A 230686-nucleotide genomic window follows, 5' to 3' on the forward strand; every position below is an offset into this window, starting at 1 on the left:
TTTCATCGACACGTACGACCGCATCGGCATGGCGCCCTTCAAGGAGCGCGTGTATGCATCGCGCCAGCCGGCCCACGCCTGAACCGCACGCAACGAGGATTTTGTTTCATGACCCAGATCATCAAGAACCGCGCGATCGTCGAGGATAGCTGGACCGTGGTGCGCGCTGCGGAAGACGGCGCGCTGCCCGCAGTGGCCGCCTTGCCCGCGGGCAAGGTCATCGTGCCGCTCGCCTTGTGGCAGGCTGAGCGCGAAGCGCTCGTGGCCGCGAAGTCGCGCGACGAACTCGGCGTGTGGCTCGCGCCCGATAGCGAACCGGCCGACATTGCGGCGGACTTCGGCAGCGTCGCGCTCGTCGCCGTCGATTTCCCGGTGTTTCGCGACGGCCGCGGCTATTCCACGGCGCGCCTGCTGCGCGAGCGCTTCGGCTACAAGGGCGAGCTGCGTGCGATCGGCGACGTATTGCGCGATCAGCTGCTCTACCTCGAGCGCTGCGGCTTCGACGCGTATGCGGTACGCGCCGACAAGGACATCCACGACGCGCTCAAGGCGTTCGGCGAATTCACGGTGCAGTACCAGGGCGCGTATGACGAGCCCTCGCCGCTGTTCCGCCGCCGCGCTGCGCAGGGTGCGGCAGCATGAGCGCCGCTGCCGGCACCGTGACGGCCGAAGTCGGCGCTGAGTTGCAGGCGAAGATCGAGCGGTTGAGCGTGCTGCTCGATTCGATCGCCGCGCGTCACGCCAGCGTGAAGCTCGCAAGCAGCCTCGCGGCCGAGGACATGCTCCTCACGCACGCGATCCTCTCGCGCGGCGTGAAAATCGGCATCTTCTCGCTGAATACGGGCCGCCTGCATGCGGAAACGCTCGGCATGATCGACCGTGTGCGCGAACGTTACGGCTACGAGATCGAGCAGTTCCATCCGCTTCAGGATGCGGTGGACGAATACGTCTCCCAGCATGGCCTGAACGCGTTCTACGAGAGCGTGGATCTGCGCAAGCGCTGCTGCGAAATCCGCAAGGTCGAGCCGCTCAACCGCGCGCTCTCGGACGTCTCCGCCTGGGTGACGGGCCAGCGCCGCGAGCAGTCGGTCACGCGCGCGGAGCTGCACGAGGAAGAGCAGGACGGCGCCCGCAACATCGCCAAGTTCAACCCGCTCGCGGACTGGACCGAAGCCGAAGTCTGGGTCTATCTGCGCGCCTTCGACGTGCCCGTGAACCCGCTGCATGCGCGCGGCTACCCGAGCATCGGCTGCGAGCCCTGTACGCGCGCGATCCGCGCCGGCGAGGACAGCCGCGCGGGCCGCTGGTGGTGGGAGTCGCGCGACACGAAGGAATGCGGCCTGCATATCGGTCCTGCTTCGAGTCCCGCCGCCAGTGCCGTCTCGGCCATTCCGGTGTCGGTTCTGCCGGTCGCGGAACGCACAAGTTAAAATTGAATGTTGGCGTGCGGGTTGTGCCCGCCGCCCTCGTAGAGCAAGCAAGTCGCGCCGCCGGGCTACGGCCTCGGGCGGCGGGAACCAACGAAGGATCTCACCATGAGCACGACGCTCGAACCGACTGTGAACGCGCCGCTAAACGTCACCGCGAACCGTATGGACCATCTCGACTGGCTCGAGGCCGAGTCGATCCACATCCTGCGCGAACTCGTTGCCGAATGCAGCAAGCCTGCGCTGCTGTTCTCGGGCGGCAAGGACTCGGTGGTCGTGCTCGCGCTCGCACTGAAGGCGTTCGGCCTCGGCGCGAACCGCAAGACCTCGCTGCCGTTCCCGCTCGTGCACATCGACACGGGCCACAACTACGACGAAGTGATCGACTTCCGCGATCGCCGCGCGGCCGAGATCGGCGCCGAGCTCGTGGTCGGCCACGTCGAAGACTCGATCAAGCGCGGCACCGTGCGCCTGCGTCGCGAAACCGATTCGCGCAACGCCGCGCAAGCGGTCACGCTGCTCGAAACCATCGAGCAATACGGCTACACCGCCATGATCGGCGGCGCGCGCCGCGACGAAGAGAAGGCTCGCGCGAAGGAGCGCATCTTCTCGTTTCGCGACGAATTCGGCCAGTGGGATCCGAAGGCCCAGCGCCCGGAGCTCTGGAGCCTGTACAACGCGCGCCTGCACAAGGGCGAGCATCTGCGCGTGTTCCCCATCTCGAACTGGACCGAGCTCGACGTGTGGCAATACATCGAGCGCGAGAAGCTCGAACTGCCGTCGATCTACTACGCGCACCAGCGCGAGATCGTGCGCCGCAACGGCCTGCTCGTGCCGGTCACGCCGCTCACGCCGATGAAGGAAGGCGAGACGAGCGAATCGGCGCTCGTGCGCTTTCGCACGGTGGGCGACATCAGCTGCACGTGCCCCGTGGAAAGTGACGCCGACACGGTCGAGAAGATCATCGCCGAAACGGCCGTGACCGAAATCACGGAACGCGGCGCGACGCGCATGGACGACCAGACGTCGGAAGCCGCGATGGAACAGCGCAAGAAGCAGGGTTATTTCTAAAGAGCACGCAGAGGGAAGATTTAATATGAGCACTACTCATCAACCTGAAGACCTCGGCGTGCTGCGTTTCATTACCGCGGGCAGCGTGGACGACGGCAAGAGCACGCTGATCGGCCGCCTGCTGTACGACAGCAAGGCCGTTCTCTCGGACCAGCTCTCGGCGCTGTCGCGCGCGAAGAACAAGCGCACGGTGGGCGACGAGATCGACCTCTCGCTCCTGACCGATGGCCTCGAAGCCGAGCGCGAGCAGGGCATCACGATCGACGTGGCGTATCGCTATTTCGCCACGGCGCGGCGCAAGTTCATCATCGCCGACACGCCGGGCCACGAGCAGTACACGCGCAACATGGTGACGGGCGCCTCGACCGCGCACGCCGCGATCATCCTGATCGACCCGACGCGCGTGACGGTGGAAAACGGCGTGACGCAACTGCTGCCGCAAACCAAGCGCCACAGCGCGATCGTCAAGCTGCTGGGCCTGCAGCACGTGATCGTCGCGATCAACAAGATGGACCTCGTGGAGTACAGCGAAGCGACCTTCGACCTGATCCGCGATGCCTACGTCGCGCTCGCGCGCCAGCTCGGCCTCGAAGACGTGCGTTTTGTGCCGGTTTCGGCGCTCAAGGGCGACAACATCGTGGGCGCGAGCGAGCGTATGCCGTGGTATGCGGGCGCGCCGCTGCTGGACGTGCTCGAATCGCTGCCGGTCGAGCAGGCCACGGGCGAAGCGCTGCGCTTCCCGGTGCAGTGGGTCGCACGCCAGGACGGTTCGAGCGCCGACGATTTCCGCGGTTATATGGGCCGCGTCGAGGCGGGCGAGGTGAAGCTCGGCGACGCCATCACGGTGCTGCCGGCAGGCCGCCAGGCGACGGTCGCCGAGATCATCGCGCCGGTGCCGGGCGGCACGGCGCAGGTCGACCGCGCGTTCGCGGGCCAGACCGTCACGATCCGCCTTGCCGAAGACGTGGACGTCTCGCGCGGCGACACCTTCGTGCCGGCCGCCGACGCCACGCAGCCCGCGAAGAAGCTCGAAGCGGACCTCTGCTGGTTCGACGAACAGCCGCTCTCGCCGCAGCGCAAGTACCTGCTCAAGCAGACCACGAGCACGGTGTTCGCGAAGATCGGCGCGGTCAAGCAGGTGCTCGACGTCCACACGCTCTCGCACGCGACCGACCGCCACGAGCTCGCGATGAACGATATCGGCCGCGTGGCGCTGACGCTGCAAAAGCCGCTCGTCGCGGACCTGTATGATGTCCATCCGGGCACCGGCGCGTTCGTCCTCATCGACGAGGCCACCCACCACACGGTGGCGGCGGGCATGATCCGCGCGATTTCGGCCTGAGGCGGGACGCGAGCCGGAATACGTCAGAAGTGCGCCAGAAGCGGCTGCGGCCCCGGCATTTGCCGCGGGCGCGGCCAGCGGAGCAACGACACATGGGCAAGGTATATCTGATCGGCGCGGGGCCAGGCGCGGCGGACCTCATTACGGTGCGCGGCGCGCGCCTGCTCGGCGAGGCCGACGTGGTGCTGCACGACGCGCTCGTCGAGCCCGCCATGCTCGACTACGCGCCGAAACACGCGAAGTTCATTGCGGTGGGCAAGCGCTGCGGGCAGCGCTCGACGGCGCAGCATTTCATCAACAAGCAACTCGTCGATGCGGCGCGCGAACACGAAGTGGTGGTGCGCCTGAAGGGCGGCGACCCGATGCTGTTCGGCCGCGCCGACGAAGAGATGCGCGCGCTCGAAGCGGCGGGCATCGAATACGAGATCGTGCCGGGCATCACGGCGGCGCTCGCCAGCGCGGCGACGCTGCGCCGCTCACTTACGTTGCGCGGCGTGGCACGCAGCGTCGCGCTCGCCACGCACTCGCGCGCGGCCGATTCCGCGGAGATTCGCGAGCAGGTGAATGCGGATTCGCTGGTGTTCTACATGGGGCGCGACAGCGCGCCGGAGATCGCCCACGAATTGATCGAAGCCGGGCGTGCGGGCACGACTCCGGTGGCGATCGTCGAAGCGTGCAGCACGGCGCGCGAGCGCACGTTGACGCTGACGCTCGCGGAGCTGGCGGCGGGTGCCGCGCAGGACTGGCTGGATGCGACGCAGCCGAGCCTCGTGATGATCGGCGAGGCGTTTGCCGGGCGGGCAGGGCAGGAGGGGGCAGGGACAACGGATGCCATCGCTGTCGACGAGGCACCGGTGCCGGCAGGCCAACGAGCCGCGGCCTAGAACGGCTAACGGCGGGCGAAGGATCCAGCAAAAAGGGGCGCTAATTGCGCCCCTTTTTTTCGGTTCGGCCGGCACGAGTGTCAATCGTCCGCCACCCCCAAACAGTACTGCACCACGGCGTCGAGCACCGCATCGTCCTCGCCCACCGCGCCGGCGCAGCGCAGTTGCACGCCCGGATGCGCGGCCTGGCAGCGTGCGACGATCTCCGGCAGGTCGCGCCGCACGTGGCCGCCCTGGCCGAAGAACACCGGCACGACCGTGATGGTTTCGCAGCCCGCGTCGGCCTGCTCGGCAATCGCGGCCGGCAGATCGGGCGACATCAGTTCGAGGAAGGCGAGACCCACCGGGCCCGAGTTGGGACCTGCGTCGGGGCGCGCGGCGGCGAGCTTCGCGGCAAGGCGCGTGAACGGCTCCTTCCAGCGCGCATCGCGTGCGCCGTGGCCGAAGAGGATCATGCCGTGCTTGCCGCGCGCGCTCATGGTCATGACCGGCGCTAGTGCCGGTCCACCCATTTCAGCCCGATCAAGCCGAGCGCGAGGTAGATGAGGCCCGGCGTCGCCGCGGTGAGCGGCGCGGGCCACGTGTTCAGCGTGCCGATGTGCGAGAACAGCGTGTTGATGAGCTGGAAGCTCATGCCGAGCATGATCCCGCCGAACACCTTCACGCCCACCACGCCCGCGCGCGTATGCAGGTACGCGAACGGCAGCGAGAGCACGAGCATCACGAACACCGCGAACGGATAGAGCAGCTTGCGCCAGAGCGCAATCGTGTAGCGCTGCGCGTCCTGGTGGTTCTCGTTCAGATGCTGGATGTAGCGGAACAGGTTGAACATCGACATGCGATCCGGCGAGACCAGCAACACCGAAAGAATCTGCGGCGTGAGCTCCGAGCGCAGCGAGTACTCGGGCGTCGTGGTCTGCTGCGCGCGATAGACCGGATTGAGCGCATCGGCGGGCTCGCTCTTCGGCGGCGGCACGCTGATGAGCTCGGTGTCCGTCACGTCCTTGAGCAGCCAGTGGCCCGGCGGCTCGTAGTTGCCGGTCTTGGCGATCCGCACGTTCGAGAGCCGGAACTGCGAGTCGAATTCGTAGATGCGCACGTCGGTGATGGTCGCATCGGGCTGCAGCTTGCCGACGTTCACGAAGCGCGTGACCTGCTCGCCGTCGGCGCGCGCGGTGAGCGTGTCCTTCACCCAGACACCCGACTGGAAGTCGGTCGACACCGCCGAGCCCAGCGCCTCGAGGCGCACGCGCTCGGAAAGCTGATCCGTGTATGGCCCGACCACTTCGCCGATCACATAGGTGATGAACACGAGTGGCACGCCGATCTTCAGGAGCGACCACAGCGCCTGGCGCGTGGCGAGACCCGAGACGCGGAAGATCGTGTATTCCGAGTTGGCCGCCATCTGCGCGAACACGTAGATCGAGCTGATGAGCGCCGCGACGGGGATGATCTCGTAGAAGCGCGAGGGCGTTTGCAGCGCGACGCGCAGCACCGCGTAGCTGAACTTGTAGTTGCCGTGGCCCACCGAGTTCAGTTCGTTGATCAGGTCGAAGAAGAAGAACAGACCCGAGAACGCGAACAGGATGAAGACGAAGGCCAGATAGACCTGGCGCGCGAAATATTTTTCGTAGATGAGCATCGGTCAGCTCCCCTGCGACGCGCGCTGGAACGTCGCGCGGGTGAAGAGCGGCCGGTTGCGCACGCGCATCCAGAAGATGAACACCACGAGCGCGAGCACGACGGCGTGCAGGGCCACGAGCCCGACACCGAACGACATCTTGCCCTGCTCGATCTGCGACTGCACGACGTTGAGCAGGTTGGAATAGGTGAGGTAGATCAGCACCGCCATCACGAGATTGATCGTGCGGCCGCGGCGCGGGTTCTGATAGGCGAGCGGGATGGCGAGCAGCATCAGGTTGATCGCGATGAGCGGCAGGCCGCAGCGCCAGGCGAGCTCGCCCAGGTTGTCCCGGGTCGGGTTGCGCAGCAGGTCCGGCGTGGAGGTGCTGCTCGCCGTGGGCGTGGAGACCACGGGCTGGCTCTGGATCTTCACGCCGTAGCGCTGGAATTCCGAAATGCGGAAGTCGGGGTGGCCCGGCTCGCCGTCGTAGCGGCGGCCGTTTTCGAGCACGACGAAGCGGTCGCCGCTCTTCATGGTTTCGGTGTGGCCCGTCTTCGAGACGATCACGCTGACCTTGCCGTTCTCCGTGCTCGTGACGAACACGTTCTCCACGTGCGCCTGGTCGGGGCTCATGTTCTCGATGAAGAACACGCGGTGCGTGGTGGGCGATTCGCGGAACTGGCCCGGCGCGAGCAGCGAGACCTCGTCGCGCTGCTGGAAGCGCGCGCGAATCAGCTTGCTCTGCGCGTTCGACCACGGCCAGCCGATGAACGCGAAGAAGATGATGAGGATCAGGATCGGCGTGGTGAAGACGGCAACCGGCTTGATGAGGCGCGTGAGGCTCACGCCGGAGGCCAGCCACACGACCATTTCCGAGTCTTTGTACCAGCGCGTGAGGACGAACAGGATCGACACGAACATCGTGACGATCAGCATCACGGCCATATAGCCGATCACGGTCAGCCCGATCAGGACGAGCACGTCCCGCGGGTCGATCTGGCCCGACGCAGCGAAGCCGACGATGCGGATCATCATCGTCGTCAGCATGATCGTGAGCAGAACCATGAACACGGCGCCGGCCGTGTACGCGAGTTCGCGCTGCAGGGAACGTTCGAAGATCATTCTTGATGAGCGGGGGCGGTCCGCACCGGACGCCGCGCAGGGCGCGCATCCAGCCAGGAGCCGCCGCGGGAAAAATAGCGGATAATTGCGGCTTTCATCCTAAGCCCAGATTTTATCCGAGGACAAGCGCGATGGACTTTAGCATAAAAGGCTGTGACTGGAGCAAAGGCGGGGACGGCTCGTTCCTGACCGGCAAGTCGGACTGCATCGTGGTTGGCGTGTTCGAGGCCCAGACGCTGTCTGGCGCCGCATTCGCCATCGACAGCGCCATCGGCGGCACGATCGCGCGCGTGGTCAAGGCCGGCGACATGGACGGCAAGGCCGGCTCGACGTTGTTCCTGCCGGAAGTGACCGGGATCGGCGCCTCGCGGGTGCTGCTCGTCGGCCTCGGCAAGCAGGACGCGTTCGGCCAGAAGGCTTACGGCGACGCCGCCCGGGCCGCCTGGCGCGCCATCCTCGGCACGAAAATCGCTCAGGTCACGTTCACGCTCGCCCAGCTGCCCATCAAGGAGCGCTCGGGCGACTGGGCCGTGCGCGCCGCCATCCTGGCGCTGCGCGGCGAAACCTATCGCTTCACGCAGATGAAGAGCAAGCCCGACGTCGCGGCCCGCTCGCTCAAGCGCGCCGTGTTCAGCGTCGACGCCGCCGACGAAAAGGCCGCGAAGCTCGCCGCGAGGCAAGCCACCGCCATCGCCAACGGCATGGACCTCACGCGCGACCTCGGCAACCTGCCGGGCAACGTCTGCACGCCCACCTATCTGGCCGCCACCGCGAAGAAGCTCGCGCGCGACTGGAAGCTGAAGGTCGAGGTGCTGGGCCAGCGCCAGATCGAGGCGCTCAAGATGGGCTCGTTCCTCTCGGTGACGCGCGGTTCGGTCGAGCCGCCGCAGTTCATCGTGCTGCACTACCAGGGCGCGAGCGCGAAGGCGGCGCCGATCGTCCTCGTGGGCAAGGGCATCACGTTCGACACGGGCGGCATCTCGCTCAAGCCGGGCGAGGGCATGGACGAGATGAAGTACGACATGTGCGGCGCGGGCTCGGTGCTAGGCACGCTGCGTGCGGTTGCCGAAATGGGCCTGAAGCTCAACGTGATCGCCATCATTCCGACCTGCGAGAACATGCCCGCGGGCAACGCCACGAAGCCGGGCGACATCGTCACGACGATGGCGGGCCTGACCGTGGAAGTGCTCAACACCGACGCGGAAGGCCGCCTCATCCTGTGCGACGCGCTCACCTACGCCGAACGCTTCAAGCCGGCTGCCGTGATCGACGTCGCCACGCTCACCGGCGCCTGCGTGATCGCGCTCGGCCACCACAACAGCGGTCTCTTCTCGAAGGACGACGCGCTGGCGGGCGAGCTGCTCGATGCGTCGCGCGAGGCGAGCGACCCGGCCTGGCGCATGCCGCTCGACGACGAGTACCACGAGCAGCTGAAGTCGAATTTCGCCGATCTCGCCAATATCGGCGGGCGTCCGGGCGGCAGCGTGACGGCGGCGTGCTTCCTCTCGCGCTTCACGGAAAGCTATCCGTGGGCGCACCTGGACATCGCGGGCACCGCCTGGAAGAGCGGTGCGGCGAAGGGGGCCACGGGCCGTCCGGTGCCGCTGCTGTCGCAGTTCCTCATTGACCGCGCGGCGCAATGACGCTGGATGCCGTCAAGGAGTGAGCCGGCGATGACACGCATCGACTTTCACACGCACGTCGGCGACTCGCTGGCGTACGCGTGCCGGCTCGTGCGCAAGGCGTATCTGGCGGGCGAGCAGGCCGTCGTGCTGGCCGAGCCCGCGCGCCTGCGCGCGTTCGACGCGATGCTGTGGACCTTCTCGCCGCTCGACTTCGTGCCGCACTGCATGGCCGACAGTCCGCTCGCAGACGGCACGCCCATCGTGCTGGCGGCGGAGCTCGAGCGTGCGCCGCATCATCGCGTGCTGCTCAATCTCGGCGCGGCGGTGCCGGCCCAGTTCGCCCGCTTCGAGCGCCTGCTCGAAGTGATCGGCGACACGCCCGACGAACTGGCGTCGGGCCGCGAGCGCTATCGCTTCTATCGCGATCGCGGCTACGCGCTGAACAATTACAAGCAGGGCGGCTGACGCCTGGGCAGGCTCTGCTGATGGAAGGAGGTTCCCGTGTCGGACGAGCATGACATCCATGACGCTTCGATTCCGCTCTTGACCGATACCCTCGTGCTGGGTAATCCGCTGCGCGCCCGTGTGGCGGTGGCCGTCGAGCAGGCGCCGGTGGCGCAATCCGGGACGGCTGCGGCCGAGGACGGCCTGCTCGCACACGACGCCGACGCACTCGTCGAGCGCCTGCGCGGGCGCTGCCTGACGTGGCTCACGGGCGACGGTCGCAACGTGATCGAAGCGCGCTGCAATGCCGCATTGCAGGAGCACACGCACTGGCTCGTCGGCCATGTGTCGCGAGAGATCGGACTCGCACTCGAAACCGAGCTCAAGGGCTGGGTACGGGCTGCCGTGCGCGAAGAACTGGCCGCGCGCGCAGGGCAACCGCCCGCGCAGTCCTGATGCGGGTCCCGCGCTGTCGCCCTAGCGCAGCGTGAGGATCCAGCCGGCGAGCGTGGCTGCCTGTCCGGGGCTCAGCTGCGTGTTCGCGGGCATCGGCACGGCACCCCATACGCCGCTGCTGCCTTCCATGATCTTGTGCGCCAGATAGGTCTGGGCATCGGGCGTCGAGGCGTACCTCGACGCCACATCCCGCAGCGCGGGTCCCATGAAGGTGCGATTCACCGAATGGCAGCTCATGCAGTTCTGCTGCTGGGCGAGCGCGAGACCCGTCGCGGCCGCGGGCATGGCCGGGGCCGGCTGGGGCGTGGGGTTCGTCTGGGCGCAGGCCGTCCCCGCAGCAAAGGCCAGCGGGAATGCGGCGGCGAGCGTCGCTGTTATCTTTATCGCTTGCGACTTCAGGTTCATGCTGGTCTCCGCCAGCGTGAGCGCCGGCTGTCGTGTGGTCGCATTATAAAAGCAAAGGGCACACGCTCTCGCGTGCGCCCTCTATCGCTTACCCGACTTCATTCAATAACGGTTCCGCGCGCGATCGAAATCGATGCAAGGGGTTTTCGTCAGCGCGGCTTGCGTCAACCCGTCACCGCGCCCTGGTTGGCCGGCCGCGCCAGCGCCGCGTACTTTGCCAGCACGCCGCGTGTGTAACGCGGTGCGGGCGGCTTCCAGGCTGCGCGGCGGCGCGCGAGTTCGGCGTCGTCCACGTTCAGCTGCAAAAGCAGCGTGTGGGCGTCGATGGTGATCGAATCGCCTTCCTGCACGAGCGCGAGCGTGCCGCCTTCGAACGCTTCGGGCGCGACGTGGCCGACCACCATGCCCCAGGTGCCGCCCGAGAAACGCCCGTCGGTGATGAGGCCCACCGATTCGCCGAGCCCCTTGCCGATGATCGCCGAAGTGGGCGCGAGCATTTCCGGCATGCCGGGGCCGCCCTTCGGTCCGAGGTAGCGCAGCACGAGGATGTCGCCGGCCTGGATCTTGTCCGCGAGTATCGCTTCGAGCGCGCTCTGCTCGTCTTCGAACACGCGTGCCGGGCCCGTGATGACCAGGTTCTTGAGGCCCGTGATCTTGGCGACGGCGCCATCGGTGGCGAGATTGCCCTTGAGGATCGCGAGGTGGCCTTCCCGGTAGAGCGCCTGGTCGATGGGGAAGATCACCTTCTGGTCGGCGCGCGGCACCGCAGGCACGTCCTTCAACTCCTCGGCCAGGGTCTTGCCGGTGATGGTCATGCAGTCGCCGTGCAAAAGGCCCGCGTCGAGCAGGATCTTGAGCACCTGCGGAATGCCACCCGCCTTGTGCAGGTCGGTCGCGACATACTGCCCCGAGGGCTTGAGGTCGCAGAGCACCGGCACCTTCTTGCGCATGCGCTCGAAGTCGTCGATGGTCCAGTCGATTTGCGCCGCGTGCGCGATCGCGAGATAGTGCAGCACGGCGTTGGTCGAGCCGCCCGTGGCCATGATGAGCGCCACGGCATTCTCGATCGACTTCTTCGTGATGATGTCGCGCGGCTTGAGGTCCTTCTTCACGGCTTCCACGAGCACGCGTGCCGATTCCGCGGCCGAATCGACCTTTTCCTGGTCGGGGTTGGCCATCGTCGAGGAATAGAGGAGCGACATGCCGAGCGCCTCGAACGAGGAGCTCATGGTGTTGGCCGTGTACATGCCGCCGCACGAGCCGGTGGACGGGCACGCGTTCTTCTCGACCCCTTCGAAATCCTCCTCGGACATGCGGCCGGCCGTGAATTCGCCCACGGCTTCGAACGCCGAGACGATGGTGAGGTCGCGGCCCTTCCAGTTGCCGGGGCGGATCGTGCCGCCGTACACGTAGATGCCCGGCACGTTCATGCGCGCGAGCGCGATCATGCCGCCGGGCATGTTCTTGTCGCAGCCGCCGATCACGACCACGCCGTCCATCCATTGCCCCTGCACGCAGGTCTCGATGCAGTCGGCGATCACCTCGCGCGAGACGAGCGAGTACTTCATGCCTTCGGTGCCCATCGACATGCCGTCGGAGATCGTCGGCGTGCCGAAGGTCTGGGGATTGGCGTCGGCGCCCTTGACCGCGGCGACGGCCGCATCGGTCAGGCGCTGCAGGCCCGCGTTGCAGGGCGTGATGGTCGAATGGCCGTTGGCGATGCCGATCATCGGCTTGTCGAAGTCGGCCTTTTCGTAGCCGAGCGCGTAAAACATCGAGCGGTTGGGCGAACGGGCGACGCCCTGGGTGATGTTCTTCGAACGACGGTTGTGGGGCATGGGGACCTCCGTGGATATGCTGTCTCGCTGCGATTTGTGGCTTGTCGGGGTGCTGCGGGTTGTTGCGCGCTGCGCCGGACGCCGGGCTGCTGCAGTGTTTTCGTGGGGACGCGTCCGGGCATCGCGAAAAGATTGCGGTTTCGCGAGCCGAATGTCCAATATATTATTCGTGGCCTACTGAGTCGAAAAAGATATCAGCGATGAGCTCGACGATTCCCGATCTGCGCCAGCTGCGCTACTTCGTGGCCGTGGCGGAGGAACAGCACTTCGGACGCGCCGCGGCGCGCCTTTCTATGACCCAGCCGCCGCTCTCGCAGGCCATCCGGGCGCTGGAGGAGACGCTCGGCGTCGAACTGTTCGCACGCACGCGCCGCTCGGTCGAGCTGACTGCCGTGGGCGCCGACCTGCTGCCCGAGGTGCGGCGCCTGATTGCCGCGGCCGAGGCCCTGCGCCCGCTCGCGCAGAGCCTCGCGCGCGGAGAGGCGGGCGCGCTGGCGCTGTCCTTCGTCTCGACCGCCGACTACGGCCTCTTGCCGCTGCTCCTGCGCGACTTCGGCGCGCGCTACCCGCGCGTGCGCCTGCAACTGGCCGAGGCCACGAGCGACGTGCAGGTGGAGGAACTGGTGGCGGGGCGCATCGACGCGGGCCTCGTGATCGGGCCTTTGCCGCCCCGCCATGCGGCGCAGCTTGCGTATTTGCCGGTGGTGCGCGAGCCGCTGGTGGTGGCGATGCCGGCCGCCTTGTCGACGCACGCGGGCGGTCCGGCCGACGACGACTGGAGCGACGCGCCCGTGAGCCTGCGCGAGCTCGCCGAGGTGCCGCTGGTGGTGTTTCCGCGTCCGCTCGCACCGGGCTTCTACGATGCGATCATGGACTGCTACGGCGCCGCCGGCGTCGCGCCGCGCGTGGGCCAGGAGGCGATCCAGATGCAGACGATCGTGAGCCTCGTTTCGGCGGGCATGGGCGTGGCGCTCGTGCCGCGCTCGCTCAGGCATCTGCGGCGCACCGGCGTGGTGTACCGGCCGCTCGCGCAAGCGGTGCCCAGCATCGAAACGGGGCTCGTCTGGCGCACGGCCGAGGTGAGCCCTGTGCTCGCGGCTTTTATCGGCATCGTAAGGGCTCATGCCGCGACCGTACGCGCGCCTTCCGAAAGCTAACCCCGCGGGACCCCGCCGCGGCGACTCGATCCGACCCTGTCATGTTCGCGTGCCAAAATGCTCAGCAGGGCGCCGCGTCGGCGATAATGTTGCCCCGCGAACCGCGCCGGCCCGCGAACGTCGGACGGACACCCGCCCGCTGCGCGGCTCGCCCCGATCCATCCGGACATCCTTTCATCGCCGAACCGAAAGCACTGACCTCACGATGCACATTCACCCGAACTTCGACCCCATCGCCATTCATCTGGGGCCGCTCGCCGTGCGCTGGTACGGCCTCATGTACCTCGTCGGCTTCATTCTCGCGATCGTGATCGGCCGGCTGCGTCTGCGCCTGCCGTACGTGGCCGCGCAGGGCTGGACCGCGAAGGACATCGACGACATGCTGTTCTACGGCGTGCTCGGCACGATCCTGGGCGGCCGCCTCGGCTACGTGCTGTTCTACAAGGCGAGCTGGTACTTCGCGCATCCGCTCGACATCTTCAAGGTGTGGGAAGGCGGTATGTCGTTCCACGGCGGTTTTCTCGGCGTGACCTTCGCGATGATCCTGTTCGCGTGGCAGCGCGGGCGCACCTGGCTGCAGGTCACGGACTTCGTGGCGCCGATGGTGCCCACGGGCCTTGCCGCAGGGCGTCTTGGCAACTTCATCAACGGCGAGCTGTGGGGCCGCGTGACCTCGCCCGATGCGCCCTGGGCCATGCTGTTCCCGGGTGCCTCGAACGACGACGCCGCCTGGCTCGTCGCGCACCCGCAGAAGGCCGCCGAGTGGCACCTGAACGAAGTCTTCGCGCAGTACCACATGCTGCCGCGCCATCCTTCGGAGCTCTACGAGATCGCACTCGAAGGCCTGACGCTTTTCATCGTGCTGATCCTCTTCGCGCGCAAGGAGCGCCCCATGGGCGCGATCTCGGCGCTGTTCCTGATCGGCTATGGCCTCGCGCGCTTCACCGTCGAATTCGCGCGCGAGCCCGACGACTTCCTCGGCCTGCTCGCACTGGGGCTTTCGATGGGGCAGTGGCTCTCGTTGCCGATGATCATCGCGGGCATCGGCCTCATGATCTGGTCGTATCGTCGTGCGGGCCGCAAGGGCGCGCCGGCGGCGGACGGCCGGCGCTGAACCTCGAGCGCAAAAGCGCTCAGACATGAAAAAACCCCGCAATTGCGGGGTTTTTTCTTCAAAGGCACATCGTGCCGCGCATCACTTCATCTGCACCGAGCCCGACACATTGACGGTCACGGTCGAGGTGCCCCCTTCGAGCGGCATCGGCGGGCTGGCCTTCGCATCGGCGGACATGGCACGTGCGGCCATCATCATCATCGGACGCGGGGGCACGCCATTCTGTCCCACGTTCACTTCGCGGATCGTATAGCTGCCGTAGCCGAACGCGCGCGCGGCGGCCGTGGCCTGATCGCGGAACGACGCGATCGCTTCGCCCGAGAGCTTCTGTTCGGCGGCGCGCTGCGCTTCCGGCGAGAGCGAGAACTGCACGTTGCCCACCTGCATGATCGACGAGATGTCGCCCGCGAGCTTCGAGGCGGCGGCGAAGTCGTGCGATTCGAGCACGACCTCGGTGCGGCCGCGCCACGCGGAGATGCGGCCGTCGCGATCGGTCGAAGGATAGATCGAGAACTGGCCCGAGCGCGCGGTCACGCCGGCCACGCCCTTGGCCTTTTGCAGCGCCGAATCGGCGCGCTGGTTCAGCGTCGCGGTGAGCGAGGCCGGGTCGGCGGCTTCCTGCTCGTAGAACAACGTGATCGTGACGACGTCCTGCGGCACTTCCGCGCTCGCCTGTGCGGACAGCGACAGCACGCCGGCCGGCTGGTAGCGCGCGTCGCTCTGCGCGAACGCGGCGCCCGGCGCCAGCGTCAGGGCAAGCGGTGCGGCCACGGCCAGTGCGGTGGCGAGTGTCACGATGGTTTTTCTCTTCATTGTTGGGCTCTCCTTGCAGAACGGGTTTGCACGAGACGCGCATGGACCTGCTGCGCGTTGCGCATGATTGTGCGGCACGCTTGCGGCGCGCGTCGTCTGTGTGCCCTGTTAGTCGGGGCGCGCAGACGAGGGTTCCCGTCGCTGTAAGGATTTTTTAATGTTTAACGCTTGAAAGGGGACGATACGCAGATCCCCGCAGCACGTCACATCAGACGTTTCGTGATGAAGTTCCACTCGGCCAGCGTGACGGGCGTGATCGAGAGGCGGTTGCCTTTCGCGAGCACACGCATGTCGGCGAGTGCGTCATGCTCGCGCAAGGCCGCAAGCGGAATCAGCGGGCACTTCTTTTTGAAGACCACGTCCACGAGCATCCAGCGCGGATTCTCCTGCGTGGATTTCGCGTCGTAGTAGGGGCTCTTCGCATCGAACTGCGTGGGATCGGGATAGGCCGTCGAGGAGACTTCGGCGAGTCCTGCGATGCCGGGTTCGGGGCAGCTCGAATGATAGAAGAGCACGCCGTCGCCGACCTGCATGGTGTCGCGCATGAAGTTGCGCGCCTGATAGTTGCGCACGCCGGTCCAGGGCAGCGTGCGATGCGGCGCGTGGGCGAGATCGTCGATGCTTGCTTCGTCGGGTTCGGACTTCATCAGCCAGTAGCGCATGAGTCGGAGATCACGAAGAAAGAGAACGGCAAAGGAATACTGCAAAGAAAAACGGCATCGGACACATGTCCGATGCCGTTCGAATAGGTCCCCGCCATAGCCGCTAGGCCGGCATCCTGAACCTTGGGTTCAGAATTGGTCGCAGTTAGCAGCACTTCGGGTACATCAGACAGAGTGACGCGCACGCCCGTGCTACAAATTTCCGCAACCGTGCACATGGCATTGGTTCAAGGAATATATGACCTTGGCGAACCAGGCAGGGAAGCTGATTAAACCTTTTAAAACGTATTGCTTGTGTACCGCGTGTCACGCAGCGCACAACATGAACGCGCAATATAGCGGATTTTTCTGCTTACCGCACGATTCATGCACAACTCATTGCACGCTGTGTTGTTGAATGACGGCGCCGAGTTGTTCGTTCATTTGATGCATTGTACGGCGGATTTCCTCGGCTGGGAATGCTTCCCCGTGTCGCACGCTGGTTTGCAGGCGCAGCAGTTCCGATGCGAGCGAGAGCGCGGCCATGACCGCGATGCGATCCGTGCCGCGCACGTTGCTGTGCGAGCGGATCTTCGACATCTCCGCATCGACGCGCGCTACGGCTTCGAGCAGCGCGCCTTCGGTTTCCGGCGAACAGACGAGGCGATAGGTCTGGCCGAGGATCGTCGCTTCGATCTGCTTGGTCGTCATGCGTTTTCTCCGTGGCGGGCCGCGTTGCTTTCGTCGTCGCTTGCGTCTTGCGGTTGCGCGTCGAGCAGATCGAGCTGGTTGTCGGGCTCGGCATGCGCGCGTGCGCGCGGCAGCTTTTCGAGGATCGCGTTCAGACGCACCTGGGCATCGTCGATCTTCGCGGAGAGCGCGTCGCGTTCTGCCTGCAATGCATTGCGCTCTTCGCGCGTCTGTTCGAGTTCCGCTTGCGTCGCTTCGCACTGTGCGCGCAGTTGCGCGAGTTGCTCCTCGAGCGCGAGGCGTGCCTCGTGCTGGCGCTGATTGATCTCGATCAGCCGCCCGATGTTTTGTGAGAGTGTTTCGAGTTCGTTGAGCATGTGCTGCGTCCTCTAAAGACAGGCATTCTAGCGCGTATTACCGAGTATTCCGATAATTGTGTCGTTTCCAGACGTAACAGCACCGCTTCGTGCTGACAACGGCTGCGAGATGACCGGGCGGGAACGCATTTTGCCTTGGCTTTCCGGTTCCCGGCACTCACGTTGCGGCTCTGGTGTGGTCTCGCTTTGGCCCCGCCCCGGCCCCCCGCTCTGGCCCATTTCTTGACGCTCCCGCGGGCCGCTCCTACACTTGCGGCACTTCGGCGCCGCGTGCCCGCTGCGTGGGCGCCGGTGAGGCGCCCGGCCCTTGAAATCAAGGGGGAACCCGCAGCAACAGGGGGCACAGCCGTACAAGAAAGCGCCGCGCCAACCCGCACCCGGTCACCATCACACGAATCATGAATTCGCCCGCCCGCATGACGCGCCCCGCTGTGCAGCGGCGTTCGTCGAGCCCTTCGATGAGCGCACGCCGTGCCTGCGCGATCTGGGGCGTGCTCGCGCTCGCAGCATTCGTGGTGTTCGCGGCTTCCCTCGTCATCGGCAGCGTGCCCGTGACGCCTGCCCAGGCGCTCGCCGCGCTTTCGCCCTCGCATACGGGCGCCGACATGGCCACGGAAATCGTCCGCACGCTGCGCCTGCCGCGCGCGCTGGGCGGCTTCGCGTGCGGCGCGCTGCTCGCGCTCGCAGGCGCGCTCTTGCAAGTGCTGCTGCGCAATCCGCTTGCTGAACCGTACGTGCTGGGTGTCTCCGGCGGCGCCGCTGCTTTTGCGATTGTCGCGATGATCGCGGGCGCGGCATGGTGGGCCGTGCAGGCGAGCGCCTGTGCCGGTGCGTTCGCCTCGATTCTGCTCGTGCTCGGGCTCGCGCGCCGCGAGTTGTGGCGTGGCGAGCCACAGGACAGCTCGCCGCGTCTCTTGTTGACGGGCGCGGTGACGGCGGCGGGGTGGGGCGCGCTCATCACGCTGCTGCTCACGCTCGCGCCCGATTCGCGGCTGCGCGGCATGTTGTTCTGGCTCACGGGCGATCTCAACGGCGCAGGCATGCCGTGGGCCGCGCTTGTCGCGCTCGCGGTGCTGCTCGTCGTGATCGTGCCCGCGGCGGCGCAACTGAACGTGCTGCTGCGCGGCGATGCCGCCGCGCAGGCACTCGGCGTGCCGGTGCTGCGTCTGCGCCTGACCGTCTATCTCGCCGCTTCGATCGCGGCTGCCGTCGCCGTGACCACAGGCGGCACGATCGGTTTCGTTGGACTCGTCGTGCCGCACATGCTGCGGCTCGCGTTCGGCAACGATCAGCGCATGCTGATGCCGGCCGCCGCGCTCGCGGGCGGACTCGCGGTGATGGCAGCCGATCTCGCGGCACGCACGCTCGCCGCGCCCGCGCAGTTGCCGGTGGGCGTGGTGACCGCACTCGCGGGCGTGCCCGTGTTCCTCTGGATGTTGTTGCAGCGGCGCGCCCGATGAACCCGGCGTCCGGTTCCCGTACGTTGCTGGCCGCCCGCGCGCTCAGCGTGCGCGCGGGCTCGCGCACGCTCGTCGAAGCGCTGACACAAGACTTCGGCGCCGGCGAGATCTGGTGCATCGCGGGCGCGAACGGCGCGGGCAAGACCACGTTGATCGGCGCGCTGGCGGGATTGCATGCGCTTGCGGCGGGGCACGTCGAGATCGAAGGGCGCGCGCTGGCCGGGTGGCCCGCCGCGCAACTCGCCTTGCGTCGCGCGTTGATGCCGCAAGACGTGCGCGACGCGTTCAGCGCGAGCGTGCTCGACATCGTGCTGCTCAATCGTTATCCCCATCTCGCAGGCTGGGGCTGGGAGCGCGACGAGGACCGCGAAGCCGCGCAGGCGGCGCTCGCGATGCTCGGTCTCGAAGCGCTGGCCGCGCGCGACGTGCTCTCGCTGTCGGGCGGCGAGCGCCAGCGTGTGGCGCTTGCCGCCGTGTTGTGCCAGGAGGCGCCGCTCCTGTTGCTCGACGAACCGCTCGCGCATCTGGACCTGCATCATCAGGTCGCGTGTCTCGAGGCGCTGGTGCGCTGGGTGAGCACGCCGGCGCGCACGATCATTTTTTCCTGTCACGATCTCAATCTGGCGCGTCGCTATGCCACGCATGCGCTGTTGCTCGACGGGCGCGGCGGCTTTCATGCGGGACCGGTGCGCGAGGTGCTGACGCCCGAGCGGGCCAGCGCCGCGTTCGGCCACCCGCTCGTGTTGATCCGCGATGGTCGGCACGAAGCGCTGGTGCCCGCGCTGGGCTTCGTGCCCGAGCCCACGTTTGCCCACGGCCAGACACTCCCGCGCGAGCACGATGTCTGACGCCCATTGCATCACCTGAACTCTTTTGAACCCAACATGACGCCGACCTTTTCCGGACTGCTCGACATCGAACCGCTCGATCTCTCGCGGCGCGACGAGCTCCAGCATCTCATCGACACCAAGACCAAGCCGCCGGGCAGCCTCGGCCGCCTCGAATCGCTTGCGCGTCAGCTCGGCCTGATCCAGCACACGACGCGGCCCACGGTGGAGCGGCCCGCGATGATCGTCTTCGCGGGCGACCACGGCATTGCGAACGAGGGCGTGAGTCCCTATCCCCAGGCCGTCACTGCGCAGATGGTGGCGAACTTCCTCACGGGCGGCGCGGCCATCAATGCCTTCAGCGGCGTAGCGGGCCTCGTGCTCGAGATCGTCGATGCGGGCGTTGCGACGGACTTGCCGCCCGTGCCGCCGTCCGGGTCGTTCGTTCAGGCGCCCATCGCGCGCGGCACGCGCAATTTCGCGCAAGAGCCCGCGATGACGCGCGAGCAGGCCATCGCCGCGCTCGAAGCGGGCGCGGCGCGCGTGCGCCATCACGCGGCGCTCGGCACGAACGTGATCGGCTTCGGCGAGATGGGCATTGCGAATACCTCGTCGGCGGCCTGTCTCATGAGCCGCCTGTGCAACGTGCCGATCGACGAATGCGTGGGTCGCGGCACCGGCCTCGACAATGCGGGCCTCGCGAAGAAGCGCAACGTGCTGGCGGCGGCGCTCGCGCAGCATGCGAACGTGCGCGAGCCGCTCGACGTGCTGGCGACCTTCGGCGGTTTCGAGATCGCGATGATGGTGGGCGCGTATCTCGAAGCGGCGCGCTCGCGCATGGCGATCCTCGTGGACGGCTTCATCGCGACCGCGGCGCTCGTCGTGGCCGATGCGCTCGCACCCAATGTGCGCGGCTACTGCGTGTTCGCGCATGCTTCGAACGAGGCGGGGCATCGGCGCATGCTCGATCATTTCGGCGCGCGCGAGCTGCTCTCGCTCGATCTGCGGCTGGGCGAGGGCACGGGCGCAGCGCTCGCGGTGCCGCTGCTGCGCGCGGCCTGCGCGTTCCTGAACGAGATGGCGAGCTTCGAATCGGCCGGCGTGGACAACCGCAGCGATCGCGGCAAGTGATGCCAGTGATGCCAGTGATGCCCTTGCGTCGCATGAGACCCGCCCGATGAATCCGCTGGCCGAACTGCGTTACTTCTTCACGGCGCTCGGCTACTTCACGCGCGTGCCGGTGCCGCGCTGGGTGGGCTTCGAGCCCGCGTGGCTCAATGCGGCGGCGCGTTATTTTCCGCTCGTCGGCGCACTCGTCGGTGCGCTTGCGGCGCTCGTGTATCTCGCGGCGCTGCGGGTGTTTCCAGCGGGCGTGGCGGTGCTGCTTTCGATGGGCGCCACGCTGCTCGCGACCGGCGCCTTTCACGAAGACGGTCTCGCCGACTGCTGCGATGCCTTCGGCGGCGGCTACACGCGCGAGGACGTGCTGCGCATCATGCACGACTCGCGCATCGGCGCGTTTGGCGCGATCGGGCTCGTCGTCGCCCTCACGCTCAAGTGGCAGACGCTGGCCTCATTGCCGCCGATGCGCGCCGCGGCGCTCATGATCGCAGGCCATGCCGCGAGCCGCGCGTGTGCGATCAGCTATCTCGTCTCGCTCGACTACGTGCGCGCCGAAGGCAAAGCGAAACCGGTCGCGCAGCGCATGAGCGCCGCCGCGCTGCTGTGCGCCTGCGTGTTCGGTCTGCCGTGGCTGTTCTGGCCGGCGTGGCCCGACTGGCGCGCGGGCGTGGCGTCGCTCGCCGTGCTGGCGGCGCTGCGCTATCTGCTCGGACGTTACTTCGTGAAGCGCATCGGCGGCTATACGGGCGACTGCCTCGGTTTTGCGCAGCAGGTGTTCGAACTTGCCATCTATCTGGTGGGGCTCGCATGGATCTCGTTCTGATCCGGCATCCTGCGGTGGCCGTCGAACCAGGCGTCTGCTATGGCAGGAGCGACGTGGCGCTCGCAGGCGATCCGGTGCATGAAGGAGCGCAACTGGCGCAGCGGCTCGATGCGCTCGGCGCGCGCTCGCCGGTGCGTATCGAGTCGAGTCCGCTCGTGCGTTGCGCGAGCGTGGCGAGCGTGCTGGCCGCGCAGCATGGCGTGACACCGGCCACGGACGCGCGGCTCGCGGAGATGGACTTCGGTGCCTGGGAGTTGCAGCGCTGGGACGCGATCGAGCGCGCCCAGATCGATGCGTGGGCCGCCGATTTCGATCATGCCCGCCCGCACGGCGGCGAGAGCGTCGCGCAGTTCGAGGCGCGCGTGGGGGCATGGTTTCGCAACGCGTGTGCGACGGCGGCCAAAGAGACCGCCTGGATCGTGGCGCACGCGGGCGTGATGCGTGCCGTCACGGCGCATGCGCTCGAACTGCCGCTCGCACGTTGCGCGCGTTGGCCGCTGGAGTATGGCGCGCTAGTCTGGTTGCGTCGCGAAGCGCGGGGTGGGCCGTGGGTGCTGGTCCGCTGGAACGTCTAGCGCATTCGTTCGGATGACGAATCAATGCGTGCCGGCGGCATCGTGCTCGCGGGCGAGATCCAGATCCTTGCACAGCGCGGCGGCGCCTTGTGCGATGCGCGGCGCGGGCCGCGTGATCAGATCGCCGTCGATGGCGAAGAGATTGCCGTGTGCCACCGCCGTCAGCGAAGGCCAGGCGCGCCAGCGCTCGAGCCCGGGAAGCGGCTTGTCCGGCGCCGTGGCGCCCTGCGACGACGTCACGATCGCATCGGGATTGGCGGCGAGCACGGCCTCGGTGGAGACGGTCGGCACGAGCGGCGGAAGCGCCGCGAATACGTTGCGCCCGCCGCATAGCGCGATCACGTCGCTGATCATGTGCTCGCCGTTGAGCGTCATCAGCGGCTGATCCCACACCTGATAGAACACGCTGACCGGCGCGCGCGCGGCGTAGCGCTCGCGCAGTTGCGCGATCTCGTGCCGGTAATCTTGCGCGGCGCGATCGGCGGTGGGCGACGTGCCGAGCAGCGCACCGAGGCGCATGAGCGACGTCGCCACGTCGTCGAGGTGCCGCGGCTCGCTGAAGAAGAGCGGGATGTGCAGATCGCGCAGCCGGTCGAGCTGCTGCTGCGCATTGCCGTGCCGCCAGACCACGATCAGGTCGGGCTTGAGGGCGACGATGCGTTCGAGGTCGAGCAAACGGTTGTCGCCCACGCGCGGGATGTTCTTCGCCTCGGGCGGATAGTCGCTGTAGCTCACCGCGCCCACCAGTTTCGCGCCGCCGCCCGCCGCATAGATCAGTTCTGTGACGTGGGGCGCGAGGCTCACCACGCGTTGCGCGGGCGCGGCGAGCGTGACGGTGTTGCCCGCGTCGTCGATGGCGCTGACTGCGGCCTGTGCGGTTTGCACAACGAGCAGGGCTTGCAGCGCGCAGAGCGCGAGCGTAGCGGCGAGGCGGGTTTTCATGAGGCGTGTGCCGAGGCCGGGCCGATATCGCGCAGGGCCGCCGCGAGTGCGATTTCCAGGCGCTGCCATTCGGCTTGTGTCGCGGGCAGGCCGAAGCGCAGGCTCGCGGGCGCATCGAAGCGACGGGTCCACACGGCGCGTTGCGCGAGCGCATCCTGGAGCGCGGACGCGCGGGGATCGGCGATCCACGCGAAGAGCGGCGTTGTGTGCGGCGTGAAGCCGTGCGTGCGTAGCAGCGCGTCGAGCCGGGCACTTTCGCTGGCGAGTCGCGTGCGCATGGCGGTTTGCCAGGCGATGTCGTCGAACGCGTGCGAGACCGCGTGCCGTGCCGGCCCGTTCACGGTCCAGGCGCCCAGCGTTGCGCGCAGTCGCTCGAGCAGCGCGGGCTGTGCGAGCGCGAATCCGCAGCGCGCGCCCGCGAGCCCGAAGAACTTGCCCGGCGAGCGCAGCACCACCAGTCCATCGCGCGCGACCTCGCGTGCAAGCGATGCGCTGTGCTCCGGCGCGAAGCTATCGGCGAAGGCTTCGTCGACGATCAGCGTGCCGCCGCGCGCCGCGAGTTGCGCGTGCCAGTGCAAGAGCTTGCCCGCGTCGAGTCGCGTTGCCGTCGGATTGTCCGGATTCACGAACACCGCGTGCGTGACCTCGTCGGGCAACGTCTCGCGCGTGACATCGAGCGTCACGATGTCGTGGCCCGCCAGCGCGAACGCGGGTGCGTACTCGCCATACGTGAGCGGCGCGATGGCCACGCGTGCGCACGGCAGCAGCGCGGGCAGCGCACGGATGGCGGCCTGGCTGCCCGCCACGGGCAGTACGTGCGCGGCGTCGGGCGCGTCGTAGTAGCGCGCGGCGCATGCGGCGAAGCCGTCGCCGTCTTCGGGCAGGCGTCGCCAGGCGGCGGTGGGGACCGGCGGCACCGGATAACCGTGGGGATTGATGCCCGTGGAAAGATCGATCCACGACTCCCAGGCGATGCCGTAACGGCGCGCGGCTTCATGCAGGTTGCCGCCGTGGGCGACGATGTGCGGCGTCTCGTTGAGGTTCGTGCGCTCAGCCATGGCTTGCCACGCTCACGAAGGCGAGAGCGATCAGCACGGCGAGCCACAGAATGGTTGTGCGCTCGACGAGCCGCAGCGCGGCGTCGACGTCCTGCGCGCGCGGCGGCGAGCCCGCGCCCAGCAGCGGCCGTTGCTCGATCGTGCCGTGATAGACGGCCGCGCCGCCCAGCAGCACGTTCAGCGCGCCGGCGCCTGCGGCCATCACCGGCCCGGCGTTCGGGCTGTCCCAGCGGCGCGCCTGCTCGCGCCAGCAGCGCAGCGCGACGCGCGTGTCGCCAAGCAGCGCGTAGCTCGTGGCCGTGAGGCGCGCGGGAATCCAGTTGAGCACGTCGTCGATGCGCGCGGCCGCCCAGCCGAAGCGCAGATAGCGGGGCGTGCGGTAGCCCCACATCGCGTCGAGCGTGTTGGCGAGGCGAAACGCGAGCGCGCCGGGGCCGCCCGCAATCGCGAACCAGAACAGCGCGCCGAAGATGGCGTCGTTGCCGTTTTCGAGCGCCGATTCGACGGCCGCGCGCGCGAGCGAGGTGGCGTCGGCCTGCGACGTATCGCGCGAGACGATGTGCGAAGTGAGTTCGCGGGCGCGGGCGAGATCGCGTTGCGCGAGCGCGGCGCCGATCGGCGCGACGTGCTCCGCGAGACTGCGCGCGCCGAGCGCGAACCCGAGCAGCGCTACATGCAGCGCCGCGGCAAGCGGCCAGGGCAGGAGCGCGACGAGCAGTGCCGCGCAGAGCACGGGCGGCGCGACGGCGGCCAGCCACGCGACGAGCCCGAGCGGGCGGCCGCGCCGTCCGGTGTTCAGGCGCGCTTCGAGCCGGCTCGCGAGCTTGCCGAACGCGACGAGCGGATGGGCGCGGCGCGGCTCGCCGAAGAAGCGATCGACGGCAACGCCTGCGACGGCGAGCGCGGCGGTGACGGGCAGGGTCAGCATCGGCGTGGATCGAAAAGCGGCATCACGGTGTCTTGCGCGCTGGTTTGAGCTCGAGCGGCAAGCCGGCGGCGACGAGCGTCGCGCGGTCGGCGAGCGTGGCGATGCGCTGGTTCAGCCGGCCGAGCTCGTCGACGAAAAGACGCGTCGCCGCGCCGAGCGGCACCACGCCCATGCCGATCTCGTTGCTCACGACGAGCACGGTGCCCGGCGCGCGCTCGCAGGCGGCGGCGAACGTATCGAGGCGCGTGGACCAGTCGTCGAGCGGCGTTTCGGCGTCCGGCGGACAGAGCAGATTGGCGAGCCAGAGGGTGAGGCAGTCGATCAGCACGCACTGGCCGGGCGCGGCGGCAGCGTCGAGCGCGGCGGCGAGATCGAGCGGAGCCTCCACCAGCGCCCAGTGCGCGGGACGCCTCGCGCGATGGTGCTCGACGCGTTGCGCGAACTCGCCGTCCCCGATGCGCGCGGTGGCGATATAGGTGACCGGCAGGCCGCTCTCGCGGGCGAGGCGCTCGGCATGCGCGCTCTTGCCCGAGCGCGCGCCGCCGACAATGAAGGTGAAGTCGCGCGAAATCATCGCGTGATTGTACCGGCATGTGCCTGCGCGGCCGCGGCCTGCCCGGCGCGATGGGATAATGCCCGCCTGCGTGCAGGGAATGTCTTGCCACGCGATTTCATGCCGCTTCCACTCCGTCGAACCCATGACCGCACCGATTCCCGCCGTGCCGCGCGGCACCCTGATGATCCAGGGCACCACTTCCGACGCTGGCAAGAGCACGCTCGTCGCGGGCCTGTGCCGGCTCGCGCGCCGCGCGGGCGTGCGCGTGGCGCCGTTCAAGCCGCAGAACATGGCGCTCAACAGCGCGGTGACGGTGGATGGCGGCGAGATCGGCCGCGCCCAGGCGCTGCAGGCGCTCGCCGCCGGCATCGAGCCGCACACGGATCTGAACCCCGTGCTGCTCAAGCCGAACAGCGATCTCGGCTCGCAGGTCATCATTCACGGCAAGGCGCGCATGAACCTGAATGCGCGCGCGTACCAGGACTACAAGCCGCTCGCACGCGAGGCCGTGCTGCAGTCCTATGCGCGGCTGCGCGCGCAGTACGACACGGTGTTCGTGGAAGGCGCGGGCAGCCCCGCCGAGGTGAACCTGCGCGCCAACGACATCGCCAACATGGGGTTTGCCGAAGCGGTGGACTGCCCGGTGTTGCTGATTGCGGATATCGACCGCGGCGGCGTGTTCGCGCATCTGATCGGCACGCTCGCGTGTCTTTCGGAAAGCGAGCGCGCACGCGTGAAGGGTTTCATCATCAACCGCTTTCGCGGCGACCCCACGCTGCTCACGCCGGGCCTCGAATGGCTCGAAGCGCAGACGGGCAAGCCCGTGCTGGGCGTCGTGCCGTATCTGCACGGCCTCATGCTCGACGCCGAGGACATGCTCCCGGGCGCCGCGCACACCCATGCGCAAGCTGCGGGCGCGGCGCTGCGGGTGGTGGTGCCGGTGCTGCCGCACATCAGCAATCACACCGATTTCGATGCGCTGCGCGCGCATCCGCAGGTCGAATTCAGCTACGTGCGCACCGGCAACGCGCCGCCGCCCGCCGATCTCGTGATCCTGCCGGGCTCGAAGAATGTGCGCGACGACCTCGCCTGGCTGCGCGAGCACGGCTGGGACGAAGCGCTCGCGCGGCATCTGCGCTACGGCGGGCGTGTGATCGGCATCTGCGGCGGGATGCAGATGCTGGGCCGCGCGATTGCCGATCCGCATGGCGTGGAGGGGGAACCGGGCGCGGTGGCGGGATTGGGCTGGCTTGACTACGAAACGGTGCTCACGCGCGAAAAGACGCTGAAGAACGTGACGGGGACGCTGGCGCTGGCGGGTGCGGCCGCGAAGGTGACGGGCTACGAGATCCACATGGGCGAGACGCGCGGGCCGGCGCTCGATGCGGCGGCGCTGAATCTCGACGCCGACGTGAACGTGAACGGGAACGGGAACGCGGCGGCGCGCACGCGGCCCGACGGTGCGCAGTCGGCCGACGGGCAGATTCTCGCCACCTACGTTCACGGCCTGTTCGACACGCCCGAGGCCTGCGCTGCGCTCCTGCGCTGGGCGGGCCTCGCCGCCGCGCGCACGGTGGACTATCCGGCGTTGCGCGAGGCGTCGCTGGAGCGTCTCGCCGACACCCTGGCCGGGAGCCTCGACCTCGCGCGCGTGTTTGCCGCCATCGGTTGAGGCCTCGCCTGAATCGTCAATACAGGACCATCTGCGTGCAGCGGAAGAGCGCGATGGTCTTGCCATCGGGGCCGCTGACCGTCGCGTCCCAGACCTGCGTGCTGCGTCCGAGGTGCACGCCCGTCGCCACGGCGGTAAGCGTGCCTTCGCGCGCGGTGCCGAGGAAATTGCTCTTGAGCTCGATGGTCGTGAAGTTCTTTGCGCCGGCCGGCAGGTGGGCGAAGCAGGCATAGCCGCAGGCAGTGTCGGCGAGGCCGATCACCGTGGCCGCGTGCAGAAACCCGTTGGGCGCGAGCAGATTGCTGCGCACGTCCAGTTCCGCGCGCAGCGTGCCTTGTTCGAGCGCCACGGCGCGAAAGCCGAGCAGTTCCGGCAAGCGCCCTTGCTGGCGCTCGTGCAGGGCGTCGATCGTGACTTCGGTGCGCAGCGTGCTCATGGGAAACGTTTCCTCGAAAAAGGGATCAATGATAGAGGGCGCTCGCCCGGGGACTTCGGCGCCGCCGGATTTGCCGATATTATCGGACGGTTGGGCGAGCGCGCCGGCAGGATCCCCGCCGTGAGGCGGCCCTTGCGCGGTTCCGTGGCGGCGGCTCATGCCGGGAAATGCCCGTATGAGCGCGCAACAGCACGGAAAACGCGGTAAAACGTATCGGAACATATCGGCAATCCGGCTGGCCAGACGCGCCAGCCTTCCTGACGGGAGTATTCATGACGGTAATCGTGGTGGCGAATCCCAAGGGCGGCGTCGGCAAGAGCACGCTGTCCACCAATCTGGCCGGCTACTTTGCCGCGCAGGGCGAGTGGGTGGCGCTGGCCGACCTCGACCGGCAGCAGTCGGCGCATGCCTGGCTCGACCTGCGGCCCGCGACGCTCTCCGGTATCGAAAGCTGGAACGTCGATCTCGACAATCCCCAGAAGCCGCCCAAGGGACTCGAGCACGCAGTCATCGATACCCCGGCGGGCCTGCACGGCAACCGGCTCGCGGCCATCATGACGCTGGCGGACAAAGTGATCGTGCCGCTGCAGCCCTCGATGTTCGACATCCTCGCCACCCAGGACTTCCTAGACCGCCTCGCGAAAGAGAAGGCCGTGCGCAAGGGCGCGATCGAAGTGGGCGTGGTGGGCATGCGGGTGGACGCGCGCACGCGCTCGGCGGACCAGTTGCAGCGTTTCGTGGAAGGGCTGAACCTGCCGGTGCTGGGTTATCTGCGCGACACGCAGAACTACGTGCAGCTGGCCGCGCACGGCCTCACGCTGTGGGACGTGGCGAAGAGCCGGGTGGAGAAGGATCTGGAGCAGTGGCAATCGATCCTCGCCTGGATCAATCGCAAGTGATGGGGTGCGAGCATGCGCCTGCTGGCCAGACCCGCCGGGGGAAATGGGCAGCAAGCCAGCAGGAAGTGAGCGGTAACTAACCCGAACGTAGAACGAGAACGGCGCGTATGCGCCACGCGGAACCTCTGCGCGCGGCGCGGGGCCGGGATCTCAGGTCCAGTTCTGGGTCGGCACGTGGTCGCGGCTGCCCTTGATGCGGTTGTTTTCATCCACGAACACGAGATCGGGCTTCCAGCCCGCCTTCAGTTCGGCCTCGTCCACGTTCGCGAAGGCCGCGATGATCACGAGGTCGCCCAGTTGCGCGCGCCGTGCCGCCGAGCCGTTCAGCGAAATCATGCCGCTGCCGCGCTCGCCCTTGATCGCGTAGGTCGAGAAGCGCTCGCCGTTGTTGATGTTCCAGATGTCGATGCGCTCGTTTTCGACGATGTTCGCGGCTTCCAGCAGATTTTCGTCGATGGCGCACGAGCCCTCGTAGTGCAGCTCGCAGTGCGTCACGGCGGCGCGGTGGATCTTCGACTTGAGCATGTGGCGTTGCATGGTGCATCTCCTCTTGCATCTTGCGGGCAGGGTGCAGCGCGCCCGCAAGTCAGGCTGGGACGGCCGGCACGGCTGCCCGGTGAAAGGTGGAAACCCCGTGAGCAAACCCGGGAAAGCGGATCAGATTTCGAGGTTGTCGATCAGGCGCGTGGCGCCGAGCTTCGCCGCGGCGAGCACGACGAGCGGCGCCTCGGCGTTCTGCGCCGTGGGCGGCAGCAGGTCGGCGCGCTTGCGGATGGCGATGTAGTCGGGTTTCCAGCCGCGCGCGGCGAGCGTGGCCATGGCGTCGAGTTCGAGCTGCTGGAAGTCGCGGCGCCCCGACAGCACGGATTCGCGAATCGCGCGCAGCACGCCCGCGAGCTGCGGCGCTTCGGCGCGCTCGGTGGGCGTGAGGTAGCGGTTGCGCGAGCTGAGCGCGAGGCCGTCGGGGTCGCGCACGGTTTCGGCGGCGACGATCTCGGTCGGCAGCGCGAACTGCTGGCACATCGCGCGCACGATCATGAGCTGCTGGTAATCCTTCTTGCCGAACACGGCCACGCGCGGCTGCACGCACGACATCAGCTTCATCACGACCGTGCACACACCCTCGAAGAAGCCGGGGCGGAATTCGCCCTCCAGGATGTCGCCCAGGTTGTGCGGCGGGTGCACGCGGTACTCCTGCGGCTGCGGGTACATGTCGGCCTCGGTGGGCGCGAACAGCACGTACACGTTTTCCTTCTGCAGTTTCTCGATGTCGTCCTGGAGCGTGCGCGGGTACTTGTCGAAGTCCTCGTTCGGGCCGAACTGCAGCCGGTTGACGAAGATGCTCGCCACCACCGGGTCGCCGTGCTGGCGCGCGAGCCGCATCAGCGAGAGATGGCCCTCGTGCAGGTTGCCCATGGTCGGCACGAACGCGGTGCGGTTCTGGCCGCGCAGCTGGTCGCGCAGTTCGTGAATCGAGCTGATGACTTTCATGATCGGATGCGTTATGCCTCGCGCGGGGCAAGACGGGGTGGCAGCCACCGGCGGCCGGGTGCGGCGGACCGGTTACGGAGCGCCGGATTTCGGGCGGCGCAGGCCCGTCCCGGCCGGGTCGAGTCCGGGCAGGGGCAGGCGCGGGCGATTGTAGAGGATTTGGGCGCGCAACGCAGCCGCTCCGGAAGGCGGGCTTTCCCGCAGACCGCGCGCGGCGTGGGCGCCGAAATCGGGGTCATGACAGGCGGCGGGAGGGCTGAAGCGCCGGTTTGTCCGGCGTTGCGTCGGGCTGCGGACCGGTATCAGGCAGGTAGATACGCGAGCCGCACGTAGATGGGCGCGAACGGTTCGGCTTGAGTGATCTCGATGAGCGATTCGCGTGAAAGTTCGAGCATGGCGATGAAGTTCACCACCACCACCGGCACGCCGCGCGTGACGTCGAACAGTTCCGAGAACTCCATGAAGCGTGCGTTTTGCAGCTTGCGCAGGATCACGCTCATGTGCTCGCGCACGGACAACTCCTCGCGCGAGATCTTGTGGTGCTGCACGAGCTTCGCGCGCTTGATGACGTCGGCCCACGCGGCGCGCAGGTCGTTGCTGTCCACGTCGGGAAAGCGCGGCGTGATGCTCTGCTCGATGTAGACCTCGGCGCGCAGGAAGTCGCGCCCGAGCTGCGGCAACTGGTCGAGGCGCTGGGCGGCGAGCTTCATCTGCTCGTACTCCAGCAGGCGGCGCACCAGTTCGGCGCGCGGATCTTCGACTTCGTCGCCGGTATCGGCCTTTTTCACCGGCAGCAGCATGCGCGACTTGATCTCGATGAGCATCGCGGCCATCAGCAGGTATTCGGACGCGAGCTCCAGATTGGTCTTGCGCAGTTGCTCGACGTAGCCGAGGTACTGCGTCGTGACCTCCGCCATCGGGATGTCGAGAACGTTGAAGTTCTGCTTGCGGATCAGGTAGAGCAGCAGGTCGAGCGGGCCTTCAAAGGTCTCGAGGAAGACTTCGAGCGCGTCGGGCGGGATGTACAGATCCTGCGGCAGCTTGAAGAGCGGCTCGCCGTACAGGCGCGCAAACGCGACGCCGTCGACCGTGTCGGGCGTCGAGTCGGTTGCGGGGGCGGTGAGCGCGTCGCTGTCCGCGCTCGCCGGCGCGGGGTTCGCGCCGTGGTGCGCCTCGGGCGCGCCGGCCCCGTCGGCCTCGGCCATCAGAAGTTCTGGTAGTAGACGTACGACGTTTGCTTGACGCGCGAGGCCTGCTGGCGCTCGCGTTCGTCGAGATCGATCGGCTGCTTGTCCCACAGGAGCGAGCGGCCCTTGCGCTGCTGCTCCTCGAGCTGCGGCTTTTGCTCTTTGAGCTGGTTGATGAACTGCGTGATGTCCGATTGATACATGGCTGACGTCCGTCAAAAATGGAGGGCCGCCTCGGGGCGGGACCGCCGCTGTTCGTGTCGCCGGCAATTTTACCGCAAGCGCACGGCGCGGAACATCCGCGCGGGCGGCCGGGGTTCAGGGCGCCGGGAAGCCGCTGCGGCCGCCGGCGAGGTCGCCGGACGAGGCACGAGTTGGGGAAATCCCTCGCCGATATGTTCAAATAACGCGTTTGCGCCCCGGCGTCGTTGCCGGCGGCGTTCCGTGGCAACCCGATTCGCGAAGGCCGGAGGTTTTGTTTGGCAGGAAGGGTGATCGAAGCCTGGCGCGCATGGCGGCGTTCCGCACGTCCCTCATGTGTTTCATGTCCCTCACTTCCCGTGCGTCCCTCCGCGGCCGCGCGGCACGCGCACGCCGGGCGCGGCGCCGGCTGGTTCGCCGCGGGCCTGATCGCTACCGTCCTCTTGCCGGCGGCGCCCGCGCGCGCCGCGCTCACCGACCTGCTGCCCTGGTCGCACAAGCCTACCGTCTATGACGTGCAGATCGACGCCACGCCGCGCGAGCTGAGGAAGCTGCTGGAGGCGCATCTCGACATCGCGCGCTTTGCCACCCGCAAAGACGTGAGCGACGACCAGTTCGGCTTTCTCGTCACCGCCACGCCCCAGCAGGTGCGCGATCTCGCTTCGACCGACGGCTATTTTTCGCCCGTCGTGCGCACCGACGTGCGCACCGTCAACGGCAAGCGCTCGGTGCGTGTGAGCGTGGACCCGGGGCCGCGCACGACCATCTCCGCGATCGATCTGAGCTTCCGCGGTCCGGTGCTGACCGAGGACAAGAAACAGGAGAACGCCGCGCGCTTCGCGTTCTCGCTGCACGACGGCGACCCCTTCACGCAGTCGGGCTGGAGCGACGCCAAGGGCGCGGCGCTCAAGACGCTGCAGTCGCGGCGCTACCTCGGCGCGAAGATCGTGCAGTCCGAGGCGCGCATCGATCCGCTCAAGCACGATGCGAAGCTTTCTGTGACATTCGACAGCGGTCCCACCTTCACGATGGGCGCGCTCGACGTCTCGGGCACGCGACGCTATCCGGCCTCCATCGTGACCGACGTCAATCCGGTCTCGCCGGGCGAGATCTACGACGTCAACCGCGTGACGGAGCTGCAGCGCCAGTTGCAGAACACGCCGTACTACGCGAGCGTGGCGATCGACGTGGACGACAACACCCAGAAGCCGCTCGAAACCCCGCTGCACGTGAAGGTGAGCGAGTACCCGTACAACAGCTTTCGCGGCGGCGTGGGTTATTCCACCGATACCGGCCCGCACGTCCAGGGCTCGTACACCTATCTCAACACCTTCGGCGCGGCGTGGCCGCTCCAGGTCCAGGGGCGCCTCGACCAGATCCAGCAGTACGGCCAGATCCAGCTTTCGATGCCGCCGGGCCCGCGCGCCTGGACCAACAGCGCACTCATCTCGTACACGACCACGGATGTGTCCGATACGCGCATCTACAGCGTGCGCGGCGGGGTGCAGCGCACGCGCACGTCGCAGAACTACGACTATTCGTACTCGCTCTTTTACTACCAGGACCGGCTCGACCAGAACGCGGGGCCGCCCACCATCGCCCGCGCGCTGGTGCCGCAGTGGTCGTGGACGCGCCGCGACGTCGACGACCCGCTGTTCCCGCGCTCGGGCAACCTGGTTCACGTCGAGGCGGGCTTCGCCGTGAAAAACGCGCTCGCCGACGCCACCTTCGCGCGCGGCTACATGCGCGGCCAGCAATACCTGCCGATCGGCCGCGACGACCTCGTGCTCTTTCGCGCGGAGCTGGGCGGCGTGTTCACGGGGTCGAGTTCGAGCAACGTGCCCGCATCGCTGCTCTTTCGCGCGGGCGGCTCGAACTCGGTGCGCGGCTATGCCTTCGACAGCATCGGTAACGACGTCGACGGCTCGATCCTGCCGACCAAATATCTCGTCACCGGATCGGCCGAATACCAGCACTGGTTCAACCGCGACTGGGGCGCCGCCACGTTCTTCGACGTGGGCACGGCCACCGACACCTGGGGCGAGAAGGTCTTCTATCCGGGCGCGGGTTTCGGGGCGCGCTGGCGCAGCCCCGTGGGCCCGGTCAACATCGACGTGGCGTACGGCTTTCGCACGCGCAGCGTGCGGCCCTATCTGACGCTCGGGATCGCCTTCTGATGACGACGCCCGCCATGCCGCCCACGCCGCCCATGCCGCCCATGCCGCCGTCGCCGCCGGACGCGTCGCTCACGCCGCCGCCGTCGACGCCTCCCGGGCCACCCGAGCCGCCGAAGCGCCGCCCGCACCGTCTGTGGAAGGCGCTTGCCTGGGCGATCGCCGTGCCGGTGCTGATCGTCGCGCTGGTGGCGGGGCTTCTCTACGGCGCGGTGACGACCGAGCGCGGCACGGCCTACGCGTGGCGCGCCGCCGTGAAGCTGCTGGGCGGCCAGCTGGGCGGCACGCTCGAAGGCGGCACCGTTGCCACCGGCGTGCGCCTGCGCGACGTGAGCTGGCGCGGCGCCGACGGCACGCGGATCCTGGTCGACCGGGCGAGCGGGCAATGGCTGCTGTCGGGCCGGCCGTGGCGCTTCGTCGTGAGCTATCTGCATATCGGCGACGTGGATGTGCGGATCGTGCCTTCGACGGAACCGTCGTCGCCCACGACGCTGCCCAAAGATCTGCAACTGCCGCTCGCGCTCGAGATCCGCGACCTGCGCGTGGCGAAGCTCACGCTGCACGAAGGTGCTTCGACCACCGAACTTTCCGATTTCGCCTTTCACGGCCGCAGCGACGGACGCCATCACGAGGCGACCGTCGAGCAGCTCGATACGCCGTATGGCGCGGTGAGCGCCGAGGCGAAGCTCGATGGCGTGCGGCCGTTCGCGCTCTCCGGCGACTTCGGCTACTCGGGCAAGGTGAACGACGAGGACGTGCAGGTGAACGGCCGCGTGGGCGGCTCGCTCGAAGCGCTGAGCGCCGATCTCGACGCGAGCGGGCTGAAGCTCGCCGGCCGCGCGCACGTCGAGGCGACGCCGTTTGCGGCCGTGCCGCTCAAGCGGGCGACGCTCGCGTTCGATCATGTGAACCCGCAGGCGTTCGCGCCCGGGGCGCCGTTCGCCGACCTCGCGCTGCGCGCCGATCTGCAGCCCGTCGATGGCGCGGTTGCGCCGTTCGTGCCGCAGGCCGGGGCGTCTTCCGGTCAGGGCGGTGCTTCGGTGCCTGCGGCTTCTACGCCCGCCGCGCCTCCCAAGCCCGCCATGCAACAAAGCCACGCCGACTCCCAGGCCCCCGCCGCGGGCTTCACCGTGGCCGGCAGCGTGTCGATCGTGAATGCGAAGCCGGGTGCCATCGACGCGCACCTGCTGCCGCTCGTCGACGCCCACACCGATGTCGTGCTCGATGCGCACACGCAGCGTCTTTCGAACCTGAACGTGCGGCTCGTGAAGAACGCGACGGTGACGGGCGGCGGGGCGATCAGCGGGCGCAACGGTCGTTTCGATCTCAAGGTGGCGGGCCTCGACCTCAACGCGATTCAGGCGAGCGTGCGCCCGACGCAACTGGCCGGTCCCATCACGGTTCGTCTTGCCGACGACGTGCAAAGCATCACGCTCGATCTCGCCGATCCGAAGGCCGCGCTGCGGGCGCAGGGCAAGGTGACGTTCGACCCGGCGCGCCTTTCTTTGAGCGACGTGCGCGTGAGCTCGGGCGCGGGACATCTCGACCTCTCCGGCGAAATCAAGCACGACGCGAATTCGACCTATGCACTGAAGGCCGCGCTGTCCAATTTCGATCCGCTCTCGCTGACTTCACAGGCACCGCCGCAGTTACCGCAGCAGTCACCCCCGCAATCACCCCCGCAGGCTACGGCCAGGCCGACTCCCGCGAGCGCGCCGGCGAAGGGCGCCGCTTCCGCTGCCTCGCCGCGCGCCAAAGGCAAACCGGCCGCGCCGCCGTCGCGCCGTATCGAGGCGCGCGTGAACGGCACGTTGACCGCAAGCGGCATGCTCGCGCCCACGCTCACCACGAAGGCCGAATTCAAGCTCGGCCAGAGCGTGTACGACGACCTGCCGCTCACGGGGCAGGGCGTCATCCAACTGGCGGGCTCGCGCATTCTGCCGAGCCGCGCGAATCTCTCGGTGGCGGGCAACCAGATCGATCTGCAAGGCAGCTTCGGCGCGAGCGGCGACCGCCTGCGCTTTACGGTGGATGCGCCGCAGCTCGACCGCCTCGGCTTCGGCGTGGCGGGCCAGGTGGCTGCGAGCGGCGATCTCACGGGCAGCTTCGCGCATCCCAACGTCGCGCTCGACTACAAGGCGAGCGGCGTGGCGTTCGGCGAGAACCGCATCGGCCACGCGGAAGGCCATGCCGAGGCGCGCGACGGCGCGAACGGCGCGCTCGCCTTCAGTGCCGACGCGAGCGATATCGCCGCGGCCGGCGTCGAGGTCGCAACGCTCACGGCGCGCCTCTCGGGCACGCGTGCGAAGCACACGCTCACGGCGAGCGCGAAGGGCAAGGTGCAGGGCCAGGCGATCGACGTGGAGCTGGCCGCGAACGGCGGTCTGTCCGACACGCGCGACGGCTCGCGCTGGGACGGCACGGTGACGCAGTTGCAGAACCGCGGCTCGCCCGACATCACACTCGAAGCGCCGCTCAAGGTCGGCGCGGGCGCGGGCAAGGTGACGCTCGGCGCCACGCGCCTCGCGATGCTCGGGGCCGTGCTCGATCTCAAGTCCTTCGATCTCGACCACGGCCGCATCCGCTCGGCGGGCTCGCTCACCGACGTATCGGTCGCGCGCCTCCTGCAGTTTCAGCAGCAGATCACGGGCAAACCCTCGACGCTCAAGACCGACCTGATCTTCGACGGCGACTGGGACTTCTCGCTCGGCCAGACCGCCACGGGCTACGTGCAGCTCAAGCGCCGCTCGGGCGACATCACGACCGAGATCGGGCGCGGCCTCGCCTCGCTCGGCATTACGGACGTCAACGCGCGCGCGGCCTTCAGCGGCGGCAACCGGCTCGCCGTGACGGCGCACGCGCAGGCGAGCCGCATCGGCGTGCTCGATGTCGATGCGAACACCACGCTCACCCCCGAGAACGGCATTCTTACGTTCTCCGAAGAATCGGCGCTGGGCGGCACGATCAAGGCGAACGTGCCGTCGCTCAAGACCACGGGCGGCCTGTTCGGCCCGAACTACGTGCTCGACGGCCATATCGCGCTGCAACTCGCGCTCGGCGGCACAATCGCGAAGCCGAACGTCTCGGGTTCGCTGATCGGCGACGGGCTTTCGGCCACGCTCGTGGATCAGGGCATCCAGCTGAAGGACGGCGTGGTCCGCGTGATGCTCTCGCAGAACCTCGTGGACTTCCAGCAGGTGGAGTTCCACGGCGCGAGCGGCACGCTGCGCGCGACGGGCCGCGTGGCGCTCGACAACGACGAACCCGACCTCACGGCGAGCATCGTCGCCGACAAGCTCGAACTCTTCGCGGCGCCCGACCGGCAGCTCTCGCTCTCGGGCAGCGCGAGCGTCGCGAACGGCGGGCGCCTGGGCGGCATGCAGATCAACGGCAAGTTCACGGTCGATCACGCGCTCTTCGACCTGCCCGAGTCGGCCGCGCCCGAACTCGGCGACGATGTGGTGATCGTGCGCCCGGACGGTACGACGCGCGGCGGCACTCCGCCGCTCGACGAGCAGGCGGCCCAGGCCTCGGCCAAGCCGGCGCCGCGTTTTGCGCCGCGCGCGAACATCGACATCGATCTGGGGCACAACTTCCGCTTCCGCGGCCAGGGCGCCGATCTGGGTCTCGCCGGCACCATCACGGCGACGAGCGCGCCGGACTTGCCGCTGCGCGCGGTCGGCAACGTGCGCGTGACGGAGGGGTCGTCTTACACGGCGTTCGGCACCAAGCTCAACATCGAGAACGGCTTTTTCACGTTCAACGGGCCGGTGGGCAATCCGGGCATCAACATTCTCGCGATGCGGCGCAACCAGGAGGTCGAGGCGGGCGTGCAGGTGACGGGCACGGTGCAGGCGCCGGTGGCGAAGCTCGTCTCCGAGCCGAACGTGCCCGATAACGAAAAGCTCTCGTGGCTGCTGTTCGGCCACGGCACCGATCAGGGCAACAACCTCGGCCAGCAGAACGCCATGACGACGGCGCTCGCGCTGCTCGGCAGCGCGAGCGGCAAGCGCATTGCGCAGTCGGTGGGACTCGACGAATTCTCCATTGGCCGCAGCGAGGTGGGTCTCACGGACCCGCAGGTGGTGATGCTCTCCAAGGCCATCAACCAGCGGCTCGTGATCGGCTACGAGCAGGGGTTGCAGTCGGCCTCGAATGCGATCAAGGCCACCATCAACCTCTCGCGCTACTGGTCGGTGGTGGGTTACGGCGGCACGTTCTACGGCGCCGATGTGTCCTATACGCGGCGCTTCGATCGCTTCCGCTGGTAGCCGGCGCGCGTCTTTGCGGCGATAAAAAAGCACGCCCGGGGGCGTGCTTTTTTGCGTTGCTGCTGCGCTGGAGCGCGAAGGGGCGGTGGTCCTTTAGGGGTCCCTTAGTGTGCCCTTAGTGCTCCCTTAATGTTTCCTTAGCGCACCCGCATCCCCGGCTTCGCGCCGCTGTGCGGCTCGAGGATGTAGAGGCCCGGTTCGGCCTTCTCATCGGCGGAGGAGGCAGCGAGCACCATGCCTTCGGACAGGCCGAACTTCATCTTGCGCGGCGCGAGGTTCGCGACCATCACCGTGAGCTTGCCCTTGAGGTCTTCCGGCTTGTACGCCGAGCGGATGCCCGAGAACACATTGCGCGTGCGGCCTTCGCCCACGTCGAGCGTGAGTTGCAGCAGCTTGTCCGAGCCTTCCACGATATTGCAGTCGACGATCAGCGCCACGCGCAGGTCGATCTTCGCGAAATCGTCGATGGAGATGACTTCGGGCGTTTCGGCTTCGGCCTTCTTCGCTTCCTTCGACGCGTTCGACTTCTTGTTCGCATCGGCCGCGGCGGCAGCAGGCGCTTCGGTAGCCTGCAGCGAATCGCGGTTGGCGGCGAGCAGCGCTTCGATCTGCTTCGGATCGACGCGTGTCATCAGGTGCTTGTACGCGTTGATGGGCTGCTCCGACGAGAGCGGCTTCGCGGCATCGGCCCACGTGAGCGGCGCGATGGCGAGGAAGTTTTCCACGCCTTCGGCCAGCGTCGGCAGCACGGGCTTGAGCGCGAGCGACAGCAGGCGGAACGCCTCGAGGCTCACGCTGCAGGTCTCGTGCAGCGCCACGGCGTTGGCCGGATCCTTCGCCTGCTCCCACGGCTTGGCGGTATCGACGTAGGCGTTCACGGCGTCGGCGAGTTCCATCGTCTGGCGCAGCGCGCGGCTGTACTCACGGGCTTCGTAGTGCGCGGCGATCTGCGGAATCGCTTCGCGCAGCTGCACGAGCAGCGGGTGATGCATCGCGCTGTCCTGCACGCGGCCGTCGAAGCGCTTGATGAGGAAGCCCGCCGCGCGGCTCGCGATGTTGATGTACTTGCCGACGAGGTCGCTGTTCACGCGTGCCTGGAAGTCCTCGAGGTTCAGGTCGAGGTCTTCCATCGTGCTGTTGAGCTTGGCCGCGAAGTAGTAGCGCAGCCACTCGGGGTTTAGGCCCGTCGTGATGTAGCTCTGCGCGGTGATGAAGGTGCCGCGCGACTTCGACATCTTCGCGCCGTCCACGGTGAGAAAGCCGTGCGCGAACACGTTGGTCGGCGTGCGATGACCCGAAAATTCGAGCATGGCCGGCCAGAACAGCGTGTGGAAATACAGGATGTCCTTGCCGATGAAGTGGTACTGCTCGGCCTTCGAACCTGGCTTGATCCACGCCTCGAAGTCGATGCCGCGCTTCTCGCAGAGGTTCTTGAAGCTCGCGTAGTAGCCCACCGGCGCGTCGAGCCACACGTAGAAGTACTTGCCGGGCGCGCCGGGGATTTCGAAGCCGAAGTACGGTGCGTCGCGCGAGATGTCCCAGTCGGCGAGCTTTGATTCGCCCGCGTCGCCCAGCCACTCGCGCATCTTGTTGGTCGCTTCGGGCTGCGCGAGGCCGGCCACCCAGCCGCGCAGGAAGTTTTCGCAGCGCGGGTCCGAGAGGCGGAAGAAGTAGTGCGTCGAGGTCTTGCGCACGGGCGTCGCGCCCGAGACCACCGAGTACGGGTTCTTCAGATCGGTGGGCGCATAGGTCGAGCCGCACACTTCGCAGCTGTCGCCGTACTGGTCCTTCGCGCCGCACTTCGGGCACTCGCCCTTGATGAAGCGGTCCGGCAGGAACATGTTCTTGACCGGGTCGTAGGCCTGCTCGATGTCGCGCGTCTCGATGAGGCCCGCTTCCTTGAGCGCCAGGTAGACCGATTCGGAGAGCACGCGGTTCTCTTCGGAGTCGGTCGAGTAGTAGTTGTCGAACGACACGCCGAAGCTGTCGAAGTCGCGCTTGTGCTCCTGCCAGACGCGCGCGATCAACTGCTGCGGCGTGAGGCCTTCCAGTTCGGCGCGCAGCATGACCGGCGTGCCGTGAGTGTCGTCGGCACCGACGTAATAGATCTCGTGGCCGTGCATTCGCAGCGTGCGAACCCAGATGTCCGTCTGGATGTACTCGACCATGTGGCCGATGTGGATTTGCCCGTTGGCATAGGGCAGGGCAGACGTGACGAGAATCTGGCGGCGGCCGCTCGGTGTGGCAGGCGCGCCGGCGGCACTGAGGTCGGTGGCGGGTGCTGACATATTGGGGAAGGTCCGGTGTTGCAAGGGGAAACTGCGATTCTAGCAGGGCCGCCGCAGCGCGCGGGCCGGGCCGGTCGGGCGGTTCGGGACGGCCCGCTCATGCTGCATCGCACAAAATCGAGGCAAAAAAAACCGGGGCAGATTGGCCCCGGAGCAACAACGACAAGAGGAGAATGGTGACGCGGCGGCAAGGCCAGCCACGTACCGTAAAGAGAGACCGCGGGATGGGAAGAGAGTTCGAAAAATTTTTCGACTCTTTGCGGGGCCGCATGCAGGGTCGCAAGACAGTGCGCCTGCATTGCGACCGAAGCCCCGCCAGACGGCCTTGCGGCCGTCCGTCCAGCGCTTTTGTCTCTTCTATTCTCAGCCGCCTTGATGCTGTGCCGTCGCGCGCAGATAGATTTCCACGCGGCGATTCGCGGCACGGCCCGCTTCCGTGCTGTTGTCCGCGATCGGCTGGGTGTCGCCGCGGCCGTCGGCCGACAGGCGCTGACCCGCCACGCCGCGCTGCATCAGATAGTTGGCCACGCTCTGGGCGCGGTTGACCGAGAGGGTCTGGTTATACGCGGGCTGGCCCGTGCTGTCGGTATGGCCCACCACCTGGGCGACGACTTCCGGGTTCTGCTGCAGCGTCTGCGCCACCTGGTCGAGCACCGGTGCGAACGACGGCTTGATCGCGTAGCTGTTGGTGTCGAACGTCACGTTGCTCGGGATGTTGAGCTTGAGCGAGCCATCCGGCTGCTCGGTGATCTGCGTGCCCGTGCCCTTGGTCGCGCCCGTGAGCTTGTTGTGGATCGCGGTCCAGTTGTAGCCGGCCACGCCGCCGACCAGCGCGCCGGCGCCGGCGCCGATCGCCGCGCCCTTGCCGCCGCCGAAGATCGCGCCGATCGCCGCGCCCGTGCCGGCGCCGATGCCGGTGCCGACCGCGGTGTTGGTGCCCTGCTGCGTGGCGCAGCCGGCGACGAGCGCGCCGGCGATAGCGAAGACGGACAGGCGAGTCATGATTCTTGTGTTCATTTTCTTTCCTCTCTGGAATGGAACAGGATGGCTGCCGCACGCCGCCCACAGGCCCCGACGCGAGTCAGGGTCTTCGGGCGGTGTGCGGCAGCAGCTACTACAATGACGGCTTGAAGGCTGAGTTTGCCGGACAGGTTGCCAGGCGCGTCGCTCAGGCTGGCCGAAGGGGTAGCCGAAGCGTGCCTTGCCGCCGTGAAATCTGCAATGCAGCTTAACAATTTCTTTCGTTTTCCGGCGCCAGCGCGATCATTTTCCGGCTGGGCGCCGGCGTTCCCCACGGAGTTTCAATGAGCATAGATCGGGCTTTGGTCGACGCCGCGCTCGCGGCCCTCGCGGATCCCAACACGGGCCGCCCCTACGCGGCGGGCAAGGGCGTGCGCAATGTCACGGTCGAGGGCGATGCGGTGGGCGTCGAAGTCGTGCTCGGCTATCCCGCGAAGAGCCAGTTCGACGCGGTCCGCGCCCAGTTCGAGGCGGCGCTTGCCGCCGTGCCCGGCGTGAAGTCGAGCCGGGTGGCGGTGAAGAGCGAGATCGTCGCCCATACGGTGCAGCGCGGCGTGAAGCTGCTGCCGAACGTGAAGAACATCGTCGCCGTCGCTTCGGGCAAGGGCGGCGTGGGCAAGAGCACGACGGCCGTGAACCTCGCGCTCGCGCTCGCCGCCGAAGGCGCTTCGGTCGGCGTGCTCGACGCGGACATCTACGGCCCCTCGCTGCCGATGATGCTCGGCATCGAGGGCCGCCCCGAGTCGCCCGACGGCCAGTCGATGAACCCGCTCGAAGGCCACGGCGTGCAGGCCAACTCGATCGGTTTCCTGATCGAGCAGGACAACCCCATGGTCTGGCGCGGCCCGATGGCCACTTCCGCGCTCGACCAGCTGCTGCGGCAGACGAACTGGCGCGAGCTCGACTACCTCGTGGTCGACATGCCGCCCGGCACCGGCGACATCCAGCTCACGCTCTCGCAGCGCGTGCCGGTGACGGGCGCCGTGATCGTGACGACGCCGCAGGACATCGCGCTCCTCGACGCGAAGAAGGGCCTCAAGATGTTCGAGAAGGTGGGCATTCCGATCCTCGGCATCGTCGAGAACATGGCCGTGCACGTCTGCTCGAACTGCGGCCATGCCGAGCACATTTTCGGCGCGGGCGGCGGCGAGCGCATGGGCAAGGAGTACGGCGTCGAGGTGCTCGGCAGCCTGCCGCTCGACATCGCGATCCGCGAGCAGGCCGATTCGGGCCACCCGACCGTGGTGGCCGACCCCGGCGGGCGGATTGCCGAGACCTACCGCGCGATCGCCCGGCGCGTGGCGATCCAGATCGCCGAGCGCGCGCGCGACATGACTTCGAAATTTCCCAGCATCGTCGTGCAGAACACCTGAGCGCGTTCGGAGTCTTTCCCCGGCGCTTCGGCCTTCTTGCCGGCCCGGCCCGGGTGGCCGCCATCGTGCGGCCCCGCACGCGCGCAGACGGCCAGGCGCGCGGTATGATGTGGGCTCATCGGGTCCGGTTCGCAGGCTGCAGGGGCAGCCCCCGGCCGGCTAGAGGATCGAATGGGTAAAGGACACGACAGGCAAACGGGGTATCCGTACGTCGTACTGGCAGTGGCCGGGTGCATGCTGCTCGGCGGCTGCACCAGTTTCATGGGGCAGCAGGACAAGCGCGCCGCCGCGCAGCTACAGCCCACGATGGGCGCCCAGGCGCGCGGCACGGTGTCGTTCGTCGAGCGCTCGGACGGCGTCCAGGTGAACTACAACCTCGCGGGCCTGCAGCCCGACAGCGATCACGCCTTGCAGGTGCACGAGCGCGGCGACTGCAACGCCGCCGATGCCTCGAGCGCCGGCGCCGTTTTCGCGCCCGCCGCCGAGCATCTGAAGTCCGGCGCCCGCGTGGAAGGCGATCTCGGCAACATCCACGCCGATTCGAACGGCGTGGCCACCGGCTTCATCGTCGCCCCCGATGTGTCGCTCGACGGCGTGCGCTCGGTGCTCGGGCGCGCCGTGCTGCTGCACCGCGACCCGATCGACCCCTATGCCTACCCGCAGCGCGGCACCGGGCCGGCGATCGCCTGCGGCGTGATTCGCGCCCAGTGAACGGGCGCGCCCCTTGGGGCCGCGTCAGGCCCGCCCGCACGGCGCGGGTTGCGTCGATTGTGTCGATAGCGCCGCTTTGCCGCCCGCAGGCACACGGACTGGCGCATCGACCGGCACCCCCGGCGTGCGCACTTTCCGGCATGCCGTTGCACATCGCGTAAAATAAGCGCCTTTCGTGAGCGGTGGCGGTCCTTACGCGCCCTTTACGTCCCCTTTTCGTCATTCCACTGGCACGCAGCGACCTCTATGGCAATCAAATCCGACAAATGGATCCGGCGCATGGCCGAAGGGCACAACATGATCGAGCCGTTCGTGCGCGACCAGATCCGCACGTCGGAGGACGGCCGCAAGATCGTGAGCTACGGCACCTCGAGCTACGGCTACGACATCCGCTGCGCCGACGAATTCAAGATCTTCACGAACATCAATTCGACCATCGTCGACCCGAAGAACTTCGACGAGAAGTCGTTCGTCGACTTCAAGGGCGACGTCTGCATCATCCCGCCGAACTCGTTCGCGCTCGCGCGCACGGTGGAGTACTTCCGCATTCCGCGCAACGTGCTGACCGTGTGCCTCGGCAAGTCCACCTATGCGCGCTGCGGGATCATCGTGAACGTCACGCCGTTCGAGCCGGAATGGGAGGGCTACGTGACGCTCGAATTCTCGAATACGACACCATTGCCTGCGAAAATCTACGCGAACGAGGGCGTCGCGCAGGTGCTCTTCTTCGAAAGCGACGAGGTCTGCGAGGTGTCTTACGCGGACCGCGGCGGCAAATACCAGGGGCAGCACGGCGTCACGCTGCCGAAGACCTGATCCGGCTTCCCGGCGGCGCGGGCTTACAAGGCTCACCGCCCAAACGACATACGGGGACCGCTGCGCAACACATGCAGCGGTCGTTTCTTTTGGAGATTCGCCCATGAAGTTTCGTTTTCCCGTCGTCATCATCGACGAAGACTTTCGCTCCGAGAACATCTCGGGTTCCGGCATCCGGGCGCTCGCCGAAGCCATCGAGAAAGAGGGCGCCGAAGTCCTCGGGCTGACGAGCTACGGCGACCTTACGTCGTTCGCGCAGCAGTCGAGCCGCGCGGCCTGCTTCATCCTCTCGATCGACGACGACGAGCTGCTGCCCTACGTGGAAGGCAGCGACGAAACCGCGCCCGAGCACGCGCCGGCCATCATCGCGCTGCGCGCGTTCGTGGAGGCGGTGCGCAAGCGCAACGCGGATATCCCGATCTTCCTGTACGGCGAAACGCGCACCTCGCGCCACCTGCCCAACGACATCCTGCGCGAGCTGCACGGCTTCATCCACATGTTCGAGGACACGCCGGAGTTCGTCGCGCGCCACGTGATTCGCGAGGCGAAGGTGTATCTCGACGCGCTTGCGCCGCCGTTCTTCAAGGAACTGGTCAAGTACGCCGACGAAGGTTCGTACTCGTGGCACTGCCCGGGCCACTCGGGCGGCGTGGCGTTCCTGAAGAACCCGCTCGGCCAGATGTTCCACCAGTTCTTCGGCGAAAACATGCTGCGCGCCGACGTCTGCAATGCGGTCGAGGAACTGGGCCAGCTGCTCGACCACACCGGCCCGGTCGCGGCCTCGGAGCGCAACGCGGCGCGCATCTTCAGCGCCGACCACGTGTTCTTCGTGACCAACGGCACGTCCACCTCGAACAAGATCGTCTGGCACGCCACGGTCGCCCCGGGCGACATCGTGCTGGTGGACCGCAACTGCCACAAGTCGATCCTGCACGCGATCACGATGACGGGCGCGATCCCCGTGTTCCTCACGCCCACGCGCAACAACTTCGGCATCATCGGGCCGATTCCGCGCGACGAGTTCAAGCCGGAGAACATCCGCAAGAAGATCCTCGCGAATCCGTTCGCGCGCGAGGCGCTCGCGAAGAACCCGAACCTCAAGCCGCGCATTCTCACGATCACGCAGAGCACCTATGACGGCGTGATCTACAACGTCGAGATGATCAAGGACCTGCTCGGCGACATGCTCGACACGCTGCATTTCGACGAAGCCTGGCTGCCGCACGCCGAGTTCCACGAGTTCTACCAGGACATGCACGCGATCGGCCAGGGCCGTCCGCGCACCAAGGCGCTCGTGTTCGCGACGCACTCCACGCACAAGCTGCTGGCCGGCATCTCGCAGGCTTCGCAAATCGTCGTGCAGGATTCGGAAGACAGCGCGTTCGACCGTCATCGCTTCAACGAAGCGTATCTGATGCACACGTCCACGAGCCCGCAGTACGCGATCATCGCCTCGTGCGACGTGGCCGCGGCGATGATGGAAGCGCCGGGCGGTCCGGCGCTCGTGGAAGAGTCGATCGCCGAAGCGCTCGACTTCCGCCGCGCCATGCGCAAGGTCGATGCGGAATACGGCGACGACTGGTTCTTCCAGGTCTGGGGTCCGGACGAGCTGGCCGAAGAAGGCATCGGCTCGCGCGAAGACTGGATGCTGCGCCCGAACGACCACTGGCACGGCTTCGGCGCGCTGGCGGAAAACTTCAACATGCTCGACCCGATCAAGGCCACGATCGTCACCCCGGGCCTCGACGTGGACGGCGAGTTCGGCGAAACCGGCATTCCGGCCGCGATCGTCACGAAGTACCTGGCCGAGCACGGCATCATCGTGGAGAAGACGGGCCTCTACTCGTTCTTCATCATGTTCACGATCGGCATCACGAAGGGCCGCTGGAACTCGATGGTCACCGAACTCCAGCAGTTCAAGGACGACTACGACAACAACCAGCCGCTCTGGCGCGTGCTGCCCGAGTTCGTGGCGCAGCACCCGATGTACGAGCGCGTGGGCCTGCGCGACCTGTGCCAGCAGATCCACAGCGTCTATCGCGCCAACGATATCGCGCGCCTCACGACCGAGATGTACCTCTCGGACATGGAGCCCGCCATGAAGCCGTCCGACGCCTTCGCGAAGCTCGCGCACCGCGAGGTGGACCGCGTGCCCATCGACGAACTCGAAGGCCGCGTGACGTCGATCCTGCTCACGCCGTACCCGCCGGGCATTCCGCTTCTGATTCCGGGCGAGCGCTTCAACACGACGATCGTGAATTACCTGAAGTTCGCGCGCGAGTTCAACGAGCGCTTCCCGGGTTTCCACACGGACATCCACGGTCTGGTGGGCGAGATGATCAACGGGCGCATCGAGTACTTCGTCGATTGCGTGCGCGACTGATCGCAATGGAGAGCGGGACCACGACGGGCAGGACGATGCGTGCGGGCCGGTGGGGCGCTGCGTCGCTGATGGCGGCGTGGCTGCTCTTCGCGAGCCCGGCGCACGCGGAGGTGGCGGCGGCCGATCCGATCGATTCGGGCATGCGCGCGTGTCTCGCGCGCGCGGACCGCTCGTCGACGGCGGGGCAGGTGCAGTGCATGGACGATGCGCGCAGCGCCTGGCGCAGCGCGGCCGACGCCGCGCTCGGCGCGTTGCTCGCGAAGCTGCCGAGCGCGCAGCAAAAACGCTGGCAGTTGAGCCAGCAGCGCTGGGTGGCGTGGCGCGACGCCGAGGACGCGATGCTTGCCGCCGCGTTCGCGAGCACGAGCGGCTCCTCGTCGTATCAGATCTACGAAGCGGACATGCAGCTGCAGCCGGTGCGCGACCGCGCGCTCGCGCTGCGGCTCGAAGCGGCGCAGGCCGCGCAGCAGGACGCGCCGCCCGTGCGGGCGTGCGCGGCCGACGCGCGCTGCGAGCATGTGAGCTACGACCTCAATCGCTATTACCGCAAGCTCTACGCGCGCATGCCGAGGCATTCGCGGTCCACGCTCGCGCGGGCACAATCCACGTGGCGCGCCTACCGCGACGCGACCACGCCGCTCGTCGACGAACACGCGCGGCTGGACCTGCTGGGCGCGCGCCTCGCGACGCTCAAGCGGCTGTCGGAGACGGTCGGGAACCGGTGATGTCGGGGACGGTGGGGCCGCGCCCGCCCCTCAGTGGATGATGAAATCTTCGGGCGTACGCGTGGGCAGCGTGGTCGGATCGCCGAGGAGGTCGTGCAACGCGGCCTCGATATACGTGGACATCGCGTCGAGCGCGAGGTCGTTGTCCTCGGTGCCGAACGGATCTTCGATCTGCGAAGCAATCGCTTCGTGCGCCATGAACGCATAGGCGACGAACACGGCGAAAACCGGCGTGAGCGCGCCGATGCTATCCACGAGGCCGAACGGCAGCAGCGCACAGAAGAAGTAGACCGTGCGGTGGATCATCACCGTATAGGCGAACGGCAGCGGCGTCGAAGCGATGCGCTCGCAGCCGCCGATCACGTCCGAAAGCCCGTTCAGGTTGCGCTCGAAGGCGAGCACGGCGTAGCCGTCGAGGCGGCCTTCGCGCGTCTCGTTGCGCACCCATTCCGAAGCGCACAGCACGAGCGTCATGGGGCGAAAGCGCGAGGCCATCACGCGCTCGAAAAGCGCGGGCGGGAGGATGCGCGCGAGATCGGGCTGCGGATCGGTGTGGCGCAACTGATGGCGCAGCGCGTGCGGCAGCGCGCCGAGAATCTGCACGAGTTCGCGCGCGCGTGCGGCGACGGTGTCGCCGTTCGGCGCAGCATTCGGCAGGGTCAGGGTCAGCGCTTCGCGCGTGAGCGAGCGCGTTTCGTTGAGCAACTGGCCCCAGAGCTTGCGCCCTTCCCAGTAGCGGTCGTAGCTCGCGTTGTTGCGAAAGCCGAGGAACACCGCGAGCGCGATGCCGATCAGCGAGAACGGCACGGTGCTCAGATTGACCGTGACCTTGAGGATGTGATCGTGCGACGCCACCGCAATGATCGAGAAGCCCAGCACGATGCAGAGCCGCGGCAGCAGCTGCGGCAGCACCGAGCCGCGCCACGCCAGCAGCATGCGGAACCAGTTGAGTTGTGGGCGGATGATCATCGGCGCGGGAGGGGCAGGGCACGCCGTGCGGCGCGCCCTGTGGCGTGACGGAAGTTACTGGAGCGCCGCGCGGGCTGCCGCGATGGCCGCACGCACCTGCTCCGGCGCGGTGCCGCCCGGATGATTGCGCGCCGAAACCGAGCCTTCGAGCGTCAGCACTTCGAACACGTCCTCGCCCAGCAGATGCGAGACGGCCGGCAGTTCGCGGCGCATTTCGTCGAGCGTGAGGTCGGCCAGATCGCAGTTGCGATCCACGCAGATGCGCACCGCGTGCGCCACCGCTTCGTGCGCGTCGCGGAACGGCAGGCCCTTTTTCACGAGGTAGTCGGCGAGATCGGTCGCCGTCGAGAAACCCTGCAGCGCCGCTGCGCGCATCGCCTCGGCCTTGACCGTGATGCCCGCGACCATCTCCGCGAAGATGCGCAGCGTGTCCGCCACCGTATCGACGGTGTCGAAGAGCGGTTCCTTGTCTTCCTGGTTGTCCTTGTTGTAGGCGAGCGGCTGGCCCTTCATCAGCGTGAGCAGGCCCATCAGATGGCCGTTCACGCGGCCGGTCTTGCCGCGCGCCAGTTCCGGCACGTCCGGGTTCTTCTTCTGCGGCATGATCGAGGAGCCCGTGCAGAAGCGGTCGGCCAGATCGATGAAACCCACGCGCGGGCTCATCCACAGCACGAGTTCCTCCGAGAAGCGCGAGACGTGCGTCATCACGAGGGCGGCGGCCGCCGTGAATTCGATCGCGAAGTCGCGGTCGGAGACGGCGTCGAGCGAGTTCGCGCAGATGCCGTCGAAGCCGAGCGTCTTCGCCACGGCATGGCGGTCGATGGGGTAGCTCGTGCCCGCGAGCGCCGCTGCGCCGAGCGGCAGGCGGTTCACGCGCTTGCGGCAGTCGGCCATGCGTTCGGCGTCGCGCGTGAACATTTCCACGTAGGCGAGCAGGTGATGGCCGAACGTCACGGGCTGCGCCACCTGCAGATGGGTGAAGCCCGGCATGATCGTGCCCGCGTGCTGGTCGGCGAGGTCGAGCAACGCGCGGCGCAGGTCGACCAGCAACCCGCCGATGCGGTCGATTTCGCCGCGCAGCCACAGGCGGATGTCGGTCGCCACCTGGTCGTTGCGCGAGCGGCCCGTGTGCAGGCGCTTGCCGCCGTCGCCGATCAGGGCGGTCAGGCGCGCTTCGATGTTCAGGTGCACGTCTTCGAGATCGAGCTGCCACTCGAACTCGCCGCGCTCGATCTCACCCTTGATCTGCGCCATCCCGCGCTGGATGGCCGCGAGGTCGTCGGCGGAGATGATCTTCTGCGCGGCCAGCATGGCGGCGTGCGCGAGCGATCCCTCGATATCGACGAGCCCGAGGCGCTTGTCGAAGAAAACCGACGACGTATAGCGTTTGACCAGCTCCGACATGGGTTCGGAGAAGCGAGCCGACCAGGCTTCGCCTTTTTTGTGCAGTTGGGACGTCATGGTGATGGGCGCAAACGAGGTGAGAAGGCGTGCCGCGCGGCCTCTTCGCTGGGACGGCGCACGGCGGGGAACGGAGTCGATTTTACCATCGGCGGGCACGGCGGCCGGGCGGCATGGCAGGCGCGCGGTCGCGGCGGTCCGGATAGTTCGGGTTGTCGGAGTTGTCTGGGTTGTCGATACCTGCCTGCTGCCCGCGCGCTCAAAGCCGCACCAGCACCACCAGCTTCAGGTCTTCGCGGTGCGCGGGCTTGAACGTGATCTGGTCGTAGGCGATGCGGCCATGGCGCGGATGATTGAATTCGCGCCGGCCGCCCTCGCGCTCGAACACGTCCTGCGAGCCCCAGAAGCGCGCGAAATCGTCGCTGGCGGCGCTCAGCGAATCGATCAGCGCGCGCGTGGGCGCGTCGTTCAGGTGCCGGATCGAGTCGGCGCGGAATTCGGCCGCGAGGCGCCGCGCCCGCGTTTCCCAGTCGACGATCAGCTCGCGGCCGATCGGCTCGGTGAACGTGAAGCGCAGCAGGTTGCGGTCGTGCGCGCCGTCGAGCCACCCCGTGAACAGGTCCGTCGCGTGGGTGTTCCAGGCGAGTGCCGTCCACTGGCGGTCGAGCACGTAGGCGGGGGCATCGACGAGCTGCACGGTCTGCAGCAGGGTGGCCGGGGCGTCGGCGCCGCCCGTCACGTCGGGCTCGGCGGGGTCGCGCTGGGCGGCCAGCTCGAACAGGTAGGCGCGTTCGGCGCGCGAGAGCTGCAGCGCCACGGCGATGCGCGCGAGCGCATCCGCCGAGGCCGAAACGGGGCGGCCCTGCTCGATCCACGTGTACCAGGTCGGGCTCACGCCGCACAGTTGCGCGACTTCCTCGCGCCGCAGCCCCGGCGTGCGGCGGCGCGGGCCGGGCGGCAGGCCCACGGCCTGCGGGGAAAGGCGTTCGCGGTGGGCGCGGATGAATTCGCCCAATGCCCGCGCGGGCGTGGCGTCGAGCGGGCGGGCGGATCCGGCTTCGGGGGTGTCGAGCGTCATGGAAATGGGAAAGATACCGGTTCTGGTGCTGTTAATACCAGAATATCTGCTTATCTTGTACTGGTACAGAACGGGTTCTATTGTAGCGGCTGGCGTCGCGAACGCGCCGCGCCATCTCCACGAACGAACCGCGCCGCACGAACCTCACGCGTGCCGCCGGACGCCACAACAACGGGCAAAAAGGAGCACGCCATGAAGCACCATGACCAGGTTGCCGATGCATTCGGCTCGACCGCCGCCGCCTACCTCACGAGCCAGGTCCACGCGAGCGGCGCGGATCTGGAGAATCTCGCCGCGACCTTCGCGGCCACCTGCGGCAACGCGACGGTGCTGGACATGGGCTGCGGCGCCGGCCACGCGAGCTTCGCGGTCGCGCCGCACGTGCGCGAAGTCGTGGCCTACGACATCGCCGAGCCGATGCTCGCCACGGTGGCGGCCGCCGCGAAGGAGCGGGGTCTCGCCACCATCCGCACGCAACAGGGCGCCGCCGAGACCCTGCCGTTCGCCGACGCGAGCTTCGACTGGGCCGTGAGCCGCATGAGCGCACACCACTGGCGCGACGTGCCGAAGGCGCTCGCCGAGGTGCATCGCGTGCTCAAGCCTCGCGGGCGGCTCAGGTTCATCGACATCGCTGGTATCGACGATCCGCTTTACGACACGCATCTCCAGGCCGTCGAGATCCTGCGCGACGCCTCGCATATCCGCGACTACCGCGCCGACGAATGGCTCGCGATGCTCGACGCGGCGGGCTTCGAGGCGAAGGTGAGCGAGCGCTGGCGCATCGGCATCGACTTCGATTCGTGGGTGGCGCGCATGCGCACGCCGGCCGGGCGGGTGACGGCGATCCGCTCGATCTGGGAGCGAGCGCCCGACGAGGTGCGCCAGTACTTCGATGTGCAAAGCGATGGGTCGTTCAAGCTCGACGCGTTGATGATCGAGGCGACGCGGCGCGACTGAACGCGCAGCCTCTGCGTACGAAGCATGAAAAAACGGCGTCGTGCCCGCGAGGGCACGACGCCGTTTGCTTGTGAGCGCAGGCCTGTATCAGCCCGATCAGCCCGTATTGCGCAGCCCCGCGGCAATCCCGTTGATCGTCAGATGGATACCGCGCCGCACGCGCGGGCTCGGGTCGCCGGCGCGATAGCGCTTGATGAGCTCCACCTGCAAGTGATTGAGCGGATCGAGATACGGGAAGCGGTTCTTGATCGAGCGCGCGAGCAGCGGGTTGTCGGCAAGCCGGTCGCCCGACCCCGTGATCTCGCCCAGCACCCTGGTCGTGCGTTCCCATTCCGCCACGATGCGCTCGAACACGTGCTTGCGCAGCTTCTTGTCGGCGACGAGCTGCGCATAGCGCGAGGCCACCGCGAGGTCGGTCTTCGCAAGCGTCATGTCCATGTTCGAGAGCAGGTTCGAGAAGAACGGCCAGCTCTTGTACATCTTGCGGAAGAGCGCGAGGCGCCGCGCGCGTTCGGCGTCGCTGCCCGCTTCGTCGAGATACGACGCCACCGCGCTGCCGAAGCCATACCAGCCCGTGAGCAGCAGCCGGCACTGGCCCCACGAAAAGCCCCAGGGAATCGCGCGCAGATCGTCGATCTTGCGATTCTTCGGGTCTTGCAGCTTGCGCGAGGCCGGACGGCTGCCGATGTTGAGCTCGGCGATTTCCGTGATCGGCGTCGAGGCGAAGAAGTAGTCCGTGAAGCCGGGCGTCTCGTACACGAGCGAACGGTAGGCGGCCATGGCCGTGTCGGAGAGCGTCTGCATCGTCTCTTCGAAGGCGGCCAGTTGCTGCGGCGAGTTGCCCGCATGGTCCTCGGGCAGCAGCGTGGCTTCGAGCGTCGCGGCGACCACGGTTTCGAGGTTGCGCCGGCCGATCTCGGGGTTGCCGAACTTGCTCGCGATCACCTCGCCCTGCTCGGTGAGGCGGATCTGGCCTTCCACGGTGCCGGGCGGCTGCGAAAGGATCGCGTTGTAGGTCGGGCCGCCGCCGCGGCCCACCGTGCCGCCGCGGCCGTGGAAGAGGCGCAGCGTGATGCCGCGCTCGCGGAACAGCGCCACGAGCGCGAGTTCGGCGCGATAGAGCTCCCAGTTCGAGGTGAGGAAGCCGCCGTCCTTGTTGCTGTCCGAGTAGCCGAGCATGATTTCCTGCTCGTTGCCCTGATGCTCGACGAGGCTGTCGATGCCGGGCAGCGCGAGCAGATCGCGCATGATGTTCGGCGCGTTGCGCAAGTCGGGGATCGTCTCGAAGAGCGGGATCACCATGAGGCCGGCCTGCGCGGATTCGTCGGCGTGGCCGAGGCGTCCCGTGAAGAGGCCCGCCTCCTTCTGCAGCAGCATCACTTCGAGCAGGTCGGAAACCGTTTCGGTGTGCGAGATGATGTAGTTGCGCACCGAGCGCGCGCCGAACTTCTCGCGCGTGACGCGGGCCATCTCCAGCACGCCCAGCTCGCTCTTCACGAGATCGGAGTAGTCGAGCCACGGCGAGCGCAGCGTGCGCGGATCGGCGAGCTGGGCGAGCAGCGCGATCTGCTTGTCTTCTTCCGAAAGCGCGGCGTAGTCGGCCTCGACGCCCGCGCGCGCGAGCAGTTCGGCGATCACGGCTTCGTGAATGTCCGAGCTCTGGCGCAGGTCGATGCTCGCGAGGTGGAAGCCGAACACTTCCACGGCGCGCAGCAGCGGAGCGAGGCGCGGCGTGGCGAGCGAGCCGCCGTGATGCTCGGCGAGCGAGTCCATCAGCACGCGCAGATCGCGCGAGAATTCCGCCGCATCCGCATAGGGCTGCGCGCGCACCGGCGCCGCGCCGCGGCCCGCGCGTCGCACGGAGACCACGCCTTCGCCGAGGCGCACGCGCGCGCTCGCCGCGAGGCGCGTATAGATGCCGATCAGCGCGCGGCGATACGGTTCGTCCACGCGGTGCGGCGACTGGTCGGGCGACGCCGCGGCCAGCGCCTTCAGCTCGACGCTGCCGCCCGAGAGCAGGTTCGACACCGAGAGCTCCGCGCCCAGCTTGTGCACTTCTTCGAGGTAATGCTCGAAGATCACGACGGCCTGGCGCTCGCTCGCGGCTTCGAGTGTTTCCGCCGTGACGTTCGGGTTGCCGTCGCGGTCGCCGCCGATCCAGCTGCCCATCTGGAGGAACGCGGGCAGGCGCGCCGAGAGGCCGTGCTCCTTGAGCACCGTTTCGATCTCGCCGTACAGCGCCGGGATCTCGGTGAGGAAGGTCGTGTGGTAGTACGACAGCGCGTTCTCGATTTCGTCGCCGACCGTGAGGCGCGCGTCGCGCAGCATGCGCGTCTGCCACAGCGAGGTCACGCGGGCGCCGAGGAGCGACTCGTTCTGCGCGCGCTCGCGCTGCGTGAGCGGCTGGTCGCGTTCGGCCAGCAGACGCGCGATGTCGTGCTGCGCGTCGAGAATGCTCTTGCGCTGCACTTCGGTCGGGTGCGCCGTGAGGACGGGCACGATCAGCGCATCGTTGAAGAACTGCTGGAGCACCGGCGTGGCGGCCGCGCCCGCTTTCGAGAGGCGTTCGAGCGAATGCGCGATGGTGCCGGGCTGCGGCACCGAGCCCGCGAGGTCGTGGATGCGGTGGCGGCGGTTGCGGTGGCGGTCTTCGGCGATATTCGCGAGGTGCGAGAAGTAGCTGAACGCGCGCACGACGCTCACCGTCTGCTCGGGCGAGAGCGCGCGCAACTGCTTGTCGAGCGCGAGCGCCGCCGCGTTGTCGTCCTCGCGGCGAAAGCGCACGGCCGTCTGGCGGATCGTTTCCACCACGTCGAACACGGCGTCGCCTTCCTGCTCGCGCAGCACGCCGCCGAGGAGGCGGCCGAGGAAGCGGATGTCGTCGAAGAGCGGCTTGTCCTTGTCGTCGCGCGTGCGGGCGGCGCGCGGCGCCGCCTTGGCGTTCGGGGTTTTCGCTACCGGACTCGGGGCGGATTTCACCATGGCTTGTGCCGCCTTCGTCGCTTTGACCGTCTTCTTCGTGGTGACTGCCGGGCTCGCCGTCGCCGCGAGGGCGGCTTTTGTCGTCTTCGCCGTGGCTTTTGTCGTTTTCGTCACTTTGGCCGGTTTGGCCATTTGCGAGGCCGTGGTGTTCGGGGCCGAAGAAGCGGTGTTTTGCGATGCGTTGTTGCGGCGCTCTGCGCGCGCCGATCCGGAAGACTTCACGATGGGTTCCTCAAGGCTTGCCAGGGATGAGTCGATCAATAATCAAGAGACTGCCTGATGCACGAGCCCGGGCGGGGCGCCGGGATCGCTACTGCGGGTGCAACCTGGAACGGGTGGCTGGTGCTACCGGGCGAGGGGCCGCGGTTCAGCCGGTAATGCTGGATCCACTGCGGGGACCCACTACGAAGGCTCACTACGAAGGCCAACTACGGAGATTAACAGGTGGGATGCCGGGTCATGCACGCACAACGTGGTGCAGCGGCCCGCGGGGCCAGCCGCAAAAGGGGCGCGTGCTAACATTCCCTGTTATCCGATTCCGTTTTTTTATCCCGTTATTCGATGTCCTTGCCATGAACTCCGAGACGTTATCCGCGCCTATGCCGGCCTCTCCCCGCACGCTGATTATCGCTTCGCGTGAGAGCCGCCTTGCGATGTGGCAGGCCGAGCATGTGCAAGCTGCGCTGCACAAATTATATCCATCCTGCGACGTGAAAATCGTCGGAATGACGACGCGCGGCGATCAAATTCTCGATCGCACGCTGTCGAAGGTGGGCGGCAAGGGGCTCTTCGTGAAGGAGCTCGAACAGGCGCTGGAGGAAGGGCGCGCCGATCTCGCCGTGCATTCGCTCAAGGACGTGCCCATGGAATTGCCCGAGGGCTTCGCGCTCGCGGCCATCCTGGAGCGCGAGGACCCGCGCGACGCGTTCGTCTCCAACGACTACGATTCGCTCGCCGCGCTGCCGCCGGGCAGCGTGGTGGGCACGTCGAGCCTGCGCCGCGAATCGATGATCCGCGCGCGCTATCCGCAGCTCGTCGTGAAGCCGCTGCGCGGCAACCTCGATACGCGGCTCGCCAAGCTCGACCGCGGTGACTATGCCGCCATCATTCTCGCGGCGGCGGGCCTGAAGCGCCTGGGTCTCGCGGCGCGCATCCGCGCGCTCATCGAGCCCGAGGACAGCTTGCCGGCGGCAGGCCAGGGCGCGCTCGGCATCGAGATTCGCGCGGACCGCGCCGAGCTTGCCGCGTGGCTCGCACCGCTGCACGACGAGGCCACGGCGAAGGCCGTGGAGGCCGAGCGCATGGTGTCGCGTGCGCTGGGCGGCAGCTGCTCGGTGCCGCTCGCGGCTTATGCGCAGTGGCACGACGGCGCGCTCCAGCTGCGCGGCACGATCGCCACGCCCGACGCGAGCCGCGTGCTGCGCGCCGAAGGCGCCGCCCGCGCCGCGAACGTGGAAGAAGCGGTCGCGCTGGGCCGCGGCGTGGCCGATGCGCTGATCGCGCAGGGCGCGCTCGACATCGTGCGCGCGCTCGCCGACGCGGCGCATGCCGACGGCCCGAACACCGCGCCGCGAACAGCGGGCGACACCGCAGGCGGCGACACCACTGGCACGGGCTCGAGCCCGGCTTCCGCGCAATGACAGGCCCCCTGCAACCGCGCCCACGCGCGCACGCCCAGCCCGACGAGTGGGGCGGCCCCGGCGGCCACTCCGGCCACTCCGGGGAGGGCGGCGCCGCGGCAAGCGGCGGTGCAGCGTCGCCCGGAGCCCACACCCCGTTCACCGTCGTCATTACCCGTCCGTCCGGTCAGTCCAGCCCGCTTGACATGCAACTGGCCGCACACGGGATCGCCACCTTCGACTTCCCGCTGATCGCGATCGAACCGGTCCGCGACGATGCCCCCTTGCGCGCGGCGCTCTCGGCGCTCGAGAGCTACGCGCTCGTCGTGTTCGTTTCGCCGAACGCCGTCGATCGCGCGTTCGCCGCCTACGCCCCGATCTCGTCGATCTGGCCGCATGCGCTGCCCGTGGCCGTGGTCGGCCCCGCGAGCGTGGCGGCGCTCGCGCGCCACGGCGTCGCGTCGCCTGCCCATCGCGTGATCAGCCCGGCCGGCGCCGCCGACGAGGAACCCGCGCGCTTCGACTCCGAGTCGCTCTACGCGGCGCTCGAAACGCAGCTGGGCGAGAACGCATTCGCCGGCAAGCGCGTGCTGATTGTGCGCGGCGACGGCGGCCGCGAGTGGCTGGCGGACCGCCTGCGCGAAGCGGGCGCCGAAGTGGAGGCCGTGGCGGCCTACCGGCGCGTCGTGCCGGAACCCTCGATCGCCGCCTGGGCGCGGGTGCACGCGCTGCTCTCGGGGGCGCCGCATGCGTGGCTCGTCACGAGCTCCGAGGGCGTGCGCAATCTCGACGAGCTCGCGCGCGAGCACCTCACGGCCGGCGAGATCGCCGAACTGCACCACGCGCCGCTCGTGGCGCCGCATCCGCGCATCGCCGAAACGGCCCGGGGGGTGGGTTTTGATAGGATTACGGTGTCCGGCGCGGGCGACGAGCGCATCGTCGAGACGCTGCTTGGCCTCGCTTCTTCCGTTGTTCAACCGGTTCAGAACACTCCGGCCCCGGCGCCGGCACAACCACGCATGACTGATTCGAACAATTCCAGCAACGTTGCACAGCAGAACACCGCGTCCGCGGGCGCTAAATCGACGTCCGCGACGTCGGCGGCGGCGTCATCGGGCTCCGCGACTTCGCGGCCGACGTATGCCGCCCCCGGGCCGCTCTCGCCGGCTCCGGCGCGGCGCGGCGGCGCCGGCACGGCGCTGCTCTGGCTCGTGGTGGTGCTGGTCGCGGGGGGAGCGGGCGCGGGCGGCTACGTGCTGAACCGCAAGCTCGACCGCGTCGATCAGCAACTGGTGCAGCGCCAGCAGGCCGCCGACCAGCAGACCGCTGCGCTGCGCGCGCGCGCCGACGAAGCCGTAGCGGGCGCTCAGCAACTCGACAAGCAGATCGCCCAGCTCGAAGGCAAGATCGCCGATGCGCAGACCTCGCAGCAGGCCCTCGCGCAGCAATACACGGACCTCGCGAAGAATCGCGACGACTGGACGCTCGCCGAAGTCGGCCAGATGCTTTCGAGCGCGAGCGAACAACTCCAGCTCACGGGCAATACGCAGCTCGCGCTCTTCGCGCTGCAAAGCGCCGACACGCGTCTCGCGGCCTCCGACAGCCCGCAGGCGCTGGCCGTGCGCAAGGCCGTCGCCCAGGACATCGACAAGCTGAAGGCCGCGCCCTCGACCGATCTCACCGGTCTGGCCATCAAGCTCGACACGGCGCTCGCCCAGATCGACTCGCTGCCGCTCGCGGGCGAGGCGATCGTCGCGCATACGAAGCCGCAGGCGGCTACGCCCGCCGACGTCGCGCAGACCGCTGCCGCCAACAACGAGCCGCGCTGGAAGGCGTGGCTCCAGACTTTTGCCGCGGGCATCGGCCAGCAGATCACGAGCCTCGTGCAGGTGCGCCGCATCGACAACGCCGACGCCATGCTGATCTCGCCCGACGAAGGTTACTTCGTGCGCGAGAACGTGAAACTGCGCCTGCTTTCGGCGCGTCTCTCGCTCCTCTCGCGCAACGAGGACACGCTCAAGTCCGACCTCGCCGCCGCCGATGCCGCGCTCGCGCGCTACTTCGACAATGCGTCGAAGCAGACCCAGGCCGTGCGCGATCTGGTGAAGGAGGTGAGCGCGGGCTCGACGGCCGTCGCGCTGCCGAACCTCGACACGAGCCTGCAGGCCATCCAGCAGTACCGGAGCCGGGGGTAAGACATGGCGATCCGTGGACTCCTGTGGCTTGCCATCCTGTTCGTCATCGCCGTCGCGCTCGCGACGATAGGGCGCTTCGACGCCGGGCAGGTGGTGTTCGTCTATCCGCCGTACCGTGTGGATGTGTCGCTGAACCTCTTCATCGTCGGCGTGGTGGTGGCGTTCCTGCTGCTCTACGCGATCCTGCGCTTCGTGCGTAACGTCGTGACGATGCCGCGCCGCGTGGGCGCCTATCGCGCCCGCATGCGCACGGAGAAGGCGAATTCGGCGCTGCGCGATGCGGTGGGCAACCTCTACGCGGGCCGTTTCTCGCGCGCCGAGAAGGCCGCGCGCGATTCGCTCGCAGAAGAAAAGAACCAGGGCGCCGCGGGCCTCATTGCCGCGAACGCCGCGCACCGTCTCCACGAGTACGCGCGCCGCGACGAGTGGCTGGGCCAGGTGGACGATCCCGAACTGCAGGAAGCGCGCCTCATGGCGACCGCCGACATGCGTGCCGACGGCCGCGATGCCGACGGCGCACTCGCCGCGCTCACCGAAATGCGCACGCAGGGCGGCCGCCGCATCCACGCGCAGCAGATCGCGCTGCGCGCGCAGCAGCAGTTGAAGAACTGGAGCGAAGTGCTCAAGCTCGTGAAGACGCTGGAAAAGCGCGAAGCGCTGCATCCGGCCGTGGCCGTGCGGCTGCGCCAGCTCGCGGCGGAGAACCTGTTGCGCGACCGCCGTCACAACGCCGATGCGCTGCTGGAACTATGGCACGCGCTCTCGCCCGTCGAGCGTCATTCGCCGCGTCTTGCCGACTGCGCCGCCGAGCTGCTGATCGCGCTCGATCGCCAGAACGACGCGCGCAAGATCGTCGAAGAGGCGCTCGCGCAGAACTGGGACGCACGCCTCTTGCGCCGTTACCCGGACACCTCGGGCAGCGACGCGCTGCCGCTCATCCAGAAGGCGGAAGCGTGGCGCAAGGACCGTCCCGAAGACGGCGACCTGTTGTTCGCGCTGGGTCGCCTGTGCCTGAAGCAGCAGCTTTGGGGCAAGGCGCAGTCGTTCCTCGAAGCGGCGCTCAAGTCGGCGGATGCCACCCACAACGAGCCGCTCAAGATCCGCTCGCATCGCGCGCTCGCGCGCCTGCACGAGCAACTGGGCGACAGCGAGAAGGCCGCGAATCACTATCGCGAGAGTGCGCTTTCGATGAACGTCGTGTGAGTCTTGAACGCGCTCGGCGCGCGTGAGGGTGTTGATCGCCGCATTCAGGACCAACGGCCGCTGCATCGCGGCCGTTGTCTTTTGTGCGCAAAGCGAAGCGCAAGCGGCGTTTCAGCGGTTCACGAGCTTGGCAGGCGCCGAAAGCGCAAGCAATCCGCCGAGGATCATGAACGCGGCGAGCATATACATCCCCGAATCGTTGGCGGCCGTCGCCTGCTTGAGCCAGCCCACGGCATACGGGCTCAGGAAACCCGCAAGATTGCCGATCGAGTTGATGAGTGCGATGCCCGCCGCCGCACCGGTGCCCGCGAGCCATGCCGTGGGCAGGCTCCAGAAGAGCGGCAGGGTGGTGAGGATGCCGATGGTCGCGAGCGTGAGCGCGGCCATGGCGAGCGTCGTGTCGTGCGCCCACGCCACCGAAAGCACGAGGCCGAGCGCGCCCACGGCCGCCGGAACCGCGATGTGCCAGCGCCGCTCGCGCGCGCGGTCGGCGCTCTTCGCCACCAGCACCATGCCGATCACGGCGGCGGCGAACGGTATCGCCGAAAGCAGGCCGATGGTGAGCGCGTCCTTCACGCCCGTGGCCTTGATGAGAGTGGGCAACCAGAAGCTCACGCCGTAGAGCCCCATCACGAACGAGAAGTAGGTGAGGCTCATCACCAGCACGCGCGGGCTCGAGAACACCGCGCGCAGGGGCGGGTCTTCCTTGGTGGCGTTTTCGGCGGCGATATTGCGTTCGAGCAGCGCGCGCTCTTCCTCGCCGAGCCACTTCGCGTTGCCGATGCGGTCGTCGAGCACGAGAAACACCAGCACGCCCACCATCACCGAGGGGACGCCTTCGAGCAGGAAGAGCCACTGCCAGCCCTGCCAGCCGTTCAGCCCGTCGAAGGACTTGAGTATCCAGCCCGAGACCGGGCCGCCCACCACGCCCGAAATGGCGATGGCGGTCATGAACCACGTCGTCATGCGCCCACGCCGGTGCGCCGGATACCAGTAGGTGAGGTGCCGCTTGCTGCCAAGTTTGTCCCGGGTGGGGGCAGACCAGTTTTCTCGCCCGGAGGCTTCGCTCGCTACATCAATGCAGGCATGGCCCCAATCGATCTTGTCGTGTTCGCGCAGACGGCGCGACATCGCCCGATGCAGTCTGTCCGGCACGCCTTCCCAAGGAATACCTGCTTGCTGGACGGATGCCATTCAGCGTTGCACCGTCGCCCATCGAACGGCGGTGGCCGTCTTTGGGCGACGGTGCAACGCTGGGTTATCACACAACTACTTAGCGCCTGCAAACCTGGCGTTATTTAGTGATAGGCGTAGTGAGATCCCATACATTATCATTTGCGTGTTCTGATTCCCACCCCCGCACTTTTTCTCTGGCTTGGGTGAAAATCGCCCGATAGTTGTCGTAGTCCAGAGATTCCGAAAATTTCAACGTAGATTTGAATTTATCCATTCGATGGACATCGTTATCGTATTGACTCGGCGTCATTAGCGAACCAAGCTCAACCTCCTTCTTGTCGAAATCGAATTTATTTCTGGAATAAATCACATCGTCGGAGCCCCAAAGTACCCGGTCATGGTATTTGTTCAAAAATTCCCTCCATTCTTCCGTGGAAGGCATGCCGGGCTTGGGGTCGAGAATATAGTCTTGAACCAGATCCCAAGAAATGTCCGTATACCAGTCTGGACATGCATCAAGAATACGGGAAACAATCTGCAAATGATCGGATTGTGGTTCTACAAAGCGTCCAAGGCCGGTGTGTGCCCAAATAATTTTAGTTCCTTTCACACGACTGCATAAATCAATCAGACCTTTTTCGTAAGATTTGTCTGGGTGGCGAGCTTTGAGTTCTCCATCATGACTCACCTCCACCAGGTAGATGTCGTTATGTAGCATTGCAACCAGCCCAATATCGCCGGCCTCCTTTAAAAGCCGAGTTAGAGAATCAGCATACAAGGACACGGTGTCGCTCTGACTGTATACGTCCGGTGGAAGGGCAACAGTGGGGGCTTTCGTGTCAGTAATTGCATCGCCAGCCAATTTGTCCGACACAATTTCCTTATGAATGGTGAATTCCCCAATGCCATCGAAGGCGCCTGGGTAGGTCAATACCGCGCGCTTGATGTGCTGAGCCGCGTAGACATCCATTGGATTAAATCCGGTAATCATCAGATCGAGCTTAAACTGATCGTCTTTGCTCAGTGCCAAGTATTGCTTTGCATACATGGCGTCGATAAATGAATAGTAATAAAGATCGGCCTTCGGGCCGATATAGTAATTTGGGCCAGCGGTAATGCCCTTTGATTTAATGTCAATCTGATAGTTTTCGAAACTGTCCCATCTTTGCTGCAAAGGGAGAGGCATGATAACGGAACGAGTAACCGGACGAAGCCCTTGGGTTTTGTCCATGTATTCGTCAATAAATTGCTTTAGATGTATCCCTTGCATGGCATAATTTGAAGCATGAAAGTGCACATCAGCCAATGGCAGTACAATTTCTCTTTCCGCCGTCGGATTTGTTGCTGTCGTTGTGCACCCCGTTGACATGAAAAGCGCAGCAAGAAGTGATAGCAATGAAGTAAGTCTCAATTTTCTAATCATATTTATAGTCCAGTTTATAATTTCAATTTGACCGTCGCGAAATAATATTCCGCAGAATGTTAATCCAATATTTGACCTAGGAAATTTCATTCTCGCGAGTCGATTAATTTAAATCTACCTGTCAAATTTGATAGGTCATTCTCGACTACCGGTTTAATTAATTTGAGATAATATAAATATTTGATTTTATTGAAATATTTGGCCGGGCATTGTAGCGATGTTGCTGGTAGATTTGGCCTTCCAGTTTGTCTTTTGCAACATTTAACAAATTTGACGAAATAAGAATTGCCAACACAAGTCACTCACGATGCGTGAGTAAATTGCGGCAGAGGCTAGGGAGAGCAATGCAGTATGAATGCTGAGACAACGCTCGAAGCCAATACGCAATTGTCGTGGCTTCATGGTTGCGTTGTGTGAAGCACACTAAACAGTCCCTCATGCAAGTCCCAGCGTTTCCTTCGCACTCACCCAGTACGTTTCGCGTTTCGCCTGCTGGTTCATGGCGGGGCCGTTGATAATGCGCGTGGTTTTCGCGAAATCGCCCGAATCAGCCGCTTCATTGCAACCGTGCGATGTCCAGAACCAGTTGGCGGAGCGCGCCGCGAGCGTGTCGTCAGTCGCCAGCAGATCGGGATTGGCGATGAGATCGACGCCAAGCGCACGACCGCACGCGAGGTAGTTGTCGAAGAAGGTGATCTGTTTCAAATCCCGGCCGCGATAGCGCCAGCCGTCGCCACTCCAGGCGTCACCGTTGCCGTAGCGGCCTCCATAGGCCAGGTTGGCAATCTCCTGCTGACGGGCGGCTGGCACAGTCGTTTCGTCGGGATGTCTGCCAAGATACTCCCGCAACGACGCCGGGATACGCGAAAAGATTGCGAGCGCGGCGGGTGCGTAGTCGAACGATTCGACCAGTTGTGTAAAGCCTCCTGATTCATGCCGTATCTGTGCAATGAATGCGGCCTGTCGTGCTGGCGTCGAAATGCTGAATTCTTGCATTGCCGCCGACACGGGCGCGAACCATCGCGCAGCGAGCGCATCGGAAAGCGCGGCGGCGCGCTGGAATGTTTCGCGGTCCATGCAATGCACTACGGGGGATGAGAGCGTCAGGGCGGATGCGGGGCTTTGCAGGCGTTTACGCGTTGAAGCAAGTCTTCAGGGCGTGCCCCAATAGATACGCTGGTCTGCCGTCAGGGCTGCCTGATCGGCTGGCGGCAGCGTCGTTGCAAAGACCACGGCTTCAGCGTAATTGGTCTGGCTGTTGCGTGACGTGCCGAGTCCGCCGATCTGCAAGCTGTCCGATCCGTTCGCCCCCACGGTGCCGGAACTTGTCCTACCACTCCAGATGCCAAGACTGGACGCACCGTTAAAGGATTCGACCATCACGCCGGTCGAACCCGTAGCGAGACCCGTTGCGGCGGCAAAGCCGTTTCCCAGACCGGTACCGGGCGGGTCGTAGACGTACATGCTCAGTGCGCTGGCCGAGGTCTGGTAAAGCTCGGTCGGATTGCCGGTGTGGCTGCTCATGAGCACGGGATTGCTGTTTGCGGGGCTGAGGCCGCCTGGCAGTCCGAATACGGAAACGCGGGTAAATGGCTGGGCGAACGTCAGTGAGGCAACCGGCACATCGACTGCGCCGGAAACCAGCGTCTGGCCGTTCTGTCCTGCGTTGCCGCCGTTCGTCGCGACTACCGGGCGGACGCCCGTGGGCAGGAGACTCAACTGAACGCCGTCATTGATGATCTGCGGCTGAAGTACCGTCTGCGTCTGTTTGAGATGCGATGCGCCTGGCATCTGGTCGTACCACTTCGTAACGTAGCCGTTTGCATTGCCGACAAACGTGAGTAGCGCGTTGGTGTTCAGTTCACCCGACGCGGTAAAGCCGATATCCTGCGTCGAATTGTCAGAGTCGCGCCGCACATTCAGGCACGGTCCCCCGTAGCCACCACGAAGGCGGCGCATGCTCCACGCGCCCGCCGCTGTGGTTGCGAGTGCATGGAGTATGCCGTTGTACTTCGGCGCGCAACAGAGCAGCCGTTTTGCGAGCCTGGTCATTGATCTTGTGCCGCGATGAAAGCGCAAAAGGTCGCGCCGCCGTCCTGCGTGTAAAAAACGCATGTGTCCAGTTTGCCGGCTACGCCCGACAACATAGGAGCCGAGCCGCTTGGCCGCTTCACGTTGGTGGGGCACGCAAGCGCGCAGCCCGCGCCGCCATTGCTCACGACGAGCAGAAATGCGCCGAGTACCCCGGTCGGGGGCGGGTTGGCAATCGAAAGCGTGGTGGTTATGCCTGCCGCGACCAGCAGGTTAAAGAGAATTTCGGGCGCGCCCTGCGAGAGTGGCGTGAGGTCGAGCGCGACGTTTTCCGCCGCCGCCAGGTCGATAATGGTTGTCAGTGTGGCGATTGCCGACAGTGTGCCATCGGCCGCTATCGAGGTTCCCGGCCCGGCGATGACGCCGCCTAATGAGCTGGTCGTCGCTGGGGGTAACGTAAATTCCGGTGGAATGACTGGCGTGTTGCTCAGGTCATCATAGTTGCCACTGGTCGCGACCGGCGCAAGGCCAGGCAGACCCGCCAGGTCTGCGTACTGTCCAGACGTGGCAACCGCGGCGAGATCGGGCAGGCCCAGCAGGTCGTCGTATTTGCCACTCGTCGCGACCGTTGCGAGTTGTCCCATGATGGTCTGCGTCGTCTGAGCAAACGTGTTCGCGAGTACGGCGGCCAGCTGGTTGACCTGGGTGTATTCGGGAGTGCCGCCGAGAGCGGTAATCACATTGCGCAACTCTTCGGAAACGGCGTAATACCACCATTCGCCCTGCACTGTGCCATTGATGCCCGCAGCGGGATTGCCGTTTGCCGGATAGCCGCCTGCATTGCTCGCGGGCACGGCAGGGGCATCTGGCACAGCGCCCGATTGCCAGTAACGGTCCATGTCAGGTGTGTAAGCCGAATGCGGATCTGTCAGTCAACGTCAGATCAAATCACAAGCCCTACAGGAGCCGCAGTGGACCCGAGGCACCCAAAGAATGGGCTCTACTCTGGGCCCACCTCGGGATCAAAACTTAGCGGCGGCTCGCGCACGGTCAAGACGGTGTAGCCCGCCTGGTAGGGGAGCGTTTCGCCGTGGAGCTTGTCGGCGGCGCCCGCGTAGAACTCGAAGTACCCGCCGAGCGCGGCCGCGCTCGGCGGCGGCGAGGGCGCCCCAGGCACCTTCGAAAGCGCGGCGCGCGGCCCGCACGGCGCGGTCGACGTCGGCGGCACCGCCGCGGGCGATCCGGGCGAACGCCTCGCCATCGGAGGGGTCGATCACGGCGATCGTCTCGCCGCCTGCCGGCGCGCACCACGCGCCGTCGATGAAATGCTTCGCTTCGTCCATGCCTGCGCCTCGCCGAAAAGGAAAACGCAAAACGGGAAACGTCGCTGGACCGGGCCGCCGCGCGGGGGCGCGGGCCGGGTCAGCCGGGTCATTATCGCGCTATTCGCAGCGCGCTACACCGGTTTGGCCGGGGCCGCAGCGCAGGCCGGCGCGTCCGATTGGCTATAATGGCGCCATCCTCTAACGTCCGGTTTCCGCGCCGGTGCGCCTTGCCCGCAGGGCGCGCACGAGGCAGGTTGCGCGCGGATTCGCCGGTTTTCCCTTTGAACTGAGAGCGCCCATGAGCTTCGCAAACGTCCCCGCCGGCAAGGATCTGCCGCAAGACTTCAACGTGATCATCGAGATCCCCGCGCAAAGCGACCCGGTGAAGTACGAAGCCGACAAGGATCTGGGTCTGCTCGTCGTCGACCGCTTCGTCGGCACGGGCATGCGCTATCCGGTCAACTACGGCTTCATCCCGCAGACGCTTTCCGGCGACGGCGACCCCGTCGACGTGCTCGTGATCACGCCGTTCCCGCTGCTGGCCGGCTCCGTGGTGCGTTCGCGCGCGCTCGGCATGCTGCAGATGACCGACGAGTCGGGCGTCGATGCCAAGCTGATCGCCGTGCCGCACGACAAGGTTTGCCCGATGACGGCCAACATCAAGTCGCTGGACGACGTGCCCGAGTACCTGAAGGACCAGATCAAGCACTTCTTCGAGAACTACAAGGCGCTCGAAAAGGGCAAGTGGGTCAAGATCGAGGGCTGGGTGGGCATCGACGCCGCGCACAAGGAAATCACCGACGGCGTCGCGAACTTCAAGAAGTAAGCCGCTTGCCGTGCTTTGCGCGCTCAGGCGCGTGTAGCGCGGAGCCGCCATCGAAGCCGCACGGGCCGCACAGGCCGTGCGGCTTTTTTCATGGGGCGTCAGACGCCGTGGGCGTGTCGCCTGCGTCGGCTTCGGTTTCGGTTTCGGTCTCAGCCACGGGCGCGGGCAACACCGATTCGAGCGTGCGCGCCCCCGCCGCAAGCGCGCGCTTCTCCTGCGGCTTGAGCCGCTTCACCCAGTACTCGGCACGCGACGCTTCCGCCCGGCCGGCCAGCTCGAACGACGCCAGCACCTGCACCGGCTTGCGCGAGCGCGTGTAGCGCGCGCCCATGCCGTTCGCGTGTTGCTCGAAGCGTGCGGCGACGTCGACCGCAATGCCCGTATAGACGCTGCCATCGTCGCATTCGAGCAGGTAGAGGAACCACGGCATAAGGCGTTTTTCGGGCGAGGGCGGGGGTGTGGAGTCGGTCACGAGCGAAACGGATTGTGCTCGTTCAGTTCGTGAACGTAGGCATGAATGTGGTTGGTTTCGCTTTCGAGGAAGCGCGCCACCGCGTCGGCGAACGCGGGATGCGCGAGCCAGTGCGCCGAGCGCGTGACGGTGGGCATGAAGCCGCGCGCCATCTTGTGCTCGCCCTGCGCGCCGCCTTCGAACACCGCCAGCCCCTCTTCGATGCAGAACTCCAGCGGCTGATAGTACGCGGCCTCGAAATGCAGGCACGGCACGTGTTCGAGCGCGCCCCAGTAGCGTCCGTACAGTGTCCCGCCCGTACCGTTCTCCCCGCGCTGATAGACGACGAGCGAACTCGCGATCGGCTTGCCCTCGTATTCGGCGATCACGAGCAGGAGGTTCTCCGGCATCGACGCGCCGATCATGCGGAAAAAGTCGAGGTTCAGGTAAGGCGTCGAGAAATGTTCGCGGTAGGTTTGCCGGTAGCAGCGGCTGAAGAAACGCCAGTCTTCGTCGCGGATGTCTTCGCCGCGCACGCGCCGCATCGTCACGCCCGCATCGCGCACCTTGCGCCGCTCCGCGCGGATGTTCTTGCGTTTTTTCTGCTCGAGCGTCGAAAGGAAGTCTTCGAAGTCGCGGTAGCCGTCGTTGAGCCAGTGAAACTGCACGCCCTCGCGCTGCATCATGCCGAGGCCGGTCAGCGCGTCCGCGTCTTCTCCGGTGGGGAACAGCACGTGCAGGGACGAGACGTCCGCCTGCTCCGCGAACGCGAGGAGCGTCGCGGCCAGGTGGCGGCGCGCGGTTTCATCGGCGCAGATCAGGCGCGTGCCTTGCACCGGCGTGAACGGCACCGCGCACAGGAGCTTCGGGTAGTACTCGAGGCCGTTGCGCTTGTAGGCGTCGGCCCAGGCCCAGTCGAACACGTATTCGCCGTACGAGTGTCCCTTCAGGTACACGGGCGCGGCCGCCGCGAGGCGCCCCGTGCGCGTGTCGGTGAGGGTGACGAACTGCGGGGCCCAGCCCGCATCGGGCGTGGCGCAGCGCGTGGCGTGCAGCGCCGAGAGGAATTCGTGGCGTAAAAAGGGCGTGGGCTGCCCCTGGCGCGCGAGCAGCGCGTTCCATTCGGCTGCGTCCACCTCGGCCGGTGAGCCGAGTATGCCCGTGCGATAATTGAAATGTTCCTGTTTCAACTTGCGTGCCTGTCCGATTAGGCTTGCGCCGCGACATAGTCTGATTCGAGCCTGCCTTGCCCGGGCGTCGGCAAGCGTCGGCCGGGTAATGTGTGGCAAACCCATGCGGCGAACCCGTATGGCAGACCTGCGGCAAACGGTCATGGTAAAGCAAACGCCCGGAACGGGTGAGGGCGTGAGGGCCGCCGCGTCGCGCGAGCGCAGGCAGGCGGTCCGCTATCGACTTCAGGCCGCGCGGCGTGCCTCCAGGGTTATCGAAATGAAAGAGCGCTTCTTCAATCTCTACACGCACGGCTTCGCGCGCGTGGCCGTGGGTGTGCCGCGCTGCCGCGTTGCCGATCCGGTCTTCAACGCGAGCGAGACGCTCGAGCTCGCCCGCGAGGCCGCCGAAAAGGGCGCCGCACTCGTGGCGTTTCCCGAGCTGGGTCTTTCCGCTTACACCTGCGACGATCTCTTCCACCAGCAGGCGCTGCTCGACGCGTGCGAGTGCGCCCTGCAGACGCTCGTCGCCGAGTCGGCCGCGCTGCCGCTCGCGATGATCGTCGGCTTGCCGGTGCGCGTAGGGCAGACGCTTTTCAACTGTGCCGCGGTGGTAGCGGGCGGGCGCATCGCGGGCGTGGTGCCGAAGAGTTATCTGCCGAACTACGGCGAGTTCTACGAGCCGCGCCAGTTCAGCGCCGCCGATTGCGCGCGCACCGACACGGTGCGCCTTGCCGGAGAGGACGTGCCGTTCGGCGCCTCGCTTCTCTTCGACGTGCCGGCGGTTGCGGGCCTGCGTTTTCACGTGGAAATCTGCGAGGACGTGTGGGTGCCGATTCCGCCGTCGTCGTTCGCGGCGCTCGCGGGTGCGTCGGTGCTCGTCAACCTTTCGGCGTCGAACGTGGTGGTGGGCAAGGCCGGCTACCGGCATCAACTCGTTTCGCAGCAGTCGGCGCGGTGCCTCGCCGCCTATCTGTACACCTCGGCGGGCAGGGGTGAATCGACGACCGACATGGCCTGGGACGGCCAGGCGCTCGTGTACGAGAACGGCGAGCTGCTCGCGCAGTCGGCGCGGTTTCCCGACGACTCGCAGCTCATCGTCGCCGATGTCGATCTCCAGCGCCTCGCGCAGGAGCGCATTCGCCAGACCACCTTCGGCGACTCGATTCGCCGCCATCACGACGAGATCGCGCAGTTTCGCGTGATTCGCTGCGAGGTGCCGCAGCACGGCGCGTGGGACGCGCCCGAACTGCCGCTCGCGCGTCGCGTCGAACGCTTCCCGTACGTGCCGGCCGATCCGAAGCGCCGCGACGAGCGCTGCAACGAGGTCTACAACATTCAGGTGCAGGCGCTCGTGCAGCGGCTGTCGCAGGCGGGCATCAAGAAGGTGGTGATCGGCGTGTCGGGCGGGCTCGATTCCACCCACGCGCTGCTGGTGTGCGCGAAGGCGATGGACCGGCTCGGCCTGCCGCGCGCGAATATCCTGGCGTACACCATGCCGGGCTTCGCGACGAGCGAGCGCACGCTGCGCCAGGCGCGTCAGTTGATGGAACTCGTCGGCTGCACGGCGAAGGAAATCGACATTCGCAAGAGCTGCATGCAGATGCTCGAAGACCTCGGTCATCCGTACTCCGAAGGCAAGGAAAGCTACGACATCACCTTCGAGAACGTGCAGGCCGGCGAGCGCACGAATCACCTGTTCCGCCTCGCGAACTTCAACCACGCGATCGTGATCGGCACGGGCGATCTGTCCGAGCTGGCGCTCGGCTGGTGCACCTACGGCGTGGGCGATCACATGTCGCACTACAACGTGAATGCGAGCGTGCCCAAGACGCTCATCACGCACCTCGTGCGCTGGGTGGCGGAAACCGGGCAGATCGGCGAGAGTGGCTCGGACGTGCTCGAGGCGATTCTCGACACCGACATCAGCCCCGAGCTGATTCCCGGCAAGGCCAACGGCGCGCCTGAGCAGAAAACCGAGAGCGTGATCGGGCCGTACGAGTTGCAGGACTTCAATCTTTACTACACGCTGCGCTTTGGCTTCACGCCCGCGAAGGTCGCCTTTCTCGCGCAGCACGCCTGGGGCGACCGGGAGAAGGGCGCCTGGCCGGAGAACGCGAAAGTCGCGCGCAACCAGTACGATCTCGCGGCGATCAAGCGTAATCTGCGCATTTTCCTCGACCGATTCTTCCGCCAGAGCCAGTTCAAGCGCACCTGCATTCCGAATGCGCCGAAGGTGGGTTCGGGCGGCTCGCTCTCGCCGCGCGGCGACTGGCGCGCGCCGAGCGATTCCGAATCCACGGTATGGCTCGCGGATCTGGAGCAGGTGCCGGACACGGCCAATCCGCCTCAAGGCAAGGCCGCACCGTGAGCGCAGCGTAGAATCCTGCTTACACCCTGCTTATTGCTTTCGATTTTTCGACAGACACCCACCCGATACGAGACGAGGTCCGCCATGAAACGCATTACTGCCGTCATCAAACCGTTCAAGCTCGACGAAGTGCGCGAAGCGCTCGCCGAAGTCGGCCTGACGGGCCTGACCGTCACCGAGGTCAAAGGCTTCGGCCGCCAGAAGGGGCACACCGAGCTGTATCGCGGTGCCGAATACGTGGTCGATTTTCTGCCCAAAGTGAAGATCGAAGTGGTGGTGGCGAACGACCAGGCCGATCAGGTGATCGACGCGATCATCGGCGCGGCGCGCACCGGCAAGATCGGCGACGGCAAGATCTTCGTGACCGACGTCGAGCGCGTGATCCGCATCCGCACCGGCGAAGAGAACGAGGCGGCGGTCTGACGCGCCCAGTCGGAAAACCGTTGCACCAAAAGAAACGGGCCGCTTGAGCGGCCCGCGTCGAGAATAAAAAACGGTGCGGATACCCTTTCGGACACCGCACCGATACGCGCCTCTCGCAGCAGCGTGAAAACGTCGATGTAACTGTTCTTTCTAGACCCGTCGATTAGAACGAGTGCTGGATGCCGCCGTACACGCCCGTCTGGCTGTGGCCAATCAGCGGGTTGCCGGTTGCAGCCGACGTGCCGGAATTGTTGGCGTTCAGGCCGTAGTTCGCGGTCTTGCTGTTCTGCACGGTCGCGACCTGGAAGTCGAGCAGGGTACGCTTGGACAGGTTGTACGAACCGCCGATCGTATAGAGCGTTGCGTTACCCGCGCCGTTGTTGCCGTTCACGTGGTAGACCGCTGCGATCAGGGCTGCTGCCGGCGTGGCTTGCCACGTCACACCACCCCATTCGTGGTCGAGCGTGCTCGGTTCGCCGATCGCGAGACCGCTCATGCCCGACGAACGGACCGCTTCGTAGCCGCCCTGGATCTTGAACTGACCCAGGAACACGTTGATCATCGCCATGTAGTCGCGACCGAACGCGTAGACGCCCTGGCCGACGTTGCCCGAGTTGACCGCGTTGTACGTGCCGCCGAGCGTGCCGTTTGCCGGGTTGCGGATTTCGTCGTACAGGCCGCGGATCTGGAACAGCGAGCTCGTATAGGTCAACTGGAGACCGTCTTCACGACCTTGAGCGCCGGAAGCCGTGCTGTCACCGTTCCAGCTCGTCTGGTTCGACAGCGAGTACTGGCCGTACACGTCGAAGCCATACCACTTCGGCGACTGGTACGACACGTTGTTGCTCGACTGCGGCCAGTTACGACCACGCACGAGCGACGCCGACGACCAGTTCGACTGACCGAACGGGTCGAAGTCCCAAATGCCGTTCGAGATGAACAGTTCGCGGCCGAGCAGCAGCGTACCGTAGTTGTCGTTGGCCATACCGACGGTTGCCCAGCGATTCCAGATCGAGCCGGCCGAGCCGAGCGAACCGGTTGCCGTGCTGAAGCTGCCTTCCAACTGGAAGAGAACCTTATTGCCGCCGCCGATGTCTTCGACACCCTTCAAGCCCCACAGGCTGGTGCCCCAGTAGCCGCTTTCGAGCAGCACCTGGCTCTTGCCTGCGGTGGCGGCGCCGGTGCCGCCGCCAGTTCCGACGCCGTTCATGTACGCCACACCAGCGTCAAGGCGGCCATAGAGCGTCACGCTGCTTTGCGCATGCGCGACCACCCCAGCCGACATCAGTGCTGCGGCGAGCAAAGCTTTCTTCATCTTCTCCTCCATACCCTGTCAAAGAGTCAACCTAAGTACTGCGAAAGACGTCCGCGCGTGTGAGGGCGCAACGAACAGAAATCGTAGTCGCGTGAGGGAGCTACTACCCTGGGGCCCGAGGCGCCGGCTGCGATGCAGCGCGACAACCTGTTCGAGTAGTCTTGCGGGTCCCCTGGTTGACTGGCATCTCCCGTTCTTTTTGAAGTGAAACTACTTTTAATGCACTTTGTTTTGCTACTTTGGTTACTAATTTAGCAAAAAAGGGCGGCGGTGGCGAACGAAATCGTCGGCGTGCCGGGGTGTGTCGTCAAATTGCAATATGCCGCTGCCAGGGGAGGTCCCGAGTCTCTCAAAAAGGAGGCGTAAAGCCTTGTCGGACAAGGGACTCACGTTTGCTGCGGGGCGATCTTCAGGATTGCCACTATTGACGGAGAAAAACCTCAGGAGTAAGGCGAAAACGGCCTTTGAGGCACCGAAAAAGTGGGATCGAAGGCAGCTTTGGAAGAAAAAAGAAAAGGCGCTGAAAGCGCCTTGAAAAACTACATTTACTACATGGCCCGGCGGACGTCGTTGCCGCGCAACGCCTGGCCTTCAGCCCGCGAGTCCAGGCCCGAGACTGTCTTCCAGGCCGCTTATTTGAGGCTCCCCGAAATGAACTGCCGCAGCCGTTCGCTCTTCGGATTGCCAAAGACTTCGGCCGGCTGGCCTTCTTCTTCCACGCGTCCCTGGTGCAGGAACATCACATGATTGGAGACGTTGCGCGCGAAACCCATTTCGTGCGTGACGACGATCATGGTGCGGCCTTCCTCGGCGAGCTTTTGCATCACCTTGAGCACTTCGCCCACCAGTTCGGGGTCGAGCGCCGAGGTCGGTTCGTCGAAGAGCATCACATCCGGGTGCATGGCGAGCGCGCGTGCAATCGCCACCCGCTGCTGCTGGCCGCCCGAGAGGTGCGAGGGATACTGTTTCTCCACGCGCGGCGCGAGCCCCACTTTCTCGAGGTATTCGCGTGCGCGCTCTTCGGCTTCGCGGCGCGCAATGCCCAGCACGTGCACGGGCGCCTCGATCACGTTCTCCAGCACCGTCATGTGCGTCCACAGATTGAAGTGCTGGAACACCATGGCGAGCTTCGTGCGCACGCGCTGGAGCTGCTTCGGGTCGGCCACCTGCAGCGCGCCGGTGCGGCTGTCGGCGCGGGTGCGCACTTCCTCGCCGTCCACGAAGATGCGCCCCGCGTTGGGCTGCTCGAGGAAGTTGATGCAGCGCAGCATCGTGCTCTTGCCCGAACCGGACGAGCCGATCACGCTGATCACATCGCCGGCATTCGCTTGCAGCGAAACGCCCTTGAGCACTTCATGGTCGCCGTATTGCTTGTGCAGGGCATCGACGAAAAGCTTTTGCTTCTGGGAATTCATCTGGGTCATGGGTAGCGGGCTCACTTGCCAAGCGGCCGCAGGTACGCGAGCCAGCGGCGCTCGGCCTGGCGGAAGAGCCACACGAGCGTGAACGAAATGCTCAGATAGAGCAGGGCGGCGATGCCGAACGCGGTGAAGGTCTGGTAGGTCGCCGAATTGACGTCGCGCGCGATCTTGAGGATGTCCGGCACGGTGGCCGTGAAGGCCACTGTCGTTGCGTGCAGCATCAGGATGACTTCATTGCTGTAGTAGGGCAGCGCGCGGCGCAGCGCCGAAGGCAGGATCACGCGCCGGTAGAGCGTGAACGGCGACATGCCGTACGCGCGCGCCGCTTCGATCTCGCCGTAGGGCGTGGCCCTGATTGCGCCCGCGAAGATCTCGGTGGTGTATGCGCAGGTATTGAGCGTGAACGCGAGCAGCGTGCAGTTCATGCCGCTGCGGAAGAATGCGGCGGTCAGCTCGTGGTTGCGGATGATGTCGAGGCTGTAGAGGCCCGTGTAGCAGAGCAGCAGTTGCACGTAGAGCGGCGTGCCGCGAAAGATATAGGTGTAGAGCCACACGAGGCCGGAGAGCCACTTCTTCTTCGAGACGCGCGCCACGGCGAGCGGCACCGAGAGGCAGAAGCCGAGTCCGATCGATACCACCAGCAGCCAGAGCGTGATGGCGACGCCGGTGAAGTGATAGCCGTCGGTGTACAGATAGCTTTGCCAGTACTGCTGGACAAGCTGGATCAGGTCTTGCATGTTGTTCGCCTTGTTGTTCCGGATCCGCTTACAGGTCCGCGCGGCGCACGCCGGTGGAGTAGCGCTTGTCGAGGTACATCAGCACGAAGTTCGAAACCGTGGTGATGCCGAGGTAGATCGCGCCCGCGAGCAGCGTGAAGAAGAAAAAGCGCAGCGTGCCCTTGCCGGCGTCCTGGCTTGCCTTGACCACGTCGGCGAGGCCGATGATCGAGACGAGCGCCGTCGATTTCACGAGCACCTGCCAGTTGTTGCCGATGCCCGGCAGCGCAAAGCGCATCATCTGCGGGAACATGATGCGGCGGAACACCTGCCAGTTCGTCATGCCGTAGGCGTGGCCGGCTTCGAGCTGGCCGCGCGGCACCGCGAGAAAGGCGCCGCGGAAGGTTTCCGTGAAGTAGGCGCCGTAGATGAAGCCGAGCACGATCACCCCGGCGATGAACGGGTCGATGTCGATCTGGTCCCAGCCCAGCAGGTCGGTGAGGTCGTTCAGCCAGATCTGCAGGCTGTAGAAGAGCAGCAGCATCAGCACGAGGTCCGGCACGCCGCGGATCAGCGTGGTGTACACGGTGCCCGCGCCATGGGCGACGCGGTTCTTCGAGAGTTTCGCCGCCGCGCCGATGAGCCCCAGCAGGAACGAGAGCACGAGCGAGAGCACCGAGAGCTTGACGGTCTGCCAGGTGCCGGCGAGGATCAGCGGGCCGTAGCCTTGAAGAAACATGGGTGGGTCCTTGACGGGGCGCGCGCCGCGCACCTTGATCGGATGCTACTTGCCTGTATAGATATTGAAATCGAAGTACTGCTTCGCGATCCGGTCGAACGTGCCGTCCTTGTGGATCGAGGCCAGCGCCGCGTTGAATTGCGCCTTGAGATCCGTGTCTTCCTTGCGCAGGCCGATCGCCGTGCCGTCGCCGATCGTCTTCGGATCCTGCACGGCCGGGCCGGCCCAGGCGTAACCCTTGCCGCGCGGCGTCTTCAGGAAGCCGAAGTCGGCCTGGACCTCGTCTTGCAGCGTGGCGTCGAGCCGGCCCGACATCAGGTCCTGATACACCTGGTCCTGGTTCTGGTACGACACCACGTTCACGCCCTTGCCCGCCCAGTGCGCCTTCGCGTAGGCCTCCTGGGTCGAGCCCTGCTCGACGCCCACGTTCTTGCCCTTGAGCGATTCCGGGCTGGGCAGGAGCGGCGAGCCGGCCTTCGCGAGCATGCGCGCGGGGGCGTCGAACATCTTGTCGGAGTAGTCGATCTGCTGGCGGCGCGGGTCGGTGACGCTGAGCGACGAGACGATCGCGTCGAACTTGCGGGCCTTCAGCGCCGGGATGATGCCGTCGAGATCGTTCTGGACCCAGACGCACTTGACGTTCATGCGCGCGCACAGCGCTTTCGCGAGGTCCACGTCGAAACCGACGATCTGCCCGTTCTGTGCGACCGACTCGAACGGCGGGTAGCTGGCGTCCACGCCGATGCGAACGGTCTTCCACTCCTTGGCGGCGGCGCTGCCGGCGACGAGCGCGAGCGCCGCACACACTGCGAACTTCTTCATCTTTCTCCTGATACGGACGGCGCGTGGCGTGCCTCGCCAGGCTGCCCGCGAGGTCGTCAGGCGGGTCTGCAAGGCGCTGCCGCCGCGCGGCCTGCCGGCCGTGGGGCCGGTCGCCGCCATTCTAGGCGATCAAAAATGCGGGTCGGACGGGCTGCGTCGGCTTATCGGAACGGTCCGCGCCCGGTACGCACCGGTACGGGGACGGCTCGCGGGACGCGCTGGCCGAAAAGCGCGGTATTTTACCCGAAGCCGGGGGGTATGCCAGTTTATTGGGCAGGAATGTCAACGCGGACGCGAGGCTCGAGCCACGGCGCGGGAACTTGCCGCGAACGCCGGTGGCGCGGGCGTTCATTGACGTTGCCAGCGAAACGATCCGGTGCACCGGCGCCGATTGTGGTTCGAGGGCTTCGCCCTTACCTTCGGGTATCGCAACGAAACACGGGAGATTGCCATGCTTGCCATTCGCCGCTCCGACGAACGGGGTCACGCCAGCCACGGCTGGCTCGATTCGTACCACAGCTTTTCCTTCGCCGATTACCACGACTCCGAGCACGTCCACTATGGCGCGCTGCGGGTGCTCAACGACGACCGCATCGCCGGCGGCCAGGGGTTCGGCGCCCACGGCCATCGCGACATGGAAATCGTGACCTATGTGCTCTCGGGCGGCCTTGCGCACCGCGACAGCATGGGCAACGGCTCGACCATCCGCCCGGGCGACGTGCAGCGCATGAGCGCCGGCACCGGGGTGATGCACAGCGAGTTCAACGCGTCGCGCGAGGAGGAGGCCCATCTGCTGCAGATCTGGTTGCTGCCGCGCGAGCGAGGCGGGGCGCCGGGTTATGAGGAAAAGCGTTTCGCCGACGAGGACAAGCGCGGCCGGCTGCGCGTGGTGGCCTCGCCCGACGGGCGCGACGGCTCGGTGACGGTGCAGTCCGACGCGTCGATCTACGCGGCGCTGATCGACGGCGACGAGCGCGCGGAGTACGCGGTGCCGGCCGGCCGGCGCGTGTACGTGCACGTGGCGCGCGGCGCGCTGGAGGTGAACGGGGAGCGCCTCGAAGCCGGCGATGCGGCCATGATCGAGGCCGAGGCGGCCGTGACGCTCGCGAACGGCGAGAAGGCCGAAGTGCTGTTGTTCGACCTGGCCTGATCTTGTTCGCTGGTGCCCACTTGCGCTTGCCTTTGCCTGGCCGTGCCTGGGCAGAGAAGGGGCAGCGAAGCGGGCACGCAAAGAAAAAGCGCCGCGGGTCTCCCCGCGGCGCTTCGTCATGGTACGGCTGCACTGCCGGTCCAGCGAGCCGCACCACCGGTCCGGCATGTTCTGCCGGCCGGTTTCCTGCCGTCCCGGGCGGCGCGCCCGCCGCCCGGGATCCGGCACTTACTGCGCTGCGGCCGGTGCCGACGCGGCGCCGTGATGCTCCCAGTGCTGGCGCATCTTTTCGCGGCGCTGTTCCATCTTCGCGAAGTGCTCCTTGAGCGCCGTGCTGACCGTGGTCTTCTGCTGGTCGTTCAGGCCGTTGTAGAACGCGAGCCAGGCCTGGGCGTTCTGCTCGCGCAACTGGGCGCCTTGCTGCTCGGCCTGCTGGCGCGCCGCGTGCAGCGCGTTCATGTCGAGGATCGGCTGGTTCTTCTGCGCTTCGAACTGCTGCTTGAGCTGTTCGTGGATCTTGCGCATCTGCTCGTGGTTCTGCTTCATCGTGTCGAGCGCGGCTTGCCACTGCTTTTCCTGATCGGCGTTCAGGTTCAGCTTGTCGTGCAGCTTCTTGAAGCCCATCATGAAATCGCCGTGGTGCATGGCGTGCATGCCCGGGCCGCCGGGACCGCCGGGGGGCGGCGTCTGGGCGTGGGCGGCGCCCATGGTGAGCGCGAGCGAGGCGGCAGCAATCGCGAGAATGCGCGAGGTTTTCTTGTACATGGTGATGCTCCTGACAAATCCGTGAAGGGTTTTATCCGGTGAGGCGCGGCGCTCCCTAACAAGTGCTGCTGTTGCCGCATCCGGTGTCCCTAGCGTATCGGTCGATCCCGTCGGGCGTGTTACGCGGCGAGCCGGTGTCATTACGCGACATTACTCGCGCCTTTCGTCGTAACACCCCGTAACCCAAACTACCCCACCGTAAGGAAAGGGTCCCGGCGCGCGCGTTAAACTTCGTCCCATGGCTACTCAAATTCTTGTCGTCGACGACGACCTCGAACTCCGTGACCTCCTGCGCGACTATCTGGCGCGCCAGGGCATGGAAGTGTCCGTGCTGCACGACGCCGGCTCGCTGGAGCGGCGGCTGGAGCGCGAGCGCCCCGACCTGATCGTGCTCGACCTGATGATGCCGGGCGTGGACGGGCTCACGGCGCTGCGCAAGCTGCGCGCGTCCGGCGACGACATTCCGGTCATCATGCTCACCGCCCGTGCGGACGACGTGGACCGCATCGTCGGCCTCGAGCTCGGCGCCGACGACTATCTCGGCAAGCCGTTCAACCCGCGCGAGCTGCTCGCGCGCGTGCAGGCCGTGCTGCGCCGCCGCCGCACGGTGCCGTCGGCCGCCGCGCCCGAGCAGCGCGAGCCGTTTTCGTTTGGCCGCTTCACGCTCGACTTCCAGTCGCGCACGCTGCAGCAGGAAGGCAAGCCCATCATGCTGTCGGGCAGCGAATTCGCCCTCCTGAAGATTTTCGTCAACCACCCCATGCGCACGCTCACGCGCGAGCGCCTGCTCGAGCTGCTGCACGGTCCCGAATACGACGGCACCGACCGCGGCATCGACGTTCAGGTGTGGCGTCTGCGGCGCATTCTCGAATCCGATCCGTCCACCCCGCGTTTCATCCAGACGGTGCGCGGGCGCGGTTATGTGTTCGTGCCGGACGGAGAGCAGGCCAACCATGCGCCAGCCGGTTGATTCGCTGTTCGGGCGCCTCGCGGTGCTGTTCGTGGGCGTCCTGCTGCTCTCGCACGTGGCCTGGTTCGCGCTGATGCGTCTCGAGCGCAGCCAGATGCAAACGCGCTATGCAGTGGAAGAGGCGGCATTCCTCGTCGATGCCGTGCGTCAGCACGTGGAGCGCACGCCCGACCAGCCGTTGCCCTCGCGCGTGCAGCTCGTCGATCCGGCGAGCGCCTCGGTGCCGCCCGACAGCGCCGATATTCCCGAGCCGCTGCGCCGCTTCATCGACGACGTGCGCGAGCGCATGCCGCCCGGCACCGACGTGCGCATCGGCCCGCTGTTCCGGCCGCCTACGCTGTGGGTGAAGGGTCCGCAAGATGCGCGCTGGATCGTGGTGCCCGTGCAGCCGCTGCGGCCCATGCGGCCCACGATCGACCGGATGGTTCCGTGGCTGCTGATCATTTTCTCGGCGGCGGTGATTGCGGCGCTGGTGGCGGCGTGGACGCTGCAAAAACCGCTGAGCCTGCTTGCCCAGGCCGTGGCGCGCTTCGGGCGCGGCGAGCCGGTGCCGCCGCTGCGCGAGCGCGGGCCGCGCGAGCTGCGCCTGCTCACGCGTGGCTTCAACCAGATGGTGACGGAGGTGGAGCGCAACGATCACGACCGCGCCGTGATGCTGGCCGGCGTCGCGCACGACCTGAAGACGCCGCTCGCGCGCCTGCGCCTGCGCGCGGAAATGATGGACGAGGCCAAGGCGCGCGACGGCGTGGTGCGCGACGTGGACTCCATGGCCCATATCGTCGATCAATTCCTTGTGTTCGCGCACGACGGCGCGGACCGCAGCGAGCCGGTCGAAGTGGACGAGCAATGCGAGCGCATCGTGCGCAACTACCGGACGATGAGCGCGATGCGGACGCTCGGTTCGACGGGCCAGGCCGCCGAAGGCCCGGCGATCCAGATGCGGCTCAACGCCGGCAGCGATTTCCGTCTGCCTGCCGCCACGCTCGATCGCGTGGTGTCGAACCTGCTGGACAACGCGCATGCGTACGGCGCGCCGCCCGTGGTCATCGAAACGGAGCGCAGCCCCGAAAGCTACACGCTGACCGTGCGCGATCACGGCAAGGGCATCGCCACCCAGGACCTCACGCGCGCGAGCCGGCCCTTCGTGCGGCTCGACCCGGCCCGTGGCGGCAACGGGCATAGCGGCCTCGGCCTCGCAATCGTCGAGCGCCTCGTGCGGCGCGTGGGCGGCGAATTGCAGATCGGCAATGGCGAGGGCGGTGGTCTCGCCGTACGGATGACGTTCCCGGTGGAAGTGGTGCAGCGCACGATCGCCGAAGCGGCGCACGCCTGGTGACGCGCCGCACCCCTAACTAAGAGGCGCGGGCAAGACTCCGGCGTTACGCGGAGAAGAGCGTGTCGAGCGCGGCGGCGGCTTCGCTGTCCACGGTGTTGTAGGTGACGCTGCCGGCTTCGAAGATATAGTGCGTCGTGTACTTCCCGAGACGCGCCAGGATCTCCTCCTGGATCAGTTCGGGGGCCGCCTCGAGCTTCAGATACCACGTCGTCGAGGACAGGCGCGTCTGGAACGCGCCGTACTCGACCATCAACTGGTCGAACGCGTGAGCATCCTGATCGCGGCAGACGATGACCAGATTTCCCTTCATGCATACCTCCGGATTGAGCGAAACGGCGCGGTGCGCGCGTTTCTACGCTTCAAGGGCGCGCGCCATGTTGCAGCGCGGGCGTTTGTCCGATGATACCGCCTGGCGGCTGATTCATTGGGCGGCCGATTGCGGGTCGGGTGTCGCGTCGTGCCGCGCGCCCCGGGCCGGCGGGCCCGGCTACCAGGTCTCGGCCGTGGCGCGCGGCGGCACGGCGCCGTCGGCGGGCATGGACTCGCAGCGGTCGCGGCCGCCCGCCTTGGCCATGTAGAGCGCGAGGTCGGCGCGGCTCATCAGCCGCTCGGGCTGATCCTGCGAAGCCGCCAGTTCCGTAATACCGATGCTCACGCTCAGGTTCGATCCGGCGGGCAGTTCGGCACAGCCATTCGCCTTTACCTTCAGACGCAGCCGTTCGATCACCTCGCGGCCGGTCGAGAGCGAGGTGGCGGGCAGCAGGATGCCGAACTCCTCGCCGCCGAGGCGCCCGACCGCGTCGTCGGCACGCAGCTCGGCCCGGCAGGTCTCCACGAAATGCTTCAGCGCCCGGTCGCCGGCCGGGTGGCCGAAGCGGTCGTTGATCTGCTTGAAGTAGTCGAGATCGGCGATGGCCATGCACAGGGTCGTGCCGCTCGCGTAGGCGCGGTCGATCTCGCGGCGCAGCAGGTCGAGGAAGTAGCGCCGCGAGAGGGCGCCCGTCAGCGCGTCCACGCGGGCTTCGGCGGCCAGCAGCGCGTTGGCGGACTGCAACTGCCCGGCGAGATCGCGGCTTGCGCGATGCAGCCGCCGCTCGCGCACCCACGACACTGAGATCACCGCTGCGAGCGCCGCCGTGCCCGTGAGCGTGAGAAAAATGAGGAAGCGGTCGCGCTGCCGGTTCGCGAGCAGTTCGGGCCAGGCGTTGACGGGATCGACGAGGTGCGCCGAGAGCCCCGAATTGAGTCCGCCGCGCCATTCGTAGATCGCGGGCGCGCGCTGGCCGGGCAGCTCGACCATCTGCGAGGCTTCCTCGCGCGGCATCCACGGCGCGTCCTTGAGCGCATTGGCTTCGGCCGAGCGCAGCGAGATTTCGGAGAAGCGCTCGCGCAGATAAGTGTTCACGCGGTCCACGGCGTTCATGTCTTCGACGCGGGAGCCCGGCAACGCAAGGCCTTCGAGCGCACTGTCGTGCGACATGATGACGACGCCGTTGCCGTCCGAGACGAAGGTGCCCGGATGCGTGACCCAGTGGCGCAGCCGCGAGATGCTGACCTTGGCCACCACGGCGCCGACCAGCAGGCCGTCGTCGTAGGCGGGGGCGGCCACGAAGATGCCGGGCTCGCCGCTGGACATGCCCACGCCATAGGCTTCGGAGAAGGCGCCGAGCAGGGTGTCGCTCAGATAAGCGCGCGTGCGCATGTCCACGCCCACATAGGAGAGCTTGTCGAGCGCGTTGCTCGAGGCGACGCAGATGCCGTTGGCGTTGACGAGCCAGATGGCGTCGAGGCCGGAGAAGCCCTGGGCGTCGTGCAGGAAGCGGTCCACGCTCAGGAGCGCGGGAATGCTCTGCAGCTCGGTGCGCCGCTCCAGCTCCGTCGACTGGGGTGACGCGGCGTAGCGTGCCGACTCGGTGAGCGCCTGCTGGACCACGCGCGTCTCGGCCATCGTGGCGGGGATCGCGCGCGACATCGAGAGGTCGCTCGCGATCACCTCGGCCATGTTGTCCACGACGGAGCGCGACATCTGGCGCTGCACGGTGAGCGCCGTATCGAGCTCCTGACGGACCATGCGGTCGGCAAGGAGCCCCGCCGCGGCCCAGCAGACGATCACCACGGCCATCACCCCGAGGGGGCCGGCTGTCTGACGCAAGAGTCTCCTGTTCATCGGCCTTGGGTGTGGTGGATGGGCGTGGGTTCGCGCCGGGGCGGGGCCGGCAGGCGCCGCGAGGCGCGCAACGATTTTACCCCTCGAAAACCGTACTGCGATCCCCCGTTGAGTGGGCGAGCCGGCACTTCGCGCCATGTTGGGGCGCCGCGCGAGGGCGGGCTCGCCGGGGTTGTGGTGCGCGCGCGACGCCGGGGTGCGGGCAGCCCCGCGCGCGCATTTGTACGACTATGGGTTGACCCTGGGCGGGCAGCGCTCGCACACGGCGGCGGCCGGGCAAGGTTGTGCCTGTCACAAAGGTTGTAGTAGTGTCGTGCCGTTCAAATCAAGGCAAACCGGACCGATGGCCCACGAATCCTGGTTTTTTGCCGCAGCCCTCTCACGCGGCGGCCCGGCCGCCGACGCCTGATCAACGCCAACGAGTCTTTGTACCCATGCGCCTTGCCTTTCCCCACGTGTCCTCGCTGGACCGTGCGCCCGAATTCGATGGCCTGGATGCCAGCTGCATAATGGCCAGCCGCATAACGGCCAGCTGCATAACGATCTGCCGGAGGGACGCCTGATGGAATTCGGTTTCAACCTGAACCGCACGGCCAACGCTTCGGCGTGGCGCGTGCTGCCCAATCGCTGGGACTTCGTTGCGTTTCCGCTCATCATCTGCCTGATCGCGATGGCGGCCATCGGCTTCCATCAGACGCTCGCGCCGATGTCCACGCTCAAGACCCAGGTCATCTCGCTCGATCCGCGCATGCTGCCCGAGTACGCCATGCGCACGACGCTGCGCATGCTCGCGGCGATGGTGGCGTCGCTCGCCTTCACGCTGGTTTACGGCACGCTTGCAGCGAAGAGCCGCCGCGCGGGCCAGGTGCTGGTGCCGATCCTCGACATCCTGCAGTCGGTGCCGGTGCTGGGCTACATCTCGTTTACGGTCACCTTCTTTCTCTCGCTCTTTCCCGGCCGCGTGCTGGGCGCCGAACTGGCCGCGATCTTCGCGATCTGGACGAGCCAGGCCTGGAACATGACCTTCAGCTTCTACCAGTCGCTGCGCACGGTGCCGCGCGATCTGGACGAGGTATCGAAGGGCTTTCACCTCACGGCGTGGCAGCGCTTCTGGAAGCTCGATGTGCCGTTCTCGATGCCGGGCCTCATCTGGAACATGATGATGTCGATGTCGGGCGGCTGGTTCTTCGTGGTCGCCTCGGAAGCGATCACGGTGGGCAACAACACGATCACGCTGCCGGGCGTGGGCGCGTATCTGGCCCAGGCGATCACCGAGAAGAACCTCGGCGCGGTGGGCTGGGTGATTCTCGCGATGACCGTCGTGATCATCGCCTATGACCAGTTGCTGTTCCGTCCGCTCGTTGCCTGGGCCGACAAATTCCGCATGGAAAACACGAGCTCGGGCGATGCGCCGGAGTCGTGGCTACTCGATCTCGTGCGCCGCACCCACCTCATCCATCAGCTGCTCGTACCGGTGGGCTGGTGCTTCTCGAAGGCCGCGCGCGTGTCGCTCAAGCTGCCCTCGTTCCCGGTGATCGAGCGCGCCGCGCCGGCGGCCCCGGGCAAGGGCACGCTGAGCTCGCGCATCGGCGACATCGTATGGGCGGTCTTCGTGATTGCGCTCACGGTGTACGTGGTGTGGCGCGTGGTGGCCTATGTGCGCACGGGGGTCACGCTCGACGAAGTGGGCCACGTGCTGGTGCTCGGCCTCATCACGCTGATTCGCGTGATCTTGCTGATCGCGATCGCCTCGGTGATCTGGGTGCCGATCGGCGTGCTGATCGGCCTGCGCCCCGCGCTCGCCGAGAAGATCCAGCCGCTCGCGCAGTTCCTCGCCGCGTTCCCGGCGAACCTGCTGTTCCCGGTGTTCGTGATCGTGATCGTGAAGTTTCACCTCAATCCCGACATCTGGCTTTCACCGCTGATCGTGCTCGGCACGCAGTGGTATATCCTGTTCAACGTGATCGCGGGCGCGAGCGCCTATCCGAACGACTACAAGGAAGCCGCGACGAACTTCCGCATTCGCGGCTGGCAGTGGTGGCGCCAGATCATGCTGCCGGGCATCTTCCCGTACTACATCACGGGTGCGATTACGGCTTCGGGCGGCGCATGGAACGCGAGCATCGTCTCCGAGTTCGTGCAGTGGGGCGACACCAAGGTCGAGGCGCACGGTCTGGGCGCCTACATCGCGCAGACCACGGCAGCCGGCGACTTCCCGAAGATCATTCTGGGCATCGCGGTGATGTCCCTGTTCGTCACGATGTTCAACCGCCTGCTGTGGCGCCCGTTATATGCTCACGCCGAAGCCAAACTCCGGCTTGACTGATTGAGAACCGAAGGCAAACGCGATGCAAAATCCCAAGACTCTGAGTGCCGCAACCAGCGACGTCGAGACGCCCACGCCGCCGCGGCTGGGCGAGGAAATCCTGCGTGTGCAGGACGTGTGCCGTGGCTTCAACAAGGCCCAGGGCGAGCTGCTCGTGCTCGACGATGCGAATCTCTCGCTGCGCGAAGGCGAGATCGTCGGGCTGCTCGGCCGTTCGGGCTCGGGCAAGTCCACGCTTCTGCGTATCATCGCCGGCCTGATCTCGCCGACTTCGGGTGAGATCACCTGGCGCGGCAAGCCGCTCGACGGCCCGGCCAAGGGCGTGGCGATGGTGTTCCAGACCTTCGCGCTCTTTCCGTGGCTCACGGTGCTGCAAAACGTGGAAGCCGGGCTCGAAGCGCAGGGCGTGGGCGCGCGCGAGCGCCGCGAGCGCGCGCTGGCGGCCATCGACCTGATCGGTCTGGACGGCTTCGAAAACGCCTATCCGCGCGAGCTCTCGGGCGGCATGCGCCAGCGCGTGGGTTTTGCGCGCGCGCTCGTGGTCGACCCGATGCTGATGCTGATGGACGAACCGTTCTCGGCGCTCGACGTGCTGACCGCCGAAACGCTGCGCACCGACCTGCTGGATCTGTGGACGCAAGGCCGCCTGCCGATCAAGTCGGTGCTGATCGTCACGCACAACATCGAGGAAGCGGTGTTCATGTGCGACCGCATTCTCGTGCTCTCGTCGAACCCGGGCAAGGTCGTGGCCGAGATCGAGGTGCCGTTCAAGCATCCGCGCAACCGTCTCGACCCGGCATTCCGCAAGCTCGTGGACGACATCTACGCGAAGATGACGGCCCGCCAGATCGGCGAGGCGACCAGGAAGGGGCTCGAACTCGGCAGCTGGCTGCCGCGCGTTTCGACCAACCTGATGGCCGGTCTGATCGAGACGCTCGCGATGGCGCCGTACCATGGCCGCGCGGACATGCCGGAAATCGCGCGCACACTGCACCTGGAAGTGGACGACCTGTTCCCGATTGCGGAAGTGCTGCAGAACCTCGGTTTTGCCGACGTGCGCGAAGGCGACGTGCTGCTCACGCCGCCGGGCCGCGTGTTCGCGGAGTTCGGCACGCAGGAGCGCAAGATGATGTTCGCCGAGCATCTGCTGCGGCACGTGCCGCTCGCGGCGCGGATCAAGAAGGTGCTCAACGAGCGGCCGGGGCACCGTGCGCCGCGCGTGCGCTTCGAGCAGGAGCTGGAGGACTTTCTCTCCGACGGCGCCGCCGAAGAAACGCTCGATACGGTGATCGACTGGGGCCGTTATGGCGAGATCTTCTCGTATAACGACCAGTCGGAAATCTTCAGCCTCGAAGACGTGGAGTCCTGAGCGCACGCCGGTTGCAACGGCCGCGAAAACTCACGAGAGCCCACGAAGGACCACGAAAAAACGGTCGCGCAGTGCAGTTCGCACTGGCGACCGTTTTTCGTTCTTGCCGCTACTCGCTTCGGGGGGCTACTGAAGCGTGCCCCACCGTTCGACGGCCGGCTCGGCCGATGCCCACTTCCAGCCGCTCGCGTCGCGGCAGGTGCTGGCGGTGAACCACATTTCGGGCGCGTCGGCGGCGTCGCCGTCCTGTACCGAGAACGCGAACTCCTTGCACAGCGCGAGCGCCGAGGCGAACGCGCGCGTCACGCGTACCTGGCCGTGCCCGTTCTCCACCGGCAGCGTGTGTTTGACTCGCCAGATGTCCATGCCGCCCACGGGCAGCCGGCCCGCGGTTTCGGCGATCAATTGCTGCTGGTCGGCGTGCATGTTCTTCATGAAGCGGTTCACCGCCTCGTCGGTGGCCGCCTGCACGGCGATACCCACGCCCACGCCGACAGCCGGGTTGGCCGTGGCGATGCCCGTTGCCGCGGCGGCCGCCGCGCCGCTGGCCGCGCCGATCGACGAGCAGCCGCTCGCGCCGAGCGCCGCGAGCGTGCAGACGGCGGCGAGCGCGAGAAAGCGTGGGAGGTAAGCGCCGGACACCCGGGCAGGGGCCGGCGGTGCGGTGCGCGCCGTCATTGCAGGGCGCCCCAGCGGTCGGTGGCGGGCTCGGCGGAGGCCCACTTCCAGTTGTCGCCGTCGCGGCATACGGCGGCCACGTAGAACGCGCTGCTGGCGGCGGCGTCTTTGGTTGCATCGTGATCGACCGAGAACACGATCTCCTTGCAATCGAGCGCGCCGCTGCTGATCGTGCGGCTCACGGTGACGCGGCCGTGCTCGTCGTCCTCGATGGGGAACGAGTGCGTGATGGACCACGGCGCCACGCCGCCGACGTCGAGCGGACCGGCCACCTTCGCGATGCTGTCCTGGGTGTTGCGGTGAACGACCCGTTCGGAGTACTGCACGCCGGCTTTCGCCGCGGCGACGAAACCGAGGCCGATGCCGGTTGCGACCGACGCGTTGTTCGTGACCTTCGAGGCGATCGCGGCGCCAGCGATACCGGCCCCCGTTTGCGCGCCTTCGGAATAGAGCGAGCTGCAGGCGGAAGAGGCGAGGCTCAACGCGGCGAGCAGCGCGAACGAAGCCGCGCGCCGGGGAGAGAGGATGAGGATTCCGACGGGGGAGGTGAGGCGTGCCGCGGCACTTCGATCTTGCATGTTCTATCCCTGCCTTGCGCCGGCCGCCACGGGACGGGCGTGTGGCGCACTTTGTGCTGTCGCGAATTGTGCAGGACGCGACCCGCGATGAGGATAGGGAAAGTGCAAAAGTTTGCAAAATATGGTGCGATACACGCGGGCGCGTGGTTGCGCCCGCTCGAGGTTGCTTGAGATTGCTTGAGGCCGCACCTATCCGCCTGCACCCGACGGGCTTCGCGCAACCGCTCGCGAAACGCCTAGCCCGGTTCGGGCGTGCCCGTGTCCTCGTCGTCGGCGCAGTCTTGCGCGCCGTAGCTGCCGAGACGGTTGTACAGCGTCTTGAGGCTCACGCCCAGCGTGCGCGCCGCAAGCCGCTTGTCGCCGCCGCAGTATTTGAGGGTGCCGAGAATGATCTGCTTCTGCGCATCCGCGAGCGGGGTACCGATCCACACGCTCATCGCATCGCCCTGCGTGACGGGCTTCTTCACGCGCGGCACCAGTTGCGGATGGGCGATCTCCACCGTCTTCTCCGCGAGGATGAAAGCGCGATACACCGCGTTCTTGAGCTCGCGTACGTTGCCGGGCCACGACCAGTTGCGCACCGCCTCGAGTGCGCGCTTGCTGAAGGTCTTCTGCGTGCCTTCCTGCTCGTTGAGCTCCGCGAGAAAGTGCTGCGCGAGCAGTTCGCGATCGCGCTCGCGCTCGCGCAGCGGCGGCGTGCGCAGCGGAAACACGGCGAGCCGGTACATCAGATCCTCGCGCAGGCCGCCGTCCTTCACGGCCGCCACAGGGTCGCGGTTGGTCGCGGCGATGATGCGCACGTCGCCGCGTATGGCCGCATTGCCGCCCACCGGCAGGTACTCGCCGGTTTCGAGCGCGCGCAGGAGCTTCACCTGATGCAGCAGCGACATCTCGGTGATTTCGTCGAGAAATAGCGTGCCGCCGCGCGCATGCTCGAAGTGGCCGGCGCGTGCTTCGATGGCGCCGGTGAAGCTGCCTTTTTCGTGACCGAAGAGCTCGGCTTCGATCAGCTCGTCGGGAATGGCGCCGCAGTTGACGGCGATGAAGGGGCCGTCGCGCCGCGCGCTGCGGTCGTGAATCGTGCGGGCCACGAGCTCCTTGCCCGTGCCCGATTCGCCGACGATCAGCGCGGTGGCCTCGGTGACGGCCACGCGTTCGATCTGCGTGTAGAGCTCCTGCATCACGTCCGACGAGCCGTAGAGCAGGCCATAGGACTGCAATCCGGCCACGCGGGCGTCGCCATTGCCGGCTGCGTTGCCGGTGCCTGCGATGTTGCTTCCGGTGTTGCCTCGATGATTGCCGGCCGATTTGCCGGCGCTTTTGCCGTTGCCCCGCTCGCTGCGCGTGGCGGTGGGCGAGCCCTGCTCGATTGACGCCATAGGGTATTCGTCCTGCAAAGGGTTTCAAACGCCGCCGGGCGTAGGGCCCAGGCGCTGTCCTGCCGCGCGCCGGGGGCGGGGTTCGTGCATGGCCGTCCAGGACTGGCGCCGGCGAGGCGCGCCGACGGCCGCAATATTTCCATCTCGTAAACATTTAACCACTGTGCCGTGTTGCAGGGCAATGGACGTGCCGCGACAGTGCGAAGAAGGCGGGGTCCGCCCGATAACGGCACGAATCCTGCTGGCCCGGGGAACAAGCCGAAACAAGCCGATACAGGTGCCTCGGACCGGGCACCGCAGAAAAAAGGGAACTCGGACGAATCCGGCGCGTCGCACGAGACAGGAGACGCACCGCAGCTACGCCTCGGAAGCGGGCTGGACTTGTGCCAGGGAGGACGCGACATGCGTAAGAGCAGGACGAATCTGATGGGCGCGCTGATTGCCGTCGGCGCGCTCGGCGCGACAGCCGGGATGTTCGCGTGGCGATGGTCGCAGCGCCATCGTGCGCAGCGTTCCACCTATCACCGCGAACTGAGCCGCTGGGAGGGCGAAGGCGGCTCGGTCGAACCGAACCCCGGCAATCCTGTCGATACGGCGGAAGCGGTTGCCGCGGCGGCGTCCGGTGGCTCGCCGGCCGGCGTTATGAGCGCGGCCTCCGCCAATGCGGCTTCGACGGTCGCGAACGGTGCCGCAGGCACGCCCTGGCCGTTCCCGCACGGCAGCGCCTGAGCGCAGCCGGGTAGCTGGGCACGCCAGTTTCGGCACGTCCGGAGCCCCGGACGGTGCGGCTGCGTGCCTTACAGGAATCGGTCTATAATGGCCATATCTGGAACAATCTAAGTTTGGATTGCCGGATGACGGTGCGATTGTTGCTGTGGAGCAGCCAAATCGCACTTTCGCCTCGCGTGTCCCGCCTGGCGTAGCATCCGGCCGTTTCGTACGTTTCGTACTCCACCGTGCAGCAACCTTGCGGGCCGTGCCCGTTTCTGTGGTCCGGCGCTTCGGCGTGCCGGATGCGGGCGGTCTGTCTTGTGTGGAGCCATTCACCTTTCAGGGCTGACGAGACGCGATGCCACATGTATTGATTGTCGATGACGATGCAGGAACCCGCGAGGCGCTCGCCGCCGTCGTGGGCGAAGACGGACTCACCACGGCCCAGGCCGGCGATCTGCGCGAAGCGCGGATCCAGCTCGTGCGCCAGATGCCGGACGTGGTCTTCACCGACCTGAAGCTGCCGGACGGCAGCGGCACGGAACTCTTTCAGGATCTCGACCCCCGCTCGGGCGTGGAGCTCGTGGTCATCACCGGCCACGCGACGGTCGAGACCGCCGTCGACGCGCTCAAGGCAGGCGCAATCGACTATCTGGTCAAGCCGATCAACCTGCAGCGCGTGAAGGCGATCCTGAACCGCCTGCCGCGCGCGGGCGACCTCAAGGCCGAGATCGGCACGTTGCGCGGCGAACTGCGCCGCATGGGGCGCTTTGGCCTCATGCTCGGCGGTTCGTCGGTCATGCAGGACGTCTACGACCAGATCGGCCGTGTCGCGCCTACGCCCGCCTCGGTGATGCTGGTGGGCGAGTCGGGCACCGGCAAGGAAGTCGCCGCGCAGACCATTCATCAGTTGAGCCTGAGGCGCAAGCACGAGTTCCTCGCCGTGAACTGCGGCGCGATCTCGCCCAACCTGATCGAATCGGAAATGTTCGGTCACGAGCGCGGCTCCTTCACGGGCGCGGACCGTCAGCACAAGGGCTACTTCGAGCGCGCCAACGGCGGTACGCTGTTCCTCGACGAAATCACCGAAATGCCCATCGAGCTGCAGGTGAAGCTGCTGCGCGTGCTGGAAACGGGCATGTTCATGCGCGTGGGCACGACCAAAGAGATCGAGACCGACGTGCGCCTGATCGCCGCGACGAACCGCGATCCCGAACAGGCCGTCGAGGAAGGCAAGCTGCGCCTCGATCTTTATCACCGGCTCAACGTTTTTCCGATCAGCCTGCCGCCGCTGCGCGAGCGCGGCAAGGACGTCGAACTGCTCGCGCAGGCGTTCCTCGACGAGCTCAACGAGCGCCACGGCACGAAGAAGCAGTTTCCGGGCGCCGTGCGCGAGATGCTGGCCACCTATCCGTGGCCGGGGAACGTGCGCGAGCTGAAGAACTACGTGCAGCGCGCGCACATCATGTCGGGGGCCGAGGGCGACCTCACCGCTGCCGTGCCGCTGCAGATCTCGCTGTCGAAGCCGATGGCCGGCACGGCCGTGACGATCCCGTTCGGCACCTCGCTCGCCGACGCCGACCGCCAGCTGATCCTCGCCACGCTCGAGCAGTGCGGCGGCGTGAAGACGCGGGCAGCGGAAATTCTGGGCATCAGCCTGAAGACGCTCTATAACCGGCTTGTGGAGTACGGCAACGAGCCGGCGGGCAAGGGCGGCGCGGACGAGCAGCCGCGTGCGCGCGCGGCGGGCGGCGCGAACGTATAAGCGCGCTCCGTGCGCGCTCAGTGCGCGGTATGTCGCTTGCAACCTCGGACAAGGACAGCCATTCGAGGAGTCTGCCATGCCGTTTTGCCGATCCGCCGATCCTTCCCGCGTGCGCCCCTGGCTCGCGCATACCCCGCAACCGGACGATCCGCCTCCGGGCGAGCCCGGCGCCCCCGATGCGCCGCCCATCGGCGATCCGCCGCCCGAGCCGGGTGAAGTTCCGCGTTCGGTCGGCCGGCGGCCCCCATCGCCGCCGATTCCGGGCGATTGACCTGTAGCCGCAATCCCGCTTTTATGTACGAGTTACAAAGGCAGCGCCATTTTTACCGGCAATTTCACGCCGCGAACCCTAGACTGTAAAAGCGCCACCGCTGCGTGGCAGCCTTGCGCTGGAGGCCTGGACATGAGACATCCTGCATTGCGTCGCTCCGCACGTCACTCGGGCAAGCGTGGCCCGCGCGACGGAGAACAGAAGGGCAGCATCCCGCCCTCGATGGTCGTGCCCGACCCGGCTGGGCAGAACCGTCCCGCACCCGGCAGTCCGCCGGATGGCGAGCACAATCAGGGCGGCTCGCGCGCCGAGGGTATCGACTACCAGCGCGATCTCGGCTCCGAACAGGACGCCTGAAAGGGCACCCGAGCCGGCGGCGCGCGAAGGCGCGCCGCATGCCGCCAGCGCTTTCATCGAGCGCCAGCGAACGCTGTCGATCCCGCTGTCGATCCTTGCGTTCTGCGCGAAACATGGCGCGGCGCGCGCTCGCCCTGCGCCGGGCGAGCGGGGTAGGCATCGGACTTCGGCCGGCACGGCACGCATCTTGCATCCGGATTCCTGGCAGGGTCTCTGAAATAACGAAACAGGAGGATTGCCGCAATGGGCAGACTGATCGTGGTATCGAATCGCGTCGCGCCGACGCAGGAAGGACGTCCCGCAGCGGGGGGGCTCGCCGTCGGCGTGCTGGATGCGCTCAAGGAGACCGGTGGGGTGTGGTTCGGCTGGAGCGGCGAGACCGTCGCAGAACCAGCACCGCCTGTCGTCGAGCAGCAGGGCAGCGTCACGTACGCGACGGTCGGCCTGACCCGACGCGACTACGACCAGTACTACAAAGGTTTTTCCAACACCACGCTCTGGCCGACCTTCCACTACCGCAACGATCTCGCGCGCTACGAGCGCCAGGAATACGGCGGCTACCTGCGTGTGAACGTGACGCTCGCGCGCCAGTTGCAACCGTTGATCGAACCCGACGACATCATCTGGGTCCACGACTATCACCTGATTCCGTTCGCGCGCTGCCTGCGCGACCTCGGCGTGAAGAACCCGATCGGCTTCTTCCTGCACATTCCACTGCCGGTGCCCGAGGTGCTGCGCTCGGTGCCGCCGCATGAGGAGCTGATGAAGTTCATCTGCCACTACGACGTGGTGGGCTTCCAGACCGATGCGGACCGCCAGGCCTTCATCGATTACATCGAGCGCGGCGGCCACGGCAACGCCAGCGAAGACGGCATGGTGCACGCGTGGGACCGCTTCCTGAAGGTGGGCGCCTACCCGATCGGCATCTATCCCGATGCCATCGCGAAGGCCTCGGGACAGTTCTCCGATCGCAAGCCGGTGCGCAGCCTGCGCGACGCGATGCGCGGGCGCAAGCTCATCATGAGCGTGGACCGGCTCGATTATTCGAAGGGTCTCGCCGAGCGCTTCCAGGCCTTCGAGCGTCTCTTGCAGAACGGTCCCGGCTGGCATGGACGCGTCTCGCTCCTGCAGATCGCGCCGCCGACGCGCTCGGACGTGCAGACCTATCAGACGATCCGCCGCAACCTGGAAGGCGAGGCGGGCCGCATCAACGGACGCTTCGCGCAGCTCGACTGGACGCCGATCCAGTATCTGAACCGCAAGTACGAACGCAATCTGCTGATGGGGCTCTTCCGGCTCGCCGATGTGGGCTACGTGGCGCCGCTGCGCGACGGCATGAACCTTGTTGCGAAGGAGTACGTGGCATCGCAGGATCCCGACGATCCGGGCGTGCTCGTGCTTTCGCAGTTCGCGGGCGCGGCCGAGCAGATGCCGGGTGCGCTGGTCGTGAACCCGTACGACCTGAACCAGACGGCGGAGGCGCTCGAACGCGCGCTTTCGATGCCGCTGGCCGAGCGCCGTTCGCGCTACGAGGACATGATGGCGGGGCTGCGCGAGAACAATCTTTCGGTGTGGCGCGACACGTTCCTCGCCGATCTGCGCAGCGTGGCGACGGCGGCTTCGGTGACGGCGAAGGCGCGTAGCGCGGCGCCCGGTTCCGGCTCGACGTCGGCCTCGACACCCGCCTCGACATCCGTCTCAACGCCGGCCCCGGCGGCGAAGGCCAAGGCGGGTTGACGCAAGGCACGCTTCGCGGCACCTAACGGCACTCACGCGGCGGCCTTCGAGCCGCCGCGCTGCTTTGCAGCACCGTCTCTTCAGGCCTGCTGGCGGCCTGCCTCGCCATAAGGCTCGGGCGCGCGGGTCGGATCGAAATCGGCCCAGTGGCCGCCTTGCCAGCGGCCCGAAGCTCGTTCGACCTCGGCGGCGCCCGCCGCGCTCAGCACCTCGGCGGCGATGGCCTGATTCTCGGCGCCCACGTGCACCGCGAGCAGCACGCCCGAGTTGCGCGTTTCGCGCAGCACGCGCTCGTGATGCTCGGCGACCTGCTTGCGGCTCGCGCTCATGCCGATGCGCGCGCCGACCCAGGCGCCCACGCCGGCCGCCATCACGACGATCGGAAACGACGCCGACATTCCACCGAAGATCACGACCCCGACTACGGCGCCTGCCACGGCACCGGCGGTGATGTTGCGCGCAAGATGCGGCGACACTAGTGCAGGTGACGCGAGGGCAGGTATGCGGGCCATCGCCGCCTGGGCGGCATGGCGGGCATGCTGGCCGCGCGGGTTGACGAAGAAAAGGTTCACGTCCTCTTCGAGGAAGCCGCGCGCGAACAGCTGCTCGGCAACGGCCTCGGCGGCGGGAAAAGTGGTGAACCGTCCAGCGACGATCAGTGACATGGAAATCCCCCTTGGCCTTAAGCACCGTGAAGGGACGAATCCGGGCGGCGAAGAGCGGGGCAGATGCAAACGCCGTCACGCGAGGCGCGCCGCCGTGGTTCGCTACCGCCGCGGCGCGCTCGCATGCGCGCGTGAGCGGTAGAGGCTGTGCAGCACTATCGAGTATAGGCAGTGAAATTTACGCCGGCGTACGCGCCGCGTTGCCCGGCACGAGCCGCAGCATGCTGATCACGGCGGCAACGGCGGCGAACCCTGTCGCGGCGTAGAGCGCGATCGTCGGGCCTTGCCCCGGCGCCACGCCGAAGATCAGCGCGACGAGCGCGGCGCCCAGCGTCTGGCCCGTGAGACGCGCCGTGCCGAGCATGCCGCTCGCGCCGCCGGAACGCGCGCGCGGCGCGGAGGAGAGCATCTGCCGGTTATTGGGCGACTGGAACGTGCCGAAGCCCGCGCCGCACAGCGCCATGCGCCAGCCGATGTCGAAGGCGGTGGGGTGCGCGTCGAGCGTCGCGAGGAGCGCGAGACCGGCCGCGAACATCGCGAGCCCGATGCCGCCGAGAATGCCCGCGGGATAGCGGTCGGAGAGCCAGCCCGCGAGCGGCGCGGCGCCGACGATCACGAGCGGCCAGGGTGTCATGAGAAAGCCCGTTTGCACCTGCGAGAGCCCGAAGGTGTTCTGCAGCAGGAAGGGCAGCGCGACGAACGCGAGCATCTGCGCGCAGAACGAGCAAACCGACGTGCACACCGAGAGCGCGAACACCGGAATGCCGAGAAGATCGACGGGCAAAAGCGGCGCGGGCTGGCTTAGCTGCCGGCGCACGAAGAACCAGCCGATCACGGCCGCCGCGACGAATTCGGCGGCGACCCATGCGCGGCGCTCGCCGTGGCCGAGACCATCGACGGCGAAAATCAGGAGCCCGAACACCAGTGCATTGAGCACGGCGCTCCAGTAGTCGTAGGGGGCCGGGTGCGGCTCGTTCTCCGGCAGCGCGCGCAGGCCGAATACATAAGCCGCGATGCCGATCGGCACGTTGATGGCGAAGAGCCACGGCCACGGGGCGATCGAGAGCACGCCCGAAGCGATGGTCGGGCCGACGGCCGAGGCCACGGCCACCACCATCGCATTGATCGCCACGCCGCGGCCCAGGTGGGCGCGCGGATAGATCATGCGCACGAGCGCGGTGTTGACGCTCATGATGCCGGCGCCGCCCAGACCTTGCACCACGCGCGCGAGTGCGAGCAGGGGCAGCGAGGTCGCGAGCGCGCAGCCGAGCGACGCGACGGTGAAGAGCCCGAGGCCCCACAGATAGACGCGCCGGTAGCCGATGCGGTCGCCGAGCGAGGCAAGCGGCAGCAGCGAGATCGTGACCGAAAGCTGATAGGCGTTGACGATCCAGATCGAACCGGCGTCGCTCGCGTGCAGATGGCGCGCGATGGTGGGGAGCGCCACGTTGGCGATCGCGCTGTCGAGCACGGCGAGCGTGATGCCCAGCGCGACCACGACGATGGCGTGATAGCGCTGCGGAAGCGGCAGGCCGGGTTCCGCATCGGCGGCGGGATCGGCCGCGGGGTGGGACAGCGTGGACGTGGTGGGCATCGAAGAGCGGGAGCGTGGCCCGCGTTGTGGATTCGGAAGCGACCAGTGGACGTGGCGCGCGGCATGGGGCGGTGCTGACGCTCGCCCGCATGCCGCGCCCCGGTGCGCGCTTATTTCAGTTCATAAAGCCCGACGTAGGTCGTCGAATCGACCTCGTTCAGGTGCGTCATGAAGCGTGCCACCGCGTTGGTCGTCTCGGGCGTGACCGGCAGTTGCTCCACCTTCAACGCATGCACGCGGAAGATATAGCGATGCGGCTTGTCGCCACGCGGCGGCGCCGCGCCGCCGAAGCCGACCGTGCCGTAATCGTTGCGCACCTGCAGGGCGCCGCCCGGCAGCAGGCTGCCGTCCGCCTTGCCGGCGTTGCGGGCGAGCGCGCGCACGTCGGCGGGAATGTTGACGACGACCCAGTGCCAGAAGCCGCTGCCCGTCGGCGCGTCCGGGTCGTAGACGGTGAGCGCGAAACTTTGGGTGTCGACGGGCGGGTCGTCCCATTGCAGCGCGGGCGAAACATTGTCGCCGTCCGCGCCGAAGGCGCGCTCGTCGAACTCCTGCGCTTTCGGCATGAAGCCGTTGTTGGGGAAGTCGTCGGACCAGAGTCGGAATTCAGCCATCGGATGTCTCCTTCTCGTGTGTTGTCTCCGCGTGGGTGCGTCAGTTGACTACGTGAGCGACGTGAGCGCGCGGCTTGTCGATCGAGTTTATCACCGCGTGGTGGACCCAGATTGCGGGCTGTCACGGCAAGGGTAAAATTTGGGTTGCGAACGCTTGTGCGAAGCGACCCGTCTGGTGCCGGGCGTATCATTTGACGCGAAGATTTTCGCGCTCGTTGCCACCCTGCGCAGACGATGCGTGGGGTCAACGAATGCCCCATCACGTGGTGACCAACTTGGAAAGGGAGATTGCAGGATGGATATCGGAGAGCTTGCCCATCAAACCGTTGCGCTGCTCACTCCCTGTTTGCCGTACCTGGTGAGCTTTGGCGACAAGGCCGTCGAAGGTGTGGCAAAGGGTATCGGCGAAGACGTCTGGAAACAGGCGAAAACGCTATGGGCCCGGATTGCGCCAAGCGTAGAAAACAAGCCGGCCGCGGCCGAGGCGGCCGAGGATCTCGCGAAGTCCCCGTCCGACGCGGACACGCAAACGGTATTCAAGGTGCAAATCAGGAAGATCCTTGAGCAGGATCCCGCACTGGCCGCCGAGTTGAAGAACTTCTTCCGCGATGCCGGGCAATCGGGGATGACAATCCAGGCGATCGGCAAGGGCAGCGTCGCGGCCCATACCATTTCCGGAAGCACGATCAGCACTGGAGATCAATACGCTGCGCCAACGACGGGCAAGCTTCCTCCGACTACGACCTGACTCGTCGCGCCGTTTCGAAAAAAAGGAAATAACCATGAGTGAAACTGCCGATACTTCGATCGCAGAAGGGGAGCGGAGTATCGCGGTTGGCGGAAGCGTCGTGCAGAGCTATATCGCCACGGGCAATAATGCGACATTCTTCATTGGCCAATACGAGCAGCTTGCAAGCTTGTACATTTCGCCCCAGGCGGTCTTTGAACGAGTTCGGCTTTCCGCTTTCCGGGGCCGTGACTGGCTGACGTCCCGAATCGATAGCTTTCTGTGCAACAACAAGAGTGGCTACATTGTTGTGGAAGCCGAAGCGGGTCTCGGCAAAACCGCCTTTCTGGCACATCTCGTCAGAGAGCGGGGGTATATCCATCACTTCATCGAGCTCGCGCGGGGCGCGGCGGGCATTGATGCGGGCCTGAAGAGCCTGGCGGCGCAGTTGGTGCGGGTGTGGGATCTTCAACCTTTCGCTCGCACCAATGCGCTTCCGGCCATGACGATGCGCCCGGACTTCCTTGACAGCTTGCTGAGGCTCGCGGCCGACCGGCGCAACGAACTCAGGCCGGGTGAGCCGATCGTCATGGTCATCGACGCCCTTGACGAGTCCGATGTCTCGACGGCAAACGGGAACGTTATGGGCCTGCCTCGCGTGCTTCCGGACGGTGTCTTCCTGATCGTGTCCCAGCGCCCCGTGCACGTGGCACTTTCGACGGAGGCGACCAGAGAGCGCTTGCGTATCGATGCACGGGCGAAAGAGAATCGGGACGACATCCACACGTTTCTCATGGATGCGGCGCTAAGCAATGAAAAAATTGCTTCGGCGCTGCGATCGGGAAACATTGCCCCCCATCACTTCGTTCAGACGCTGCTGGCGAAGTCGGAGGGCGTATGGATTTATCTGCACTACGTTATTGCGGAAATCGAGCGGGATCATCGTGCACCCCTCGATCTCGCCAGGCTGCCGGATGGCCTCTGGCAATACTATGGCGAGTACTGGTGGCCATGGTTGATGGTCCCCAAAGTCGACGAGTTCAATTGCCGTCTTCTTTGTACCCTTTCGGCGCACGAGGGGGACCTTACGGCAGACTTCTTTTGCAAGCTTTGGGGCGAGTCCGATGCGTCGCGAGTCGACGCGCTGCTTACGGGTGACTGGCGTCCGTTCGTCAGCGTTGCAGGTGGAAAGGATGGCGCACCGCAGGGCTATCGGCTTTACCACGCAAGTTTGCGCGATTTCGTCCATGGGCGTGTCGATGACGGCAAACTTGGGACCCAACAGCAGAAACTCGTCCGGATGCTTGCGTCCGAAACGCGTAAGGCTCACAAGCGCCTCGCAGACTACTATCTCGACGGCTGGGGCGGCCTGGACGCCGCGCTGCGGGCATTGAGCGATCCTCACGAGCCCGGTGCCGGCGACGACCACGGGATGAAGTACGTCACGGCGCATCTGGAGATGGCCGGGCAGGCATCGGACCTGCACAAGCTTCTCGATCTGCGGGGTGTGACGACCGTATGGCCCCAGGATCTGGGCTTGCTTTTGCGCGATCTTTTGCGCTTCCGGTTCGGTATTCGTTACTCCCAGCTCTCGGTAAGGCACCGATATTTTGTCTGGTACGCCGCGCGAAAGAGGCAAGGGGAAATTGGCGGATTCCTGACCGACGTCCGGCGTGCGTGGCGGCTGGCTGAACGTCTGAATGCCGATTTGTCGACGGACTGCATTCGTGCCGACGCAATCGGGTTGCAATGCCGGTATGCGCTGATATCCGCGTCGATCAATAGTCTCGCGGCGAATGTTCCTCCGCAACTCATGCTCGAAGCGCTCAGGAAGAACCTGCGCTCGGCTCCCTACGCACTCGCTTATGCAAGAAGAGCGCCGTGGCAGGCGCGGCGCGCCATGCTGGCGGCGATCGGACTCTGGCATGCCGAGTCGGGGCGCATCCACGAGGCGTTTGCGATAGCCAGCGAAATCGGTTGGCCGGTCGAACCGCTGCTCGTGTCGGCGGTTTCGTACCTGTCGCCGGTTACGATCCGGCAGGCGTTCGAGCTTGCTTCGATGGAGCGCGATGCGCTACCGGCATTGCTGGGCCGTCTGGCTGAACTGGACGACCCCGAAGAGGCTTTGCGCCAGACAGATCGTCTTCTGCCGCCTGACGATTCTCCGAAGCAGAGAATTCAGGCCCTGGCGAAGATTGCTGCCGCGTCGCACCTGTCTCGTCAGCGGGAGATTGCGGCGACCATCGTGCAAGAAGCCAGGAGGTTGGAGGAACCGGAATCCAGGGCGAGGGCCTTGTCGCTTTCGATACCGTACCTGAGTGGTGAAGATCGCAATGCCATTCGCGACGAGGCGATTCAGACCGCGCGCGCATTGGTCGCCGAACGTGACTACGATCGGCGCAGCAAACATAAGCTTCTCATCGATATTGCTGCCTTTTTGACCGAGGCTGAGCGTATTCCATTCGTGGATGAATTGCAGCAGGCTGCGCTCGAATATGACTATTCGGACTTGTTCAGTCTGGAGATCTTGAGTGCGCTCCTGAAGATCGCACCTGCATCTCATCAGCAAGCTATCCTGAACAAGGCGCTGGCAATCGGCCGGCGCTGCAGCCCGGACAAGCTTGCAACACTGGCCCTGTACATGACGCAGACACAGCGGCGTAAGGCGTTTTTCGACGCGCTTGGGCATGCACAAGCCTCCGAGCGATATGAGACGTTGAACGAGCTGGCGCCCTACATGGGCAAGGAGATGGCGACCCGTGCCTTGAAGTCGCTGGAAACGATTGGCGATCAGAGCAGCCGTGCCGCGTTGCCGTGGTTATGGTTTGCTGCGGAGGACTATCAGAAGGCGCTCGCCGCTGTGTGGAATCTGGCCCGCACAGCGCCCGCGGATGCGAGTGCGGTGCTGTGTGCATGCATCGATCAACTGCCGCCGCAATACTATCCGCGCGTACTTAAGATCGCTTCGAAGTTGACGGACAACGAAGTCCTGGCGGTCTTGCGCACGATAGCGAAATCGTTACCGCCCGCACTGATCTCCGCGGCCATCAAACTGGCGAAAAAGATCTCCGATAAGGATCGGCGCAGCGACGCATACGAAGCGCTGGCGTCGGCACCGTCGATGTCCGACGCGTGCTTGAACGACCTTGTGGGCGCCGCAAGGAAATTCTCGTCGAGAATTGCCCGAATTCGGGCTTTGGCGAAACTGGTGCCTTATTTGAGCGGCGACGCGAAGTCTGCGGCACAAATTGAAGTCGCTGCCACGATGAATTCGCTCACGCCTCAGGCGAATGTCTACTCGTGGTCCTCCGCTCCCTACACCCTGGCTCGCGCGGCCGGGTGTCTTGAAGACCCCGACCGGCAGCGAATGTTACGGGCGGAGCTCCTGGGAGCCATGTCCGGCGATCTCACTGCCTATTGGCGGGATGCCCAGCTAAAGGAGCTACTTCCGCAGCTGACGATGCCGCTCCTGGAAGAGGCCGTTGAGATCGTCAATCAGCATTTATCTGGCGCCGGCCCATTGCTGGAGTCGCTCTATAGGGCTTTGCAAAAGAATGGCCTTCCCGAGGACCTGCTTGCCACGCTGCAGTCGGCGAAGAACCCTATTGATTGGATGAACGTCTGGGCCGAGGTGGAGCCTGTGTCCCGGCAAGGCGAGCATTGCGCTGAAATTGCGGTTCTTTCGGGCAAGCTGCTGGCGCTTGACGGTTGGGTTGCTACGTTGATGTTGATCGCCGTCCGGTTCGGCGCCTTGGGAGAGACTGGGAGAGCGTTGGAAATAATCAGCCACGTCGTTGAAACCGATGCCTTTCGGGCAGTTCCGCTGGCTTATGAGGCTGATATGGGCCTGAATCAGCTCATTCACCGGCGCATCGAGGAACTGGCGCCGTACCTGGAAACAGTCCGCGAAGTCGAAACGGCGGTTGCCATTGCCGACCGGCATCCCGCATGGGACGTAGACCATCACCATCAGTTGACGGTCCGATTCGCGCAACTCGGTTGTTATGACACAGCCATCGAACGTGCACTTTCTGCGCTCGATGGGTTTCGCGGCGGCGATGTGTTGATTGCGATCGTACCGTTGTTGCCCGACAAGCTATTGCTTGGCCAGCATCCAACCAAAAGAAGGTCGGTCGAGCAGCGGCTAAGCGCGTTCGAATACCATTTGGCCCCTCTGTCCGATATCGCTACCCGGCACGATGACCGGTACTTGACACGACCGCTGCTGGAGACAGCCCTTGTCGCTGCGCTCGATATCCGCTCGTCTTCCGCAGGAAGAGAGAAGCAGATGGCGGCGCTTCGATCGCTGGTTCCCGTCTTGCTCCGGCTCGACCGGGAACGTCTTTACGATCTCTGGTGCAAGGCGCTTGGCTTGATGGCGACCGGCGGCCGTGACGGCGTCATTTGGGATCTGGCCGCTCTCGCGCCGGTCTTGAAGGCACTCGGGGGTCGCGAAGCCGTTCTGGAAGCGATAACCGCGGTTGAGGACGTAGTGGGGTGTATTCCTTAACGCGGGCGCATGACGGTTGTCGCGTATTTGCCTCGTTACGCGCGCGCTTCGAACCACACCGAATCCCTCTCCTTGAGCCACGCATCGAGCCGCTCGACCACCACTGCCGGATCGTGGTTCGCACCGCGCAGCGCGCATTCCCAGATCACCGCGACGCGCCAGCCCTGCGCGGCGAGCGCGGCGAGCGCCCGGGCATCGTTGGCCTGGTTGCGCGCGATCTTTTCGCGCCAGAACTCGGGGCGGGTTTGCGGCCATTTGAAGAGTGCGCAACGGTGGCCGTGCCAGAAGCAGCCGTGCACGAATACGGCGGCGCGGTAGCGCGGCAAGACGATGTCCGGGCGCCCCGGCAGCTCGCGCACGTCGATCCGGAAGCGAAAGCCGCGCCGGTGCAAGAGGCTGCGGATCACGCGCTCCGGGCGGGTGTTGCGGCCGCGAATGCCGGACATCATCCGGCTGCGGGTGGCGGGATCGACGACATCGACCATCGTGCTGGCCGTCCCGTTGCGGTGGGCGCCGGCTCAGGCCGCCTCGGCGACCGGCTGCGTGCGCGGCGCTTTGGTTGCCGTACGGCGCGCAGCGGTGGCCTTCGCTTTGGCCTGGCTTGTCGCGCCACCGAGCGTCGCATCGAGATGCGGCATCATCGTGCGCGCCACCTCGCGCATCACCGGCATCACCACGCTATTGCCGAACTGACGATAGGCCTGAGTGTCGCTCACGGGAATGCGGAAGGTGTCGGGAAAGCCCATCAGCCGCGCGCACTCGCGCGGCGTGAGGCGGCGCGGACGCAAGCCTTCGCCCTGGTGCATGAGAATCTCGCTGCCGTCCTTGTGATAGCGCGCGGAAAGCGTGCGCGTCACGCTGTCGGGAAACGCGAGGCCGTAGCCGAAACCGTTGCCCGCCGCGCGATGCTTCTCCGCGTATTGCTGGAGGTAGTGCCAGAGTCCGGGCGTGAGCGTGTATTTCGGCTGCACCTGGCGCGCGCGGTGGTCGAAGAAGCGTTCGCCGTCCCACGGCAGCACGGGTTCGCTGCCGTCCGTGCGATGCAGGATCGAGGCGAGGCGCGGCCCCTCTTCGGGCAGCGCGAGCGCGTCCCACGAAAACGAAGTTTTCTCGCGAAAGCCGGCGAGGATGATGCGTTCGCGATGCTGCGGCGTGAAATGCCGTCCGTCGATCACGCGGTAATGCACGTCGTAGCCCAGTTCGTCGCGCAGCACCTGAAGAATCACGTCGAAGGTGCGGCCGCGGTCGTGCGAGAGCAGGTTCTTGACGTTTTCGAGCAGGAAAGCGGCGGGGCGCTTCTCGGCGATGATGCGCGCCACGTCGAAAAAGAGCGTGCCCTGGGTCGTGCACGCGAAGCCGTGCGGGCGGCCGAGCGCGTTCTTCTTGGAGACGCCCGCGATCGAGAACGGCTGGCACGGAAAGCCCGCGAGCAGGACGTCGTGGTCGGGCACGTCGGCGGCTTCGCAGGTCGTGATGTCGCCGACGAAGGTGTGATGCTCGCCGTAGTTCTCCAGATAGGTCTTCTTCGAGAACGGGTTCCACTCGCTCGTGAACACGCACTCGCCGCCCTGCGCTTCGAAGCCCATGCGGATGCCGCCGATGCCCGCGAACAGGTCGATGAAGCGGAACCGCGCCGGCGTGTCGGCCGCACGTTCGCCGCCGCGCAGCAGTTCGCGCAGGGCGGCATCGAGCATCGCGGGGCAAGGCGTTTCGCCCTTTTCCCAGCGGCGCACGGTCTTGACGTCCTTGCCGACGTGGTCGGCGATCTGCTGCTGGGTAAAACGCTGACGTGCCTGCTGAAGCAGGTCTCGCGGATGGGCCGTGGGCACGAAGTCCTCTCTGGGTATTTTGGCGGACATTATGACCGACAGGCGACCCGCGGCGCCAGGACTTCTATTCAGTGCAATGGAGGTGTCGCAGGCGCCCGGCAGGCGTTCTCAGCAGTGGGCCGAGCCGACGGCGGTGCGATGCTGCGCCGAAGCATGCGCGGCGTGGCGCGTGTCGTGTTCGTCGAGCATGTGGAGGAGGCTGTCGATTTCGCCCAGCTGGCCTTTGTTGACGTGCCCGGTTTCGAGCAGCCGGTGCAGGCGCTTGCGCCAGTAAGGCGCCGGCAGGATCGGGCCGCCCATGTCGCCCGAGAGCGAAAGCGGCATGACGCGGCGAATGTGCGCGATGTCCTGGTCGATGAGGTTCGACATCAGGTGGCCGGCTGGGATGGAGCGATTCGAGTCCATATGGACCATTACGGCAGGCGGCGCCGCGACTTGAGGGTCGCATGTATCCATGTTTACCCGGATCGGCGACGGAATGCGCACGGCGGTGGCTGCCAAGGCTGCGGTGGGCTTGCTGGAAGCCCGCAGGCGGCCGGATCTAGTGCAGCACCAGCATGGCCAGCGACAAGGCGACGACTGTCGCGAGGATCGCCATGAGCGCGAAAACGTAGGAGGGAGTCATTGCATTCGCTGCCATCGAATCTGACTCATCCCATCGTAGGCGATCGCTCGCGTCGCGAACGTTAACAATGGACAAATCCGAGGGATGAACCGGCTGGCCGGGCGATGCCGCGGCCGGCCCGGTGCGGCGCCCTTATTCGCCCTGTGGCGCGGCGCTGGCGTGGGGCCGGGCCGCGCCTTCGAGGAAGCGGCGCGTTGCTTCGAACGATTGCAGCATCTGCTCGGGCCAGGGCGTTTGCAGCATCACGGCCTGATGGTTTTCGAACGCCGAGGTGAGCAGCTTCGCCAGTTCCGGCGAGTTCAGGTGGCGCAGCACCACGCTCAACGCGATGGCGGTGGCCTGGCTCGCGCCCGCCGTCTGGAGTTCGGAGGAGGTGAGGGCGGCGACCTGCTTGTTGATGTCCATGGAGAGTCCTGCCTCGGAAAGTGATGCGGCGAAGGGGCACGGCGGGGCCGCAAGGCGGGCGGCGCCTCGCGCGCCGGCGTGCTGCGGGAGCGGATTCCCGCGCGCTGTACCGTTCATATTGCACGTATTGCGCGGCGGGATTCGGGTGGCTGGTCCCCCTGGCAGGAATCGAACCTGCATCTAGCGCTTAGGAGGCACTTGTTCTATCCATTGAACTACAGGGAGGCGTGCGGGACCGGAAGCCTGCGGGCTTCGCTCTTCGCCATGTTTCCCATGTCACCCGTCATGGCGCGAAGCGTACGCGTCATTCGCGCAAGCGGCGAATCGCGATGCAGGACGTGGAGTATAGCAAACGCGATCCGGCGCGAAAATGGCCGTCCTATGACGGTCCGATGTAACGGCACGATAATCCCGGCCCGATATCCCGGTCCCGTCCCCGGAATTCAGAACTCGACGACGGTGAATTCCGCCTTGCCCACGTCGCACAACGGGCAGCGCCAGTCTTCCGGGATCTCCGCGAAGCGCGTACCCGCGGCGATGCCCTCGTCGGGCAGGCCTTCTTCCTCGTTGTAGATCCAGCCGCAGATCAGGCAGACCCAGCTCTTGTATTCGATGACTTCACTCACAGCGTTACCTTTCCATTCAATCCGATGCCTGCGATGCGTCCCTCATTCGAGACGGCAGGCGACCCGCGATGTTACCGGAAAACGACGGCTCAACCCCTGGGCGCCATTGCCGCAGCGGGCGTGCCACGTCCTCGGGACGCGGGTGCGACGTACCTTCACATGCCCGGTGTATGCTAGGTCGCAAGGCGCCCGCGGCCGCTCTCGCAGGTTCGTACGGTGTGCGCGGGAGCCCGCTGGTCCCCCCATCCCGAGGAGAACAACGATGATCAGAAGCACGGTTAAAGGCACCTGGCTGGCGGCTGCGGCGTTCGCGGCCCTCATGGCGGTATCGGGCATCGCGCGCGCCGAGGGCGTCTATTTCGTCGAGCCGAAAGACGGCGCCACGGTGACGAATCCGGTGCACGTGAAGTTCGGCGTCGACGGCATGACGGTCGCCCCCGCGGGCACGATGACGCCGGGCACCGGCCACCATCACCTGCTGATCGACGGCGGTCCGCTGCCGCAAGGCGAGGTCGTGCCGGTGAGCGACAAGTCGATCCACTACGGCAAGGGACAAACCGAAACCGACATCACGCTGCCGCCCGGCGACCACACGCTCACCGCGCAGTTCGCGGACGGCGCGCATCATTCGTACGGTCCCGAGTGGAGTCAGACCATCACGGTCCATGTGAAGTAACGCGGGGCCGGCCGCCCGCGCATCGGCTTCGGGCGCAGAGGGAGGCGGGGGCGCCACGCGTGCCTCGCCTCCCCGGCGAAAACGCCGCCGCGCCGGACCGGTACAATGCGCGCTTCAGGTCCAACGCAGGCATCGTTTCCCCGTCATGTCGCTTTACACCATCACCGGCGCGCAACTCGCGTTCGGCCACGTCGCGCTGCTCGATCATGCGGACTTCTCGCTCGAACCCGGCGAACGCGTCGGGCTGATCGGCCGCAACGGCGCGGGCAAGTCGTCGCTTCTGAAAATCGTCGCCGAACTGGCGAAGCCCGACGACGGCCTCGTCACGCGCCAGCAGAATCTCTCCACCGTCTACGTGCCGCAGGAGCCCGAGTTCGACGCCGAGGTTTCGGTGTTCGACACGGTCGCCTCGGGGCTCGAAGGCGTGCGCGCGCTGCTCGACGAATACGATGCCGTCGCGCACCGGCTGGCGGACACGCCCGAAGGCGCGGAGCACGACGCGCTGCTCGCGCGCATGAACACGCTGCAATCGTCGCTCGATGCGACCGATGCCTGGAACTGGCGCACGCGCGTGTCCACCACGCTCGCGCAGATCGGCCTCGACGGCGACGCGCGTGTGGGCGCGCTCTCGGGCGGGATGCAAAAGCGCGTGGCGCTCGCGCGCGCGCTGGTGGTGCAGCCCGACGTGCTGCTGCTGGACGAGCCGACCAACCACCTCGACTTCGACGGCATCCGCTGGCTCGAAGACCTGCTCGTGTCGCAGCGCGCGAGCCTGCTCTTCATCACCCACGACCGCGCGTTTCTCGACCGCGTGGCCACGCGCATCGTCGAACTCGACCGCGGCCGGCTGCTCTCGTATCCGGGCAACTTCTCGCAGTACCAGGAGCGCAAGGCGCAGCAGCTCGAAGTGGAGCGCGTGGAGAACGACAAGTTCGACAAGCTGCTCGCGCAGGAAGAGGTGTGGATCCGCAAGGGCGTGGAGGCGCGGCGCACGCGCAGCGTCGGGCGCATCGCGCGGCTCGTGCAGATGCGCCGCGAGCGCGAAGAGCGCCGCAACGTGCTGGGCAACGTGAGGCTCGACGTGGCGCAGGGCGAGAAGTCCGGCAAGATCGTCGCCGAACTCACGGACGTGGTGAAGCGTTACGGCGATCGCGCGGTCGTCGACCGTTTCTCCACGACCGTCATGCGCGGCGACAAGATCGGCTTCGTCGGTCCGAACGGCGCGGGCAAGACCACGCTGCTCAAGCTCATCCTGGGCGAACTGGCGCCGGACGAGGGCACCGTGCGCGTGGGCACGAACCTGCAGGTTGCGTACTTCGACCAGATGCGCGCGCAGCTCGACCTCGAAAAGAGCCTGGCCGATACGATCAGCCCGGGCAGCGACTGGGTCGAGATCAACGGCGCGAAGAAGCACGTGATGAGCTATCTGGGCGACTTCCTGTTCGCGCCGGAGCGCGCGCGTTCGCCCGTGAAATCGCTCTCGGGCGGCGAGCGCAACCGCCTGCTGCTCGCGCGGCTTTTTGCGCGGCCCGCGAACGTGCTGGTGCTCGACGAGCCGACCAACGACCTCGACATTCCCACGCTCGAACTGCTCGAAGAGCTGCTGGCCGATTACGACGGCACCGTGCTGCTGGTGAGCCACGACCGGGCGTTTCTCGACAACGTGGCGACCTCCGTGATCGCGTCCGAAGGCAATGGCCAGTGGCGCGAATACGTGGGCGGCTTCACCGACTGGCAGACGCAGAGCGCGCGTGCGCAGGAAATCGCCGAGGCGCGCGCGAGCGTGGCGGCCGCGCCGGTTGCCGCGGCGCCCAAGGACAGCGCGGCGGGGCGCAACGCGCAACGCACCGTGAAGCTCTCGTTCAAGGAGCAGCGCGAACTGGAGACGCTGCCTGCGCAGATCGAGGCGCTGGAAGCGGAGCAGAAGGCGATCGGCGCGCAGATCGAAGAAGGCTCGATCTTCGCGAAGGACGCACAGGAAGGCATGCGGCTCACCGAACGCTTTGCGCAGATCGACGAGGAACTGCTCGTGGCGCTGGAGCGGTGGGAGGAGCTGGAGAGCAAGAGGAAGTGACGCAAGTCATGGAGGCGGCCTGAGAGGGCCGCTTCGCTTTTATTCCCTCTGCCTGTTGGCCAGCGAGCGGGCCAGCGCTCTCCCACCAAATTGCCGCAGCGCTCCAAATCAGTACAATACCTGGCGAATCTGCTCGACCCCGCATCTGCCTGCGCGGCGGGCACGCCAGTTCATCCCGTTGTTTCGTTTCGCTTTTTTTTGAAAACTCAACGCGTTGTCCACGCAGATGTCCACAGCGGCTGTGGATAACCTCGTGGCAAACCGACGGATCCCCATGTCTACGAAGAAGTCAAACGCAGGCTATAGCGAAGCGTCGATCAAGGTGCTCAAGGGCCTCGAGCCCGTCCGGCAGCGGCCGGGCATGTACACGCGCACCGAAAATCCGCTGCACATCATCCAGGAAGTCATCGACAACGCCTCGGACGAAGCCCTCGGCGGCTTCGGCCGCCGCATCACCGTGACACTGCACGCGGACCAGTCCGTCTCCGTCGAGGACGACGGCCGCGGCATCCCGTTCGGCCTGCACCCCGAAGAAAAGGTGCCGGTCGTCGAAATCGTCTATACGCGCCTGCACGCGGGCGGCAAGTTCGACAAGGCCGCCGGCGGCGCCTATACGTTCTCGGGCGGCTTGCACGGCGTGGGCGTCTCGGTCACCAATGCGCTCTCGAAGCGCCTCGACGTGACCGTGTGGCGCGACGGCAAGGTGGCCCAGATCGGCTTCGCCAACGGCGACGTCGTCACGCCGCTCTCCGTGCGCAACGCCACGCGCGAGGAGAAGAAAACCGGCACGCGCGTGACCGCCTCGCCCGACCCGAAGTATTTCGATTCGCCCAACCTGCCGTTCGGCGAACTGCAGCGCCTGTTGCGCTCGAAGGCCGTGCTGCTGCCCGGCGTCGAGGTCGAGCTCATCAACGAAAAGACGGGCGAGCGCCAGAGCTGGAAGTACGAAGACGGCTTGCGCGGCTATCTGCTCGAAGGCATGGGCGGCAGCGATCTTTTGATCCCGCTCTTCGAGGGCCAGCATTATGCCGACGCGCGCTCGGGCGACGACACCTTCGCCGACGGCGAAGGCGCCGCCTGGGTGGTTGCGTGGACCGAGGAAGGGACGCTCACGCGCGAGTCGTACGTGAACCTCATTCCCACGCCCGCGGGCGGCACGCACGAAAGCGGCCTGCGCGACGGTCTCTTCCAGGCCGTGAAGAGCTTCGTCGAGCTGCACAATCTGCAGCCCAAGGGCGTGAAGCTCCTGCCCGAAGACGTGTTTGCGCGCGTCTCGTTCGTGCTCTCCGCGAAGGTGCTCGACCCGCAGTTCCAGGGGCAGATCAAGGAGCGCCTGAACAGCCGCGACGCCGTGAAGCTCGTCTCGTCGTTCTCGCGCCCGGCGCTTGAACTGTGGCTCAACCAGCACGTCGAGCACGGCAAGAAGCTCGCCGATCTCGTCATCAAGCAGGCCCAGGCGCGCACGCGCGCGGGGCAGAAGGTGGAGAAGCGCAAGAGCTCGGGCGTGGCCGTGCTGCCGGGCAAGCTCACCGACTGCGAATCCACCGACATCGCCCGCAACGAACTCTTCCTCGTGGAGGGCGACTCCGCGGGTGGTTCGGCGAAGATGGGCCGCGACAAGGAATACCAGGCCATCCTGCCCCTGCGCGGCAAGGTGCTCAACACGTGGGAAACCGAGCGCGATCGTCTCTTCGCCAACAACGAAGTGCACGACATTTCGGTGGCGATCGGCGTCGATCCGCACAGCCCCGACGACAGCGTCGATCTCTCGAACCTGCGTTACGGCAAGATCTGCATTCTTTCCGATGCGGACGTGGACGGTTCGCACATCCAGGTATTGCTGCTCACGCTCTTCTTCAAGCACTTCCCGCAGCTGATCGAGCGCGGCCACGTGTGCGTGGCACGCCCGCCGCTCTTTCGCGTCGATGCGCCCGCACGCGGCAAGAAGCCCGCGCAGAAGCTCTACGCGCTCGACGAAGGCGAGCTCGAAGCGATTCTCGACAAACTGCGCAAGGACGGCGTGCGCGAGACGCAGTGGAGCATCAGCCGCTTCAAGGGTCTCGGCGAAATGAGCGCCGAGCAGCTCTGGGACACGACGATGAACCCCGATACGCGCCGCCTGTCGCCCGTCACCCTCGGCGACCTCGACTACGAGGCCACCGTCGCGCGCATGACGATGCTCATGGGCAAGGGCGAAGCGGCGTCGCGCCGCTCGTGGCTCGAAGAGAAGGGCAACGAGGTCGAAGCGGACATCTGACGCGTGCGCATTGGTGCATACGCGTTCGTAAAAGACACGGATTGATTGAACATGGACGATCTTTTTGCTGAAGTGACCGGCGGCGCCGAAGGCGACACGCTCACGCTCGGCCACTACGCGGAGCGCGCGTATCTCGACTACGCGGTGAGCGTGGTGAAGGGCCGCGCGCTGCCCGACGTCTGCGACGGCCAGAAGCCGGTGCAGCGCCGCATTCTCTATGCGATGAACGAGATGGGGCTCGGCGACAACGCCAAGCCCGTGAAGTCGGCGCGCGTGGTGGGCGACGTGCTCGGCAAGTACCACCCGCACGGCGACCAGTCGGCCTACGACGCGCTCGTGCGTCTGGCCCAGGACTTCTCGATGCGCTATCCGCTCATCGACGGCCAGGGCAACTTCGGCTCGCGCGACGGCGACGGCGCAGCGGCGATGCGCTACACCGAAGCGCGTCTCACGCCCATCGCGAAGCTCCTGCTCGACGAAATCGACATGGGCACCGTCGATTTCATGCCGAACTACGACGGCTCGTTCCAGGAGCCGAAGACGCTGCCCGCGCGCCTACCCATGCTGCTGCTCAACGGCGCTTCGGGTATCGCGGTCGGTCTCGCGACCGAAATCCCTTCGCACAATCTGCGCGAAGTGGCGGCGGCCGCCGTGGCGATGATCCGCAATCCGCAGATCTCGCACGCGGAGCTGATGGAAAAGATCCCCGGGCCCGACTTCCCGGGCGGCGGTCAGATCATCTCCAGCGAAGCGGAAATCGCGGCGGCCTATGAAACGGGCCGCGGCAGCTTGAAGGTGCGCGCGCGCTGGAAGATCGAAGACCTCGCGCGCGGCCAGTGGCAGCTCGTAGTCACGGAACTGCCGCCGAACGCCTCGGGCCAGAAGGTGCTCGAGGAAATCGAGGAGCTGACGAATCCGAAGCTCAAGCTCGGCAAGAAGACGCTCACGCCCGAGCAGTTGCAGAACAAGCAATCGATGCTCGCGCTGCTCGACGCCGTGCGCGACGAGTCGGGCAAGGACGCGCCCGTGCGCCTCGTGTTCGAGCCGAAGACGAGCCGCATCGATCAGGCCGAGTTCGTCAATTCGCTGCTCGCCAACACGAGCCTCGAATCGAATGCCTCGCTCAATCTCGTGATGATCGGCGCCGACGGGCGTCCGCGCCAGAAGGGCATCAGCGAGATCCTGACCGAGTGGATCGGCTTCCGTTTCGCAACGGTCACGCGCCGCACGCGGCATCGCCTGACCAAGGTCGACGACCGCATCCATATCCTCGAAGGGCGGATGATCGTCTTCCTCAATATCGACGAAGTCATCCGCATCATCCGCGAGTCGGACGAGCCGAAAGCCGCGCTCATGAGTGCGTTCGGGCTCTCCGAGCGCCAGGCCGAGGATATTCTCGAAATCCGTCTGCGCCAGTTGGCGCGGCTCGAGAAGATCAAGATCGAGAAGGAGCTCGAAGAACTGCGCGAGGAGAAAGCGAAGCTCGAAGAGCTGCTCGCGAACGAGTCGTCGATGAAGCGGCTCATCGTGAAGGAGATCGAGGGCGACGCGAAGCAGTACGGCGACGACCGCCGCACGCTGATCCAGCAGGAAAAGCGCGCGACCTTCGAAACGCGCGTGGTGGACGAACCCGTGACCGTGGTGGTTTCGCAGAAGGGCTGGGTGCGTGCGCTCAAGGGCCACGGGCTCGATCCGCAGAGCTTCACCTTCAAGGCGGGCGACGGCCTTTACGCGACCTTCCTGTGCCGCACGCCCGACACGCTGATTGCGTGGGGCAGCAAGGGCCGCGTCTATTCGGTGGCGGTTTCGCAACTGCCGGGCGGGCGCGGCGACGGCGTGCCGGTCACTTCGCTCATCGAACTCGAAGCGGGCACGCATCTCCTGCATTACTTCGCCGCGAACGCCGAGCAGCAACTGCTGCTCGCGTCGAGCAACGGCTTTGGTTTCATCGCGAAGATCGGCGACATGGTGAGCCGCGTGAAGGCGGGCAAGGCCTTCATGACCATCGACGAGGGTGCCTTGCCGCTCGCGCCGATGCCCATGCTGCCCGGCGCGATCCAGGTGGCGTGTCTTTCGTCGGGCGGGCGCCTGCTGGTATTCGGCCTCGACGAGATGAAGACGCTTTCGGCCGGCGGTCGCGGCGTGACGCTCATGCAGCTCGAAGACAACGAGGCGCTCGTGCAGGCATTGGCCATCAGCGCGGCGGGCGTGGTGCTGATCGGCACGGGCCGCGGCGGCAAGCCCGGCGAGGACCTGATGGCGGGTCCGGTGCTCGCGCCGCAGATGGGCAAGCGCGCGCGCAAGGGCCGTGCACCCGACTCGAAGCTCAAGCAGGTCGTGGCGCTGCGCCCGGTCCTGCCGCAATAAGAGGCGGGGAGGGCGGCGCGGGCCTCGCTCGCACCGCCCTGTGCAATGTGTGTACGCCGCAACGGCGTACCGGCCGGATGCACAAATCTGGCGCGCGACGGCACGCCGCATGGAATAATCGCGCGCAGGCGGGTACATGCCTTGCGTACGTTCGCGCCGCAGCTGCTCCCGCACTCTCATCTACACACAGGAATCTGAAGCATGGGTCACGCGATCGAAGTCGCGCTCTTTCTGCATTTGCTGGCTGTCGCCGTCTGGGTGGGCGGCATGGTGTTCGCGCACTTCTGTCTGCGTCCGGCGCTCGAAGATCTTTCGCCGCAACTGCGGCTGCCGCTCTGGGAGTCGGTGTTCGGCCGCTTCTTCAACTGGGTGGCGGCTGCCGTGCTCGTGATTCTGCTCACCGGCGGCTTCCTGCTCATGCAGTTCGGCGGCGGCCACGCCACCTGGCAACTGCACGCCATGGCGGGTCTGGGCGTGCTGATGATGCTGATCTACGGCCATATCCGCTTCGCGCTCTTCCCGCGCATTCGCCGCGCGGTACAGGCGCAGCGCTGGCCCGACGGCGCGCGCGCCGTGGGCACCGTGCGCCGGCTCGTGGTCGTCAATCTCGTGCTGGGTATCGTGACGATCGGCGTGGCGGTGATGTCGCGCGGGTTCTGAGTCCTTCCCGCACGTCTTCAGGCTTCACAGTCTTTCGGCCAGGGCGTAGCGCTGCATGCAGCGCTCCATTGCGTCGAAGAACGCCAGTTCGGCCGCATTCATCTTGCGCTCGCGATGCCACAGCAGGTGGATATCGACGTCGACGAGCCCTTCCTCCGGCGGCAGCCGCCACATCCGCTGCCGCGCCAGATCGTCCCGCACTGTGTGCTCGGGCAGGCAGCCGATGCCGTAGCCCGCGTAGATGAGCCGCCGCACCTCGTCAAGGCTCGGCGAAGAAGCCACGATGCGCCCGGTAAAGCCGCGCTGGTCGCGAAACACGGTGAGCGGCGAGAGGCTGTCGCCGATCTGGTCGCTCGTGAACGACACGAAGTTTTCCGCGAGCAGATCCTCCATCGTTAGCTGCGAAAGGCCGAAGAGCCGGTGATGGCGCCCGCAGAAAATCGCGTAGCGCTGGCGCAGGAATAACCGCATTTCCAGCTTGTCCACGGGCGTGCGGCACAGGCTCAGGCCCGCCGTCGCCGTCTTCTGCAGTATCGACGAAATGATGTCCGAAGAGCGCATGACCTCGATCTGCAGGTCGATGCGCGGATAGGCCACGTGAAATTCCGCGAGGAATTCGTCGTACACGCGCGATTCGATGCGGCTGACCGTGAGCAGGCGTATCGAGCCGGTGATGTCGGTCGTGCGCTCGTCCAGTCCGGTTTCGAGGCTGGAAAGGGTGCCGTAGATATCGCTCGCGATCCGATAGACCTCTTCGCCCGCCTGGGTCGGCACGAACTGCGCGCCGCGCCGCTCGATCAGCTTGCGGCCTAGTGCGTCTTCGAGGCGCTTGAGCGCCTGGCTCACGGCCGGCTGGGTCACGTACAGGCGCGCGGCGGCGCGGCTCAGGCTGCGCTCCTGCATGATCGCGAGGTAGGTGCGCAGCAGATTCCAGTCGAGCCGGTCGTTCAGAAATCGGGTCGGTTCGGCACGCATGACGGCGGCTCCACATTTCAGGTATTAGCTAAATTTATGCACTGAATAATAACGCGAAATTTGACTAATGTTTTGTGGCCGGCGATAAACCTTGCATGCGCGCACCGCGCAGGATGCATGCGTATCTGGAGACACCGACATGACCCCCACCCAACCCGCGGCCACCCGCCAGCCCGTGCGCGCCGCCGCCGCGGCCTTCATCGGCACGATGATCGAGTGGTACGACTTTTACATCTACGCCACCGCCGCCGCGCTCGTGTTCGGCGAACTCTATTTCCCCTCCGCGGACCGCTTCGTCAGCACGATGGCCTCGTTCGCGACATTCGCCGTCGGCTTCTTCGCGCGGCCGCTGGGCGGGCTGATCTTCGGGCACCTGGGCGATCGCATCGGCCGCAAGAAGGCGCTCATGACCACGCTGATGATGATGGGGGTCGCGACGGTCTGCGTCGGCTTGCTGCCTTCGTATGCGAGCGTCGGCCTGCTCGCGCCGGTGCTGCTCGTGCTCCTGCGCGTGGTGCAGGGCATCGCCGTGGGCGGCGAGTGGGGCGGCGCCGTGCTGATGGCCGGCGAGCACGCTCCCGAGGGACGGCGCACGTTCTTCGCCTCGTTCGCGCAGCTGGGTTCGCCCGCGGGCCTGATCCTCTCGCTGCTCGCGTTTCGTGCGGTCACCTCGCTCGACAAGGCCGAGTTTCTCTCGTGGGGCTGGCGTCTGCCGTTCCTCATTTCGGCCGTGCTGCTCGTGGTGGGCATCCTGATCCGGCTGGGCGTGAACGAGTCGCCCGAGTTCGAGCAGCTCAAGAAGCAGCGCCGCACCGTCAAGCTGCCCGTGGCCGAAGTGTTCCGCTCGGCATGGGGCCTGGTACTCCTGTGCATCGGCGCGAACACGATCGGCATTGCGGGCGTGTACTTCACCAACACTTTCATGATTGCCTATACCACGCAGTACGTGGGCATCACGCGTTCGATGATTCTCGACTGCCTCTTCGTCGTCGCGATCATCCAGTTCCTCGTCCAGCCCGTGGCCGCATGGCTTGCCGAGCGCATGGGCGGCGCGCGTTTCCTCAAGTGTGCGGCCGTGGCCGCGATGCTCTCGCCGTACCCGATGTTCGCGCTTGTCGAAAGCGGCCAGGTCGTGTCGATCGTGATCGGCATTGCGCTTGCCGTGGTCTGCATGGCGAGCTTCTATTCGGTGATCGCGGGCTTTGTTTCCGGCGTGTTCCCCACGCGCGTGCGCTATTCCGCCATTTCGCTCTCCTATCAGGTTTGCGGCGCAGTGGCGGGCGGGCTCACCCCGCTCTTCGGCACCTGGCTCGCGCATCGCTATGCGGGGCAGTGGTGGCCACTCGCCGTGTTCTATACGTGTCTCGCGGGCGTGTCGCTGCTGTCCATCGTCGCGCTCGACGCGCGACGGGCGGCGCATGCGGCCAGCGAAGTGTCCAATGAAGTGGCCAACGAGGTGGCCGACGAAGGCTCGGCCCGCGCCGTGGGTTCGCGCTGAAGTCTCTCTGTGTTCGACAAGAATGGAAGTCACGATGAAAGATCTGCTGCAGATTAACGGTGCGCGCCTGTGGGCGAGCCTGATGGAGATGGCGCAAATCGGCGCGACCGCGGGCGGCGGCGTGCGCCGGCTCGCGCTGACCGAAGAGGACCGGCGCGGGCGCGAACTCTTCTCGCGCTGGTGCCGCGAAGCGGGCATGCACGTCTGGACCGACGAAGTGGGCAATCTGTTCGCGCGCCGCGAAGGCGCGAACCCGAACGCGGCGCCCGTTCTGATGGGCAGCCATCTCGACACGCAGCCCGAAGGCGGCCGCTTCGACGGCGTCTATGGCGTGCTGGCGGCGCTGGAAGTAGTGCGCGCGTTGAACGATGTGGATGCGGCGACGGAAAAGCCCATCGAGATCTGCTCGTGGACCAACGAGGAAGGCGCGCGCTTCACGCCGGCCATGCTTGGCTCGGCGGTATTCGCGGGTGCGATGCCGCTGGCCGATGCGCTCGCCCGAGAAGACGCCGACGGCGTGACGCTCGACGCGGCGCTCGACGCGTGCGGCGCGCGCGGCACGCGGCCGGTGACGGGCGTGGCCGTCGATGCGTACTTCGAAGCGCATATCGAGCAGGGGCCGATTCTCGAAGCGAACGGCACGACCATCGGCGTGGTGACGGGCGGCCAGGCGATCCGCTGGTTCGACGTGACGGTGACGGGCGTGGCCGCGCATGCGGGCACGACCCCCATGCGCTACCGCAAGGACGCGTTCTTCGGCGCCGCGCAGATGGCGCTGGAAATCGAGCGCGTGATCGCGCGCTATGCGCCGCTCGGCCTCGTGACGATCGGTCAGGTGCAGGTTGCGAACTCGTCGCGCAACACGATTGCGGCCAACCTCACCTTCACGGTCGATATCCGCCATCCCGACGACGCCCAGCTCGACGCCATGGAACGCGATTTCCGCGCGGCCTGCGAGCGGGTGGCTGGCGCGCGCGGCCTTTCCGTTGCGATCGCCCATTGCTGGACGAGCCCGGCCACGCCGTTCGACGCCGGATGCGTGGACCTCGTCTCGCAGGCCGTGTCGGATCTCGGCTACTCGAACGAGCGTATCGTGAGCGGTGCCGGTCACGATGCGATCCACCTCGCGCGCTATTGCCCCACGGCGATGGTGTTCATTCCCTGCGTGGACGGCCTTTCGCACAACGAGGCCGAGGACGCGCTGCCCGGCGACGTCACGGCGGGCACGAATGTATTGCTGAACGCGGTGGCCGCACGCGCGGGCGTGCGCGTGGTTGCCGCAGCATAGCGACTCAAGAAGGAGTTCTAACGATGTTGACCTGGTTTCATCCCGAACAACTGCTGCACCATCCGCGCACCTATCTGTCGCGCGGCCAGATGCGCGAGCCCCAGGAAGTGCCCGAGCGCGCCGCGCGCCTCGTGCAGGCGGCCCATTCGCTCGGCTTCGAAGTCCGCGAGCCCGCCGACTTCGGCACGGCGCCGATCGCTGCCGTGCACGACATGGACTATCTGCGCTTTCTCGAAGAAGCGCATGCGTACTGGAAGCGCATGCCCGAGGACTGGGGCGACGAAGTGATGTCGAACATCTACGTGCGCGATCCGAATCCGCTGCGCGGCGTGCTCGCGCAGGCCGCGCGCTATCTCGCCGACGGTAGCTGCCCGGTGGGCGCGAATACGTGGCGTTCCGCGTACTGGTCGGCGCAAAGCGCGCGGGCGGCGGCCGCGACCGTCAACGAAGGCGCGCGCGCGAGCTATGCGCTCTGCCGCCCGCCCGGCCATCATGCGCGCGCCGACGCAGCAGGCGGCTTCTGCTACCTGAACAATGCGGCGATTGCCGCGCAGTCGCTCAAGAACCGGTTCCCGCGCGTGGCGATTCTCGATACCGACATGCACCACGGCCAGGGCGTGCAGGAGATCTTCTACGGACGCGACGACGTGCTCTACATCTCCATCCACGGCGACCCGACGAACTTCTATCCGGTGGTGGCGGGTTACGAGGACGAGCGCGGCGAGGGCGCGGGCACGGGCTACAACGTCAATCTGCCGATGCCGCACGGCGCGTCCGAAGAGGTCTTCTTCGAACGCGTGGATGCCGCGCTGCGCGTGCTCCGGCGTTTCGAGCCGGATGCACTCGTGCTCGCGCTGGGCTTCGACATCTACAAGGACGATCCGCAGTCGAAGGTAGCGGTGAGCACCGAGGGTTTCGGGCGTCTTGGCTCCGTCATCGGCGCACTCGATCTGCCCTCGGTGATCGTGCAGGAAGGCGGCTATCACCTCGCGAGCCTCGAGGACAACGCGCGGGCATTTTTCGGCGGTTTTACGGGCGCCCAGTCACGTTGACGTAAAACGTGCGGCCGTGGCCCCGCGGACTTAACCGTACGCGAGCCACAGCCCGCACACGGCGCCGACTGCCGCATAGACGGCGTAGGCGGGCAGCTTGAACTTGCCGAAGCACAGGGCGGAGAACGCCGCCGTCGCGAAGTACGCGGGCTGCAAGGGCACGTGTGCCGCGATGTGCCAGACGGCGATGGCGAGAAACGCCGTGGTGGCCGCGCGCAGCACGCGCATGGCGTGCTCGAAGCGCGGATTCGCCTTCATGCGGTGCAGATGCCGCTGGGCGAGCACGACCAGGCAGCCCGAAGGCACGAAGAGCGCGAGCGTGGCGACGAGCGCGCCGACCCAGCCATCCACGAGATAGCCGAAGAACGGCACCACGTTGAGCAGCGGTCCCGGCGAGAGCGGGGAGAGCGAGAAGGCGAGCGTGAAGTCGTCGTTGGTCACGCCGATGGCGGGCGTGACGAAGAGCGTCTTGAGCACCGGCAGTGCGGAAAAGCCGCCGCCGAAGAGCGTCATGCCGGCACCCGCGAGGCGCGGCCACAGCAAGACGCTTTCGAGCGGATAGGGCAGCGGCAGCGCGAATACGGCGATCAGCGCCGCGAGCGCGGCGAGCAGCCAGACATCGCTGCGCGCCATGCCGATGGCAAGCGGGATGGATCGGGCAGGGCTCGCGAGCCAGCCCGCCCCGAAAGCCACACCCAGAATGGCGACATAAGCGGCGCCGCTGGTGGCGACGGCGAGCGCGAGACAGGCGAGGAGCGCGGCGGCCCATTCGAGACGCCCGTGCACGAGGGCGCGCGTTTGCCGGTACCAGGTCACGCCGATCAACATGCCCAGCACGACGCTGAAGTGATTGAGCAGCGTGCGCGAGGCGACCGCATGCACGAGCGGCGTGCGATAGAAGATGGCGAAGAGCGTCATGAGCGCGAAGAAGGGCAGCACACTGGCGATGCCGGCCACCCACGCGCCCGGGCGTCCGCGTATGGCGTGGCCCAGTTGCACGGCGACGTTGCAGCCCACCGGGCCCGGCACCATCCAGGCCAGCGCCACGAGATCGGAGAAGGTGGCCGGCGTGAGTTGCGCTTCGCGTTCGACGTAATGCTGTTCGAGCTGCGCCATCAGCGCGAGGCCGCCCCACGACACCGCGGAGCGGCTCAGCACCACGCGAAAGAGCGACCAGAGCGAGTGGCGCGGCGCCTCGATCGATGCCTCGAGCGGCGGCGGATACAGCGTGGCGGTAAGGTCGTCGGAACGGTTCTCCATCGCAGCTTGGGACGCGGGTTTTGCGTCCCGCACAGAGTTCAATCAGGTCGATGGTGCACGTTGCGCTCGCGCGGGGCCGTCCGCCGCGAGTCCCGGGCCTAGCGCGGCTGCGACGCGTCGCTCACGCGCTCGCCATGTTCGGCCGCGCCGTTGGCATGCGCCATGCCGCATACGCCGAAGCGTTCGATCAGCGCCGGCACGCCGTCCACCGGCACGGGGCGCGAGAACAGGAAGCCTTGCGCTTCGATCGGCCCGAGCGCCGAAAGCCACGCGATCTGCTCCTCGGTCTCTGTCCCCTCTACGACCACCGTGAGGCCGAGCGAGCGCGCGAGATTCACGATTGCCGACACCATGACGCACACGCTGCGATCGGCGGGGATGGCCTGCACGAACGAACGGTCCACTTTGAGCGTATCCACGGCGAAGCGGTTCAGATACGAGAGCGACGAATAGCCCGTGCCGAAGTCGTCGAGCGCCACGCGCACGCCGAGGCGCTTGAGCGCGAAGATCTTCTCGGAGACGAGCTCGGGATACTCCATCATCGCCGTTTCGGTGATCTCGAGCTCCAGCCGGTGCGCCGCGATGCCGGTTTCCTCGATTGCGTGCGACACCGTTTCGTACAGGTCGCCGCGCCAGAACTGCACGGCCGAGATGTTGATGGCGAGCGAGAGCGTTTCGTAGCCCTGCTGCTGCCACTGCGCGAGCTGCGCGCAGGCCGTGCGGATCACGAAGTCGCCCACCGGCACGATGAGGCCCGTCGATTCGGCCACCGGAATGAATTCGCTTGCCGGAATCAGGCCGTACTGCGGATGGTTCCAGCGCACGAGCGCTTCGAAGCCCGTGATGCAGCGGCGCCGCAGATCGATCTTCGGCTGGTAGGCGAGAAAGAGCTGCCCGTCGGCGAGCGCCACGCGCAACTGCTGCTCCCACTTCATCAGGTGGTCGGCGCGATGCGCGAGCTGCGGCGAGTAGAAGCGGAAGCAGTTGCGGCCCGCTTCCTTTGCCGCATACATGGCGAGGTCCGCCTTCTTGAGCAGGTCGATCTCGCTTTCGTGCGCGACCGCGTAGAGCGCGATGCCCGTGCTCGCGTGCAGCACGAAGGCGCTGCCGCGCACGTCGAACGGATGCGTGAACGCCGCGTTGGTCGCTTCCGCGAGCGCGATGGCGCGCTTTTCGATGTCGTCGCCCTTCACGATCACCACGAACTCGTCGCCGCCGATGCGCGCGAGCGTGCCGCCCGTGCCCACTGCGTCGGCGAGGCGCGCCGCGCTCATCTGCAGCACGATGTCGCCCGCGTTGTGGCCGAGCGTGTCGTTCACCGTCTTGAAGTTGTCGAGGTCGATGAAGAGGATCGCGAGGCGCCCGAGATTGGCCGGCTGCGAGACGTCGTAGCGCAGCCGCTGCAGCGTGGCGTAGCGATTGGGCAGGCCCGTGAGCAGGTCGTACTGCACGAGCTGCGACATCTCGCGCTCGCGCCCGAGCAGCTTGCCGATCAATCCCGTCGCCACCGCGAAGAACGATAGCATGGCGAGCGAGATGAACGTCGCCATCATCAGATAGACGTCGCGCGTGTGGTTGTAGTCGGCGAACTCTTCGGCCTGCGAGAGGCCCACGAGCACGCCGAGCGGATAACCGTCGATGTGCCGGTACGAGACGATGCGCGTGACATGGTCGATCGGATCGACGTAGGTGCCCGAAACGTGCTCGGAGATCGGGTACACGCCGCTTGCCGAGAACGTGCCGCTCGCGCGCTCGGCGTTGCCGGTTCGGCGCGCCAGCACGGCGCCGGTGTCCGAGATCACGGCGATCACGCCGTCCCGGCCGATGGCCGCGTTGTTGTAGAAGTCGCTCGTGAAGTAGCTCGGGTCTTCGGAGACCACCACCACGCCCGCGAACGAGCCGTCCGGATGGTTCAGGCGCCGCGTCATCTGCAGCGTCCAGTGTCCCGACACGCGGCCGAGCACGGGCTTGCTGATGTAGAGCTGGTCGTCGTTCTCGTGCTCGTGCACGCGGAAGTGTTCGCGGTCGGAGAGGTCGATCGGCTTCGGGTTCGGGTCGGCCGTATTGGCGACCAGCTTGCCGTGTTCGTCGATGAGCGAAACCTGCACGAGCGAGTCGCTTTGCACGACCCCCTTTTCGACCGTGCTCGCGAGATTGAAATTGTTCGGCGACTTCTCGAACTCGTACTTCACGAAGCGCGTGATCTGATCCACCTGGTGGATGGCCTTGACCGTGTGCTGTTCGAGCGCGGCCGACAGGATGGCGGCCGAGGCCGTGGCCTCGCGCAGGGTCGCTTCCTTTTCGACCGAGAGGCGCGTGAAGATCACCGCCCACAGCAACACGAGCACGAGCACGCCGAGAAGCGGGATCGCCAGCAGCGTGCGGGGGCGCGCAAAGGCCGGCCCGGGCACGCCGCGCTGGCCGGGTTCGCGGGAGAACGGTCGCCGGTTCGTGCTCATCGTGACCGGCGCACGCATGATTCGCCATGCCGCGGATGCGGCGGCCGGGACGGCAACGAGGCGCTCGGTTTCATCGGCGGCATGCTAGCGGGACGGCTGACTGGGTAGTGCGCAAGGAACGCGCGGAATGGGAATGCGGGTGCCCGGAGTCGGCCTCCGGGCACCCGATGTTTCGATATTAATGGTTGGAGATTGTTTAAGGAAGCGCAACCCCCTCGGGTATACGCCAGTCCTGTTGCCACGCGTCCACGGCGCCTATCCGTGGTGCATAGGTGCGTGGCTGCGCATAAACAAACCAGATGGCGCAGGGGGAGGGGGCCGGTTTGCTCCACGTCCCCTGGCGAGGCCGTACTTCGGGATATGCCGACTGATTCGCGGGCCGCGCACGCGGCATGCCCGCGCGCGTCGTCAGGCCATCAGGCGAGGCGGCAGGTGCCGTCGACGACGGTGACGGCGTGGCCGCCGACCCAGATCTGGCCGGTGGCGTCGTCGTAGTCGATTGCGACGCGGCCGTCGCGCCCCAACACGGTGCCCTGGCGCACCGTGTAATGCGCGCCGGGACGGCGTTTCTGCTGTTCGAGCAGCAGGGCGATCGCGGCATTGGCGCTGCCCGTGACGGGGTCTTCGCCATCGCCGAGGCCCGTCATCAGGCAGCGGACCTCGAAGGTGGCCGGGCTGCCTTCCGCATGCGGGCCATAGGCCGCGAGGCCCTGCGCGCCCACCCCCGCGGCGATCGTTGCGATCGCCTGCATGTCGGGGTCGAGCGTGAGCACGGCTTCGGCCGAGGCGAAGCGCACCACGAGCCAGGGCGCGCCGTTGTCCACGCCACAGGGCGCGGCGTCGAAATCGACGGCATCGGAGCGCAACGCGGCGCGCAGCGCCGCGTACCCGGATGCGGGCAGCGGCGTCACGCGCGCGGGCGGCGCGGCGAAGGCCCAGCGGTCCTCGCCGCCGCCGCGCGCGGCCAGTTCGACGAGGCCCGCGCCGCACTCCTGAACGAGCCGGCCCGGGGTTTTCGGCCGGTAGCCGCTCTCGCGCAGCGCATGGGCCGTGCCGATCGTGGGATGCCCCGCGAACGGCAACTCGCCGCGCGTCGTGAAGATGCGCACGCGATAGTCGGCGCGCGGGTCGGTGGGCGCGAGCAGGAAGGTCGTTTCGGAGAGATGGGTCCAGCGCGCGATGGCCTGCATCTGCGCGGTGTCGAGCCCGTCGGCATCGAACACGACGGCGAGCGGGTTGCCCTTGAAGGGGACCGACGTGAACACGTCGACCTGTTTGAAGCGGACGCTGTGTTGAGTCATGGCACGAGAGTCGTGAGGGAGGGAAACGCGACTGGCAGTTTCGCTGCTTGAACCGGATCGCCGGCCGCCGGAGCGCCGGCCGCCGGATCGCAGTCGCCGGATCGCCGCGCGGACCGCCGGACTGTCGGTCCTCGCGGCGATCCGGTTTTGTCGACGGCTTACTCGACTTCGGCGATCAGCTCGATCTCGACGCACGCGCCGAGCGGAATCTGCGCGACGCCGAACGCCGAGCGCGCGTGCTTGCCCTTCTCGCCGAACACGTCGGCGATCAGCTCCGAGGCGCCGTTCGTGACGATGTGCTGCTCGGTGAAGGTGAGCGTCGAGTTCACGAGGCTCATCAGCTTGACGATGCGCTTGACCTTGTTGAGGTCGCCCGTATGCGTGTGCAGCGTGGCAAGCAGGTCGATGGCGATGCTGCGCGCGGCGGCCTTGCCTTCGTCGGTGCCGAGCGTGTCGCCCAGCTTGCCGGCCCACACCTTGCCGTCCTTTTTGGCGATGTGGCCGGACAGATAGACCGTGTTGCCGCTCTGGGCGCTCATCACGTACGCGGCGGCGGGCGCGCCGGCCTGCGGCAGTTCGATGCCGAGCTGTTCGAGACGGTCGTAGATGTTGATGTCAGCCATGATCAGAAGTCCTCGTGCGAGAGAGAAAAACGGGAAAACCGGATGAGCCCGGGCGCGCGTCGATGCGAGCCGCTCCGGGCCTGCAGGGCGTCAGCCGTGCGCGCGAGCTTGAGCACCGATGTGAGCTCGAATCAGCGCGCCGAGCTTCGCGATGCCTTCGTCGATCTTCGCGGGTGAGACCGTGACGAACGAGAGGCGCAGCGTATTGTGCCGTGCTTCGCCCGCAAAGAACGGCGCGCCGGGCACGAACGCCACGTTTTGGGCGATCGCCTCTTCGAGCAGCTTCATGGTGTCGATGTGCGCGGGCAGGTTCACCCAGATGAACATGCCGCCTTCGGGGCGGTTCCAGCTCACGCCTTCGGGCATCGAGCGCGCCAGCGCCGCGTGCATCGCCTCGCACTGGCTGCGGTAGAGCGCGCGGATCTTCGGGATGTGCGTGTCGAGAAAGCCGTCCTTCACCACCTCGTGGACGATGCGCTGCGTGAAGCTCGGCGTGTGCAGGTCGGTGGCCTGCTTCGCCTGCACCAGTTTGAAGTGCAGCGCCTCGGGCGCGATGATGTAGCCCACGCGCAGGCCCGGCGCGAGCACCTTGGAGAACGAGCCCAGATGGACGATGTGCTCGGGTGCCATCGAGAGCAGCGTGGGCAACGGCTCGCCCGCGTAGTCGAGCTCGCCATAGGGATTGTCTTCGACGACCGGGAACGGCGCGCGCTTCGCGAACGCGGCGAGCGCTTCGCGGCGCGCGAGCGGCAGGCGGCGGCCGGTGGGGTTCTGGAAGCTCGGGATCGCGTAGAGCAGGCGCGCGCCGGCCGTCAGTCCGGGCGTGAGGCCTTCGGGCACGAGGCCTTCGTCGTCGGTCGGCAGCTGCACGTAGCGCGGCTCGTAGAGCGAAAACGATTGCAGCGCGCCGAGGTAGGTGGGCGTTTCCACCAGCACGGGGCTATCGGGCGACACCAGCACCTTGCCGAGCAGATCGAGCGCCTGCTGCGAGCCGGTGGTGATGAGCACCTGCGACGCGCGGATCTTCGTGCCGCCTTGCGAGTGGCGCTCGGCCACCCATTCGCGCAGCGGCAGGTAGCCCTCGGTCGCGCTGTACTGGAGCGCGGCGGCCGGGTTGTCGCGCAGGATGCGGTCGGCGGCGGCGCGCATTTCCTCGGCCGGGAAGGTGGCGGGCGAAGGCAGGCCGCCCGCGAAGGAGATGACCTCGGGACGCTCGGTGACCTTCAGGATTTCGCGAATCGCCGAGCTGGTGAGCTTGATGGCGCGCTCGGACAGTTGCCAGGTGCGGGCGGCTTGAAGGTCGCTGTGGTCCATGAGGGTCTCCTTATTGAGGGTGAACGGAGGGTGGGCGAACGAAACTTTAAGGGTCAAGTATTCGATTATGACGTGAATCGGCGTGCGCGCATCAGGCGGTGCGTACCTGTTGCGGCGCGGTCTGGATCGCGGCGCGCCGGCCGATCATCACGGTGAGGATCACGGCCGCCGCGAAGCACCATGCGGCGGGCGCCACGTGTTCGCCGAACAGCAGCGCCGAGAACGCCATCGTGAAGAAGATCTGCAGCAGCTGCACCTGGCCCACGCGCGCCGTGCCGCCCATGGCGAGGCCGGCGTACCAGGCGAAGAAGCCGAGAAACTGCGAGAACAGCGTGACGTAGCCGAACGCGAGCCAGGTCTTGAGCGCGACGGGGCCCGGGTGCGCGAGATGCTGCTGCCAGGCGAGCCATCCCACCGGCAGCGCGAGAAACGGCGCGGAGAGCACGAGCGCCCAGCAGATCACCTGCCAGCCGCCCAGTTGCCGCGCGAGCCGCGCGCCTTCGGCATAGCCGAGCGCGCCGATCCCCACTGCCACGAGCATCCAGGCGTCGCCCGCATGCAGCGAGCCGCCGCCTGCCTGGAGAGCGAACGCGACGACGAGCGCGCTGCCGAGGAGGGCGCTTGCCCAGAAGGCCTTCGAGGGCCGTTCGTGCGAGAGCCAGGCGGCATAGATCGCCACGGCGAGCGGCTGCAGGCCGTTGACGATCGCGCCGTGCGAGGCGGGCACGCTCTTCATGGCCCACGCGGAGAACACCGGATACGCGACGATTACGCCGAGCGACACCACGGCGAGGCTTTTCACCTGCGCCCAGGTGGGGCGCTTTTCGCGGCGCCAGGCGAGGAGGGCCGCGGCGGGAATCGCAGCCAGCAGCGCCCGGCCGAGGCCGTTGAGGAGCGGATGGAATTCGGCGACGACGATGCGCGTCATCGGCAGCGTGAGACTGAAGATCATGACCCCGACGAGGCCGAGCAGCATGCCCTGGGTTTCGCGTGCTTTCATCTTTCGTGTTCGTGTGTGTCTGGCGGGGCCGCCGGGCAGGTGCGGTCCCGCGGGTAAGTGTTGCAGTTGCGGCGTGCGCGCCCGGGAGCTTCTTCGACAGTGGCAGGCGGCAGGCCGCCGTCGCCCGGCCCAGGCGAAGCCGCCGAAATGAGGTCGGCATGACCGGTGGACGGCGGCGGCGAGCACAGCGCATCGCCGCGAATCCTTACCGGTACGCGTGACATCAAATGTACCGGTATGAAGACAGACAGTAACGGTACAATCGGGCCGATAATATTCGGTACAGTTGGGAGCCACCATGTCCTCCGTCCCGCTCGACCAGATTCCCGCGCCGCACGACGCGGCCACGCTCACGCTCGTCGATCAGCTCGTGCAGTGGGGGCGCCGCCGCATCGAGGAGCGCGTATTCCGCCCCGGCATGCGCATGCCGTCGATCCGCAAGCTCGCGCTCGACAAGGGCGTGTCGCGCTTCACGGTGGTCGAGGCTTATGAGCGCCTCGTCGCCCAGGGCTATCTCGACTCGCGGCGCGGCTCGGGCTTCTACGTGCGCGAGCGCGTGGCGAACGTCGCGCCCATCGAGCGGCGCAGCACGGCCGCCGGCAATGGCGCCGACGAGGCACAGGCGCCGCCCGCGCCGTCCACCATCGACGTGGTCTGGCTGTTGCGCAACATGCTTCACTCGTCCACCCATCCGGAGAAAGGCCCGGGCCTCGGCTACCTGCCCGCGCGCTGGCTGGACGGCGAGCTGATCACGGGCGCGCTGCGCTCGCTCGGGCGCCAGAGCGGCACGCCGCTGCTCGGCTTCGGCTCGCCGCTGGGCTTCCTGCCGCTGCGCCAGCAACTCCAGACGCGCCTTGCCGAGCTCGAGATCGGTGCCTCGCCCGAGCAGATCGTGCTCGTTTCCGGCATCACCCAGGCCATCGACCTGCTGGCGCGCATCTACGTGCAGCCGGGCGATACGGTCGTGGTGGGCGACCCCGCGTGGTTCCAGATGTTCGGGCGCTTCGCTTCGCAGGGTGCGCGGCTCGTGGGCATGCCGTACACGCCCGAAGGCCCGGATCTGGACGCGCTCGAAGCGCTCGTGGAGACCTGGCGGCCGAAGATGCTCGTCATCAATTCGGTGCTGCAGAACCCGACCGGCACCTCGCTCACGGCCGCCCAGGCGTTTCGCATCCTGCGGCTCGCCGAGCAGTACGACTTCATCGTGGTCGAGGACGATATTTACGGCGACCTGTGCCCGGCCGGTTATCCCGCCACGCGCCTCGCGAGCCTCGACCAGTTGCGCCGCGTGATCTACCTCGGCAGTTTTTCCAAGACGCTCGCGCCGAATCTGCGGGTGGGTTTCATCGCCTCGGGCCTCGGCGTCACGCAGGCGGTGAGCGACCAGAAGATGCTGGTGGGCATGACGAGCCCCGAGCTCAACGAGCGCGTGCTTTACCGCGTGCTGACCGAGGGCCACTACCGGCGCCACGTCGAGCGCCTGCGCGCGCGGCTCGATACGGTGCGCGACAAGGCCGCGCGGATGCTGGAGCGCGCGGGCCTGCGCCTGTTCGCGGCGCCCGGCGCCGGCATGTTCCTGTGGGCGGACACCGGCGTGGATGCCGACGCGCTCACCGCCGCGGGACACGAGGCCGGCTTTTTGCTCACGCCGGGCAGTCTCTTTTCGCCGCATCAGTCGCCTACCACCTGGATGCGCTTTAACGTGGCGAACTGCGGCGATCCGGCGCTGCCCGCGTTCCTCGCGAACTATCTGGACGGGGTCGCGCGTCGCGGCACGGGCACCGGCCCTTGAAAGACGCCCGGTGCGTCCCCATCTGGGCGCTCGGCGCATCGCAGGCGCGCATGACCCGGGCGGCGCAAGCTTTTTCCCATGCGCATGGCAACGCAACACCCGAACAACGAAAGAGGACTCTCGAATATGGCTCAAGAAACGATGAGCTTCCAGGCGGAAGTGAAACAGCTTCTGCACCTGATGATCCATTCGCTGTACAGCAACAAGGAAATTTTCCTGCGCGAACTCGTTTCGAACGCGTCGGACGCGGCGGACAAGCTGCGCTTCGAGGCGATCGGGAACGCCGCGCTCTATGAAAACGATCCCAACCTGCGCATCCGCGTGGGCTACGACAAGGCGACGCGCACCCTCACGATCGACGACAACGGCATCGGCATGAGCCATGACGAGGCGGTCGCGAACCTCGGCACGATCGCCCGTTCGGGGACGAAGGAATTCTTCGGCAAGCTCTCGGGCGACCAGCAGAAGGACGCGGCGCTGATCGGCCAGTTCGGCGTGGGCTTCTACTCGGGCTTCATCGTCGCGGACAAGATCACCGTCGAAACCCGCCGCGCGGGTCTGCCGGCTGCCGAGGGCGTGCGCTGGGAAAGCGCGGGCGAGGGCGAGTTCGCGGTCGAGCCGATCGAGCGCGCGCAGCGCGGCACGACGATCACGCTGCATCTGCGCGAAGGCGAGGACGATCTGCTCTCCGCGTGGAAGCTCAAGTCGATCATCCAGAAGTATTCGGATCACGTCGGCCTGCCCATCGAGATGAAGAAGGAAGAGTGGGACGCCGAAAAGAGCGAGATGGTCACGAAGGACGAGTTCGAGACCATCAACCAGGCGAGCGCGCTGTGGACGCGCGCGAAGAGCGACATCAGCGACGAGCAGTACCAGCAGTTCTACCAGCACCTCGCGCACGACAACGAGAACCCGCTCGCGTGGACGCACAACCGCGTGGAAGGCCGCAGCGAATACACGCAACTGCTGTACGTGCCCGCGCACGCGCCGTTCGACCTGTGGAACCGCGACCACAAGAGCGGGCTGAAGCTCTATGTGAAGCGCGTCTTCATCATGGACGACGCCGATCAGCTGCTGCCGAACTACCTGCGCTTCGTGAAGGGCGTGGTCGATTCGGCGGATCTGCCGCTCAACGTCTCGCGCGAAATCCTGCAGGAAAGCCGCGACGTGAAGGCGATTCGCGACGGCGTGACGAGGCGCGTGCTCTCGATGCTCGAAGAGCTGGCCGGGTTGGCCGATGCGGCCCAGACCGACGCCGAAGCGAAGGAAGAAGACAAGGCGAAGTACAAGACGTTCTGGACTGAGTTCGGCCAGGTGCTCAAGGAAGGCATCGGCGAAGACCACGCCAACCGCGAGCGCGTGGCGAAGCTCGCGCGCTTCTCGTCGACGCACAACGACACGGCCGAGCAGAGCGTTTCGCTTGCCGATTACGTGGCGCGCATGAAGCCCGAGCAGACGAAGATCTACTACGTCACCGCGGATACGTGGCAGGCGGCGAAGAACAGCCCGCACCTCGAAGTGTTCCGCAAGAAGGGCGTGGAAGTGCTGCTCCTCACCGACCGCGTGGACGAATGGATGCTCTCGTTCCTGACCGAATTCGACGGCAAGCCGCTCGCGAGCGTGGCGCGCGGCGACCTCGACCTGGGCGCGCTCAACGACGAGGAAAAGCAGCAGCAGGAGAAGGTGGGCGAGGAATTCAAGCCGCTCGTCGAGAAGATGAAGGAAACGCTCAAGGACAAGGCCAAGGACGTGCGCCTCACGTTCCGCCTGACCGATTCGCCGTCGTGCCTCGTGGCCGACGACGGCGAGATGAGCGGCTACCTGCAGCGCATGCTGAAGGCGGCGGGCCAGAACGCGCCCGAGTTCCAGCCGATCCTCGAAGTGAACCCGGAGCATCCGCTCGTGAAGGGGCTCGCGGCCGATCGCGCGGATTTCGCCGACTGGTGCCATCTGCTCTTCGATCAGGCGCTGCTTGCCGAGGGCGGCTCGCTGGAGGACCCGGCAAGCTTCGTCAAGCGCACGAACGCGCTGCTGCTCGCGCGCTAAGTCAGGTCGATACGCGACGTCGATAGACGGCGTAAGCCTCTCGAAAACCCCTCGCGGCATGCTGTGCCGCGAGGGGTTTTCTTTTGCGCGCGGACGGGCGCCGCGACGGGGGTGCGGCCTATAATGCGCGCCATGTCTACCCGATTCGATGCCGCCGACGCGCACTGGCGCGCCGCCCCCCTGCCGGCCTTCAGTGCCGATCAGAAAGACTGGCTCACGCGCGGCGGTTCGCTGACTGCGCATCTGCGCGCGTTGGGCAAGGTCGAGGTACGTGTCACGCGCGAGGCCGTGGACCTGCCCTGGCCCGACGAGCGCACGGCGCTCGCGCGCGCGCCGCGCGAACGGGCGTGGGTGCGCGAGATCGCACTCGTCGTCGACGGCGTGCCGTTCGTGGCCGCGCACAGCGCGACGCCGCTCGGCGCGAGCCACGGCATCTGGCGGGCGATGCGCAGCCTGCGCACGCGGCCGCTCGCGGAACTGCTCTATAGCGACAGCGGCGTGGCGCGCTCGGCGCTCGTGAGCCGGCGCGTGAGTGCGCGGCATGCGCTCTATGCGCTCGCGGCGAGGCAAACGGCGGGACAGGCGCCGCACGCGTTCGTCGCGCGCCGCTCTGTGTTCGAGCGGCACGGTGCACCGCTACTCGTCACCGAATGCTTTCTGCCCGCGCTGTGGGCGCATCTCGAAGGGACTGCGGCAGCGGGTTCGCGTGCCGTTCATTCCGGGCGCGAGCGTGGGCCGCTCGACCATACGGCGTCGCGTGCACATGGGGTGCAGCGCGAGCATGCCGCGCCGCGCTGAGATCGCACGGATTTCGGCCATGACGTTCAAACGTTCTTTTCCGCCGGTGGTCGATGCGCAGACGCGCGTGCTGATCCTGGGGAGCCTGCCGGGGGAGGCGTCGCTCGCGCAGCAGCAGTATTACGCGCACAAGCAGAACCGCTTCTGGCATCTGGTCGGCGATGTGATCGGCGAGGACCTGCCTGCAATGGCCTATGCCGATCGCCTGCAGGCGCTGCTCGCGCATCGCATCGGACTGTGGGACGTGGTGGCGCAGGCGCGGCGGACAGGCAGCCTCGACGGCAATATCCGCGACCATTCGGGCAACGACCTCGTGACGCTGACCGACGGCTTGCCGCAACTCGGGTCCATCGCTTTCAACGGCGGCACGGCCGCGCGTATCGGCGAGCGCATCCTGGCGGCGCACGCGAGACGCTATCGCGTGGAGCGGTTGCCCTCCAGCAGTCCTGCTTATGCGGGGATGCCATACGCGGCAAAACTCGCGCAGTGGCACGTGCTGCGCGAGTGTCTCGCAGACGGCGGGAGAGGGCGTTAGCTGCCGCCATTTTCCGCGGCCGTGGTCCCGAGGCGCTTCGTCGCGTCAGAGCGTGAGGGCTGCCTTCACCGATTGCACCGCCGCTGCGTTGAGGTAGAGGTAGAAGTCCTGCGGTGCGGTGCTGCCGGCGTAGAGCGTCTGGAGCACGGTGCCGTCGCGAATGAGGACTGCACTGTAGATCTGCCCGTTGAGCGCGAAGTACACACGATACTCGGTCGTCGGCGAATTGATCGCCGCCGTCGAAACCCAGGCCTGGACACCCGCCAGCGTAACGATCTGGCCATCGCTCAGGTTGTACGTCCTGCCGTCCGCCGAACTCGCATAAGGAAAGAACGCGGACAGCGTGGTCGTCGTCGTGGAGCACGGCGTTACGTTCGTGCCCGTCGTTGCCGGAGCGGCGCAATCGCCAACCAGGACCGTATCCCCGACGATGTGCCGCGTCGACTTCATATAGGCGGCACCGGACTGCCAGGTGGCCGAGTGGTTGTACAGCGAGTTTCCGTTGATCGTATTGGTGAGGATGCCTAATGCACTGGCAGTGAACAGCTCCGAAGGCGAATTCGCGATGGTGCCCGAGAGCGGCACGATGGTGTAGCTCGTTCCCTGCAGCGTTTCTACGACCGTTTGATTGTCGGCTGCAAGGTACGTTGCCTGGATGTTCGGTCCGTTGTAGCTGATCTGCACCTGATGCGAAGCCGGTGAAAAGACGATTGCGCCGTTGAGCAGATAGCGCTGGCCGTCGAGCGTGGGTACGGACAGGCTCGGTGCCAACGAGGAGTCGGTGGTGGTCATCCACTGCGGCCCGGCGGAAGCCGGGCTTTGCGGGATGCTCGAATCCTCGGTGAACAGATAGCTGCCGGAGCCGACCGTGACGGCCCCCGTGGAACTGGTGGAAAACGCGAGCCGCGCCCCGGCGACGAAGTGAGCGCCACCGTTGCTTGCCAGCATGAGGCTTTCGTAATTCTGCTGCGCCGCGCTTAAACTGGTTGCGGACGCATTCGAAGAACTATTGCCGGATCCGCCGCCGCACGCGGAAAGCAGCAGCGCGCCGGCGAATGCCACAGGCAGTGTGAATGATGCTGTGATTGATGCGTTGAGTGATGCTGAAGCGGCCCGTCTCGTCGTTTTGTTGTTAGTCATGGGATATCCACGGCTGTAGTTGTTTTGTAAGAGATCGCGCAGTGCTGCGCAATCGAAGCCGCAGAATAGCCTGGTTTGGGCGACGACGATTCACGTCACGCCGCGAACACCACCTCGATATGTCCTTGCACCTCAGCATGGCGATCCGGGCCTACAACAATGCGCACGTCGCGCCCGAGCCTCGCGAGGCATTCCAGCATCTTCGTTTCGCTGATGCCGCGGAACTGTCCGCGCAGCATGTTCGACAGCTTCGGTTGCGTCATGCCCAGTACTTGCGCCGCTTCCCGCTGAGTCCAGTTTCGCGCGTCGACGATCTCCCGGATCTTGGTCGCGAGTTGCGCCTTGACGAGCATTTCCTCGGCGCCGGGCAAGTCCAGATCGGCATAGACGTTGCCACTGCCGCGTTCGATTTCAGTCATGCCATTTCTCCTTTCGCATGCGCTTCGGCTGTCTTGATCCGCTCACAGATCCGGTCCATGTCGGGCCTGGGTGTCGCCATGCCGCAAGTCGACTTCTTCTGGAAACAGTGCAGCACATAGACGGCATTGCGCAGTTTCACCGTGTAGACCGCGCGATAGGTGCCGTTTTCCGTGGACTCGACGACTTCGAGCACACCGGCCGACCCGAAGCCCTTCAACGGCTTGGCCTGATCGTGCTTTGCGCCCGTCTGCGCCAGATACAGCGCGTAGCCGAACGTGTCCTGTACTGCCTCGGGCATCGCCTGCAAGTCCTTGCGCGCTGACCCGAGCCAGTAGAGGGGTTTGAGGTACGGTTCCATAAGTATTTTATATCCATTTGGATATAATTCAAGGGGTGTGTCAAAAAAACCGCGACAGAGGCAAACCAGATGCGGACAACGATGCGCAGGCGCCAGCGAACAAGGCTCGAAAGAAATCCTAAGTAATGCTGATTTTTCCAACGGCTATCGGATTGCGTCGGGGAAAAGGCGATATCGCAATCAATACTTGGCGTCCGCTCTGTATTGTTTGCGCCGTGAGAGCTTTGCGAAAAGTCGGCCTTTTGGCCTGATTGGTGGTGGCGCGCGCGGTCAACTGAAGACTTCGCGCCACGGCGTAAGCCCGCTGCAAACCCGGCGCGCTAGCATGGGTGCGTGGCGGGAGAGGGCTCGCCACCAGGCGAGCCGCACACGCGCCCAACGCACTGGAGCTGCCATTGCCATGAAGAACAACGAGAACAATAAGAGGGGCCGTTCGCTCGCAGTTTTGAGCACAACGGCATTCGCTGTCGCTTTAGCCGCATTGGGAGGCTGTGCGAGCAGCCAGCCGCCTCCCCGTGCCGCTCCCACGCCTACGGCCAATACGCCCGAACTGCCGCCGCCGCAAACCGTCACGAGCCACTGTCTCGCGCGAGTCGCCACGCCGGGCTTCGCGCCGCCGACCGAATCGACCTTGAGCGGCACGCAATGGGAGCGTTACGTGAGCTGCCGGCTCGGCAGCAACATGGTCGTCGCGAGCGCGAGCGTGAGCGGCAACCCCGAGGCGGTCGTCTCGATGACGCTTACCGCCTCCGGCACGGTCGATACCGTGAGGCTCCTGCGCTCGAGCGGCAACGCTGCCTGGGACGAAGCCGTCGAGCGCGCGATCGGCGCCGCTGCGCCGTTTCCGCCGGCGCCCTCGACGCTGCATGTGGGGCGCGTCGAGATGCGGTTCAGGCCGGGGCCGCCGCGGGCGGGTGTCGCGGCGATCGGCGGGACGAATGCGGGGATGGGGCTCGAGGGCGGCAGCCACTGGAGCGTGCACCATTGCACGACGATAGGCAGCGCGACCGCGTGCAACTGATGCCGAGGCGCATACCCTGCGCGTCTTGAGCGGGCGCGAGCCGCCGCGAATGCTATGCTTTCGTTCGCCCGGGAAACCGCCTCCTCTTCAGTACGACATTCTCCACATGACGACTTTGATCAAACGCGCCTCGGCCGAGGCGCGCGCATTCCGCACGGCCCCTAACGACGCCGATGCCCGAACGGACGCCGCCAGCGAGGCCGAATCTGCCGCCGCGCCGCGCGCGAAGGCCGCCGGCAGGGCGAGCGAGGCGAAGGCCGCAGCCCGTGCGCGCCGCGCCGCCGCCGATCTCGACGACGCCCCGGTCATCGAGGCTCCGCGCAAGCCGCGTTTCGCGCCGGTGACTTTCTCCGAAGAGGACGGCGTGCGCTATCTGCATTTCGGCACCGAGTGGGTGCAGGGTGCGATGCGCCTGAAGAAGCCGCATCACATCGAACTCGAATACGCGCAGCAGATGATGGCCTGGCTGCTGTTCCTTGCCACTCCCAAACGTATCGTGCAACTCGGCCTCGGCGCCGCGTCGCTCACGAAGTTCGCGCATCAATATCTGCGTCCCGCGAAGGTCGAGGCCATCGAGCTGAATCCGGCCGTCGTGGTGGCCGCGCGCACGATGTTCGACCTGCCGTACGACCACGCGCGCCTTGCCGTGCGCGAACTCGACGCTTGGGACTTCGTGAACGACCGCGCGAACCACGGCACGATCGGCGCGCTGCAGATCGACGTGTACGATGCAACCGCGCGCGGTCCGGTGCTCGACAGCGTCGCGTTCTATCGCGCAGCCCGCGCGTGCCTGACCGATGCCGGCATCGCGACGATCAACCTGTTCGGCGATCATCCGAGCTTCGTGCGCAACATGAAGCGCCTGAACGAGGCCTTCGAAGGCCGCGTGATTGCGCTGCCCGAGGTGCACGACGGCAACCGCATCGCTCTGGCGTTCTCGGGCCCGGCGCTCGAGGTCACGTGGGCCGCGCTGGAAAAGCGCGCGCGCGTCATCGAAACCCGTCTCGGCCTGCCCGCGCATCAGTGGGTGAAGGCGCTGCGCGAATCGAGCGGCCAGGGTGGCCCGAGCGACCAGAGCACGTTCTCGATCTGAGCGCGCTCGTGCCCGGCCGCAGCAAGGGCGCCGGGCCATGAGCCACCCTCCCGGAAGCCGGCTATTGCCGGCTTTTTTTGCGCCTGCCGCTTGCGAGTCGTACGGGCGCAAGCGCGTCGTGGTACTGTCGGCCCGTGACAGTCGCGCCAGGATTGGGGTCGCCCCTGTCTTGACCGCCTGGCGCGCGCTCGCTACTCTTTTTGTCGCTTTCGGGGACCTTGCGGGCTATCCGCCCACTCGGCCATAGAACGCCCCAAAGGGGCGGCTCGCAAATCACTATAAGGAAAAAGGAGACGTCATGGCTCACGACGCCGACGCCGGCAAAGGAAGCCGGCACTGGCTGTGGCTGCTGGTGCTGCCCTGGATTGCGATGATCTGGGTGCCGTCGTACAACAAGGTCGAGCCCACGCTGTGGGATTTCCCGTTCTTCTACTGGTATCAGCTCGCCTGGGTTCTGATCAGCGCCGTGATTACCGCGCTCGTCTATCACAAGACGAAGAACCGCAATCGGGGCGGTGCAGGGGGCGCGCAATGAACCTCACCGCGACCTTTGTCTTTGTCCTGTTCTTCATCGGCGTCACGATTCTCGGCTTCGTCGCCGCGCACTGGCGCAAGGGCGACCTGGCTCATCTCGACGAATGGGGCCTCGGCGGCCGCCGCTTCGGCACCGTCGTCACCTGGTTCCTGCTGGGCGGCGACCTCTACACGGCCTATACCTTCGTGGCGGTGCCGGCGCTCGTGTTCGGCGCGGGCGCAACGGGTTTCTTCGCGCTGCCTTACACGATCCTGATCTACCCGTTCGCGTTCGTGGTGTTCCCCAAACTCTGGGCCATTGCCAAGCGCCATCGCTACGTGACCTCGGCCGACTTCGTGAGCGCGCGCTACGGCAGCCGCATGCTGGCGCTCGCGATCGCCGTGACGGGCATCGTCGCGACCATGCCGTACATCGCGCTGCAGCTCGTCGGGATCGAGGTGGTGATCGGCGCGCTCGGCTTCGACACGACCGGTTTCGTGGGCGACCTTCCGCTCATCATCGCGTTCGCGATTCTCGCGGCCTACACGTACACGTCGGGCCTGCGCGCGCCGGCGATGATCGCCGTCGTGAAGGATCTGCTGATCTACATCACGATTGCCGTCGCGATCATCGTGATTCCCGCGCAGATGGGCGGCTTCAGCCACATCTTCGGCGCGGTGCCGCCGGCGAAGCTGCTGCTCAAGGCCCCCGATGCCACGAGCCTGAACGGCTACAGCGCCTACGCGACGCTCGCGGTCGGCTCCGCGCTGGCACTGTTCCTGTATCCGCACTCGGTCACGGCGATTCTCTCGTCCTCGTCGGGCAACACCATCCGCCGCAATATGGCGATGCTGCCGGCGTACTCGCTCGTGCTCGGCCTGCTCGCGCTGCTCGGCTTCATGGCGCTCGCTTCGGGCGTGAAGGACATGCCCGAATACGCGCCGTACTTCAAGGCCTTCGGTCCGAACTTCGCGGTGCCGGCGCTGTTCCTGCACTTCTTCCCGCCGTGGTTCGTGGGTGTGGCGTTCGCTGCCATCGGCATCGGTGCGCTCGTGCCCGCCGCGATCATGTCGATTGCGGCCGCGAACCTGTACACGCGCAACATCCACAAGGAGTTCATCAACCGCAACATGAATCCCGAGCAGGAGACCAACATCGCCAAGATGGTCTCGCTGATCGTGAAAGTGGGCGCGGTGGCGTTCATCCTCGGGCTGCCGCTCACGTACGCGATCCAGCTGCAACTGCTGGGCGGCATCTGGATCATCCAGACGCTGCCGGCCATCGTGCTCGGTCTCTACACGCGCATGCTCGACTATCGCGGCCTGCTGCTCGGCTGGCTCGCCGGCATCGTGACCGGCACGTGGATGGCGATCTCGCTGAACCTCAAGGGCTCGACCTATGTGCTGCATCTGTTCGGCATGGATATTCCGGGCTATGCGGCGGTGTGGTCGCTGATCGTGAATATCGTGGTGGCGGTGGTGGTTTCCGCCCTCGTGCACGTGCTCGGCATGCAAAAGGGCGAAGACCGTACGCGCCCCGAGGACTATCTCGACGTCGTCGAGAGCTGAACGGCGGGGCGGCTGAGCCGCTGAGCCGCCTGTGGTGCCGATGCCCGCAACTTGCAGTTGCGGGCATTTGTTTTTCTGGTGCACGATGATCGTTGCGACGCCGCTGCAAATGGCGTTAGATCCCGATCGGCTCCCGTTCAAGCCCGCACCATGGCCCATTCCGAATCCGATAACGCCGCTGCCGCCGCGGCTACGCACCCAGGGCCGCCGCGCCGCGGCCGCTCGCGGCTCGCCCGCGTGTGGCGCGCGCTGGCTTCGCCGTATTACCGCTATCGCAACGCCCGGCTCATCCATAGCGTGCGCGTGGGGCTGGCGATGCTCGCCTCGATTCTCGCGACCACCGGCATCGACATTCCGCACGGCATCTGGTCGTCGGTGACGGTGCTGGTGGTGATCGGCGGCCTCCAGCATCAGGGCAATATCCGCAAGAAGGCCGCCGAGCGCTCGCTCGGCACGCTGCTCGGCGCGGGTATCGGGCTCACGCTCATCGTCGTGCAGTCCTTCACGCATTCGCTGTGGCTCACCTATGTCTTGATGTCGGTTGCCGCGGGCGTGTGCGCGTGGCATGCCATCGGCAAGCCCGCCTATGTGGCGCTGCTCACGGCGATCACGATGTGCATCGTCGCGGGCCACGGCGACAACCTGATCGATACGGGGCTCTGGCGCACGCTGAACGTGATGATCGGCATCGTGATCGCGCTGGTGTTTTCGTTCGCGCTGCCGCTGCACGCGACCTATTCGTGGCGCTACAGCCTCGCCGACAATCTGCGCGACTGCGCGCGCCTCTATGCGCGGATCGTGCGCGGCGAGCGCGTGGATGCCGACGAGCAGGTGCGTATTTTCATGCGCCTGAACAGCCGGCTCGTGCAGTTGCGCGCCCTGATGCCTTCGGTGTCCAAGGAGATCGACGTGCCCGTTGCACGGCTCGAACAGATCCAGCGGCTGCACCGCGCGCTCCTGAGCGCGCTGGAGATGATGTCGACAGGCATCGAGCACTGCGAGCAGCAGGTCGTGCGCCTGGCGTTTGCAGAAGGCGGGGCGGGGGTGCGCGAAGCGCTGCTCGGTACGGCGCGGGCGTTGCGTTTCGGCGGCGGGCGCCATCCAGAGGCGGCTGCGAGCGCATTGCGCCAGGCCGTGCGCAGTGCGATGGCGGCGGAGGAAGCCGAGGAGTCCACTCAGGCCGGTCATGGCGGGCTCGCGGCGCCGCCGCCCCGGCCGGCCGCAGGCCCGCTCGCCCCCGAGTTGCAGGGGCCGTACTGGCTCGGCCAGCGGGTGGAAGAGCAGGTCGAGCAGCTAAGCGCCTTGCTGCTCGACACCGAGCCGCGCTGGAATATCGAGCGCGCCACCCTGCATCGCGTGGTGTGACGCGTGCCGTTCGTGAACTTCGGCCCTTTTCGATTTGCGATGGACAGTGATCAGCCGGCGGGGCTCATCTCCGGTGGCGCGCTCACCATCCACGGCACGCCGAAGCGGTCGGTGAGCATGCCGAAGCCCGGCGACCAGAAGGTCTTCTGGAACGGCATCGTCACCTGGGCGCCCTGGGCGAGCGCGTTGAAGTAGCGTTCGGCGGTGGCGGCATCGGCGGCGGTCAGCGAGACGCTGAAGCCCGCGAACTGGCTGTTTTCCGTCATGCAGCCGCCATCGGACATCATGATCTGTGCGTCGCCGATCTGGAGCGTCGCGTGCATGACCTTGTCCGCGAGTTCGGGCGCGAGCGGCCGCGCCGGATCGGGCGGCGCGTCCTTGAAGCGCATCTTGAACAGTTCCTGCGCGCCGAGCGCTTCGCGATAGAACGCGATCGCCTCGTCGCAGGTGCCTTTGTAGAAGAGGTAGGGCTGGATTTGCATCGTCGGTTTCCTTGCGGACGGGATGACTGACCGGCCGAACCCGGGGCCGGATCGCGCGGCCTCGTGCGTGCCGCTGCCCAGATTCTAGGCGCGCGGTAGCGTGCCAGACGGTATTTGTGCGGCCAGGGTTTGCGAGTGCGCAGGCGGGAATGAGAAGTGCGGGCCGCGCCAGCCGGCGCGGCCTGGGACCCTGAACGGAAAGTCCGGGTTATAGCCTGGCGTGCCGCTTAGTGCGCGCGCAGTTCCTCGATCAGCTTTTCGAGCTTCACGGCGTCGGCGGCGAACGCGCGGATGCCTTCGGCGAGTTTTTCGGTCGCCATGGCGTCGTCGTTCACGAGGAAGCGGAACGACGACTCATCCACCGGCACGCGCTCGATCTGCGTGTCCTTGAACGCTTCCGGCGAAAGCTTGCGCTCGACCTTCTCGCTGCTGTCCTGGAGCTTTTGCAGCAGATCCGGGCTGATCGTGAGCAGGTCGCAGCCCGCGAGTTCGACGATCTGGCTGGTCGTGCGGAAGCTCGCGCCCATCACCTCGGTCTTGTAGTCGAACTTCTTGTAGTACGCGTAGATGCGGCGCACCGACTGCACGCCCGGGTCGTTCGCGCCGCCGTCCTTCGCTTCGTCCCAGTTCGGGCCCGCGGCCTTCTTGTACCAGTCGTAGATGCGGCCGACGAACGGCGAGATCAGCTGCGCGCCCGCGTCGGCACATGCTGCGGCCTGCGCAAGCGAGAACAGCAGCGTCATGTTGCAGTGGATGCCTTCCTTTTGCAGCGATTCGGCGGCGCGAATGCCTTCCCACGTCGAAGCGAGCTTGATCAGCACGCGCTCGCGAGCAATGCCGGCCGCCTTGTAGAGCTCGATGATGTGGTGGGCTTTGTCGATTGACTTCTGCGTGTCGAACGAGAGGCGCGCATCGACTTCGGTCGACACGCGGCCGGGGATGATCTTGAGGATTTCGGTGCCGAAGGCAATCAGCAGGTGGTCGATGATCGATTCCACCGATTCGCCCGCGTGATCGCGCACCGTTTTTTCGAGCAGCGGACGGTATTCGGCCTTCTGCACGGCCTTCAGGATCAGCGACGGATTGGTCGTGGCGTCCTGCGGCTTGTACTGGGCGAGCTGCTGGAAGTCGCCCGTATCGGCGACGACGGTGGTGTACTGCTTGAGCTGGTCGAGTGCGGTAGTCATGTCTGGCCTTGAGGGCGCACGGGCGCCGTGACGGTTGGGAGTGGAACGGCCGGGCGCCCGAAGGCGCCAGGGCGGAATGCGACGAAGGCGCTGCGGCGCTGCACCCGGCGCACGGATGCCGCGGGGCGGTGCAGGCGGGCGGCGCGGGCCGCGCGGGCCGGGCACGGGGCGCGGCGCTCAACTGTCATTTTATGGCGGATCGGCGGCCGTTGCGATGGCGGGTGCTCAGGCGCGCCTGGCATTGAGCACGAACTGCGTGAGCACGCCCGCGACGAGGCCCCAGAAAGCCGCGCCGATCGAGAGCAGGGTGAGGCCGGAGGCGGTCACCATGAAGGTGACGAGCGCGGCCTCGCGCTGCTTCGGATCCTGCATCGCGTTGGTGAGGCCGCTCATGATCGAGCCGAAGAGGGCGAGCGCGGCGATCGAGACGACGAGCGCCTTCGGGAACGCGGCGAAGAGCGCGGCGATGGTCGCGCCGAAGATGCCGGCGATCAGATAGAACACGCCGCACCACACGGCCGCCATATAGCGCTTCGCGCGGTCCTCGTGCGCGTGCGAGCCCGTGCAGATGGCGGCCGTGATCGCCGCGAGGTTCACGCCGTGCGAGCCGAACGGCGCGAGCAGGAGCGAGGCGAGGCCCGTGGTCGCGATGAGCGGCGAGGAGGGCGCGACGGTGTGGTCGTAGCCGTCGGCGCGCAGCACGGCGATGCCGGGCACGTTCTGCGAAGCCATGGCGACCACGAAGAGCGGAATGCCGATGCTGACAATGGCGGAAACCGAGAACGCCGGCACCGTGAAGACGGGTTTCGCCACGGCCACGCGGAAATGGCTGAAATCGAGCAGCCCGAGCGCGGCCGCGGCGATGATACCCACTCCGAGCGTCGCGACGATTGCATAACGCGGCACGGCGCGCTTGAAGACGAGGTAGCCGAGGAACATCGTGAGCACGAGCGGCGTCTGATACTGGGCCGCGTGAAAGATCTCGATGCCGATCTCGAACAGGATGCCCGCGAGCAGCGCGGCCGCGATCCCGGCCGGAATGCGCTTCATCAGCGTGTCGAACCAGCCGGTGAGGCCGACGGCCGTGAGCAGCAGCGCGCAGACGATATAGGCGCCGATGGCTTCGGCGTAAGGCACGTGCGGCAGCGAGCTGACGAGCAGCGCGGCGCCGGGCGTGGACCACGCGACGACGATGGGCACGCGGAACCAGAGCGAAAGGCCGATGGTGCTCACAGCCATGCCGATCGAAAGCGCCCAGATCCACGAGGAGATTTGCGCGTCGGTCAGATGCGCGGCCTGGCCGGCCTGGAACATCAGCACGAGCGAACTCGTGTAGCCCGTCATCATCGCGACGAAGCCCGCGACCACCGTCGAGATCGACGTGTCGGCAAAGGGTCGCAGCGGCCCCGGGCGTAAAGTCCGCAGGTCGGGCGATGCAGGGGCGGTCATGCTGGAAGTCTCCTCTTGATACGCTGTTTTTACGTTGTCGTTGTGACGGCGCTTCTGCGCGCGCCTCATCTCGTGCTTATGTGCCCGTGCGCCTGCGTGGGGGGCGTGGATGTATCGCGCGTTACTTGCTCAGCGTGCGCATGGCCGTTTCGAGCCCCGCGATCGTGAGCGGATACATGCGATGGCCCAGAATCTCGCGGATGACGGATACCGACTGCCGGTATTCCCAGAGCCGTTCGGGCTCGGGATTGAGCCACGCGAAGTGCGGGAAGTGGTCGGCGAAGCGGCGCAGCCAGACGGCGCCCGCCTCGGGGTTGTTGTATTCGACCGAGCCGCCCGGCTGCAGCACTTCGTAGGGGCTCATGGTGGCGTCGCCCACGAAGATCAGCTTGTAGTCGGGCGTGAACTTGTGCAGCAGATCCCACGTGGGCGTGCGCTCGGCATGGCGGCGGCGGTTGTTCTTCCACAGGTAGTCGTAGACGCAGTTGTGGAAGTAGTAGAACTCGAGGTGCTTGAACTCGGCCTTCGCTGCCGAAAAGAGTTCTTCGGTGCGCTTGATGTGGTCGTCCATCGAACCGCCCACGTCGAGCAGCATCAGCACCTTCACGTTGTTGTGCCGCTCCGGGACCATCTTGAGATCGAGCCAGCCCGCGTTGGCGGCGGTGCTGCGGATCGTGTCCGGCAGATCGAGTTCTTCGTGGGCGCCTTCGCGCGCGAAGCGGCGCAGCCGCCGCAGGGCCACCTTGATGTTGCGCGTGCCGATCTCGACCTGGTCGTCGTAGTCGCGGTAGGCGCGCGCGTCCCACACCTTCACGGCGCTGCGCTGGCCGCCTTCACCGCCGATGCGGATGCCCTCGGGGTTGTCGCCGCCGTTGCCGAAGGGCGAAGTGCCGCCCGTGCCGATCCAGCGGCTGCCGCCTTCGTGGCGCTCCTTCTGCTCCTCGAAGAGCTCCTTCAGGCGCTCCATGAGCTTGTCGAGTCCGCCCATCGCCTCGATCTGCGCGCGCTGCTCGGGCGTGAAGTCGCGCTCGAGCCGTTTCTTGAGCCAGTCCTCGGGGATGTCGAAGGCGAGCTCCGACTTCTTCTCCATGCCGCGGAAATACGCGCCGAAAGCCTGATCGAAGCGGTCGAAGTACTGCTCGTCTTTCACGAGCGTCATGCGCGCGAGGTAGTAGAAATCGTCGAGCGACGGCGCGATCACGCGCTCCTTGAGCGCTTCGACGAGCGTGAGGTACTCCTTCACGGAAACCGGCAGCTTCGCGTCGCGCAGCGTGTAGAAAAAGTCGATCAGCATGCGGGGTCTCCGGGCTCGCGGCGCGTAGGGCGCGCGAGCTTGTACGAGTCGCGCGCGCGGCGCTCTAGCGGTTGTGGCGGTTCATGTAGATGAGACGCTCGAAGAGCGTCATGTCCTGCTCGTTCTTGAGCAGCGCGCCCGCGAGCGGCGGCATGGACTTCTGGCCGCCGGCGGCGGCCAGCGCCTCGGGCGGAATCTCCTCGGCGAGCAGGAGCTTGAGCCAGTCGAGCAGTTCCGAGGTCGACGGCTTCTTCTTCAGCCCCGCCACGCCGCGCAGTTCGAAGAAACTCGTGAGCGCGGCGTTGAGCAGATCCTTGCGGATGCCCGGATAGTGCACCTCGACGATCTGCTGCATCGTGGCAGGCTCGGGAAAGCTGATGTAGTGGAAGAAGCAGCGGCGCAGGAAGGCGTCGGGCAATTCCTTCTCGTTGTTCGACGTGATGATCACGAGCGGGCGCTGCTTTGCCTTGATGAGCTCGCGCGTCTCGTACACGTAGAACTCCATGCGGTCGAGTTCGCGCAGCAGGTCGTTCGGGAATTCGATGTCGGCCTTGTCGATCTCGTCGATCAGCAGCACGCTTTGCTGCTCCGACTCGAACGCCTGCCACAGCACGCCTTTCACGATGTAGTTGCGGATGTCCTTCACGCGCTCGTCGCCGAGCTGCGAGTCGCGCAGGCGCGAAACCGCGTCGTATTCGTAGAGGCCCTGCTGCGCCTTCGTCGTCGATTTGATGTGCCACTGCATGAGCGGCATGTTCAGCGCGGCAGCCACTTCTTCGGCCAGCATGGTCTTGCCCGTGCCCGGCTCGCCCTTGATCAGCAAGGGACGCTTCAGCGTGATCGCGGCGTTGACCGCGAGCTTGAGGTCGTCGGTGGCGACGTACTGCGATGAGCCTTCGAAACGCGTGGCGCACATGGTGAACCGCTCACTGAAAAAAAACCCAGTATAAGTCAGATGGGATGTCGCGTCGGAGGCGCCTCGCGTATCGTTGGCGCCGGCCGAAGCTCTCCAGCCGGACGTCGCCAGCCGCGGAGGTCCGGTCGGCAGGGGCTGGCCGGAGGGCCAGGGCGCTCGGGGTCGGTCATGGCAGCCCCGGGGCACGCCGGGGCGCCGGGGCTCCGGTTCTGCCCTGGGTGCCGGCGCAACCGAGCCGGGCGGCCCGCGGTCGGTTACCAGGCACCCCCCGGGGAAGCCCGCCAGGCGTGGCGCGCTGTGTGGACGGGCCGCGCGGCGTCGCGGTACAATCGGTTCGATTTTTTTCGGCCAGCACGGCGACGCACAAGTACAACGGCAGTACAAACGGCGCAGGCTGCCGCCTGCGGTTCGGGCGTTCGAATCCCCTCAAGCCAGGTTGAGTGCTATGAAAAAAATTGTCGGCAGGCACGTCGTGGGCGCAGCGTTGACGGTGCTGGCGGGCTTCGCGGCCACGGCTCACGCGGATGTCGTGGGCAGCGCGAAGGCGGGCCAGTCCAAGGTGGCGATGTGTATCGGCTGTCATGGTATTCCCGACTATCGCACCGCCTACCCCGAGGTCTACCACGTACCGATCCTCGGCGGCCAGAACGCCCAGTACATCGCCAACGCCCTGCACAGCTACAAGAAGGGCGACCGACACTTCGAGACGATGCACGCGATCGCCGCTTCGCTTTCCGACCAGGATATCGCCGATATCGCGGCGTATTACTCGTCGCAGACGGCGGCATCGAAAAACAATCCCGATAAATAAGCGCCACCCGGCGGCAATCGATTGGCATGGGATCGCAAGGACCAACCGCGATCGACAGCTTTGCATGGGACGGGAGCAAGCGCTAAAGCGCCCACTCCGGCCTACAGAGGAGAATTCATGAACAAGCCCCATGAGGCCGTGCAATCCCGCAATGCCGGCGCTTTCGCCGCGCTCGCACGAGGTGCCGCCTGCGCCGCCGCGCTGGCCGCGACGTTCGCGCTGAATCCGGCGCATGCCGCCGACGCCTCCAACGGCAAGGTGCTCGCCGAGAGCCACAACTGCGCCGCCTGCCACGGCGTCGGGCTGAACAGCCCGGTGAGCCCCGAGTATCCGAAGCTCGCGGGCCAGCACGCCGACTACATCTACTGGGCGCTGCGCCAGTATCAGATGGGCACGGACAACCCGCATCTGGGCCGCAACAATCCGATCATGCAGGCGCAGGTGCAGAGTCTCTCGCAGAGCGATATGAAGGACCTGGCCGCCTATATCGAATCGCTCAAGGGCGATCTGGTCGACAAGAAGTGACGTCCTGACGTTTCACGCGCATGCGGCGCGCAGCCGCGCCGCATGCGGACGAAACCCCGCGAAAGCCCCGCCCGTCACCAACCGGGCGCGGCGATCGCGGGGTTTTTTTATGCGCGATGCCGTGCGCTTCAGTCGCGCGAGGCGCGCCGTTCGATGCGAGCCAGATAGGCGTCGGTATCGGGCGGCGTGTTGGTGCGCTGGGCTTCCCAGATCGTTTCGCCGAGGCACTCCATGATGGCGTGCTGCGCGTCGTGCGTGGAGCCGAGGCGCGCCGCGAGCCGGTCGTGCGCCGCGCGTATGCCGGGCGGCTGGTCGATCGAAAGCTGCTCGCTGATCGCGAGGTGCATCGAGAGGTGCAGGAAGGGATTGCTCTGGCCGCGCTCGGGCGAATAGTCCTGGGCGGCGGCGGTATCCGCATCGGCGAGCTCGCCGTGGTACTCGGGATGCTCGACGATCCAGTCGGCGGCAATCGCTTCGAGCGGCGTCAGGATTTCGCCCGCGCGTTGCTTGCGCCAGGTCTCGGTGAAAAAGCGGCGGACTTCGTCGCGGCTGGGATTGAACATCGTCGGTGGGGAATACGTGCGTTGCGAGCGCTCATTTTACGCCGCATTGCGTCGCAGGGCGGGCGGGGGTGGGGACGCGAGCGGCGCTCACAGATCGGGCGGCGGCGTCTTCGGCTTGAAGTCGCACAGCGGCTCGATCACGCACTGCCAGCACTCGGGTCGGCGCGCCTTGCAGACATAGCGGCCATGAAGGATCAGCCAGTGGTGCGCATCCTGGAGGAACTCGGGCGGCGTGAACTTTTCGAGTGCGGTTTCCACGGCGCGCACGTCCTTGCCGGGGGCGAGGCCCGTTCGGTTCGCAACCCGAAAGATATGCGTATCGACGGCGATGGTCGGCTGGCCGAAGGCCGTGTTGAGCACCACGTTCGCGGTCTTGCGGCCGACACCCGGCAAGCCTTCGAGCGCCTCGCGCGTTTGCGGGACTTCGCCGCCGTACTGCGCGAGCAGGATCTCGCAGGTCGAGATCACGTTCTTCGCCTTGGTGCGATAGAGGCCGATGGTCTTGATGAAGTCGGCCACGCGTTCCTCGCCCAGCCCGAGCAGTTTTTCGGGGGTATTCGCCACCGGAAACATCTTGCGCGTGGCCTTGTTGACCGACACGTCGGTGGCCTGCGCCGAGAGCATCACGGCGATCAGGAGTTCGAACGGCGTCTTGTATTCGAGCTCGGTGGTCGGATGCGGGTTGAGGCTTTGCAGCGTTTCGTAGATGGCCCGGCGCTTGGTCGCGTTCATGCTCGTGGTGGGGGTCGCTTGGTCGCTGGTTGAAGCCGCTCAGTGGGTTGGCTCAGTGAGGGCGTGGTGAGTTCGCGCAGTGAGTCCGCTCGGTGAGTCCGCTCATGCCGGCGTGTCGTCGTTCTTGTCCGCGGACGGGGTGCTGCCCGGGTCCACTGCGTTTTCGTCGATGCCGATGCGCCGGCGGCGCGCCTCGGCCGCGTCGATCTGCGACTGCACGTCGGCGCTCACGTTGTCGGTATTGCGCGGGCCTTCGCCGCGCCCGGCCATTTCGGCTTTCTTGCGGCGGGCGCGTTCGAGCGCGGCCTGGATGATGGCTTTCTTCTTCGCTTCGGCGTCGTCGGCGGCCGGGGCGCTCGCGGATTGTGCGGCTGCAGCAGATTCGGCCGGCTGCGCGGGCACTGCTGCTGCCGTTGCCGGCGCAGTCGCCGCCCGGCGCGCCGCTGCGCGCGCAACGGCCGCGTCGCGCTCGCCAGCGAGCCGGGCGAGACGACGGTCGTGGCGCACGCGCGCTGCGTCGGCCTGTTGCTGGGTCCAGGCGTCCCAGCCGGTGGCGTCGCCCGTCACGGGGATCATCGCGATGCAATCCACCGGGCAGGGCGGCACGCACAGGTCGCAGCCCGTGCACAGTGCCTCGACGATCGTGTGCATCTGCTTCGGAGCGCCGACGATCGCATCGACCGGGCAGGCCTGCATGCACAGCGTGCAGCCGATGCAGAGGTTTTCGTCGATGAAGGCAACCGGGCGCGCTCGCTCGACGCCGTTGACCGGGTTGATCGGAATGACCGGCTTGCCGAGCAAGGCGGCAAGGCGCGCCACGCCCTCGGCGCCGCCGGGCGGGCACTGGTTGTAGCTGGCGGTGCCGGCGGCGACGGCTTCGGCATAGGGCCGGCAGCCGTCGTAGCCGCACTTCGTGCATTGCGTCTGGGGCAGCAGATCTTCGATGCGATCTGCAAGTGTTTTGGAATCGTTCACGTTTGCTACGTCGGAGGGCTGGCCTTGCGCGGGGCGCCCGTGCGACCGGGGAGGGCCATCGCGGCGGGCGGCGCGGGCGGGGAGCCGAAGCCCGCATTATCGCCGATTTCCCGCATTGCCATTGGCGGGCCATGTGCCATAATCAAAGCGCTTAATTCGAAGTACGGCGTAAAAGTACGGCGTCGAACGAAGGCGTGGAACGACGGTGTCGAACCCGGGCATCGAAGAAGAGCATGCAAGCACAGCGCCGGGCACTGCAGGAAGGACGGCGAAAGCAAAGGTCGTGAGAGAGGGCATCGAAGCAGCGTGCTGCTTCGCGGCGCGATACACGGCATAAAACCGCATACAACAACAGCGAACGCAAGACCGTAGGATGAAGGGTGTCGGTCCATTAACCTGGCGCGCCCCGTTCAACGCTGCCGCCGAAAGGCGAAAAAACGGGCTAGGAGAGGCCCGGCAGCGCGATCCGGAACACGCGGCTTACCGAGCGATCCTGCCACCATGAATCAACCCAAAATCAAAAGAGATCCTGAAGGCACGCGCCGCCGCATCCTGCTGGCCGCGGCGGAAGAATTTGCCAATGGCGGACTGTTCGGCGCCCGCGTCGACCAGATTGCGCGCCGCGCGGAAACCAACGAGCGCATGCTTTATTACTACTTCGGCAGCAAGGAGCAGCTGTTCACCGCTGTTCTCGAGCACGCGTTCTGCGCGCTCACCGAAGCGGAACGCACGCTCGATTTCGCGGACCTGGCGCCCGTGGAGGCCATTACGCGGCTCGCGCATTTCGTGTGGGACTACTACCGCGACCACCCCGAGTTCCTGCGGCTCATCAACAACGAGAATCTGCATGAAGCCCGCTACATGCAGAAGTCCACGCGCATCCGCGAGATGATCTCGCCCGTCGTGGCGACGCTCGGCGCGATCCTCGCGCGCGGCGAATCGGCGGGACTGTTCCGCTCGAACATCGATCCGCTGCGGCTTTACGTGACGCTCTCCGGCATGGGCTACTACATCGTGTCGAACCGCTTCACGCTGGCCTCGACGCTCGGGCGCGACTTCAGCACGCCGGCCGAACGTGCCGAGATGATCCAGCTGAACACCGAGATGCTGCTCGCTTTCCTGATGCGCAAATAGTACGGGCAAGTACGGACAACCGCGGGCAAGCGCGGCCTACACCGCGGAAAAACGAAAGGCGCGCGCCGTGCATGACGGCGCGCGCCTTTCTTTCGTGGCTTGCGCGGGCTTCGAGCCGCTCGCGCGCGCTCAGGCGACTGCGCTTTCGCTCGCGTGCTGTCGTGTGGCCGGTTCGTGCTGACGAATGAAGTCGCGCAGTTGCGGATAGATGATGGTGCGCCAGCGACGGCCCGAGAAAATGCCGTAGTGGCCGCACTTTTCCGCGGTGAGATGATGCTTGTGCGCTTCGGGGATGCCCGTGCAGAGGTCGTGCGCCGCGCGCGTCTGGCCCGAGCCGGAGATGTCGTCCAGTTCGCCCTCGATCGTCAGCAGCGCCGTCTTGCGGATGTCCTGCGGGCGCACGCGCTCGCCGGCCACGTCCCACGTGCCCTCGGCGAGGCTGAACTCCTGGAACACGGTGCGGATGGTCTCGAGGTAGTACTCGGCGGCCATGTCGAGGACTGCGTTGTATTCGTCGTAGAACTGGCGGTGCGCTTCGGCGTCTTCCTCGTCGCCGCGCAACAGGCTCTTGTAGAAGTCCCAGTGCGAGGCCGCATGGCGCCCCGGATTCATCGCGACGAACCCCGTGTGCTGCAGGAAGCCCGGATACACCGCGCGCCCCTCGCCCGGATAGTTGGCCGGCACCGTGTGGATCACGTTGTTTTCAAACCATTCGAGCGAATGCTCGGTGGCGAGCGAGTTGACCGAGGTGGGGCTGCGGCGCGCGTCGATCGGGCCGCCCATCATCGTCATCGTGAGCGGGGTGTCTTCGCCGCGGCTTGCCATCAGCGAGATCGCCGCGAGCACCGGCACGGTGGGCTGGCACACCGAGATCACGTGCAGGTTGCGCGCGCCGATATGGCGGATGAAGTCCTGGATGTACGCGATGTAGTCGTCGAGGTGGAACGGGCCCGCTTCGAGCGGCACCATGCGCGCGTCGATCCAGTCGGTGATATAGACCTTGTGGTCCTGCAGCAGGGTGCGCACCGTGTCGCGCAGCAGCGTGGAGTGGTGGCCCGAAAGCGGGGCGCACAGCAGCACGACGGGCTCGTCCTTGAGCGTGGTGACGGCGTGGCTGTCGTCGGCGTAGCGCTTGAAGCGCAGCAGGCGGCAGAAGGGCTTTTCGACGATCGTTTGCTCGACGATCGGAATGTTGAAGCCGTCCTTCGTGATCTGGCGGATGTTGAACTCGGGCTTCTCGTAGTCCTTGCCGAGCCGGTAGAGCAGTTCGTAGCCGGCGGCGAGGCGCGTGGCGCCCGGCACCAGCGAAAACGGACTGGCGGGGTTCGAGAACGACTTCGAGGCCGCCTGGGCCCAGGCGGTCAGCGGGCTCAGCAACGCGCGCTGAAATTCACGGATTTGGTAGAGCATGGGTGCTCCAGCTTCATGGGGCGGTTCGCACCGGGGCGCACGCGCTTGGGGCGCGGTGTGGGATCGGGGCGGACGGGGTTGGACGGACAGTCAAAAAGAGTCAAAAAAAGGTCCGGGCGGACCCGCGCGCGCGACAAGTCTCGCAAGCCGGGGCCGGGCATCGACCCCCCGATTGTTGTGCGGCGCAACAACCATAGTTTAACCCACCTGGGCGAAAGCGGATCGCCACGTCACTGCGCCGCAACAGTTTCGGCTTCGGCCGGCACGCCCGCGCACGGCGGGTGTCCCGTTTCCTTCGCCATCTCCTGCTCGTGACGCATGAGGTTCAGCCCCGTGTGCACGAGCGCCACGTGCGAGAACGCCTGGGGGAAATTCCCCACCAGCCGGCCCGCGATCGGATCGTATTCCTCGGCGAGCAGCCCCACGTCGTTCGCGAGCGAGAGGAGTCGTTCGTACATCTTGCGCGCGTCGTCCATGCGGCCCAGCAGCGCGAGGTTATCCACCATCCAGAAGCTGCAGGCGAGGAACGTGCCTTCGCCGGGCGGCAGCCCGTCGTTGAATTCGGTCGTGCGGTAGCGCATCACGAAGCCTTCGCACATGAGGTCGCGCTCGATCGCCGCCACCGTGCCCGCGATGCGCGGGTCCGACGCCGGCAGGAAGCCGACGAGCGGCATGAGCAGCAGGCTCGCGTCGAGCTCGGTGCCGTCGTAGACCTGCGTGAACGTGTTGAGCGTCCTGTTGAAGCTGCGCTCGCAGATGGTTTCGTGGATCGTGTCGCGCAGCGCGCGCCAGTGATCGAGCGGGCCCGGCAGGTCGAACTTCTCCGCCGACTTGACCGCCCGGTCGAACGCCACCCACGCCATCACCTTCGAGAACGTGAAGTGCTGACGGCCGCCCCGCGTTTCCCAGATGCCTTCGTCGGGAGCGGTCCAGATCGTTTCGAGGTGTTCGAGCATCGCGCACTGGATCGACCAGGCCGTGTCGTCGGCCTGCAGGCCGCCCACACGCGCGAGATGCAGCGCGTTCATCACTTCGCCATAGACGTCGAGCTGCAACTGCCCGACCGCGTTGTTGCCGATGCGCACCGGCGCCGAGTTCTCGTAGCCGGGCAGCCAGTCCACCTCGAATTCGGGCAGGCGACGCTCGCCCGCGATGCCGTACATGATCTGCAACTGCGCGGGCGAGCCCGCCATCACGCGGCCGAGCCATGCGCGCCAGGCGCGCGCCTCGTCGTAGTAGCCGCCGCGCATCATGGCGAGCAGCGTGATGGTGGCGTCGCGCAGCCAGCAGTAGCGGTAGTCCCAGTTGCGGGTGCCGCCCAGTTGCTCGGGCAACGACGTGGTGGGGGCCGCGACGATGCCGCCCGTGGGCTCGTAGGCGAGCGCCTTGAGCGTGATGAGCGAGCGGCGGATGGGCCCGGCCCAGCGGCCCTCGACGGTGCCGCGCGCCGACCATTCGGACCAGAAGTTCTCGGTGCGCGCGAGCGCCGAAAACGGATCGCGCGGCGGCGGCAGGCGCAGGTGCGAGGCTGCATAGGCCATCGAGAACGGCACGCGCTCGCCTTCCTTGACCTCGAACGTGGCGACCGTGCGCATGTTCTCGCCCTGCAGGTCGACCGGCGTGCGCAGCACGACCGTGTCCGGGCCGACGATCGCCTTGATGCCGCTTTCGTAGGTGAGCCGGCTCACCCACGGCACCGAAAAGCCGTAGTCGAAACGCAGCACGAGTTCGCACTGCATGCGCACGGTGCCGCGCCGGCCCACCACGATGCGCACGAGCTCCGACCAGCCGTTGCCGGGCGGCATGAAATCGATCAGCGTGACGGCGCCTTCGGGCGTTTCGAAATCGGTTTCGAGGATCAGCGTCTCGCCGCGATAGCGGCGCGTGGTCTTGATCTCGACGCCTTCGCCCGCTTCGGGGGCGATGAGCCAGCGTCCGTTCGCCTCGGTGCCGAGCAGCGCGGCGAAGCACGCACCGGAGTCGAAGCGCGGCCAGCAGAGCCAGTCGATGGAGCCGGCGCGGGACACCAGCGCGGCCGTGTGGCCGTCGCCGATCAGGGCATAGTCTTCAATGGGTGCGGGCATGGTAAGCAATTTGACAGGCGCCGGACGACTCGACAGCGGGTCCGGTACCGGGTTTAACGGCAGATTGCACGCACAAGATTAGTGGCTCCCGGGCCGCTCGTGCAATGCGTTTTGCGTCGTGGGCGCGCGGGCGTACGCAAAAGCGCACCTTGAGAGGGGGCGAGCGGCCGCAGGCGGCGGCGTGCGGCGAGGTAAAGGGAGGGTGTGCGATGCGTCAGAAGTGGCCGTTGGTGCCGAACAGGCCCACGATGCCGATGATGATGAGGTACAGCGCCACGATGTAGTTGAGCAGACGCGGAGCCGCCAGGATCAGGATGCCGGCGATCAGCGAGGCGAGCGGGCCGATGGCGAGATGGACGTTCATGTTCGCTTCCTTGTCGGGCTGGGCACGCGCGGCGCGCGGGCTCCCAACCTCTCTTATACTGGGTCCACATCCTTCAGAGGTTGGCAAGAAAAAGGAGATGGACATGTTCAAGCGCCCTGCTTACGCATACGCCGTGCCCGGCTTCTCCCGCAACCGGCCGCGCGGTCCTGGCGGGCTTACCCGATCGCTCACCCGGGCTCTCGTCATCATGGCCTCCGTTGCTGCCACCCATGCGTTCGCGCAGACGTCTTCCGCCCCCGCGCCCGCAGACGGCGTCTATGACCTGATCGTCGGGACCTATACCGGCGGCAAGAGCGAAGGGCTCTACGTCTATCACTTCGACACGAAGACCGGCGAGGCGACCCCGGTGAGCGTCGCGAAGACGGTGAATCCCTCGTATCTCGTGGTGAGCCGCGACCGCCGCTTCGTTTATGCCGTGAACGAGTTGCCGGGCGACAACGGCCCCGCCTCGCAGCGCGGCAGCGTGAGCGCGTTCGGGTTCGATCCGGCGAGCGGGCAGCTCACGTTTCTCGACAAGGTGTCGTCCGAAGGCAACGATCCGTGTTATCTGAGCCTCTCGCCGGACGGCAAGTACCTGCTCGTCGCGAACTACTCGGTCGCCGCCGACCCGGGCGGCAGCTTCGCCGTGCTGCCCGTCGAGCAGGACGGGCAACTCGGCCCGGCCGTGCTCACCGTGCATCACGACGGCGGCGGCCCGGTGAAGGGTCGCCAGGACAACGCGCACGTGCATTCGACTGTGTTCTCGCCGGACGGCCAGTACCTCTTCACCCAGGATCTCGGCACCGACAAGCTCTACGCTTACCGCTACACGCCGGACGGTAGCCGCGGCCTGTTCGGCCCGACCGAATGGCGCTATACCGACGTAAAGGCGGGCACGGGTCCGCGCCATCTGGTGTTCGGCAACGACGGCCGCTATGCGTATCTCACGAGCGAGCTGGCCGGGACGGTCAGCGTATTCCGCTATCGCGACGGCCATCTGACGCTCGAACAGGTCGAGAAACTCGCCGAGCCGGGCTTCAAGGGCGCGGTGGGGGCCGCGGCGCTGCATCTCTCGCCGGACGGCCGGTTCCTCTATGTCTCGAATCGCGGCGACGCCAACGACATTTCGATCTTTGCCGTCGACGAATCGACCGGGAAGCTTAAGCGCGTGGGGCGCGAGGCAAGTCTCGGCAAGTCGCCGCGCGAGTTCGCCATCGACCCCACCGGGCATTGGCTGATCGTCGGCAACCAGAACAGCGACACGGCCTACGTGTTCCGCCGCGATCCGCAGACGGGCCTGCTCGGGCCGGATCCGAAGCAGATCGATATCGGCTCGCCGGTCGATTTCAAGTTCGTGGCGCCTTGAGGGGAACGGGAAGGCTGCGCCCGAAGGGATGAGACCTGGCGAAAAAGGGGCGGCGCGTGCAGCCCCGTGTCATTCGGGCTGGCCGCCGGGCACGAGCACTTCGCGGCTGCCGTTGATGCCCATCGGCGAGACGAGGCCCGCCGTTTCCATCTGCTCGACGAGCCGCGCCGCGCGGTTGTAGCCGATGCGCAGTTGCCGCTGCACGGACGAAATCGACGCGCGCCGCGTGCGCACGACGAACGCCACGGCTTCGTCGTAGAGCGGGTCGGCCTCGGCTTCGGGGGCGTCGCCGAAGAGGTCCTGCGGCGCGCCTTCGCCGGCGGGGCCATCGAGAATCCCTTCCACGTACTCCGGCTCGCCGAACTGCTTCAGATACTCCACCACGGCATGCACTTCCTCGTCGGCCACGAACGCGCCGTGCACGCGCTGCGGATAGCCCGTGCCGGGCGGCAGGAACAGCATGTCGCCCTGGCCGAGCAGCGACTCGGCGCCCATCTGGTCGAGAATCGTGCGCGAGTCGATCTTCGAGGACACCTGGAACGCCACGCGCGTGGGGATGTTGGCCTTGATGAGGCCCGTGATCACGTCGACCGACGGCCGCTGCGTGGCGAGGATCAGGTGGATGCCCGCGGCGCGCGCCTTTTGCGCGAGACGCGCGATCAGCTCTTCGATCTTCTTGCCCGCGACCATCATGAGGTCGGCCAGCTCGTCGATCACGACCACGATCATCGGCAGCGGCGAGAGCGGCTCCGGCGCCTCGGGCGTGAGCGAGAACGGGTTGCCGATCTTCTTTTCCTGCGCCTCGGCGTCGCGGATCTTCTGGTTGAAGCCCGCGAGGTTGCGCACGCCCACGGCCGACATCAGCCGGTAGCGCTTCTCCATCTCGCCCACGCACCAGTTGAGCGCGTTGGCGGCGAGCTTCATGTCGGTCACCACGGGCGCGAGCAGGTGCGGAATGCCCTCGTACACCGAGAGCTCCAGCATCTTCGGGTCGATCATGATGAGCCGCACGTCCTCGGGCGTGGCTTTGTAGAGGAGCGAGAGGATCATCGCGTTGATCGCGACCGACTTGCCCGAGCCGGTCGTGCCGGCGACGAGCATGTGCGGCGCCTTGGCGAGATCGGTGACGATCGGGTGGCCGACGATGTCCTTGCCCATCGCGATGGTGAGCTTCGACTGCGAGCGGTGGTAGGGCGCCGATTCGAGGATCTCCGAGAGCCGGATCATCTGGCGGCGCGCGTTGGGCAGCTCGAGCCCCATGCAGGTCTTGCCGGGGATCGTTTCGACCACGCGGATCGACGTGAGGCCGAGGCCGCGCGAGAGGTCCTTCATGAGGCCGACGATCTGGCTGCCGCGCACGCCGAGCGCCGGCTCGACTTCGAAGCGCGTAATGACCGGCCCCGCCGAAGCGCCGACGACAGTCACCGGCACCTTGAATTCCTGCAGGCGCTGCTCGATCAGCTGGCTGGTTTCGGCGAGCTTCTGCTCGGAGACGGGCTCCATTTCCGACGACGCGCGCTCGAGCAGATCGACGCCCGGCAGTTCGACGATGGAGGCCGAAAGCGGCTGGAATTCGAAGCTGGTCGGCGCGTGGCCGCGGACGGGCTGACGCGTGGCGGGTTCTGGTGCGGGCGCGGGCGTTGGCGTCGCGGTCGGGACGATGGCTGGCGGCGCGGCGAATGCCGGGGCAAGGTGCTCTGGGGCGACGGGCTGTGCGAGCGGTGCGGCGGCGGGGGAGGGGTCCCAGGGCGCCGGTGCGGCTAGCGGTTGCACAGCGATATCGATCGCGGCGGTAGCCGGTTCGACGTTGCCGGGCGGGTTCGAGGTGGGCGCCTGCCATGGGGCGGCGTCCACCGGCTGCAGGTTTTCTGGCGGATGCGTGAAGATGGCCGGGCCGCCCTCGATGCCCGGCGTCTCGTTCGCGGGTTCTTCGGCGACGGGGTGCGGCGGTGCGTCGGGGACTGCGCGCGCAAAGCGCACGATGTTCGAGCCGTCCGGGATCTCGGGCGGGGCTGGCGGAGCGGGCTGGATCGAAGGTGCTGGATCCAGCGGTGCCGCTTGCGCTTCCCCTTCCCGTTCAGGCTCAATCTCGACGGTGGCCGGCGGCGCTACGTCGTCCTCGGCTTCGGGTTCGACAGTCAGCGCGGCTGGCGCAAATTCATACGCGGGCGGCGAGGCGTGGGCCGAGCTGACGGGCGGTGCTTCGGCTGGGGCGGTTGCGGTCGGCTCTTCGTCCGGGGACTCGTCGTCCAGCAGGATCCACGGCGCGAGACCATGCTCGCTTTCCGGCCACACCGGTTGCGTATGGAAAGGCTCGGATGCGACGGGAGGCGGTGCAAATGCCGGGGGCGTGTCCAGATGCACGGGGTCGAGCCATGTCGTGACGGGCGTCGGCGTGTGCGGTATCGCGACGGCATCGATATGCGGCGGTGTGGCAGCGGCCGAGTGCAGTGAGGTGGACTCTGCCGGATCGAGCATCTCCCAGGGCGATACGCCGATCGGCTCGACAGCAGCAGTCTCAGGTGTTGCTGCGGTCTCGAATGCAGGTGTCAGATCGGTGGCCGCATCCAATACGGCCTCTTGCGCTGCCCTCGGTGCCGGGGACACGGTCGCAGCCGCAGCGAAGGCGTGCTGTGCGGTGTCGTCGCTATCTGGCTGCGCGCCCGGAACTGGCGTGTTTGGCTCCGCCGGGACAGTGTCGGCCGGCATATCGGGTGCAGGCGTCAGCGAGGGCAGATCGAAAGCCGGCATCGCATCGTAGGCAGCCACAACCGGCGCCGTTGTTGCAACCGGTTCCGCTACGGCCGTCGGCGGCGTTGCCGCGTCGGCAGTCACCGGACCCGTGCCCGGCACATCCGGCAGCGGTTCGACAACAGGCTCAGCGACAACCGGTGCGGGCACGGGCGCCGTGGCGACGGATGTCGACTCGCGCGCCCCGGTTTCGCTTTCCGCCGGCGCAGCAGTCTCCGCCGCACGCGGCATGTTCTCTTCGATCGTGTTGCGCCGTGCGAGGCTCGCGCCGGCCAGCGTCGTCCAGCGTGCGGCGTTTTCCTCGATCGAGCGCAGCGTTTCGATCACGCTCGTCGAGAGCGGTTCGCGTGCAGGGGGCGTCGTTGACGCCGCAGGCCGCGAGAAAGCCGGGGACACGCCCGGCGCCTGTACGCCCGGAGTGGCAGCCTGCGATCGCATCGTGTTGCGTGCGGAGGGCGTCGGCCAGACGAACGGGCGCGGCGGCTTCGGCCGCGGCGCGGGCGGGGTGTTCGCGGCGGCGCGCGCTGCCGTGCTGCCCGCGACGGGCGGCGGCGCGCTGCGCCGTACCGGCGGCGGACTCGCAAACGGAGAAGTCAGCGGATCGGGCGGCGCGGCGGCCGTGGCCACGAAGCTGCGCACGGCGGCACTGGCGGCTGCGGCGGCCTGCGACTGCTGCAACGCGGCGGATGCCGACGACGCAACGGGACGTGCGCCCGGCATGGGAGGCCTCGCCGGTTCGGCACGCCAATTCGCCGGAGCGGCGGCGGGCTGGCCGAGCGGCTGAGTGGCGGCGGGCGCAACGGGCGGCGCGCCCGGCGTCATCGGGCGACGGTTGTCGGTGGGCGTGGCGGCGGCGTTGCGCGCCGCGTTAGCCGCCGGCTCGCGCAGCCATCCCGCGGGCGCGACGGGTTCCGTGCGTGCCCAGGCCGGCGACGTCTCCGCGCCGCTGGCAAGACTCGGCTCGACGCGCGAGGCGGGCGCGGCCGGGCGTCCCACTGGGGTAGCGGCCGCAGCTTTGTTGACCACCGCTGGCGCGCCGGCCGCGCCGGCCCGGATCGTTGCAGCGGCTGCAGCCGCCGCGGCGCTTGCGCCCGCCATGCCCGTAGCACCTGTTGCACCTGCAGCACCCGACGCCGCACGGGTGCCGCTGGCCGGCGGCCGCCACACGGTTGGGCGACGGCGCCGCGAGCCATCGAGCGTCGTCGGCGTATTGAGCGTGCCCACGCCGGTCATGTGCGTCGCGAGCGCGTCTTCGGCGCCCGCCCGGCGGCCGCGCGGGGCTGTGTTGTTGTCGTCTTCGCCGCGCGCACGCAGATTGAGGCCGAGCCCGAGCGACACGTCCGCCCAGGCCAGTACGTCGCGCCAGCGGAAATCGACGAGCCACGGCAGGCTCACGAAGAAGAGGCCCGCCATGACGAGCCCCGTGACCGCATGGCCGGCAAGGCCGCCGAGCCCCGAAGCGAGCGCGCGCCCGAGCGCATCGAACCCGGCGATGTCGATGAGCGTCGCTTCGAGCGTGCAGCTTGCGACGAGCACGCAGAAAAAGCCGAGCCAGAGCCGGATCGTGCCCGGTCCGCGCAGGCCCGCGCCGCCCGGCAGGACGGCCCTGACGAGACGCCAGATCAGGGGGATGAACCAGACGGATGAGACGCCGAACCAGCCAGGAACTACCGTGTGCATGCGATAAATCTACGTAGGGAAGAAGTGCAACGCGTCGAGTGTAACGGTTCGGCCCGTTCGGGCCGAACTGCGGGTTGCGGCTACGCCACGCCGCCGGCTTCGGCCCGGCGAGCCTGGCGGGCGCGCCGGGAGCGGCACGCGGTGCCGCCGCACCCCGCTCATTGCCCGGGCTGTGCCGCGTTCGCGTCCGCGGGCGGATGCGTGAAGGTGAGGCGGTCGCCGTCTTCGAGGATGAGGAGGAGCGCCTGGGGCTCGTGCATCTGCACGCCGGTGCGCGCGATGTGCGAGAGGGCGTCGAGATACGCGCCTTCGATGTCGCCGCCCGCGCCAGCGCACGCCATGCGCGTGCCTGCGAGCGGGCCGAACGAGAGCAGGCCGTCCTTGAGCCTATAAGTGCCTATGTAGCGGTTGCAGCCCGAGAAGCCGCTCGCGCGGCGCTGGCCGGTGGCGGTCGAGAGATCGAGCGTGATCGGCCGGCCGTTTGGCGAAGCGACGGGCGCAGCGGCGGCGGGGCTGCTGGCGGCATCGTCGGCAACTGCGGCATCGGCCGCGCCCGGCACGGCGCGCAGCGTGCCGTCGGCTTGTTTCCATTGCACGAGCTGCCACTGGGTGTTGTCGAGCAGTTGCGTGGCGGCGGGCGTGTAGGGGTCGGGCGGCGGCGCCGACGAATCGTGATGCACCGGCATCTTGCAGGCGGCAAGCATCAGCGCGGCGGCGAGGGGTGCCATGCGCGAGGCGATCAGCCCCGCGCGCAGGCGCGGCGGGCGCGGGGCAGGGCGCCCGGATGGTCGCGCGCTCAAGCGCGCGCTCGAACGATCAGGCATCGCATCGGTCCTCGTCGTAGACAGCAAAAAAGCGGCGGAAAACAGCAAAGGCGTAAGCGTAACGCAGTCCGGGGTCTGCGCGCGAGCGCAAAGGCCGCATTACCCTGTTTATCCTGTTCTACGCCCTGTAGCTCGTCCTGTTGTGCGGCGCCTTTCGCATCGTGTTGCGAGCGTCGCGCCGCGAGAGCGGCGTGTTAACATCGGCCCTCTTTCGTATCGTGCAACACCGCATTCCGGAGACATCATGGAGATCATGCAATCGGTCAGGCGCATCGGCACGCCGCTGTCCCCATCGGCGACGCGCGTCATGCTGCTCGGCGCCGGCGAGCTGGGCAAGGAAGTGATCATTGCGCTGCAGCGGCTCGGCGTCGAAGTGATCGCCGTGGACCGCTACGAGAACGCGCCGGGCCACCAGGTCGCGCATCGCGCCCACGTGATCGACATGACCGATCCGCAAGCGCTGCGCGCGCTGATCGACGCCGAGCGCCCGCACCTCGTCGTGCCCGAGATCGAGGCCATTGCTACCGACGCGCTCGCCGCCGTCGAGGCCGGGCGCGTGGCCGAAGTCATCCCCACCGCGCGCGCCGCGCAGCTCACGATGAACCGCGAGGGCATCCGGCGCCTCGCCGCCGAGGAGCTCGGGCTGCCGACTTCGCCCTTTGCGTTCGCCGATTCGCTCGACGAACTGAAGGCGGGCGTCGCGAAAGTGGGCTACCCGTGCGTGGTGAAGCCGGTGATGTCGTCGTCGGGCAAGGGCCAGTCGGTGGTGAAGAGCGAAGCCGATGTCGAGCGCGCGTGGGAGTACGCGCTCGCGGGCGGGCGCGTGAACCACGGCCGCGTGATCGTCGAGGGTTTCATTCGCTTCGACTACGAAATCACGCAGCTCACCGTGCGCGCGATCGATCCGGCGAGCGGCCAGGTCGAAACGTATTTCTGCGACCCGATCGGCCATTTGCAGGTGGACGGCGACTACGTGGAATCGTGGCAGCCGCAGCCGATGAGCGCGAAGGCGCTCGAACGGTCGCGCGAAATCGCGCACAAGGTGACCGAGGCGCTCGGCGGCCGCGGTCTCTTCGGCGTCGAGCTGTTCGTGCGCGGCGACGAGGTCTGGTTCTCCGAGGTGAGCCCGCGCCCGCACGACACGGGGCTCGTGACGCTCGCCTCGCAGCGCTTCTCGGAGTTCGAGCTGCATGCGCGCGCGATCCTCGGCTTGCCCGTCGATACGACCGCGCGCGGTCCGGGGGCGTCGGCCGTGATCTACGGCGGCCTCGAGGCGCAAGGCATCGCGTTCGAGGGCGTGGCCGAGGCGCTGGCCGTGCCGGGCGCGGACCTGCGGCTTTTCGGCAAGCCCGAGAGCTTTGTGAAGCGCCGCATGGGCGTGGCGCTCGCGACGGGCGCCGATATCGAAGAGGCGCGCGAGCGCGCCCGCGCGGCGGCAGCCGCCGTGCGGCCCGTGGCGGGCGGCTCGGCCCGGTGAGCGGGATGCGGCGTTGCCATGCGACGCCGCATCGGACCGTGCATCCGCGTCGGGCTGACCGGCAGCCGTCAGCCGAAGTTAGCCTTCGGCCGTGTCAGGCAGGAACAGGAAGGTGAGCATGAACAAGTCGAAGTCGCTTCGCTGGCTGCGCGCCCTCGTGGCGCTCGCGTGCGTGAGCGCCCTGTCGGGTTGCGGTCTCGCGGCGGCGCCGTGCCGGGTCGCATCGGCGGGATTGAAGATCGTGCCGCTGGTGGGCCACGCGGCCGCCATGCCGACCGACGCCTGCGCCGACGCGATCGACCCCTGATCGCCGTTTCCCGGCAAGCAGCGCGCGGGGCCGTGACGCCGGCAACGAATGATGCACCGATGGAGAACGCAATGAACCACCCGAAGCTCGCGACCTGCGCGGCGCTGCTGACGCTGGCCTCGTCCCTGATGACGGCTGCCGCCGCGGCGCCGCTCGCCGTCAACGAGATCCAGACGCAGACGCGTCACACGTTCAGCTACACCTGCGCGGACGGCAAGACTTTCAAGGTGACCTACCTCAACGCGAAGAACGGCCAGAGCTTCGCGATCGTGCCGGTGGCGGGGCAGAGCCTGCTGTTCGTCTCCACGATCGCCGCTTCGGGCGTGCGCTATCAGGCCGACCGCTATACGTGGTGGACCAAGGGGCCGCGCGCCGATCTCTACGACGCCACCGCAGGCGCAAACGCCGCGCCGGTGCTCGCCGGCTGCGCCACGATCATGCGCTGAGCGAGAGCGCCTCTCGTTTCCAGTCGGTCTCGCGGCCTGGCGACCGCCCGGCCGCGAGCTTTCCCGCCCGCTTCCCGCCCGCTTCCCGCCCGCTTCCCGCCCGCTTCCCGCCCGCTTCCCGCCCGCTTCCCGGCGCAATTTCTGCTGGGGGAGTACGCTGTCGGTCATCCGCGAAGGCCGGCCGCCGCCGCGAGGCAAGCGTGTGCGACCGGCCACCCGCTCACGCTTGCGAGGTGGTCGATGAAAGCATCGGATCTGTTCGTGAAGGCGCTCGAAGCCGAAGGCGTCGAATACGTGTTCGGCATCCCCGGCGAGGAAAACCTCGATCTGCTCGAATCGCTGCGGCGCTCGAAGATCCGCCTGATCGTCACGCGCCACGAGCAGGCCGCGGGTTTCATGGCCGCCACTTACGGCCGGCTCACGGGCCGCACCGGCGTGTGCCTCTCCACGCTCGGCCCCGGCGCCACCAACTTCGTCACGGCCGCCGCCTACGCGCAGCTCGGCGGCATGCCCATGCTGATGGTCACGGGCCAGAAGCCCATCAAATCCAGCAAGCAGGGCCACTTCCAGATCGTCGACGTGGTGCGCATGATGGAGCCGCTCACCAAGTACGCGCGCCAGATCGTCTCCGTCGGCAACATTCCCGCGCTCGTGCGCGAGGCGTTTCGCCAGGCCGAGCAGGAGCGTCCGGGCGCCGTGCATCTCGAATTGCCCGAAGACGTGGCCGACGAAGAAGGCGACGGCAAGCCCATCCCCAAGAGCTACAGCCGCCGCCCCGTGGCCGAGGAAAAAGCCGTGGCGCATGCCGTGGCGGCGATTGCTTCCGCGCGTCATCCGCTCCTCATGATCGGCGCGGGCGGCAACCGCAAGACCACGCGCAACGTGCTGCGCGAATTCGTGGACGAAACCGGCATCCCGTTCTTCACCACGCAGATGGGCAAGGGCGTGATCGACGAATCGCATCCGCTGTGGCTCGGCAACGCGACGCTCTCCGATGGCGATTTCGTGCACCGTGCGATCGAGCACGCCGACTGCATCATCAACGTGGGTCACGACGTCATCGAAAAGCCGCCGTTCTTCATGCGCAGCGCCGAAGAGAAGACTGTGATCCACGTGAATTTCCTCGGCGCCGAGGTCGATCCCGTATATTTCCCGCAGATCGAGGTGGTGGGCGACATCGCCAACGCGGTCTGGCAACTGAAGCAGAGCCTCAAGGCGCGCGAGCACACGTGGGACTTCACGCGCTTCGAGGAGATCAAGCGCCACTTCGACGCGCATCTCGCGCGCGGACAGCACGATCCGCGCTTTCCGATCTACCCGGTGCGGCTCGTGCACGACGTGTACCAGACGATGCCCGAGGACGGCATCCTGTGCCTCGACAACGGCATGTACAAGATCTGGTTCGCGCGCTACTACCGCGCGCACGAACCGAACTCGCTGCTGCTCGACAACGCGCTCGCCTCGATGGGCGCGGGGCTGCCCTCGGCGATCGCCACGAAGATCGTGCATCCCGAGCGGCGCGTGATGGCCGTGTGCGGCGACGGCGGCTTCATGATGAACTCGCAGGAGCTGGAGACGGCGGTGCGCCTGAAGCTCGATCTCGTGGTGCTGCTCCTGCGCGACGACGCGTTCGGCATGATTCGCTGGAAGCAGGAGAACATGAATTTCCCCGACTACGGCATGACGCTGCAGAACCCCGACTTCGTTGCATACGCGCAGAGCTACGGCGCGCACGGCCACCGCGTGAGCGCCGCCGACGAACTCGCGCCGCTGCTCGCGCAGTGTTTCGCGACGCCGGGCGTGCACGTGATCGACGTGCCGATCGACTACACCGACAACGAGCGCGTGCTGAACCGCGAGATCAAGCGGCTTTCCGCGCAGCTTTGACGGCGCGAGGCGCGGGTGCGCGCCTTGCTTCGACGCTTTCCCGGCGTGTTGCGGCGAGCCGCGACGCCTCATGGAGAACCCGCCATGCTGAAACCGACTTATCCGTACTATCTCGCCAACGTTGCGGTGGCCGCCAATACCGACCTCGAAGTCACCGACAAGTACAGCGGCGAAGTGGCCACGCGCGTCGCGCTTGCCGACGCGAAGGCGATCGATCAGGCGATTGCCGCGGCCGAAGCGGCCATGCCCGCGCTGCGCGCGTTCCCGCCCTACCGGCGCCAGGCAGTGCTCGATCATTGCGTCGCGCGTTTTCGCGAGCGCTTCGACGAGCTGGCCATGGCGCTGTGCATCGAGGCGGGCAAGCCGATCAACGATTCGCGCGGCGAGGTCACGCGCCTCATCGACACGTTCCGCGTGGCCGCCGAGGAGTCGGTGCGCATCGACGGCGAGATCATCAACCTCGAAATCTCGGCGCGTGCGAAGGGCTATCACGGCTACGTGAAGCGCGTGCCGATCGGGCCGTGCTCGTTCATCTCGCCGTTCAACTTTCCGCTCAATCTCGCCGCGCACAAGGTGGCGCCCGCGCTCGCGGTGGGCGTGCCGTTCGTGCTCAAGCCCGCGAGCCGCACGCCGGTGGGCGCGCTCATCATCGGCGAAGTGCTGGCGGAAACCGATCTGCCCAAGGGCGCTTTCTCGATCCTGCCCGCACACCGCGACGGCGCCGATCTCTTCACTACCGACGAACGCTTCAAGCTGCTTTCGTTCACGGGCTCGCCGGCGGTGGGGTGGGACCTCAAGAAGAAAGCCGGCAAGAAGAAGGTGGTGCTGGAACTGGGCGGCAACGCGGCGGCCGTGGTCGATGCGGACCAGGACGGCAAGCTCGACTACGTGGTGGACCGGCTTGCCTTCGGCGCGTACTACCAGTCGGGGCAGAGCTGCATCGGCGTGCAGCGCATCCTCGTTCACGCTTCGCTCTACGACGCGTTGCGCGAGAAGCTGATCGCGAAGACGAAGTCGCTCAAGATGGGCGATCCGAAGGACGAAACGACCTTCGTCGGGCCGATGATCTCGGAATCGGAGTCCCGACGGCTCGCGGGCTGGATGGAGGCCGCGGTGCTCGAGGGCGCGAAGATCATCGCGGGCGGCAAGGTGGAGGGCGCGATGTTCGAGGCGACCCTGCTCGAAAACGTCGGCCGCGAAACCGACCTGTACCGCCGCGAGGCGTTCGGGCCGGTGGCGATTCTCGAACGTTTCGACGACTTCGGCGAGGCGCTGAACGTGGTCAACGACAGCGATTTCGGCCTGCAGGCGGGCGTGTTCACCGATTCGCTCGCCAATGCGCACCGCGCCTGGGACACGCTCGACGTGGGCGGCGTGGTAATCAACGATATTCCGTCATTTCGCGTCGATAACATGCCGTACGGCGGCGTGAAGGATTCGGGGCTCGGGCGCGAAGGCGTGCGCTACGCCATCGAGGACATGACCGAACTGCGGCTCATGGTGATGCGCGAGACGTGGTGACGGGGCGGGCACCGGCGTTGCGGCACGCTTTTTAGCGCGGTGCTGGAGGGCGCCCGGGCACAATCCCGGGCACGATATGGGGCTGGAACATTCGGCGAGTCCCGGGAGACGCTGAGGCAGAAGCCGCGGCGGGCTACCACTGGGATTTATGCCAGGGTGCTACAATGCTGCGCTTTCGGCGGGATGCGCCGGCTGTGCGCGGGAACCTCCGGGAACCCGCTGGAGCCGCCGCGCCGTCGAAAGTGAGCCGGGGGTGCGCGTTGCCGCGAGTGTGTGCCCTCCCGCCTCCGGGCCGGGCTGGCGGTGCAAGACACGCCGCTCCGGCCGTACGCCGGTGACTTGCGCCGGGCGTACCCCTTGCGGCCCGCCGGGCCGCGAGCCGCGACCCGCGATCCGTTCAGGCGGGCGGCTACCGATGCCGCCTTGCCATGCGCCCCGGCGCCTTTATAGCGAAGCCACCATGTCCGACACCGACGTCAAGACCAGTACTGCGACCTTCGACCAGTTTGGCCTTGCACCCGAAATCCTCAAGGCCATTCAGGACCAGGGTTACACGACGCCCACACCCATTCAGGCGCAGGCGATCCCCGTGGTGCTCACGGGCCGCGACGTGATGGGCGCCGCGCAGACCGGCACCGGCAAGACCGCGAGCTTCTCGCTGCCGATCATCCAGCGCCTCTTGCCCGGCGCGAGCACGAGCGCTTCGCCCGCGCGCCATCCGGTGCGCGCGCTGATCCTCACGCCCACGCGCGAGCTGGCCGACCAGGTCGCCGCGAACGTGCGCTCGTACGCCGTGCATACGGCGCTGCGCAGCGCCGTGGTGTTCGGCGGCGTGGACATGAATCCGCAGTCCGACGAACTGCGCCGCGGCGTCGAAATCCTGATCGCGACGCCGGGCCGCCTGCTCGACCACGTCCAGCAGAAGACCACGCAGCTGGGCCAGGTGCAGATGCTCGTGCTCGACGAAGCCGACCGCATGCTCGACATGGGCTTCCTGCCGGACCTGCAGCGCATCCTGAACCTGCTGCCGAAGGAGCGCCAGACGCTGCTGTTCTCGGCCACGTTCTCGCCTGAAATCAAGAAGCTGGCGGCGACCTACCTGCGCAACCCGCAGACCATCGAAGTCGCGCGCAGCAACTCCACGGCCACGAACGTCACGCAGGTGGTCTACGAAGTCGCCGAAGGCGACAAGACCGGCGCCGTCGTGCAGCTGATCCGCGATCGCGGCCTCAAGCAGGTGATCGTGTTCTGCAACAGCAAGATCGGCGCGAGCCGTCTTGCGCGCCAGATCGAGAAGCAAGGCATCGTGGCGGCGGCGATTCACGGCGACCGCTCGCAGAACGAGCGCATGCAGGCGCTCGACGCGTTCAAGCGCGGCGAGATCGAGGCGCTGGTGGCGACCGACGTGGCCGCGCGCGGCCTCGACATCGCCGAGCTGCCGGCCGTCATCAACTTCGACCTGCCCTTCAACGCGGAAGACTACGTGCACCGCATCGGCCGCACGGGCCGCGCGGGCGCATCGGGCGACGCGCTTTCGCTGTGCAGCCCGAACGAGAAGAAGCAGCTTGCCGATATCGAGAAGCTCATCAAGCGTCCGCTCACGGTGGAGCGCCTCGTCGTCGATACGCCGGTTGCGCATCACGAGGGCGGCAGCCGTCCGCGTCGCGAGCGCGACGGTCACGAGGGGCGCGAGACCCGCGAAGGTCGTGGCGAGCGCGGCGGCCATCGCCGCAATGCGTCGTTCGACCGGCCGCATCACCATCGCTCGCAGCCCATCGACGAGTTCTTCCTGAAGCCCTACGAGCCCTCGCCGGGCGCGCACAAGGCCGCGGAAGACAAGCCCGCGGCGAATGCCAACGCGCCGCAGAAGGCGCAGTCGAAGCAGCCCCTTGCTGCGCTGCTGGGCGGCCTTGGGTCGTCGTGGCGCAACAAGCCTTCGTCGTCTTCGTCGAGCTGACGCGGGGTTTAGCGGCGGATAAGGGAACGGCGTGCTTGAAGCACGCCATTTTTGCATTTCGGGGCGTCGTTTTAGTCCTGCGTGTTTAGTTCGCGCGTTTAGTCTGCGACCCGCAGCCGCGCGAGCTTGCGCTGCCACGCGCCGATCGCATCGGCCTGGAATGCTTCGAGCGATGCGGGTGCCGGATCCTGCAAGTCGAGCCCCAGATGCCGCGCCGCGGCGAGCAGCGCATCGAGCGGGCGCGCCGTGTCGAGCGCTTGCGCGCCCGTTTGCTTCGAGAGCTTTTCGCCCTCGGCGTTGGTCACGACCGGCACGTGCAGCCAGGCGGGCGTCGTCACGCCCAGACAGCGTTGCAGCCAGATCTGGCGCGCCGTGGAATCGAGCAGATCCGCGCCGCGCACCACGTGCGTGATGCCTTGTTCGGCGTCGTCCACCACCACGGCGAGTTGATACGCCCATTGGCCGTCCGCGCGCAGCAGCACGAAATCGCCGACTTCGGTCGCAAGATCCTGCTGCTGCGGACCTTGCCAGCGGTCGTCGAAACGGATCAGCGCCGCGCTGTCCGCGGCATTGCCGGTGGTGCGGGGAACATAGTCGGGCACGCGCAGCCGCCATGCACGCGCGGGCTTGCCGTGCAGCCCGTTGCGGCAGGTGCCTGGATAGATCAGCGTGGTGTTGCGCTGATGCAGCCGCAGCTGCGAATCGGCGATTTCCTTGCGCGTGCAGCCGCACGGATAAACGTGGCCCGAGGCAATCAACCGGTCGAGCGCCGCGCGGTAGCGATCCGTGCGCGCGCTTTGCCACACGGGTGTCTCGTCGGCGTGAAAGCCGTAGTGTTCGAGCGTGGCGAGGATGTCTTGCGCCGCGCCGGGCACCGTGCGCGGGCCGTCGATGTCTTCGATCCGCACGAGCCACGTACCGCCGTGGGCGCGCGCATCGAGCCAGCTTGCCAGCGCCGAGACGAGCGAGCCGAAGTGCAGCGGGCCGGTGGGCGAGGGCGCGAAGCGGCCTCGGTAGGGCGCCGCCGCTGTCGAATTCACGCTATAGCCTGGGTCCAGCGCGCTCAGGCCGCCGCTGCGGTTTCACCCGCTGCACCGTCCTGCCCGCGCGCCGGATGGCACGCCGGGCAGCTCGCGCCCGCGACATAGAGCGGCGAAGCCTGCTCCGCCGGGCTCACCACCGCGCGGCACGCAAAGCACTGCACCGTGTCGGTCGGTTCGAGACTGGGGTTGAGCGCGGTGCGCTGGTCGAACACGAAGCAGTCGCCCCGGTAGTGCGCGCCGCCCACTTCCTCGAAGTACTTGAGGATGCCGCCTTCGAGCTGATAGACGCTTTCGATCCCCACTTCCTTCATGTGAATCGCGGCCTTTTCGCAGCGGATGCCGCCCGTGCAGAACGAAACGACCGTCTTGCCTTCGAGGTCGGCGCGGTTCGCCTCGATCACGGCGGGGAATTCGCTGAACTTGTGGATGCGGTAGTCGAGCGCGTGCTCGAACGTGCCGACGTCGACTTCGAACGCGTTGCGCGTATCGAGCATCACCACCGGGCGGCCGGCGTCGTCGTGGCCGCGGTCGAGCCAGGCCTTGAGCGTGGCGGGCGCGACCGAGGGCGCGCGGCCTTCTTCGGGGCGGATCGCGGGCTTCTTCATCGTGATGATCTCGCGCTTCAGGCGCACGAGCATGCGATTGAAGGGGCGCGTTTCGGAGAAGCTTTCCTTGAACTGCAGCGTCGCGAACTTGCCCTCGAAGAGCGGATCGTGGTTGACGTAGTCCATGAAGGCACGCACGTTGCCTTCTTCGCCCGCGACGAACAGGTTGATGCCTTCCGGCGCGAGCAGGATCGTACCCCGCAAATCGAGCGACTGGCAGCGCTCGAGCACGTGCGGGCGCCATTCGGCGGTCTTGTCGAGCGTCGCGAACTGGTAGGCGGAGAGATTGAGAATGGGCATGGCTTGAACCGGTGAAACCCGCCCGCGGGAGTCCGGCCGGAATTCGGGGGCCGGGCGGCGGGCGCAATCCTCTATTATCCCTCAAGCACGACGCGCCACGCTCGCGCGGCGCTTGTCGGGCGTCAGGGGTTTTGCGCAAGGCGGGCGTTGCCGGCGATCCAGGTGGCTCATCCTGGCGGCTCCCACCACGCGACCCCAAAAAATTCCCGCGAGGCTGGAGTTACAATGACGCCCATGTCAGATCCCCGCTTCGTTCATCTTCGCGTCCACTCCGAATTCTCGATTGCCGACGGCATCGTGCGTCTCGACGACCTCGTCAAGGCGGCGGCGAAGGACGGCCAGGGCGCGCTCGCGCTCACCGACCTCGGCAACGCATTCGGCCTCGTCCGTTTCTACCAGGAAGCCCGCGGCAAAGGGGTGAAACCCATCGCCGGCTGCGACGTCTGGATCACGAATCCCGACGACCGCGACAAGCCGTCGCGGCTCCTTCTGCTCGTGAAGGACAAGCGCGGCTACCTGAATCTGTGCGAGCTGCTTTCCAGGGCGTGGCTCACGAACCAGTACCGCGGCCGCGCCGAAATCGACGTCGCGTGGCTCGAAGAGGGGCTGGCCGAAGGGCTGCTCGCGCTCTCGGGCGCGCAGCAGGGCGATATCGGCATGGCGTTCGCGGCAGGCAATGCCGAAAGCGCGAAACGTCATGCCGAACGTTGGGCGAAGCTTTTCCCGAACGGTTTCTACATCGAGCTGCAGCGTTGCGGCCAGCCGGGCGGCGAGCCCTACGTGCAGCAGGCAGTCGCGCTCGCGGCGCAGCTGAAGCTGCCCGTGGTCGCCACGCACCCCATGCAGTTCATGACCGACGAGGAATACACCGCGCACGAAGCGCGCGTGTGTATTTCGGAGGGCGACATCCTCGCCAATCCGCGTCGTCAGAAGCGTTTCACGACCGATCAGCGTTTTCGCACCCAGGAAGAAATGGCCGCGCTCTTCGCGGACATTCCCTCCGCGCTCGCGAACACGATCGAAATCGCCAGGCGCTGCAATCTCACGCTCGAACTCGGCAAGCCCAAGCTGCCGCTCTTTCCGACGCCCGACGGCCTCTCGCTCGACGACTACCTCGTGCAGCTCTCGCGCGAAGGGCTGGACAAGCGCCTCGTGCAGCTTTATCCGGACGCGGCCGCGCGCGAAGCCGAGCGGGCGCGCTATAACGAGCGCCTCGACTTCGAGTGCGCAACCATCATCAAGATGGGTTTTCCGGGCTACTTCCTGATCGTCGCGGACTTCATCAACTGGGCCAAGAACAACGGCGTGCCGGTGGGCCCGGGCCGGGGCTCGGGGGCGGGCTCGCTCGTCGCGTACGCGCTCGGCATTACCGACCTCGATCCGCTGCGCTACAACCTGCTCTTCGAGCGCTTCCTGAATCCGGAACGCGTGTCGATGCCCGACTTCGACATCGACTTCTGCCAGCACGGCCGCGATCGCGTGATCCAGTACGTGAAGGAGAAGTACGGCGCCGGCGCCGTTTCGCAGATCGCCACCTTCGGCACCATGGCCGCGAAGGCGGCCGTGCGCGACATCGGCCGCGTGCTCGACCTCGGCTACAACTTCACGGACGGCGTGGCCAAGCTCATTCCGTTCAAGCCGGGCAAGCACGTCACGATTGCCGACGCGATGAAGGAAGAGCCGCTCTTGCAGGAGCGCTACGACAACGAGGACGAAGTGCACCAGCTGCTCGACCTCGCGCAGCTCGTGGAGGGCCTCACGCGTAACGTCGGCATGCACGCGGGCGGCGTGCTGATTGCGCCGGGCAAGCTCACCGACTTCTGCCCGCTCTACACGCAGGGCGACGAAAGCGGCGTGGTGAGCCAGTACGACAAGGACGACGTGGAAGCCGTCGGCCTCGTGAAGTTCGACTTTCTGGGCCTCACCACGCTCACGATTCTCGACTGGGCCGAGCGCTATATCCGCATGCTCGATCCGTCGAAGCAGGACTGGTCGCTCGCCCAGGTGCCGCTCGACGACGCCGCGTCGTTCCAGATTCTCAAGAAGGCCAACACGGTCGCCGTGTTCCAGCTGGAAAGCCGCGGCATGCAGGGCATGCTCAAGGACGCCCAGCCCGACCGCTTCGAGGACATCATCGCGCTCGTGGCGTTGTACCGTCCGGGCCCGATGGACCTGATCCCGAGCTTCTGCGCACGCAAGCACGGCCGCGAAACGGTGGACTATCCCGATCCGCGCGTCGAACCGGTTCTGAAAGAGACCTACGGCATCATGGTCTATCAGGAGCAGGTGATGCAGATGGCGCAGATCATCGGCGGCTACTCGCTCGGCGGCGCGGACTTGCTGCGCCGCGCGATGGGCAAGAAAAAGCCCGAGGAAATGGCCAAGCACCGCGAGATCTTCGCGGAGGGCGCAGCGAAGAACGGTCTCACGCGCGAGAAGGCCGACGAGACCTTCGACTTGATGGAGAAGTTCGCGGGCTACGGCTTCAACAAGTCGCACGCGGCCGCGTATGCACTGCTCGCCTATCACACGGCGTGGCTCAAGGCGCACCATCCGGCGGAATTCATGGCGGCGAATATGTCGCTCGCCATGGACGACACCGACAAGGTGAAGATCCTCTTCGAGGATTGCATCACCAACAAGATGGCCGTGCTGCCGCCGGACATCAACGCCTCGGCGTATCGCTTCGAGCCGGTGGCCGAAGCCGATGGTTCGCGCTCGCGCACGATTCGCTACGGACTTGGCGCGATCAAGGGCAGCGGCCAGAACGCCATCGAAGAAATTCTGCGCGCGCGCGAAGAGGGCGGGCTCTTCAAGGACCTGTTCGACTTTTGCGAGCGCATCGACCGCCGTCTCGTGAACCGCCGCACGATCGAAGCGATGATCCGCGCGGGTGCGTTCGATACGCTCAACGGCAATCGTGCGCAATTGCTCGCCTCGGTGCCGCTCGCGATGGAAGCCGCCGACCAGGCGAGCGCGAACGCCATGCAGGCGGGTCTCTTCGACATGGGCGACGCGCCGCTCGCCGAGCACGAGCTCGTGGACGAACCCGCGTGGCCCGAAAAGCGCAAGCTTCAGGAAGAGAAGGCCGCGCTGGGGTTCTATCTCTCGGGTCACCTGTTCGACGCGTACAAGGACGAAGTGCGCCGCTTCGTGCGCCAGAAGATCGGCGAGCTCAAGGAAGGGCGCGACAAACTGATCGCGGGCGTGATCGCCTCGCTGCGCACGCAGATGACCCAGCGCGGCAAGATGCTGATCGCGCTGCTCGACGACGGTTCGGGGCAGTGCGAAGTGACCGTGTTCAACGAGCAGTACGAGGCGCACAAGGCGCTCTTCAAGGAAGACGAGCTGCTGGTCGTGCAAGGCGGTGCGCGCAACGACGCATTCACGGGCGGCATCCGCTTCACCGTGGATACGGTGATGGATCTGGAGCGCGCACGCAGCCGCTACGCGCAGGCCGTGAAGGTGCAGATGAACGGCAATGCCGACGCGCACGCGCTGCGCGCCGTGCTCGAAGCGCATCGCGCGAAGCCCGACGATACGCTGCCCGCTCCGGTGGAGCAGGCCCGCAGCCGGGGTGGCCGCGAGGGCGGCGGCGGTGGGGGGTATGGCGGCGGCTACGGCGGGCGCGACCGCGAACGCAGCCAGGTGGTGATTCCGAACGGACTGGCCGTGCAGATCGTGTATCGCGGCGAGCGCGCCGAGGGCGAAGTGCGTCTGGGCGACGCCTGGCGCGTCAAGCCGACCGACGACCTGCTTGCGGCGCTGCGCGGCGAGTTCGCCGGCAGCGCGATCGAGATCGTCTATTGAGCCTCAGGCCCTGAACGTGCGGGCGGCGTCTGCCGCCTGCCTGCACGCTTGCTTCTCAAGTTCTTCTTTCTTCAGCCGCCGCGCTTCTTCGCAATCTTCCCGTCCCGCGTGAGCAGTGCGAGCTTCGCGTAGCGGTAGTAAGTCGTCTCCGCATTGTTGATCGCGAGCATCAGCCCCTCGGGGCCGTCCAGGAAGCCCGCGCGGATCACCCAGGTCCGGAAGAACGCCCAGAAACCCTTGAACAGCGCCTTGCCGAGCGACGAGCGTTTGCCCGCCTCGGCCATCGTCAGCGCGCCCGCGCTCGAATAGGCGTTGGTCTTTTCCAGCGCCTCGTGCAGGTCCGGCATCGAAATATGGATGATCGGGCCGTCGAAGCGGCCAATTGTCCCGTCGATCTCCAGGTGCGTGTGCGTGCGTACGTCGGTGAAGCGCGCGTTGCCGCGCCGGAAGATCCGCTCGATGCGGTCCGGCCACCAGCCCGAGTGCTTCATGAAGCGGCCGCAGAAGCTGGAGCGGCGCGGCGTCGAGAAGGCGGCGTGCGGGGTGCCCGCCGCGAGCAGCGCGTCCAGTTCGGTGCGTAGCTCGGGGCTGACGCGCTCGTCGGCGTCGAGGCACATCACCCAGTCGCCGCGCGCTTCGGCCAGCGCCCGGTTTTTCTGCGGGCCGTCGCCGGGCCAGTCGGTCTCGAACACGCGCGCGCCGAGCGCGCGGCACAGGTCGGGCGTGCCGTCCTTGCTGCCGGAGTCGAACACGATCGTTTCCATCGCAAGCCCGCGCACCGATTCGAGGCAGTCGCGAATGTCGTGCGCCTCGTTCATCGCAACGACGATCACGGAGAGCGTCGCACGCTGCGAATCGCCGGGCTTGCGGCCATGCGCGGCCCGTTCCGGTTGCGGGGAAAGTCCTTCGGACATGGAGATGACGCCTGTTCTGGGGGATGACCGGGATGTCTGCGGCGGCCGGCACGGCTCGCCGAGGTGCGTATTCTAGACCATGCGTTCCCCGGCGGCTTCTGCGCGCCGGGCGTTCGGCGGGATCCCCGCTCGATCCGTCCCTGTAATATCCGACCGAGGCTGCCTCTTGCACGGCGTCGCGCCGGACCCACGTAATGCCGGTTATGCCGAGCGGCGCGCCGCGCGGACCGATTACAATGCGATACCCCGAGGCGCGCCCCGCGCGCCGGGCCACCGTTACCGCACGCATTCCCCGAGGATTCCTTGAGCGACAAGCCCCTCCAGTCCACTCTCAGCAAGCCGATCGGCACCGGCGACAAGTCGAACCCCGCGTCGGTCGGACGCCGTCTGTGGCCGTATGTGAAGCCGCTTCTCGGGGTGACGATCGGAGCCATTCTGACGCTGGCCATCGTAGCCGCGACCGAAGCGGGCATTCCGGCGCTCCTCAGGCCGCTGCTGGACCACGGTTTCGGCACCAAGGGCAGTCCGATCGCCAAATGGCTGGTGCCGGCCGCCGTGATCGGCCTTTCGCTCGTGCGCGGCCTCGCGCAGTACGCCTCCGGTTACCTGCTGCAGTACGTGTCCAACCGGATCCTGCTCGAACTGCGCCTGAAGATGTTCGAGCGCATGATCCACGCGAGCGTCGGGTTCTTCCAGCGCGAGACGGCGAGCACGGTCATCAACGCCATCGTCTTCGAGGTCAACCAGATCCTGAACGTGCTGATGGCCGTGCTGGTCACCTCGGTGCGCGACTCGCTCACGGTGATCTTCCTGATCGGCTATCTCTTCATCGTCAACTGGCGTCTCGCGCTGATCGTGGCCGTGCTGCTGCCCGCCATCGGCTGGCTCGTCAGCAAGATCAACCGGCGCCTGCGCCGCCTGAACCGCGATTACCAGCTGCTGACGAACGACCTGTCGTACATCGTCGAAGAGACGGTGGGCGGCTATAAAGTGGTCAAGGTGCACAACGGCGAGCAGTACGAGATCAACCGCTTCACCGAATTGAGCAAGCGGCTGCGCGGCTATCAGATGCGCATGACGGTCTCCGGCGGTCTGGCCCAGCCGATCACGCAGTTCCTCGCCTCGATCGCGCTCGCGCTCGTCGTGACGATCGCCGTGGTGCAGGCCTCGCACGACCAGACCACGGTGGGCGGCTTCGTTTCGTTCGTCACCGCGATGCTGCTCGTGATTTCGCCGCTCAAGCATCTGATCGACGTGAATCAGCCGCTGCAGCGCGGCATGACGGCCTGCGAGCTGATCTTCGGCCTGATCGACGAACCGGCCGAGCCCATCGGCGGCGGCAAACCGCTCGAGCGCGCAAGCGGCGAGATCGAATTCCGCAGCGTGTCGTTCGAATACGGCAACGGGCGGCCGATTCTCGAAAGCGTGTCGTTCAGCGCGGCGCCGGGCGAGATGATCGCGCTCGCCGGTCCCTCGGGCAGCGGCAAGACGACCCTGGTGAACCTGCTGCCGCGTTTCTTCGATCCGACCGGCGGCCAGATTCTCGTCGATGGCGTACCGCTGCCCGACTACGACATTCACGCACTGCGCAGCCAGATCGCGATGGTGAGCCAGGACGTGACGCTCTTCAACGACACCGTGGCGAACAACGTGGCGTATGGGCAGACCGCCGACCTCGAGCGCGTGGAGAAGGCGCTGCGCGCGGCGAACCTCTGGGACACGATCGCGGCGCTGCCCGAAGGCGTGGAGACGCTCGTGGGCGACAACGGCATGAAGCTCTCGGGCGGCCAGCGCCAGCGCCTTGCGATCGCGCGCGCGATCTACAAGGACGCGCCGATCCTGATTCTCGACGAAGCCACCTCGGCGCTCGATTCGGAGTCCGAACGCCATGTGCAGGCCGCGCTCGAAACGCTCATGAGGGGCCGCACGACGCTCGTGATCGCGCACCGGCTCTCGACCATCGAGCGTGCGGACCGCATTCTCGTGATGGAAGCCGGACGCATCGTGGAGCGCGGCTCGCACCAGCAGTTGCTCGAACAGCGCGGGCTGTACGCGCATCTGCATCAGATCCAGTTCCAGCAGAACGCGGCCTGAACGCGGCGCACTGACGAAGATCGGCATGAAGATCGGCCTCTCCAGCAACGCGCTCAAACATAGCGGCGGCCTCGAACGCTACGCGATGGACCTCGTGCAGGGCCTCGCGGCGCGCGGCCAGCGGCCCGCGTTCTTCGCGCGCAAGTTCGATCTTTCGGTGCCCGAGTGCCAACTGGTCGAGCGCCACCGCATTCCGGTTTCGTTCCTGCCCGGCAAGCTGCGTGACGCGTGGTTTTCCATGCGGCTCGCGGCGCTGCGCCGTCGCGCGGGCGTGGATGTGCTGATCGGCTGCAACCGGGTCGATTCGTCGGAGATTGCCATTTGCGGCGGCACGCACCGCGGCTTCTTGCGGGCAACGGGGCGCCGGATGCGCCGCTCCGACCGCTGGCAGATCGAGCTGGAGAGCCGCCAGTACGAACGCGCGCGCGTAGTGATCGCGCACTCGGACCTGATGCGCGCGGAACTGCTCGAACTCTATGGTGTGGATGACGCGAAGATCCGCGTGCTCTATCCGCCCGTGGACGGCGCGCGCTTCTCGCCCGTGGACGACGCTGCCCGCGCCGCGCTGCGCGCGTCCTACGGCTTCGGCGAGCACGAAACCGTGCTGCTGTTTCCCTCCAGCAGTCACGACCGCAAGGGGCTGCCGCTCATCCAGTCGGTGGTCGAGGCGCTTGAGCTGCCGGTGGTCGTGGCCGTGGCAGGGCGTCCGCCCGAGCGCGAAAGCGCCCGCGTGCGTTATATCGGCTACGTGAAGGACCTGGAAAACGCCTACCGCGCTGCCGATTACACGATCCTCGCCTCGAAGTACGAACCGTTCGGGCTCGTGGGCATCGAGTCGGTCATGTGCGGCACGCCGGTGATCTTTTCGTCGAACATCGGCTGCTGCGACGCCATCGGCGACGCAGCGAAACGCGTCTTCCCGCCCGACGATGCCGCCAGTCTGCGCGGCCTGATCGAAGCGGCCGTGCAGGGAGGCCCGCGTCGCGTCACGCCCGCCGATGGCCCGGCGGTGCGCTACGACGCAAGCGTCGAAGCGCACGTGGATGCGCTCCTTGCGCTCGCAACCAATATCGCCGGCACGGAATAAGGGCTGCAAATCAAGGCTGTGAATCAGGGCTGTGAATCACCAGTCGCGCGCCCGCACATCGCGCAAACGCCCGCCCGGCGGGGCTTTCGGGATTCTGCTGCAGATTGGAAAGATCTTCTGATGAGATCGGGGTTAACCCTTGGTCTCGATCCTCCTAGACTGCGTACATCGGTCGCATGCACATACCGTCGCATCCGGACCGCGTCAGTCGAATGGAGGTCAATACCATGAAGTCCCTGATTCAAGCCGTTGCTGTTGCCGCTGCCCTCGTTGTTCCCGTTGCATCGTTCGCCCAGTCGAACTCGCCCGTCACGCGCGCCCAGGTGCGCGCCGAGCTCGTCCAGCTCCAGCAGGTGGGCTACCACGTGGGCGATGGCGACAACGCTCATTATCCCGAAGCGATCCAGGCCGCGGAGGCCCGCGTGGCCGCGATGAACGGCAACAGCGCATACGGTGGCGTGGCGAGCGGCTCGTCGCAGGCGGGTGGCGGCGCAACCGTGTCGCCGCAGGACTGGAACGCGATGTACAGCCGTTAAGCTGCCTTTAAATTTAGGTATCCTGTGTGAATTGCCGATACCTCCGCCATCGGATACCCGGTGGCTTCGCCCGGGCCTGCAAGGCCCGGGCGCTTTTTCGGCAAGCCGTATGAAGCGGGGCGCTTAGGCCTCGCGCAGCGATTCGAGCAAGGCGTTCGCCTGTGCGACGGTGTCGTCACGCATCGGATGAAACGCAAAGCGCAGCGCATTTTCCAGCTTTGCAAAATGGCGTCGGCTGCTGCGCGTATAGGCCGGATCGTAGTGTTCGACGATGAGCGCTTCGGTCAGCGCCGCGCGCGCCTCGTCGTCCAGCAACGTGCACCACGCTTGCACACGCTCGCGCCCATGCAGCGGCACGAGCTTTCTCAACTGCTCGCGAAAATAGTCCCGGTCTTCCAGCAGATGCCCGTACTCGGCAAGCAGCAGCGCGCAGCGTTCGTCGCGCGTGGCTTCCACCACGACGCAGGGCGCCGCATGAATGCCTTCGACGAGTGCCACCGGCAGCGTGATCGCGCCGATGCGCCGGCTCTCGGCTTCGACGAACACGGGCCGTGCGGTATCGAAACTCCCCAGCTTTTGCACGAGCGCCGTATCGAACGACTTTTGCGAAGGTTGCGCGCGCTCGGGCAACGCGCCCAGCAGCGAGCCGCGATGCACGGCCAGGCCCTCCAGATCGAGCGTTTGCGCGCCCGCCGTGCCTAGCGCCTGCAACAGGCGCGTCTTGCCGCTGCCCGTGGGGCCGGCCAGCACGATATAGCGGAACGCCGACGGCCGCGTGCCGAGCGCTTCGAGCACCGTGTGCCGGTAGGTCTTGTAGCCGCCCTCGAGCTGACGCGCACGCCAGCCGATCATGTTGAACATCGCCGTCATCGAGCCCGAACGCTTGCCGCCGCGCCAGCAGTAGATGAGCGGGCGCCAGTTGCGCGGCCGGTCGGCGAAGATCGTATCGAGGTGATGGGCGATATTGCGCGCGGCGATGGCCGCGCCGAGGCGCGTGGCATCGAAGGGCGAACTCTTGTAGAGCGTGCCCACCCGCACGCGCTCCTCGTTGCTCATCACCGGCGCGTTGATCGCGCCGGGAATGTGATCCTCGGCGTATTCGAGCGGCGTTCTCGCGTCGATGATCTCCTCGAACTCGCCGATCTGCTCGATGGTGACGCGCTGGTGGTTCAAACTGCGGGACTCCGTGTGGCGTGTGGTACGTGTATCGCACCGATAGCGGATGATACACGGCGGCGCAGCTCACCCGCTTGCCATGGCGGGCGTGGCGGGCCGTAGGACGGGGCGGCGACGCCAGCGATGGTACAGTGCGCGCGGTACACAAACATGGGCAACGGGGAGCGAGACGATGGACAGCAGCGTCATCCGGTTCTGGGTTCGCAGGCTTCAGGTGCTTCAGGTGCTTCAGCTGCAATGGGTCGCGGCCGGCGGGCTCGCGCTGCTGCTTGGCGCATGCGCTTCCGAGCCCCCCGCAACGACAACAGCTGCCGCACCCGGCGCGTACAGCCCACAGTCACCGTTCCCCGGTGCCGAATGGGAAACCGTTGCGCCGCAGACCCAGGGCTTCTCGCAGGACGGCATCGACCGCGCCGTGGCCTACGCGAAACGCGAAGGCTCGACCTCCGGCATGATCGTGCGCAACGGGCTCGTCGTGGCCGAGTGGGGCGACGTATCGAGGAAATCCAACCTGCACTCGGCGCGCAAGAGCTTCATGAGCGCGCTGATCGGCATTGCCGTGGCGCGCGGGCAGATCCATCCCGACGACACCCTGGCGCAACTCGGCATCGACGACAACGAACCCTCGCTGTCCGCCGGGGAGAAGCAGGCGAGCGTGCGCATGCTGCTGGAGGCACGCTCGGGCGTTTATCACCCCACCGTCTACGAGACGGCGGAGATGGAGGCGAGCAAGCCGCCGCGCTACAGCCATCCGCCGGGGACGTTCTGGTACTACAACAACTGGGACTTCAACACGGTCGGCGCGATCTATGGCCAGGCCACCGGCGAAGACTTCTACAAGGCGCTGAAGACGGAGATTGCCGATCCTATCGGTATGCAGGACTACCGAACGTCCGATGGGCGCTACGTCCCGGGCGGTGCGGCCACGCGATATCCCGCTTACCCGTTCGACATGAGCGCGCGGGACCTCGCCCGTTTCGCGCTCCTGTATCTGCACGACGGCCGCTGGCGCGACCGGCAGATCGTGCCGGCCGAATGGGTGGCCGAATCGACCCACTCGTACTCCGATACGCCGACGGGCGGCTATGGCTACATGTGGTGGACAAGCGTGCCGGCGAGCGGAACGCGCGGGCCGAGGGCTTCCTTGCTGCTGCCGACTTTCTGGGCCGATGGGTACCTGGGGCAGTACGCGATCGTCGTGCCGTCGCTCGATCTCGTCGTGGTCAATCTGGTCGATTCGCGTCTGACCTCGAAGCGCATGGGGCAGTCGAAGATGGAGAAGCTGGTCTGGCTCGTCGAATCGGCTGCGAATGCGCAGGGTATCGGGCCGGAGCCGGGTGGTCCGGCGCCGCAATGACGTTTTGGCAGCGGCTGTCGTGATGCGCGCGCCAGGACCGCTTCGGGGAACCTCCGGCGAACCGGCTGGATTCCGATGTTCCCCGCGGGTAACGACGTCCTACATCAGCACGATATCGTACTGCTCCTGACTCAGATTCGACTCCACCTGCAACGACACCGGCTTGCCGATAAAGTCGATCAGCATGGCGAGATGCTGCGACTCCTCTTCGAGAAACAGATCGATTACCTGCTGCGACGCCACCACGCGGAATTCGCGCGGATTGAACTGGCGCGACTCGCGCAGGATCTCGCGCAGCACGTCGTAGCACACCGTGCGCGCGGTCTTCACCTGGCCTTTGCCGAGGCAAGTCGGGCACGGCTCGCACAACACATGCGCGAGCGATTCGCGCGTGCGCTTGCGCGTCATCTCCACGAGCCCCAGTTGCGAGAACCCGTTCACCGTCACGCGCGTGCGATCGCGCGCGAGTGCCTTTTTCAGCTCGCCCAGCACCTGGTCGCGGTGCTCGATGTTTTCCATGTCGATGAAGTCGATGATGATCACGCCGCCCAGGTTGCGCAGGCGCAACTGACGCGCGATCGTGTGCGCCGCTTCGAGATTGGTCTTGAAGATCGTGTCGTCGAAGTTGCGCGCGCCCACGTAGCCGCCCGTGTTCACGTCGATCGTCGTCATCGCCTCGGTCTGGTCGATCACGAGGTAGCCGCCCGATTTCAGATCCACACGGCGTGACAGCGCGCGCTGGATCTCGGCTTCGATGTTGTAGAGATCGAAGAGCGGACGCTCGCCGGTGTAGTGATGCAGGCGCGGCGTGACCGCCGGCGTGAACTCTTGCGCGAACTCCGAGAGCTTCTGGAAAGTCTCGCGCGAATCGACCTGCACGCGCGTGGTCTCTTCGTTCACGAAATCGCGCAATACGCGCTGCGCGAGGTTCAGGTCTTCGTAGAGCAGACTCGTGGCGGGCAGGCGCTGGGCCGACGCGACGATGGTTGCCCACGTCTTGCGCAGGTACGCGACGTCGGCGGCGAGTTCTTCGCTCGTCGCGTCTTCGGCGATGGTGCGCACGATATAGCCGCCTTTCTCGTCCGCGGGCAGCACGGCCGTGAGGCGCGCCCGCACCGCTTCGCGTTCGGCCTCGCTCTCGATCTTCTGCGAGATGCCGATGTGCGGCTCCTGCGGCAGATAGACGAGCGTGCGCCCCGCAATGCTCACCTGCGTCGACAGACGCGCGCCCTTCGTGCCGATCGGGTCTTTGACGACCTGCACCATGAGCGTCTGTCCTTCGAACACGGTCTTTTCGATGGGCTGATGATGCGCGCTCTGGTGCGCTTCACCCGCAATGCGCGGATGCCAGATGTCGGCCACATGGAGGAACGCCGCGCGTTCGAGGCCGATGTCGATGAAGGCGGACTGCATGCCCGGCAGCACGCGGACGACCTTGCCGAGATAGACGTTGCCGACACGCCCGCGCGATAGCGTGCGCTCGACATGAAGCTCCTGCACTGCGCCTTGCTGGACCAGCGCGACGCGCGTCTCCTGGGGCGTGACGTTGATCAGGATTTCTTCGTTCATGGTGTAGTTCTAGAAGTCGATGCGCGCTGTGCGCAGCAGCGCGGCTGTTTCGAATAATGGCAAACCCATGATACCCGAATAGGACCCGTCGATCCGCTCGACGAACTCGGCCGCACGGCCCTGGATGCCATAGGCGCCGGCCTTGCCGAAGGGCTCGCCGCTCGCGACGTAGCGTGCGATCGCGGCGGCCTCGGCATGGGCGAAGCGCACGTGCGAGCGCGAGAGCGCGACGGGCAGGCAGGTGCCTTCGGCATTGACCACGGCGACGGCCGTGAGTACTTCGTGGTCGCGGCCCGCGAGGCGTTCGAGCATCGCGAACGCTTCGGCGGCATCGTGCGGCTTGCCGAGGATGTGGCCGTCGATCGTCACGGTGGTGTCGGCGGTGAGAATGGGGGCGTGCGCATGGGCGCCGGCCACGAGGCGCGCGCGCGCCGCATCGGCTTTGGCGGCGCACACGCGCGTCACGTAGTCGGCGGCGCTTTCGCCGGGCAGCACGGCTTCAAGCGCTTCGGCGTCCTCATCGGGGCGCGGCAGCAGGAGCTCGAAGCGCACGCCGAGCTGCGTGAGCAGCTCCTGGCGGCGGGGGCTTTGCGAGGCGAGATAAACGTACGGCCAGGTCGCGGTGGTGGTCATCGGAATGTCTCGGGCGTGGCGGAAGTCGGGTGGACGCGATGGGGGCGACGCGCGCTGCGTCGGACTGACGCGCCGTCGCGCGCGGTCAGCCGACGCAGCGCGTCAGGACGGTGCCTGGGCAGCGCACCCATTCACACGCGATCACACGCGATGATAGGGGTGATTCTGCGTAATGGTCCAGGCGCGGTAAAGCTGCTCGGCCAGCAGCACCCGCACCATCGCGTGCGGCAGCGTGAGACTCGACAGGCGCAACAGCAGATCGGCGCGCGATTTGATCTGCGGATCGAGCCCGTCCGCGCCGCCGATCAGGAACGCCACGTCGCGCCCGTCCTGCTGCCAGCCCGGCAGCGCCTCGGCAAGCTGCATGGTGGTCCAGTCGCGGCCGCGCTCGTCGAGCGCGACGAGACGCGCGCCCTTGGGCAGCGCCGCCTCGATGCGCGTGCGCTCGGCGGCCATCACACTTTCCGCGGAGCGGCCCGACGAGCGCTGCTCGGGCTTCACTTCGCGCAGCTCGATGCGCAGCTCGGGCGGCATGCGCTTCGTGTACTCCTCGAAGCCTTCGGCGATCCAGTCCGGCATCTTGTGGCCGACGGCGACGATATGCAGTTTCATCGGGACAAACGCAGCGCGGCGCCGCTTACTTGCCCGCGCTGCGGCGTGCAGCGGTCTTGCGAGCCGGCGCGCCGGCGGACTTCGCGGCGGGCTTCCTGGCCGCAGTCTTCTTCGCCGCGGGTTTGGCGCCCGGCTTCGTTGCCGACTTCGCTGCCGGCTTTGCAGCCGGTTTCGCCGAGGATTTCGCCGCCGTTTTCTTCGCCGGCGCCTTTCTCGCTGCGACCGGGGCTTCGTCCTCGATCTCGTCTTCCTCGTCCATCGGCTCGCTCGGGCGCGCGCCCATGAATCCGGTAGTGGCGGCGAGCTTGATGCGCACGGGCTTGTCGCCCCAGATTTCCTCGAGGTTGTAGTACTGGCGCAGCGCGGGCTGGAGGATGTGCACGACTGCATCGCCGCAATCCACGAGCACCCATTCGCCGATGTCCTCGCCTTCCGTGCTGATGATGTCGCCGCCGGCTTCCTTCACCTTTTCGCGCACGCTGGAGGCGAGCGCTTTGGTCTGGCGGTTCGAGGTGCCGCTCGCGACGATCACGCGGTCGAAGAGCTCGGTCAGATGGCTGGTGTTGAACACCTTGATGTCCTGTGCCTTGACGTCTTCGAGGCCGTCGATGATGGCGCGTTGCAGTTTGCGGATGTCCATATTTACCCGTGGTACAGATGATGTTGAAGAATATAGTCCCACACAGCCGCGGGAACCGGCGCCGCGGTGTGCGGCGCGGCGCCTTCGGGCGCGGGGGCATGGGTTTCGCGCGCGGCGCGGCAGGCGCGGATCCGGCTGCGGATTTCGGTGGCCGAAACGTCGTAGGCCAGTTGTTCGTCGATTACCACGCAGCCGTGCGGCGTTGCGGCAAGCGCGGCGGGGCCGGCGCGGCGCGCGGCTACTTCGGCGGCGACGGCCGGCGGCAGCGCCGCGAAGTCGAAGCCGGGGCGGCTCGCCACGCCCAGGTGCGCGAGTTCGAACAGTTCGCGCCAGGCGTGCCAGGTATCCAGATGCAGCAGCTGGTCGGCGCCCATCAGGAGCGTGAGCGAGCAGTCGGCGGCGCCGTTGCCGGCGCGCGCGCGAAAGCGGCGCAGCGTGTCGACCGTGTAGGTCGGGCCGTCGTGCTCGATCTCGTCGGTGTCGACCGAGACCGTCACGCCCGGCAGCACGAGCGAGGCGGCCGCCGCACGCGTCATCGCGAGGCGGTGTCCGGCGGCGCTCACCTCGGGCTTTTGCCACGGCTGGCCGGCCGGCACGAGGACGAGCTCGGTCAGGTCGAGCAGCCCGGCAAAGCGCCGCGCGAGCGCGAGATGGCCTTCGTGAATCGGGTCGAAGGTGCCGCCGAAAAGGCCCACGCGGCGCGCGAGCGGTTGGGGCTGGGGGGCTGGCTTCACAGTATCGGCGTCACGGTGTCAGATCCAGTCGCGCTGCGGCAGGAAGTCGGTGTAAAGGCGCGCCTCGGGCGAGCCCGGCTGCGGCTGCCAGTCGTAGCGCCAGTTCGCCGTGGGCGGCATCGACATCAGGATCGATTCGGTGCGCCCGCCGCTTTGCAGGCCGAAGTGCGTGCCGCGGTCCCAGACCAGGTTGAATTCGACGTAGCGACCGCGACGGTAGGCCTGGAAATCGCGCTCGGCCTCGCCAAAGGGGAGCGTGCGGCGCTTTTCGACGATCGGCAGATAGGCTGTGAGGAAGCGCTCGCCCACGCTTTGCATGAGCGCGAATGCCGCGTCGAAACCGCCTTCGGCGTAGTCGTCGAAGAAGATTCCGCCTACGCCGCGCGCTTCGTTGCGGTGCTTCAGGAAGAAGTATTCGTCACACCAGCGCTTGAAGCGCGGGTAGAGGCTCTCGCCCCAGGGCGAAACCGCGTCGCGGCAGACGCGGTGGAAGTGCTGCGCGTCTTCTTCGAAGCCGTAGTAGGGCGTGAGGTCCATGCCGCCGCCGAACCAGAACACCGGTGCTTCGCCCGCTTTCGTTGCGAGCAGCATGCGCACGTTCATGTGCACGGTCGGGCAGTACGGATTGCGCGGATGCAGCACGAGCGAGACGCCCATTGCCTCGAAACCGCGCCCGTTGAGTTCCGGGCGCGCGGCCGTGGCCGAGGGCGGCAGGGCGTCGCCCGCCACGTCGGAAAAGCCGATGCCCGCGCGCTCGAAGAACTGGCCGCCCTCCAGGATGCGCGTGCAGCCGCCGCCGCGCAGCTTCTCGCCGGGGGCGCGCTGCCAGCGGTCGGTGGCGAACGGCGTGCCGTCGAAGGCGCCGAGCGCGTCGGCAATGCGCGTCTGCAAACCTGCCAGCCAGGTGCGCACAGCGGCGCTGTCGGCGACAGTCGCGGCGACGCTGCTGGCCGCACTGTCTGCGCCGGTGGAGCTTGCGCGCTCGTCCTGAGCGCCGGAGCGGGTCGAATCGGTCATGGGTGAAAAGGCGGGCGGCGCCGGGTTCGTGCTGGCGGCGTCGCGGGTTCGTTCTCGGGGCCGGTGTCCTGCTGCGCGCGCACGCCTTGGGGCGTGGGGCGGCCGACAGCGGCAGTGTAGCGCCGAACAGCCTGGCGTCGGGGCCGGATGCGTATGGCGGGCGCGTTGTGTGGCGTGCCTGCCGCGCTCGCGTGGACACCGGCTGGCAGCGCGTTACGGCGCGCCGCCGGAGCCCGTGCAAAAGCCGCGGCCCGGCCATGCCGTCGCCTTGCGGCGCGGCAGGAACGAGCCGCTTGCGCGTTACGGCTTGCGGCCCGCTGCGCGGTAGCCGATGTCGTGGCGATACTGCATGCCGTCGAACGAGATGCGGTTGACGGTCTCGTAGGCGACCGACTGCGCGCTGCGCACCGAATCTGCGAGGCCGACCACGCACAGCACGCGGCCACCCGAGGTGACGAGCTTGCCGTCCGCGAGCTGCGTGCCCGCGTGGAACGTGACCGAATCGGCAGTTTCCGCGGGGATCTCGCTGATGCGGTCGCCCTTGCGCGGCGTGTCCGGATAGTTGTGTGCGGCGAGCACGACGCCCAGCGCCGTGCGGCGGTCCCACTCGAGCTCGACCTGGTTGAGCGTGCCCGCGATCGCGTGCTCCACGACCTTCGAGAAGTCGCCCTTCAGGCGCGCCATGATCGGCTGCGTTTCCGGGTCGCCCATGCGGCAGTTGAATTCGAGCGTCTTCGGGTTGCCCTGCGCGTCGATCATCAGACCCGCGTAGAGGAAGCCCGTAAAGCGGATGCCTTCCTTCTCCATGCCCGCCACGGTCGGCAGGATGATTTCGCGCATCACGCGCGCGTGCAGCTGCGGCGTGACGACGGGGGCGGGCGAGTACGCGCCCATGCCGCCCGTGTTCGGGCCCTGGTCGCCGTCCTGCAGGCGCTTGTGGTCCTGGCTCGACGCGAGCGCCAGCACGTGCTTGCCGTCCACCATGACGATGAAGCTCGCTTCTTCGCCCGCGAGGAATTCCTCGACCACGACCCGCGCGCCGGCGTCGCCGAGCTTGTTGTCGGCGAGCATCATGTCGACGGCCTGATGCGCTTCTTCGAGCGACATCGCCACCACCACGCCCTTGCCCGCGGCGAGGCCGTCGGCCTTGATCACGATGGGCGCGCCGTTCTTCTCGACGTAGGCGTGCGCGGCCGTGGCGTCGGAGAAGGTCTCGTAGGCGGCCGTCGGGATGTGGTGGCGCTTCATGAACGCCTTGGCGAAGTCCTTCGAGCTTTCGAGCTGCGCGGCTTCCTTCGTCGGGCCGAAGATCTTCAGGCCGCGCGCGCGGAACACGTTGACGATGCCGGCCGCGAGCGGCGTTTCCGGCCCGACCACGGTGAAGGCGACCTGCTCGCGCTCGGCGAAATCGGCGAGCGCGTGGATGTCCGTGATGTCGACATTGGCGAGCCGCTCGTCCTGCGCGGTGCCGCCGTTGCCCGGTGCGACGTAGACGAGCTGCACGCGCGGCGCCTGGGCGAGTTTCCACGCCAGCGCATGTTCGCGGCCGCCAGAACCGACGACGAGTAACTTCATGTGAATCCCCGAAAGACCAGAACCAGAAACAGTTGCGGCCGGCGCGCAATGCGCCGGCCGTGGAAAACGCGGGCGCGTGCGGCCCCGGCGAGCGCCTTTATTCCTCGGCGATCGACGCGTTGGTGTACACCTCCTGGACGTCGTCCAGGTTCTCGAGCGCGTCGAGCAGCTTTTGCATCTTCACGGCGTCGTCGCCCGTGAATTCGACTTCCGTCTGCGGCTTCATGGTCACTTCGGCCATTTCCGCCTTGAAGCCCGCGGCTTCGAGCGCGGCCTTCACCTTCGGGAACTCGAACGGCGGGCAGACCACCTCGATGCTGCCGTCGTCGTTGGTCACGACGTCGTCGGCGCCGGCTTCGAGCGCGGCGTCCATCAGCTTGTCTTCGGCCGTGCCCGGCGCGAACACGAACTGGCCGACGTGATCGAACATGAATGCGACCGAGCCGTCCGTGCCCATGTTGCCGCCGAACTTCGAGAACGCGTGGCGCACTTCCGCGACGGTGCGGGTGCGGTTGTCCGTCATCGTGTCGACGATGACGGCTGCGCCGCCGATGCCGTAGCCTTCGTAGCGGATTTCCTCGTAGTTCGCGCCGTCGACGCCGCCCACGCCGCGCTGGATCGCGCGGTTGATGTTGTCCTTGGGCATGTTGGCGTCGTAGGCCTTGTCCACGGCCAGGCGCAGGCGCGGATTCGAGTCGATGTCGCCTCCGCCCATGCGCGCCGCCACCTGGATTTCCTTGATGAGCCGCGTCCAGACCTTGCCGCGCTTGGCGTCAGCTGCGGCTTTCTTGTGCTTGATGTTGGCCCATTTCGAATGACCCGCCATACCTATCTCCGTCGCACGCTTCTAGCGTGCATGGTGCAATGTGCAGTTGTCGATGCGTGTTCGCGGACACGGCCGGCGGCGCATTGCGCCAGCCCGGCGCTCGAGCGCCGGGTGCGGCGCGCGGCCGGGGTGCCCATGAGTGTCGTGTCCGCTGGTTCTGTCCACCCGTGCGCGGCGCGGTCCTGCCGCGACTTCACCTGCCCTTTCATCCGCAGTTTCGCGACTGGCGCCGGCCCGGGGGCGGGTTCGCTGCGCACGGCTTCGTGCATCTCGTGCCCATGCGCGTGCGCAATGCGGCGCTCGCCCGGTTCAGGTGGATCTGAATTTTATCACGCCGGGGGCGTCCGGCCCCGCCTCCGGCTGCGGGAAAGGCCGGATTGCAGGGCGGCGGGCGAGATGCCCGGCCGCCCCGGGGCGTCAGTTCTTGGTGCCGAACAGGCGGTCGCCCGCGTCGCCGAGGCCCGGCACGATATAGGCGTGCCCGTTCAGATGCGAATCGAGCGAAGCGACGTAGAGCTTCACGTCCGGATGGGCCTTCTGGAAAACCTCCACGCCTTCGGGCGCGGCCACGAGCGCGAGGAAGGAGATGCGCTCGCCCGTCACGCCGCGGCGCTTGAGGACGTCGATGGCGTGCGCCGCCGAGTAACCCGTTGCCACCATCGGGTCGCACAGGATGAAGTTGCGGTCTTCGAGGTCGGGCAGGCGCACGAGGTATTCCACGGGGCGGTGGTCGTCGGCGCGGTACACGCCGATATGGCCGACGCGCGCCGACGGGATCAGCTCGAGCAGGCCGTCCGACATGCCGACGCCCGCGCGCAGCACCGGCACGATGGCGAGCTTCTTGCCCGCGATCACGGGGGCGTCCACCTCCACGAGCGGCGTCTGCACGCGGCGCGTGGTGACCGGCAGCTCGCGCGTGATTTCGTAGCCCATCAGCAGCGTGATCTCGCGCAGCAGCTCGCGGAACGTCCGGGTGGACGTGTCCTTGTCGCGCATGTGGGTGAGCTTGTGCTGGATCAGCGGGTGGTCGAGGATGAAGAGGTTCGGAAAGCGGCTGTCCTGTTTCATGGCGGGGCGCACGAGGCTGCAAGAAAAATCGGGGGATCGGCGGGGCCGGCGCGAGGGCGTGGGAATCGCGCTACAGCCGCAAGTATACGGGAACTCCTCGTTTTCCGGCATGCCCGGCGCGGTGCCGGGAACCGTCGTGCGTCGGCCGCGGGGTGGGGCGGATCAGGCCGGCCCGGGCGCGTCGCGCGCGATTCTTCTAGAATCCGGAAGGGCGGGGCGGCTCCACGGGCGCGCCCTTCACGCAATCGTCATGCAAGCCGGAAGCAGGACCAGACGCAGGACCAGAAGCAGGATCGAAAACAGGACCTCTACACATGGACATGGGCATCGCAGGGCGCAACGCGCTCGTCTGCGCGGCGAGCAAGGGCTTGGGCCGCGGCTGCGCCGAAGCGCTGGCGGCCGAGGGCGTCAACGTCACGATCGTCGCGCGCACCGAAAAGACGCTGGAAGAAACCGCCGCGCGCATCCGCACGAGCACGGGCGTGCAGGTAAAGACCGTGGCGTGCGACATCACGACGGCCGAAGGCCGCGCCGCCGCGCTCGCCGCGAGCGGCCAGCCGGACATTCTCGTGACCAACGCGGGCGGCCCGCCGCCGGGCGACTTCCGCACTTTCACGCACGAGGCGTGGACCGCGGCGCTCGAAGCCAACATGCTCACGCCGATTGCGCTGATCCAGGCCACCATCGACAGCATGATCGCGCGCGGCTTCGGGCGCATCGTCAACATCACGAGCGCCTCCGTGAAGGCGCCCATCGACGTGCTGGGCCTCTCGAACGGCGCGCGCTCGGGGCTCACGGGCTTCGTTGCCGGTGTCGCGCGCCAGGTGGCCGCCACGGGCGTCACGATCAACAACCTGCTGCCGGGCGCGTTCGACACCGAGCGCATCGAGGTCACCCTCGTCGCCCAGGCGAAGGCGACCAACCGGCCGCTCGAGGAGGTGCGCGAGCGCCGCATCGCGACGATCCCGGCGCACCGCTTCGGCACGCCCGACGAATTCGGCCGCGCCTGCGCGTTCCTGTGCAGCGTGCACGCGGGCTATATCACCGGACAGAACTGGCTGATCGACGGCGGCGCCTATCCGGGCACGTTCTAGCCGGGTACATTCGGTCCTGAGCCCGAAGCGACGGCTTGCGGGCTCGACGACCGTCATTACTCACCGAAACGAAGGAGCACCGAAGTCATGCCAACCCGCGTCGCGCTGATCGCACACGACCACAAAAAGGACGACATCGTCAAACTGGCAGGCGAGTACGCCGACGCCCTGCGCCGCTGCGAGCTCATCGCCACGGGCACGACCGGTTCGCGCATCGAGGCGGCGCACGGGCTGAACGTCGAGCGCATGCTGTCCGGCCCGCACGGCGGCGACCTGCAGATCGGCGCGCAACTGGCCGAGGGCCGCGTGGACATGGTGATCTTCCTGCGCGACCCGATGACGCCGCAGCCCCACGAACCCGACATCAACGCCCTCGTGCGGGCTTGCGACGTGCACAACGTGCCGTGCGCGACCAATATTTCGACGGCGCGCATGATCCTCGACGTGCTGAGGCTGCGCCTCGCCGACGTGATTTGAGCGGGCGCCATTGCGTCGGGCGCCGCTGCGCTGGGCGTCACCACACACGCCACCGCGCGCCACCGAATCCGCAACTGAACACCGAAGCAACTGATCGACAGGAGACACGATGAGCAAGGCTATCCGTATCGACAAGACCGGCGGCCCCGAGGTCATGAAGTGGGTGGACGTCGAAGTGGGCGAGCCCGGCGAGGGTCAGATTCGCCTGAAGCAGACGGCCTGCGGGCTGAATTACATCGACGTGTACTTTCGCACCGGCCTCTATCCGCAGCCGCTGCCCGCGGGCCTCGGCATGGAGGCGGCGGGCGAGGTGAGCGCGGTGGGGCCGGGCGTGAACGACCTCAAGGTGGGCGACCGCGTGGCCTACGTGGCGCGGCCGCCGGGCGCCTATGCCGAGGAGCGCGTGCTGCGCGCCGACCAGGTGATTCGCCTGCCCGACGCGATCAGCGACGAGGCGGCCGCCTCGATCATGCTGCAGGGCCTGACCGCCCAATACCTGCTGCGCCGCACGTACCGCTTGCAGCCCGGCGACACTATCCTCATCCAGGCCGCCGCGGGCGGGGTCGGGCTGCTGGTGTGCCAGTGGGCCAAGGCGCTCGGCGCGACGGTGATCGGCACCGTGAGCTCCGACGACAAGGCCCGGATCGCGAAGGCGCACGGCTGCGACTATCCCATCGTCTACACGCGCGAAGACTTCACCGCGCGCGTGCGCGAGATCACGAACGGCGCGGGCGTGCCGGTGGTGTACGACTCGATCGGCAAGGACACGTTTCAGAAGTCGCTCGACTGCCTCGCGCCGCTGGGGCTCTTCGTGAGCTTCGGCAATGCCTCGGGGCCGCTGCCGCCCATCGATTCGTCCGAGTTCGCCGGGCGCGGGTCGCTCTTTTTCACGCGCCCCACGCTTTTTACCTATATCGGCAAACGCAGCGACTACGAGGCGATGGCCGCCGAGCTCTTCGAAGTCGTGGCCTCGGGAAAGGTGAAGACTTCGATCAACCAGCGCTATGCGCTCAAGGACGTGGCGCAGGCTCATGCCGATCTCGAAGCGCGCCGCACCACGGGATCGACCGTTCTGATCCCCTGATCCGGGAATCCGCGGCGCCGCCAGGCGTTCGCTAACCTCCTCGCGCGCGGGCGGCCCCGCCTGCGCCGCCTTCGTTCTCCTCGTTTGCTTCTGCGTTGCCGGCACCCGGCCTGCACGCCCGCGCGCGTGTTTACGCTTTTTTTATGCCGCTCCCACGACCTTTAATCCGTTCTTGACGGGGAAACCCTTACTGTTGCGCCATCCGTCATCCGTGAATGGAGAACACGACAATGGATGTGCTGTACATCGGGGGGCTAGCGGTATTCGCGGGGCTCACATATGCGTTGATCGTCGGCTGCGAGAAGCTCATGCAGTATCGGCGCGGCGATCAAGGCGCTACGGGAGCTCGTTCATGACCTGGATTCTTTGGCTGTCGGGAGCGGCGACGCTCCTGCTGTTCGTCTATCTGGTCCATGCGCTGCTGCGCGCGGAGGATATCGAATGAACGGCAATAATCTGCTGCAGACCGGCCTGTTCGTCGTCGTCCTGCTCGCGCTGGCCGTGCCGGTGGCCGGCTATATCACGCGCGTGCTCGACGGGCGCTCGCGCGTCGTGCGTCTTTTCGCGCCGCTCGAGAACTTCCTCTACCGCCTGGCCGGCGTCGATCGCGACGCCGAGATGGACTGGAAGCACTACGCCATCGCCACCATTTCGTTCAACGTGCTGGGCGTCGGGTTCCTCTACCTGCTGCTGCGCATCCAGGGCTGGCTGCCGGGCAACCCGCAGCAGTTCAGCGCGATGACGGTGGACGGCGCGTTCAACACGGCGGTGTCCTTCGTCACCAATACGAACTGGCAGGACTACACGCCCGAGCAGACCGTGAGCTACCTCACGCAGATGCTCGGCCTCACCGTGCAGAACTTCCTTTCGGCGGCGACCGGCATCGTGGTCGTGATCGCGCTGATCCGCGGCTTCGCGCGTCACTCGACGAAGACCATCGGCAACTTCTGGGTCGATCTCACGCGCACGACGCTTTACGTCCTCGTGCCGATGTCGGCCATCATCGCCGCGCTCCTGATGAGCCAGGGCATGATCCAGAACTTCAAGTCCTATCAGGACGTGCCGGTTCTGCAGACCACGACCTACGCCGCGCCCAAACTCGACGCCCAGGGCAACCCGGTGAAGGACGCCCAGGGTAACGCCGTGACGGTCGACACCAAAGTGACGACGCAAACGCTCGCGATGGGCCCGGTGGCTTCGCAGGTCGCGATCAAGATGCTCGGCACCAACGGCGGCGGTTTCTTCAACGCGAACTCGGCGCATCCGTACGAGAACCCCACGCCGTTCTCGAACTTCGTGGAAATGATCGCCATCCTGATCATTCCGGCGGCGCTGTGTCTCGTGTTCGGCAACATCATCGCCGACCGGCGCCAGGGGATCGCGGTGCTCGCGGTCATGACGATTGCGTTGGTCGTCGCGGTGGGCTTCGAGCTCAACGCGGAGCAGACGGGCAATCCGCTCTTCACGTCGCTCAACGTCGATCAGCACGCCAGCGCCCTGCAGGCGGGCGGCAGCATGGAAGGCAAGGAAACGCGCTTCGGCATCGCGCAGACCGGCATCTTCGTGGTCTCGACCACGGCCGCCTCGTGCGGTGCGGTGAACGCGACGCACGACTCGCTCACGCCGGTCGGCGGCCTCGTGCCGATGCTGCTGATCCAGCTCGGCGAAGTGATCTTCGGCGGGGTGGGTTCGGGTCTCTACGGCATGCTCGTCTTCGCGTTGCTCGCGGTGTTCGTGGCGGGTCTCATGATCGGCCGCACGCCCGAGTATGTGGGCAAGAAGATCGAATCGTTCGAGATGAAGATGGTGTCGATCGTCGTGCTGCTCACGCCGCTCCTCGTGCTCGTGGGCACCTCGATCGCCGTGCTCACCGACGCGGGCAAGGCCGGCATCGCCAACCCCGGTGCACACGGATTCTCGGAAATCCTCTACGCGTTCAGCTCGGCCGCGAACAACAACGGCAGCGCCTTCGCCGGCCTGACGGTGAGCACGCCGTTCTACAACTGGATGACCGGTATCGCGATGTGGTTCGGCCGCTTCGGCACCATCGTTCCGGTGCTCGCCATTGCCGGCTCGCTCGCCGGCAAGAAGCGACTCGCCGAAACCGGCGGTACGCTGCCCACGCACGGTCCGCTCTTCGTCGTGCTGCTGCTCGGCACCGTGCTGCTCGTCGGCGCGCTGACCTACGTGCCAGCGCTCGCCCTCGGCCCCGGCGTCGAGCATCTGATCATGATGGGCGTGCACTGAACAGGACTACTTCAAAATGAATCAGCATAGTGCTACACGGTCCATGTTCGATCCGGCGCTGGTGCGTCCGGCCATCGTGGACTCATTCCGCAAGCTCAAACCGCGCACCCAGTTGCGCAACCCCGTGATGTTCTGCGTCTACGTGGGGAGCATTCTCACGACGATCCTCTGGGTCGCCGCGCTCGTGGGCCAGGCCGAGGCGCCTGCGGGGTTCATCCTCGCCATCGCGCTGTGGCTGTGGTTCACGGTGCTCTTCGCGAACTTCGCCGAAGCGCTCGCCGAAGGCCGCTCGAAGGCGCAGGCCGCATCGCTGCGCCAGGCCAAGCGCGACGTGATGGCGAAGAAGCTCAACGAGCCGCATCCGAAGGCGCCGATCCGCATCATGACCGCTTCGGACCTGCGCCGCGGCGACGTGGTGCTGGTCGAAACCGGCGACACCATTCCGGCCGACGGGGAAGTGATCGAAGGCGTCGCCTCGGTGGACGAATCGGCGATCACGGGGGAATCCGCGCCGGTGATCCGCGAGTCGGGCGGCGACTTTTCTTCGGTGACGGGCGGCACGCGCGTGCTCTCCGACTGGATCGTCGTGCGCGTCACGGCGAACCCGGGCGAGGCCTTCCTCGACCGCATGATCGCGATGGTGGAAGGCGCCAAGCGCCAGAAGACGCCCAACGAGATCGCGCTCACGATCCTGCTCGTCGCGCTGACCATCGTGCTGCTGCTCGCCACGGCCACGCTGCTGCCGTTCTCGATGTTCTCGGTCGAAGCCGCGAAGATGGGTCACGTGGTCACGATCACGGCGCTCGTCGCGCTGCTCGTGTGCCTGATTCCGACGACGATCGGCGGGCTGCTTTCGGCAATCGGCGTGGCCGGCATGAGCCGCATGATGCAGGCCAACGTGATCGCCACCTCGGGCCGCGCGGTGGAAGCCGCCGGCGACGTGGACGTGCTGCTGCTCGACAAGACCGGCACGATCACGCTCGGCAACCGCCAGGCTTCGATGTTCGTTCCGGCGCCGGGCGTTCAGGAAGAAGCGCTCGCCGATGCGGCGCAGCTCGCCTCGCTCTCGGACGAAACGCCGGAGGGCCGCAGCATCGTCGTGCTCGCCAAGCAGCGCTTCAACATTCGCCAGCGCGACATGGCGGCGCTGCACCCGGTGTTCCTCGCCTTCAGTGCGCAGACGCGCATGAGCGGCGTGGACCTCGCCGAGCGCGAGATCCGCAAGGGCGCGGCCGATGCCGTGAAGAACTACGTCGAATCGCACGGCGGCCGCTTCCCGAGCGAAGTGGAAACGGCGGTGGACGACGTCGCCCGCCGCGGCAGCACGCCGCTCGTGGTCGCGCAGCGCACGCAGGACGGCTCGGCCCAGGTGCTCGGCGTGATCGAGCTGAAGGACGTGGTGAAGGGCGGCATCAAGGAGCGCTTCGCCGAACTGCGCAAGATGGGCATCAAGACCGTGATGGTGACGGGCGACAACCGCCTGACCGCCGCCGCGATCGCCGCCGAAGCGGGCGTGGACGACTTCCTCGCCCAGGCCACGCCGGAAACGAAGCTCGCGACCATTCGCGAACATCAGGCGCAGGGCAAGCTCGTGGCGATGACGGGCGACGGCACCAACGACGCTCCGGCGCTCGCCCAGGCCGACGTCGCGGTGGCGATGAACACCGGCACGCAGGCCGCGAAGGAAGCGGGCAACATGGTCGATCTGGACTCGAACCCGACCAAGCTCATCGAGATCGTCGAGATCGGCAAGCAGATGCTCATGACGCGCGGCTCGCTCACCACGTTCTCGATCGCCAACGACGTCGCGAAGTACTTCGCGATCATCCCGGCGGCGTTCGCGACCACGTATCCGCAGTTGCGCGTGCTCGACGTCATGCACCTGAGCTCGCCGTCCTCGGCGATTCTCTCGGCGGTGATCTTCAACGCGCTCATCATCGTGATGCTGATTCCGCTCGCGCTCAAGGGCGTGAAGTACCGGCCGCTCGGTGCGGCGTCGCTCTTGCGTCGCAACCTGCTGGTCTACGGCCTCGGCGGCATCATCCTGCCGTTCCCGTGCATCAAGCTGATCGACATGGTCCTCGCCGCTTTCGGCTGGGCCTGATGCTGGGTCTGACTGCACTCACGCACATTCGGGAAAGAACATGAAATCGCTGCAGTTTCGTTTAATACGCCCTCTCATCGTGATCTTCGCCGTGCTCGCGGCGCTCACGGGGCTCGCCTATCCGGCCGTGATGACCGCGTTCGGCCAGGCGGTGTTCCATCGCGAGGCCAACGGCAGTCTCGTCGAAGTGGATGGCAAGGTGGTGGGTTCCGAGCTGATCGGCCAGCAGTTCGATGCGCCCCAGTACTTCTGGGGCCGTCTCTCGGCCACCTCGCCGAATCCGTACAACGCGACGAGTTCGGGCGGCTCGAACCTCGGCCCGACCAACCCGGCGCTCGCCGATGAAGTCAAAGGCCGTATCGCCGCGCTCAAGGCCGCGGGCACCGACGTCTCGCAGCCGATTCCGGTCGACCTCGTGACGTCCTCGGGCAGTGGCCTCGATCCGGAAATTTCGCCGGCCGCCGCGGCCTATCAGGTCGAGCGCGTGGCGAAGGCGCGCCACCTGAGCCCGTCCGACGTGCAGGCGCTCGTGGACCGTTACACGAAGGGCCGCCAGTTCGGCGTGCTCGGCGAGGCGCGCGTGAACGTGCTCGAACTGAACCTTGCCCTCGACGGCAAGCAGGTCGGCTGATCGGCGCTTTCGATGGCCCGGTAGCGCCGCAGCATCCCCAACCGCACGCCGCGACCAGCGCGGCGTGCGGTTTGCCATTTCGGTGCCGCGGTGAGACGATCAGCATGACTCATCGTGTTGTTCCGGCGCGCGAACCACGCGGCGCCCAACCTGAAATCCGATCCGCATGAACCGTCCCGATCCCGACGAACTGCTAGACCGCCTCCAGCGCGACGAGGAAAAAGCCCGCCGCGGCAAGCTGAAGATTTTCTTCGGCGCATCGGCGGGCGTCGGCAAGACCTACGCGATGCTGCAGGCCGCGCGCCGGCACGCGGAGGAGGGCACCGACGTCGTGGTGGGCATCGTCGAGACCCATGGGCGCAGCGAGACCGCCGCGCTCACCGCCGGGCTCGACGTGCTGCCGCGCGCGCAGATCGCCTATCGCGGCCGCGCGCTCGACGAGTTCGATCTCGACGGCGCGCTCGCGAGGAAGCCGCAGCTCGTGCTCGTCGATGAACTCGCGCATTCGAACGTGGCCGGCGCGCGCCACATGAAGCGCTGGCAGGACGTGTACGAACTGCTCGACGCGGGCATCGACGTTTATACGACCGTCAACGTTCAGCACCTCGAAAGCCTGAACGACGTGGTGGGGCAGATTACGGGCATCCGCGTCTGGGAGACCGTGCCCGACCGCGTGTTCGATCGCGCCGACGAAGTCACGCTCGTCGATCTGCCCGCCGAGGAACTGCTCGACCGCATGCGCGACGGCAAGGTGTACATGCCGGCGCAAGCCGAGCGCGCGGTGCGCAACTTCTTTCGCAAGGGCAACCTGATCGCGCTGCGCGAACTGGCGCTGCGCCGCACGGCCGACCGCGTGGATGCACAGATGCGCGAGTACCGCGCCGACCGCTCGATCCAGCACGTGTGGCAGGCGCGCGAGCGTCTGCTGGTGTGCGTGGGGCCCGGTCCCGAGGCGAACGCGCTCGTGCGTGCCGCCGCGCGCCTCGCGGCCAGCCTCAAGGCCGACTGGATCGCGGTCTACGTCGAAACGCCGAAGCTCCAGCGCCTGCCCGACGCGACCCGCGAGCGAACGCTCGGTGCGCTCAAGCTCGCCTCGGAGATGGGCGCGGAGACCGCCACGCTCGCGGGCGAGGACGCGGCCACGACGCTCGTCGGTTACGCGCGGCTGCGCAACGTCTCGAAGCTCGTCGCGGGCGGCTCGCTGCGCACGGGTTTCGCGCGCTGGTGGCCCCGGCCGTTCGGCGAGCGTCTCGCGGAAAAGGCCGGCGACGTCGATCTCACGCTCGTGCGCGCCATGGCCGGCGACGCCGCCGTCTCCTCCTCGCGCGAGCTCTCCGGCGCGGGTGCCGCCGCGCGTGCGGCGAATGCCTGGCGCGACGCGCTCGCCGCCGGCGGCGCCCACCGCTCGCCGCCGCGTGCGTATGCCGCCGCGCTCGTGATCTGCGCCTGTATCACGTTGATCGCAAGCCAGCTGATCGACCGCATCGATCTCGCCAATCTGGTCATGCTGTACCTGCTCGGCGTGATCTTCACGGCGACGAAACTCGGGCGCGGTCCGGGCGTCTTGCTCTCGTTCGCGAGCGTGGCCGCCTACGACTTTTTCTTCGTGCCGCCGCGCATGTCGTTTTCGGTGAGCGATACGCAGTATCTGCTGACCTTCGTCGGCATGCTGCTCACCTCGCTCGTCATCAGCCACCTCACGTCGAGCCTGCGCCGCGAGGCGAGCGTCGCGCAGCGGCGCGAGCAGCGCACGGGCGCGATGTATGCGATGGCGCGCGAGCTCGCGGCGGCGCTCACCACCGAGCAGATCGTCGCGATCGGCAGCCGCCACGTGAGCGAGGTATTCGGCGCGCACGTGGCCATCCTGCTGCCGGACAGCGCCGACAAGATCCAGCAGAAGGTCGAAGAACCCGATCCGCAGATCATGCTCGACGCCGCGAGCCTCGACATCGACGTGGCCCAGTGGGTGTACGACCAGCAAAAGCCCGCGGGCCAGGGCACCGATACGTTGCCCGCGGCCACCGCGCGCTATCTGCCGCTCAAGGCGCCCATGCGCACGCGTGGCGTGCTCGCGGTGGTCACGCGCGATGCGCACGAGCTGCAGGTGCCCGAGCAGCAGCGCATGTTCGATGCGTTCGCGGCGCAGATCGCGCTCGCGCTGGAGCGCGTGCACTACGTGGAAATCGCGCGCGATGCGCTCGTCAACATGGAGTCGGAGCGCCTGCGCAACTCGCTGCTCTCGGCGATCTCGCACGACCTGCGCACGCCGCTCACGGCGATCGTCGGTTTTTCGTCGATGCTCGCGCAGACGTGGGAGGCGACGGGGGCGCCCGAGGATCCGCGTTCGGGCGAACTCGTCGAGTCGATTCACGACGAGGCGCTGCGCATGACCAGCATCGTCACGAACCTGCTCGACATGGCGCGGCTGCAGGCGGGCAGCCTCAAGCTGAACCGCCAGTGGACGCTGCTCGAAGAAACCGTGGGCGCGGCGCTGGCTGCCTGCCGGCGCGTGCTCGCGCGACACCCGGTGCAGGTGAAGCTGGAAGAGGGCTTGCCGCTGCTGCATCTGGACGCGGTGCTGATGGAGCGGCTTTTCTCGAACCTGCTGGAGAACGCCGCGAAGTACACGCCGTCCGACGCGCCGCTCGTCATCGGTGCGCGGCGCGTGGAGATGGGCGGCAACCCGTTCGTGCGCGTGACCATCGACGACCGCGGGCCGGGCTTGCCGCCCGGCATGGGCGAGCGCGTGTTCGAGAAGTTCACGCGCGGCGAGAAGGAGTCGGCCAAGCCCGGGATCGGCCTTGGGCTCGCCATCTGCCGCGCGATCGTCGAGGCGCACGGCGGTACAATCGGCGCGGGCAATCGCGTCGACAACGAGGGGCAGGTAGAGGGCGCATCGTTCTGGTTCGCGCTGCCCGTGGAGGCGCCGCCGCCATTGCCCGCCGACGGTGCCGAAGACGAAGCCGACGACAGCGAAGCCGCAGCCGCTCTTGCCACTGCCGCACGACTCGTCGACCAGGGCGCAGTGGCCGATGGCGCCGCTTCTGCCGCCCCCCATCTGAAACCTGCCGATTCGAAGCCTTCCCATGAGTGATCCTAACGTTGCCGTTGTCCTGATCGAAGACGAAAAGCAGATTCGCCGCTTCGTGCGGGCGTCGCTGGAAGGCGAGGGGATCGTCGTGCACGACGCCGAAACGGGCAAGCAGGGCCTGGTCGAAGCGGCCACGCGCAAGCCCGACCTCGTGATCGTCGATCTCGGGCTGCCCGATACCGATGGGCTCGATGTGATCCGCGAGCTGCGCGGCTGGAGCGATCTGCCGGTGATCGTGCTGTCGGCGCGCACCCAGGAAAGCGAGAAGGTGGCGGCGCTCGACGCCGGCGCCGACGACTATCTGACCAAGCCGTTCGGCGTGTCCGAACTGCTCGCGCGCATCCGCGCCCATCTGCGCCGGCGCAACCGCGGCGGCGCGAACGAGGAGCCGCAGGTGAGCTTCGGCGAGGTGACCGTCGATCTGGGGCTACGCCAGGTCACGCGCGCGGGCGCGCCGGTCCATCTGACCCCCATCGAATACCGGCTGCTCGCTACGCTCGTGCGCGATGCGGGCCGCGTGCTCACGCACCGGCAACTGCTGCGCGAGGTGTGGGGGCCGTCGCACGTGGAGAGCAGCCACTACCTGCGCATCTACATGGCGCACCTGCGCCAGAAGCTCGAACGCGACCCCGCGCAGCCCGAGCACATCGTCACCGAAACGGGCGTGGGCTACCGGCTGGTGGGCGTGCAGTGAGCAGGAAAAAGCGGGCGGCGGTATAATTACAAAACTGTAAGGACGACCTTGCAGTTTCTGCAGTTTCTTTAGTTCGGGGACGACCCCATTTTTCATGGAGCGTCCTATGTCCTGGTTTCTTCTCCTCATTGCCGGCCTGCTCGAAGTGGCGTGGGCCGCCGGCCTCAAGATGTCCGACGGATTTACGCGGCTGTGGCCGTCGGTCTTCACCCTCGTGACGGCGCTCGGCAGCTTCGGCCTGCTGGCGATGGCCATGCGGCAACTGCCGCTCGGCACGGCTTACGCCGTGTGGACGGGCATCGGCGCGGTGGGCGCGTTTATTTTCGGCATCGTCGCGATGGGCGAGACGCTTTCGGTCGCGCGCGTGGCGAGCGCGGCGCTCATCGTGCTCGGGCTCGTAGGCCTCAAGCTGACGTCGGCGGCCTGAGCGTGCTTGAGTGGACCCGATTGGACCCAATTGGACCCGATCGGGTGGCCGCATCTTCCCGTTTTTGAACGCAACGCCGCATTTTGCTGTTGCATCCGCAGCAATGCGGACTGCGGCGCTGCAAAAGGCGTGGCTATAATGGAACGGTCATAACCCGATCACACTCCGCGCCGCCGGCGCGGCGAGCGTCGGCGCCGCAGGGTACCGGGAGGGCCCCGGTCCCTCGATGCGCGGTCCTCGCCTGGCGGCGCCACGGCGCCTGGCCGCACCGCGCGAGGAGACAGCCATGCTGGAACCATTTTCGCTAGCTGCGGGCCTGTCGTGGGGCAGCGGCCTGCGCCTCTATCTCACGGTGTTCATGGCCGGCGTGATGCAGCGCCTCGGCCTGATCCATCTGCCCGACACGCTGGCCGTGCTCGCCTCGCCGTGGGTGATCGGCGTCGCCGCCGCGCTCACCGTGCTTGAATTCCTCGCCGACAAGGTCCCCGCGTTCGATTCGCTCTGGGACGCGCTCCATACCTTCATCCGCATTCCGGCCGGCGCCGTGCTCGCGGCCGGGGCGATGGGCCACGCCGATCCGGCCGTGCTGACCATCGCGGCGCTGGCGGGCGGCACGCTGGCCGGCACCGCGCACCTCGCCAAGGCCGGCACGCGCGCGCTCATCAACCTCTCGCCTGAACCTGTCTCGAACGTCGTCACGTCGAGCGCCGAAGACGGCCTGACCTTCGTGGGCCTCTTGCTCGCGTTCTTCGTGCCGTTGCTGTTCCTTTTGATGCTCGTAGCCTTTCTCGCGCTCGCCGCCTGGGCGCTGCCTCGCTTGTGGCGCGGCGTGCAGGGCGGTTTTCGGGGCATGGCCACGCATATGGTCTCGCGCCTTTCGCTGCGGAGCCGTCACGATTGAGCGTTCCTCCTCGTTCCACGCATTCGTCGTCTCCGCACAAGCCCGCGCGTAGCGAGGGCGGTCCTGGTGTGCAGCGCCCGCAGCCGGGTCCCGGTGCGGCGCATCGGCCGCCTGGGTTTTTCGACGTCGTTCGCCTTGCCGCCCGCATGACGGCGCGCGACTGGCGCGCCGGCGAACTGACGATGCTGCTGCTCGCGCTGGTGCTGGCCGTCGCGGCGCTCGCAAGCGTGGGTTTTCTCGCCGACCGGCTGGACCGGGGCCTCGAGCGCGATGCGCGTCGCATGATCGCCGCCGATTTTATCGTGCGCGCCGATCATCCCATCGATCCGATGTTCCTGCGCGAGGCGCAGTCGCTCGCGCTGCATACCGCGAACACGGCGATCTTTCCGAGCATGGTGGGCGCCGATGCGGCCAGCGGCCAGCCGCTGTCGAGGCTGGCGGCGATCAAGTCGGTATCGGCGGACTATCCGTTGCGCGGCGCGCTGCGCGTCGCTCCGGCCGCCGGCGCGCCCGATCGCGAGGCGCAGGGCATCCCGGCGCCCGGCACGGTCTGGGTGGACGACGAACTGCTCGACGCGCTCAAACTGCACGTGGGCAGCACCGTAAAGGTGGGCAACCGCAGCTTCGTGGTGAGCGCCGTGATTACGCGCGAGCTCGACCGCGGCTTCTCGTTCGTCAATTTCTCGCCGCGCCTGATGATGCGCGACGACGAACTCGCCTCCACGGGGCTCGTCACCTACGGCAGCCGCGTGACATACCGGCTGCTCGTCGCGGGCGCCGATCCCGCCGTCGCGCAGTTCGCGAAGTGGGCGCACGCGCGCGTGGACGGTGGCCAGATGCGCGGCGTCGGCCTCGAATCGCTGCACGACGGCCAGCCGCAGGTCAGACAGACGCTCGACCGCGCGCGCCATTTCCTCACGCTCGTTTCGCTCCTCACGGCGTTGCTCGCGGCCGTGGCGATCGCCATGGCCGCGCATCGCTACACGCGGCGGCATCTCGACAGCTGCGCCACCATGCGTTGCGTCGGCGCAAGCCAGCGCACGCTGCGTACGCTCTTCGTACTCGAATTCCTCGGGCTCGGGCTCGTGGGCGGCGCAGTGGGTGTGGTGCTCGGCTATGCGGGGCATTTCGCGCTGCTTGCCTGGCTCGGCAGCCTGATCTCCGTGCAGCTACCGTATCCGGGGCCGCTTGCCGCGCTCGAAGGTCTCGCGGCCGGCCTCGTGCTGTTGCTCGGCTTCGCCCTGCCGCCGCTCCTGCCGCTCACGCGCGTGCCGCCCGTGCGGGTGCTGCGCCGCGAGTGGGGCGAAGCGGGGCGCACGGCCTGGGCCGCCTATGGCGTGGGCATCGTGCTCTTTGCAGGACTCCTCGTGATCGCGGCGGGCGAGCTGAAGCTCGGCGGCATCGTCGCGGGCGGCTTCGCGATCGGCATGCTCGTGTTCGCGTGCGTGGCGCGACTCGCGCTCTGGGGCGCGGCGCGCCTCGCGCGCAGCGAGCGGCTGGGCGGCCAGGTGCGAGCGGGCGTGGGCTGGCGCTACGCGCTGGCGTCGCTCGAACGGCGCCCGGGCGCGAGCGCGTTGCAGATCACGGCGCTCGCCATCGGCCTCATGTGCCTTCTGCTGATCGCGATGACGCGCAACGACCTCGTCGACGGCTGGCGCAAATCGACCCCGCCCGACGCGCCCAACGAATTCCTCATCGACATCCAGCCCGACCAGCGCGACGCCGTGGCGGGATGGTTGCGCACGCATGGGTTCGCGGATATCGCGCTCGAGCCGATGGTGCGCGGCCGGCTCATCGCGATCAACGACAAGCCGGTGGACCCCGGGCACTTCAAGAGCGAGGATGCGCGGCGCCTCGTCGACCGCGAGTTCAATCTCTCGTACACGACGCAACTGCCCGACGACAATCGCATTACTGCGGGCACGTGGTACGGCGACTCCGGCGAGCCGCAGCTTTCGATCGAGGAGGGACTTGCGAAGCTGATCGGCGTGAAGACCGGCGACGTGCTCAAGTTCGACGTGACCGGTCTGGAGGTGAGCGCGCCCGTGACGAGCGTGCGCAAGCTCGACTGGGGCTCGTTCAAGGTGAACTTCTTCGTGCTGATGCCGCCGCCGTTGCTGCGCGACTTCCCGGCCACCTACATCACGAGCTTCCATTTGCCCGATGCGCAGCGCAACGTGGTCGATGGCCTCGTCGCGCAATATCCGAACGTCACGGCCATCGACATCGCGCCGATTCTCGCGCAGATCCAGCGCATGCTCGAACAGGTGATCGGTGCGGTGCAGTTCCTCTTCCTGTTCACGCTCGCGGCGGGCGTGCTCGTGCTCTACGCGGCGCTCGCGGGCACGCGCGACGAGCGCATGCGCGAGTCTGCGCTGTTGCGGGCGCTGGGCGCATCGCACGGGCAGGTGCGTGCGGTGCAGGTGGCGGAGTTCGTTGCCGTGGGCGCGCTCTCCGGGCTCATGGCGGCGGTCGGCGCGCAGGTGGTGGGCAACGTGCTCGCCACGCGTGTGTTCCAGTTCTATCTGCCGTTCGATCCGTGGCTTCTGCCCGCGGGCATTGCAGCGGGTGTGGTGTGCGCGGGCGTGGGCGGCTGGATCAGCCTGCGGCACGTGCTCGCGCGGCCCGCGCTGCAGTCGTTGCGCGACGCCTGAGCGCCGCGGGGAGCGAAACTCGCGGGCCTCGCAGGCCGCGCGGCCCGGCGTGCGCCGCTATGCGAAAATCGTGGCTTTCCCCCGCGCGTCTGGCACGTCCGGCACGTCTGGCGCGCGAGGGCAGCTCCCAACGTTTTTGCATCCATTTTCCGTATGACCGATTCAGCCGACGAAGCGCCGCAGCAACCCACGGCCTTCGAACTCGTCGGCGGCGAGGCCCGCGTGCGCGAGCTCGTCGACCGCTTCTACGACCTGATGGATCTCGAGGCCGATTTCGCGGGCATCCGCGCCCTGCATCCGCCTACGCTCGACGGCTCGCGCGACAAGCTGTTCTGGTTCCTGTGCGGCTGGCTGGGCGGCCCCGATCACTACATCGAACGGTTTGGCCATCCGCGCCTGCGCGCGCGCCATCTGCCGTTCGCGATCGCTTCGTCCGAGCGCGACCAGTGGCTGCGCTGCATGGCGTGGGCGATGGAAGACGTGGGCCTTGCCGAGCCGCTGCGCGAGCGCCTGCTGCACTCGTTTTTCGATACGGCCGACTGGATGCGCAACCGGCCGGGCTGACTGGCCCGGCAGGCGCACCGGTACAGTCCGGCCGTGGCGCCTGGCAGGTGCATTTGGGAACCTGCCAGGCGCCCCCGATAATGGGCCGAACCACAAGCTGGCATGGAAGGAGACTCGACGTATGACGACCAGGGCCTTGTTTCGCGAAGATGCCTATCTCACCCAGTGCGACGCAACCGTCGTCGCGGCGGGCGAGGACGGCGTGCTGCTGGACCAGACCGTGTTCTATCCGCTCGGCGGCGGCCAGGCCGGCGACACCGGCGCGCTGATCCTGGCCGACGGCACGCGCATCGCGATCGCCGACACGCGCAAGGCGAAGTTCGAAGGCGCCACGCCCGACGATGCCCTGCACGTGCCCGCGCCAGGCCAGGAGGCGCTGATCGCCCGCCTGCGCGCCGGCGAACCGGTGCGCGCGGAGATCGACTGGGCGCGGCGCCATCGGCACATGCGGCTGCATACGGCCAGCCACCTGATGTGCGCCGTGCTGCCGTACGCGGTGGACGGCTGCAGCATCACGACCGACTACGCGCGGCTCGACTTCGCGACCGTCGAGCCGATCGAGCGCGAGGACGTCGAAGCGCGGCTCGCGGCACTGGTGGCGGGGGCGCACCCGGTCGCCACCGAGTGGATCACCGACGAGGAAATGGCCGCGCGCCCCGAACTCGTACGCACGATGAGCGTGAAGCCGCCGATGGGCTTGGGCCGCGTGCGTCTGTTGCGTATCGAGAGCGTTGATTTGCAGCCCTGCGGCGGCACTCACGTGCGCAACACGAACGAGATCGGCGCGCTGCGCGTAGCGAAACTGGAGAAGAAGAGCGCCCGCACGCGGCGCCTCGTGCTGGAGTTTGCATGACGGAAGATACCGTCGATCCGCGTGCGCGCGAGGTGCTGGACTTCTGGTTCGGCGCAGCGGGTTCGGCGGAGTACGGCCGGCCGTGCAAGATGTGGTTCAGAAAGGACGAGGCGTTCGATGCGCAATTGCGCGAGCGCTTCGGCGCCGTGCTGGAGGCGGCGTGCGCGGGCGAACTCGACGCGTGGGCCGCGACGCCCGAGGGCTCGCTTGCGCTCGTGATCGTGCTCGACCAGTTCTCGCGCAACTGTCATCGCGGCACGCCGCGCGCGTTCGCCGCCGACGATCGTGCGCTGGCCCTCTCGCGGCAACTGGTGGCGAGCAGGGCGGATCGCGCGCTGCCTACGCTTTATCACCGTGTGTTCGTGTATTTGCCGTTCGAGCACGCCGAATCGGTGGAGGCGCAGCGCGAGTCGTTGCGGCTTTTCGGCGAGCTACGCCACGAGCCGGACGGCGAGGACTACTACGGTTACGCCGTGCGGCACGCGAAAGTGATCGAGCGTTTCGGGCGCTTTCCGCATCGCAACGCGCAACTGGAGCGCCCATCGAGCGAGGCCGAACTCGCCTTTCTGCGCGAGCCCGGCTCCGGGTTCTAGCGTCCGCCGCTCACGTCGACCAGCGCGCCGGTCACATACGACGCCGCATCGCTCAACAGCCAGACGATGGCCTCGGCCACTTCGTCGGCACCGCCCGGGCGCCCGAGCGGCGTCTGTACACCGAGCACGGCGGCCCGGTCGGGGCGACCGCCGCTCGCGTGAATGTCCGTATCGATGAGGCCCGGGCGCACCGCATTCACGCGCACCCCCTGCGGACCGAGTTCCTTGGCGAGACCGATCGTCATCGTGTCGATGGCGCCTTTCGATGCCGCATAGTCGATGTACTCGCCGGGCGAGCCGAGCCGCGACGCCGCCGACGAGACATTGACGATCGCGCCGCCCTCGCCGCCGCGGTCCTTCGACATGCGCCGCGCCGCTTCGCGCGCGCACAGGAACGCGCCGTACACGTTCACGTCGAACATGCGCTTCAGGCGCCCGGCGCTCATGTCGGCGAGCGAGGTGGACGGCGCGACGATGCCCGCGTTGTTGACGAGCGCGTCGATGCGGCCATAAGCGTGTTCGAGTGCGTCGAACATCGCGATCACATCGGTTTCGTTCGCGACGTCGCCGTGCAGCACGCGCGCATGGCCGCCCGCGCGGCCGACTTGCGCCGCGGTTTCCCCGGCAGCCGGTTCGTTATGCTGATAATTCACGCCCACGGTCCAGCCGCGCGCGCCGAGCAGCCGGGCGGTCGCCCGGCCGATGCCGCGGCTCGCGCCCGTGATCAGGACAACCTTGCTCATCGGTGTACCCCGTTGATTGACGGTGGATTCGGCGCGCGCCGCCGGACGATCAATGCCTCGCGCGCTTTAGACGTTCTCGCGCGCGCTGGACCACTTGTCCTGCGCGGGCGCGTGGTAGCGCTGGAGCTTGTCGATCAGCGCGGCCGGATCGCTGTCGATCTGGAGCAGATCGAAGTAGGTCTGGCGCATGAAGCCTTCGGTGACGGTGTGCCGGAGCAGCGCGATGAGCGGGTCGTAGAAGCCGTCGATGTTGAGCACCGCGACCGGCTTGTGGTGATAGCCGAGCTGCGCCCACGTATAGACCTCGAACAGCTCTTCGAGCGTGCCCGCGCCGCCCGGCAGCGCGACGAACGCGTCCGAGAGGTCGGCCATCATCTTCTTGCGGTGGTGCATGTCGGGCACGACGTGCAGCTCCGAGAGACCATCGTGGCCCACTTCCTTGTTCACGAGCAGTTCGGGAATCACGCCGATCGCGCGGCCGCCTTCGGCCATCACGGTGTCGGCGATCACACCCATCAGGCCCACCTTGCCGCCGCCGTAGACGAGGCCGAGGTCGGCCGCGACCAGCGCGCGGCCGAAGGCCTGCGCCGCCTGCGTGTAGATCGGGCTGGCTCCGTGCGAGGAGCCGCAATAGACGCAGACGGCCTTCATTCGCGCACGTCCTTCGTGTCCCGCACGGCGCCGCGCGCCGTACCCGCCGCGGCTCCTGCTGCCCCGGCCGCGCCGTCGCGCGGCGGCAGGTAGTCGTAGAACTCGCGCTTGGCGAGTTTGCCCGAGACGAGGTCGTCGAAGAGCTGGCGGGCCCGCCCGCGCAGGTACGGCGCCATCAGCGAAACGATCTGCACGCTCACCTGGTGGAGTTCGTCGCGGATCGCTTCCTGGTCGTTGTACTTGCGCGGGTTCATCACGAACTGGTAGGAGAGCCAGTAGGTGGCGATCACGCCGATGTTGGTCGCGATCACGGCGATCTCGGCGGGCGTGGCCACCATTTCGCCGTCGGCCTGGAGCTGCTCGCAGAACTGCTTTGCGAAGTGGACCTTGTGGCTGATGATCTGCTTGAAGTGCATCTCCAGCGTGCGGTTGCGCGCGAGCAGATCATTCAGGTCGCGATAGAGAAAGCGGTAGCGCCAAGTGAAATCGACCATGTACTGCAGATAGGCCCACATTTCGTCGATGGTGGCGCGGTGGTCGTCCGGGAAGCGCAGACGCTTTTCGATCTCCTGCTCGAACTGGCCGAAGATGCTGTTGATGATGTCGTCTTTGTTGCGGAAGTGGTAGTACAGGTTGCCTGGACTGATCTCCATTTCCTCGGCGATGGTCGTCGTGGTGACGTTCGGCTCGCCAATCTCGTTGAACAGCTTCAGCGAGAGTTCGAGAATCCGTTCGCGTGTACGGCGGGGAGTTTTGGCTTCCATGTCGTCCGGCCCTGAAAGTGCCGGGCTTGCGCGCTGCTGCAAGGTCGCTGCTGCGTGGATTGCCCGGACGCGGTTGGTCTTGTTTTAGGGCCGGTTTATGCGGAATCGGCGTGAAATCGGCACGAGCGGGCCCTAAGACTATCGTTCGATTATAAACCGACGATTCGACCCGTAAGAGCCGGTAAGCGCCCGCGGCAAGCACGGTGTCCGGCGCGCGGGCGCGCCGGAGCGAGGGGGCAGGGTTTACAGCGAGGCGAGCCGGGCGAGAAGCGGCGGCCCGAAAAGGGGCACGAGGATCAGCCCCCAGGTCATCACGCAGAACGCGAGCGCCACCGTGACGGCCGCGCTGCCGAGGTCCTTGGCGCGCCGGGAGAGCTCGTTGCGCTCGAGGCCGATGCGGTCGATGGCGTTTTCGATGCTCGAATTGATGAGCTCGACGATCAGCACCAGCATGACCGAGCCGAGCAGCAGCACGCGCGCGACGGGCTCGACCGGCACGAAGAGCGCGATCGGCACGAGGATGGCCGCGAGCGTCAGCTCCTGGCGAAAGGCGCTTTCCTCGCGGATCGCCACGCGAAAGCCCGCAATCGAATTCTTGAGCGCGTGCCAGGCGCGCGTGAGGCCCCGGTTGCCCTTGTACGGATTGAACGGGGGCGGCGCGAGCGGATCGTCGGGGCCGAGCGGTTCGTGGGGCTCGTGCGGATCGGCGCTTTCCGCGGCGTCATGGTGCGAGAGCGGCGGCTGCGGCAACTCGTTCACCGCGCCCGTATGCAGCGGCACGGCCCGGACCACGGCAGCGGCGGCGCCTTGAGCGGAGCTTGAGGGGGAAGGAGAACGTGACGGCATGGCGGTGCGGGTAGAGCTGCCAGTATCGCACGCCGCGTCCGGCGCTGGGCCGGGCGCGGCGGGGTGTTTCACTGGATGCGCCGGGTCCGCGGGCGGGTCCCGCGAATCGTCGGCGGCGGGCACGCGCGCAATCGAAGGCCGGGTCATGGAGCGCCTCCCGGCCTCAGGCAGCGGCGCTCGATTCCTGCATGGTCGCGCGCGGCCGCGGCTTCAGGTGCGAGGCGAACTGCTCGGACGCCGCGCGCCACGAGAACCGTTCGGCCCAGGCGCGCGCCGTTGCGCGATCGATCTTGAGCGCTTCGAGGCAGGCCTCGCGCAGGTCTTCGTTCATCGCGCCCGCATGGCCCGTGCCGAGCACGTCGATCGGGCCCGTCACCGGGTAAGCGGCGACCGGCGTGCCGCACGCGAGGGCTTCGAGCAGCACGAGGCCGAAGGTGTCGGTGCGGCTCGGGAACACGAAGACGTCGGCGGCTGCATAGACCTTCGCCAGTTCGGGCTGGCTCAGGACACCCAGGTAGTTCGCCTGGGGATAGCGCGACTTCAGCTCGGCGAGCGCGGGGCCTTCGCCGCACACCCATTTCGAGCCCGGCAGGTCGAGCTTGAGGAACGCTTCGACGTTCTTCTCCACGGCCACGCGGCCCACATAGAGGAAGATCGGGCGCGCGGTGTTGAGCACCTTCGAGTCCATCGGCTGGAAGATGTCGAGGTCCACGCCGCGCGTCCACAGCACGACGTTCGTGAAGCCGAATTTTTCGAGGTCGGCCTTCACGACGGGCGTGGGCGCCATCACCGCGAGCGAGGGCTTGTGGAACCAGCGCAGGAAGCGGTAGGTGGCCGACAGCGGAATGCCGAAACGCGCCTGCACGTACTCGGGAAAGCGCGTGTGATAGGCGGTCGTGAAGGGCAGGTCGTGCTTGATCGCGTACTCGCGCGCGGCGAGGCCGAGCGGGCCTTCGGTGGCGATGTGCAGCGCGTCGGGACCGAACGCTTCGATGCGCTTGCGCAGATGGCGCTTCGGGAGCAGCGAGAGACGAATTTCCGGGTAGGTCGGGCACGGGATCGTGCGGAATTCGAGCGGCGTGAGCAGCTCCACCTGATGCCCGAGCGCAATCAGCTCACGCGTGGTGTTCTTCAGCGTACGTACCACGCCGTTGACCTGCGGCTCCCATGCATCGGTCACGATCATTACTTTCATCGGTCGTCGGCCCTCTGATATTGCAGTTGTTCGCGCCCCGCGAGGGGGCAGGGGGCGAGCCGCGTACAGTGCGAGGCTCGCCGGTGCGCTACGGGGTCAGGCGCTCACGCGCGCCTTGCGCGTCGAAACCTGTGCCTCCGGGGCCTGCATCACCGTCCAGTAGACGATGCGCAGTTCGCCCTCGAAGGTCTCGACGAGCGCGGAGAGGCTTTCCACCCAGTCGCCGTCGTTGCAGTACAGCACGCCGTCGATGTCGCGGATTTCGGCCTTGTGGATGTGGCCGCAGACCACGCCGTCGCAGCCGCGGCGGCGCGCTTCGTCGGTCATCACGCGCTCGAACGACGAGATGAAGTTCACGGCGTTCTTCACCTGGTGCTTGAGGTACTGCGAGAGCGACCAGTACTGGAAGCCGAGCTTTGCGCGGACGCGGTTGAACCAGCGGTTGAGCACGAGGATCACCGTGTAGGCCGAGTCGCCGAGGTACGCGAGCCACTTGGCGTGCTGGATCACGCCGTCGAAGAGGTCGCCGTGCACGACCCACAGGCGCTTGCCGGCGAGCGTCGTGTGGAACGCTTCCTCGCGCACGTGGATGTCGCCGAACGCGAGGTTGCAGAACTGGCGCGCCGCTTCGTCGTGATTGCCCGGGATGTACACGACCTGAGTGCCCTTGCGCGCCTTGCGCAGCACCTTCTGCACGACGTCGTTGTGCGCCTGCGGCCAGTACCAGCCCTTCTTCAGCTGCCAGCCGTCGATGATGTCGCCGACGAGGTACAGGTACTCCGACTCGTTATGACGCAGGAAATCGAGCAGGTAGTTGGCCTGGCAGCCGTTCGAGCCGAGGTGGATGTCGGAGAGCCAGATGGTGCGGTAGCGATGCGGGGCGGGGTGATCGTCGTCGTGGGGGCCGGTGGCTGTCGAATCGGAGAGCGGCAGCGGCGGAGAGGAAAAGGTGGCGCCGCCTGGACCTGGGCTGAAAGCCGTAGGGTCGGTGGCCGGTCCGGTGGTCTGCCGGAAGAGGGGAGTCGCGGTCGGGTTCTGGGCCATGGCTCGCGCGGCGGGTTTGCAATACGCGCATTGCGCCATGTGGCCGTGACGGTGCCGTGACAGTCACAAGATGTTCTTGTTACGCACTCCTGCCCGGTTGCGCGGCGTCGGCGCGAGGCCCCGCCGGCGCTCGCGGCGAGCGGAAATGACCGCGCCCTGGCCCCGGACGCGATGCGGGCGAGGGGGCCGCGCGGGGCGCTACTGTGGCGCGCGCGGCACAGCGACGATGCGTGTGCCCGCGATGCGATCGTGCAGGAACTGGCGCTGCGCGTCGAAGCGGGCGCTGGCGGTCCACAGGGCGAACCAGACGATCTCGAGCAGCAGCGTGCGCGGGATCGAGAGACCGAAGAGCGGATGCAGCGCGAGCGGCGGCAGGAACCAGAGCCAGGCGGCGAGGTAGCGCAGCGTCGCGCGCGCGACGGTGGGCGGCGCGCCATCGGGACCGACCACGCGCATGCGCCAGGTCTTCATGGGCAGCGTCTGGCCGCCGCGGTGCCAGAAGCCGACGAAGTACGCCGCGGCGACCACGGCGATCCACGCCGACATCAGGTGATGGTAGGCGAGGCCGTTGCGCTGCTGGAGCACGAGGCTGAATGCGAGTCCCGCGAGGAAGATCACGCCGAACAGCAACACGCTTTCGTAGAGCAGCGCGGCGAGACGACGGCGGATCGTCGGGGCGGCGGGCGGCTGTGTGGCTGCGCCGACTTCTGAAGAAGCCGCTCGAGGAGTTTGCTGAGCTACGGCGATGGCGGGCTCGGTCACGGCGGCGTCGGAAAAGGGACGGGACGCCTCAAGCATACCCGCGAGCCCGGGCAGCGGCATACCGGGATTACGCGGGGAACCTGCGACAGAACGGAAACCGGGGGGCTTACGAGCCCTTGAACAGTGCCGGGGCTTCGGCGGGCGAAACCGGAATCGGCGTGGCCGGCACGAAGCTCGCCGCCGAGGGGATGCCCGCCATGGCGGGCGCCGGCTCGGTCATCGCGCCGGGCGTGGAGGCGGGTGCCGGGGCCGCGCCTGAAGCGGCCGGCGCCGAAGCGGGGTTATGCGGCTGGCTGCGGCGATCGCGCTCGTCGACGAGGCGCTCGATGTCGCGGATCTCGCTCTTGCTGCCCGACGGCGGCGCGCTGACGACGGTGCGACGCTTGCGCTCGGTCGCGGCCAGTTTTGCCTTCTGCTCGGGCGAGAGCTCCTGGTAGTCTTTCCACGCGCGCTGGCGGGCCTGCGGCGGCAATTCCTTGGATGCCTGGTAGTTCTCGCGCGCGACGCGGCGCTGCTCGGGCGTCATGCGGACCCACTCGGACATGCGGTCGTGCAGGCGCTTTTGCGCATCCGGCGACATCTTCGGATAACGCGCGGCGATTTTCAGCCATTTGCGCTTGCGTTCGTCGCTGAATCGGTCCCATTCGGTCGCGAACGGCGCGAGCGCGGTGCGCTGGTCGTCGGTGAGGCGCGCCCAGGCGAGCGGATCCTTGCGACCGGGCAGCGGTGCGAACGCCGTGGCGATCGAGGTTTCGACGGAAGGGCCGCTGGCCGGCGCGCTGACCGCGGCGCCGGACGTTTCTTCAGGGTGAAAGCGCGGATATGTCGCCACATACGACACGACTGCCGCGACCACCGATCCTATCACTACGGCCAGGCCGCGCTTGTAACTCACCCCGCGAGTCTCCCGGTTAGTGCGAACGCGACAGGTACGCGTTGAAACCGTGATCGAGATACGCGGTGAGCGGCAAATCGTCGCTCAGCATGGCGGCGTCGATATCGGCAAGCTCGGCCGTGTGCTGCTGATCCTCGAAGTACGCGATGGCGAAGAGGCCCGCCACCAGCGCGGCGAGCGGCCAGGCCAGCGCGAGGCGCTTGAGCGGCGAGCGGCGGCGAGGCGCCGCCGGCGCGTCCAGCGAGCCGGGCAGGCCCGCGGCGGCGAGCGACGGCACGCGCACCAGCACTGGCTCGGTCTTCTTGCGCGCGAGCGCGCTCCGGCGGGCGGTGGCGAGGCGATCGGTCGTGGAGGCGGGCAGACTGGCGGCACTCTCGTCGAGGGCACGGCGCAGTTCCCGCACGAACTCTAGTTCTTTGTTTTCGAGAGCGGAACTCATAGCGTGATTCCTTTTGCCTTGAGTGCTTGTGCCAGCGTGTGGGTGGCCCGCGAGCAGTGCGTTTTCACGCTGCCTTCGGAGCAGCCCATTGCGGCGGCAGTCTCGGCGACATCCATATCTTCCCAGTAACGCATCAGAAACGCCTCCCGTTGACGTGCCGGTAATTTCTGGATTTCCTGGTCGATCAGATTGAGGACCTGTTCTCGTTCGAGTTGTTGTTCGCTGCTCTCCGCGCCGATGGTGCCGTTCTGTGCCTCGAAGGTCTCCAGCGGGTCGAATTCGTCGTCGTCGGCGTTGCCGAGCGACGAAAACAGGCTCACCCAGGTATTGCGTACTTTTTGCCGACGAAAAAAATCATGCGTCGTGTTTTGCAGGATGCGCTGGAAGAGGAGGGGCAGTTCGGCGGCGGGGCGGTCTCCGTATTTTTCGGCGAGCTTGATCATCGCGTCCTGCACGATGTCGAGCGAGGCGTCGTCGTCCCTCACGGCGTAGACCGTCTGCTTGAACGCGCGTCTCTCGACGCCCGCCAGAAAATCGGCGAGTTCCTTGTCTGATGCCATCCGTTGCAGGGCGCCGCCACCAGAGCGTACGCGTAATCGTTCGAAAAATGTCGTAAAACTCGCGGATGCTAGCAAATTTTCGCGTCCACGGGGTGATGACGCGGCCAGACAATCCGTCAGGCGTCGTGTTGGCGATGCCCGGTGCTTCCGTCCCGGCCGACCGTCCGGACCCGCCCGGGCCCCGTGTGGCGGCGAAGTGGAGGCCGGGCGTCCAATGCCAGCCCCCCGGGGCGAGCCTCACAAAATTCCGCAAAAATCCATCGGACCCGCACGCAAAGCGCACAAAAGTCGGGCCACTCGCAACGCGCGTGCCCGCCATGGCAAGAATCGCTTGACCGTCGGGGCATGACCCGCTATCTTCGACGGTTCGCAACATAAGTGACCTGTCTCAATTCGGGTGTGGCCCAAGAAGCTCACCTGTCAACTGGACGCGCCGCTTGAACCCGAGCCACAAGCCCGGCAGAGAGCACCCGATCAATTTTTTGCCGAAAATTCGAAAGGTGAATGATGAATATGCCCAGCGCGGAATTCTCCACGTCGGTTCCCCCTTCTTCACACGAATCTGACCCTCATGGCCATCAAGGCCAGTCCATCGGCGCGACCGTGCTGATGAAAGCGCTCGCTGACGAGCAGGTCGAATTCGTCTGGGGTTATCCCGGCGGCTCGGTACTCTACATCTACGACGAGCTGTACAAGCAGGACAAGATTCAGCACGTGCTCGTGCGCCACGAACAGGCAGCCGTGCACGCGGCCGATGCCTATTCCCGTTCCACCGGCAAGGTGGGCGTGTGTCTCGTGACCTCGGGCCCGGGCGTCACCAATGCGGTGACCGGCATCGCGACGGCCTATATGGACTCGATCCCGATGGTGATCATCAGCGGCCAGGTGCCGACTGCCGCCATCGGCCAGGACGCCTTCCAGGAGTGCGACACCGTGGGCATCACGCGCCCGTGCGTGAAGCACAACTTCCTCGTGAAGGACGTGCGCGACCTCGCGGCCACCGTCAAGAAAGCTTTTTACATTGCGCGCACCGGCCGTCCCGGCCCCGTGCTGATCGACATTCCGAAGGACGTGTCGAAAACGCCGTGCGCGTACGAACCGGTCAAGAACGTGGCGCTGCGTTCGTACAACCCGGTCACGAAGGGCCACTCGGGGCAGATCCGCAAGGCGGTGTCGCTGCTCCTCACGGCCAAACGTCCGTATATCTACACCGGCGGCGGCATCATCCTCGCCGATGCGGCGCGCGAACTGAACCAGTTCGCCGATCTGCTCGGCTACCCGGTCACGAACACGCTGATGGGGCTGGGCGGCTATCGCGCGAGCGACCGCAAGTTCCTCGGCATGCTCGGCATGCACGGCACCTACGAAGCCAACATGGCGATGCAGCACTGCGACGTGCTGATCGCGATCGGCGCGCGCTTCGACGACCGCGTGATCGGCGACCCGGCGCACTTCGCTTCGCGTCCGCGCAAGATCATTCACATCGACATCGACCCGTCGTCGATCTCGAAGCGCGTGAAGGTCGATATCCCCATCGTCGGCGACGTGAAGGAAGTGTTGAAGGAGCTCATCGAGCAGCTTCAGCACGCCGAGCACGGTCCCGATACCGAGGCGCTCGCCGCCTGGTGGAAGGACATCGAAGGCTGGCGCGAGAAGAACTGCCTGAAGTTCGACCGCAAGAGCGACATCATCAAGCCGCAGTTCGTGGTGGAGAAGGCGTGGGAGCTCACGGGCGGCAACGCGTTCGTCTGTTCGGACGTGGGCCAGCACCAGATGTGGGCCGCGCAGTTCTACCGCTTCAACCAGCCGCGCCGCTGGATCAACTCGGGCGGCCTCGGCACCATGGGCTTCGGCCTGCCGGCGGCGATGGGCGTGAAGATGGCCCACCCCGACGACGACGTGCTGTGCATCACGGGCGAAGGCTCGATCCAGATGTGCATTCAGGAGCTGTCGACCTGCAAGCAGTACGACACGCCCGTGAAGATCATTTCGCTGAACAACCGCTACCTCGGCATGGTTCGCCAGTGGCAGCAGATCGAATACAGCAAGCGCTATTCGCATTCGTACATGGATGCGCTGCCGGACTTCGTGAAGCTCGCCGAGGCTTACGGCCACGTGGGCATCCGCGTCGAGAAGACCGCGGACGTCGAGCCCGCGCTCAAGGAAGCGCTGCGACTGAAGGACCGCACGGTGTTCCTCGATTTCCAGACCGACCCTTCCGAAAACGTCTGGCCGATGGTTCAGGCCGGCAAGGGCATCACCGAGATGCTGCTCGGTTCGGAAGACCTGTAACGGTATTTGAACGGCGCCGCTCCGACCTCGCGCGGCACGCGTCCACACAACGGGCGCGCGGGTTCGCGGGGAAGGGCGGCAACACGCTCAACGGGATAAATCGCGGAACACATCATGAGACACATCATTTCCGTTTTGCTGGAAAACGAGCCGGGCGCGCTTTCGCGCGTGGTCGGCCTCTTCTCCGCACGCGGCTACAACATTGAAACCTTGACGGTGGCGCCGACCGAAGACCGTTCGCTGTCGCGCATGACCATCGTTTCCATTGGCTCGGACGACGTGATCGAACAGATCACGAAGCATCTGAACCGCCTGATCGAGGTGGTGAAAGTGGTCGACCTGACCGAGGGCGCCCACATCGAGCGCGAGCTGATGCTGATCAAGGTAAGGGCGGTCGGCAAGGAGCGTGAAGAGATGAAGCGGATGGCGGACATCTTCCGCGGCCGTATCATCGACGTCACCGAGAAAACCTACACGATCGAGCTGACGGGTGCGAGCGACAAGCTCGACGCGTTCATCGAAGCGATCGACGCCGCCGCGATTCTGGAGACCGTCCGTACGGGCGGCTCGGGCATCGGGCGCGGAGAGCGCATTCTGAAGGTGTGACGACACCTCGCCATTCGTCAGATTCAGTCAGATTCAGTCAGATTCACACGAGCAGCAGTACCGAATTTCTCAATTTTTGTATTCTCGCCAGGGAACCACCATGAAAGTTTTCTACGACAAGGACGCCGACCTCTCCCTCATCAAAGGCAAGCAGGTCACCATCATCGGTTACGGCTCGCAGGGCCACGCCCACGCGCTGAACCTGAAGGACAGCGGCGTGAACGTGACCGTCGGCCTGCGTAAGGGCGGCGCTTCGTGGAGCAAGGCCGAGAACGCCGGTCTCGCCGTCAAGGAAGTGGGCGAAGCCGTCAAGAACGCCGACGTCGTGATGATGCTCCTGCCCGACGAGCAGATCGCCGACGTGTACGCGAAGGAAGTGCACGCCAACATCAAGAACGGCGCCGCGCTCGCGTTCGCGCACGGCTTCAACGTCCACTACGGCCAGGTGATCCCGCGAGCCGATCTGGACGTCATCATGATCGCCCCGAAGGCGCCGGGCCACACCGTGCGCGGCACGTACTCGCAAGGCGGCGGCGTGCCGCACCTGATCGCAGTGGCCCAGGACAAGTCGGGCGCGGCGCGTGACATCGCCCTCTCGTACGCAGCGGCCAACGGCGGCGGCCGTGCCGGCATCATCGAAACGAACTTCCGCGAAGAAACCGAAACCGACCTGTTCGGCGAACAAGCCGTGCTGTGCGGCGGTACGGTCGACCTCATCAAGGCCGGCTTCGAAACGCTGGTGGAAGCGGGCTATGCGCCGGAAATGGCGTACTTCGAGTGCCTGCACGAACTGAAGCTGATCGTCGACCTGATCTACGAAGGCGGCATCGCGAACATGAACTACTCGATCTCGAACAACGCCGAGTACGGCGAGTACGTGACGGGTCCGCGCGTGATCACGGCCGAAACGAAGAAGGTCATGAAGGAAGTCCTGAAGGACATCCAGACCGGCGAATACGCGAAGAGCTTCATTCTCGAGAACAAGGCCGGCGCGCCGACGCTGCAATCGCGCCGCCGCCTGACGGCCGAGCACCAGATCGAGCAGGTCGGTGCGAAGCTGCGCGCGATGATGCCGTGGATCGCGAAGAACAAGCTCGTCGACCAGTCGAAGAACTAATCCGACGTTGCGCCGCAGGCGGCGGCCGGCTTCCTTTCGGGCTGAATCAGCGCGGGGAAGCCGCCGCGCCGCCGCGATTTCACACAAAAGCCGCCCAGGTGGGATGAACCCTGGGCGGCTTTTGCTATCCTACGGTTTTTAAAAAAACACCGAAGCCACCATGAATTACCCTCATCCGATCATCGCCCGCGAAGGCTGGCCGTTCATCGCCCTTGCTGCCGTCGTGGCGCTCGTGATCCATGCAATCGCAGGGTTCGGCCTCGCGTGGCCGTTCTGGCTCATCCTCATCTTCGTCGTGCAGTTCTTCCGCGATCCGCCGCGGCCCATCCCGACCCAGGCGAACGCCGTGCTGTGCCCGGCCGACGGCCGCATCGTCGCCATCGAAACGGCGCACGACCCGTATGCGAACCGCGAAGCGCTCAAGATCAGCGTGTTCATGAACGTGTTCAACGTGCACTCGCAGCGCTCGCCGGTGGATGGCGCGGTCTCGAAGGTCGAATACTTCCCCGGCGCCTACCTGAACGCCGCCATCGACAAGGCTTCGACCGAGAACGAGCGCAATGCCGTCGTCCTCACGATGGCCGATGGCACCGTGGTGACGTCGGTGCAGATCGCGGGCCTCATCGCGCGCCGCATTCTGTGCTACGTGCGCTCGGGCGAGCCGCTCTCGCGCGGCCAGCGCTATGGCTTCATCCGCTTCGGCTCGCGCGTGGACGTGTACCTGCCCGTGGGCAGCCGCCCGCGTGTGTCGATCGGCGAGAAGGTGTCCGCGTCCTCGACGATCCTCGCCGAACTGCAAACGCAATCGGCCTAAGGAGGGTTGCGATGGCCGGATTCAAACCGCGTCGTCCCCGCAACGCAGCGGGCGGACCGCTGCCGCGGCCGTTTCGCCGCAACAAGCCCTTGCAGGATCCGCCGGTGGGCGTCGCTGCGACCCGTCGCGCCGCGCGCCAGCAGTTCCTGAAGAAGCGCGGCATCTACCTGCTGCCCAACGCGTTCACCACGGCCGCGCTCTTTTGCGGCTTTTTCGCCGTCGTGCAGGCCATGAACGTGCGCTTCGAGGTCGCGGCTATCGCGATCTTCGTGGCGATGGTGCTCGACGGCATGGACGGGCGCGTCGCGCGCATGACGCACTCGCAGAGCGCGTTCGGCGAGCAGTTCGACAGTCTCTCCGACATGGTCTCGTTCGGCGTCGCGCCCGCGCTCGTGATGTACGAGTGGGTGCTCAAGGATCTCGGCCGCTGGGGCTGGCTGGCCGCTTTCGTCTATTGCTCGGGTGCGGCGCTGCGGCTCGCGCGATTCAACACGAATATCGGCGTGGTGGACAAGCGTTTCTTCCAGGGCTTGCCGAGCCCGGCGGCGGCGGCGCTGATCGCGGGCTTCGTCTGGCTTTCCACGGATAACCGCGTGCCCGTCAAGCTCGCGTGGCTGCCGTGGGTGGCGTTCGTGCTGACGATCTATGCGGGCGTGACCATGGTCTCGAACGCGCCGTTCTACAGCGGCAAGGCGCTCGACGTGCGGCACCGGGTGCCGTTCGCGGCGATCCTGCTGGTGGTGGTGGCGTTCGTGCTGGTTTCGTCCGATCCGCCGCTCATGCTGTTCGGTCTTTTCGTGCTGTACGGCCTTTCGGGCTACGTGTTCTGGGCCTGGCAGGCGGCGCGCGGGCGGAGCAATCCGGCGCGTTCCTCGCCGCGCGACCGGTAAGGGCGCTAGCGCGCAGTCCGTCTTGCAGTCCGTTTCGCCGTCAGTTTCGCAGGGCCGCTTCGTGCGGCCCTGGTCGTTTTTGGGGCCAGCGCGCGAGCCGGGCCGGCCTGAGGAACATCCCCGGGCCGCGGCCAATTGCACTATCGCCGGAATCCCGCTATAGTCGGCGGCATGGCAACGATCTCGTTCCCCCTCCTTTCTCTTCAAGCCGGCGCGCGCCTAAGCACGCTAGCGCTAGCGCGCCTGCCGCGCTGATCTCGCTCGCCCTCCGTCCGCTTCGTTCATTGTCAGCGTCGCCAACGGTGGCGCGAACACCCGAATTCCGTTTTTAGACACCGAACAAGTCCCCCTGGAGACCCAAAATGGCAGCAGACAAGCTCATCATCTTCGATACGACGTTGCGTGACGGCGAGCAGTCGCCCGGTGCGTCGATGACGAAGGAAGAGAAAATCCGCATCGCGAAGCACCTCGAGCGGATGAAGGTCGACGTGATCGAGGCCGGCTTCGCGGCCAGCTCGAACGGCGACTTCGACGCGATCCAGACGATCGCCGGCACGATCAAGGACAGCACGATCTGCTCGCTGGCCCGCGCCAACGACAAGGACATCCAGCGTGCCGCCGACGCGCTCAAGCCCGCCGATCACTTCCGCATCCACACCTTCATCGCGACTTCGCCGCTGCACATGGAGAAGAAGCTGCGCATGTCGCCCGAGCAGGTGCTCGAGCAGGCGAAGCTGGCGGTGCGTTTTGCGCGCAAGTTCACGAACGACGTGGAGTTCTCGCCCGAAGACGGCAGCCGCTCGGACATGGATTTCCTGTGCCGCGTGCTCGAAGCCGTCATCAACGAAGGCGCGACCACGATCAACATCGCCGACACGGTGGGCTACGGCGTTCCGGAGCTCTACGGCAACCTCGTGAAGACGCTGCGCGAGCGCATCCCGAACTCGCATAAGGCCGTTTTCTCGGTGCACTGCCACAACGACCTCGGCATGGCCGTGGCGAATTCGCTCGCCGGCGTGCAGATCGGCGGTGCGCGTCAGGTGGAATGCACGATCAACGGTCTGGGCGAGCGCGCGGGCAACACCTCGCTCGAAGAAATCGTCATGGCCGTGAAGACCCGCAAGGACTACTTCGGCCTCGAGCTCGGCGTCGACACCACGCAGATCGTGCCGGCTTCGAAGCTCGTCTCGCAGATCACGGGTTTCGTCGTGCAGCCGAACAAGGCCGTGGTGGGCGCGAATGCCTTCGCGCACGCTTCGGGCATCCACCAGGACGGCGTGCTCAAGGCACGCGACACGTATGAAATCATGCGTGCCGAAGACGTGGGCTGGACCGCCAACAAGATCGTGCTGGGCAAGCTCTCGGGCCGCAACGCGTTCAAGCAGCGTCTCCAGGAACTGGGCATCCAGCTCGAAAGCGAAGCCGAACTGAACCAGGCGTTCGCGCGCTTCAAGGAACTGGCCGACCGCAAGGCCGAAATCTTCGACGAAGACATCATCGCGATCGTCACGGAAGAGTCGGCCGAGGCGCAGGAGCGCGAGCACTACAAGTTCATTTCGCTTGCGCAGCACTCGGAAACGGGCGAGCGTCCGCACGCGCGTATCGTCTTTTCGGCCGACGGCAAGGAAGTGACCGGCGAAGCGGCCGGCAACGGTCCGGTCGATGCGACGCTCAACGCCATCGAAACCGAAGTGGGCAGCGGCTCGGAACTGCTGCTGTACTCGGTGAACGCCATCACCACCGGCACCCAGGCGCAGGGCGAAGTGACGGTGCGTCTGTCGAAGGCGGGCCGCATCGTGAACGGCGTGGGCACCGATCCGGATATCGTCGCGGCCTCGGCCAAGGCGTATATCGCGGCGCTCAACAAGCTCTATTCGTCGGACACCGACAAGCTCAATCCGCAGCGCTCGTAAGCGCGTCCCAGGCAGGGCGTGTGCCCTGCCCGAAGCCGCGCCAGGCAAAACAAAACCCCCGCGTTCTCGCAAACGCGGGGGTTTTTCTTTTGATGCGGGTCGGCGGGCGCGCTAGAACCAGCCGCGGCGGTCCGGATCGTGCATCGGATCGGGCGTCTTTTGCGTGAGGCGCAGGACGCCGTCGTCGTCGAAGTAGAAGCTGTAGAGCATGTACCAGACATTGTCTTCGTAGTAGCGGTAGGTCCACACCTCGCGCTTCATCAGCGGGAAATAGGCGGTTTCTTCGGGGCGGCCGAAGTTGACGAGCACGTCGGCGCGCGTCCACTTGCCGATCTCGGCGCGATAGAACTCGCTTACCTGGAGCACCTGGCGCACGTTCACAACCTTGCCGCTCGCGTCGATGTCGGCGGCGACGGTGGTTTCGCCCATCGGCTGGGTCGGCCACATCAGGCGCTTGCCGCCGTTGGGCAGGTCGTAGCTTTCGCGCGGCGGACCGAAGCGCGCGATCACGGCCTGGGCATCGTCGCCGGCGTGGAATTGCTGCCAGGGCTGCACACACCCGGCGAGTGCGAGCGCCCCGAGGCCGGCGGCAAGCGCGCGGCGCGGCACGCGCGCGAGGCGCAACGCGAGAGGCGACACGACCGACGCGAGCGCGGTGGCGATCGCAGGAGTAAAGCGGATAAGCATGGAGTCCCCCGGGCGATGTGCCGATGACCGCCGTTGTTGTCGATGTTCTATTTTGACACGCAATGCCGTGCTGGCGAGAGCGGGGCGGCGCTCTTGCGGCGAGGGGGCTGTGCGTCCTATGATCCGCGCTTCGACGGCGCGCGCCAGGGTCTCGCCCCGCGCGTAGGCGGCAAAAAGAGCGAAGGGAGAGGGCATGAGGGCACGAATGGGCCGCGCGGCGGCGAAGCTTGGGGCGCTGGGGGCGGCGTTTGCCGTCGTATCGGTGATATCGGGCGCGGCGGGCATATCGGGTGCATGGGCCGCATCGACGCAGGCTGCCGACGCGCCAGGCGGCAAGCCCGCGGGTGAGCCGATCCCGCTCGCGCTGATCGAAGGCATGTCCGGGCCGTTCGCCGACGCGGGCGCGGCCGTCGAGCGCAATCTGCGCTTCGGCGTGGAGCGCGTCAACGCGCGCGGCGGCGTGATGCTGCGCGACGGGCGGCATCCGCTGGAGCTCGTCGTGCTCGACAGCAAGGGCAGCACCGAGTCGGCGCTGATCCAGCTGCGCGCGGCCGCCGACCGGCACATCGGCTTCATCCTGCAGGGCAACAGCTCGGCCGTCGCGGCGGCGCTCGTGACCGCCATCGAGCGCCAGAACACGCGCGAGCCGGACAACCGCGAGGTCTTCCTCAACTATTCCGCCGACGACCCCGCGCTCACCAACGCGAACTGCAGCTTCTGGCATTTCCGCTTCGACGCCCACGCGGGCATGCGCATGGACGCGCTCGCCGACGTGATCGCGGCGGACAAGTCGGTGAAGAAGATCTACCTGCTGAACCAGGACTACAGCTTCGGTCACGACGTGAGCACCCTCGCGCGCGCGGCGCTCGCGCAGCGGCGGCCCGATATCGCGGTGGTGGGCGACGAGTTCCACCCGGTCGGCCGCGTGAAGGACTTTGCGCCATATATCGCGAAGATCCGCGCCTCGGGTGCCGACGCTGTCGTCACCGGCAACTGGGGCAACGACCTCACGCTGCTCGTTAAGGCCGCGCGCGAGCAGGGGCTCGACACGAAGTTCTACACGTTCTACGGCAATAGTCTCGGCGCCCCGGCGGCCTTGGGCGACGCGGGCGTGAAGCGGGTGATCGCCGTGGCGGACTGGCATCCGAACGCGGGCGGCGCGCCCTCCGACGCCTGGTACGCCGCATTCCGCGCGCGCTATCCGGCGCTGCAGGACGACTACCCGGTGCTGCGCATGGAGATGCTCGTCGAGATGCTCGCGCAGGCCATGACGAATGCCGGTTCGGCCGACCCCACGGCGGTGGCGAAGGCCCTGGAGGGGCTGCGCTTCGACAACGGTTTTCATCCGATGTGGATGCGCGCCGACGACCATCAGGTAATCCAGCCCCTTTATGTCATGCAGATGGACAAGGCGGGCACGCCTGGCGTGCGCTACGACAACGAGGGCTCGGGCTACGGTTTCCGGACGGTGCTCGAACTGCCGCCCGAACGCACCGTCCTGCCGACGGTTTGCCAGATGAAGCGGCCCTGAGCGCGGGGCCTGCCGGCGCCGGCATGAGCCCGGCGCTACGGCTGGGTTCGCGGCGAATCCGGCCTGTGCTACAATACGCACTTCGCTGTAATCCACGGCACGGCCTTTCTTCCGTGACCGCCCGTTAGCTTTAAAGGAAAAGCAAATGTCCGTAGCAGATATCAAGAAGTCCGAAGTCGTCGCGCAATTCGCGCGCGGCACCAATGACACGGGTTCGCCCGAAGTTCAGGTTGCGCTCCTGACGTCGCGTATCAACGAATTGACCTCGCACTTCAAGTCGCACGCCAAGGATCACCATAGCCGCCGCGGTCTGCTGCGCATGGTGAGCCGCCGCCGCAAGCTGCTCGACTACCTGAAGGGCAAGGACGCTGATCGTTACCGCGCGCTGATCGAAAAGCTGGGTCTGCGCAAGTAACCGGAAGGTCTTCCCAAAAGATGCCTGTGTCAGTTCCGCTGATGCAGGCATTTTGTTTTTGAACGGTACGCCTTGCGCTTCGCGCTCCCGTTGCACCAGGCACGACGCACGGCGCACCGGCAGGACAAGGCAGCAACAGTAGCAGTCTCGCAGTAGCCGCTTTTGAGGCGGCAGAGCAGGGCCGGTCCACGGGGCAGAGCTTTGTGTCATTCCAGCGGGTCGCGCGTCGGGCGCCAGGCCTCGCACGCGATCCGCTGGAATGGCATAACACTCCTCTTCCTGCGCGGTCCCGGTCCGTGTATTGCCGTGTTGCCCGGTGTTCGGGCCACGCAGCATAACAATGAGTAAGGAGTGACAAGACCATGACCATGTTCAATAAAGTCGTGAAAGAATTCAAATGGGGCCAGCACAACGTGCGCCTCGAGACGGGTGAAATCGCCCGTCAGGCAAGCGGCGCCGTCATCGTCGATGTCGAAGACACCGTCGTGCTCGCGACCGTCGTCGGCGCGAAGACCGCCAAGCCGGGTCAGGACTTCTTCCCCCTGACCGTCGACTACATCGAAAAGACCTATTCCGCCGGCAAGATCCCGGGCGGCTTCTTCCGCCGCGAAGGCCGTCCTTCGGAAGGCGAGACGCTGATCTCGCGCCTGATCGACCGCCCGCTGCGCCCGCTCTTCCCGGAAGGCTATTACAACGAAGTGCAGGTCGTGATCCACGTCCTGTCGATCAACCCGGAAGTTCCGGCCGACATCCCCGCGCTGATCGGCGCCTCGGCTGCGCTGGCGATCTCGGGTCTGCCGTTCAACGGCCCGGTGGGCGCCGCGCGCGTGGCCTACATCAACAACGAATACGTGCTGAACCCGACGCGTTCGCAAATCAAGGAATCGCGCCTCGACCTCGTCGTCGCCGGTACCGAGCGCGCCGTGCTGATGGTGGAATCGGAAGCCGACCAGCTGCCCGAAGACGTGATGCTCGGCGCCGTGGTGTTCGGCCACGAGCAGATGCAAACGGCTATCGACGCGATCCACGAACTCGTGCGTGACGGCGGCAAGGCCGAGTGGGAATGGCAGCCGGCGCCGAAGGACGAAGCACTGATCGCACGCGTGACCGACATCGCTCACGGCAACCTGCACGCCGCTTACCAGCTGCGCGACAAGCAGCAGCGCTCGACCAAGCTGAAGGAAGTCTATGCGGCGACTTCGGCGAAGCTCGAAGAAGAAGCGGCTGCGGCCGGCACCGTTGCGGCCGACAAGGCCTCGGTCGGCAACATCCTGTTCGACCTCGAAGCGAAGATCGTCCGCTCGCAGATCCTGAACGGCGAGCCGCGCATCGACGGCCGCGACACGCGCACCGTGCGCCCGATCGAGATCCGCACGGGCGTCCTGCCGCGCACCCACGGCTCGGCGCTCTTCACGCGCGGCGAGACGCAGGCGCTGGTGGTGGCGACGCTCGGCACGAAGGGCGACGAGCAGATCATCGACGCGCTCGAAGGCGAGTACCGCGACCGCTTCATGCTCCACTACAACATGCCCCCGTTCGCGACCGGCGAAACGGGCCGCGTGGGCTCGCCCAAGCGCCGCGAAATCGGCCACGGCCGCCTCGCCAAGCGCGCGCTCGTCGCGTGCCTGCCGGGTCCGGACGAATTCGGCTACTCGATCCGCGTGGTCTCGGAAATCACCGAATCGAACGGTTCGTCGTCGATGGCTTCGGTGTGCGGCGGCTGCCTCGCGCTGATGGACGCCGGCGTGCCGATGAAGGCGCACGTCGCGGGCATCGCGATGGGCCTGATCCTCGAAGACAACAAGTTCGCGGTGCTGACCGACATCCTCGGCGACGAAGATCACCTCGGCGACATGGACTTCAAGGTGGCGGGCACGGAAGCAGGCGTGACCGCGCTGCAGATGGACATCAAGATCCAGGGCATCACGAAGGAAATCATGCAGGTCGCGCTCGCGCAGGCGAAGGAAGGCCGCATGCACATCCTCGGCAAGATGACGCAAGCCGTCTCGGGCGTGAACACGGAGCTGTCGGCCTACGCACCGCGCATGATCACCATCAAGATCAACCCGGAAAAGATCCGCGACGTGATCGGCAAGGGTGGCTCGGTGATCCGCGCGCTGACCGAAGAAACCGGCACCACGATCGACATCTCGGACGACGGCGTCGTGACGATCGCGAGCACCTCGAGCGAAGGCATGGCCGAAGCGAAGAAGCGCATCGAGAACATCACGGCCGAAGTGGAAGTGGGCCAGGTGTACGAAGGCCCGGTCCTCAAGCTGCTGGACTTCGGCGCGATCGTGAACCTGCTGCCGGGCAAGGATGGTCTGCTGCACATCTCCGAGATCGCCAACGAGCGCATCAAGGACATCAACGACTATCTGAAGGAAGGCCAGATCGTGAAGGTCAAGGTCATCCAGACGGACGAGAAGGGCCGCGTGCGCCTGTCCGCCAAGGCGCTGCTGAACGAAGCCGCTGCCGGTGGCAACGGCGGCAGTGCACCGCAGGGCGAGCCGCAGCAATAATGCGGTAGCCTGTAACGGCCGGCAGCGCTTTGGCGTGCCGGCCGTTTTTCATGATGGGCGCCTGGATGGCATGGGTCGTGCGGCTCGCGTGGTCGGGCAGGGTGCGGCGTCGCGCTGGCAATGCCATCCAGACTCAGGGGGACGCAAGATGAAGGCAGTCGAGATTACCGAATTTGGTGCGCCGGACGTGCTGAAGCTGACCGAGCGTCCCAGGCCCGAGCCGAAGGCGGGCGAAGTCCTGATCAAGGTCGCCGCGTCGGGTGTGAATCGTCCCGACGTATTCCAGCGCAAGGGCGCCTATGCGCCGCCGCCGGGCGTTTCCGACCTGCCGGGGCTGGAGGTGGCGGGCGAGATCGTAGGCGGAACGATCGACGAGAAGAACAACCCGTTCGGCCTGAAGATCGGCGATCGCGTGTGCGCGCTGATCGCGGGCGGCGGTTATGCCGAGTACGCCGTGGCGCCGCTCGGCCAGTGCCTGCCGGTGCCCAAGGGGCTCTCGGACATCGAGGCGGCGTCCCTGCCCGAAACCTTCTTCACGGTCTGGACCAACGTGTTCCAGCGCGGTCAGCTGGGCGCGGGCGAAGGCGGCGAGAACGAGACGCTGCTCGTGCAGGGCGGCTCGAGCGGCATCGGCGTGACGGCGATCCAGGTGGCGCATGCGTTGGGCTTTCGCGTGTTCGTGACGGCCGGCTCCGACGACAAGTGCCGCGCCTGCGAAAAACTGGGCGCGGAGCGCGCGATCAACTATCGCAGCGAGGATTTCGTCGATGTCGTGAAGGCGCTCACGAACGATCGCGGCGTGGACGTGATCCTCGACATGGTGGGCGGCGGCTACGTGCCGCGCGAGCTCTCCGCGCTCGCGGACGGCGGCCGCATCGTCCTGATTGCAACGCTCGGCGGCGCGAAGGCCGAGGTCAACATGCACGAGATCCTGCGCCGGCGCCTCACGATCACGGGATCGACCTTGCGCGCGCGGCCGGTCGAGTTCAAGGCGCGCATTGCCCGCGCACTGAAGGAGCACGTGTGGCCGCTGATCGAAGACGGTCGCATCAAGCCGGTCGTGTTCCGGGTGTTCCCGGCCGGGCAGGCGGCCGAGGCGCACGCCCTGATGGAGAGCAGCGAGCATATCGGCAAGATCGTGCTCGACTGGGGGCAGAAGGCCTGACTGCCTTGCAAGGCCACGCTTTTGCGGGGACTTCGGCATGAACCTCGCCCCATTTTTGCGCCTGTTGGCGCGCCTCGCGGCACGCTTTGGCGTGTCTTCTGTTGACATCAAAGCGCAAATAGCGTGTGTCGCGGTTTGACCCACTTCGATTCCACGCAGTAAAATTATGTGTTTTGCGTCCGCTTTTAACAGCAACCGAAACAATGTCGAATCAACGAGCCAAGCTGGTAGTCGGTAACTGGAAGATGCACGGCCGCCTCGCGGTCAACGCGGCGCTGCTGGAGGGCGTTGTGCGCGGCGCGCAGGCGCTGCCGCAGGAAGTGCGCGTCGCCGTGTGCGTGCCGCACCCCTACCTTGCGCAGGCGCAGGCGCTGCTCGGCGGCAGTCGCGTGGCCTGGGGTGCCGAGGACGTTTCGGCGCACGAGCAAGGCGCGTACACCGGCGAAGTGGCGGCAGGCATGGTGGCCGACTTCGAGGCGACGTATGCGATCGTCGGCCACTCGGAGCGGCGCGCGTACCACGGCGAAAGCTCGGAGGTCGTGGCGGCCAAGGCGCAGCGCGCGCTGGAAGCCGGACTCACGCCGATCGTCTGCGTAGGCGAGACGCTCGAAGAGCGCGAGTCGGGCGCGACCGAACAGGTGGTCGGTGCGCAGCTCGACGCGGTGCTGGCCGTGCTGAGCGCCGACGAAGCGGCGCGCATCGTGCTCGCGTACGAGCCCGTCTGGGCTATCGGCACGGGCCGCAGCGCGAGTTCGGAGCAGGCGCAGCAGGTGCATGCTTTCCTGCGCGCGCGGCTGGCTGCGAAGGGCGCGCAGGTGGCGAACGTGTCGTTGCTCTACGGCGGCAGCGTGAAGCCGGAGAATGCGGCGGACCTGTTCCGCCAGGCCGATATCGACGGCGGGCTGATCGGTGGCGCATCGCTGAAGGCAGGGGATTTTCTCGCGATCTGTGCGGCCGCTGCGGCGGGCGCGGACGTCGCGGGCTAAATTCGCGGGCTAAACGTAAGGGATTGCCGTCCGCGCGAGAGCGGGGCGGGCAGGGCAGACATGCGCAGGCCGCAAACCGGCCGGCGCTCAACATGGACTCAGGTGAGTGTGATGCTGTATTTGAAAACGTTGGTGATCGTCGTTCAGCTTCTGTCGGCGCTCGGGGTGATCGGCCTCGTCCTGCTGCAGCACGGCAAGGGTGCGGACATGGGTGCCGCATTCGGTAGCGGCGCGTCGGGCAGCCTCTTCGGCGCGAGCGGTTCGGCGAACTTTCTTTCGCGTACCACGGCCGTTCTGGCAACGGTGTTTTTCCTCTCGACCCTTGCATTAACCTACCTGGGGTCGTATCATGCGAAGCCTTCGGCTGGCTTGCTGGGGGGCTCGGTTTCTGCGCCTGTCGTCGCTTCGGTTCCGGTCGCTGCGGCACCGGCTTCGGCACCTGCCGTAACCGCTGCATCGGGCTCGGCAGCGGCTTCGCAGGCCGTTGCAGCTTCGGCTTCGGGCAACGATGTACCGAAATAAAAGTTTCAAAAACTTGCTTTTGTGCATTGAACAAATCGCTGAGGCAAGTTAGAATTTAAGTCTTGAAGCGATTCGCGGGTTTCAACAAAATTGTCCCTCCCGGATTGCATGCAGTGCCGACGTGGTGAAATTGGTAGACACGCTATCTTGAGGGGGTAGTGGCGAAAGCTGTGCGAGTTCGAGTCTCGCCGTCGGCACCAATGTATTCGACAAAATGCCAGCCGCTTGCTTCAGCTTCGGCTGGCATTTTTGCTTCTGACGTCGTGTTCGTTTATTGTTCGCAGCGCGAAGTACGTGAAGTGATCCCGCGGAGCGACATGTTCCCGCGGAACCTAGAACCAACCGATAGAGGATAGCCTTGAACCTCGCTGCCTATTTCCCCGTCCTGCTGTTCCTCCTCGTGGGTCTTGGTCTGGGTGTAGCGTTGGTCACTATCGGCAAGATCCTCGGTCCCAACCGGCCAGACAGCGAAAAGAATTCGCCGTACGAGTGCGGCTTCGAAGCGTTCGAAGACGCGCGTATGAAATTCGACGTACGCTACTACCTGGTCGCGATTCTTTTCATCATCTTCGATCTCGAAACCGCGTTCCTGTTCCCGTGGGGTGTGGCCCTGCGCGATATCGGCTGGCCGGGCTTCCTGTCGATGATGGTGTTCCTGCTCGAATTCCTGCTGGGCTTTGCCTACATCTGGAAGAAAGGTGGTCTCGACTGGGAATGATGGGTTAATCGCCGGATAGCGTATCGGCGGCACTGCGGGGACACTGCAGGCCGTTCGTCTGGAGTGGAAAACACATGAGTATCGAAGGGGTCTTGAAGGAAGGGTTTGTCACCACTACGGCTGACAAGCTGATCAACTGGACGCGTACCGGGTCGCTCTGGCCCATGACGTTCGGGCTTGCGTGCTGCGCAGTCGAGATGATGCACGCGGGCGCCGCCCGCTACGACCTCGACCGCTTCGGGGTGGTGTTCCGCCCCAGCCCGCGCCAGTCCGACGTCATGATCGTGGCCGGCACGCTGTGCAACAAGATGGCGCCGGCGCTGCGCAAGGTCTACGACCAGATGGCCGAGCCGCGCTGGGTGATCTCGATGGGGTCGTGCGCCAACGGCGGCGGCTACTACCACTACTCGTATTCGGTCGTGCGCGGGTGCGACCGCATCGTGCCGGTCGACGTCTACGTGCCGGGTTGTCCGCCCACCGCGGAAGCTCTTGTCTACGGGGTGATCCAGCTGCAGGCGAAGATCCGCCGCACCAACACCATCGCCCGTCAATAAAGGCCGCGTGCCTCCCCACAATATGGCAAGCAAACTCGAGACCCTCAAAGCGAACCTCGAAGCGGCTCTTGGCGCGCGTATCGCCAGCCTCACCGAGGCGCTCGGCGAACTCACGCTGGTCGTGAAGGCGGGCGACTATCTCGACGTCGCGAAGGCGTTGCGCGACAACCCCACGCTGCGCTTCGAGCAGCTCCTCGACCTGTGCGGCATGGACTACCAGACCTACGGCGACGGCGCCTGGGAAGGTCCGCGCTTTGCCGCCGTGTCGCAGCTGCTCTCGCTCACGCACAACTGGCGCCTGCGTCTGCGCGTGTTCGCGCCCGACGACGAAGTGCCTATCGTGCCCTCGCTGGTCGAGAACTGGAATTCGGCGAACTGGTACGAGCGCGAGGCGTTCGACCTGTACGGCCTCGTCTTCGAAGGCCACCCCGACCTGCGCCGCATCCTCACCGACTACGGCTTCATCGGCCACCCGTTCCGCAAGGACTTCCCGCTTTCGGGCTATGTCGAAATGCGCTACGACCCGGAACAGAAGCGCGTGGTCTATCAGCCGGTGACGATCGAGCCGCGCGAAATCACGCCGCGCGTGATCCGCGAGGATCGGTACGGCGGTCTGAAGAATCACTAAGAGGGTCGCATGTCAGAGATCAAGAACTACACGCTCAACTTCGGCCCGCAGCACCCGGCAGCGCACGGCGTGCTGCGCCTCGTGCTC

The 230686-nt window shown here is 66.7% G+C and carries 202 protein-coding genes, 2 tRNA genes, 1 other RNA gene and 2 pseudogenes (1 of these 207 cut by a window edge); 107 read left to right on the plus strand and 100 right to left on the minus strand.

Going from position 1 to position 230686, the window contains the following annotated elements:
* Positions 1-108 precede the first annotated feature (108 nt).
* The 5 genes from U5760_RS21765 to cobA all read left to right on the plus strand — a co-directional run bounded on the left by U5760_RS21765 (position 109) and on the right by cobA (position 4724).
* Complete coding sequence (locus U5760_RS21765; protein WP_322014373.1) at positions 109-642, plus strand: DUF934 domain-containing protein; 534 nt, start codon at positions 109-111, stop codon at positions 640-642.
* The gene (locus U5760_RS21770) at positions 639-1430 is read left to right on the plus strand and encodes a phosphoadenylyl-sulfate reductase (protein WP_322014374.1); all 792 of its coding nucleotides are present in this window, start codon (positions 639-641) and stop codon (positions 1428-1430) included. The genes U5760_RS21765 and U5760_RS21770 overlap by 4 nt, the downstream gene beginning before the upstream one ends.
* 105 nt (positions 1431-1535) lie before the next feature.
* Positions 1536-2498: a sulfate adenylyltransferase subunit CysD gene (gene cysD / locus U5760_RS21775; RefSeq protein WP_322014375.1), complete on the plus strand. Its 963-nt coding sequence runs from the start codon at positions 1536-1538 to the stop codon at positions 2496-2498.
* Positions 2499-2523: 25 nt separating this feature from the next.
* Entirely contained in the window at positions 2524-3840 is a 1317-nt protein-coding gene (locus U5760_RS21780) for a sulfate adenylyltransferase subunit 1 (protein ID WP_322014376.1), read from the plus strand.
* A 92-nt stretch (positions 3841-3932) separates the two neighbouring features.
* The gene (gene cobA, locus U5760_RS21785; protein WP_322014377.1) at positions 3933-4724 is read left to right on the plus strand and encodes a uroporphyrinogen-III C-methyltransferase; all 792 of its coding nucleotides are present in this window, start codon (positions 3933-3935) and stop codon (positions 4722-4724) included.
* Positions 4725-4804: 80 nt separating this feature from the next.
* Here the strand turns inward: cobA and U5760_RS21790 are convergent, their stop codons facing one another.
* From U5760_RS21790 to lptF, 3 genes are read right to left on the minus strand one after another with little or no spacing between them, the layout of a single operon-like run.
* The gene (locus U5760_RS21790; RefSeq protein ID WP_322014585.1) at positions 4805-5203 is read right to left on the minus strand and encodes a CbiX/SirB N-terminal domain-containing protein; all 399 of its coding nucleotides are present in this window, start codon (positions 5201-5203) and stop codon (positions 4805-4807) included.
* Positions 5204-5217: 14 nt separating this feature from the next.
* Positions 5218-6366 (minus strand): LPS export ABC transporter permease LptG, encoded by a 1149-nt coding sequence (lptG, locus tag U5760_RS21795; RefSeq protein WP_322014378.1) that lies wholly within the window; start codon positions 6364-6366, stop codon positions 5218-5220.
* Positions 6367-6369: 3 nt separating this feature from the next.
* The gene (gene lptF, locus U5760_RS21800; RefSeq protein WP_322014379.1) at positions 6370-7470 is read right to left on the minus strand and encodes an LPS export ABC transporter permease LptF; all 1101 of its coding nucleotides are present in this window, start codon (positions 7468-7470) and stop codon (positions 6370-6372) included.
* 131 nt (positions 7471-7601) lie between these two features.
* Here lptF and U5760_RS21805 point away from each other — a divergent pair, with 131 nt between their 5' ends.
* From U5760_RS21805 to U5760_RS21815, 3 genes are read left to right on the plus strand one after another with little or no spacing between them, the layout of a single operon-like run.
* Positions 7602-9113, plus strand: a complete 1512-nt coding sequence (locus U5760_RS21805) for a leucyl aminopeptidase (protein ID WP_322014380.1) — start codon at positions 7602-7604, stop codon at positions 9111-9113.
* A gap of 30 nt (positions 9114-9143) precedes the next feature.
* Complete coding sequence (locus U5760_RS21810; RefSeq protein WP_322014381.1) at positions 9144-9560, plus strand: DNA polymerase III subunit chi; 417 nt, start codon at positions 9144-9146, stop codon at positions 9558-9560.
* A gap of 36 nt (positions 9561-9596) precedes the next feature.
* The gene (locus tag U5760_RS21815) at positions 9597-9995 is read left to right on the plus strand and encodes a DUF2486 family protein (protein WP_322014382.1); all 399 of its coding nucleotides are present in this window, start codon (positions 9597-9599) and stop codon (positions 9993-9995) included.
* Positions 9996-10016: 21 nt separating this feature from the next.
* On the opposite strand, the gene U5760_RS21820 is transcribed toward U5760_RS21815, so the two are convergent.
* Together U5760_RS21820 and ilvD are read right to left on the minus strand one after the other, a co-directional pair.
* Complete coding sequence (locus tag U5760_RS21820) at positions 10017-10400, minus strand: c-type cytochrome (protein WP_415914150.1); 384 nt, start codon at positions 10398-10400, stop codon at positions 10017-10019.
* Positions 10401-10564: 164 nt separating this feature from the next.
* Positions 10565-12238 carry a dihydroxy-acid dehydratase gene (gene ilvD, locus U5760_RS21825; RefSeq protein ID WP_322014383.1) on the minus strand — a complete coding sequence of 558 codons (1674 nt, stop codon included), beginning with the start codon at positions 12236-12238 and terminating at the stop codon, positions 10565-10567.
* A 200-nt stretch (positions 12239-12438) separates the two neighbouring features.
* Between ilvD and U5760_RS21830 the strand changes: the two genes are divergently transcribed.
* Positions 12439-13395 (plus strand): LysR family transcriptional regulator, encoded by a 957-nt coding sequence (locus U5760_RS21830; protein WP_322014384.1) that lies wholly within the window; start codon positions 12439-12441, stop codon positions 13393-13395.
* A gap of 205 nt (positions 13396-13600) precedes the next feature.
* The gene (gene lgt, locus U5760_RS21835; RefSeq protein ID WP_322014385.1) at positions 13601-14509 is read left to right on the plus strand and encodes a prolipoprotein diacylglyceryl transferase; all 909 of its coding nucleotides are present in this window, start codon (positions 13601-13603) and stop codon (positions 14507-14509) included.
* A gap of 81 nt (positions 14510-14590) precedes the next feature.
* Here lgt and U5760_RS21840 read toward each other — a convergent pair whose 3' ends face one another.
* From U5760_RS21840 to U5760_RS21860, 5 genes are all read right to left on the minus strand, one after another.
* The gene (locus U5760_RS21840) at positions 14591-15322 is read right to left on the minus strand and encodes an SIMPL domain-containing protein (RefSeq protein ID WP_322014386.1); all 732 of its coding nucleotides are present in this window, start codon (positions 15320-15322) and stop codon (positions 14591-14593) included.
* 203 nt (positions 15323-15525) lie between these two features.
* Positions 15526-15984, minus strand: coding sequence for an EVE domain-containing protein (locus tag U5760_RS21845; protein ID WP_322014387.1), 459 nt, complete (start codon positions 15982-15984; stop codon positions 15526-15528).
* 84 nt (positions 15985-16068) lie between these two features.
* Positions 16069-16250, minus strand: a non-coding RNA gene (gene ssrS / locus U5760_RS21850) — 6S RNA.
* A 109-nt stretch (positions 16251-16359) separates the two neighbouring features.
* Positions 16360-16674, minus strand: a complete 315-nt coding sequence (locus tag U5760_RS21855; protein ID WP_322014388.1) for a cell division protein ZapA — start codon at positions 16672-16674, stop codon at positions 16360-16362.
* Complete coding sequence (locus tag U5760_RS21860; RefSeq protein WP_322014389.1) at positions 16671-17030, minus strand: ATPase; 360 nt, start codon at positions 17028-17030, stop codon at positions 16671-16673. Before U5760_RS21860 ends, U5760_RS21855 begins: the two co-directional genes overlap by 4 nt.
* Positions 17031-17488: 458 nt before the next feature.
* On the opposite strand from U5760_RS21860, the gene U5760_RS21865 reads away from it, so the two are divergent.
* Genes U5760_RS21865 through cobC form a run of 5 tightly spaced genes read left to right on the plus strand, consistent with a single transcriptional unit; the run spans position 17489 to position 21837 of the window.
* Complete coding sequence (locus tag U5760_RS21865; RefSeq protein ID WP_322014390.1) at positions 17489-18490, plus strand: iron ABC transporter permease; 1002 nt, start codon at positions 17489-17491, stop codon at positions 18488-18490.
* Complete coding sequence (locus tag U5760_RS21870; protein WP_322014391.1) at positions 18487-19338, plus strand: ABC transporter ATP-binding protein; 852 nt, start codon at positions 18487-18489, stop codon at positions 19336-19338. The genes U5760_RS21865 and U5760_RS21870 overlap by 4 nt, the downstream gene beginning before the upstream one ends.
* 36 nt (positions 19339-19374) lie before the next feature.
* A complete protein-coding gene (gene cobT, locus U5760_RS21875) occupies positions 19375-20448 on the plus strand; it encodes a nicotinate-nucleotide--dimethylbenzimidazole phosphoribosyltransferase (RefSeq protein ID WP_322014392.1) in 1074 nt (357 codons plus the stop codon).
* 46 nt (positions 20449-20494) lie between these two features.
* Positions 20495-21262 carry an adenosylcobinamide-GDP ribazoletransferase gene (locus U5760_RS21880; protein ID WP_322014393.1) on the plus strand — a complete coding sequence of 256 codons (768 nt, stop codon included), beginning with the start codon at positions 20495-20497 and terminating at the stop codon, positions 21260-21262.
* Positions 21247-21837 (plus strand): alpha-ribazole phosphatase, encoded by a 591-nt coding sequence (gene cobC, locus U5760_RS21885; RefSeq protein ID WP_322014394.1) that lies wholly within the window; start codon positions 21247-21249, stop codon positions 21835-21837. Before U5760_RS21880 ends, cobC begins: the two co-directional genes overlap by 16 nt.
* Before the next feature lie 21 nt (positions 21838-21858).
* Here the strand turns inward: cobC and U5760_RS21890 are convergent, their stop codons facing one another.
* The 4 genes from U5760_RS21890 to cobU are packed head-to-tail and all read right to left on the minus strand — an operon-like array spanning position 21859 to position 25339.
* Positions 21859-22779, minus strand: a complete 921-nt coding sequence (locus U5760_RS21890) for a cobalamin-binding protein (RefSeq protein ID WP_322014395.1) — start codon at positions 22777-22779, stop codon at positions 21859-21861.
* A complete protein-coding gene (gene cobD, locus U5760_RS21895; protein WP_322014396.1) occupies positions 22776-23837 on the minus strand; it encodes a threonine-phosphate decarboxylase CobD in 1062 nt (353 codons plus the stop codon). The genes U5760_RS21890 and cobD overlap by 4 nt, the downstream gene beginning before the upstream one ends.
* Positions 23830-24765, minus strand: coding sequence for an adenosylcobinamide-phosphate synthase CbiB (gene cbiB, locus U5760_RS21900; RefSeq protein WP_322014397.1), 936 nt, complete (start codon positions 24763-24765; stop codon positions 23830-23832). Before cbiB ends, cobD begins: the two co-directional genes overlap by 8 nt.
* A 22-nt stretch (positions 24766-24787) precedes the next feature.
* A complete protein-coding gene (cobU, locus tag U5760_RS21905; RefSeq protein ID WP_322014398.1) occupies positions 24788-25339 on the minus strand; it encodes a bifunctional adenosylcobinamide kinase/adenosylcobinamide-phosphate guanylyltransferase in 552 nt (183 codons plus the stop codon).
* A gap of 124 nt (positions 25340-25463) precedes the next feature.
* Here cobU and U5760_RS21910 point away from each other — a divergent pair, with 124 nt between their 5' ends.
* On the plus strand, positions 25464-26993 hold the full coding sequence (locus U5760_RS21910) for a cobyric acid synthase (protein WP_322014399.1): 1530 nt from the start codon (positions 25464-25466) through the stop codon (positions 26991-26993).
* Between the two features lie 16 nt (positions 26994-27009).
* Here the strand turns inward: U5760_RS21910 and U5760_RS21915 are convergent, their stop codons facing one another.
* On the minus strand, positions 27010-27429 hold the full coding sequence (locus U5760_RS21915) for a PaaI family thioesterase (protein WP_322014400.1): 420 nt from the start codon (positions 27427-27429) through the stop codon (positions 27010-27012).
* Between the two features lie 272 nt (positions 27430-27701).
* On the opposite strand from U5760_RS21915, the gene U5760_RS21920 reads away from it, so the two are divergent.
* Entirely contained in the window at positions 27702-28328 is a 627-nt protein-coding gene (locus U5760_RS21920) for a ParA family protein (RefSeq protein ID WP_322014401.1), read from the plus strand.
* Between the two features lie 150 nt (positions 28329-28478).
* On the opposite strand, the gene panD is transcribed toward U5760_RS21920, so the two are convergent.
* The 4 genes from panD to U5760_RS21940 form a co-directional block, all read right to left on the minus strand.
* Positions 28479-28865, minus strand: a complete 387-nt coding sequence (gene panD, locus U5760_RS21925) for an aspartate 1-decarboxylase (RefSeq protein ID WP_028226104.1) — start codon at positions 28863-28865, stop codon at positions 28479-28481.
* 120 nt (positions 28866-28985) lie between these two features.
* Positions 28986-29819, minus strand: a complete 834-nt coding sequence (panC, locus tag U5760_RS21930) for a pantoate--beta-alanine ligase (RefSeq protein ID WP_322014402.1) — start codon at positions 29817-29819, stop codon at positions 28986-28988.
* Between the two features lie 302 nt (positions 29820-30121).
* Complete coding sequence (locus U5760_RS21935) at positions 30122-31024, minus strand: ScpA family protein (RefSeq protein ID WP_322014403.1); 903 nt, start codon at positions 31022-31024, stop codon at positions 30122-30124.
* Positions 31024-31209, minus strand: coding sequence for a DUF3460 family protein (locus U5760_RS21940; protein WP_322014404.1), 186 nt, complete (start codon positions 31207-31209; stop codon positions 31024-31026). Before U5760_RS21940 ends, U5760_RS21935 begins: the two co-directional genes overlap by 1 nt.
* A 357-nt stretch (positions 31210-31566) precedes the next feature.
* On the opposite strand from U5760_RS21940, the gene U5760_RS21945 reads away from it, so the two are divergent.
* Complete coding sequence (locus U5760_RS21945; RefSeq protein WP_415914151.1) at positions 31567-33384, plus strand: autotransporter assembly complex protein TamA; 1818 nt, start codon at positions 31567-31569, stop codon at positions 33382-33384.
* Entirely contained in the window at positions 33384-37652 is a 4269-nt protein-coding gene (locus U5760_RS21950) for a translocation/assembly module TamB domain-containing protein (RefSeq protein WP_322014405.1), read from the plus strand. The genes U5760_RS21945 and U5760_RS21950 overlap by 1 nt, the downstream gene beginning before the upstream one ends.
* Positions 37653-37789: 137 nt before the next feature.
* Here the strand turns inward: U5760_RS21950 and metG are convergent, their stop codons facing one another.
* The gene (gene metG / locus U5760_RS21955) at positions 37790-39940 is read right to left on the minus strand and encodes a methionine--tRNA ligase (protein ID WP_322014406.1); all 2151 of its coding nucleotides are present in this window, start codon (positions 39938-39940) and stop codon (positions 37790-37792) included.
* Positions 39941-40303: 363 nt separating this feature from the next.
* On the minus strand, positions 40304-40957 hold the full coding sequence (locus U5760_RS21960; RefSeq protein ID WP_028226111.1) for an OmpA family protein: 654 nt from the start codon (positions 40955-40957) through the stop codon (positions 40304-40306).
* 287 nt (positions 40958-41244) lie between these two features.
* Here U5760_RS21960 and apbC point away from each other — a divergent pair, with 287 nt between their 5' ends.
* The 5 genes from apbC to U5760_RS21985 all read left to right on the plus strand — a co-directional run bounded on the left by apbC (position 41245) and on the right by U5760_RS21985 (position 46968).
* Entirely contained in the window at positions 41245-42333 is a 1089-nt protein-coding gene (gene apbC, locus U5760_RS21965; protein WP_322014407.1) for an iron-sulfur cluster carrier protein ApbC, read from the plus strand.
* A gap of 171 nt (positions 42334-42504) precedes the next feature.
* Positions 42505-43044 (plus strand): superoxide dismutase family protein, encoded by a 540-nt coding sequence (locus U5760_RS21970; RefSeq protein ID WP_415914152.1) that lies wholly within the window; start codon positions 42505-42507, stop codon positions 43042-43044.
* Between the two features lie 246 nt (positions 43045-43290).
* Positions 43291-43860 (plus strand): dCTP deaminase, encoded by a 570-nt coding sequence (gene dcd, locus U5760_RS21975; protein WP_322014408.1) that lies wholly within the window; start codon positions 43291-43293, stop codon positions 43858-43860.
* 103 nt (positions 43861-43963) lie between these two features.
* Positions 43964-46243, plus strand: a complete 2280-nt coding sequence (locus tag U5760_RS21980; protein WP_322014409.1) for an arginine/lysine/ornithine decarboxylase — start codon at positions 43964-43966, stop codon at positions 46241-46243.
* A 5-nt stretch (positions 46244-46248) separates the two neighbouring features.
* Positions 46249-46968 (plus strand): lysozyme inhibitor LprI family protein, encoded by a 720-nt coding sequence (locus U5760_RS21985; protein ID WP_415914153.1) that lies wholly within the window; start codon positions 46249-46251, stop codon positions 46966-46968.
* A gap of 30 nt (positions 46969-46998) precedes the next feature.
* Here the strand turns inward: U5760_RS21985 and U5760_RS21990 are convergent, their stop codons facing one another.
* The 3 genes from U5760_RS21990 to U5760_RS22000 all read right to left on the minus strand — a co-directional run bounded on the left by U5760_RS21990 (position 46999) and on the right by U5760_RS22000 (position 50416).
* Positions 46999-47937, minus strand: coding sequence for a bestrophin family protein (locus tag U5760_RS21990; protein WP_322014410.1), 939 nt, complete (start codon positions 47935-47937; stop codon positions 46999-47001).
* Between the two features lie 54 nt (positions 47938-47991).
* Positions 47992-49398, minus strand: a complete 1407-nt coding sequence (gene argH, locus U5760_RS21995) for an argininosuccinate lyase (RefSeq protein ID WP_322014411.1) — start codon at positions 49396-49398, stop codon at positions 47992-47994.
* 199 nt (positions 49399-49597) lie between these two features.
* Positions 49598-50416, minus strand: coding sequence for a helix-turn-helix transcriptional regulator (locus tag U5760_RS22000; RefSeq protein ID WP_322014412.1), 819 nt, complete (start codon positions 50414-50416; stop codon positions 49598-49600).
* Between the two features lie 192 nt (positions 50417-50608).
* Here U5760_RS22000 and U5760_RS22005 point away from each other — a divergent pair, with 192 nt between their 5' ends.
* The gene (locus tag U5760_RS22005) at positions 50609-51373 is read left to right on the plus strand and encodes a class I SAM-dependent methyltransferase (RefSeq protein ID WP_322014413.1); all 765 of its coding nucleotides are present in this window, start codon (positions 50609-50611) and stop codon (positions 51371-51373) included.
* A 96-nt stretch (positions 51374-51469) separates the two neighbouring features.
* On the opposite strand, the gene ppc is transcribed toward U5760_RS22005, so the two are convergent.
* The gene (gene ppc / locus U5760_RS22010) at positions 51470-54355 is read right to left on the minus strand and encodes a phosphoenolpyruvate carboxylase (protein ID WP_322014414.1); all 2886 of its coding nucleotides are present in this window, start codon (positions 54353-54355) and stop codon (positions 51470-51472) included.
* Between ppc and U5760_RS22015 the strand changes: the two genes are divergently transcribed.
* The 4 genes from U5760_RS22015 to U5760_RS22030 all read left to right on the plus strand — a co-directional run bounded on the left by U5760_RS22015 (position 54354) and on the right by U5760_RS22030 (position 59372).
* Complete coding sequence (locus U5760_RS22015; RefSeq protein WP_322014415.1) at positions 54354-54635, plus strand: hypothetical protein; 282 nt, start codon at positions 54354-54356, stop codon at positions 54633-54635. The genes ppc and U5760_RS22015 overlap by 2 nt on opposite strands.
* 292 nt (positions 54636-54927) lie before the next feature.
* Entirely contained in the window at positions 54928-55995 is a 1068-nt protein-coding gene (gene hemC / locus U5760_RS22020; RefSeq protein WP_322014416.1) for a hydroxymethylbilane synthase, read from the plus strand.
* The gene (gene hemDX / locus U5760_RS22025; protein WP_322014417.1) at positions 55992-58169 is read left to right on the plus strand and encodes a fused uroporphyrinogen-III synthase HemD/membrane protein HemX; all 2178 of its coding nucleotides are present in this window, start codon (positions 55992-55994) and stop codon (positions 58167-58169) included. Before hemC ends, hemDX begins: the two co-directional genes overlap by 4 nt.
* A gap of 3 nt (positions 58170-58172) precedes the next feature.
* On the plus strand, positions 58173-59372 hold the full coding sequence (locus tag U5760_RS22030; RefSeq protein WP_322014418.1) for a heme biosynthesis protein HemY: 1200 nt from the start codon (positions 58173-58175) through the stop codon (positions 59370-59372).
* Positions 59373-59483: 111 nt separating this feature from the next.
* Here U5760_RS22030 and U5760_RS22035 read toward each other — a convergent pair.
* From U5760_RS22035 to U5760_RS22060, 6 genes and pseudogenes are all read right to left on the minus strand, one after another.
* Positions 59484-60377: pseudogene (locus tag U5760_RS22035) on the minus strand (MFS transporter); the annotation flags it as partial.
* A 289-nt stretch (positions 60378-60666) separates the two neighbouring features.
* Positions 60667-61971, minus strand: a complete 1305-nt coding sequence (locus tag U5760_RS22040) for an amidohydrolase family protein (RefSeq protein WP_322014419.1) — start codon at positions 61969-61971, stop codon at positions 60667-60669.
* A gap of 435 nt (positions 61972-62406) precedes the next feature.
* The gene (locus U5760_RS22045; protein ID WP_322014420.1) at positions 62407-63048 is read right to left on the minus strand and encodes a glycoside hydrolase family 19 protein; all 642 of its coding nucleotides are present in this window, start codon (positions 63046-63048) and stop codon (positions 62407-62409) included.
* 75 nt (positions 63049-63123) lie between these two features.
* Positions 63124-64023, minus strand: a complete 900-nt coding sequence (locus U5760_RS22050; RefSeq protein ID WP_322014421.1) for an arabinofuranosidase catalytic domain-containing protein — start codon at positions 64021-64023, stop codon at positions 63124-63126.
* Positions 64020-64901: a hypothetical protein gene (locus U5760_RS22055; protein WP_322014422.1), complete on the minus strand. Its 882-nt coding sequence runs from the start codon at positions 64899-64901 to the stop codon at positions 64020-64022. The genes U5760_RS22050 and U5760_RS22055 overlap by 4 nt, the downstream gene beginning before the upstream one ends.
* 137 nt (positions 64902-65038) lie before the next feature.
* Positions 65039-65345: pseudogene (locus U5760_RS22060) on the minus strand (aldehyde dehydrogenase family protein); the annotation flags it as partial.
* A gap of 280 nt (positions 65346-65625) precedes the next feature.
* Here U5760_RS22060 and ppa point away from each other — a divergent pair.
* A complete protein-coding gene (gene ppa / locus U5760_RS22065) occupies positions 65626-66153 on the plus strand; it encodes an inorganic diphosphatase (RefSeq protein WP_322014423.1) in 528 nt (175 codons plus the stop codon).
* Between the two features lie 88 nt (positions 66154-66241).
* On the opposite strand, the gene U5760_RS22070 is transcribed toward ppa, so the two are convergent.
* Both U5760_RS22070 and U5760_RS22075 read right to left on the minus strand, forming a co-directional pair.
* Positions 66242-66583 (minus strand): GIY-YIG nuclease family protein, encoded by a 342-nt coding sequence (locus U5760_RS22070; protein ID WP_322014424.1) that lies wholly within the window; start codon positions 66581-66583, stop codon positions 66242-66244.
* Positions 66584-66621: 38 nt separating this feature from the next.
* On the minus strand, positions 66622-67794 hold the full coding sequence (locus U5760_RS22075) for a GNAT family N-acetyltransferase (protein WP_322014425.1): 1173 nt from the start codon (positions 67792-67794) through the stop codon (positions 66622-66624).
* Between the two features lie 259 nt (positions 67795-68053).
* On the opposite strand from U5760_RS22075, the gene U5760_RS22080 reads away from it, so the two are divergent.
* Both U5760_RS22080 and U5760_RS22085 read left to right on the plus strand, forming a co-directional pair.
* Positions 68054-70144: an NAD(+) synthase gene (locus U5760_RS22080; RefSeq protein ID WP_322014426.1), complete on the plus strand. Its 2091-nt coding sequence runs from the start codon at positions 68054-68056 to the stop codon at positions 70142-70144.
* An 84-nt stretch (positions 70145-70228) separates the two neighbouring features.
* A complete protein-coding gene (locus U5760_RS22085) occupies positions 70229-70567 on the plus strand; it encodes a P-II family nitrogen regulator (RefSeq protein ID WP_027795598.1) in 339 nt (112 codons plus the stop codon).
* Between the two features lie 163 nt (positions 70568-70730).
* Here U5760_RS22085 and U5760_RS22090 read toward each other — a convergent pair whose 3' ends face one another.
* The 5 genes from U5760_RS22090 to U5760_RS22110 all read right to left on the minus strand — a co-directional run bounded on the left by U5760_RS22090 (position 70731) and on the right by U5760_RS22110 (position 75580).
* Positions 70731-71882 carry a porin gene (locus tag U5760_RS22090; protein WP_322014427.1) on the minus strand — a complete coding sequence of 384 codons (1152 nt, stop codon included), beginning with the start codon at positions 71880-71882 and terminating at the stop codon, positions 70731-70733.
* Between the two features lie 632 nt (positions 71883-72514).
* Complete coding sequence (locus U5760_RS22095; protein ID WP_322014590.1) at positions 72515-73297, minus strand: ABC transporter ATP-binding protein; 783 nt, start codon at positions 73295-73297, stop codon at positions 72515-72517.
* Positions 73298-73317: 20 nt separating this feature from the next.
* On the minus strand, positions 73318-74040 hold the full coding sequence (locus tag U5760_RS22100; RefSeq protein WP_415914154.1) for an ABC transporter permease: 723 nt from the start codon (positions 74038-74040) through the stop codon (positions 73318-73320).
* 28 nt (positions 74041-74068) lie between these two features.
* Complete coding sequence (locus tag U5760_RS22105) at positions 74069-74758, minus strand: histidine ABC transporter permease HisQ (RefSeq protein ID WP_322014428.1); 690 nt, start codon at positions 74756-74758, stop codon at positions 74069-74071.
* 45 nt (positions 74759-74803) lie between these two features.
* Positions 74804-75580 carry an ABC transporter substrate-binding protein gene (locus tag U5760_RS22110; protein WP_322014429.1) on the minus strand — a complete coding sequence of 259 codons (777 nt, stop codon included), beginning with the start codon at positions 75578-75580 and terminating at the stop codon, positions 74804-74806.
* Between the two features lie 451 nt (positions 75581-76031).
* On the opposite strand from U5760_RS22110, the gene U5760_RS22115 reads away from it, so the two are divergent.
* A complete protein-coding gene (locus tag U5760_RS22115; protein WP_322014430.1) occupies positions 76032-76730 on the plus strand; it encodes a pirin family protein in 699 nt (232 codons plus the stop codon).
* Positions 76731-76958: 228 nt separating this feature from the next.
* On the opposite strand, the gene U5760_RS22120 is transcribed toward U5760_RS22115, so the two are convergent.
* Entirely contained in the window at positions 76959-77495 is a 537-nt protein-coding gene (locus U5760_RS22120) for a periplasmic heavy metal sensor (RefSeq protein ID WP_322014431.1), read from the minus strand.
* A gap of 238 nt (positions 77496-77733) precedes the next feature.
* On the opposite strand from U5760_RS22120, the gene U5760_RS22125 reads away from it, so the two are divergent.
* Positions 77734-78465: a response regulator gene (locus U5760_RS22125; RefSeq protein WP_322014432.1), complete on the plus strand. Its 732-nt coding sequence runs from the start codon at positions 77734-77736 to the stop codon at positions 78463-78465.
* Complete coding sequence (locus U5760_RS22130; protein ID WP_322014433.1) at positions 78449-79801, plus strand: ATP-binding protein; 1353 nt, start codon at positions 78449-78451, stop codon at positions 79799-79801. Before U5760_RS22125 ends, U5760_RS22130 begins: the two co-directional genes overlap by 17 nt.
* A 43-nt stretch (positions 79802-79844) precedes the next feature.
* Here the strand turns inward: U5760_RS22130 and U5760_RS22135 are convergent, their stop codons facing one another.
* Complete coding sequence (locus U5760_RS22135) at positions 79845-80111, minus strand: hypothetical protein (protein WP_322014434.1); 267 nt, start codon at positions 80109-80111, stop codon at positions 79845-79847.
* A 177-nt stretch (positions 80112-80288) separates the two neighbouring features.
* Positions 80289-81968 carry a diguanylate cyclase gene (locus tag U5760_RS22140; RefSeq protein WP_322014435.1) on the minus strand — a complete coding sequence of 560 codons (1680 nt, stop codon included), beginning with the start codon at positions 81966-81968 and terminating at the stop codon, positions 80289-80291.
* Positions 81969-82530: 562 nt separating this feature from the next.
* Here U5760_RS22140 and U5760_RS22145 point away from each other — a divergent pair.
* Both U5760_RS22145 and U5760_RS22150 read left to right on the plus strand, forming a co-directional pair.
* On the plus strand, positions 82531-84294 hold the full coding sequence (locus U5760_RS22145; RefSeq protein WP_322014436.1) for an ABC transporter permease subunit: 1764 nt from the start codon (positions 82531-82533) through the stop codon (positions 84292-84294).
* Between the two features lie 22 nt (positions 84295-84316).
* Positions 84317-85663, plus strand: coding sequence for a nitrate/sulfonate/bicarbonate ABC transporter ATP-binding protein (locus U5760_RS22150; RefSeq protein ID WP_322014437.1), 1347 nt, complete (start codon positions 84317-84319; stop codon positions 85661-85663).
* Between the two features lie 126 nt (positions 85664-85789).
* Here the strand turns inward: U5760_RS22150 and U5760_RS22155 are convergent, their stop codons facing one another.
* The 3 genes from U5760_RS22155 to U5760_RS22165 form a co-directional block, all read right to left on the minus strand.
* Positions 85790-86341, minus strand: coding sequence for a hypothetical protein (locus tag U5760_RS22155; protein ID WP_322014438.1), 552 nt, complete (start codon positions 86339-86341; stop codon positions 85790-85792).
* Positions 86338-86919 carry a hypothetical protein gene (locus U5760_RS22160; RefSeq protein WP_322014439.1) on the minus strand — a complete coding sequence of 194 codons (582 nt, stop codon included), beginning with the start codon at positions 86917-86919 and terminating at the stop codon, positions 86338-86340. The genes U5760_RS22155 and U5760_RS22160 overlap by 4 nt, the downstream gene beginning before the upstream one ends.
* 236 nt (positions 86920-87155) lie before the next feature.
* Positions 87156-88298 carry a sigma-54 dependent transcriptional regulator gene (locus U5760_RS22165; protein WP_322014440.1) on the minus strand — a complete coding sequence of 381 codons (1143 nt, stop codon included), beginning with the start codon at positions 88296-88298 and terminating at the stop codon, positions 87156-87158.
* Positions 88299-88700: 402 nt separating this feature from the next.
* Between U5760_RS22165 and U5760_RS22170 the strand changes: the two genes are divergently transcribed.
* The 4 genes from U5760_RS22170 to otsA all read left to right on the plus strand — a co-directional run bounded on the left by U5760_RS22170 (position 88701) and on the right by otsA (position 93139).
* The gene (locus U5760_RS22170) at positions 88701-89027 is read left to right on the plus strand and encodes a hypothetical protein (protein WP_322014441.1); all 327 of its coding nucleotides are present in this window, start codon (positions 88701-88703) and stop codon (positions 89025-89027) included.
* Between the two features lie 340 nt (positions 89028-89367).
* Positions 89368-90774 (plus strand): sigma-54 dependent transcriptional regulator, encoded by a 1407-nt coding sequence (locus tag U5760_RS22175; protein ID WP_322014442.1) that lies wholly within the window; start codon positions 89368-89370, stop codon positions 90772-90774.
* Between the two features lie 403 nt (positions 90775-91177).
* On the plus strand, positions 91178-91402 hold the full coding sequence (locus tag U5760_RS22180) for a hypothetical protein (RefSeq protein WP_322014443.1): 225 nt from the start codon (positions 91178-91180) through the stop codon (positions 91400-91402).
* Between the two features lie 243 nt (positions 91403-91645).
* Positions 91646-93139, plus strand: a complete 1494-nt coding sequence (otsA, locus tag U5760_RS22185; protein WP_322014444.1) for an alpha,alpha-trehalose-phosphate synthase (UDP-forming) — start codon at positions 91646-91648, stop codon at positions 93137-93139.
* Between the two features lie 80 nt (positions 93140-93219).
* On the opposite strand, the gene U5760_RS22190 is transcribed toward otsA, so the two are convergent.
* The 3 genes from U5760_RS22190 to U5760_RS22200 all read right to left on the minus strand — a co-directional run bounded on the left by U5760_RS22190 (position 93220) and on the right by U5760_RS22200 (position 96012).
* Entirely contained in the window at positions 93220-93804 is a 585-nt protein-coding gene (locus U5760_RS22190) for a hypothetical protein (RefSeq protein WP_322014445.1), read from the minus strand.
* A gap of 178 nt (positions 93805-93982) precedes the next feature.
* A complete protein-coding gene (locus U5760_RS22195) occupies positions 93983-95398 on the minus strand; it encodes an MFS transporter (protein ID WP_322014446.1) in 1416 nt (471 codons plus the stop codon).
* Positions 95399-95508: 110 nt separating this feature from the next.
* Positions 95509-96012 carry a YbhB/YbcL family Raf kinase inhibitor-like protein gene (locus tag U5760_RS22200; RefSeq protein WP_322014447.1) on the minus strand — a complete coding sequence of 168 codons (504 nt, stop codon included), beginning with the start codon at positions 96010-96012 and terminating at the stop codon, positions 95509-95511.
* 295 nt (positions 96013-96307) lie between these two features.
* On the opposite strand from U5760_RS22200, the gene U5760_RS22205 reads away from it, so the two are divergent.
* Entirely contained in the window at positions 96308-96760 is a 453-nt protein-coding gene (locus tag U5760_RS22205; RefSeq protein ID WP_322014448.1) for a hypothetical protein, read from the plus strand.
* A 34-nt stretch (positions 96761-96794) separates the two neighbouring features.
* On the plus strand, positions 96795-101249 hold the full coding sequence (locus U5760_RS22210) for an ATP-binding protein (protein WP_322014449.1): 4455 nt from the start codon (positions 96795-96797) through the stop codon (positions 101247-101249).
* A gap of 35 nt (positions 101250-101284) precedes the next feature.
* Here the strand turns inward: U5760_RS22210 and U5760_RS22215 are convergent, their stop codons facing one another.
* The 6 genes from U5760_RS22215 to U5760_RS22240 form a co-directional block, all read right to left on the minus strand.
* Complete coding sequence (locus tag U5760_RS22215) at positions 101285-101734, minus strand: very short patch repair endonuclease (RefSeq protein ID WP_322014450.1); 450 nt, start codon at positions 101732-101734, stop codon at positions 101285-101287.
* A gap of 33 nt (positions 101735-101767) precedes the next feature.
* Positions 101768-103108 (minus strand): DNA (cytosine-5-)-methyltransferase, encoded by a 1341-nt coding sequence (gene dcm / locus U5760_RS22220; RefSeq protein ID WP_322014451.1) that lies wholly within the window; start codon positions 103106-103108, stop codon positions 101768-101770.
* Positions 103109-103186: 78 nt separating this feature from the next.
* Complete coding sequence (locus U5760_RS22225) at positions 103187-103447, minus strand: hypothetical protein (protein WP_322014452.1); 261 nt, start codon at positions 103445-103447, stop codon at positions 103187-103189.
* A 388-nt stretch (positions 103448-103835) separates the two neighbouring features.
* Positions 103836-104108, minus strand: coding sequence for a hypothetical protein (locus U5760_RS22230; protein WP_322014453.1), 273 nt, complete (start codon positions 104106-104108; stop codon positions 103836-103838).
* Between the two features lie 150 nt (positions 104109-104258).
* A tRNA-Arg gene (locus tag U5760_RS22235) sits at positions 104259-104333 on the minus strand.
* A 218-nt stretch (positions 104334-104551) separates the two neighbouring features.
* Complete coding sequence (locus U5760_RS22240) at positions 104552-104734, minus strand: rubredoxin (RefSeq protein WP_322014454.1); 183 nt, start codon at positions 104732-104734, stop codon at positions 104552-104554.
* A gap of 262 nt (positions 104735-104996) precedes the next feature.
* Here U5760_RS22240 and U5760_RS22245 point away from each other — a divergent pair, with 262 nt between their 5' ends.
* The 5 genes from U5760_RS22245 to U5760_RS22265 all read left to right on the plus strand — a co-directional run bounded on the left by U5760_RS22245 (position 104997) and on the right by U5760_RS22265 (position 112768).
* Positions 104997-105410: a DUF4399 domain-containing protein gene (locus tag U5760_RS22245; RefSeq protein WP_322014455.1), complete on the plus strand. Its 414-nt coding sequence runs from the start codon at positions 104997-104999 to the stop codon at positions 105408-105410.
* A 145-nt stretch (positions 105411-105555) separates the two neighbouring features.
* A complete protein-coding gene (locus tag U5760_RS22250) occupies positions 105556-107484 on the plus strand; it encodes an ATP-binding cassette domain-containing protein (protein ID WP_322014456.1) in 1929 nt (642 codons plus the stop codon).
* Positions 107485-107758: 274 nt separating this feature from the next.
* Positions 107759-109741, plus strand: coding sequence for a DNA topoisomerase IV subunit B (parE, locus tag U5760_RS22255; protein WP_322014457.1), 1983 nt, complete (start codon positions 107759-107761; stop codon positions 109739-109741).
* A 51-nt stretch (positions 109742-109792) separates the two neighbouring features.
* Positions 109793-112108, plus strand: coding sequence for a DNA topoisomerase IV subunit A (gene parC / locus U5760_RS22260; RefSeq protein ID WP_322014458.1), 2316 nt, complete (start codon positions 109793-109795; stop codon positions 112106-112108).
* 201 nt (positions 112109-112309) lie between these two features.
* The gene (locus U5760_RS22265) at positions 112310-112768 is read left to right on the plus strand and encodes a CopD family protein (RefSeq protein WP_322014459.1); all 459 of its coding nucleotides are present in this window, start codon (positions 112310-112312) and stop codon (positions 112766-112768) included.
* Between the two features lie 24 nt (positions 112769-112792).
* Here the strand turns inward: U5760_RS22265 and U5760_RS22270 are convergent, their stop codons facing one another.
* Positions 112793-113743, minus strand: coding sequence for a LysR family transcriptional regulator (locus tag U5760_RS22270; RefSeq protein WP_322014460.1), 951 nt, complete (start codon positions 113741-113743; stop codon positions 112793-112795).
* 139 nt (positions 113744-113882) lie between these two features.
* Here U5760_RS22270 and U5760_RS22275 point away from each other — a divergent pair, with 139 nt between their 5' ends.
* Genes U5760_RS22275 through U5760_RS22285 form a run of 3 tightly spaced genes read left to right on the plus strand, consistent with a single transcriptional unit; the run spans position 113883 to position 117581 of the window.
* Positions 113883-115241, plus strand: coding sequence for an MFS transporter (locus tag U5760_RS22275; protein WP_322014461.1), 1359 nt, complete (start codon positions 113883-113885; stop codon positions 115239-115241).
* A 34-nt stretch (positions 115242-115275) separates the two neighbouring features.
* Positions 115276-116529 carry a Zn-dependent hydrolase gene (locus U5760_RS22280; RefSeq protein ID WP_322014462.1) on the plus strand — a complete coding sequence of 418 codons (1254 nt, stop codon included), beginning with the start codon at positions 115276-115278 and terminating at the stop codon, positions 116527-116529.
* A 23-nt stretch (positions 116530-116552) separates the two neighbouring features.
* Positions 116553-117581: a histone deacetylase family protein gene (locus tag U5760_RS22285; RefSeq protein WP_322014463.1), complete on the plus strand. Its 1029-nt coding sequence runs from the start codon at positions 116553-116555 to the stop codon at positions 117579-117581.
* A 30-nt stretch (positions 117582-117611) separates the two neighbouring features.
* On the opposite strand, the gene U5760_RS22290 is transcribed toward U5760_RS22285, so the two are convergent.
* The 6 genes from U5760_RS22290 to U5760_RS22315 all read right to left on the minus strand — a co-directional run bounded on the left by U5760_RS22290 (position 117612) and on the right by U5760_RS22315 (position 125538).
* Positions 117612-118841, minus strand: coding sequence for a chromate transporter (locus U5760_RS22290; RefSeq protein WP_322014464.1), 1230 nt, complete (start codon positions 118839-118841; stop codon positions 117612-117614).
* 98 nt (positions 118842-118939) lie between these two features.
* Positions 118940-121300, minus strand: a complete 2361-nt coding sequence (locus tag U5760_RS22295; protein ID WP_322014592.1) for an EAL domain-containing protein — start codon at positions 121298-121300, stop codon at positions 118940-118942.
* Positions 121301-121716: 416 nt separating this feature from the next.
* Positions 121717-122601, minus strand: a complete 885-nt coding sequence (locus tag U5760_RS22300) for a PhzF family phenazine biosynthesis protein (protein WP_322014465.1) — start codon at positions 122599-122601, stop codon at positions 121717-121719.
* A 158-nt stretch (positions 122602-122759) separates the two neighbouring features.
* The gene (locus tag U5760_RS22305) at positions 122760-123224 is read right to left on the minus strand and encodes a RidA family protein (protein ID WP_322014466.1); all 465 of its coding nucleotides are present in this window, start codon (positions 123222-123224) and stop codon (positions 122760-122762) included.
* Positions 123225-123314: 90 nt separating this feature from the next.
* Positions 123315-124538, minus strand: a complete 1224-nt coding sequence (locus U5760_RS22310) for a PLP-dependent aminotransferase family protein (RefSeq protein ID WP_322014467.1) — start codon at positions 124536-124538, stop codon at positions 123315-123317.
* A 91-nt stretch (positions 124539-124629) separates the two neighbouring features.
* The gene (locus U5760_RS22315) at positions 124630-125538 is read right to left on the minus strand and encodes a DMT family transporter (RefSeq protein WP_322014468.1); all 909 of its coding nucleotides are present in this window, start codon (positions 125536-125538) and stop codon (positions 124630-124632) included.
* 298 nt (positions 125539-125836) lie between these two features.
* Between U5760_RS22315 and U5760_RS22320 the strand changes: the two genes are divergently transcribed.
* The 4 genes from U5760_RS22320 to U5760_RS22335 all read left to right on the plus strand — a co-directional run bounded on the left by U5760_RS22320 (position 125837) and on the right by U5760_RS22335 (position 130709).
* The gene (locus U5760_RS22320) at positions 125837-127330 is read left to right on the plus strand and encodes a PLP-dependent aminotransferase family protein (RefSeq protein ID WP_322014469.1); all 1494 of its coding nucleotides are present in this window, start codon (positions 125837-125839) and stop codon (positions 127328-127330) included.
* 126 nt (positions 127331-127456) lie between these two features.
* On the plus strand, positions 127457-129376 hold the full coding sequence (gene htpG / locus U5760_RS22325; protein ID WP_322014470.1) for a molecular chaperone HtpG: 1920 nt from the start codon (positions 127457-127459) through the stop codon (positions 129374-129376).
* Positions 129377-129508: 132 nt separating this feature from the next.
* Positions 129509-130174, plus strand: a complete 666-nt coding sequence (locus tag U5760_RS22330) for a chorismate--pyruvate lyase family protein (protein WP_322014471.1) — start codon at positions 129509-129511, stop codon at positions 130172-130174.
* Positions 130175-130193: 19 nt separating this feature from the next.
* Positions 130194-130709, plus strand: a complete 516-nt coding sequence (locus tag U5760_RS22335; RefSeq protein WP_322014472.1) for a DNA-deoxyinosine glycosylase — start codon at positions 130194-130196, stop codon at positions 130707-130709.
* Between the two features lie 45 nt (positions 130710-130754).
* Here U5760_RS22335 and U5760_RS22340 read toward each other — a convergent pair whose 3' ends face one another.
* From U5760_RS22340 to U5760_RS22350, 3 genes are all read right to left on the minus strand, one after another.
* The gene (locus U5760_RS22340; RefSeq protein WP_322014473.1) at positions 130755-131657 is read right to left on the minus strand and encodes a hypothetical protein; all 903 of its coding nucleotides are present in this window, start codon (positions 131655-131657) and stop codon (positions 130755-130757) included.
* Positions 131658-131944: 287 nt separating this feature from the next.
* On the minus strand, positions 131945-132268 hold the full coding sequence (locus U5760_RS22345; protein WP_322014474.1) for a helix-turn-helix transcriptional regulator: 324 nt from the start codon (positions 132266-132268) through the stop codon (positions 131945-131947).
* A complete protein-coding gene (locus tag U5760_RS22350) occupies positions 132265-132627 on the minus strand; it encodes a type II toxin-antitoxin system RelE/ParE family toxin (protein ID WP_322014475.1) in 363 nt (120 codons plus the stop codon). Before U5760_RS22350 ends, U5760_RS22345 begins: the two co-directional genes overlap by 4 nt.
* A 400-nt stretch (positions 132628-133027) precedes the next feature.
* On the opposite strand from U5760_RS22350, the gene U5760_RS22355 reads away from it, so the two are divergent.
* From U5760_RS22355 to U5760_RS22375, 5 genes are all read left to right on the plus strand, one after another.
* Positions 133028-133648, plus strand: coding sequence for an energy transducer TonB (locus U5760_RS22355; RefSeq protein WP_322014476.1), 621 nt, complete (start codon positions 133028-133030; stop codon positions 133646-133648).
* Positions 133649-133754: 106 nt separating this feature from the next.
* Complete coding sequence (locus U5760_RS22360) at positions 133755-134741, plus strand: spermidine synthase (protein WP_322014477.1); 987 nt, start codon at positions 133755-133757, stop codon at positions 134739-134741.
* Between the two features lie 298 nt (positions 134742-135039).
* Positions 135040-135276 carry a DUF3311 domain-containing protein gene (locus U5760_RS22365; protein WP_322014478.1) on the plus strand — a complete coding sequence of 79 codons (237 nt, stop codon included), beginning with the start codon at positions 135040-135042 and terminating at the stop codon, positions 135274-135276.
* Positions 135273-136823, plus strand: a complete 1551-nt coding sequence (mctP, locus tag U5760_RS22370; RefSeq protein WP_322014479.1) for a monocarboxylate uptake permease MctP — start codon at positions 135273-135275, stop codon at positions 136821-136823. The genes U5760_RS22365 and mctP overlap by 4 nt, the downstream gene beginning before the upstream one ends.
* Before the next feature lie 150 nt (positions 136824-136973).
* Positions 136974-138188 carry an FUSC family protein gene (locus tag U5760_RS22375; protein WP_322014480.1) on the plus strand — a complete coding sequence of 405 codons (1215 nt, stop codon included), beginning with the start codon at positions 136974-136976 and terminating at the stop codon, positions 138186-138188.
* 50 nt (positions 138189-138238) lie between these two features.
* On the opposite strand, the gene U5760_RS22380 is transcribed toward U5760_RS22375, so the two are convergent.
* The 5 genes from U5760_RS22380 to U5760_RS22400 form a co-directional block, all read right to left on the minus strand.
* The gene (locus U5760_RS22380) at positions 138239-138670 is read right to left on the minus strand and encodes a VOC family protein (protein WP_322014481.1); all 432 of its coding nucleotides are present in this window, start codon (positions 138668-138670) and stop codon (positions 138239-138241) included.
* 227 nt (positions 138671-138897) lie between these two features.
* A complete protein-coding gene (gene tal / locus U5760_RS22385) occupies positions 138898-139857 on the minus strand; it encodes a transaldolase (RefSeq protein WP_322014482.1) in 960 nt (319 codons plus the stop codon).
* A gap of 225 nt (positions 139858-140082) precedes the next feature.
* Positions 140083-141306 carry a benzoate/H(+) symporter BenE family transporter gene (locus tag U5760_RS22390; RefSeq protein ID WP_322014483.1) on the minus strand — a complete coding sequence of 408 codons (1224 nt, stop codon included), beginning with the start codon at positions 141304-141306 and terminating at the stop codon, positions 140083-140085.
* 121 nt (positions 141307-141427) lie between these two features.
* Positions 141428-142600 (minus strand): VWA domain-containing protein, encoded by a 1173-nt coding sequence (locus U5760_RS22395; protein WP_322014484.1) that lies wholly within the window; start codon positions 142598-142600, stop codon positions 141428-141430.
* A gap of 64 nt (positions 142601-142664) precedes the next feature.
* Positions 142665-143516 carry a MoxR family ATPase gene (locus U5760_RS22400; protein ID WP_322014485.1) on the minus strand — a complete coding sequence of 284 codons (852 nt, stop codon included), beginning with the start codon at positions 143514-143516 and terminating at the stop codon, positions 142665-142667.
* 445 nt (positions 143517-143961) lie between these two features.
* Between U5760_RS22400 and U5760_RS22405 the strand changes: the two genes are divergently transcribed.
* Positions 143962-144327, plus strand: a complete 366-nt coding sequence (locus U5760_RS22405) for a cytochrome c (protein ID WP_322014486.1) — start codon at positions 143962-143964, stop codon at positions 144325-144327.
* 117 nt (positions 144328-144444) lie between these two features.
* Positions 144445-144852, plus strand: a complete 408-nt coding sequence (locus U5760_RS22410) for a cytochrome c (RefSeq protein ID WP_322014487.1) — start codon at positions 144445-144447, stop codon at positions 144850-144852.
* A 128-nt stretch (positions 144853-144980) separates the two neighbouring features.
* Here the strand turns inward: U5760_RS22410 and U5760_RS22415 are convergent, their stop codons facing one another.
* The 3 genes from U5760_RS22415 to rsxB form a co-directional block, all read right to left on the minus strand.
* On the minus strand, positions 144981-145415 hold the full coding sequence (locus tag U5760_RS22415; RefSeq protein ID WP_322014488.1) for a DUF1841 family protein: 435 nt from the start codon (positions 145413-145415) through the stop codon (positions 144981-144983).
* Positions 145416-145502: 87 nt separating this feature from the next.
* Complete coding sequence (gene nth, locus U5760_RS22420; RefSeq protein WP_322014489.1) at positions 145503-146147, minus strand: endonuclease III; 645 nt, start codon at positions 146145-146147, stop codon at positions 145503-145505.
* Between the two features lie 102 nt (positions 146148-146249).
* Positions 146250-147122, minus strand: a complete 873-nt coding sequence (gene rsxB / locus U5760_RS22425; RefSeq protein WP_322014490.1) for an electron transport complex subunit RsxB — start codon at positions 147120-147122, stop codon at positions 146250-146252.
* 501 nt (positions 147123-147623) lie between these two features.
* Here rsxB and U5760_RS22430 point away from each other — a divergent pair.
* Entirely contained in the window at positions 147624-148256 is a 633-nt protein-coding gene (locus U5760_RS22430) for a TetR family transcriptional regulator (RefSeq protein WP_322014491.1), read from the plus strand.
* 129 nt (positions 148257-148385) lie between these two features.
* Here the strand turns inward: U5760_RS22430 and U5760_RS22435 are convergent, their stop codons facing one another.
* The 3 genes from U5760_RS22435 to U5760_RS22445 all read right to left on the minus strand — a co-directional run bounded on the left by U5760_RS22435 (position 148386) and on the right by U5760_RS22445 (position 152114).
* On the minus strand, positions 148386-149666 hold the full coding sequence (locus tag U5760_RS22435) for a polyhydroxyalkanoate depolymerase (RefSeq protein ID WP_322014492.1): 1281 nt from the start codon (positions 149664-149666) through the stop codon (positions 148386-148388).
* 230 nt (positions 149667-149896) lie between these two features.
* A complete protein-coding gene (locus tag U5760_RS22440) occupies positions 149897-151750 on the minus strand; it encodes a glycoside hydrolase family 15 protein (RefSeq protein WP_322014493.1) in 1854 nt (617 codons plus the stop codon).
* A gap of 214 nt (positions 151751-151964) precedes the next feature.
* Entirely contained in the window at positions 151965-152114 is a 150-nt protein-coding gene (locus U5760_RS22445; protein ID WP_322014494.1) for a DUF3096 domain-containing protein, read from the minus strand.
* Between the two features lie 208 nt (positions 152115-152322).
* Here U5760_RS22445 and U5760_RS22450 point away from each other — a divergent pair, with 208 nt between their 5' ends.
* Positions 152323-153480 carry a lactonase family protein gene (locus U5760_RS22450; protein WP_322014593.1) on the plus strand — a complete coding sequence of 386 codons (1158 nt, stop codon included), beginning with the start codon at positions 152323-152325 and terminating at the stop codon, positions 153478-153480.
* 69 nt (positions 153481-153549) lie between these two features.
* Here U5760_RS22450 and U5760_RS22455 read toward each other — a convergent pair whose 3' ends face one another.
* On the minus strand, positions 153550-157911 hold the full coding sequence (locus U5760_RS22455) for a DNA translocase FtsK (RefSeq protein ID WP_322014495.1): 4362 nt from the start codon (positions 157909-157911) through the stop codon (positions 153550-153552).
* Between the two features lie 158 nt (positions 157912-158069).
* A complete protein-coding gene (locus U5760_RS22460) occupies positions 158070-158639 on the minus strand; it encodes an META domain-containing protein (protein WP_322014594.1) in 570 nt (189 codons plus the stop codon).
* Between the two features lie 349 nt (positions 158640-158988).
* Between U5760_RS22460 and purT the strand changes: the two genes are divergently transcribed.
* From purT to U5760_RS22490, 6 genes are all read left to right on the plus strand, one after another.
* Positions 158989-160212 carry a formate-dependent phosphoribosylglycinamide formyltransferase gene (purT, locus tag U5760_RS22465; protein WP_322014595.1) on the plus strand — a complete coding sequence of 408 codons (1224 nt, stop codon included), beginning with the start codon at positions 158989-158991 and terminating at the stop codon, positions 160210-160212.
* A gap of 118 nt (positions 160213-160330) precedes the next feature.
* On the plus strand, positions 160331-160519 hold the full coding sequence (locus U5760_RS22470; RefSeq protein ID WP_322014496.1) for a DUF6726 family protein: 189 nt from the start codon (positions 160331-160333) through the stop codon (positions 160517-160519).
* Between the two features lie 128 nt (positions 160520-160647).
* Positions 160648-160965: an MliC family protein gene (locus U5760_RS22475; RefSeq protein WP_415914155.1), complete on the plus strand. Its 318-nt coding sequence runs from the start codon at positions 160648-160650 to the stop codon at positions 160963-160965.
* Positions 160966-161205: 240 nt separating this feature from the next.
* Entirely contained in the window at positions 161206-162852 is a 1647-nt protein-coding gene (locus U5760_RS22480; protein WP_322014498.1) for an acetolactate synthase large subunit, read from the plus strand.
* A gap of 84 nt (positions 162853-162936) precedes the next feature.
* The gene (locus U5760_RS22485) at positions 162937-164373 is read left to right on the plus strand and encodes an aldehyde dehydrogenase family protein (RefSeq protein WP_322014499.1); all 1437 of its coding nucleotides are present in this window, start codon (positions 162937-162939) and stop codon (positions 164371-164373) included.
* Between the two features lie 460 nt (positions 164374-164833).
* Positions 164834-166330, plus strand: coding sequence for a DEAD/DEAH box helicase (locus U5760_RS22490; protein WP_322014500.1), 1497 nt, complete (start codon positions 164834-164836; stop codon positions 166328-166330).
* A gap of 98 nt (positions 166331-166428) precedes the next feature.
* On the opposite strand, the gene gluQRS is transcribed toward U5760_RS22490, so the two are convergent.
* Positions 166429-167370 (minus strand): tRNA glutamyl-Q(34) synthetase GluQRS, encoded by a 942-nt coding sequence (gene gluQRS / locus U5760_RS22495; RefSeq protein ID WP_322014501.1) that lies wholly within the window; start codon positions 167368-167370, stop codon positions 166429-166431.
* Between the two features lie 23 nt (positions 167371-167393).
* The gene (locus U5760_RS22500) at positions 167394-168278 is read right to left on the minus strand and encodes a sulfurtransferase (protein WP_322014502.1); all 885 of its coding nucleotides are present in this window, start codon (positions 168276-168278) and stop codon (positions 167394-167396) included.
* Between the two features lie 225 nt (positions 168279-168503).
* Between U5760_RS22500 and dnaE the strand changes: the two genes are divergently transcribed.
* Complete coding sequence (dnaE, locus tag U5760_RS22505) at positions 168504-172088, plus strand: DNA polymerase III subunit alpha (protein ID WP_322014503.1); 3585 nt, start codon at positions 168504-168506, stop codon at positions 172086-172088.
* 71 nt (positions 172089-172159) lie between these two features.
* Here dnaE and U5760_RS22510 read toward each other — a convergent pair whose 3' ends face one another.
* Positions 172160-173002 carry a glycosyltransferase family 2 protein gene (locus U5760_RS22510; protein WP_322014504.1) on the minus strand — a complete coding sequence of 281 codons (843 nt, stop codon included), beginning with the start codon at positions 173000-173002 and terminating at the stop codon, positions 172160-172162.
* A gap of 303 nt (positions 173003-173305) precedes the next feature.
* Between U5760_RS22510 and msbA the strand changes: the two genes are divergently transcribed.
* The 3 genes from msbA (at position 173306) to U5760_RS22525 (ending at position 176719) form a co-directional block, all read left to right on the plus strand.
* Entirely contained in the window at positions 173306-175096 is a 1791-nt protein-coding gene (gene msbA / locus U5760_RS22515; RefSeq protein ID WP_322014505.1) for a lipid A export permease/ATP-binding protein MsbA, read from the plus strand.
* 25 nt (positions 175097-175121) lie between these two features.
* Positions 175122-176183, plus strand: coding sequence for a glycosyltransferase family 4 protein (locus tag U5760_RS22520; RefSeq protein WP_322014506.1), 1062 nt, complete (start codon positions 175122-175124; stop codon positions 176181-176183).
* 227 nt (positions 176184-176410) lie between these two features.
* Entirely contained in the window at positions 176411-176719 is a 309-nt protein-coding gene (locus U5760_RS22525; protein WP_322014507.1) for a DUF4148 domain-containing protein, read from the plus strand.
* Positions 176720-176842: 123 nt separating this feature from the next.
* Here U5760_RS22525 and mnmH read toward each other — a convergent pair whose 3' ends face one another.
* Entirely contained in the window at positions 176843-177892 is a 1050-nt protein-coding gene (mnmH, locus tag U5760_RS22530; protein WP_322014508.1) for a tRNA 2-selenouridine(34) synthase MnmH, read from the minus strand.
* Positions 177893-178067: 175 nt separating this feature from the next.
* Between mnmH and U5760_RS22535 the strand changes: the two genes are divergently transcribed.
* The gene (locus U5760_RS22535; protein ID WP_322014509.1) at positions 178068-179252 is read left to right on the plus strand and encodes a serine hydrolase; all 1185 of its coding nucleotides are present in this window, start codon (positions 178068-178070) and stop codon (positions 179250-179252) included.
* 99 nt (positions 179253-179351) lie between these two features.
* Here U5760_RS22535 and rng read toward each other — a convergent pair whose 3' ends face one another.
* The 9 genes from rng to upp form a co-directional block, all read right to left on the minus strand.
* A complete protein-coding gene (gene rng / locus U5760_RS22540) occupies positions 179352-180821 on the minus strand; it encodes a ribonuclease G (protein ID WP_322014510.1) in 1470 nt (489 codons plus the stop codon).
* A gap of 9 nt (positions 180822-180830) precedes the next feature.
* Positions 180831-181454 carry a Maf family protein gene (locus U5760_RS22545; RefSeq protein WP_322014511.1) on the minus strand — a complete coding sequence of 208 codons (624 nt, stop codon included), beginning with the start codon at positions 181452-181454 and terminating at the stop codon, positions 180831-180833.
* 141 nt (positions 181455-181595) lie between these two features.
* Positions 181596-182066: a 23S rRNA (pseudouridine(1915)-N(3))-methyltransferase RlmH gene (gene rlmH, locus U5760_RS22550; RefSeq protein ID WP_322014512.1), complete on the minus strand. Its 471-nt coding sequence runs from the start codon at positions 182064-182066 to the stop codon at positions 181596-181598.
* Positions 182067-182091: 25 nt separating this feature from the next.
* Positions 182092-182706: a ribosome silencing factor gene (rsfS, locus tag U5760_RS22555; RefSeq protein ID WP_322014513.1), complete on the minus strand. Its 615-nt coding sequence runs from the start codon at positions 182704-182706 to the stop codon at positions 182092-182094.
* Positions 182707-182708: 2 nt separating this feature from the next.
* The gene (locus tag U5760_RS22560; protein WP_322014514.1) at positions 182709-183440 is read right to left on the minus strand and encodes a nicotinate-nucleotide adenylyltransferase; all 732 of its coding nucleotides are present in this window, start codon (positions 183438-183440) and stop codon (positions 182709-182711) included.
* Between the two features lie 18 nt (positions 183441-183458).
* Positions 183459-184457 carry an oxygen-dependent coproporphyrinogen oxidase gene (gene hemF / locus U5760_RS22565; RefSeq protein ID WP_322014515.1) on the minus strand — a complete coding sequence of 333 codons (999 nt, stop codon included), beginning with the start codon at positions 184455-184457 and terminating at the stop codon, positions 183459-183461.
* 300 nt (positions 184458-184757) lie between these two features.
* A complete protein-coding gene (purD, locus tag U5760_RS22570; RefSeq protein WP_322014516.1) occupies positions 184758-186032 on the minus strand; it encodes a phosphoribosylamine--glycine ligase in 1275 nt (424 codons plus the stop codon).
* A gap of 97 nt (positions 186033-186129) precedes the next feature.
* Complete coding sequence (locus U5760_RS22575; RefSeq protein ID WP_322014517.1) at positions 186130-186858, minus strand: YebC/PmpR family DNA-binding transcriptional regulator; 729 nt, start codon at positions 186856-186858, stop codon at positions 186130-186132.
* A gap of 417 nt (positions 186859-187275) precedes the next feature.
* Positions 187276-187926, minus strand: coding sequence for a uracil phosphoribosyltransferase (upp, locus tag U5760_RS22580; protein ID WP_322014518.1), 651 nt, complete (start codon positions 187924-187926; stop codon positions 187276-187278).
* Between the two features lie 314 nt (positions 187927-188240).
* On the opposite strand from upp, the gene U5760_RS22585 reads away from it, so the two are divergent.
* The 15 genes from U5760_RS22585 (at position 188241) to U5760_RS22660 (ending at position 205340) form a co-directional block, all read left to right on the plus strand.
* The gene (locus tag U5760_RS22585; protein ID WP_322014519.1) at positions 188241-189020 is read left to right on the plus strand and encodes an SDR family oxidoreductase; all 780 of its coding nucleotides are present in this window, start codon (positions 188241-188243) and stop codon (positions 189018-189020) included.
* A gap of 87 nt (positions 189021-189107) precedes the next feature.
* A complete protein-coding gene (locus U5760_RS22590; RefSeq protein WP_322014520.1) occupies positions 189108-189497 on the plus strand; it encodes a methylglyoxal synthase in 390 nt (129 codons plus the stop codon).
* Between the two features lie 109 nt (positions 189498-189606).
* Positions 189607-190581: a quinone oxidoreductase gene (locus tag U5760_RS22595; protein WP_322014521.1), complete on the plus strand. Its 975-nt coding sequence runs from the start codon at positions 189607-189609 to the stop codon at positions 190579-190581.
* 352 nt (positions 190582-190933) lie between these two features.
* The gene (gene kdpF, locus U5760_RS22605) at positions 190934-191026 is read left to right on the plus strand and encodes a K(+)-transporting ATPase subunit F (RefSeq protein WP_027795505.1); all 93 of its coding nucleotides are present in this window, start codon (positions 190934-190936) and stop codon (positions 191024-191026) included.
* Positions 191023-192828: a potassium-transporting ATPase subunit KdpA gene (kdpA, locus tag U5760_RS22610; protein WP_322014523.1), complete on the plus strand. Its 1806-nt coding sequence runs from the start codon at positions 191023-191025 to the stop codon at positions 192826-192828. Before kdpF ends, kdpA begins: the two co-directional genes overlap by 4 nt.
* A 16-nt stretch (positions 192829-192844) precedes the next feature.
* Entirely contained in the window at positions 192845-194932 is a 2088-nt protein-coding gene (gene kdpB, locus U5760_RS22615; protein ID WP_322014524.1) for a potassium-transporting ATPase subunit KdpB, read from the plus strand.
* A 40-nt stretch (positions 194933-194972) separates the two neighbouring features.
* A complete protein-coding gene (kdpC, locus tag U5760_RS22620; protein WP_322014525.1) occupies positions 194973-195563 on the plus strand; it encodes a potassium-transporting ATPase subunit KdpC in 591 nt (196 codons plus the stop codon).
* Positions 195564-195729: 166 nt separating this feature from the next.
* Complete coding sequence (locus U5760_RS22625; RefSeq protein WP_322014526.1) at positions 195730-198657, plus strand: DUF4118 domain-containing protein; 2928 nt, start codon at positions 195730-195732, stop codon at positions 198655-198657.
* On the plus strand, positions 198650-199348 hold the full coding sequence (gene kdpE / locus U5760_RS22630; protein ID WP_028226229.1) for a two-component system response regulator KdpE: 699 nt from the start codon (positions 198650-198652) through the stop codon (positions 199346-199348). The genes U5760_RS22625 and kdpE overlap by 8 nt, the downstream gene beginning before the upstream one ends.
* Before the next feature lie 106 nt (positions 199349-199454).
* A complete protein-coding gene (gene sugE, locus U5760_RS22635) occupies positions 199455-199775 on the plus strand; it encodes a quaternary ammonium compound efflux SMR transporter SugE (RefSeq protein ID WP_028226230.1) in 321 nt (106 codons plus the stop codon).
* A gap of 286 nt (positions 199776-200061) precedes the next feature.
* The gene (locus tag U5760_RS22640; RefSeq protein WP_322014527.1) at positions 200062-200676 is read left to right on the plus strand and encodes a DUF4126 domain-containing protein; all 615 of its coding nucleotides are present in this window, start codon (positions 200062-200064) and stop codon (positions 200674-200676) included.
* 146 nt (positions 200677-200822) lie between these two features.
* A complete protein-coding gene (locus tag U5760_RS22645) occupies positions 200823-203330 on the plus strand; it encodes an ABC transporter permease (RefSeq protein WP_322014596.1) in 2508 nt (835 codons plus the stop codon).
* A gap of 153 nt (positions 203331-203483) precedes the next feature.
* Positions 203484-203894 (plus strand): group II truncated hemoglobin, encoded by a 411-nt coding sequence (locus tag U5760_RS22650; protein ID WP_322014528.1) that lies wholly within the window; start codon positions 203484-203486, stop codon positions 203892-203894.
* Positions 203895-204015: 121 nt separating this feature from the next.
* Positions 204016-204747 (plus strand): alanyl-tRNA editing protein, encoded by a 732-nt coding sequence (locus U5760_RS22655; RefSeq protein ID WP_322014529.1) that lies wholly within the window; start codon positions 204016-204018, stop codon positions 204745-204747.
* A complete protein-coding gene (locus tag U5760_RS22660) occupies positions 204744-205340 on the plus strand; it encodes a DUF924 family protein (protein WP_322014530.1) in 597 nt (198 codons plus the stop codon). The genes U5760_RS22655 and U5760_RS22660 overlap by 4 nt, the downstream gene beginning before the upstream one ends.
* Here the strand turns inward: U5760_RS22660 and U5760_RS22665 are convergent.
* The 10 genes from U5760_RS22665 to U5760_RS22710 all read right to left on the minus strand — a co-directional run bounded on the left by U5760_RS22665 (position 205337) and on the right by U5760_RS22710 (position 213239).
* Complete coding sequence (locus U5760_RS22665) at positions 205337-206083, minus strand: SDR family oxidoreductase (protein WP_322014531.1); 747 nt, start codon at positions 206081-206083, stop codon at positions 205337-205339. The two genes, U5760_RS22660 and U5760_RS22665, sit on opposite strands and share 4 nt — an antisense overlap.
* Positions 206084-206149: 66 nt before the next feature.
* A complete protein-coding gene (locus tag U5760_RS22670; protein WP_322014532.1) occupies positions 206150-206734 on the minus strand; it encodes a TIGR00730 family Rossman fold protein in 585 nt (194 codons plus the stop codon).
* A complete protein-coding gene (locus tag U5760_RS22675) occupies positions 206731-207498 on the minus strand; it encodes a TetR/AcrR family transcriptional regulator (protein WP_322014533.1) in 768 nt (255 codons plus the stop codon). The genes U5760_RS22670 and U5760_RS22675 overlap by 4 nt, the downstream gene beginning before the upstream one ends.
* A 243-nt stretch (positions 207499-207741) precedes the next feature.
* Entirely contained in the window at positions 207742-208344 is a 603-nt protein-coding gene (locus U5760_RS22680; protein WP_322014534.1) for a diacylglycerol kinase, read from the minus strand.
* 163 nt (positions 208345-208507) lie between these two features.
* Positions 208508-209539, minus strand: a complete 1032-nt coding sequence (locus U5760_RS22685; RefSeq protein ID WP_322014535.1) for a glycosyltransferase family 1 protein — start codon at positions 209537-209539, stop codon at positions 208508-208510.
* Between the two features lie 96 nt (positions 209540-209635).
* Positions 209636-210583, minus strand: coding sequence for a UDP-2,3-diacylglucosamine diphosphatase (locus tag U5760_RS22690; RefSeq protein ID WP_322014536.1), 948 nt, complete (start codon positions 210581-210583; stop codon positions 209636-209638).
* Between the two features lie 198 nt (positions 210584-210781).
* Positions 210782-211381 (minus strand): RDD family protein, encoded by a 600-nt coding sequence (locus tag U5760_RS22695; protein WP_322014537.1) that lies wholly within the window; start codon positions 211379-211381, stop codon positions 210782-210784.
* Positions 211382-211451: 70 nt separating this feature from the next.
* Positions 211452-212240 carry a DUF3106 domain-containing protein gene (locus U5760_RS22700; RefSeq protein ID WP_322014538.1) on the minus strand — a complete coding sequence of 263 codons (789 nt, stop codon included), beginning with the start codon at positions 212238-212240 and terminating at the stop codon, positions 211452-211454.
* Positions 212241-212256: 16 nt separating this feature from the next.
* A complete protein-coding gene (locus tag U5760_RS22705; RefSeq protein ID WP_322014539.1) occupies positions 212257-212679 on the minus strand; it encodes a DUF3619 family protein in 423 nt (140 codons plus the stop codon).
* Positions 212676-213239 (minus strand): RNA polymerase sigma factor, encoded by a 564-nt coding sequence (locus tag U5760_RS22710; RefSeq protein WP_322014540.1) that lies wholly within the window; start codon positions 213237-213239, stop codon positions 212676-212678. The genes U5760_RS22705 and U5760_RS22710 overlap by 4 nt, the downstream gene beginning before the upstream one ends.
* Before the next feature lie 507 nt (positions 213240-213746).
* On the opposite strand from U5760_RS22710, the gene U5760_RS22715 reads away from it, so the two are divergent.
* The 6 genes from U5760_RS22715 to U5760_RS22740 all read left to right on the plus strand — a co-directional run bounded on the left by U5760_RS22715 (position 213747) and on the right by U5760_RS22740 (position 220871).
* Complete coding sequence (locus U5760_RS22715) at positions 213747-215531, plus strand: acetolactate synthase 3 catalytic subunit (protein ID WP_322014597.1); 1785 nt, start codon at positions 213747-213749, stop codon at positions 215529-215531.
* 114 nt (positions 215532-215645) lie between these two features.
* Positions 215646-216137, plus strand: coding sequence for an acetolactate synthase small subunit (gene ilvN, locus U5760_RS22720; RefSeq protein WP_028226244.1), 492 nt, complete (start codon positions 215646-215648; stop codon positions 216135-216137).
* Positions 216138-216237: 100 nt separating this feature from the next.
* Positions 216238-217254: a ketol-acid reductoisomerase gene (gene ilvC, locus U5760_RS22725; protein WP_028226245.1), complete on the plus strand. Its 1017-nt coding sequence runs from the start codon at positions 216238-216240 to the stop codon at positions 217252-217254.
* 160 nt (positions 217255-217414) lie between these two features.
* The gene (locus U5760_RS22730; RefSeq protein WP_322014541.1) at positions 217415-218068 is read left to right on the plus strand and encodes a phosphatidylserine decarboxylase; all 654 of its coding nucleotides are present in this window, start codon (positions 217415-217417) and stop codon (positions 218066-218068) included.
* Between the two features lie 11 nt (positions 218069-218079).
* The gene (gene pssA / locus U5760_RS22735) at positions 218080-218958 is read left to right on the plus strand and encodes a CDP-diacylglycerol--serine O-phosphatidyltransferase (protein WP_322014542.1); all 879 of its coding nucleotides are present in this window, start codon (positions 218080-218082) and stop codon (positions 218956-218958) included.
* Between the two features lie 362 nt (positions 218959-219320).
* Positions 219321-220871 carry a 2-isopropylmalate synthase gene (locus U5760_RS22740; protein ID WP_322014543.1) on the plus strand — a complete coding sequence of 517 codons (1551 nt, stop codon included), beginning with the start codon at positions 219321-219323 and terminating at the stop codon, positions 220869-220871.
* 111 nt (positions 220872-220982) lie between these two features.
* Here U5760_RS22740 and U5760_RS22745 read toward each other — a convergent pair whose 3' ends face one another.
* Complete coding sequence (locus U5760_RS22745) at positions 220983-221558, minus strand: hypothetical protein (protein ID WP_322014544.1); 576 nt, start codon at positions 221556-221558, stop codon at positions 220983-220985.
* Positions 221559-221751: 193 nt separating this feature from the next.
* Here U5760_RS22745 and U5760_RS22750 point away from each other — a divergent pair, with 193 nt between their 5' ends.
* From U5760_RS22750 to U5760_RS22800, 11 genes are all read left to right on the plus strand, one after another.
* The gene (locus tag U5760_RS22750; RefSeq protein WP_322014545.1) at positions 221752-223089 is read left to right on the plus strand and encodes a branched-chain amino acid ABC transporter substrate-binding protein; all 1338 of its coding nucleotides are present in this window, start codon (positions 221752-221754) and stop codon (positions 223087-223089) included.
* Positions 223090-223234: 145 nt separating this feature from the next.
* Positions 223235-223504 carry a 30S ribosomal protein S15 gene (gene rpsO / locus U5760_RS22755; RefSeq protein ID WP_322014546.1) on the plus strand — a complete coding sequence of 90 codons (270 nt, stop codon included), beginning with the start codon at positions 223235-223237 and terminating at the stop codon, positions 223502-223504.
* Between the two features lie 362 nt (positions 223505-223866).
* Entirely contained in the window at positions 223867-226026 is a 2160-nt protein-coding gene (gene pnp / locus U5760_RS22760; protein ID WP_322014547.1) for a polyribonucleotide nucleotidyltransferase, read from the plus strand.
* 148 nt (positions 226027-226174) lie between these two features.
* Positions 226175-227191 (plus strand): NAD(P)H-quinone oxidoreductase, encoded by a 1017-nt coding sequence (locus U5760_RS22765; protein ID WP_322014548.1) that lies wholly within the window; start codon positions 226175-226177, stop codon positions 227189-227191.
* Between the two features lie 203 nt (positions 227192-227394).
* Positions 227395-228177, plus strand: a complete 783-nt coding sequence (tpiA, locus tag U5760_RS22770) for a triose-phosphate isomerase (RefSeq protein ID WP_322014549.1) — start codon at positions 227395-227397, stop codon at positions 228175-228177.
* A gap of 111 nt (positions 228178-228288) precedes the next feature.
* Positions 228289-228699, plus strand: a complete 411-nt coding sequence (secG, locus tag U5760_RS22775; RefSeq protein ID WP_322014550.1) for a preprotein translocase subunit SecG — start codon at positions 228289-228291, stop codon at positions 228697-228699.
* Between the two features lie 115 nt (positions 228700-228814).
* Positions 228815-228899, plus strand: a tRNA-Leu gene (locus U5760_RS22780).
* A gap of 158 nt (positions 228900-229057) precedes the next feature.
* Positions 229058-229417, plus strand: coding sequence for an NADH-quinone oxidoreductase subunit A (locus tag U5760_RS22785; protein WP_028226256.1), 360 nt, complete (start codon positions 229058-229060; stop codon positions 229415-229417).
* Positions 229418-229491: 74 nt separating this feature from the next.
* Positions 229492-229971 (plus strand): NuoB/complex I 20 kDa subunit family protein, encoded by a 480-nt coding sequence (locus U5760_RS22790; RefSeq protein ID WP_006052903.1) that lies wholly within the window; start codon positions 229492-229494, stop codon positions 229969-229971.
* A gap of 22 nt (positions 229972-229993) precedes the next feature.
* On the plus strand, positions 229994-230599 hold the full coding sequence (locus U5760_RS22795) for an NADH-quinone oxidoreductase subunit C (protein ID WP_322014551.1): 606 nt from the start codon (positions 229994-229996) through the stop codon (positions 230597-230599).
* A 9-nt stretch (positions 230600-230608) separates the two neighbouring features.
* Positions 230609-230686, plus strand: partial view of an NADH-quinone oxidoreductase subunit D gene (locus tag U5760_RS22800; RefSeq protein WP_322014552.1) — the 5' portion only. The gene runs 1176 nt beyond the window's last position; only the first 78 of its 1254 coding nucleotides appear in the window; the start codon lies at positions 230609-230611; the stop codon falls past the right edge of the window.

The sequence above is a fragment of the Paraburkholderia sp. J12 genome (genome assembly GCF_905220215.1).
In the GTDB taxonomy this organism is placed as follows: Bacteria; Pseudomonadota; Gammaproteobacteria; order Burkholderiales; family Burkholderiaceae; genus Paraburkholderia.

Coding starts and splice junctions, on each gene's coding strand:
- U5760_RS21765 (WP_322014373.1), top strand. CDS start 109: ATGACCCAGATCATCAAGAACCGCGCGATCGTCGAGGATAGCTGGACC.
- U5760_RS21770 (WP_322014374.1), top strand. CDS start 639: ATGAGCGCCGCTGCCGGCACCGTGACGGCCGAAGTCGGCGCTGAGTTG.
- cysD (WP_322014375.1), top strand. CDS start 1,536: ATGAGCACGACGCTCGAACCGACTGTGAACGCGCCGCTAAACGTCACC.
- U5760_RS21780 (WP_322014376.1), top strand. CDS start 2,524: ATGAGCACTACTCATCAACCTGAAGACCTCGGCGTGCTGCGTTTCATT.
- cobA (WP_322014377.1), top strand. CDS start 3,933: ATGGGCAAGGTATATCTGATCGGCGCGGGGCCAGGCGCGGCGGACCTC.
- U5760_RS21790 (WP_322014585.1), bottom strand. CDS start 5,203: ATGAGCGCGCGCGGCAAGCACGGCATGATCCTCTTCGGCCACGGCGCA.
- lptG (WP_322014378.1), bottom strand. CDS start 6,366: ATGCTCATCTACGAAAAATATTTCGCGCGCCAGGTCTATCTGGCCTTC.
- lptF (WP_322014379.1), bottom strand. CDS start 7,470: ATGATCTTCGAACGTTCCCTGCAGCGCGAACTCGCGTACACGGCCGGC.
- U5760_RS21805 (WP_322014380.1), top strand. CDS start 7,602: ATGGACTTTAGCATAAAAGGCTGTGACTGGAGCAAAGGCGGGGACGGC.
- U5760_RS21810 (WP_322014381.1), top strand. CDS start 9,144: ATGACACGCATCGACTTTCACACGCACGTCGGCGACTCGCTGGCGTAC.
- U5760_RS21820 (WP_415914150.1), bottom strand. CDS start 10,400: ATGAACCTGAAGTCGCAAGCGATAAAGATAACAGCGACGCTCGCCGCC.
- ilvD (WP_322014383.1), bottom strand. CDS start 12,238: ATGCCCCACAACCGTCGTTCGAAGAACATCACCCAGGGCGTCGCCCGT.
- U5760_RS21830 (WP_322014384.1), top strand. CDS start 12,439: ATGAGCTCGACGATTCCCGATCTGCGCCAGCTGCGCTACTTCGTGGCC.
- lgt (WP_322014385.1), top strand. CDS start 13,601: ATGCACATTCACCCGAACTTCGACCCCATCGCCATTCATCTGGGGCCG.
- U5760_RS21840 (WP_322014386.1), bottom strand. CDS start 15,322: ATGAAGAGAAAAACCATCGTGACACTCGCCACCGCACTGGCCGTGGCC.
- U5760_RS21845 (WP_322014387.1), bottom strand. CDS start 15,984: ATGCGCTACTGGCTGATGAAGTCCGAACCCGACGAAGCAAGCATCGAC.
- U5760_RS21855 (WP_322014388.1), bottom strand. CDS start 16,674: ATGACGACCAAGCAGATCGAAGCGACGATCCTCGGCCAGACCTATCGC.
- U5760_RS21860 (WP_322014389.1), bottom strand. CDS start 17,030: ATGCTCAACGAACTCGAAACACTCTCACAAAACATCGGGCGGCTGATC.
- U5760_RS21865 (WP_322014390.1), top strand. CDS start 17,489: ATGAGCGCACGCCGTGCCTGCGCGATCTGGGGCGTGCTCGCGCTCGCA.
- U5760_RS21870 (WP_322014391.1), top strand. CDS start 18,487: ATGAACCCGGCGTCCGGTTCCCGTACGTTGCTGGCCGCCCGCGCGCTC.
- cobT (WP_322014392.1), top strand. CDS start 19,375: ATGACGCCGACCTTTTCCGGACTGCTCGACATCGAACCGCTCGATCTC.
- U5760_RS21880 (WP_322014393.1), top strand. CDS start 20,495: ATGAATCCGCTGGCCGAACTGCGTTACTTCTTCACGGCGCTCGGCTAC.
- cobC (WP_322014394.1), top strand. CDS start 21,247: ATGGATCTCGTTCTGATCCGGCATCCTGCGGTGGCCGTCGAACCAGGC.
- U5760_RS21890 (WP_322014395.1), bottom strand. CDS start 22,779: ATGAAAACCCGCCTCGCCGCTACGCTCGCGCTCTGCGCGCTGCAAGCC.
- cobD (WP_322014396.1), bottom strand. CDS start 23,837: ATGGCTGAGCGCACGAACCTCAACGAGACGCCGCACATCGTCGCCCAC.
- cbiB (WP_322014397.1), bottom strand. CDS start 24,765: ATGCTGACCCTGCCCGTCACCGCCGCGCTCGCCGTCGCAGGCGTTGCC.
- cobU (WP_322014398.1), bottom strand. CDS start 25,339: ATGATTTCGCGCGACTTCACCTTCATTGTCGGCGGCGCGCGCTCGGGC.
- U5760_RS21910 (WP_322014399.1), top strand. CDS start 25,464: ATGACCGCACCGATTCCCGCCGTGCCGCGCGGCACCCTGATGATCCAG.
- U5760_RS21915 (WP_322014400.1), bottom strand. CDS start 27,429: ATGAGCACGCTGCGCACCGAAGTCACGATCGACGCCCTGCACGAGCGC.
- U5760_RS21920 (WP_322014401.1), top strand. CDS start 27,702: ATGACGGTAATCGTGGTGGCGAATCCCAAGGGCGGCGTCGGCAAGAGC.
- panD (WP_028226104.1), bottom strand. CDS start 28,865: ATGCAACGCCACATGCTCAAGTCGAAGATCCACCGCGCCGCCGTGACG.
- panC (WP_322014402.1), bottom strand. CDS start 29,819: ATGAAAGTCATCAGCTCGATTCACGAACTGCGCGACCAGCTGCGCGGC.
- U5760_RS21935 (WP_322014403.1), bottom strand. CDS start 31,024: ATGGCCGAGGCCGACGGGGCCGGCGCGCCCGAGGCGCACCACGGCGCG.
- U5760_RS21940 (WP_322014404.1), bottom strand. CDS start 31,209: ATGTATCAATCGGACATCACGCAGTTCATCAACCAGCTCAAAGAGCAA.
- U5760_RS21950 (WP_322014405.1), top strand. CDS start 33,384: ATGACGACGCCCGCCATGCCGCCCACGCCGCCCATGCCGCCCATGCCG.
- metG (WP_322014406.1), bottom strand. CDS start 39,940: ATGTCAGCACCCGCCACCGACCTCAGTGCCGCCGGCGCGCCTGCCACA.
- U5760_RS21960 (WP_028226111.1), bottom strand. CDS start 40,957: ATGAACACAAGAATCATGACTCGCCTGTCCGTCTTCGCTATCGCCGGC.
- apbC (WP_322014407.1), top strand. CDS start 41,245: ATGAGCATAGATCGGGCTTTGGTCGACGCCGCGCTCGCGGCCCTCGCG.
- U5760_RS21970 (WP_415914152.1), top strand. CDS start 42,505: ATGGGTAAAGGACACGACAGGCAAACGGGGTATCCGTACGTCGTACTG.
- dcd (WP_322014408.1), top strand. CDS start 43,291: ATGGCAATCAAATCCGACAAATGGATCCGGCGCATGGCCGAAGGGCAC.
- U5760_RS21980 (WP_322014409.1), top strand. CDS start 43,964: ATGAAGTTTCGTTTTCCCGTCGTCATCATCGACGAAGACTTTCGCTCC.
- U5760_RS21985 (WP_415914153.1), top strand. CDS start 46,249: ATGGAGAGCGGGACCACGACGGGCAGGACGATGCGTGCGGGCCGGTGG.
- U5760_RS21990 (WP_322014410.1), bottom strand. CDS start 47,937: ATGATCATCCGCCCACAACTCAACTGGTTCCGCATGCTGCTGGCGTGG.
- argH (WP_322014411.1), bottom strand. CDS start 49,398: ATGACGTCCCAACTGCACAAAAAAGGCGAAGCCTGGTCGGCTCGCTTC.
- U5760_RS22000 (WP_322014412.1), bottom strand. CDS start 50,416: ATGACGCTCGACACCCCCGAAGCCGGATCCGCCCGCCCGCTCGACGCC.
- U5760_RS22005 (WP_322014413.1), top strand. CDS start 50,609: ATGAAGCACCATGACCAGGTTGCCGATGCATTCGGCTCGACCGCCGCC.
- U5760_RS22015 (WP_322014415.1), top strand. CDS start 54,354: ATGGCTTGTGCCGCCTTCGTCGCTTTGACCGTCTTCTTCGTGGTGACT.
- ppc (WP_322014414.1), bottom strand. CDS start 54,355: ATGGTGAAATCCGCCCCGAGTCCGGTAGCGAAAACCCCGAACGCCAAG.
- hemC (WP_322014416.1), top strand. CDS start 54,928: ATGAACTCCGAGACGTTATCCGCGCCTATGCCGGCCTCTCCCCGCACG.
- hemDX (WP_322014417.1), top strand. CDS start 55,992: ATGACAGGCCCCCTGCAACCGCGCCCACGCGCGCACGCCCAGCCCGAC.
- U5760_RS22030 (WP_322014418.1), top strand. CDS start 58,173: ATGGCGATCCGTGGACTCCTGTGGCTTGCCATCCTGTTCGTCATCGCC.
- U5760_RS22040 (WP_322014419.1), bottom strand. CDS start 61,971: ATGATTAGAAAATTGAGACTTACTTCATTGCTATCACTTCTTGCTGCG.
- U5760_RS22045 (WP_322014420.1), bottom strand. CDS start 63,048: ATGGACCGCGAAACATTCCAGCGCGCCGCCGCGCTTTCCGATGCGCTC.
- U5760_RS22050 (WP_322014421.1), bottom strand. CDS start 64,023: ATGACCAGGCTCGCAAAACGGCTGCTCTGTTGCGCGCCGAAGTACAAC.
- U5760_RS22055 (WP_322014422.1), bottom strand. CDS start 64,901: ATGGACCGTTACTGGCAATCGGGCGCTGTGCCAGATGCCCCTGCCGTG.
- ppa (WP_322014423.1), top strand. CDS start 65,626: ATGAGCTTCGCAAACGTCCCCGCCGGCAAGGATCTGCCGCAAGACTTC.
- U5760_RS22070 (WP_322014424.1), bottom strand. CDS start 66,583: ATGCCGTGGTTCCTCTACCTGCTCGAATGCGACGATGGCAGCGTCTAT.
- U5760_RS22080 (WP_322014426.1), top strand. CDS start 68,054: ATGAAAGAGCGCTTCTTCAATCTCTACACGCACGGCTTCGCGCGCGTG.
- U5760_RS22085 (WP_027795598.1), top strand. CDS start 70,229: ATGAAACGCATTACTGCCGTCATCAAACCGTTCAAGCTCGACGAAGTG.
- U5760_RS22090 (WP_322014427.1), bottom strand. CDS start 71,882: ATGAAGAAAGCTTTGCTCGCCGCAGCACTGATGTCGGCTGGGGTGGTC.
- U5760_RS22095 (WP_322014590.1), bottom strand. CDS start 73,297: ATGAATTCCCAGAAGCAAAAGCTTTTCGTCGATGCCCTGCACAAGCAA.
- U5760_RS22100 (WP_415914154.1), bottom strand. CDS start 74,040: ATGCAAGACCTGATCCAGCTTGTCCAGCAGTACTGGCAAAGCTATCTG.
- U5760_RS22105 (WP_322014428.1), bottom strand. CDS start 74,758: ATGTTTCTTCAAGGCTACGGCCCGCTGATCCTCGCCGGCACCTGGCAG.
- U5760_RS22110 (WP_322014429.1), bottom strand. CDS start 75,580: ATGAAGAAGTTCGCAGTGTGTGCGGCGCTCGCGCTCGTCGCCGGCAGC.
- U5760_RS22115 (WP_322014430.1), top strand. CDS start 76,032: ATGCTTGCCATTCGCCGCTCCGACGAACGGGGTCACGCCAGCCACGGC.
- U5760_RS22120 (WP_322014431.1), bottom strand. CDS start 77,495: ATGTACAAGAAAACCTCGCGCATTCTCGCGATTGCTGCCGCCTCGCTC.
- U5760_RS22125 (WP_322014432.1), top strand. CDS start 77,734: ATGGCTACTCAAATTCTTGTCGTCGACGACGACCTCGAACTCCGTGAC.
- U5760_RS22130 (WP_322014433.1), top strand. CDS start 78,449: ATGCGCCAGCCGGTTGATTCGCTGTTCGGGCGCCTCGCGGTGCTGTTC.
- U5760_RS22135 (WP_322014434.1), bottom strand. CDS start 80,111: ATGAAGGGAAATCTGGTCATCGTCTGCCGCGATCAGGATGCTCACGCG.
- U5760_RS22140 (WP_322014435.1), bottom strand. CDS start 81,968: ATGAACAGGAGACTCTTGCGTCAGACAGCCGGCCCCCTCGGGGTGATG.
- U5760_RS22145 (WP_322014436.1), top strand. CDS start 82,531: ATGGAATTCGGTTTCAACCTGAACCGCACGGCCAACGCTTCGGCGTGG.
- U5760_RS22150 (WP_322014437.1), top strand. CDS start 84,317: ATGCAAAATCCCAAGACTCTGAGTGCCGCAACCAGCGACGTCGAGACG.
- U5760_RS22155 (WP_322014438.1), bottom strand. CDS start 86,341: ATGACGGCGCGCACCGCACCGCCGGCCCCTGCCCGGGTGTCCGGCGCT.
- U5760_RS22160 (WP_322014439.1), bottom strand. CDS start 86,919: ATGCAAGATCGAAGTGCCGCGGCACGCCTCACCTCCCCCGTCGGAATC.
- U5760_RS22165 (WP_322014440.1), bottom strand. CDS start 88,298: ATGGCGTCAATCGAGCAGGGCTCGCCCACCGCCACGCGCAGCGAGCGG.
- U5760_RS22170 (WP_322014441.1), top strand. CDS start 88,701: ATGCGTAAGAGCAGGACGAATCTGATGGGCGCGCTGATTGCCGTCGGC.
- U5760_RS22175 (WP_322014442.1), top strand. CDS start 89,368: ATGCCACATGTATTGATTGTCGATGACGATGCAGGAACCCGCGAGGCG.
- U5760_RS22180 (WP_322014443.1), top strand. CDS start 91,178: ATGAGACATCCTGCATTGCGTCGCTCCGCACGTCACTCGGGCAAGCGT.
- otsA (WP_322014444.1), top strand. CDS start 91,646: ATGGGCAGACTGATCGTGGTATCGAATCGCGTCGCGCCGACGCAGGAA.
- U5760_RS22190 (WP_322014445.1), bottom strand. CDS start 93,804: ATGTCACTGATCGTCGCTGGACGGTTCACCACTTTTCCCGCCGCCGAG.
- U5760_RS22195 (WP_322014446.1), bottom strand. CDS start 95,398: ATGCCCACCACGTCCACGCTGTCCCACCCCGCGGCCGATCCCGCCGCC.
- U5760_RS22200 (WP_322014447.1), bottom strand. CDS start 96,012: ATGGCTGAATTCCGACTCTGGTCCGACGACTTCCCCAACAACGGCTTC.
- U5760_RS22205 (WP_322014448.1), top strand. CDS start 96,308: ATGGATATCGGAGAGCTTGCCCATCAAACCGTTGCGCTGCTCACTCCC.
- U5760_RS22210 (WP_322014449.1), top strand. CDS start 96,795: ATGAGTGAAACTGCCGATACTTCGATCGCAGAAGGGGAGCGGAGTATC.
- U5760_RS22215 (WP_322014450.1), bottom strand. CDS start 101,734: ATGGTCGATGTCGTCGATCCCGCCACCCGCAGCCGGATGATGTCCGGC.
- dcm (WP_322014451.1), bottom strand. CDS start 103,108: ATGTCCGCCAAAATACCCAGAGAGGACTTCGTGCCCACGGCCCATCCG.
- U5760_RS22225 (WP_322014452.1), bottom strand. CDS start 103,447: ATGTCGAACCTCATCGACCAGGACATCGCGCACATTCGCCGCGTCATG.
- U5760_RS22230 (WP_322014453.1), bottom strand. CDS start 104,108: ATGGACATCAACAAGCAGGTCGCCGCCCTCACCTCCTCCGAACTCCAG.
- U5760_RS22245 (WP_322014455.1), top strand. CDS start 104,997: ATGATCAGAAGCACGGTTAAAGGCACCTGGCTGGCGGCTGCGGCGTTC.
- U5760_RS22250 (WP_322014456.1), top strand. CDS start 105,556: ATGTCGCTTTACACCATCACCGGCGCGCAACTCGCGTTCGGCCACGTC.
- parE (WP_322014457.1), top strand. CDS start 107,759: ATGTCTACGAAGAAGTCAAACGCAGGCTATAGCGAAGCGTCGATCAAG.
- parC (WP_322014458.1), top strand. CDS start 109,793: ATGGACGATCTTTTTGCTGAAGTGACCGGCGGCGCCGAAGGCGACACG.
- U5760_RS22265 (WP_322014459.1), top strand. CDS start 112,310: ATGGGTCACGCGATCGAAGTCGCGCTCTTTCTGCATTTGCTGGCTGTC.
- U5760_RS22270 (WP_322014460.1), bottom strand. CDS start 113,743: ATGCGTGCCGAACCGACCCGATTTCTGAACGACCGGCTCGACTGGAAT.
- U5760_RS22275 (WP_322014461.1), top strand. CDS start 113,883: ATGACCCCCACCCAACCCGCGGCCACCCGCCAGCCCGTGCGCGCCGCC.
- U5760_RS22280 (WP_322014462.1), top strand. CDS start 115,276: ATGAAAGATCTGCTGCAGATTAACGGTGCGCGCCTGTGGGCGAGCCTG.
- U5760_RS22285 (WP_322014463.1), top strand. CDS start 116,553: ATGTTGACCTGGTTTCATCCCGAACAACTGCTGCACCATCCGCGCACC.
- U5760_RS22290 (WP_322014464.1), bottom strand. CDS start 118,841: ATGGAGAACCGTTCCGACGACCTTACCGCCACGCTGTATCCGCCGCCG.
- U5760_RS22295 (WP_322014592.1), bottom strand. CDS start 121,300: ATGAGCACGAACCGGCGACCGTTCTCCCGCGAACCCGGCCAGCGCGGC.
- U5760_RS22300 (WP_322014465.1), bottom strand. CDS start 122,601: ATGACTCAACACAGCGTCCGCTTCAAACAGGTCGACGTGTTCACGTCG.
- U5760_RS22305 (WP_322014466.1), bottom strand. CDS start 123,224: ATGGCTGACATCAACATCTACGACCGTCTCGAACAGCTCGGCATCGAA.
- U5760_RS22310 (WP_322014467.1), bottom strand. CDS start 124,538: ATGGACCACAGCGACCTTCAAGCCGCCCGCACCTGGCAACTGTCCGAG.
- U5760_RS22315 (WP_322014468.1), bottom strand. CDS start 125,538: ATGAAAGCACGCGAAACCCAGGGCATGCTGCTCGGCCTCGTCGGGGTC.
- U5760_RS22320 (WP_322014469.1), top strand. CDS start 125,837: ATGTCCTCCGTCCCGCTCGACCAGATTCCCGCGCCGCACGACGCGGCC.
- htpG (WP_322014470.1), top strand. CDS start 127,457: ATGGCTCAAGAAACGATGAGCTTCCAGGCGGAAGTGAAACAGCTTCTG.
- U5760_RS22330 (WP_322014471.1), top strand. CDS start 129,509: ATGTCTACCCGATTCGATGCCGCCGACGCGCACTGGCGCGCCGCCCCC.
- U5760_RS22335 (WP_322014472.1), top strand. CDS start 130,194: ATGACGTTCAAACGTTCTTTTCCGCCGGTGGTCGATGCGCAGACGCGC.
- U5760_RS22340 (WP_322014473.1), bottom strand. CDS start 131,657: ATGCTGGCAAGCAACGGTGGCGCTCACTTCGTCGCCGGGGCGCGGCTC.
- U5760_RS22345 (WP_322014474.1), bottom strand. CDS start 132,268: ATGACTGAAATCGAACGCGGCAGTGGCAACGTCTATGCCGATCTGGAC.
- U5760_RS22350 (WP_322014475.1), bottom strand. CDS start 132,627: ATGGAACCGTACCTCAAACCCCTCTACTGGCTCGGGTCAGCGCGCAAG.
- U5760_RS22355 (WP_322014476.1), top strand. CDS start 133,028: ATGAAGAACAACGAGAACAATAAGAGGGGCCGTTCGCTCGCAGTTTTG.
- U5760_RS22360 (WP_322014477.1), top strand. CDS start 133,755: ATGACGACTTTGATCAAACGCGCCTCGGCCGAGGCGCGCGCATTCCGC.
- U5760_RS22365 (WP_322014478.1), top strand. CDS start 135,040: ATGGCTCACGACGCCGACGCCGGCAAAGGAAGCCGGCACTGGCTGTGG.
- mctP (WP_322014479.1), top strand. CDS start 135,273: ATGAACCTCACCGCGACCTTTGTCTTTGTCCTGTTCTTCATCGGCGTC.
- U5760_RS22375 (WP_322014480.1), top strand. CDS start 136,974: ATGGCCCATTCCGAATCCGATAACGCCGCTGCCGCCGCGGCTACGCAC.
- U5760_RS22380 (WP_322014481.1), bottom strand. CDS start 138,670: ATGCAAATCCAGCCCTACCTCTTCTACAAAGGCACCTGCGACGAGGCG.
- tal (WP_322014482.1), bottom strand. CDS start 139,857: ATGACTACCGCACTCGACCAGCTCAAGCAGTACACCACCGTCGTCGCC.
- U5760_RS22390 (WP_322014483.1), bottom strand. CDS start 141,306: ATGACCGCCCCTGCATCGCCCGACCTGCGGACTTTACGCCCGGGGCCG.
- U5760_RS22395 (WP_322014484.1), bottom strand. CDS start 142,600: ATGCTGATCGACTTTTTCTACACGCTGCGCGACGCGAAGCTGCCGGTT.
- U5760_RS22400 (WP_322014485.1), bottom strand. CDS start 143,516: ATGTGCGCCACGCGTTTCGAAGGCTCATCGCAGTACGTCGCCACCGAC.
- U5760_RS22405 (WP_322014486.1), top strand. CDS start 143,962: ATGAAAAAAATTGTCGGCAGGCACGTCGTGGGCGCAGCGTTGACGGTG.
- U5760_RS22410 (WP_322014487.1), top strand. CDS start 144,445: ATGAACAAGCCCCATGAGGCCGTGCAATCCCGCAATGCCGGCGCTTTC.
- U5760_RS22415 (WP_322014488.1), bottom strand. CDS start 145,415: ATGTTCAATCCCAGCCGCGACGAAGTCCGCCGCTTTTTCACCGAGACC.
- nth (WP_322014489.1), bottom strand. CDS start 146,147: ATGAACGCGACCAAGCGCCGGGCCATCTACGAAACGCTGCAAAGCCTC.
- U5760_RS22430 (WP_322014491.1), top strand. CDS start 147,624: ATGAATCAACCCAAAATCAAAAGAGATCCTGAAGGCACGCGCCGCCGC.
- U5760_RS22435 (WP_322014492.1), bottom strand. CDS start 149,666: ATGCTCTACCAAATCCGTGAATTTCAGCGCGCGTTGCTGAGCCCGCTG.
- U5760_RS22440 (WP_322014493.1), bottom strand. CDS start 151,750: ATGCCCGCACCCATTGAAGACTATGCCCTGATCGGCGACGGCCACACG.
- U5760_RS22445 (WP_322014494.1), bottom strand. CDS start 152,114: ATGAACGTCCATCTCGCCATCGGCCCGCTCGCCTCGCTGATCGCCGGC.
- U5760_RS22450 (WP_322014593.1), top strand. CDS start 152,323: ATGGCCTCCGTTGCTGCCACCCATGCGTTCGCGCAGACGTCTTCCGCC.
- U5760_RS22455 (WP_322014495.1), bottom strand. CDS start 157,911: ATGCACACGGTAGTTCCTGGCTGGTTCGGCGTCTCATCCGTCTGGTTC.
- U5760_RS22460 (WP_322014594.1), bottom strand. CDS start 158,639: ATGGCACCCCTCGCCGCCGCGCTGATGCTTGCCGCCTGCAAGATGCCG.
- purT (WP_322014595.1), top strand. CDS start 158,989: ATGCAATCGGTCAGGCGCATCGGCACGCCGCTGTCCCCATCGGCGACG.
- U5760_RS22470 (WP_322014496.1), top strand. CDS start 160,331: ATGAACAAGTCGAAGTCGCTTCGCTGGCTGCGCGCCCTCGTGGCGCTC.
- U5760_RS22475 (WP_415914155.1), top strand. CDS start 160,648: ATGACGGCTGCCGCCGCGGCGCCGCTCGCCGTCAACGAGATCCAGACG.
- U5760_RS22480 (WP_322014498.1), top strand. CDS start 161,206: ATGAAAGCATCGGATCTGTTCGTGAAGGCGCTCGAAGCCGAAGGCGTC.
- U5760_RS22485 (WP_322014499.1), top strand. CDS start 162,937: ATGCTGAAACCGACTTATCCGTACTATCTCGCCAACGTTGCGGTGGCC.
- U5760_RS22490 (WP_322014500.1), top strand. CDS start 164,834: ATGTCCGACACCGACGTCAAGACCAGTACTGCGACCTTCGACCAGTTT.
- U5760_RS22500 (WP_322014502.1), bottom strand. CDS start 168,278: ATGCCCATTCTCAATCTCTCCGCCTACCAGTTCGCGACGCTCGACAAG.
- dnaE (WP_322014503.1), top strand. CDS start 168,504: ATGACGCCCATGTCAGATCCCCGCTTCGTTCATCTTCGCGTCCACTCC.
- U5760_RS22510 (WP_322014504.1), bottom strand. CDS start 173,002: ATGTCCGAAGGACTTTCCCCGCAACCGGAACGGGCCGCGCATGGCCGC.
- U5760_RS22520 (WP_322014506.1), top strand. CDS start 175,122: ATGAAGATCGGCCTCTCCAGCAACGCGCTCAAACATAGCGGCGGCCTC.
- U5760_RS22525 (WP_322014507.1), top strand. CDS start 176,411: ATGAAGTCCCTGATTCAAGCCGTTGCTGTTGCCGCTGCCCTCGTTGTT.
- U5760_RS22535 (WP_322014509.1), top strand. CDS start 178,068: ATGGACAGCAGCGTCATCCGGTTCTGGGTTCGCAGGCTTCAGGTGCTT.
- rng (WP_322014510.1), bottom strand. CDS start 180,821: ATGAACGAAGAAATCCTGATCAACGTCACGCCCCAGGAGACGCGCGTC.
- U5760_RS22545 (WP_322014511.1), bottom strand. CDS start 181,454: ATGACCACCACCGCGACCTGGCCGTACGTTTATCTCGCCTCGCAAAGC.
- rlmH (WP_322014512.1), bottom strand. CDS start 182,066: ATGAAACTGCATATCGTCGCCGTCGGCCACAAGATGCCGGACTGGATC.
- rsfS (WP_322014513.1), bottom strand. CDS start 182,706: ATGGACATCCGCAAACTGCAACGCGCCATCATCGACGGCCTCGAAGAC.
- hemF (WP_322014515.1), bottom strand. CDS start 184,457: ATGACCGATTCGACCCGCTCCGGCGCTCAGGACGAGCGCGCAAGCTCC.
- purD (WP_322014516.1), bottom strand. CDS start 186,032: ATGAAGTTACTCGTCGTCGGTTCTGGCGGCCGCGAACATGCGCTGGCG.
- U5760_RS22575 (WP_322014517.1), bottom strand. CDS start 186,858: ATGGCGGGTCATTCGAAATGGGCCAACATCAAGCACAAGAAAGCCGCA.
- upp (WP_322014518.1), bottom strand. CDS start 187,926: ATGAAACAGGACAGCCGCTTTCCGAACCTCTTCATCCTCGACCACCCG.
- U5760_RS22585 (WP_322014519.1), top strand. CDS start 188,241: ATGGACATGGGCATCGCAGGGCGCAACGCGCTCGTCTGCGCGGCGAGC.
- U5760_RS22590 (WP_322014520.1), top strand. CDS start 189,108: ATGCCAACCCGCGTCGCGCTGATCGCACACGACCACAAAAAGGACGAC.
- U5760_RS22595 (WP_322014521.1), top strand. CDS start 189,607: ATGAGCAAGGCTATCCGTATCGACAAGACCGGCGGCCCCGAGGTCATG.
- kdpF (WP_027795505.1), top strand. CDS start 190,934: ATGACCTGGATTCTTTGGCTGTCGGGAGCGGCGACGCTCCTGCTGTTC.
- kdpA (WP_322014523.1), top strand. CDS start 191,023: ATGAACGGCAATAATCTGCTGCAGACCGGCCTGTTCGTCGTCGTCCTG.
- kdpB (WP_322014524.1), top strand. CDS start 192,845: ATGAATCAGCATAGTGCTACACGGTCCATGTTCGATCCGGCGCTGGTG.
- kdpC (WP_322014525.1), top strand. CDS start 194,973: ATGAAATCGCTGCAGTTTCGTTTAATACGCCCTCTCATCGTGATCTTC.
- U5760_RS22625 (WP_322014526.1), top strand. CDS start 195,730: ATGAACCGTCCCGATCCCGACGAACTGCTAGACCGCCTCCAGCGCGAC.
- kdpE (WP_028226229.1), top strand. CDS start 198,650: ATGAGTGATCCTAACGTTGCCGTTGTCCTGATCGAAGACGAAAAGCAG.
- sugE (WP_028226230.1), top strand. CDS start 199,455: ATGTCCTGGTTTCTTCTCCTCATTGCCGGCCTGCTCGAAGTGGCGTGG.
- U5760_RS22640 (WP_322014527.1), top strand. CDS start 200,062: ATGCTGGAACCATTTTCGCTAGCTGCGGGCCTGTCGTGGGGCAGCGGC.
- U5760_RS22645 (WP_322014596.1), top strand. CDS start 200,823: ATGACGGCGCGCGACTGGCGCGCCGGCGAACTGACGATGCTGCTGCTC.
- U5760_RS22650 (WP_322014528.1), top strand. CDS start 203,484: ATGACCGATTCAGCCGACGAAGCGCCGCAGCAACCCACGGCCTTCGAA.
- U5760_RS22655 (WP_322014529.1), top strand. CDS start 204,016: ATGACGACCAGGGCCTTGTTTCGCGAAGATGCCTATCTCACCCAGTGC.
- U5760_RS22660 (WP_322014530.1), top strand. CDS start 204,744: ATGACGGAAGATACCGTCGATCCGCGTGCGCGCGAGGTGCTGGACTTC.
- U5760_RS22665 (WP_322014531.1), bottom strand. CDS start 206,083: ATGAGCAAGGTTGTCCTGATCACGGGCGCGAGCCGCGGCATCGGCCGG.
- U5760_RS22670 (WP_322014532.1), bottom strand. CDS start 206,734: ATGAAGGCCGTCTGCGTCTATTGCGGCTCCTCGCACGGAGCCAGCCCG.
- U5760_RS22675 (WP_322014533.1), bottom strand. CDS start 207,498: ATGGAAGCCAAAACTCCCCGCCGTACACGCGAACGGATTCTCGAACTC.
- U5760_RS22680 (WP_322014534.1), bottom strand. CDS start 208,344: ATGCCGTCACGTTCTCCTTCCCCCTCAAGCTCCGCTCAAGGCGCCGCC.
- U5760_RS22685 (WP_322014535.1), bottom strand. CDS start 209,539: ATGAAAGTAATGATCGTGACCGATGCATGGGAGCCGCAGGTCAACGGC.
- U5760_RS22690 (WP_322014536.1), bottom strand. CDS start 210,583: ATGGCCCAGAACCCGACCGCGACTCCCCTCTTCCGGCAGACCACCGGA.
- U5760_RS22695 (WP_322014537.1), bottom strand. CDS start 211,381: ATGCTTGAGGCGTCCCGTCCCTTTTCCGACGCCGCCGTGACCGAGCCC.
- U5760_RS22705 (WP_322014539.1), bottom strand. CDS start 212,679: ATGAGTTCCGCTCTCGAAAACAAAGAACTAGAGTTCGTGCGGGAACTG.
- U5760_RS22710 (WP_322014540.1), bottom strand. CDS start 213,239: ATGGCATCAGACAAGGAACTCGCCGATTTTCTGGCGGGCGTCGAGAGA.
- U5760_RS22715 (WP_322014597.1), top strand. CDS start 213,747: ATGAATATGCCCAGCGCGGAATTCTCCACGTCGGTTCCCCCTTCTTCA.
- ilvN (WP_028226244.1), top strand. CDS start 215,646: ATGAGACACATCATTTCCGTTTTGCTGGAAAACGAGCCGGGCGCGCTT.
- ilvC (WP_028226245.1), top strand. CDS start 216,238: ATGAAAGTTTTCTACGACAAGGACGCCGACCTCTCCCTCATCAAAGGC.
- U5760_RS22730 (WP_322014541.1), top strand. CDS start 217,415: ATGAATTACCCTCATCCGATCATCGCCCGCGAAGGCTGGCCGTTCATC.
- pssA (WP_322014542.1), top strand. CDS start 218,080: ATGGCCGGATTCAAACCGCGTCGTCCCCGCAACGCAGCGGGCGGACCG.
- U5760_RS22740 (WP_322014543.1), top strand. CDS start 219,321: ATGGCAGCAGACAAGCTCATCATCTTCGATACGACGTTGCGTGACGGC.
- U5760_RS22745 (WP_322014544.1), bottom strand. CDS start 221,558: ATGCTTATCCGCTTTACTCCTGCGATCGCCACCGCGCTCGCGTCGGTC.
- U5760_RS22750 (WP_322014545.1), top strand. CDS start 221,752: ATGAGGGCACGAATGGGCCGCGCGGCGGCGAAGCTTGGGGCGCTGGGG.
- rpsO (WP_322014546.1), top strand. CDS start 223,235: ATGTCCGTAGCAGATATCAAGAAGTCCGAAGTCGTCGCGCAATTCGCG.
- pnp (WP_322014547.1), top strand. CDS start 223,867: ATGACCATGTTCAATAAAGTCGTGAAAGAATTCAAATGGGGCCAGCAC.
- U5760_RS22765 (WP_322014548.1), top strand. CDS start 226,175: ATGAAGGCAGTCGAGATTACCGAATTTGGTGCGCCGGACGTGCTGAAG.
- tpiA (WP_322014549.1), top strand. CDS start 227,395: ATGTCGAATCAACGAGCCAAGCTGGTAGTCGGTAACTGGAAGATGCAC.
- secG (WP_322014550.1), top strand. CDS start 228,289: ATGCTGTATTTGAAAACGTTGGTGATCGTCGTTCAGCTTCTGTCGGCG.
- U5760_RS22790 (WP_006052903.1), top strand. CDS start 229,492: ATGAGTATCGAAGGGGTCTTGAAGGAAGGGTTTGTCACCACTACGGCT.
- U5760_RS22795 (WP_322014551.1), top strand. CDS start 229,994: ATGGCAAGCAAACTCGAGACCCTCAAAGCGAACCTCGAAGCGGCTCTT.